The 230,686-nt window shown below is 65.4% G+C and carries 155 protein-coding genes, 4 tRNA genes and 26 pseudogenes (1 of these 185 running past the window's edge); 115 read left to right on the top strand and 70 right to left on the bottom strand.

Annotated elements, in window-relative coordinates; all coding sequences use genetic code 11:
• The 8 genes and pseudogenes from MPSD_RS20085 to MPSD_RS20055 all read right to left on the bottom strand — a co-directional run.
• Nucleotides 1–200: the beginning of a type I polyketide synthase gene (locus MPSD_RS20085; RefSeq protein ID WP_232022894.1), read on the bottom strand. Its footprint begins 4,207 nt before the window's first position; 200 of the gene's 4,407 nt are visible here — the first part of the coding sequence; it begins with the start codon at nucleotides 198–200; its stop codon lies beyond the left edge, outside the window.
• A gap of 44 nt (nucleotides 201–244) precedes the next feature.
• Nucleotides 245–5,665 (bottom strand): type I polyketide synthase, encoded by a 5,421-nt coding sequence (locus MPSD_RS20080; RefSeq protein WP_086084766.1) that lies wholly within the window; start codon nucleotides 5,663–5,665, stop codon nucleotides 245–247.
• Nucleotides 5,665–12,273, bottom strand: coding sequence for a type I polyketide synthase (locus MPSD_RS20075; protein WP_165601445.1), 6,609 nt, complete (start codon nucleotides 12,271–12,273; stop codon nucleotides 5,665–5,667). Before MPSD_RS20075 ends, MPSD_RS20080 begins: the two co-directional genes overlap by 1 nt.
• Nucleotides 12,270–16,843 (bottom strand): annotated as a pseudogene (locus MPSD_RS28600) (type I polyketide synthase). Before MPSD_RS28600 ends, MPSD_RS20075 begins: the two are co-directional and overlap by 4 nt.
• Nucleotides 16,843–18,657, bottom strand: coding sequence for a beta-ketoacyl reductase (locus MPSD_RS30900; protein WP_020786542.1), 1,815 nt, complete (start codon nucleotides 18,655–18,657; stop codon nucleotides 16,843–16,845). Before MPSD_RS30900 ends, MPSD_RS28600 begins: the two are co-directional and overlap by 1 nt.
• A pseudogene (locus MPSD_RS30895) lies at nucleotides 18,543–21,649 on the bottom strand (type I polyketide synthase); the annotation flags it as partial. The gene MPSD_RS30900 and the pseudogene MPSD_RS30895, both read right to left, overlap by 115 nt.
• A complete protein-coding gene (fadD26, locus tag MPSD_RS20060; RefSeq protein ID WP_086085321.1) occupies nucleotides 21,646–23,409 on the bottom strand; it encodes a long-chain-fatty-acid--AMP ligase FAAL26/FadD26 in 1,764 nt (587 codons plus the stop codon). The gene fadD26 and the pseudogene MPSD_RS30895, both read right to left, overlap by 4 nt.
• 677 nt (nucleotides 23,410–24,086) lie before the next feature.
• On the bottom strand, nucleotides 24,087–24,872 hold the full coding sequence (locus tag MPSD_RS20055) for a thioesterase II family protein (protein WP_036426411.1): 786 nt from the start codon (nucleotides 24,870–24,872) through the stop codon (nucleotides 24,087–24,089).
• A 269-nt stretch (nucleotides 24,873–25,141) separates the two neighbouring features.
• On the opposite strand from MPSD_RS20055, the gene sepIVA reads away from it, so the two are divergent.
• The 11 genes and pseudogenes from sepIVA (at nucleotide 25,142) to MPSD_RS20000 (ending at nucleotide 38,506) form a co-directional block, all read left to right on the top strand.
• A complete protein-coding gene (sepIVA, locus tag MPSD_RS20045; protein WP_015355171.1) occupies nucleotides 25,142–25,879 on the top strand; it encodes a cell division protein SepIVA in 738 nt (245 codons plus the stop codon).
• Nucleotides 25,880–25,953: 74 nt separating this feature from the next.
• Entirely contained in the window at nucleotides 25,954–26,547 is a 594-nt protein-coding gene (locus MPSD_RS20040; protein ID WP_051153652.1) for a YceD family protein, read from the top strand.
• A complete protein-coding gene (gene rnc, locus MPSD_RS20035; RefSeq protein WP_020786545.1) occupies nucleotides 26,544–27,275 on the top strand; it encodes a ribonuclease III in 732 nt (243 codons plus the stop codon). Before MPSD_RS20040 ends, rnc begins: the two co-directional genes overlap by 4 nt.
• Nucleotides 27,276–28,154 carry a DNA-formamidopyrimidine glycosylase gene (gene mutM, locus MPSD_RS20030; RefSeq protein ID WP_086085322.1) on the top strand — a complete coding sequence of 293 codons (879 nt, stop codon included), beginning with the start codon at nucleotides 27,276–27,278 and terminating at the stop codon, nucleotides 28,152–28,154. It abuts the gene before it with no gap.
• A 90-nt stretch (nucleotides 28,155–28,244) separates the two neighbouring features.
• Nucleotides 28,245–28,649: pseudogene (locus tag MPSD_RS29640) on the top strand (OsmC family protein); the annotation flags it as partial.
• A 6-nt stretch (nucleotides 28,650–28,655) separates the two neighbouring features.
• Nucleotides 28,656–28,937: an acylphosphatase gene (locus MPSD_RS29635; RefSeq protein ID WP_232022893.1), complete on the top strand. Its 282-nt coding sequence runs from the start codon at nucleotides 28,656–28,658 to the stop codon at nucleotides 28,935–28,937.
• Between the two features lie 98 nt (nucleotides 28,938–29,035).
• Nucleotides 29,036–32,638: a chromosome segregation protein SMC gene (smc, locus tag MPSD_RS20020; protein ID WP_020786548.1), complete on the top strand. Its 3,603-nt coding sequence runs from the start codon at nucleotides 29,036–29,038 to the stop codon at nucleotides 32,636–32,638.
• Between the two features lie 47 nt (nucleotides 32,639–32,685).
• Nucleotides 32,686–34,062 (top strand): signal recognition particle-docking protein FtsY, encoded by a 1,377-nt coding sequence (gene ftsY, locus MPSD_RS20015; RefSeq protein WP_015355175.1) that lies wholly within the window; start codon nucleotides 32,686–32,688, stop codon nucleotides 34,060–34,062.
• Nucleotides 34,063–34,205: 143 nt separating this feature from the next.
• Nucleotides 34,206–35,639: an ammonium transporter gene (locus tag MPSD_RS20010; protein WP_020786549.1), complete on the top strand. Its 1,434-nt coding sequence runs from the start codon at nucleotides 34,206–34,208 to the stop codon at nucleotides 35,637–35,639.
• Nucleotides 35,636–35,974 carry a nitrogen regulatory protein P-II gene (gene glnB, locus MPSD_RS20005; protein ID WP_012393592.1) on the top strand — a complete coding sequence of 113 codons (339 nt, stop codon included), beginning with the start codon at nucleotides 35,636–35,638 and terminating at the stop codon, nucleotides 35,972–35,974. The genes MPSD_RS20010 and glnB overlap by 4 nt, the downstream gene beginning before the upstream one ends.
• Before the next feature lie 93 nt (nucleotides 35,975–36,067).
• On the top strand, nucleotides 36,068–38,506 hold the full coding sequence (locus MPSD_RS20000) for a [protein-PII] uridylyltransferase (RefSeq protein WP_086085323.1): 2,439 nt from the start codon (nucleotides 36,068–36,070) through the stop codon (nucleotides 38,504–38,506).
• 26 nt (nucleotides 38,507–38,532) lie between these two features.
• Here MPSD_RS20000 and MPSD_RS19995 read toward each other — a convergent pair whose 3' ends face one another.
• Both MPSD_RS19995 and MPSD_RS19990 read right to left on the bottom strand, forming a co-directional pair.
• On the bottom strand, nucleotides 38,533–40,269 hold the full coding sequence (locus tag MPSD_RS19995; protein WP_020786551.1) for a DEAD/DEAH box helicase: 1,737 nt from the start codon (nucleotides 40,267–40,269) through the stop codon (nucleotides 38,533–38,535).
• Between the two features lie 226 nt (nucleotides 40,270–40,495).
• Nucleotides 40,496–40,711, bottom strand: coding sequence for a hypothetical protein (locus tag MPSD_RS19990; protein ID WP_011740092.1), 216 nt, complete (start codon nucleotides 40,709–40,711; stop codon nucleotides 40,496–40,498).
• Nucleotides 40,712–40,849: 138 nt separating this feature from the next.
• Here MPSD_RS19990 and ffh point away from each other — a divergent pair, with 138 nt between their 5' ends.
• The 5 genes from ffh to MPSD_RS19965 all read left to right on the top strand — a co-directional run bounded on the left by ffh (nucleotide 40,850) and on the right by MPSD_RS19965 (nucleotide 47,891).
• The gene (gene ffh / locus MPSD_RS19985; protein ID WP_086085324.1) at nucleotides 40,850–42,448 is read left to right on the top strand and encodes a signal recognition particle protein; all 1,599 of its coding nucleotides are present in this window, start codon (nucleotides 40,850–40,852) and stop codon (nucleotides 42,446–42,448) included.
• Between the two features lie 6 nt (nucleotides 42,449–42,454).
• A complete protein-coding gene (locus tag MPSD_RS19980) occupies nucleotides 42,455–43,546 on the top strand; it encodes a metal-dependent hydrolase family protein (RefSeq protein ID WP_015355179.1) in 1,092 nt (363 codons plus the stop codon).
• 48 nt (nucleotides 43,547–43,594) lie between these two features.
• Nucleotides 43,595–45,388, top strand: a complete 1,794-nt coding sequence (locus tag MPSD_RS19975; RefSeq protein WP_020786553.1) for a serine/threonine-protein kinase — start codon at nucleotides 43,595–43,597, stop codon at nucleotides 45,386–45,388.
• A gap of 75 nt (nucleotides 45,389–45,463) precedes the next feature.
• Entirely contained in the window at nucleotides 45,464–47,287 is a 1,824-nt protein-coding gene (locus tag MPSD_RS19970) for an N-acyl-D-amino-acid deacylase family protein (RefSeq protein ID WP_086085325.1), read from the top strand.
• Nucleotide 47,288: 1 nt separating this feature from the next.
• The gene (locus MPSD_RS19965; RefSeq protein WP_012393599.1) at nucleotides 47,289–47,891 is read left to right on the top strand and encodes a TetR/AcrR family transcriptional regulator; all 603 of its coding nucleotides are present in this window, start codon (nucleotides 47,289–47,291) and stop codon (nucleotides 47,889–47,891) included.
• Nucleotides 47,892–47,910: 19 nt separating this feature from the next.
• Here MPSD_RS19965 and MPSD_RS19960 read toward each other — a convergent pair whose 3' ends face one another.
• Nucleotides 47,911–48,783: a D-alanyl-D-alanine carboxypeptidase family protein gene (locus MPSD_RS19960; RefSeq protein WP_015355181.1), complete on the bottom strand. Its 873-nt coding sequence runs from the start codon at nucleotides 48,781–48,783 to the stop codon at nucleotides 47,911–47,913.
• A 71-nt stretch (nucleotides 48,784–48,854) separates the two neighbouring features.
• Between MPSD_RS19960 and MPSD_RS19955 the strand changes: the two genes are divergently transcribed.
• The 5 genes from MPSD_RS19955 (at nucleotide 48,855) to trmD (ending at nucleotide 51,465) form a co-directional block, all read left to right on the top strand.
• Nucleotides 48,855–49,274, top strand: coding sequence for a nuclear transport factor 2 family protein (locus MPSD_RS19955; RefSeq protein ID WP_086085328.1), 420 nt, complete (start codon nucleotides 48,855–48,857; stop codon nucleotides 49,272–49,274).
• A gap of 205 nt (nucleotides 49,275–49,479) precedes the next feature.
• A complete protein-coding gene (gene rpsP, locus MPSD_RS19950) occupies nucleotides 49,480–49,965 on the top strand; it encodes a 30S ribosomal protein S16 (RefSeq protein ID WP_011740100.1) in 486 nt (161 codons plus the stop codon).
• Between the two features lie 8 nt (nucleotides 49,966–49,973).
• On the top strand, nucleotides 49,974–50,216 hold the full coding sequence (locus tag MPSD_RS19945; protein ID WP_003878715.1) for an RNA-binding protein: 243 nt from the start codon (nucleotides 49,974–49,976) through the stop codon (nucleotides 50,214–50,216).
• A gap of 24 nt (nucleotides 50,217–50,240) precedes the next feature.
• On the top strand, nucleotides 50,241–50,765 hold the full coding sequence (gene rimM, locus MPSD_RS19940; protein WP_086085326.1) for a ribosome maturation factor RimM: 525 nt from the start codon (nucleotides 50,241–50,243) through the stop codon (nucleotides 50,763–50,765).
• 7 nt (nucleotides 50,766–50,772) lie between these two features.
• On the top strand, nucleotides 50,773–51,465 hold the full coding sequence (trmD, locus tag MPSD_RS19935; RefSeq protein ID WP_011740102.1) for a tRNA (guanosine(37)-N1)-methyltransferase TrmD: 693 nt from the start codon (nucleotides 50,773–50,775) through the stop codon (nucleotides 51,463–51,465).
• A gap of 111 nt (nucleotides 51,466–51,576) precedes the next feature.
• On the opposite strand, the gene MPSD_RS19930 is transcribed toward trmD, so the two are convergent.
• Nucleotides 51,577–52,536, bottom strand: coding sequence for a serine hydrolase (locus MPSD_RS19930; RefSeq protein WP_020786557.1), 960 nt, complete (start codon nucleotides 52,534–52,536; stop codon nucleotides 51,577–51,579).
• Nucleotides 52,537–52,893: 357 nt separating this feature from the next.
• Between MPSD_RS19930 and rplS the strand changes: the two genes are divergently transcribed.
• The 4 genes and pseudogenes from rplS to MPSD_RS19910 all read left to right on the top strand — a co-directional run bounded on the left by rplS (nucleotide 52,894) and on the right by MPSD_RS19910 (nucleotide 55,357).
• Entirely contained in the window at nucleotides 52,894–53,235 is a 342-nt protein-coding gene (gene rplS / locus MPSD_RS19925; RefSeq protein WP_012393605.1) for a 50S ribosomal protein L19, read from the top strand.
• A 111-nt stretch (nucleotides 53,236–53,346) separates the two neighbouring features.
• Nucleotides 53,347–54,210: a signal peptidase I gene (gene lepB, locus MPSD_RS19920; protein ID WP_020786558.1), complete on the top strand. Its 864-nt coding sequence runs from the start codon at nucleotides 53,347–53,349 to the stop codon at nucleotides 54,208–54,210.
• Nucleotides 54,211–54,212: 2 nt separating this feature from the next.
• Nucleotides 54,213–55,047: pseudogene (locus MPSD_RS19915) on the top strand (ribonuclease HII).
• A gap of 4 nt (nucleotides 55,048–55,051) precedes the next feature.
• Nucleotides 55,052–55,357: a DUF2469 domain-containing protein gene (locus tag MPSD_RS19910; RefSeq protein WP_012393608.1), complete on the top strand. Its 306-nt coding sequence runs from the start codon at nucleotides 55,052–55,054 to the stop codon at nucleotides 55,355–55,357.
• A gap of 5 nt (nucleotides 55,358–55,362) precedes the next feature.
• On the opposite strand, the pseudogene MPSD_RS19905 reads toward MPSD_RS19910, so the two are convergent.
• Nucleotides 55,363–56,147 (bottom strand): annotated as a pseudogene (locus tag MPSD_RS19905) (ANTAR domain-containing protein).
• A 77-nt stretch (nucleotides 56,148–56,224) separates the two neighbouring features.
• The gene (locus tag MPSD_RS19900) at nucleotides 56,225–57,583 is read right to left on the bottom strand and encodes a WS/DGAT/MGAT family O-acyltransferase (RefSeq protein WP_011740108.1); all 1,359 of its coding nucleotides are present in this window, start codon (nucleotides 57,581–57,583) and stop codon (nucleotides 56,225–56,227) included.
• A gap of 117 nt (nucleotides 57,584–57,700) precedes the next feature.
• Between MPSD_RS19900 and MPSD_RS19895 the strand changes: the two genes are divergently transcribed.
• From MPSD_RS19895 to MPSD_RS19860, 8 genes and pseudogenes are all read left to right on the top strand, one after another.
• Entirely contained in the window at nucleotides 57,701–58,681 is a 981-nt protein-coding gene (locus MPSD_RS19895; RefSeq protein WP_086085327.1) for an NAD-dependent epimerase/dehydratase family protein, read from the top strand.
• A 134-nt stretch (nucleotides 58,682–58,815) separates the two neighbouring features.
• Nucleotides 58,816–59,637 (top strand): formate dehydrogenase accessory sulfurtransferase FdhD, encoded by an 822-nt coding sequence (gene fdhD, locus MPSD_RS19890; RefSeq protein WP_086085329.1) that lies wholly within the window; start codon nucleotides 58,816–58,818, stop codon nucleotides 59,635–59,637.
• Nucleotides 59,638–59,753: 116 nt separating this feature from the next.
• Entirely contained in the window at nucleotides 59,754–60,122 is a 369-nt protein-coding gene (locus tag MPSD_RS19885; RefSeq protein ID WP_011740111.1) for a YraN family protein, read from the top strand.
• Nucleotides 60,122–61,633, top strand: a complete 1,512-nt coding sequence (locus MPSD_RS19880) for a YifB family Mg chelatase-like AAA ATPase (protein WP_020786562.1) — start codon at nucleotides 60,122–60,124, stop codon at nucleotides 61,631–61,633. Before MPSD_RS19885 ends, MPSD_RS19880 begins: the two co-directional genes overlap by 1 nt.
• Nucleotides 61,630–62,801 (top strand): annotated as a pseudogene (dprA, locus tag MPSD_RS19875) (DNA-processing protein DprA). The gene MPSD_RS19880 and the pseudogene dprA overlap by 4 nt, the downstream one beginning before the upstream one ends.
• Nucleotides 62,802–62,833: 32 nt before the next feature.
• Nucleotides 62,834–63,682: pseudogene (locus MPSD_RS19870) on the top strand (siderophore-interacting protein).
• A 23-nt stretch (nucleotides 63,683–63,705) separates the two neighbouring features.
• A complete protein-coding gene (locus tag MPSD_RS19865; RefSeq protein WP_020786565.1) occupies nucleotides 63,706–64,866 on the top strand; it encodes a lactate 2-monooxygenase in 1,161 nt (386 codons plus the stop codon).
• A 31-nt stretch (nucleotides 64,867–64,897) separates the two neighbouring features.
• Nucleotides 64,898–65,806, top strand: a complete 909-nt coding sequence (locus tag MPSD_RS19860; RefSeq protein WP_012393616.1) for a tyrosine recombinase XerC — start codon at nucleotides 64,898–64,900, stop codon at nucleotides 65,804–65,806.
• Between the two features lie 21 nt (nucleotides 65,807–65,827).
• Here MPSD_RS19860 and MPSD_RS19855 read toward each other — a convergent pair whose 3' ends face one another.
• Complete coding sequence (locus tag MPSD_RS19855; RefSeq protein WP_020786566.1) at nucleotides 65,828–66,334, bottom strand: M23 family metallopeptidase; 507 nt, start codon at nucleotides 66,332–66,334, stop codon at nucleotides 65,828–65,830.
• A 304-nt stretch (nucleotides 66,335–66,638) separates the two neighbouring features.
• On the opposite strand from MPSD_RS19855, the gene rpsB reads away from it, so the two are divergent.
• The 3 genes from rpsB to MPSD_RS19835 are packed head-to-tail and all read left to right on the top strand — an operon-like array spanning nucleotide 66,639 to nucleotide 69,725.
• Complete coding sequence (rpsB, locus tag MPSD_RS19845) at nucleotides 66,639–67,469, top strand: 30S ribosomal protein S2 (protein ID WP_015355195.1); 831 nt, start codon at nucleotides 66,639–66,641, stop codon at nucleotides 67,467–67,469.
• A 1-nt stretch (nucleotide 67,470) separates the two neighbouring features.
• On the top strand, nucleotides 67,471–68,286 hold the full coding sequence (tsf, locus tag MPSD_RS19840; protein WP_011740116.1) for a translation elongation factor Ts: 816 nt from the start codon (nucleotides 67,471–67,473) through the stop codon (nucleotides 68,284–68,286).
• Between the two features lie 20 nt (nucleotides 68,287–68,306).
• Nucleotides 68,307–69,725, top strand: coding sequence for an amidase (locus tag MPSD_RS19835; protein WP_020786569.1), 1,419 nt, complete (start codon nucleotides 68,307–68,309; stop codon nucleotides 69,723–69,725).
• Between the two features lie 15 nt (nucleotides 69,726–69,740).
• Here the strand turns inward: MPSD_RS19835 and MPSD_RS19830 are convergent, their stop codons facing one another.
• Nucleotides 69,741–70,160, bottom strand: a complete 420-nt coding sequence (locus tag MPSD_RS19830; protein WP_012393620.1) for a MarR family winged helix-turn-helix transcriptional regulator — start codon at nucleotides 70,158–70,160, stop codon at nucleotides 69,741–69,743.
• A 385-nt stretch (nucleotides 70,161–70,545) separates the two neighbouring features.
• On the opposite strand from MPSD_RS19830, the pseudogene MPSD_RS19820 reads away from it, so the two are divergent.
• A pseudogene (locus tag MPSD_RS19820) lies at nucleotides 70,546–71,748 on the top strand (ISAs1-like element IS2404/ISMul1 family transposase).
• Nucleotides 71,749–71,795: 47 nt separating this feature from the next.
• Here MPSD_RS19820 and MPSD_RS19815 read toward each other — a convergent pair.
• Nucleotides 71,796–72,284, bottom strand: coding sequence for an Lrp/AsnC family transcriptional regulator (locus MPSD_RS19815; protein ID WP_012395638.1), 489 nt, complete (start codon nucleotides 72,282–72,284; stop codon nucleotides 71,796–71,798).
• Nucleotides 72,285–72,422: 138 nt separating this feature from the next.
• Here MPSD_RS19815 and MPSD_RS19810 point away from each other — a divergent pair, with 138 nt between their 5' ends.
• Complete coding sequence (locus MPSD_RS19810) at nucleotides 72,423–74,750, top strand: transketolase-like TK C-terminal-containing protein (RefSeq protein ID WP_086085875.1); 2,328 nt, start codon at nucleotides 72,423–72,425, stop codon at nucleotides 74,748–74,750.
• Nucleotides 74,751–75,016: 266 nt separating this feature from the next.
• Here the strand turns inward: MPSD_RS19810 and MPSD_RS19805 are convergent, their stop codons facing one another.
• Nucleotides 75,017–75,748, bottom strand: coding sequence for a hypothetical protein (locus MPSD_RS19805; protein ID WP_020786571.1), 732 nt, complete (start codon nucleotides 75,746–75,748; stop codon nucleotides 75,017–75,019).
• Between the two features lie 198 nt (nucleotides 75,749–75,946).
• On the opposite strand from MPSD_RS19805, the gene MPSD_RS19800 reads away from it, so the two are divergent.
• From MPSD_RS19800 to MPSD_RS19785, 4 genes are all read left to right on the top strand, one after another.
• On the top strand, nucleotides 75,947–76,126 hold the full coding sequence (locus MPSD_RS19800) for a hypothetical protein (RefSeq protein WP_012395635.1): 180 nt from the start codon (nucleotides 75,947–75,949) through the stop codon (nucleotides 76,124–76,126).
• The gene (locus tag MPSD_RS19795; RefSeq protein ID WP_011741585.1) at nucleotides 76,126–76,899 is read left to right on the top strand and encodes a cyclic nucleotide-degrading phosphodiesterase; all 774 of its coding nucleotides are present in this window, start codon (nucleotides 76,126–76,128) and stop codon (nucleotides 76,897–76,899) included. The genes MPSD_RS19800 and MPSD_RS19795 overlap by 1 nt, the downstream gene beginning before the upstream one ends.
• A gap of 101 nt (nucleotides 76,900–77,000) precedes the next feature.
• Nucleotides 77,001–77,780, top strand: coding sequence for a ribonuclease PH (gene rph, locus MPSD_RS19790; RefSeq protein ID WP_015356669.1), 780 nt, complete (start codon nucleotides 77,001–77,003; stop codon nucleotides 77,778–77,780).
• Nucleotides 77,781–78,060: 280 nt separating this feature from the next.
• Complete coding sequence (locus MPSD_RS19785; RefSeq protein ID WP_050674599.1) at nucleotides 78,061–78,603, top strand: DUF4395 domain-containing protein; 543 nt, start codon at nucleotides 78,061–78,063, stop codon at nucleotides 78,601–78,603.
• A 131-nt stretch (nucleotides 78,604–78,734) separates the two neighbouring features.
• Here MPSD_RS19785 and MPSD_RS19775 read toward each other — a convergent pair whose 3' ends face one another.
• Nucleotides 78,735–79,937: an ISAs1-like element IS2404/ISMul1 family transposase gene (locus tag MPSD_RS19775; protein ID WP_420811919.1), complete on the bottom strand. Its 1,203-nt coding sequence runs from the start codon at nucleotides 79,935–79,937 to the stop codon at nucleotides 78,735–78,737.
• 194 nt (nucleotides 79,938–80,131) lie between these two features.
• Between MPSD_RS19775 and rdgB the strand changes: the two genes are divergently transcribed.
• Complete coding sequence (rdgB, locus tag MPSD_RS19765) at nucleotides 80,132–80,746, top strand: RdgB/HAM1 family non-canonical purine NTP pyrophosphatase (RefSeq protein WP_011741582.1); 615 nt, start codon at nucleotides 80,132–80,134, stop codon at nucleotides 80,744–80,746.
• A 19-nt stretch (nucleotides 80,747–80,765) separates the two neighbouring features.
• Here rdgB and MPSD_RS19760 read toward each other — a convergent pair whose 3' ends face one another.
• Together MPSD_RS19760 and MPSD_RS19755 are read right to left on the bottom strand one after the other, a co-directional pair.
• On the bottom strand, nucleotides 80,766–81,128 hold the full coding sequence (locus MPSD_RS19760; RefSeq protein ID WP_012395630.1) for a DUF3817 domain-containing protein: 363 nt from the start codon (nucleotides 81,126–81,128) through the stop codon (nucleotides 80,766–80,768).
• Complete coding sequence (locus MPSD_RS19755) at nucleotides 81,125–81,517, bottom strand: hypothetical protein (RefSeq protein ID WP_012395629.1); 393 nt, start codon at nucleotides 81,515–81,517, stop codon at nucleotides 81,125–81,127. The genes MPSD_RS19760 and MPSD_RS19755 overlap by 4 nt, the downstream gene beginning before the upstream one ends.
• A gap of 149 nt (nucleotides 81,518–81,666) precedes the next feature.
• Here MPSD_RS19755 and MPSD_RS19750 point away from each other — a divergent pair.
• The 4 genes from MPSD_RS19750 to MPSD_RS19735 all read left to right on the top strand — a co-directional run bounded on the left by MPSD_RS19750 (nucleotide 81,667) and on the right by MPSD_RS19735 (nucleotide 87,735).
• Nucleotides 81,667–81,750, top strand: a tRNA-Leu gene (locus tag MPSD_RS19750).
• 503 nt (nucleotides 81,751–82,253) lie between these two features.
• Nucleotides 82,254–84,878 carry an ABC transporter ATP-binding protein/permease gene (locus MPSD_RS19745; RefSeq protein ID WP_086085490.1) on the top strand — a complete coding sequence of 875 codons (2,625 nt, stop codon included), beginning with the start codon at nucleotides 82,254–82,256 and terminating at the stop codon, nucleotides 84,876–84,878.
• Complete coding sequence (locus MPSD_RS19740) at nucleotides 84,875–86,614, top strand: ABC transporter ATP-binding protein (protein WP_086085491.1); 1,740 nt, start codon at nucleotides 84,875–84,877, stop codon at nucleotides 86,612–86,614. The genes MPSD_RS19745 and MPSD_RS19740 overlap by 4 nt, the downstream gene beginning before the upstream one ends.
• Before the next feature lie 53 nt (nucleotides 86,615–86,667).
• A complete protein-coding gene (locus MPSD_RS19735; RefSeq protein ID WP_036427199.1) occupies nucleotides 86,668–87,735 on the top strand; it encodes a phosphotransferase family protein in 1,068 nt (355 codons plus the stop codon).
• Nucleotides 87,736–87,737: 2 nt separating this feature from the next.
• On the opposite strand, the pseudogene MPSD_RS19730 reads toward MPSD_RS19735, so the two are convergent.
• Nucleotides 87,738–88,909: pseudogene (locus MPSD_RS19730) on the bottom strand (acyl-CoA dehydrogenase family protein).
• 118 nt (nucleotides 88,910–89,027) lie between these two features.
• Here MPSD_RS19730 and fabG point away from each other — a divergent pair.
• From fabG to MPSD_RS19700, 6 genes are all read left to right on the top strand, one after another.
• Nucleotides 89,028–89,774: a 3-oxoacyl-ACP reductase FabG gene (fabG, locus tag MPSD_RS19725; RefSeq protein WP_015356660.1), complete on the top strand. Its 747-nt coding sequence runs from the start codon at nucleotides 89,028–89,030 to the stop codon at nucleotides 89,772–89,774.
• A complete protein-coding gene (locus MPSD_RS19720; protein ID WP_086085492.1) occupies nucleotides 89,771–90,994 on the top strand; it encodes an acetyl-CoA C-acetyltransferase in 1,224 nt (407 codons plus the stop codon). The genes fabG and MPSD_RS19720 overlap by 4 nt, the downstream gene beginning before the upstream one ends.
• 2 nt (nucleotides 90,995–90,996) lie before the next feature.
• Nucleotides 90,997–92,253 (top strand): CoA transferase, encoded by a 1,257-nt coding sequence (locus MPSD_RS19715; protein ID WP_119571743.1) that lies wholly within the window; start codon nucleotides 90,997–90,999, stop codon nucleotides 92,251–92,253.
• Entirely contained in the window at nucleotides 92,223–93,416 is a 1,194-nt protein-coding gene (locus MPSD_RS19710; RefSeq protein ID WP_015356657.1) for an acyl-CoA dehydrogenase family protein, read from the top strand. The genes MPSD_RS19715 and MPSD_RS19710 overlap by 31 nt, the downstream gene beginning before the upstream one ends.
• A 13-nt stretch (nucleotides 93,417–93,429) precedes the next feature.
• Nucleotides 93,430–94,143, top strand: a complete 714-nt coding sequence (locus tag MPSD_RS19705; RefSeq protein ID WP_020786580.1) for a GntR family transcriptional regulator — start codon at nucleotides 93,430–93,432, stop codon at nucleotides 94,141–94,143.
• Between the two features lie 200 nt (nucleotides 94,144–94,343).
• Entirely contained in the window at nucleotides 94,344–94,709 is a 366-nt protein-coding gene (locus tag MPSD_RS19700; RefSeq protein ID WP_036426417.1) for a hypothetical protein, read from the top strand.
• A 316-nt stretch (nucleotides 94,710–95,025) separates the two neighbouring features.
• Here the strand turns inward: MPSD_RS19700 and MPSD_RS19695 are convergent.
• The 6 genes and pseudogenes from MPSD_RS19695 to MPSD_RS19670 form a co-directional block, all read right to left on the bottom strand.
• Nucleotides 95,026–96,551 (bottom strand): annotated as a pseudogene (locus MPSD_RS19695) (class I adenylate-forming enzyme family protein).
• Nucleotides 96,544–98,142, bottom strand: a complete 1,599-nt coding sequence (locus tag MPSD_RS19690; RefSeq protein WP_020786585.1) for a class I adenylate-forming enzyme family protein — start codon at nucleotides 98,140–98,142, stop codon at nucleotides 96,544–96,546. Before MPSD_RS19690 ends, MPSD_RS19695 begins: the two are co-directional and overlap by 8 nt.
• Nucleotides 98,132–99,613 carry a class I adenylate-forming enzyme family protein gene (locus MPSD_RS19685; protein ID WP_020786586.1) on the bottom strand — a complete coding sequence of 494 codons (1,482 nt, stop codon included), beginning with the start codon at nucleotides 99,611–99,613 and terminating at the stop codon, nucleotides 98,132–98,134. Before MPSD_RS19685 ends, MPSD_RS19690 begins: the two co-directional genes overlap by 11 nt.
• Nucleotides 99,613–100,428 (bottom strand): enoyl-CoA hydratase/isomerase family protein, encoded by an 816-nt coding sequence (locus tag MPSD_RS19680; RefSeq protein ID WP_015356652.1) that lies wholly within the window; start codon nucleotides 100,426–100,428, stop codon nucleotides 99,613–99,615. Before MPSD_RS19680 ends, MPSD_RS19685 begins: the two co-directional genes overlap by 1 nt.
• Nucleotides 100,419–101,231: an enoyl-CoA hydratase/isomerase family protein gene (locus MPSD_RS19675; RefSeq protein ID WP_036451033.1), complete on the bottom strand. Its 813-nt coding sequence runs from the start codon at nucleotides 101,229–101,231 to the stop codon at nucleotides 100,419–100,421. Before MPSD_RS19675 ends, MPSD_RS19680 begins: the two co-directional genes overlap by 10 nt.
• Nucleotides 101,232–101,233: 2 nt before the next feature.
• Nucleotides 101,234–102,058, bottom strand: a complete 825-nt coding sequence (locus MPSD_RS19670) for an enoyl-CoA hydratase-related protein (RefSeq protein ID WP_086085493.1) — start codon at nucleotides 102,056–102,058, stop codon at nucleotides 101,234–101,236.
• A gap of 119 nt (nucleotides 102,059–102,177) precedes the next feature.
• On the opposite strand from MPSD_RS19670, the gene MPSD_RS19665 reads away from it, so the two are divergent.
• Nucleotides 102,178–102,852 (top strand): hypothetical protein, encoded by a 675-nt coding sequence (locus tag MPSD_RS19665; RefSeq protein WP_020786589.1) that lies wholly within the window; start codon nucleotides 102,178–102,180, stop codon nucleotides 102,850–102,852.
• Nucleotides 102,849–103,745, top strand: a complete 897-nt coding sequence (locus tag MPSD_RS19660; RefSeq protein WP_086085494.1) for an enoyl-CoA hydratase/isomerase family protein — start codon at nucleotides 102,849–102,851, stop codon at nucleotides 103,743–103,745. Before MPSD_RS19665 ends, MPSD_RS19660 begins: the two co-directional genes overlap by 4 nt.
• Before the next feature lie 12 nt (nucleotides 103,746–103,757).
• Here the strand turns inward: MPSD_RS19660 and MPSD_RS19655 are convergent, their stop codons facing one another.
• Complete coding sequence (locus tag MPSD_RS19655; protein WP_036426419.1) at nucleotides 103,758–104,561, bottom strand: TetR/AcrR family transcriptional regulator; 804 nt, start codon at nucleotides 104,559–104,561, stop codon at nucleotides 103,758–103,760.
• A gap of 953 nt (nucleotides 104,562–105,514) precedes the next feature.
• On the opposite strand from MPSD_RS19655, the gene MPSD_RS19645 reads away from it, so the two are divergent.
• From MPSD_RS19645 to MPSD_RS19600, 9 genes and pseudogenes are all read left to right on the top strand, one after another.
• A complete protein-coding gene (locus MPSD_RS19645) occupies nucleotides 105,515–106,159 on the top strand; it encodes a hypothetical protein (protein WP_020786593.1) in 645 nt (214 codons plus the stop codon).
• On the top strand, nucleotides 106,156–106,713 hold the full coding sequence (locus tag MPSD_RS19640) for a GNAT family N-acetyltransferase (RefSeq protein ID WP_232022604.1): 558 nt from the start codon (nucleotides 106,156–106,158) through the stop codon (nucleotides 106,711–106,713). Before MPSD_RS19645 ends, MPSD_RS19640 begins: the two co-directional genes overlap by 4 nt.
• A gap of 541 nt (nucleotides 106,714–107,254) precedes the next feature.
• Entirely contained in the window at nucleotides 107,255–108,091 is an 837-nt protein-coding gene (locus tag MPSD_RS19635; RefSeq protein ID WP_020786595.1) for an enoyl-CoA hydratase, read from the top strand.
• A gap of 11 nt (nucleotides 108,092–108,102) precedes the next feature.
• Nucleotides 108,103–109,335 (top strand): amidohydrolase family protein, encoded by a 1,233-nt coding sequence (locus tag MPSD_RS19630; RefSeq protein WP_020786596.1) that lies wholly within the window; start codon nucleotides 108,103–108,105, stop codon nucleotides 109,333–109,335.
• Between the two features lie 19 nt (nucleotides 109,336–109,354).
• A complete protein-coding gene (locus tag MPSD_RS19625) occupies nucleotides 109,355–110,989 on the top strand; it encodes an acyl-CoA synthetase (RefSeq protein ID WP_020786597.1) in 1,635 nt (544 codons plus the stop codon).
• On the top strand, nucleotides 110,986–111,822 hold the full coding sequence (locus MPSD_RS19620) for an amidohydrolase family protein (protein ID WP_086085495.1): 837 nt from the start codon (nucleotides 110,986–110,988) through the stop codon (nucleotides 111,820–111,822). Before MPSD_RS19625 ends, MPSD_RS19620 begins: the two co-directional genes overlap by 4 nt.
• Nucleotides 111,819–112,882 (top strand): annotated as a pseudogene (locus tag MPSD_RS19615) (acyl-CoA dehydrogenase family protein). Before MPSD_RS19620 ends, MPSD_RS19615 begins: the two are co-directional and overlap by 4 nt.
• Nucleotides 112,883–112,896: 14 nt before the next feature.
• Complete coding sequence (locus tag MPSD_RS19610) at nucleotides 112,897–114,078, top strand: acyl-CoA dehydrogenase family protein (RefSeq protein ID WP_036426420.1); 1,182 nt, start codon at nucleotides 112,897–112,899, stop codon at nucleotides 114,076–114,078.
• Nucleotides 114,079–114,296: 218 nt separating this feature from the next.
• Nucleotides 114,297–115,499 carry an ISAs1-like element IS2404/ISMul1 family transposase gene (locus MPSD_RS19600; protein WP_420811949.1) on the top strand — a complete coding sequence of 401 codons (1,203 nt, stop codon included), beginning with the start codon at nucleotides 114,297–114,299 and terminating at the stop codon, nucleotides 115,497–115,499.
• Between the two features lie 16 nt (nucleotides 115,500–115,515).
• Here MPSD_RS19600 and MPSD_RS28475 read toward each other — a convergent pair.
• From MPSD_RS28475 to MPSD_RS19585, 3 genes and pseudogenes are all read right to left on the bottom strand, one after another.
• Nucleotides 115,516–115,800: pseudogene (locus tag MPSD_RS28475) on the bottom strand (MFS transporter); the annotation flags it as partial.
• Nucleotides 115,801–115,889: 89 nt separating this feature from the next.
• Nucleotides 115,890–117,218 (bottom strand): cytochrome P450, encoded by a 1,329-nt coding sequence (locus tag MPSD_RS19590; protein ID WP_086085545.1) that lies wholly within the window; start codon nucleotides 117,216–117,218, stop codon nucleotides 115,890–115,892.
• A gap of 680 nt (nucleotides 117,219–117,898) precedes the next feature.
• On the bottom strand, nucleotides 117,899–118,720 hold the full coding sequence (locus tag MPSD_RS19585; protein ID WP_020726071.1) for a FadR/GntR family transcriptional regulator: 822 nt from the start codon (nucleotides 118,718–118,720) through the stop codon (nucleotides 117,899–117,901).
• A gap of 97 nt (nucleotides 118,721–118,817) precedes the next feature.
• On the opposite strand from MPSD_RS19585, the gene MPSD_RS19580 reads away from it, so the two are divergent.
• From MPSD_RS19580 to MPSD_RS19565, 4 genes are all read left to right on the top strand, one after another.
• Nucleotides 118,818–121,223, top strand: coding sequence for a CaiB/BaiF CoA-transferase family protein (locus MPSD_RS19580; protein ID WP_086085546.1), 2,406 nt, complete (start codon nucleotides 118,818–118,820; stop codon nucleotides 121,221–121,223).
• Nucleotides 121,224–121,240: 17 nt separating this feature from the next.
• Nucleotides 121,241–121,432: a ferredoxin gene (locus MPSD_RS19575; protein ID WP_011741528.1), complete on the top strand. Its 192-nt coding sequence runs from the start codon at nucleotides 121,241–121,243 to the stop codon at nucleotides 121,430–121,432.
• A gap of 536 nt (nucleotides 121,433–121,968) precedes the next feature.
• Entirely contained in the window at nucleotides 121,969–123,144 is a 1,176-nt protein-coding gene (locus tag MPSD_RS19570) for an aromatic ring-hydroxylating oxygenase subunit alpha (RefSeq protein ID WP_223161470.1), read from the top strand.
• A 64-nt stretch (nucleotides 123,145–123,208) separates the two neighbouring features.
• Nucleotides 123,209–123,529, top strand: a complete 321-nt coding sequence (locus MPSD_RS19565) for a hypothetical protein (protein ID WP_086085547.1) — start codon at nucleotides 123,209–123,211, stop codon at nucleotides 123,527–123,529.
• Nucleotides 123,530–123,642: 113 nt separating this feature from the next.
• Here MPSD_RS19565 and MPSD_RS19560 read toward each other — a convergent pair.
• Nucleotides 123,643–125,329: pseudogene (locus MPSD_RS19560) on the bottom strand (MDR family MFS transporter).
• A 27-nt stretch (nucleotides 125,330–125,356) separates the two neighbouring features.
• Nucleotides 125,357–126,568 carry a cytochrome P450 gene (locus MPSD_RS19555; RefSeq protein ID WP_020726065.1) on the bottom strand — a complete coding sequence of 404 codons (1,212 nt, stop codon included), beginning with the start codon at nucleotides 126,566–126,568 and terminating at the stop codon, nucleotides 125,357–125,359.
• A 734-nt stretch (nucleotides 126,569–127,302) separates the two neighbouring features.
• Here MPSD_RS19555 and MPSD_RS19550 point away from each other — a divergent pair.
• The 3 genes from MPSD_RS19550 to MPSD_RS19540 are packed head-to-tail and all read left to right on the top strand — an operon-like array spanning nucleotide 127,303 to nucleotide 128,712.
• Nucleotides 127,303–127,746: a nuclear transport factor 2 family protein gene (locus MPSD_RS19550; RefSeq protein WP_086085549.1), complete on the top strand. Its 444-nt coding sequence runs from the start codon at nucleotides 127,303–127,305 to the stop codon at nucleotides 127,744–127,746.
• Nucleotides 127,747–127,795: 49 nt separating this feature from the next.
• Nucleotides 127,796–128,269 carry a MaoC family dehydratase gene (locus MPSD_RS19545; protein ID WP_051153784.1) on the top strand — a complete coding sequence of 158 codons (474 nt, stop codon included), beginning with the start codon at nucleotides 127,796–127,798 and terminating at the stop codon, nucleotides 128,267–128,269.
• The gene (locus MPSD_RS19540) at nucleotides 128,266–128,712 is read left to right on the top strand and encodes a MaoC family dehydratase (protein ID WP_020786650.1); all 447 of its coding nucleotides are present in this window, start codon (nucleotides 128,266–128,268) and stop codon (nucleotides 128,710–128,712) included. Before MPSD_RS19545 ends, MPSD_RS19540 begins: the two co-directional genes overlap by 4 nt.
• On the opposite strand, the gene MPSD_RS19535 is transcribed toward MPSD_RS19540, so the two are convergent.
• Nucleotides 128,684–130,174, bottom strand: a complete 1,491-nt coding sequence (locus MPSD_RS19535; protein ID WP_020786651.1) for an aldehyde dehydrogenase — start codon at nucleotides 130,172–130,174, stop codon at nucleotides 128,684–128,686. The genes MPSD_RS19540 and MPSD_RS19535 overlap by 29 nt on opposite strands.
• A gap of 126 nt (nucleotides 130,175–130,300) precedes the next feature.
• The gene (locus tag MPSD_RS19530; protein WP_086085548.1) at nucleotides 130,301–131,443 is read right to left on the bottom strand and encodes an SRPBCC family protein; all 1,143 of its coding nucleotides are present in this window, start codon (nucleotides 131,441–131,443) and stop codon (nucleotides 130,301–130,303) included.
• Between the two features lie 241 nt (nucleotides 131,444–131,684).
• Between MPSD_RS19530 and MPSD_RS19525 the strand changes: the two genes are divergently transcribed.
• The 3 genes from MPSD_RS19525 (at nucleotide 131,685) to acpS (ending at nucleotide 142,524) form a co-directional block, all read left to right on the top strand.
• Nucleotides 131,685–132,407, top strand: coding sequence for a DUF1906 domain-containing protein (locus MPSD_RS19525; protein ID WP_015356614.1), 723 nt, complete (start codon nucleotides 131,685–131,687; stop codon nucleotides 132,405–132,407).
• 513 nt (nucleotides 132,408–132,920) lie between these two features.
• Nucleotides 132,921–142,103: a type I polyketide synthase gene (locus MPSD_RS19515; RefSeq protein WP_086085550.1), complete on the top strand. Its 9,183-nt coding sequence runs from the start codon at nucleotides 132,921–132,923 to the stop codon at nucleotides 142,101–142,103.
• A gap of 28 nt (nucleotides 142,104–142,131) precedes the next feature.
• A complete protein-coding gene (acpS, locus tag MPSD_RS19510) occupies nucleotides 142,132–142,524 on the top strand; it encodes a holo-ACP synthase AcpS (protein WP_020786654.1) in 393 nt (130 codons plus the stop codon).
• A 73-nt stretch (nucleotides 142,525–142,597) separates the two neighbouring features.
• On the opposite strand, the pseudogene MPSD_RS19505 reads toward acpS, so the two are convergent.
• The 5 genes and pseudogenes from MPSD_RS19505 to MPSD_RS19480 form a co-directional block, all read right to left on the bottom strand.
• Nucleotides 142,598–144,462 (bottom strand): annotated as a pseudogene (locus MPSD_RS19505) (DUF2339 domain-containing protein).
• Between the two features lie 61 nt (nucleotides 144,463–144,523).
• Nucleotides 144,524–145,180 carry a response regulator gene (locus tag MPSD_RS19500; RefSeq protein ID WP_012395552.1) on the bottom strand — a complete coding sequence of 219 codons (657 nt, stop codon included), beginning with the start codon at nucleotides 145,178–145,180 and terminating at the stop codon, nucleotides 144,524–144,526.
• Nucleotides 145,177–146,106 (bottom strand): annotated as a pseudogene (gene macS / locus MPSD_RS19495) (MacS family sensor histidine kinase); the annotation flags it as partial. The pseudogene macS and the gene MPSD_RS19500, both read right to left, overlap by 4 nt.
• Nucleotides 146,107–146,124: 18 nt before the next feature.
• Nucleotides 146,125–147,327, bottom strand: a complete 1,203-nt coding sequence (locus MPSD_RS19490) for an ISAs1-like element IS2404/ISMul1 family transposase (RefSeq protein WP_420811919.1) — start codon at nucleotides 147,325–147,327, stop codon at nucleotides 146,125–146,127.
• 140 nt (nucleotides 147,328–147,467) lie between these two features.
• Nucleotides 147,468–147,695 (bottom strand): annotated as a pseudogene (locus MPSD_RS19480) (DUF5931 domain-containing protein); the annotation flags it as partial.
• A gap of 42 nt (nucleotides 147,696–147,737) precedes the next feature.
• Here MPSD_RS19480 and MPSD_RS19475 point away from each other — a divergent pair.
• On the top strand, nucleotides 147,738–149,063 hold the full coding sequence (locus MPSD_RS19475; RefSeq protein ID WP_020786658.1) for a dipeptidase: 1,326 nt from the start codon (nucleotides 147,738–147,740) through the stop codon (nucleotides 149,061–149,063).
• On the opposite strand, the gene bcp is transcribed toward MPSD_RS19475, so the two are convergent.
• Complete coding sequence (gene bcp / locus MPSD_RS19470; protein ID WP_086085619.1) at nucleotides 149,064–149,537, bottom strand: thioredoxin-dependent thiol peroxidase; 474 nt, start codon at nucleotides 149,535–149,537, stop codon at nucleotides 149,064–149,066.
• A gap of 107 nt (nucleotides 149,538–149,644) precedes the next feature.
• On the opposite strand from bcp, the gene MPSD_RS19465 reads away from it, so the two are divergent.
• Nucleotides 149,645–149,872 carry a DUF3618 domain-containing protein gene (locus MPSD_RS19465; protein ID WP_011741513.1) on the top strand — a complete coding sequence of 76 codons (228 nt, stop codon included), beginning with the start codon at nucleotides 149,645–149,647 and terminating at the stop codon, nucleotides 149,870–149,872.
• 111 nt (nucleotides 149,873–149,983) lie between these two features.
• Here MPSD_RS19465 and MPSD_RS19460 read toward each other — a convergent pair.
• Together MPSD_RS19460 and MPSD_RS19455 are read right to left on the bottom strand one after the other, a co-directional pair.
• Nucleotides 149,984–151,722 (bottom strand): annotated as a pseudogene (locus tag MPSD_RS19460) (DUF3556 domain-containing protein).
• 192 nt (nucleotides 151,723–151,914) lie between these two features.
• Nucleotides 151,915–152,799 carry a lysophospholipid acyltransferase family protein gene (locus MPSD_RS19455; protein ID WP_086085618.1) on the bottom strand — a complete coding sequence of 295 codons (885 nt, stop codon included), beginning with the start codon at nucleotides 152,797–152,799 and terminating at the stop codon, nucleotides 151,915–151,917.
• Nucleotides 152,800–152,874: 75 nt separating this feature from the next.
• On the opposite strand from MPSD_RS19455, the gene MPSD_RS19450 reads away from it, so the two are divergent.
• Nucleotides 152,875–153,456 (top strand): TetR/AcrR family transcriptional regulator, encoded by a 582-nt coding sequence (locus tag MPSD_RS19450; protein WP_020786661.1) that lies wholly within the window; start codon nucleotides 152,875–152,877, stop codon nucleotides 153,454–153,456.
• A 2-nt stretch (nucleotides 153,457–153,458) separates the two neighbouring features.
• Here the strand turns inward: MPSD_RS19450 and MPSD_RS19445 are convergent.
• Nucleotides 153,459–153,531: transfer RNA gene (locus MPSD_RS19445), tRNA-Lys, on the bottom strand.
• Nucleotides 153,532–153,736: 205 nt separating this feature from the next.
• Here MPSD_RS19445 and MPSD_RS19440 point away from each other — a divergent pair.
• Nucleotides 153,737–154,936 carry a L,D-transpeptidase gene (locus MPSD_RS19440; RefSeq protein ID WP_020786662.1) on the top strand — a complete coding sequence of 400 codons (1,200 nt, stop codon included), beginning with the start codon at nucleotides 153,737–153,739 and terminating at the stop codon, nucleotides 154,934–154,936.
• 1 nt (nucleotide 154,937) lies between these two features.
• Here the strand turns inward: MPSD_RS19440 and MPSD_RS19435 are convergent.
• The 10 genes and pseudogenes from MPSD_RS19435 to MPSD_RS19390 form a co-directional block, all read right to left on the bottom strand.
• Nucleotides 154,938–155,716 (bottom strand): annotated as a pseudogene (locus tag MPSD_RS19435) (mannan-binding family protein).
• An 18-nt stretch (nucleotides 155,717–155,734) separates the two neighbouring features.
• Nucleotides 155,735–156,427: a hypothetical protein gene (locus tag MPSD_RS19430; protein ID WP_036426429.1), complete on the bottom strand. Its 693-nt coding sequence runs from the start codon at nucleotides 156,425–156,427 to the stop codon at nucleotides 155,735–155,737.
• A 27-nt stretch (nucleotides 156,428–156,454) separates the two neighbouring features.
• Nucleotides 156,455–157,705: an MlaD family protein gene (locus MPSD_RS19425; protein WP_086085617.1), complete on the bottom strand. Its 1,251-nt coding sequence runs from the start codon at nucleotides 157,703–157,705 to the stop codon at nucleotides 156,455–156,457.
• Nucleotides 157,702–158,906: pseudogene (locus MPSD_RS19420) on the bottom strand (MlaD family protein). Before MPSD_RS19420 ends, MPSD_RS19425 begins: the two are co-directional and overlap by 4 nt.
• A complete protein-coding gene (locus MPSD_RS19415) occupies nucleotides 158,906–160,021 on the bottom strand; it encodes an MCE family protein (protein ID WP_086085615.1) in 1,116 nt (371 codons plus the stop codon). The pseudogene MPSD_RS19420 and the gene MPSD_RS19415 overlap by 1 nt, the downstream one beginning before the upstream one ends.
• Entirely contained in the window at nucleotides 160,018–161,073 is a 1,056-nt protein-coding gene (locus MPSD_RS19410; protein ID WP_020786668.1) for an MCE family protein, read from the bottom strand. Before MPSD_RS19410 ends, MPSD_RS19415 begins: the two co-directional genes overlap by 4 nt.
• Entirely contained in the window at nucleotides 161,066–162,121 is a 1,056-nt protein-coding gene (locus tag MPSD_RS19405; protein WP_086085614.1) for an MlaD family protein, read from the bottom strand. The genes MPSD_RS19410 and MPSD_RS19405 overlap by 8 nt, the downstream gene beginning before the upstream one ends.
• Nucleotides 162,118–163,664 (bottom strand): annotated as a pseudogene (locus MPSD_RS19400) (MlaD family protein). Before MPSD_RS19400 ends, MPSD_RS19405 begins: the two are co-directional and overlap by 4 nt.
• A gap of 23 nt (nucleotides 163,665–163,687) precedes the next feature.
• A complete protein-coding gene (locus MPSD_RS19395; protein WP_020786671.1) occupies nucleotides 163,688–164,551 on the bottom strand; it encodes an MlaE family ABC transporter permease in 864 nt (287 codons plus the stop codon).
• 37 nt (nucleotides 164,552–164,588) lie between these two features.
• The gene (locus MPSD_RS19390) at nucleotides 164,589–165,422 is read right to left on the bottom strand and encodes an MlaE family ABC transporter permease (RefSeq protein ID WP_051153658.1); all 834 of its coding nucleotides are present in this window, start codon (nucleotides 165,420–165,422) and stop codon (nucleotides 164,589–164,591) included.
• 318 nt (nucleotides 165,423–165,740) lie between these two features.
• Between MPSD_RS19390 and MPSD_RS19385 the strand changes: the two genes are divergently transcribed.
• Nucleotides 165,741–166,340, top strand: a complete 600-nt coding sequence (locus MPSD_RS19385; RefSeq protein ID WP_086085621.1) for a TetR/AcrR family transcriptional regulator — start codon at nucleotides 165,741–165,743, stop codon at nucleotides 166,338–166,340.
• 132 nt (nucleotides 166,341–166,472) lie between these two features.
• A complete protein-coding gene (locus MPSD_RS19380; RefSeq protein WP_086085613.1) occupies nucleotides 166,473–167,174 on the top strand; it encodes a hypothetical protein in 702 nt (233 codons plus the stop codon).
• Between the two features lie 60 nt (nucleotides 167,175–167,234).
• On the opposite strand, the gene MPSD_RS19375 is transcribed toward MPSD_RS19380, so the two are convergent.
• Both MPSD_RS19375 and orn read right to left on the bottom strand, forming a co-directional pair.
• A tRNA-His gene (locus MPSD_RS19375) sits at nucleotides 167,235–167,310 on the bottom strand.
• Between the two features lie 49 nt (nucleotides 167,311–167,359).
• On the bottom strand, nucleotides 167,360–168,007 hold the full coding sequence (gene orn / locus MPSD_RS19370) for an oligoribonuclease (RefSeq protein WP_012395458.1): 648 nt from the start codon (nucleotides 168,005–168,007) through the stop codon (nucleotides 167,360–167,362).
• Between the two features lie 114 nt (nucleotides 168,008–168,121).
• Here orn and MPSD_RS19365 point away from each other — a divergent pair.
• Nucleotides 168,122–169,729: pseudogene (locus tag MPSD_RS19365) on the top strand (helicase HerA-like domain-containing protein).
• Between the two features lie 3 nt (nucleotides 169,730–169,732).
• Here the strand turns inward: MPSD_RS19365 and cmrA are convergent.
• Nucleotides 169,733–170,539 carry a mycolate reductase gene (cmrA, locus tag MPSD_RS19360; protein WP_012395456.1) on the bottom strand — a complete coding sequence of 269 codons (807 nt, stop codon included), beginning with the start codon at nucleotides 170,537–170,539 and terminating at the stop codon, nucleotides 169,733–169,735.
• Between the two features lie 95 nt (nucleotides 170,540–170,634).
• On the opposite strand from cmrA, the gene MPSD_RS19355 reads away from it, so the two are divergent.
• On the top strand, nucleotides 170,635–171,963 hold the full coding sequence (locus MPSD_RS19355; protein ID WP_086085620.1) for an MFS transporter: 1,329 nt from the start codon (nucleotides 170,635–170,637) through the stop codon (nucleotides 171,961–171,963).
• Here the strand turns inward: MPSD_RS19355 and MPSD_RS19350 are convergent.
• On the bottom strand, nucleotides 171,960–172,751 hold the full coding sequence (locus tag MPSD_RS19350; protein ID WP_012395454.1) for an MmpS family transport accessory protein: 792 nt from the start codon (nucleotides 172,749–172,751) through the stop codon (nucleotides 171,960–171,962). The genes MPSD_RS19355 and MPSD_RS19350 overlap by 4 nt on opposite strands.
• Nucleotides 172,752–172,981: 230 nt before the next feature.
• A complete protein-coding gene (locus MPSD_RS19345) occupies nucleotides 172,982–173,617 on the bottom strand; it encodes an SACE_7040 family transcriptional regulator (RefSeq protein WP_012395453.1) in 636 nt (211 codons plus the stop codon).
• A gap of 83 nt (nucleotides 173,618–173,700) precedes the next feature.
• On the opposite strand from MPSD_RS19345, the pseudogene MPSD_RS19340 reads away from it, so the two are divergent.
• The 14 genes and pseudogenes from MPSD_RS19340 to mmaA2 all read left to right on the top strand — a co-directional run.
• Nucleotides 173,701–174,822, top strand: a pseudogene (locus tag MPSD_RS19340) (AMP-binding protein); the annotation flags it as partial.
• 142 nt (nucleotides 174,823–174,964) lie between these two features.
• On the top strand, nucleotides 174,965–176,167 hold the full coding sequence (locus MPSD_RS19330; RefSeq protein WP_420811948.1) for an ISAs1-like element IS2404/ISMul1 family transposase: 1,203 nt from the start codon (nucleotides 174,965–174,967) through the stop codon (nucleotides 176,165–176,167).
• Between the two features lie 22 nt (nucleotides 176,168–176,189).
• Nucleotides 176,190–176,741: pseudogene (locus MPSD_RS19325) on the top strand (AMP-binding enzyme); the annotation flags it as partial.
• A 120-nt stretch (nucleotides 176,742–176,861) separates the two neighbouring features.
• Nucleotides 176,862–177,608 carry a CoA transferase subunit A gene (locus MPSD_RS19320; protein ID WP_012395451.1) on the top strand — a complete coding sequence of 249 codons (747 nt, stop codon included), beginning with the start codon at nucleotides 176,862–176,864 and terminating at the stop codon, nucleotides 177,606–177,608.
• Between the two features lie 49 nt (nucleotides 177,609–177,657).
• Nucleotides 177,658–178,305 (top strand): CoA transferase subunit B, encoded by a 648-nt coding sequence (locus tag MPSD_RS19315; protein ID WP_020786678.1) that lies wholly within the window; start codon nucleotides 177,658–177,660, stop codon nucleotides 178,303–178,305.
• Nucleotides 178,302–179,903 carry a carboxyl transferase domain-containing protein gene (locus MPSD_RS19310; protein ID WP_119571742.1) on the top strand — a complete coding sequence of 534 codons (1,602 nt, stop codon included), beginning with the start codon at nucleotides 178,302–178,304 and terminating at the stop codon, nucleotides 179,901–179,903. The genes MPSD_RS19315 and MPSD_RS19310 overlap by 4 nt, the downstream gene beginning before the upstream one ends.
• 3 nt (nucleotides 179,904–179,906) lie before the next feature.
• Nucleotides 179,907–181,916, top strand: a pseudogene (locus MPSD_RS19305) (acetyl/propionyl/methylcrotonyl-CoA carboxylase subunit alpha).
• 6 nt (nucleotides 181,917–181,922) lie between these two features.
• The gene (locus tag MPSD_RS19300; RefSeq protein WP_020786684.1) at nucleotides 181,923–183,089 is read left to right on the top strand and encodes an acyl-CoA dehydrogenase family protein; all 1,167 of its coding nucleotides are present in this window, start codon (nucleotides 181,923–181,925) and stop codon (nucleotides 183,087–183,089) included.
• Nucleotides 183,086–183,592 carry a MaoC family dehydratase gene (locus MPSD_RS19295; RefSeq protein WP_086085787.1) on the top strand — a complete coding sequence of 169 codons (507 nt, stop codon included), beginning with the start codon at nucleotides 183,086–183,088 and terminating at the stop codon, nucleotides 183,590–183,592. The genes MPSD_RS19300 and MPSD_RS19295 overlap by 4 nt, the downstream gene beginning before the upstream one ends.
• Entirely contained in the window at nucleotides 183,589–184,410 is an 822-nt protein-coding gene (locus MPSD_RS19290) for an HpcH/HpaI aldolase/citrate lyase family protein (protein WP_020786685.1), read from the top strand. The genes MPSD_RS19295 and MPSD_RS19290 overlap by 4 nt, the downstream gene beginning before the upstream one ends.
• A gap of 340 nt (nucleotides 184,411–184,750) precedes the next feature.
• Complete coding sequence (gene pdhA / locus MPSD_RS19285) at nucleotides 184,751–185,842, top strand: pyruvate dehydrogenase (acetyl-transferring) E1 component subunit alpha (protein WP_086085788.1); 1,092 nt, start codon at nucleotides 184,751–184,753, stop codon at nucleotides 185,840–185,842.
• A 10-nt stretch (nucleotides 185,843–185,852) separates the two neighbouring features.
• Complete coding sequence (gene bkdB / locus MPSD_RS19280) at nucleotides 185,853–186,899, top strand: 3-methyl-2-oxobutanoate dehydrogenase subunit beta (RefSeq protein ID WP_086085789.1); 1,047 nt, start codon at nucleotides 185,853–185,855, stop codon at nucleotides 186,897–186,899.
• Nucleotides 186,896–188,065 (top strand): dihydrolipoamide acetyltransferase family protein, encoded by a 1,170-nt coding sequence (locus MPSD_RS19275; protein WP_086085790.1) that lies wholly within the window; start codon nucleotides 186,896–186,898, stop codon nucleotides 188,063–188,065. The genes bkdB and MPSD_RS19275 overlap by 4 nt, the downstream gene beginning before the upstream one ends.
• A 318-nt stretch (nucleotides 188,066–188,383) precedes the next feature.
• Nucleotides 188,384–189,253 carry a cyclopropane mycolic acid synthase MmaA2 gene (gene mmaA2, locus MPSD_RS19270; protein ID WP_020786689.1) on the top strand — a complete coding sequence of 290 codons (870 nt, stop codon included), beginning with the start codon at nucleotides 188,384–188,386 and terminating at the stop codon, nucleotides 189,251–189,253.
• Nucleotides 189,254–189,271: 18 nt separating this feature from the next.
• On the opposite strand, the gene MPSD_RS19265 is transcribed toward mmaA2, so the two are convergent.
• Together MPSD_RS19265 and MPSD_RS19260 are read right to left on the bottom strand one after the other, a co-directional pair.
• The gene (locus MPSD_RS19265) at nucleotides 189,272–189,634 is read right to left on the bottom strand and encodes a hypothetical protein (RefSeq protein WP_119571760.1); all 363 of its coding nucleotides are present in this window, start codon (nucleotides 189,632–189,634) and stop codon (nucleotides 189,272–189,274) included.
• Between the two features lie 258 nt (nucleotides 189,635–189,892).
• Entirely contained in the window at nucleotides 189,893–191,095 is a 1,203-nt protein-coding gene (locus MPSD_RS19260) for an ISAs1-like element IS2404/ISMul1 family transposase (RefSeq protein ID WP_420811947.1), read from the bottom strand.
• 681 nt (nucleotides 191,096–191,776) lie between these two features.
• Between MPSD_RS19260 and MPSD_RS19245 the strand changes: the two genes are divergently transcribed.
• Complete coding sequence (locus MPSD_RS19245; RefSeq protein WP_086085207.1) at nucleotides 191,777–193,252, top strand: cobyric acid synthase; 1,476 nt, start codon at nucleotides 191,777–191,779, stop codon at nucleotides 193,250–193,252.
• 653 nt (nucleotides 193,253–193,905) lie between these two features.
• Here MPSD_RS19245 and MPSD_RS19240 read toward each other — a convergent pair.
• Both MPSD_RS19240 and MPSD_RS19235 read right to left on the bottom strand, forming a co-directional pair.
• Complete coding sequence (locus tag MPSD_RS19240) at nucleotides 193,906–194,613, bottom strand: cutinase family protein (protein ID WP_179953039.1); 708 nt, start codon at nucleotides 194,611–194,613, stop codon at nucleotides 193,906–193,908.
• Between the two features lie 243 nt (nucleotides 194,614–194,856).
• Nucleotides 194,857–194,933, bottom strand: a tRNA-Arg gene (locus MPSD_RS19235).
• A gap of 186 nt (nucleotides 194,934–195,119) precedes the next feature.
• On the opposite strand from MPSD_RS19235, the gene lipQ reads away from it, so the two are divergent.
• The 4 genes from lipQ (at nucleotide 195,120) to MPSD_RS19215 (ending at nucleotide 202,384) form a co-directional block, all read left to right on the top strand.
• Nucleotides 195,120–196,373 (top strand): esterase LipQ, encoded by a 1,254-nt coding sequence (lipQ, locus tag MPSD_RS19230; RefSeq protein ID WP_086085206.1) that lies wholly within the window; start codon nucleotides 195,120–195,122, stop codon nucleotides 196,371–196,373.
• A 232-nt stretch (nucleotides 196,374–196,605) separates the two neighbouring features.
• On the top strand, nucleotides 196,606–198,069 hold the full coding sequence (locus tag MPSD_RS19225) for a WS/DGAT/MGAT family O-acyltransferase (RefSeq protein ID WP_086085210.1): 1,464 nt from the start codon (nucleotides 196,606–196,608) through the stop codon (nucleotides 198,067–198,069).
• Nucleotides 198,066–200,021 (top strand): HAD-IB family hydrolase/lysophospholipid acyltransferase family protein, encoded by a 1,956-nt coding sequence (locus MPSD_RS19220; protein ID WP_086085205.1) that lies wholly within the window; start codon nucleotides 198,066–198,068, stop codon nucleotides 200,019–200,021. Before MPSD_RS19225 ends, MPSD_RS19220 begins: the two co-directional genes overlap by 4 nt.
• The gene (locus MPSD_RS19215; protein ID WP_020786696.1) at nucleotides 200,018–202,384 is read left to right on the top strand and encodes a glycerol-3-phosphate 1-O-acyltransferase; all 2,367 of its coding nucleotides are present in this window, start codon (nucleotides 200,018–200,020) and stop codon (nucleotides 202,382–202,384) included. The genes MPSD_RS19220 and MPSD_RS19215 overlap by 4 nt, the downstream gene beginning before the upstream one ends.
• Nucleotides 202,385–202,441: 57 nt before the next feature.
• On the opposite strand, the gene MPSD_RS19210 is transcribed toward MPSD_RS19215, so the two are convergent.
• Complete coding sequence (locus tag MPSD_RS19210; protein WP_020786697.1) at nucleotides 202,442–203,371, bottom strand: sterol desaturase family protein; 930 nt, start codon at nucleotides 203,369–203,371, stop codon at nucleotides 202,442–202,444.
• A gap of 78 nt (nucleotides 203,372–203,449) precedes the next feature.
• Nucleotides 203,450–203,668, bottom strand: coding sequence for a hypothetical protein (locus tag MPSD_RS19205; RefSeq protein ID WP_015356570.1), 219 nt, complete (start codon nucleotides 203,666–203,668; stop codon nucleotides 203,450–203,452).
• A 316-nt stretch (nucleotides 203,669–203,984) separates the two neighbouring features.
• On the opposite strand from MPSD_RS19205, the gene MPSD_RS19200 reads away from it, so the two are divergent.
• The 8 genes from MPSD_RS19200 (at nucleotide 203,985) to MPSD_RS19165 (ending at nucleotide 218,428) form a co-directional block, all read left to right on the top strand.
• The gene (locus MPSD_RS19200; RefSeq protein ID WP_012395431.1) at nucleotides 203,985–204,503 is read left to right on the top strand and encodes a single-stranded DNA-binding protein; all 519 of its coding nucleotides are present in this window, start codon (nucleotides 203,985–203,987) and stop codon (nucleotides 204,501–204,503) included.
• Nucleotides 204,504–204,570: 67 nt separating this feature from the next.
• The gene (gene ettA, locus MPSD_RS19195) at nucleotides 204,571–206,247 is read left to right on the top strand and encodes an energy-dependent translational throttle protein EttA (protein ID WP_086085204.1); all 1,677 of its coding nucleotides are present in this window, start codon (nucleotides 204,571–204,573) and stop codon (nucleotides 206,245–206,247) included.
• A gap of 214 nt (nucleotides 206,248–206,461) precedes the next feature.
• Nucleotides 206,462–211,300 (top strand): NAD-glutamate dehydrogenase, encoded by a 4,839-nt coding sequence (locus MPSD_RS19190; RefSeq protein ID WP_086085202.1) that lies wholly within the window; start codon nucleotides 206,462–206,464, stop codon nucleotides 211,298–211,300.
• A complete protein-coding gene (locus MPSD_RS19185) occupies nucleotides 211,297–211,713 on the top strand; it encodes an acyl-CoA thioesterase (RefSeq protein WP_086085201.1) in 417 nt (138 codons plus the stop codon). Before MPSD_RS19190 ends, MPSD_RS19185 begins: the two co-directional genes overlap by 4 nt.
• Nucleotides 211,710–212,372, top strand: coding sequence for a DUF8010 domain-containing protein (locus MPSD_RS19180; RefSeq protein ID WP_011741473.1), 663 nt, complete (start codon nucleotides 211,710–211,712; stop codon nucleotides 212,370–212,372). Before MPSD_RS19185 ends, MPSD_RS19180 begins: the two co-directional genes overlap by 4 nt.
• Nucleotides 212,373–212,883: 511 nt before the next feature.
• The gene (locus tag MPSD_RS19175; protein ID WP_036426432.1) at nucleotides 212,884–215,073 is read left to right on the top strand and encodes an Rv1355c family protein; all 2,190 of its coding nucleotides are present in this window, start codon (nucleotides 212,884–212,886) and stop codon (nucleotides 215,071–215,073) included.
• Entirely contained in the window at nucleotides 215,070–216,605 is a 1,536-nt protein-coding gene (locus tag MPSD_RS19170) for an MFS transporter (RefSeq protein ID WP_086085209.1), read from the top strand. The genes MPSD_RS19175 and MPSD_RS19170 overlap by 4 nt, the downstream gene beginning before the upstream one ends.
• A gap of 83 nt (nucleotides 216,606–216,688) precedes the next feature.
• Entirely contained in the window at nucleotides 216,689–218,428 is a 1,740-nt protein-coding gene (locus MPSD_RS19165) for a GMC oxidoreductase (protein WP_020786704.1), read from the top strand.
• A 27-nt stretch (nucleotides 218,429–218,455) separates the two neighbouring features.
• On the opposite strand, the pseudogene MPSD_RS19160 reads toward MPSD_RS19165, so the two are convergent.
• The 3 genes and pseudogenes from MPSD_RS19160 to MPSD_RS19150 form a co-directional block, all read right to left on the bottom strand.
• Nucleotides 218,456–219,989, bottom strand: a pseudogene (locus MPSD_RS19160) (phospholipase C).
• Between the two features lie 236 nt (nucleotides 219,990–220,225).
• Nucleotides 220,226–221,803, bottom strand: coding sequence for a glycoside hydrolase family 13 protein (locus MPSD_RS19155; protein ID WP_086085200.1), 1,578 nt, complete (start codon nucleotides 221,801–221,803; stop codon nucleotides 220,226–220,228).
• Complete coding sequence (locus tag MPSD_RS19150; protein WP_012395421.1) at nucleotides 221,803–222,189, bottom strand: globin; 387 nt, start codon at nucleotides 222,187–222,189, stop codon at nucleotides 221,803–221,805. Before MPSD_RS19150 ends, MPSD_RS19155 begins: the two co-directional genes overlap by 1 nt.
• A gap of 153 nt (nucleotides 222,190–222,342) precedes the next feature.
• On the opposite strand from MPSD_RS19150, the gene MPSD_RS19145 reads away from it, so the two are divergent.
• From MPSD_RS19145 to MPSD_RS19135, 3 genes are all read left to right on the top strand, one after another.
• Nucleotides 222,343–222,984 carry an HNH endonuclease gene (locus tag MPSD_RS19145; protein WP_015356563.1) on the top strand — a complete coding sequence of 214 codons (642 nt, stop codon included), beginning with the start codon at nucleotides 222,343–222,345 and terminating at the stop codon, nucleotides 222,982–222,984.
• Between the two features lie 101 nt (nucleotides 222,985–223,085).
• Entirely contained in the window at nucleotides 223,086–223,319 is a 234-nt protein-coding gene (gene ctaJ, locus MPSD_RS19140) for an aa3-type cytochrome oxidase subunit CtaJ (RefSeq protein WP_011741467.1), read from the top strand.
• Nucleotides 223,306–223,773 carry a DUF5130 domain-containing protein gene (locus MPSD_RS19135; protein WP_011741466.1) on the top strand — a complete coding sequence of 156 codons (468 nt, stop codon included), beginning with the start codon at nucleotides 223,306–223,308 and terminating at the stop codon, nucleotides 223,771–223,773. Before ctaJ ends, MPSD_RS19135 begins: the two co-directional genes overlap by 14 nt.
• 94 nt (nucleotides 223,774–223,867) lie before the next feature.
• Here MPSD_RS19135 and pepN read toward each other — a convergent pair whose 3' ends face one another.
• On the bottom strand, nucleotides 223,868–226,447 hold the full coding sequence (gene pepN / locus MPSD_RS19130; protein WP_036427216.1) for an aminopeptidase N: 2,580 nt from the start codon (nucleotides 226,445–226,447) through the stop codon (nucleotides 223,868–223,870).
• 275 nt (nucleotides 226,448–226,722) lie between these two features.
• On the opposite strand from pepN, the pseudogene MPSD_RS19125 reads away from it, so the two are divergent.
• From MPSD_RS19125 to MPSD_RS19115, 3 genes and pseudogenes are all read left to right on the top strand, one after another.
• Nucleotides 226,723–228,451, top strand: a pseudogene (locus tag MPSD_RS19125) (PE family protein).
• A gap of 100 nt (nucleotides 228,452–228,551) precedes the next feature.
• Entirely contained in the window at nucleotides 228,552–229,175 is a 624-nt protein-coding gene (locus MPSD_RS19120) for an Rv2466c family mycothiol-dependent reductase (protein WP_012395415.1), read from the top strand.
• A gap of 131 nt (nucleotides 229,176–229,306) precedes the next feature.
• A complete protein-coding gene (locus MPSD_RS19115; protein ID WP_036426434.1) occupies nucleotides 229,307–230,677 on the top strand; it encodes a cation:dicarboxylate symporter family transporter in 1,371 nt (456 codons plus the stop codon).
• Nucleotides 230,678–230,686: the final 9 nt, after the last annotated feature.

The raw sequence follows: 230,686 nt of genomic DNA, 5'->3' as shown, positions 1-230,686 counted from the left end.
CCGAAGAAATCGGCGTCAAACTCGTCGATCCCGTCGACCAGGGGAGCGCGACGCACATAGGACGGGTCGGCCAGCGTCTTGTCGCTGACTCCGGCTTCGCGCAGTTCCTCTTCGGACAGCGTGACGATCGATTCCTTGCCCCGCCGCAGATTGCTCCAAAAGGTCGAAACATCCTTGGCGCCAGGGAATTTGCCGGCCATGCCGACGACCGCGATCGCGTTGTCGGGGATGGTGCTCACAGGTTCTATCCTCGCTTCCGCCGCATCGCGGCTCCGTGTCGCGCTGCCGCGCGCTGCTGCGCCCGGTCGCGAACAACGTCGACATGTTCGTGGGTCTGCTCATCGCCGGCCAAGTCGAGCTGGCGGATCACGTCGACCGTCAGGCCATGCAACGACGCGCCTTGCAAAATCAGTGTCACCGGCGGCTCCACACCGAAGTCCGCTCGTGCGGTGTTTCGGATACGCACCGCCATCAGAGAGTCCAGGCCCAGCTCCGTCAACGGCATGGAGGCATCGACAGCCGACCGGTCAGCGTAGCCCATCACCGCGGCGATGCGCGTGTGCAACCGCTCGGTCACAACTTGACGTGCCTCGGCCGGGTCCATTTCCTTGAGCGCCTCGGGACCAGCCCAGTCGCCGCCGTCGCCGGCCGCGTCGAGTTCTTGGACCACCAGGGTGAAGTAACCGAGGTTGCGGATCTCGGGGAAGGCGATCAGCGCTCGGTCCGAACGCAGCCGCGCAACGCCGGTGCGGCCGCGGTCGGCGGCGAGCAAGGCGTCCAGTGCCACCACGCCTTCGGCCGGAGTGATCGGGTCCAGCGGGGTGCCGACCAGCGCTTGGGCCACACCCACCTCTGACCACGGGCCCCAGTTGATGGTGGCGGCCGGCAAACCGGCCGCCCGGCGCCACGCAACCAGACCGTCCAGCCACGCGCTCGCGCACGCGTACGCGGTCTGGCCGGGGGAGCCCAACAGCGAAGCGGTAGAGGAAAATCCCAGCCACCAGTCGAGTTCGCGAGTCGCGGTTGCGTCGTGCAGTCGCAGCGCGCCGGCGGCCTTGGGGGCCCACACTCGTTCGAGGCTGTCCTTGGTCATCGAGAACAGCAGGCTGTCGTCGATGACCGCCGCTCCGTGCACGATGCCGCGCAGCTGGCGCTGCTGGTCCTCGGCCGCGGCAACCAGACTTTCCGCCACGCCTTCGGTGGCCGAATCGCCGCAGACCACGACCACCTCTGCCCGGCTTTCCAGCTCGGCCAGAACTTTGCGCTGCTCATCGGAGGGTTCGCTGCGGCCGTTGAAAACCACGCGGCCCGCGCCGCTGTCCACCAGCCATCGGGCGACAACCAAGCCGAGACCACCGAGACCGCCGGTGACGATATAGGACGCTCCCGGGCGAATGACCGGGTCGCGCTGCGGTTCGGGGTCGAGGATCGCGCGGCACAGCTGGGTGACGTATCGGCGCCCATCTCGCCAAGCGACAACGTCGTCGTAGTTCGGGTCGTCACGCGGCGAACTGAGTTCGCCGGCCAACCTCGTTACCGAATCCGCACCCGTGTCCAGGTCCACGAGGGTGGCGCGCAGTTCGGGGTGCTCGTAGGCGAGCACCCGCACCAGACCCTGCAACGCACCGATCGCGGGGCGGCCCGGCTCGTCGTGAACCACGAGGCCGCCTTCAGTGACCAACCACAGCCGCGGTGCCCGCCCATGCCAGGTGCCGACGATCGCGCGAACGACCGTCGAGATCTGCCAGACGGTATCGCGGGACTGGATCAGGCCGTCATAGCTGATGCGGCCGTCGTCGGCAGCGCCGGAGTTGTTCCCCGCGCCCCCAACGAAAACGACGACACCGACGGGAAGCCGCTCGGGATCGCCCGCGGTTTCGGCGAACGCGGCGAGCATGGCGGCTTCATCGCCTAGGTCTGCGGTGATCACCCGGCGTTGCGGCGAACTCCACCGCGCGACGAACTCGTCGGCGTTGGACTTGGCGTCGGTGAGCACCAGCCAACTGCCGGGAGCATCGGGTTGGTCTGCGCCGGCGATGGATTTCTCCACCCACTCGGTGTCGAAGATCTTCTGCGCCAACGGCAGCGGCACACTGCGGCGCTCGACGCGACGCAGGTAGATGTCGTTGATCTCGACGGTCACATTTCCCGCGTCGTCGGTCAGGGTGATTCGGCCCAGCTTCCCGGCGCCGCCGTCGTTGAGGTTTGTCAGCTGGGCCCGGCAGCGAGCATGCCGGCCGGGGTTGCTGTACACCCGCAACGTCTCGAACGACACCGGCAGATAACTGGCTTCGGCCGACCCGGCGAACTCGTCGTTGGGGACGGCGGCCGCCAGACTTTGCAGAGCCGCATCCAGCATTGCTGGGTGGATGCGATAGCCCTGGTGCCTGGGCGCCTCGTCAGAAAGGGTGATCTCGGTTTCCACGGATCCGTCTGGCCGTCGGAGAATGCGAGTCAGGGCGGCAAACGCCGGACCATGGTTCTGGCCGGCTTGGCGCAGCAGGGCGTACAGGTCGGCCGGTTTGATGTCGGTCTCGTCCTGACGTGACGTGCGTTCTTCCAGCACCGGGGCCGCGCTCGGCGTGGACGTTTCGGCCTTGGCCACGGCATGCCGGCGCCAGCCGCTGGCGGAGCGGGAATAGATCTCGATGCGCGTCTTGTCGTCGGCCCGTCGAGTCAACTGCGTTGTGACCTGAGTGTGCTCGTCCAGATCGAGCATCTGTTCGATCTCGAGCTGGTTGATCGAGAGGGCATCGACCGGCAGATCGAAAGCCTCGCTGGCCGCCGCCAACGCGATCTCGGCGAAACCCGCCGCCGGCATGATGGCCTGACCGAACACCTTGTGGTCGCCGAGCCAGGGGCAAGCCTTGGTTCCGACGTCGGCCTGCCAGACGTGGTCGTGGCCAGAGGGAACCTCGATGTGCACGCCGAGCAACGGGTGGGCGGCCACCAATTCAGATATCCCGGACCGATCCTCGACCCAGAATTGGGTGTGTTGCCAGGGCGTCACCGGGATGTCGGCGAGTTGACCAGTGACAGCGTCGGCGGGCTTTTTGCCGACCGCCGCCAGGTTCGTGTGGAAGGTGATGGCGTCGTCTCCGTCGCGTTGCAAGGTGGCGGTTATCAGTCGGGTTCGGCTCTCGGCTGCGGCCAACGTGTCGGTGATGGCATGCGTCAGCAGCGGGTGGGGGCTGATCTCGACAAAGGTGTGATGTTGCGCGCCGGCGGTGGTGATGGCCTGGTGGAACCGCACCGGATTGCGCAGGTTGGCCGCCCAGTAGTCGGCGTCGAGCACCGGCTGAGGCTGCTCGCAGGTGGTCGTGATCATCGGGATGGCGGGCGGCTGGGGAGTCAAATCCGCTAGCGCGCTTCGCAAGTCGGGCAGGATCGGATCGATGATGGGGTGATGCGAGGCGACATCGACCTCGATCCGTCGGGCTAGCCGATTCTGGCCGGCCGCCGCGGCGATCACGGCGTCCACCGACTCGGGCGGGCCGGCCACCACCGACTGGTGTGGCGAGGCGTGCACGGCCAGCGTCACCTGCGGATAGTCGGCTATCAGAGCCTCGGCGGCATCGGAGTCGAGTTCCAACAGGGCCATCGCGCCCTGGCCGGCCAGCCGCGCCATCAGTCGCGAGCGGGTGGCGATGACTTTGAACCCGTCCGCCGGTGTCAAAGCCCCGGCTACCACGGCGGCGGACACCTCGCCCATCGAGTGGCCCACCACCGCGTCGGGTGTCACGCCGTGGGAGCGCCACAGTGTGGTCAGCGCCAGTTGGATACCCACCAGCACCGGCTGGATGCGGTCGATGCCGACCACCTCGCGGCCCTCGGTAAGGGTCTGCTGCAGCGAAAAACCGGCCTGGGCAACGAAATCGGGCTCCAGCTCGGCGATGGCTGCGGCGAATGACGGCTCGTCGGCCAACAACTGCCTGCCCATGCCAACCCACTGCGAGCCCTGTCCGGAGTACACGAACACGGTGCCCGGCTGGTTTTGGACGTCCTGGCAGCCCAGGACTCCGGGGCCAGGCTGGCCGGCGGCCAGTGCCCGCAGCCCCTCGACCGCGCCGGCTCGATCACGCGCAACCACGGCGCCGAACTTGCCATGGCGGGCCCGATGATGGTTGAGCGTGTGTGCCACATCGGCCAGCGGCGTCTGGGCCCCCGGTCCGTCCACCCAGTCGGCCAAGGCGGACGCCATCGCGGCCACCCGCTGCGGCGTCTTGCCCGAGACGACCAACGCCGACAACCCGGAACGGGGCTGATCCGCCGGCTCGGGCGCCGGGGGCTGCTCGAGCACCACGTGCGCATTCGTCCCGCTCAGGCCGAACGAGGAAACGGCCGCCCTGCGCAGGCCGGCGGGCCATTGCGCGCCCTGCGTGGGCACGAACAGCCGGGTTGACGATGCGTCGATGGCCGGATTCCAGCGGGAAAAGTGCAGATTGGGCGGAATGTATCCGTGCGCCACCGCCAACGTCGCCTTGATGAAACTGGTAATCCCGGCGGCCGCCTCGAGGTGACCGAGGTTGGTCTTCACCGACCCCAGGGCGCACGAGTCCGCACCCTTGTCTTTGCCAAGGCCATAGGTGGCCGCGAGCGCCTCGAATTCAATGGGATCGCCCAACACCGTTCCAGTGCCGTGGGTCTCGACATAGTTGACGCTGTCGGCGGTCGCATCGGCCAGCTTCAACGCCGTGCCGATCACATCACGCTGCGCTGCCGCGTTCGGCGCGGTCATGCCGTTGGATCGACCGTCTTGGTTGATCGCCGAGCCCCGGACCACTGCCAGCACGCGGTCGCCATCGCGGACGGCGTCGACCAACCGCTTGAGCACCACGACCCCGCAGCCTTCACTGCGGACGAACCCGTCGGCCAAGGCGTCGAAGGTTTTACACCGGCCGGTCGGTGACAGGGCGGACCACTTGGACAGCGCGATGCTGGTGAACGGTGACAGCATGAGCTGAACCCCACCCGCGAGCGCCACGTCGCTTTCGCGCAATCGCAGGCTCTGGCAAGCCAAGTGCAGCGCCACCAGAGACGACGAACACGCGGTGTCCACGGCCACGGCTGGGCCGCGCAGTCCCAACAGATAGGAAATCCGCCCCACCGCGGCACTGTGCGGATTGCCGGTGCTGATGTACGCGTCGATCTCGGCGCGACGCTCGAGGTTCACGATCGTGTAGTCCCACGCCGACAACCCCATCACCGCCGCGGTTCGGGTGCCGCTCAGCGGATCCGGTGGCAGGCCGGCATGCTCGAGGGCTTCCCAGGCAACTTCGAGCAGCACCCGCTGCTGGGGGTCCATTGCCACGGCCTCGCGCGGGGTGATGCCGAAGAAGTCGGCGTCGAACCCGGCGACGTCGTCGATGAATCCGCCCCATTTCGTCGTCATCCGCCCCGGTGCCCGCGGATCGGGGTCATAGAACGCGTCCGCGTCCCATCGATCGGCCGGCACCTCGTCGACGGCGTCCCTGCCGTCTACCAGCAGCTGCCAAAAGCTGTCCGGCCCCGAGACATTCCCCGGCAACCGGCAACCGATCCCAACCACTGCCACCGGCTCGGCGATATCTGTCGGGAACGCCGTTCCCGCCCGCACAAGTTCACGCGCGAGGACCTCGCGCGCCTTCGGTGACATCTGTGCCGCGCGTTCGGCAAGACTTGTCATTACTCGCTGCTCCCCGTTGCCGTTTCCAGCTCGCTTGCTGCCACGAGGTCGGACAGCAATTCCATTTCTTCGTCCGACAATGCCGCCTCCGCGTCGGGCGTCTGCTCGACATCGGCTAGCTGCGCATAGCCAAGGCGTTCGCACAACGCGCCGGCAAGATCGGTGATGGTCGGGTATGCCCAGACCAAAGCCGCCGGCAACGTGGTGCCCAGGCTCGCTTCGAGCCTGTTGCGCAACTCGAGGGCCATCAGCGAGTCCAGACCGAGGGACTCCATCGGCCGGTCGACGTCGATCGGCTCGGTTGAGCGCAGCACCGCCCGGATCTCGCCGGCGATCGCGGCCGCGAGCCGGGCGGGACGCTCGGCGGCGGCCGCACCCTCCAAGGCATCCAATTCCGCACGGATCGCGCCGCCAGCACGGCGCTCCGGCGTGGTCGACTCCTGCAGCTTCGAGAACAGCGACGAACCCGCTGCGGCCGGGAAGGATTGGAACCACTGCCGGGCGTCGAGAATGAACACACCGGTGCGTGCCCGGTCTGCCGATAGCACCAGCTGCATTGCCGCCAGTCCCTGCTCGACGGTGATCATCGAGACACCGAGATCGGCGAAGAACTGGGCGCGGCCGACTTCGGCCCACGGGCCCCAGTTGATTCCCACGGCGGGCAGTCCGAGCGAACGGCGATAGGCGACCAGGCCGTCGACGAACGAGTTCGCGGCGGCGTAGGAACCCTGACCGGGCGCCCCAAGCAGCGAAGCCACCGACGAGAAGGTCAGCCACCAATCGAGGTCGAGGTCGGCGGTGGCCTCGTGCAGCCGCCAGCTACCGGCGACTTTCGGAGTGAACACCCGCCGCGCGGCCGATTCCGACATGTTCAAGACAATCTCGTCGTCGAGCACCATCGCGCTGTGCAGGACTCCGGCCAGCCGGAAGCCGCTGTTCTGCACCGTCTGCACCAGCCGTTCGGCGGTGCCGGGCTCGGCGATGTCGCCGGTGACGACCTCGATCCGGGTGCCACCGGAGCTCAGATCCGCGATGGCCGCCCGAACGTCGTCGCTGGGCTCCGAACGTCCGTTCAGCACAATCAAACCCGCGCCCTGCTCGGCCAGCCACCGCGCGACCACGAAACCCAAACCGCCCATGCCGCCCACGATGAGGTAGCCGCCCTCCGGGCTGACCAACGGCTCCGGTGGGGGCGAGGCGATCGCCTCGACAGTGCCGCCATCGGGGATCGAGATGACGATCTTGCCGGTGTGCTTGCCGGAGGCCATGAGCCGAAATCCGTCGGCCGCATCGCGCAGACCGAATTCGGTGACCGGAAGCACTTCCAGCGTGCCATCGGCCACATGCTCGAGAATTTCCTGCAGAAGTTCGCGGTACTTGGCCGGCTGCAGCTTCAGATTCAGGTCAAGGTCCACCACCGAGAACGACGCGCTCTTCGCCAACGCGGCCAATCCCAGGTTGGCGTTGGCGTGGACGTCCTTCTTGCCCAGTTCGATAAACCGGCCGCCAGGGGCCAGTATCTGCACGCCGCGCTGAATCGCCTCGCCGGCCAGCGAGTTGAGAACGATGTCGACACCGTAGCCGTCTGTGAGCTCCAGAATTTCGTCGGCGAAGTCGACGGTGCGCGAGTCGCCGACGTAGTCGACGCCCAGGCTGGACAGCATTTCGCGTTTGGCATCCGAGCCGGCCGTCGTGTAGATGCGCGCGCCGATCATCTTCGCGATCGACACCGCTGCCATTCCGACCCCGCCGGTGGCGGAGTGGATCAGCACGCGTTCGCCGGGGGACAGCCGCCCGACCTCGCACAACGAGTGCCACGCGGTGAGATAGGCGATGCCGAAGGTGGCCGCCTCGTTATCGGGCAACGTGTCGGGGATCGGGACGACGAGATCGGCAATCGTGCCCAGATGCGATCCGAATGTGCCTGGGCCGAAGGCGATCACGCGCTGCCCGATCTCGAGTGAGTCGACGTCGTCGCCGATGGCAGTCACGTAGCCGACACACTCGCCGCCGATCACCGGAGCCGCACCGTCGAGTCCCGGGTAGACGCCCATCGCCTTGAGCACATCGCTGAAGTTGAGCCCGGCGGCGGCGACACGAACCTCCACCTGATCGCCTTGAGGCCGGCATCGTTTCACCTGATGCACGGTCAGCGAGTCCAGCCGTCCGGGTTGATCGGTCCGCAGCTGTACCGCCCCGCCGGCGTCCAGATTTACCACGGTGCGGCGAGATTCGAGTTCGAGATCCCCGGTGCCAACCGTCGGTGCGGCCACCAGTCGGTGGACAAAGCGTTGTCCGTCCCGAAGCGAGATTTCGTCGTCGTCCGCGCCGGCCAGCAACTCTTGGGTCAGGGCGGCAAGTGAGCCCTCGCCGTCGCCCTCGATGTCGACGAGGGTGGTCTTGAGTTCCGGGTGCTCGAAGGTGAGCACGCGCGCGATTCCTCTAAGCTGTGTCTGTGCCAGGGTGACCTCGTCGGCCGGACTCAGCTGTTGTGCGCCCCGGGTGACGATCCACAGTCGTGGGCTGTTCCGGGCCCCCATCCGCGTCACGGTCTGTGCCACGTCGGCGATCATCAGCGTGCGCTGCTGGGTCAGGTCCAGTTGAGCGTCCTGCGGCAGGGCCTCATCGACGGCTCGTGGCGGACAGACCACGACGATGTCCTGCCACCGGGCATCGGTTCGGGTGATGGCCGCGCGCAGCTTGGCTGCGTCGGCCGGTGACACCACGTCCAGCTCGGCGGCGCTGCCGGTCAGCGACGTCTGCAGGGCCGGCAACAGCCGGTCGTCGGCGCCGAGGTCACCGATCAACAACACGGCACCGGGTGTGGCGGCGGTTTGGTCGAGGGGTTTTGGCTCCCATTCCAGAGTGAACAGGCGGCTGGTGAGTTCGGTCGGGCTGGCGCTGGACCCCAGCACCGCCATCTCTACCTCGTCGATGACCAGCAGCGGCTGGCCATCGGGATCAACCAGGGTCACTCGGCCCACGAGGCGGTCCGGGCGATCGGTGGCGGCGAGCGAGCCGATCGCGCGGACTCCCTCGGCGATGTCGCCGTACACGTGGATACCCGCGAAACGTATTGGCAGCACCAGGGTGTGGCCAGAATCCTGCTGTTCGGCGAGTTCGAGGGCCATCCGGGTGGCCCCGAGGGTCTGCACCGCGATATCCATCATCACCGGGTGTAGCGCGAAGCCGCGGTAACCGATCCTGGCCGAAGAGGGGAGCCGGACGTCCGCACGGGCGGCACCCGACTCGGTGACGGCGAGGCCGACGATTCCGCGAAACGCGGGTCCGTGCTGTTGCCCGGCGCCGCGGAGCCGCTGATAGAGCTGCTCCGGGTCGAGTTCGTCGGTTGGGGCGCCCGCTTCCTCGACCGCCGGTCGCGGTGCGTCGCTATCGGAGGCGTCGTGGCGCGCGAGTGTCGCGGAGGCGTGCTTGACCCACCCCGAGGCGCCGCTTTGGGTGCTGATCTCGATCCGGCAGGTGTGCTCGTCCCCGGTGAGGGTGGTGACAAGTTTGGTGCCGTCGGTGACGTGGAGCAGTTGATGGAGGCTCAGTTCACGAATCACCCAGGGCTGATGCGCGTTTGAGGCTACCGAACCGTCCGGGCCGGCTGGGTCTGCCGAACCCTGGTCGCCTTCAGCGTCTTTGAAGGTGTCCATCGCTGCTGCCAGCGCGACCTCGGCGTAGGCCGACCCCGGCAGCACGCAAAGGTCGTCGATGACGTGATCTCCGAGCCACAGCAGATCCGGGCCTAGCTGGGATTCCCATACCCGGGTGCCATTGGTGGGATCGGTGACACCGATGCCGAGCAGTGGGTGGGATCCGGTCGCATAGCGAGACGCGGTCGTGCTGGAAATCCAGTGCTGGCCGTGTTGCCAGGGGGTGGTGGGTAGCACCGGGTGCGGTTCGGCAGGGTGCGGCGTCTGGGGGCCGCGGGTGGTGTGGGTCGCGTTGAAGTTGGTGTGGAACGTCAGGGTGTCATGCGCATCGCGCTGCAGGGTGCCGATGCTCAGATAACTCGCACCGGAATCGGTTTCGCCTTGGGCGCTGTCCTGGCTTGCGGCCAGCGTCTCGCTGATGGCGTGTGTCAACAGCGGGTGTGCGCTGATCTCGATGAAGGTGTGGTGGGCGGTGTCGGCACCGTTGAAGGCATGGGTGATGGCCTGCTGGAAGCGCACCGGGTTGCGCATGTTGGTGGCCCAGTGCTCGGCGTCGAAGGCCGGGCGACTTTCCAGATCCTCATAGGTGGTTGAGATGATCGGAATGGAGGGCGGCCGTGGGGTGAGGTCGGCCAACTCGGACCGCATCAGGGGCTGCAGGGCATCCATCGCCGGGTTGTGTGGGGCCACTTCGATATTGACCCGGCCGGCGAAGCGGTTCTGCGCGCGTACCTGCTCGATGAGTTCGTCGATCATCTGGGGCGGGCCCGCGATGACGGTTTGGCGTGGCGAGGCGTAGATGGCCAACGTGACCTCGGGGTAGCCAGCGATCAGTGCCTCGGTAGCCGTGGCGTCCAGTTCGAGCATCGCCATGGTGCCCTGGCCCGACAGCGGTGCCATCAGCCGGGACCGGGTCGCGGTCACCCGCAGGCCCTCGGCCGGCGTCAAGGCACCGGCCACCACCGCGGCGGCCACTTCACCCATGGAATGGCCGATCACCAGATCGGGTGTAACTCCGTAGTGGCGCCACAGCGCGGTGAGCGCCAACTGCATCCCGATCAGACCCAGCTGGATCTGTTCGATGCCTTCCAGTTCTTTTCCGTCGGCGATCACGTCGTGGAGCGAAAACCCGGCCTCGGCCAGGAACACCGGTTCCAGTTCGGCGATCGCCGCGGCGAATGCGGGTTCGTCGGCGAGAAGTTGGCGGCCCATTCCGGCCCACTGCGACCCGCGACCCGAGTACACGAACACGGTGCCGGGCCCGAGCGGCTTCTCGGGGCAGCCGACTACGCCGGTGGCCGGCTCGCCGGCGGCCAGCGCACGCAACCCCGTGATGGCTTGCTCGCGGTCGACGGCGGCCACCGTGGCAAATTTGGGTTGGCGGGCGCGGTGATGGTTGAGCGTGTGGGCCACATCGCTCAGTGGCACCTCGCTACCGGGGCCTTCCATCCAATCGGCCAGCGCAGCGGCCGTTGCGGCCACCCGCTGCGCCGTCTTACCCGACACCACCAGCGTCGACACCGCCGGAGCAGCGTCTCGCGGCACCGGCGCCGGATCCGGGGCCTGCTCGATCACCACGTGCGCATTGGTCCCGCTGACACCGAACGACGACACGCCGGCCCGGCGCGGTTGATCGGTGTCCGGCCATTCCATTTCCTCGGTGGCAATGGTCAGCCGCGACACGCCTTCACTGGCGTGGGGAGTGAGCTGGCGGAAGTTCAAGTTGCGTGGAATACGGCCGTGTCCGACGGCCAGCACCGACTTCATGAATCCGGCGATCCCGGCCGCGGCCTCCAGGTGGCCGAGGTTGGTCTTGACCGCGCCGAGCACCAGCGGCTCGCGGCCCTCCCGATCGGCGAAAACCTTACTCAGCGAGTCGAGTTCGATCGGGTCGCCGAGGGGAGTGCCGGTTCCGTGCGCCTCGATGTAGTCGATGTCGGCCGGCGTCAACTTGGCCGAATCGAGCGCCTGCGCCAGCAGCGCTTGCTGGGCCGGGCCGTTGGGAACCGTCACGCCACTGCTGGCGCCGTCCTGGTTGACCGCCGAACCGCGCACCACGGCGAGGATCCGATTGCCGTCGCGCTGCGCGTCGGACAACCGCTTGAGCACCACCACGCCAGCGCCTTCGCTGCGTACGTACCCGTCGGCGTCCGCGTCGAAGGTCTTGCATTGACCCTCCGGCGACAGCATGCCCCACCGGGAGCAGGCGATGCTGGTTCCGGGGCTGAGCAACAGGTTGGTCCCGCCGACCAAGGCCATGTCGGTTTCGCGCCAGCGCAGGCTTTGGCAGGCCAGGTGGATGGCCACCAACGACGACGAGCACGCCGTGTCCAGGACCATGGCGGGACCTCGGGCCCCGAGCAGATAGGCGGTTCGTCCGGCAGCGAAGTTCGCCGAGTTCCCGGTGAGCAGGTAGGCGTCCAGTTCTTCGGCTCGCACGGCGCCCGACATCATCAGCATGTAGTCATAGGCCGTTACGCCGACGAAAACCCCGGTCTGGGTGCCGCGAATGGTCTGCGGCGGGATTCCCGCGTTTTCCAGGGCTTCCCAGGCAACTTCGAGGAACAACCGTTGTTGCGGGTCCATCGCCGCCGCCTCGCGCGGCGGGATGGAGAAGAACTCCGCATCGAATTCGCTCGGCTCCCATGTCGAGAGGAAGCCGCCTTCGCGATTACAGATCGTTCCCGCAAGGGTGTGGTCGTCGGTGTAGAGGGCGTCGGCGTCCCACCGCTGGGAGGGAACCCGGACGATGCCGCTGCGGCCTTCGTGCAGCAAGTCCCAAAACTGTACCGGGTTGTCGACTCCACCAGGGAATCGGCACCCCATGCCAACCACTGCGATTGGCTCGGTGCCCGCCTTTTCGGCGATTTCCAGGCGTGCGCTGAGGTCATCGATCTTGCGCAGCGCATCGGTTATGACCGCTCTGCGGTCCGGTGTCGCGGTCATCAGGTTCCTCGCAGCCTCTGCGAAAGCTGTTCCAATAGTTCGGCTTCGGTCAGTTCGTCGTAAACATCGGCTGTCGACTCATCGTCGGTCTCCAGCTCGGGCAGGATAGTCGCCAGATAGTCGGTAAGGCTGTAAACGGTCGGGTAGTCGAAAACCACCGACGGTGGCAGGAACTCGCCGAGGCTGTCCGACAGCGCCCGCTGCAGCGTCACGCTCATCAATGAGTCCATCCCGAGCTGGAAGAAGCCCGTGGAGGGATCCAGCGATTCGCCCGCATGTAAACCCATCACGTTGGCGGCAAGCATTGCCACCTGGTCGTGCAGCATGTCGTGGCGACGCTCCGGTGCACAGTTGCGCAGGGCGACACGGAATTCGCTTTCCAGCACCGTCGTCTCGTCCGAGACCGGCAGCACATCATCGACGATGCGCAGCGACCCGCGGGTTCGGTAGGCGGCGGCCAGCAGCGGCCAATCCGCCGCCACGACTACCGAATGCACTCCGGCGGCTTGGCTCATCACCAGCGGCAATGCGCCGATGGCGACGTCGTCCTGCATGGGCACCAACCCGGAGCCGAGGCTGACCTGGCTGGCATCGTGCTCGGCGTCGGCGAGGGACTTCCACAGGCCCCAGTTGACCGTGGCGGCCGGCAACCCCATCACCCGGCGCGCGTAGGCCAGTGCGTCGAGGTAGCCGCTGGTGGCGGTGTAGTGGGCTAGCCAGCGTGAGCCGATCAGGCCGGAGATGGAGGAGAACAAGACGAAGTGACGCACCGGGACCTTCAGCGACAACCGGTGCAGCAGGGCCGCGGCGTCGAGTTTGGGCGCAAACATGGCCGTCACGTCGTCGTTTGTCATCTCGGTGAGCAGCACGGGCTGGCCCGCGAAGGCGGCCAGATAGATGCCTTCCAGCGGTGGCAAGTCGGCACCGAACCGGTCGAACAACGCGGTCATCGCGGCTTCGTCGGTGGCATCAGCGGCCGCGATGACGAGGTTAACCCCTTCTGCGGCAAGGCTTTCAGCCAACTTCTGCAGCCGCTGACCGGGATTGCGCGATACGGCGACGATGGTCTTGGCGCCCATCTCGGCGAGCTGGTTGATGAGGTGCGGCCCGATGTTACCGGTGGCGCCGATCACCAATTGGCTAGCGCCGGCATCCAGCGCGACCGGTTGCGCGGCGAGGGAGTGTCTGCGCAACCGGGGAACGTGGCGCACCCCGGACCGGTAGACCACCTGGTCCTCCGAGTCGGTGGCGTCGGCTTCGTCCAGCACCTGGCGCGCGACCACCTGGGCCGGCACCGAGTTGTCGAAATCGATTATTGCGCCCCAGATTTCGGGGTGCTCGAGGGTGATGGTGCGGCCCAGGCCCCACAGCACGCCATGGCTGGGGTTCGCGGGATCGCCTTCGGCGATCGGCTGGGCGTTGCGGGTGGCGATGAGCAACTTGGCCGGTGAGCCGTTGGCGATCATCGCAGTGGCGAGGCGGCGCGCCTGGTGGAACAGCTGGTAGGCCTCTGCGACATCGAGCAGGTCGGCGGGGACCGGCGGCGCGTAGAGCACGTAGTCGACATCGCTGAGCGCCCGGGCCAACGCGGCCGGCTCGCTATCGCTGTCCAGCACGTCCGCGCCACGGCCCAGTTCGGCGGCCAGGTCGGCATTGCCCAGCACCAGCCACCGGCCGTGGACCGCGGTCTGCGCACTCGGCGTGTCCGGCAAGGACTGCGCCGCCCACACAACCTTGTGGGACCACTCGTCGAGGAGGCTGCCGCTCTCCGGTGACCAGCGGGTATCCAACGCGGCCCCGGTACCGTCTCGAGACTCCGACCGCGACAGCGCGGGTGAACTCGAGGCCGCGTTGTCGATCCAGTGGTGGGTGTGGTGCCAGGGTGTGGTGGGGATTTGGGGGTGTGGTTCGGGGGGTGGGGGGTTTGGGGTGGGGCGGTGCGCACGGTGTTGAGGTTGGTGCGAAAGACGATGGTGTCGTCGCTGTCGCGTTGCAGGGTCCCCAGGCTGGTGTATTTACTTCCGGGCTGCACGGTGTGCAGGGTTTCCAGGATCGCTTGGGTCAACAGCGGGTGTGCGCTGATTTCGATGAAGTTGTGCTTGTCGGTTGCCGCTGCGGTGATGGCTTGTTGGAAGTGCACTGGGTTGCGCATGTTGATGGCCCAGTGCTCGGCGTCGAAGGTCGGGCCGGATTCGCGGGCGGCGCCCAGGTCCGCGTAGGTGGTGGAGATGATCGGGATTGTTGGGGTCCGCGGCGCCAGATCCGCTAGTTCCGAACGCATCTGGGGTTGCAGCGCGTCCATGGCGGGGTTGTGCGGGGCCACTTCGATGTTGACTCGGGTGGCGAAACGGTCGCGGGCGCGTACGACGGTGATCAACTCGTCGATCTGGTCGGTGGGCCCGGAGATCACGGTCTGGCGTGGCGAGTTGTAGATGCCCAGCGTGACCTGTGGGTAGTCGGCGATCAGCGCCTCGGTCTGGGACGCGTCGAGCTCCAGGAGGGCCATACCGCCTTGTCCGGACAGTGGGGCCATCAGCCGCGAGCGCACGGCGGTCACCCGCAATCCTTCGGCGGGGGTCAGTGCTCCGGCGACCACGGCGGCGGCGACCTCGCCCATGGAGTGGCCGATGACCAGGTCGGGCTGGATTCCGTAGGAACGCCACAGCTCGGTGAGGGTGAGCTGCATGCCGATCAGACCTAGCTGGATCTGTTCGATGCCGACTAGTTCTGTTCCGTTGGCCAGGACGTCGTGCAGGGAGAAACCGGCTTCGGCCAGGAATACCGGTTCCAGTTCGGCGACGGCTGCGGCGAAGGCGGGTTCGTCGGCCAGCAGTTGGCGGCCCATTCCGGCCCACTGCGATCCGCGGCCGGAGTAGACGAACACGGTGCCCGGCTCGGGCGGGGCGTCGGCTGGATTGACCACGCCGGGGGCGTGTTGGTTGGCGGCCAGCGCGCGTAGTCCGGCCACCGCTTGGGCGCGTTCCCGGGCGACCACGGTGCCGAACCTGGCCTGCCGGGAACGGTGATGGTTGAGCGTGTGGGCCACATCGGCCAGCGCCACCTCGGCGCCCGGGCCCTCCATCCAATCGGCCAGCATCCCGGCCGTCGCAGCCACCCGCGCCGGCGTCTTACCCGCCACCACCAGCGTCGTGACCTCATCGTCGGTGCCGCGCCGGCCGGCTGGCGACAGTTCCGGACCCTGCTCGACGATTGCATGCGCATTCGTCCCGCCCAGGCCGAAGGAGGAAACCGCCGCCCGTCGTGGACCCGAATCTGACGGCCAAGCAATGTTGTCGAGCGGAACGAAAAGCCGCGTCGATGCCGCGTCGATGGCCGGATTCCATTGTGAGAAGTGCAGGTTCGGGGGGATTTGGCCGTGTTGTACGGCCAGTACCGCCTTGATGAACCCGGCCACGCCGGATGCGGCCTCGAGGTGACCGATGTTGGTCTTGACGGCTCCCAGTGCGCACGAGTCGCCATCCTGGCCTTTGATGAGGCCATAGGTGGCCGCCAGCGCCTCGAACTCGATCGGGTCCCCGAGTTGGGTTCCGGTGCCGTGGGTCTCCACGTAGTGCACACTCTCCGGCGCGACATCGGCCGAGCGCAACGCGTCGGCGATCACATCGCACTGGGCGGCCGTGTTCGGTGCCGTGATGCCGTTGGAGCGCCCGTCCTGGTTGACCGCGGAACCGCGCACCACCGCCAGTATCTGATTCTGGTCACGTAGCGCGTCGGTAAGACGCTTGAGCACCACAACCCCGGCGCCTTCACCACGTACGAACCCGTCGGCGGCCGCATCGAAGGTGGCGCACCGGCCTTCCGGTGAGAGCAGGCCCCACGCTGAGATGGCGATCTGGGTCTCCGGGCGCAGGGTCGCGCTGACCCCGCCCGCCAGTGCCAGATCGGTTTCGCGCAGGCGCAGGCTCTGGCACGCCAGGTGGATCGCCGACAAGGACGACGAGCAGGCCGTGTCGATTGCCGCGGCCGGGCCACGCAGCCCCAGCAGGTAGGAGATCCGCCCGGCGGTAATGCTGTGCGAGTTGCCGGTTCCGGTGTAGGCGTCCACGTTTTCGCGGCTGGACGCCAACATGGATTGGTACTCGTTGAAGTAGACGCCCATCATGACCGCGGTTCGCGTGCCGGCGAGGGATTCCGTTGGAATGCCCGCATGTTCGAGGGCTTCCCAGGTGACCTCGAGCAGCATCCGCTGTTGCGGGTCCATCGACGCCGCTTCGCGCGGGGTGATGCCGAAGAATTCGGCGTCGAATCCGGCGATGTCTGCTACGAAGGCGCCCCACTTGGTGGTCATGTGCCCGGGCGTCAACGGGTCGGGGTGGTAATAGTCGTCCGCGTCCCAGCGCTCCGCGGGAATCCCCGAGATGGCGTTGCCGCCTTCGACCAACAGGTCCCAGAAGCTGTCGGGGCCCGTCACGTTCCCCGGAAAACGGCAGCCGATACCCACGACCGCCACGGGCTCTGCCGTGGTGGTGCGTGAGGCCCGGGAGAACTCCTCGGACAGGGCAGCACGCTGCTGAGCCGTCATACTCGAGATGCGGCTGTACACAGATCGCATTACCCAGGGCCCTCCGGGAGCAGTGAAGACGACTCGATGCGGTCGAACAGGCTGTCCAATGTGCTTCCCGCTGAAGCGGACAATTCGGCCATCTGGTCGTTACTTGAATTATCTTGTGGCGCAACACGGTTAGCGAGATAGCTGGCAAGTGATGCGACAGTCGGGTGATTGAACAGCATGGTTGCCGACAACTCGATACCCACGAACATCTCGGCCTCGCGCCGAATCGCCATCGCCATCAGGGAATTGAGCCCCAGTTCGGCAAGCGGCCGGTCGGTTTCCAGATCTGACTCCGAAACCCGCAGCTCGCGGGCGACTATCCTGCGTAGCCCCGCTTCAAACTCGGTGCGCACTTCCTGCGCCGACAGGTGCGACCAATCTCGCGCCGGAATCGTCGAAGCCTCCGCAAAATCGCGCAGCAGATCGTCAACGATGTGCAGGGACCCGCGGGTTCGGTAGGCGGCGGCCAGCAGCGGCCAATCCGCTTCGACCACAACGGAATGCACTCCGGCGGCTGGGTTCATCAGCAGCGGCAGTGTGCCGATGGCGACCTCGTCCTGCATCGGCAGTAGTCCGGATCCCACGCTGACCTGGCTGGCGTCGTGCTCGGCGTCCGCGAGGGACTTCCACAGGCCCCAGTTGACCGTGGTGGCCGGCAACCCCAGGGCGTGGCGTGCGTAGGCCAGTGCGTCGAGGTAGCCGCTGGTGGCGGTGTAGTGGGCGAGCCAGCGTGAGCCGATCAAGCCGGAGATGGAGGAGAACAAGACGAAGTGGCGCGCCGGGACCTTCAGCGACAACCGGTGCAGCAGGGCCGCGGCGTCGAGTTTGGGTGCAAACATGGCGCGCACGTCGGCATCGGTCATTTCGTTGAGCAGGACCGGTCCGCCGGCAAAGGCCGCCAGATAGATGCCTTCCAGCGGTGGCAAGTCGGCACCGAACCGGTCGAACAGCGCTGTCATCGCTGCTTCGTCGGTGGCATCAGCAGCTTCGATGACGAGGTTGGTCCCTTCTGCGGCAAGACTTTCAGCCAGTTCTTGGAGTCGCTGTCCGGGATTGCGCGACACCGCGACAACGGTCTTGGCGCCCATCTGCGCGAGCTGGCGGATCAAGTACGGGCCGATGTTACCAGTCGCGCCGATGACGAGTTGACTGCTGTTGGGGTCCAGCGTCACCGGCGCCACGGCAGGCGCCGTGCGGCGCTGCAAGCGGGGCACGTGGCGACCGCCACACCGGTAAACGACCTGGTCTTCGCCATCGGTGCCGGTGACTTCGCCCAGTATCTTCGGCGCCGCCAGCTCGGCCGGCATCGATTCGTCCAAATCGATAATGCCGCGCCAAATTTCGGGGTGCTCCAGGGCGATGGTGCGGCCCAGGCCCCACAGCACTCCGTGCGCGGGGTTGGCGCGATCGCCCTCGGCGATCGGCTGCGCGTTGCGGGTAACGAGCAACAGTTTGGCCGTCAAAGACGCCTTGGTCATCACCGTGACCAGGCGGCGCACCTGGTGGAAGAGCTGGTAGGCCGCGTTGACGTCGAGGGACTTTCCTGCGGGTGGGGCGTAGACCACATGCTCGACGCCGGCAAGCGCCGCGAGCAGCTCGCTCTCCTCGGTCAGCGCGGACGGGTCGATGACGTCGACGCGTGTTTGTGCGCCGGCGGCCAGGCCCAGCTCGGCACCGAGCTCTGCGTCCGCGAACACCAGCCACCGGGTACCGCTTGCGGTCTCGGTGCTTGCCTTGGCATCAGCCAACGGCTTGGTGGGCCAGCCCACCCGGTAGTGGCAGGAGTCAACCGCATCGTCGGAGTCGCCCGACACCGAGGGCTCGCTGGACCCAGCGGCGTCCTTGTCCGGGGTTGATGCCGATCGGCTGGCGACTGCTGGGGTGTCGATCCAGTGGTGGGTGTGGTGCCAGGGTGTGGTGGGGATTTGGGGGTGTGGTTCGGGGGGTGGGGGTTTGGGGTGGGGCGGTGCGCACGGTGTTGAGGTTGGTGCGAAAGACGATGGTGTCGTCGCTGTCGCGTTGCAGGGTCCCCAGGCTGGTGTATTTACTTCCGGGCTGCACGGTGTGCAGGGTTTCCAGGATCGCTTGGGTCAACAGCGGGTGTGCGCTGATTTCGATGAAGTTGTGCTTGTCGGTTGCCGCTGCGGTGATGGCTTGTTGGAAGTGCACTGGGTTGCGCATGTTGATGGCCCAGTGCTCGGCGTCGAAGGTCGGGCCGGATTCGCGGGCGGCGCCCAGGTCCGCGTAGGTGGTGGAGATGATCGGGATTGTTGGGGTCCGCGGCGCCAGATCCGCTAGTTCCGAACGCATCTGGGGTTGCAGCGCGTCCATGGCGGGGTTGTGCGGGGCCACTTCGATGTTGACTCGGGTGGCGAAACGGTCGCGGGCGCGTACGACGGTGATCAACTCGTCGATCTGGTCGGTGGGCCCGGAGATCACGGTCTGGCGTGGCGAGTTGTAGATGCCCAGCGTGACCTGTGGGTAGTCGGCGATCAGCGCCTCGGTCTGGGACGCGTCGAGCTCCAGGAGGGCCATACCGCCTTGTCCGGACAGTGGGGCCATCAGCCGCGAGCGCACGGCGGTCACCCGCAATCCTTCGGCGGGGGTCAGTGCTCCGGCGACCACGGCGGCGGCGACCTCGCCCATGGAGTGGCCGATGACCAGGTCGGGCTGGATTCCGTAGGAACGCCACAGCTCGGTGAGGGTGAGCTGCATGCCGATCAGACCTAGCTGGATCTGTTCGATGCCGACTAGTTCTGTTCCGTTGGCCAGGACGTCGTGCAGGGAGAAACCGGCTTCGGCCAGGAATACCGGTTCCAGTTCGGCGACGGCTGCGGCGAAGGCGGGTTCGTCGGCCAGCAGTTGGCGGCCCATTCCGGCCCACTGCGATCCGCGGCCGGAGTAGACGAACACGGTGCCCGGCTCGGGCGGGGCGTCGGCTGGATTGACCACGCCGGGGGCGTGTTGGTTGGCGGCCAGCGCGCGTAGTCCGGCCACCGCTTGGGCGCGTTCCCGGGCGACCACGGTGCCGAACCTGGCCTGCCGGGAACGGTGATGGTTGAGCGTGTGGGCCACATCGGCCAGCGCCACCTCGGCGCCCGGGCCCTCCATCCAATCGGCCAGCATCCCGGCCGTCGCAGCCACCCGCGCCGGCGTCTTACCCGCCACCACCAGCGTCGACAGCGCAGGGGTCAAGCCCGCCTCGGGCGAGGAAGCCGCTTCTTGACCCTGCTCGATCACCACGTGGGCGTTGGTGCCGCCGAATCCGAATGACGACACGCCGGCCCGCCGCGGATGACCCGTGTCCGGCCAATCAGTCAGTTCGTCAACGACCTTCATCCGCAGGTCGGCGAAGGCAATGTGTGGGTTGGGGCTCTCGAAACGCTGGTTGGGCGGAATCCGGCCATGCTGCACCGCCAGCACCGCCTTGATGAAACCGGCGATTCCGGCCGCTGCCTCGGTGTGGCCGAGGTTGGTCTTGACGGCGCCGATGAGCAGCGGAGATTCCTCGGGACGACCGCGGCCCAGCACCGAGCCCAGGGCGCGCGCCTCGATCGGGTCGCCCAGCAATGTTCCGGTCCCGTGCGCTTCGACGTAGTCGACCTCGCTGGGCTGCATCCCCGCGTTCGTGTAGGCCGCACGGAGCACGGCCTGCTGCGCGGCCGGGTTGGGAGCCATCAGACCGTTGGAGCGACCGTCCTGGTTGATCGCCGAACCGCAGATCACTGCGAGCACTCGATCGCCGTCTTGCTGCGCATCGGTCAACCGCTTGAGCACCACCACCCCGGCACCTTCACCACGGACGAAACCGTCGGCGGCCGCGTCGAAGGCGCGGCAGTTGCCGGTTGGCGACAATGCGCCGACCTGATCGAATCCGCGAAACACCGCCGGAGACAACAGCAAATTCACCCCGGCGGCGATCGCCAGGTTCGAGTCCTGCATGCGAAGGCTCTGGCAGGCGAGATGAATCGCCACCAACGACGACGAGCAAGCGGTGTCAACTGCCACCGAAGGGCCACGCAGGTCAAGGAAGTAGGAGAGGCGGTTGGCGATGATGCTCATCGCGCCGCCGGTGTTGCTCCAGCCATCGACTTGAGTGAGGTCGGTGGAAGCGATGGCGCCGTATTCACTCAGACATGAGCCGGCGAACACCCCGGTTTGCGAACGGCGCAGCGAGCTCGGCGGAATTCCCGCGTGCTCCAACGCTTCCCACGCCACCTCCAGCAGCAGGCGTTGCTGCGGGTCCATCTTGTCGGCCTCGCTGGCGGAGATCTCGAAGAAATCCGCGTCGAAGGCATCGATGTCGGTCAGGTACGAGCCCCACCGGGTGGTGCGGGCCAGCAGCGCTTTTACCGCGGGCGATCCGTCGTCGAATTGCGCCCACCGTTCGTCGGGAACCCGACCGATCGAGGACTTGCGGTCACAGAGGAACTGCCACAACGCTTCCGGTCCGGATATCCCGCCCGGAAACCGGCACCCCATGCCGACAACGGCGATGGGCTCCTCGAGTGAGCCGCGCACGGTGCGGCTCACTGCGGCTTCGGCCCCCGTGCTGGGCTCGGGCGCGGTCAGGTATGCGGCTAGGTCATTGATGGTCGGATGTTCCCAGAAGTCGATCGGGGAGACGGTCCTGCCCAGCAACTCGGTCAACTCGCCCGACAGCACAACGGCGTCACGGGAACTCACGCCGAGGTCAGCCAGCGAAAGGTTGGGGTCGACCTCATCGGGTGGGCAGCCGATGTTGGTGACCAGGTAATCGACGAGCCAGTGGCGGAGGTCGGCTTCTCCACCGATGCTCGGTGTCATACCGTCACGTCCAGCCGATTGAATCCGTCGCTGCGATAGCGTTCGACGCAGGCCGCACGCCGGATCTTTCCGCTGGTGGTGATCGGGATCGAGCCGGGCGGTACCAGCACGACGTCGGCCACCCGCAGACTGTGTGACTTCGAGATCGCCGAAGTGATCTCGCGCTTCACCGAGCGGAGCTTGACCATGGCTTCCTCCGCGGAAGCCCCCCGTCGCTTCAGCTCGATGATCGCCACCAGTTGCTCGGTGATGTTGTCCGGCACGGCAATGGCCGCCACGCGCCCGCCGGTGATTTCCTGGATCGTCGCTTCGATGTCGTCGGGGTAGTGGTTGCGGCCGTCCACGATCACGAGGTCCTTGATCCGGCCCATGATGAACAGTTCGCCATTGGACATGACGCCCAAGTCTCCGGTGCGCAGCCACGGCCCCTCAGGTGTTCCGGGCGCGGGATTGACGATCCGTGCGTTGAACGTGCGGTCGCTCTGCTCGGGCTTCTGCCAGTACCCCATGGCCACGTGCTCGCCATGCGCCCAGATCTCACCGACCGTCCCCGATGGGTTCTCGATCATGGTCTCGGGGTTGACGATTCGCACGGCCGACGGGTCGGGCGAGCCGTAGCTGATGAGTTCGGTGCCGACCGATCCGTCAGCCCGGCACGGCCTGGCGTGGCCGGCGGTCAGGGACTCGTAGTCGAACCGGACCGTCCTGGGGGTGGTGCCGGGTTCCGGTGCGGCCACGTAGAGGGTTGCCTCGGCGAGGCCGTAGGACGGCCGCACCGCAGCGGGGCTGAGGTTGAAGGGAGTGAAACGCTCGGTGAACCGCTTGATCGTTGCCACGTGAATGCGCTCACTGCCGCTGACGATCCCGAGCACATCACCCAGGTCGAGTCCGGCCAAGTCCTCGTCGGTCGTCCTGCGCACCGCCAATTCGAAGGCAAAGTTCGGCGCCGCGGAAAAGCATTTGGGATGGCTGGCCAGCAACTGCATCCAACGGGCCGGCCGGCGCAGGAACGACATCGGGCTCAACAAGACGGCGGTGCAACCGGTCACCAACGGGGCGCAAATTCCGAGGATGAGTCCCATGTCGTGAAACAGTGGCAGCCATGAGACCACGGTGGTGTCCGCGGGGAACTTGTCGGGACCGCCGAAGTACCCGTACAGGCTCTGCGTCACGTTCGCGATGACATTCTCGTGCGAGACGATGACGCCAGCCGGGGTGCGGGTCGACCCGGACGTGTACTGCAGATACGCGGACCCGGAGGCGGGCTGTGGGAGAGCTTGCTGCGGGTGCGGGGTGTCCAGGTCGAGCAGGTCGACCTCGATGACCGACGGAGCGGGCTGTCCGTCTTGTGAGCTGGCGTATTTTGTTACGTCGCCTACCACGGCCGAGGTCGTGAGAATGGCGACCGGTTGGGAATCCCGCAGTACCGCGGATACACGTTCGTCATGAACGCCGTACTGCGGTGTGGAAAGTGGGACCCCGATAAATCCGGCCTGTAGTGCCCCGAGGAACGCGACAATGTATTCCAGCCCCTGCGGCGCCAAAATTGCTACTCGTGCTACTCGGTCACCCGGAACGCCATACATTGTGAGTTCGTCAGCAACGACGCAGGCACGCGCATGAACCTGCGACCAAGTCAACGTCTTGGCAAAGCCGTTGGGGTCTAAGTCGTAGTCCAGAAAAGTAAAGGCAGTCTCGTTGGGCCGCTGGTCGGCCTGCTTCTTCAGCAAAGAAGGGATGGAACGGTCGGTCACCGGCATCGCACTACACTCCCATTCGGCTGTCTGCTCAATTATGTGTTGCGGAAGCTGTGAACCCGCTTGCGATCGCACAGCGAGACTTCGCGGCGCTGTCTAACCGCGCTGGTCCGCATTGACCAGGCCGCTCTGTTGCTGCCGCAGTTTTGCACCTGGCAAAGCACGCCTGCGTGGCACCAGCAGTCGGCCCTAGACTAAACCCAGTTCCCCGAATAACGAATCCCTAGCTGTAGGGTATGCGCCTTCGGAGACAGGTGCGGGCGGTATTCGGAAAATCTGGTCGCTGCTTGCGACGCCCGCAGATCGCACTATCTAGTATCCCAGCGCTTTGATCAGCATTGAGCGCTAATTTCATGCCCCCCGGGGGAAGCGGTCGTACGTTCTGTGAAATTTGAGGCATGTGTGACCAATGTCCAGTTGCGTGAGATATGAGGTTTCGACTGCTAGGACCAGGATGCCAGCGGTTTTGGGACTGGCGTCCAGTTGTGACAAAGGTAACATCGGCGAAACCTCCGTCGCGGGTGATCCATGGCACATCGGCCCAGGCTAGGTGGCATGCGGGGGCGAAACTGGGTGGGCTTGCGGCGGCCCGGCGGCCCCGTCAGCGTGCAGCGAACCGGGATGCCGGAGCGGCGTAAGCCGCCCGTCAGCCGGCGTCGCGGGCCCAGGTTTCGCCCTAGCTAAATTTGGTCAAACTGCTGCAGCGTTCCGATCTCTATGTCACTTACCAGCTCTGGCAAATTTTTGTTCAGGTAAAAATGGTCGCCGGGAAACTCGCGGAGCGAAAAGTCTCCGGTGGTGCGCTCGCGCCACGGTTCCATGTCTTCTCGGGTGGCAATCCAATCTTTGCTCCCGATAAATGTGTAGATTGGGCACGATAATTTGTTTTCCGGTGGGCAGCTATAACCGGCGATGGCTCGAACTGCCCTCAATGTCGGCAGGACTCCCACTCGAAATTCTTCATCGTTGAAGAATTCTGGATCGGTTCCAGTTGCCCGGGCGACGAGGTCGAGCATCTCGTTATCCGAGTAGCCCTTGAGTTGCTTGTACTTGATGTGACCCGGCGCCGAGCAGGCGGACAGAAACAGGGCAAGTACCCGATATCCCGCCGCTTCGAATCGCAGTGCCACTTCGAAGGCCAGCATTCCGCCCATGCTGTGACCGAAAAGCGCGACCGGAGTGTCAATCCGAGCCGCTGGCTTCATGATCGCGAAGATTTCCTCGGCGAGGCCGGGGATGCTTTCCAGTGGTGGCAGGCCGTACCCGTCCTGCTGGCCGGGGTATTGGACGGCTACCCGCTTCACTTCGCCGGAAAACTCCTTAGCAAATGGAACGTAATCCTTCGCCGTTCCACCGGCATGTGGGAAGATGTATAGCGTAGGTGCAGTTAGCTTTTCGTCGCTTTTACTGTTGCTTGAGCGCCCGTTCACGGGGTCACCATACCTTGGTTTACAAACCGCTTGTATCGGCGTTCTTGCTCGTCGTGGTGGTTAGCCGACTCACTGGCGCGGTGCCGCGCGGGCCCGGCGATGACCGCTTCGGGGGCCACGCCCGCCGGCCCGGCCGGCCGCTGGGCGTGGCCGTGTGCTGCGGGAACCGCCGTATCGCGGGTCGCCGAGGCTGCGTTGAAATCTGGAAATAGACCCGACACACCGGTGCCGAACCATCGTCACAGGGATAACACCGGGCACACTGGTAACAACAGCAGTGCCAGTGATACCAGGAGGGTATGGTCGTGTACCGAGTCTTTGAAGCGCTCGACGAATTGGGCGCAATCGTCGAAGAAGCCCGCGGCGTGCCGATGACGGCCGGATGCGTTGTGCCCCGCGGCGACGTGCTCGAGCTGCTCGACGACATCAAAGACGCGATTCCGGGTGAACTCGACGACGCCCAGGATGTGCTCGACGCGCGCGACTCAATGCTGCAGGAGGCCAAGGCCCATGCCGACTCGATGGTGTCCTCGGCGACCACCGAGTCGGAATCGATGCTCAACCACGCCCGTGCGGAGGCTGACCGGATTCTCTCCGATGCGAAAGCTCAGGCCGATCGGATGGTTGGTGAGGCGCGCCAGCACAGCGAACGGATGGTGGGGGAAGCACGCGAGGAGGCCATTCGTATCGCGGCCGCGGCCAAGCGCGAATACGAAGCGAGCATGAGTCGGGCCAAGTCGGAATGCGATCGGCTCATCGAAAGCGGCAACATCTCTTACGAGAACGCCGTGCAGGAGGGCATCAAAGAACAGCAGCGCCTGGTTTCGCAGAACGAGGTGGTCCAGGCGGCGAATGCGGAAGCCACCCGGCTGGTCGATACCGCCCACGCCGAGTCCGACCGGCTGCGTGGTGAATGCGATGTCTATGTGGACACCAAACTCGCCGAGTTCGAGGAAATGCTCAACGGCACGCTCCGTTCTGTCGGGCGGGGACGCCACCAGCTACGCACCGCGGCCGGTACGCACGACTACGCCACGCGCTAGTCGCGAGCGGGCGCCGGGAGGCCGGGCAAACCGGATGGCGCCAGATCGCGGGCTCGCGCCGTAGGATTTCGTCTATGGCAAGGCAGCGCAGCCAGACAAAATCGGGACATGTAAGTAGCCCCTTGACGGTCGACATTGCACGACTCGGGCGCCGCCCCGGGTCGATGGTCACCGTGCACACCACTGTGGACAGCCCCTCACGCATCGGGCTGGACCTGATCGCGATCGACAAGGGTGCGCCGGTGGAGCTCGACCTGCGGGTGGAGTCGGTATCGGAGGGAGTGCTGGTGACAGGGACCGTCGCCGCGGACACCGTCGGTGAGTGCTCCCGCTGCCTTACTCCCGTCACCGGCAGCGTGCAGGTGCACCTGACCGAGCTATTCGCCTATCCCGACAGCACCACCGAGGCGACCACGGAGGAAGGCGAGGTCAGCCGCGTCGTCGACGAGAGGATCGACCTCGAGCAACCGATCATCGACGCCGTCGGTCTGGAACTGCCGTTGTCGCCGGTGTGCCGGCCCGATTGCTCGGGACTGTGCCCACAGTGCGGTGTCGCCTTGGATGCCGAGCCCGGTCATCACCATGACCAAATCGATCCGAGGTGGTCCAAGCTGGCCGACATGTTCACCCCCGACGGCCCCGAGGCGACGGGGCGGGGTGGGCGGTGAGCGTGTCACGGCAAGCGCTGCTCGACGCGGTGGGCGTCGAGCTGCCTGAGGAACTTGTCACGCTGGCGTTGACGCATCGCAGCTACGCCTATGAGAACGGCGGGTTGCCGACCAACGAGAGGCTGGAGTTTCTGGGCGACGCGGTGCTCGGGCTGACGATCACCGACGAACTCTTCCACCGGCACCCGGAACGCTCGGAAGGCGACCTGGCCAAACTGCGGGCCAGCGTGGTCAACACTCAGGCGCTGGCCGATGTGGCGCGCCACCTGTCTGACCACGGTCTGGGTGCCCACATGCTGTTGGGGCGGGGTGAGGCCAACACCGGTGGTGCCGATAAATCCAGCATCCTGGCCGACGGCATGGAATCGCTGCTGGGCGCGATATACGTGCACCACGGCATGGAGGTGGCGCGCGAGGCGATCCTGCGCATCTTCGGTCCGCTGCTCGACGCGGCACCCACGCTGGGCGCCGGATTGGATTGGAAGACCAGCCTGCAGGAGTTGACCGCCTCGCGCAGTCTGGGCGCCCCGTCCTATGCGGTGACATCCACCGGTCCGGATCATCACAAGGAGTTCACCGCGGTGGTCGTGGTGAACAACACCGAATACGGATCGGGTGTCGGGCGTTCCAAGAAGGAAGCCGAGCAGAAGGCGGCGGCCGCCGCCTACCAGGCACTCGAACGTCTGGAAGTCCTCGACGGCGCCATGCCCGGCAATTCGTCGGCCTAGATGCCCGAGCTGCCCGAAGTCGAGGTGGTGCGGCGCGGCCTGCAGGACCACGTGGTGGGCAAGACGATGACCGCGGTGCGGGTCCACCACCCCCGTGCGGTGCGCCGCCACGAAGCCGGGCCGGCCGACCTGACGGCGCGGCTGCTCGGCGCGCGCATCAGCGGAACCGATCGGCGCGGCAAGTACCTGTGGTTGACGCTGGACGCTGGGGCGCCCACGACCGGGCGCGATGATCCGGACGCCGCGCTGGTGGTGCACCTGGGGATGAGTGGGCAGATGTTGCTGGGGGGTGTTCCACGCGCCGAGCACGTGCGGATCTCCGCCGTGCTCGATGACGGGACGGTGCTGAGCTTCGCCGACCAACGGACCTTCGGCGGGTGGCAGCTTGCCGACCTGGTGAGCGTCGACGGCAGCGTGGTACCGGCGCCGGTCGCGCACCTGGCGCGTGACCCGCTTGATCCGCTATTCGACGTTGACTCCGTCATTAAAGTGTTGCGGGGCAAGCACTCTGAGATCAAACGCCAACTCCTCGACCAGCAGGCGGTCTCGGGAATCGGGAACATCTACGCGGATGAGGCGCTGTGGCGGGCCAAGGTGCATGGCGTCCGGGTGGCCGCCACGCTGACCCGTCGGCAACTGGGCGCGGTCTTGGATGCGGCCGCCGATGTGATGCGTGAGGCGCTGGCCAAGGGCGGTACCTCGTTTGATTCGCTGTATGTGAACGTCAACGGTCAGTCGGGTTACTTCGACCGATCGCTGGACGCCTACGGCCGCGAAGGAGAACACTGCCGGCGCTGTGGTGCGGTGATGCGTCGAGAAAAGTTCATGAACCGCTCGTCGTTCTACTGCCCGAGATGTCAGCCGCGGCCCCGCCGGTAGCCAGAGTTGAGTTCGTGGGGGGTGACCTGGCGCCGTCCGGGGGCGGTAGTGGTGTCCGGAGGCGGCACCGCAATTTAGTAGAAAGAAGCCATGACGCAACTGTGGGTCGAACGCACCGGTGCTCGCCGCTATACCGGACACAGCTCGCGGGGTGCGCAGGTACTCATCGGCTCGGAGGACGTCGATGGGGTGTTCACCCCGGGCGAGTTGATGAAGATTGCGCTTGCCGCGTGCAGCGGCATGTCCAGTGACCGGCCGCTGGCTCGTCGTCTCGGCGACGACTACCAAGCCGTGGTCAGGGTTTCCGGTGCCGCCGACCGCGATCAGGAACGCTATCCGCTGCTGGAGGAGACCCTGGAGCTGGACCTGTCGGGTTTGTCCGAAGAGGAGAAGGAGCGCGTGCGCGTGGTCGTCGACCGGGCCATCGACCTGGTCTGCACCGTGGGCCGCACGCTGAAGTCGGGCACCGTGGTCAACTTCGAGGTCGCCGATGTCGCGCCCGTGTCACAGCCGGATGTGCGGCCGACCGCATGGGTGCACGGTCACGTCCAGGGGGTCGGTTTCCGCTGGTGGACCCGCTGCCGGGCGCTGGAGCTGGGCCTGACCGGTTACGCCGCCAATCACGCTGACGGCCGGGTGATGGTGGTCGCCCAGGGGCCGCGCGACTCGGGTGTGCAGCTGCTGCGGCTGCTCGAGGGAGATACCACTCCCGGCCGGGTGGACAAGGTCGTCGCGGACTGGTCGCAACGGGTTGAACCGATCAGTGGGTTCAGCGAGCGATAGCCCGGGCGGCGAGACGCACCGCGACTGAGGGTGCGCGGGTCCGCCAGCTTGCGGGGGACCGGGTGGGGCGAATGCGCTGCTAGGTAGTCTGGCTGGTCGTGTACCTCAAGAGTCTGACGCTGAAGGGCTTCAAATCCTTCGCTGCGCCGACGACTCTGCGCTTCGAGCCGGGCATCACGGCCGTGGTCGGGCCCAACGGATCCGGCAAGTCCAATGTGGTGGATGCCCTGGCCTGGGTGATGGGGGAGCAGGGCGCCAAGACCCTGCGTGGCGGGAAGATGGAAGACGTCATTTTCGCCGGTACGTCGTCGCGGGCACCGCTGGGGCGCGCCGAAGTCACGGTCACGATCGACAATTCCGACAACGCCCTGCCGATCGAGTACACCGAGGTGTCGATCACCAGGCGCATGTTCCGCGATGGCGCCAGTGAGTACGAAATCAACGGCAGCAGTTGCCGGTTGATGGATGTCCAGGAACTGCTGAGCGACTCGGGCATCGGCCGTGAGATGCATGTGATCGTCGGTCAGGGCAAGCTGGACGAGATCCTGCAGTCGCGACCGGAGGACCGCCGCGCATTCATCGAAGAAGCCGCGGGTGTGCTCAAACATCGCAAGCGCAAGGAAAAGGCCTTGCGCAAACTCGACGCGATGTCGGCCAACCTGGCCCGGCTCACCGACCTGACCACCGAACTGCGTCGCCAGCTCAAGCCGTTGGGCCGACAGGCCGAGGTGGCCCGCCGTGCCCAGACCATTCAGGCCGATCTGCGCGATGCGAGGCTGCGGCTGGCCGCCGACGATGTGGTGAGCAGGCGCGCCGAGCGCGAAGCCATTTTCGAAGCCGAGGCGACGATGCGTCGCGAGCACGACGAGGCCGCTGCCCGCCTGACCGTCGCGGCCGAAGAGTTGGCCGCTCACGAGGCGGCGCTGGCCGAGCTCACGTCCAGGGCGGAGTCGGTTCAGCACACCTGGTTCGGGTTGTCGGCATTGGCCGAACGAGTGGGCACCACGGTGCGCATCGCCAACGAGCGTGCTCAGCATCTCGACGTCGAGCCGGTGACCAACAGCGACACCGACCCGGACGCGTTGGACGCAGAGGCCGAGCAGGTCGCGATCGCCGAACAACAGCTGCTGGTCGAGCTGGCCGAAGCCCGCGACCGGCTGGATGCCGCGCGCGCGGAGTTGGCCGACCGTGAGCATCGTGCCGCCGAGTCCGACCGCGCGCACCTGGCAGCGGTCCGCGCCGAGGCCGACCGCCGTGAGGGGCTGGCGCGCCTGGCCGGACAGGTGGAAACCATGCGGGCGCGCGTCGAATCGATCGACGACAGCGTTGCGCGGCTCTCCGAGCGCATCGAACATGCCGCCGCCCGGGCCCAGCAGACCCGCGCGGAGTTCGAGACCGTGCAGGCCCGCGTCGGCGAATTGGATCAGGGCGAGGTCGGTCTGGACGAGCAGCACGAACGCACGGTGGCGGCACTGCGGCTGGCTGAGCAGCGGCTCGCCGAACTGCAGGTCGCCGAACGTGACGCCGAGCGGCAGGTGGCGTCGCTGCGGGCCCGCATCGAGGCGCTGTCGGTGGGTCTGGACCGCAAAGACGGCGCGGCGTGGCTGGCCCGCAATCACAGCGACGCGGGGCTTTTCGGATCGGTTGCCCAGCTGGTCAAGGTGCGTTCGGGTTACGAGGCGGCAGTTGCCGCAGTGCTCGGGTCTGCGGCCGAGGCGCTGGCCGCCGACAGTTTCGGGGCAGCCCGCAGCGCGGTCACCGCGCTCAAGCAGGCCGACGGCGGCCGCGCCGCGCTGGTGCTGGGTGACTGGCCGGATGCCCACGACCACCGGGCGGCCGGTGGCCTGCCGTCCGGGACGCTGTGGGCGCTGGATTTGATCGAGGTGCCGTCGCGGTTACGGCCAGCGATGACGGCGATGCTCTCGGGCGTTGTCGTGGTCAACGACTTGTCCGAAGCGCTGGATCTGGTGCAGGCCCAACCTCAACTGCGTGCGGTCACCCTCGACGGTGATCTGGTGGGTGCCGGCTGGGTGAGCGGCGGTTCGGACCGCAAACCCAGCACGCTGGAGATCACATCGGAGATCGACAAGGCCCGTAGCGAGCTGGCCGCCGCGGAGGTGCGGGTGGCGGAACTCGGTGCGGCGCTCTCGGGCGCGTTGACCGATCAGACCGCCCGCCAGGATGCGGCCGAACAGGCTTTGGCGGCGCTCAACGAATCCGACACCGCCATTTCGGCGATGTATGAGCAACTGGGCCGCATCGGACAGGATGCGCGTGGGGCCGAGGAAGAGTGGACCAGGCTGCTGCGACAGCGTGAGGAATTAGAGGTTGGGCGAACGCAGACCCTCGAAGAGGTCCTCGAGCTGGAGAGCCGGCTGCGCAACGCTCAAGAGTCCCAGCACGTCCAGGCTGCCGAACCGGTCGACCGCCAGGAGATAGCGGCGGCTGCCGAGAGCGCGCGCGCCATTGAAGTGGAGGCCAGGCTCACCGTGCGGACCGCCGAGGAGCGTGCCAACGCGTTGCGCGGGCGGGCTGACTCGCTGCGCCGGGCCGCCGCGGCGGAACGCGAAGCCCGGGTGCGCGCCGAGCTTGCGCGGGCGGTTCGATTGCGCTCGGCGGCGGTGGCCGCGGCCGTCGCAGAATCCGGGCGGCTGTTGGCGTGGCGGTTGAACCGGGTGGTCGACGCGGCATCGCAGCTTCGTGACGAGTTGGCGGCCGAGCGGCAGCAGCGTTCAGCGGCGATGTCGGCGGTTCGCGAAGAAACCAGCTCGCTGAGCGCCCGAGTGGCCACACTGACTGATTCGCTGCACCGTGACGAGGTGGCAAATGCCCAGGCGGCGTTGCGAATTGAGCAAGTCGAACAGATGGTGCTCGAGCAGTTCGGGATGGCGCCCTCAGATCTGGTCGCCGAGTACGGCCCAGATGTTGCGCTGCCGCCCACCGAGCTGGAGATGGCCGAATTCGAACAGGCCCGCGAACGTGGCGAGCAGGTCGTCGCGCCGGCCCCGATGCCTTTTGATCGCGCCACCCAGCAGCGCCGCGCCAAACGCGCCGAGCGTGAACTGACGGAGCTGGGCAGGGTCAACCCGCTGGCCCTGGAAGAATTTGCTGCGCTAGAGGAGCGCTACAACTTCCTGTCCACCCAGCTCGAGGACGTCAAAGCGGCCCGCAAGGATTTGCTGGATGTGGTTGCCGACGTCGATGCCCGCATCCTGCAGGTGTTCAGCGACGCCTTCGTCGACGTGGAACGTGAGTTCCAGATCGTCTTCAGTTCGTTGTTCCCGGGGGGTGAGGGCCGGTTGCGGCTCACCGCGCCCGAGGACATGCTCACCACCGGCATCGAGGTGGAGGCCCGCCCGCCCGGCAAGAAGGTCTCCCGGCTGTCGTTGCTCTCCGGTGGTGAGAAGGCGCTGACCGCGGTGGCGATGCTGGTGGCGATCTTCCGGGCCCGTCCGTCGCCGTTCTACATCATGGACGAGGTGGAGGCGGCCCTCGATGACACGAACCTGCGCCGGTTGATCGGCCTGTTCGAGATGCTGCGGGACCGATCGCAGCTCATCATCATCACGCACCAGAAGCCGACGATGGAAGTCGCCGATGCGCTCTATGGGGTCACCATGCAGGGCGATGGCATCACCGCGGTGATCTCGCAGCGGATCCGCGGTCAGCAGGTCGATCGGCTGGTTGCCAACTCGTCGTAGCGTTCGGCTGAAACTGCCTCGCGTCTAGCACTGGAAGGATTGTCAGCGTGTCGGAAGGTCTGTGGGTCGCGATCGCGGTCATTGCCGCATTGCTTGTCATCGTCGCGCTGGTTGTGGGTCTGTTGCGCTACCGCAGGCGCCGGATCAGCCTGGCGGCCCGGCCGGAGGTGGAGTCCAAAGACCGTTCGGGCGGCTACACGGCGTCCTCGGGCATCACCTTCAGCCAGACGCCAACGACCACCGAACCGGCCGATCGGATAGACACCAGCGGCCTGCCCGCGGTCGGCGACGACGCGACCATCCCGCGCGACGCCCCGAAACGCACCATCTCCGAGGTTCATCTACCAGAAATCGAGCCCGAACCCGAGACCCCCGCCCCGGTTGCCGCAGAACCGGTGGCGCCGCCGGTCGCACCTGAGACCCCCCAAGCGCCCGAAGTGCCTGAAGCGCCCGAAGCACCCGAAGCGCCCGAAGCGCCCGAGGTTGCCGAGGCCGAGGTCATCGAGCCGCCGGAAGGCCGCTTGGAGCGCCTGCGCGGACGCCTCGCCAAGTCGCAGAACGCGCTCGGGCGCAGTGTGCTGGGCCTGATCGGCGGCGGTGACCTGGACGAGGACTCCTGGCAGGACGTCGAAGACACCCTGTTGGTCGCCGACCTCGGGCCGGTTGTCACCGAGGCGGTGGTGTCACAGTTGCGCAGCCGGCTGGCCAGCGGCAATGTCCGTAGCGAGGATGACGCCCGGGCGGTGCTGCGCGATGTTCTGATCAAGGCGCTGCAACCCGACATGGATCGTTCGATCCGCGCGTTGCCGCATCCGGACCATCCGTCGGTGCTGCTGGTGGTCGGCGTGAACGGAACCGGCAAAACCACCACGGTCGGCAAGCTGGCGCGGGTGCTGGTGGCCGATGGCCGGCGAGTGGTGCTGGGTGCGGCGGACACCTTCCGGGCGGCGGCGGCGGTCCAGCTGCAGACATGGGCGGCCCGGGTGGGCGCGGAGGTGGTCAGCGGGGCCGAGGGAGCCGATCCGGCATCGGTGGCCTTCGATGCCGTCGACAAGGGGGTTGCCGCGGGCGCCGACGTCGTCCTCATCGATACCGCCGGTCGGCTGCACACCAAGGTCGGCCTGATGGATGAGCTGGGCAAAGTGAAGCGTGTGGTGACTCGGCGCGCGGCCGTCGACGAGGTGTTGCTGGTGCTCGACGCCACCATCGGGCAGAACGGGCTGGCTCAGGCCAAGGTCTTTGCCGAGGTCGTCGACATCACCGGGGTGGTGCTGACAAAACTGGACGGAACAGCCAAGGGCGGCATTGTCTTTCGCGTTCAACAGGAACTCGGCGTGCCGGTGAAGCTGGTTGGGCTCGGCGAAGGCCCCGACGACCTGGCGCCGTTCGAACCCGCCGCGTTTGTCGACGCCCTGCTCGGCTGAAAGCTACTCCACAGCAAGTTTTACGTTAATCCTGATGAAACACGTCGGCACCATTGCTGCAACAACTACTGCGCATGGTTCTGGATCAGGTCACCAGTCAACAAATCTGGGGCCCTCCCAACGCTGACTGGAGGTGATAACGAGTGAGTGACTTCCCGATAATGGGCGTGCCCGACACCGGCGACACTGCCTGGATGCTGGCGAGTTCCGCGCTCGTGCTGCTGATGACGCCGGGGCTGACGTTCTTCTATGGCGGCATGGTGCGCGCCAAGAGCGTGCTGAACATGATCATGATGAGCATCAGCGCGATGGGCGTTGTGACCGTGCTGTGGGTGCTCTACGGCTACTCGGTCGCTTTCGGCAACGACATGGGCGGCGTCGCCGGAAACCCGACCGAATACCTGGGGTTGAAGGGGCTGATCGGGGGCAATGGGGCGCCCGCGGATCCCGCCACGCAGACCGCGGCGGTGGACATCCCGCTGGCCGGTTCGCTGCCCATGACGGTGTTTGTGGCATTCCAGCTGATGTTCGCCATCATCACGGTCGCACTGATCTCGGGGGCGGTGGCTGACCGGCTCAAGTTCGGCGCCTGGTTGCTGTTCGCCGGACTGTGGGCGACCTTCGTCTACTTCCCGGTCGCGCACTGGGTCTTCTCGTTCGACGGCGTCACCGCTGCCACCGGCGGCTGGATCGCCAACAAGCTGCACGCGATCGACTTCGCGGGGGGAACCGCGGTCCACATCAACGCCGGTGTGGCCGGCTTGGTGCTGGCGCTGGTGCTGGGCAAGCGCCGCGGTTGGCCCACGACGCTGTTCCGACCGCACAACCTGCCGTTCGTGATGCTCGGGGCGGGGCTGCTGTGGTTCGGCTGGTACGGGTTCAACGCCGGTTCGGCGACCAGCTCCAACGGCACCGCGGCCACGACGTTCGTCGCCACCACCGTCGCTACGGCCGCGGCGATGCTCGCCTGGCTGCTCACCGAGCGAATCCGGGACGGCAAGGCGACCACGCTGGGTGCCGCCTCGGGCATTGTCGCCGGGTTGGTTGCCATCACCCCGTCGTGCTCTTCGGTCAACGTGCTGGGCGCGCTGGTGGTCGGCGCGGTAGCCGGGGTGCTGTGTGCGCTGGCGGTCGGATTGAAGTTCAGACTTGGATTCGACGACTCGCTCGACGTGGTCGGCGTGCACCTGATCGGTGGTCTGGCCGGCACCTTGCTGGTGGGCCTGATGGCCGCCCCGGAGAGCCCGGCCATCAACGGAGTCGAGGGTGTCTCCAAGGGCCTGTTCTACGGCGGCGGCTTCGATCAGCTGGTACGACAAGCTGTCGGAGCCTCTAGCGTTCTCATCTATTCTGGTGTAATCACGTTCATCCTTGCTTTGATCCTGAAGTACACCATCGGGTTGCGTCTGGGTCCGGAGCAGGAGTCCGCGGGCATCGACGAGGCTGAGCACGCCGAGAACGGCTACGACTTCGCGGTCGCTAGCGGTTCGGTTCTACCTCGTCCCGGCATCGTCGCGGATTCGCGTAACGGCCTAGAGGAGCGAGTAGGCGAGAAAGTGGAGGCGGAGCCGAAATGAAGCTGATCACAGCGATCGTAAAGCCGTTCACCCTCGACGACGTCAAGACCAGCCTCGAAGAAGCTGGAGTCTTGGGAATGACGGTCAGCGAGATCCAGGGCTATGGGCGGCAAAAGGGGCACACCGAGGTCTACCGGGGCGCCGAATATTCGGTGGACTTCGTGCCCAAGGTCCGAATCGAGGTCGTGGTCGACGACTCCATCGTGGACAAGGTCGTGGACAGCATCGTCCGGGCCGCGCGCACCGGAAAGATCGGCGACGGCAAGGTGTGGGTCAGCCCCGTGGACACCATCGTGCGAGTACGCACGGGTGAACGCGGACCTGACGCGCTGTGAGAATAGCCGCGCATTGCGCAACGAATCCGGATAGGCCGGCCGGGCGTGAGACAGCACCGGCCGGACCCGTCCGGGCTATCTGATTCGGAGGTCATGGAGCCGGGGAGTGTCCGCGCGGCAAGCGATTTGGCTGCCGCGCGGCGCCAGTTGTTGTCCGATGATCATCGCGACATGGATCCGGCCGAGTTGCGGCAGGCGTGGCTGGATCTGCATGAGTCCTGGCTGATCGTCAAGGCCGCGCAGATCGGGATCGCCGATGACAGCGGTTATGCGATCGTCGGGGTCGGCGGGCTCGGCCGGCGCGAGCTGCTGCCGTATTCGGACCTGGATCTGGTGCTGTTGCACGACGGCAAACCCGTCGAGGAACTGGGCGATGTCGCCGATGCGCTGTGGTATCCACTGTGGGACGCCAACATTCGGCTGGACCACAGTGTGCGCACCGTCTCGGATGCCCTGGGTGTGGCCGGTGCCGACATGGCGGCCGCGCTGGGCATGTTGGAAGCCCGCCACATCGTCGGGGACCAACAGCTCTCGGCGAGCTTGATCGACGGCGTACGCCGCCAGTGGCGCAGCGGAATCCGTTCGCGGATGAACGAACTCGTCGACATGACCCACGACCGTTGGCTGCGCTGCGGGCGCGTCGCCAACCGCGCCGAGCCCGATCTGAAGTCGGGTCGCGGTGGCCTGCGCGATGTCCAGTTGCTTGACGCGCTGGCGATCGCCCAGCTCATCGATCGCCACGGCCTGGTCACGCCCGACATGCCGGTGGGTTCACTGGATGCCGCATACCTCACCCTGCTCAATGTGCGTACCGAGTTGCACCGGGTCTCCGGCCGTGGCCGCGACCTGCTGTTGGCTCAACATGCCGACGACATCAGCGCGGCGCTGCATTTCGGTGATCGGTTCGACCTGGCCCGGATGCTGTCCAGTGCTGGCCGCACCATCGCCTACCACGCCGAAAGCGGGCTGCGGACCGCCTGCAATGCCCTGCCCCGGCGCGGCATCTCAGCCCTGCGGCGGCGCCCCAAGCGGCGCCCGCTGGACGAGGGCGTGGTCGAATGTGCCAACGAAATCGTGCTGGCCCGCGATGCCCAACCCGAACAAGATGCCGGTCTGGTGCTGCGGGTGGCCGCCGCGGCGGCCCACGCCGGGTTGCCGATCGGTGCCGCCACGCTGCGCCGGTTGGCCGACAGCGCTGCGGAATTGCCGACGCCGTGGCCCCGAGAGGTCCTCGACGACCTGCTGGTGGTGCTGCTGGCCGGTCCTACCGCGGTGGTGACCATCGAAGCGCTCGATCGCACCGGGCTATGGGGGCGCCTGTTGCCGGAGTGGGGTGCGATCCGAGACCTGCCGCCGCGCGACGTGGCCCACAAATGGACGGTGGATCGCCATCTGATCGAGACCGCCGTGCAGGCGGCGCCGCTCACCACGCAGGTGGCCAGGCCCGACCTGCTTGCGCTCGGCGCGCTGTTGCACGACATCGGCAAGGGCAGGGGAGCCGATCACAGCGTGCTCGGCGCCGAGATGGTCGTGGCGATCGGCCAGCGGCTGGGCATTTCCGCCCCCGACATCGATCTGCTGTCCAAGCTGGTCCGCCACCACTTGTTGCTACCGGTCGTGGCCACCCGAAGCGACCTGAATGACCCCAGCACCATCACGCGGGTGTCGGAGGCCCTGGGCGGGGATCCGCAATTGCTCGAGGTGCTGCGTGCGCTGACCGAAGCGGACTCGAAGGCGACCGGTCCGGGTGTGTGGAGTGACTGGAAGGCGTCGCTGGTCGACGACCTGGTGTCGCGCTGCCGCTTGGCGATGGCGGGCGAACCGCTGCCGCGTGCCGATCCCGAAGCACCACACTATGTTTCGCTGTCGGCCGACCACGGAGTGCACGTGGAGATCGCGCCCGGCGAGAGTGCTCGCATGTACCAGGTGGTGATGGCCGCTCCGAACAAGCCCGGGTTGGTGTCCAAGGCGGCGGCGGTGTTGGCGCTGAATTCGCTGGGTGTGCATTCGGCGTGGGTGAACAGCCACGAGGGCGTCGCGATCACCCAATTCGTGGTGTCCCCGCTTTTCGGCACCCCGGCCGCCGCCGACCTGTTGCGTCAGCAGTTCGTCGGCGCGCTCAGCGGCGACATCGACGCCCTCGCCATGGTGGAAAAGCGGGACAGCGAGGCCACCAGCAACGCGTCCCAGCGAGCCGGCGAGGTGGTCGCGGGGGTGCCGGTCACGCGTTCGACCGCGCCGCCGCGCATCCTTTGGCTCGACTCCGCCGCCCCCGATCAGCTGGTGCTCGAAGTTCGTTCGATGGACCGGCCGGGACTGCTCGCGCTGCTGACGCGCGCGCTGGAACGGGCGGGCGCAGACATCGTCTGGGCCAAGGTGAACACGTTCGGTTCGACCGCCGCAGACGTGTTCTGCGTGACGGTTTCGGCCGGGCTCGAGGAGCCCCAAGCACGGGCCGCGATGGAGCAGCAGCTCTCGGCCGTGCTGGGTGGGTCCGCGGACGTGCTGCTCGACGAGCCCGTCGGCGACTAGCCGTGCGAACCGGGGGCCGGCCGGCCTCACCCATGTTCGGCGTTGAGTTGGCGCACCGCGTCAATGCGCGCCTTGAGCTGGTCGCGGGTTGCCGCGGCGATCGGTGGTCCACCGCAGCGCCGCCGCAGTTCGTTGTGGATCCATCCGTGCGGCTTGCCGGTCCGGTGGTGGGCTATCGACACGAGGGTGTTGAGCTCGCGGCGCAGCTCGCGGATCTGGCCGTGGGTGGTGGCCGGCTCGGCCAGCGTCCCGACTTGTGTGACCCCTTGTTGCAGCTGGGCCCGCTTCTGCAGTTGTTCGTCTTGGCGACGGTGTAGCAAGGCGCGCATCTGATCGGCATCCAGCAGGCCGGGGATGCCCAGATAATCGGCTTCCTCGTCGCTGCCCGCCGGGGTGGCGGTCCCGAACGAGGAGCCGTCGAAGATGACCTGATCGAGTTCGGCGTCGGCTCCTAGCGAGGTGAAGCCCTTCTCGAGATCGCCCTGCTCGTCTTGTGTCTTGGTGGCCGGATCGCCGTCGAGCGGATCATCGAGGGATTCGCGATGCGGTTTGCCCAGCACGTGGTTGCGCTGGGCCTCGAGTTCGCTGGCCAACTGCAACAGGTTGGGCACCGAGGGCAGGAAAATGCTCGCGGTTTCGCCCGGTCGGCGGGACCGGACGAATCTGCCGATGGCCTGCGCGAAGAACAACGGTGTCGAAGCGCTGGTGGCGTAGATCCCCACGGACAGGCGGGGCACGTCGACGCCTTCGGACACCATGCGCACCGCGACCAGCCAGCGGCTGGTGCTGTTGGAGAATTCCGTGATCCGTTCCGATGATCCGGGGTCGTCGGAGAGCACGACCGTGGGTGTTTCCCCGGTCATCTTCTGCAGCAACGCGGCGTAGGCGCGGGCGGCGGTGCGGTCGGAGGCGATGATCATGCCCCCGGCATCGGGCACGTGCTCGCGCAACTGACGCAGTCGCCGGTCCGCGGCCGCGATCACCGCGGGCATCCATTCGCCGGCCGGATCCAGCGCCGTGCGCCACGCCCGTGCGGTCTGTTCGGCCGACAGCGGCTCGCCCAGTCGCGCCTCGTGCTCTTCGCCCGCGCTATCGCGCCAGCGGGCCTGCCCGGAGTAGGCGAGGAACACCACCGGCCGGACCACGCCGTCGGCAAGGGCCTCCGCGTAGCCGTAGGTGTGGTCGGCCTGGGAGCGCAACACACCTTCCCCGTCGGGCTCATAGTTGACGAACGGGATGGGGGAGTCGTCGCTGCGGAAGGGCGTCCCGGTCAGCGCGAGCCGGCGCGACGCGTCGCTGAACGCCTCCCGGATCGCGTCGCCCCAGGTCTTGGCATCGCCGCCGTGGTGGATCTCATCGAAGATGACCAGGGTCTTGCGCTGCTCGGTGCGCACCCGGTGCAGCGTCGGATGCGCTGCGACCTGGGCATAGGTGACCACCACGCCGTGATACTCGGCCGAAGTCTGGGCGTTGGAGTTGCTGAACTTCGGGTCCAGCGAGAGGCCCAGCCGAGCGCCCGCCTGCGCCCACTGGGTCTTGAGATGCTCGGTGGGCACCACCACCGTGATCTGCTCTGCGGCCCGCTGACCAAGCGCTTCGGCCGCGATCCGCAGGGCGAATGCCGTCTTGCCGGACCCGGGGGTGGCCACCGCCAGGAAATCACGCGGCTGGGTGCCCAGGTACTTCACCAGCGCCCTGCGCTGCCAGCTGCGCAGCGGTCGAGTGCCCTCGATGATGGGTTCGGCGGGGCTTACCGACTGCATCGACCTTGCTCCCCCCGTAGCTGTTCGGCCGCGCCTGGCGTTCACCAATCGAGCCACTGCCAAGCCCCGGATCCGCGGCGTCGCTGCCGCGCGGTGCCCTCGCGGCGCCCTCGCGGCGCAGCTCACGACGGTCTTCATCGGCCGGTCGACGACTTGGCGAGTGTGAAATCTAGCATGACAACACATTTCGGCACGTGCACGACACCGGCCGGTGCGGTGCTGGGAGCTACCCGGACGCTCGGTGGCGGCTTGCCGGCGCGGTGAATCCGCCGGTGTCGTCGAAGAACGCCCACTGGCCGCCGTCGTTGACCTCCAACCGCCAGCCCAGCCGGGAACTGCCCGCAACCGAGCCGGTGAACCACGTGTGTGCGTCCTCGGCGCTGTCGCAGTTCTTCGTCGCGACGATCGCGCCGTGCGGATCGATAACTCGGAACGCAACCATGGGGCTTGGTTAGCCCTTCCGGCGGGCTTTCAATCGCGGCGGGAGGTCGCGCTGTGGCACGGCGGGATTTGTCGCGCCGGCGAGCGGACCAAGGGCCACGACGGTGCCGCACCATGATTACGCATTAGGCTGGCGGTCGTGTTTGAATCGCTGTCCGACCGGTTGACCGGTGCCCTGCAGGGGCTGCGCGGCAAGGGCCGCCTCACCGACGCCGATATCGATGCCACTGCCCGTGAGATCCGGCTGGCCCTGCTCGAGGCCGACGTTTCGTTGCCGGTGGTTCAGGCTTTTGTCCACCGGATCAAAGAACGCGCCCGTGGGGCCGTGGTATCCGGAGCCCTCAACCCGGCGCAACAGGTTGTCAAGATCGTCAACGAGGAGCTTGTCGGCATCCTCGGCGGCCAGACGCGCGAGTTGGTTTTCGCCAAGACACCGCCGACCGTGGTGATGCTGGCCGGTCTGCAGGGGTCCGGCAAGACGACGCTGGCCGGCAAGTTGGCCGCACGTCTTCGCGGCCAAGGCCACACGCCGCTGCTGGTGGCGTGTGACCTGCAGCGACCGGCCGCAGTGAACCAGCTGCAGGTGGTCGGCCAGCGGGCCGGGGTGCCGGTATTCGCGCCGCATCCGGGCGCCTCGCCCGAATCCGGCCCCGGCGACCCGGTAGCCGTCGCCGCGGCGGGGCTGGCCGAAGCCCAGGCCAAGCATTTCGACGTCGTCATCGTGGACACCGCCGGCCGGTTGGGCATCGACGAGGAGTTGATGGCCCAGGCCTCGGCCATCCGCAAGGCCATCAACCCCGACGAGGTGCTGTTCGTCCTGGACGCGATGATTGGCCAGGACGCCGTGGCCACCGCCCAGGCATTCGGGGAAGGGGTCGGCTTCACTGGGGTGGCGCTGACCAAGCTCGACGGCGATGCCCGCGGTGGTGCCGCGTTGTCGGTCCGCGAAGTGACCGGCGTTCCGATCCTTTTCGCGTCAACCGGGGAGAAGCTCGAGGACTTCGACGTCTTCCACCCGGACCGCATGGCCAGTCGCATCCTGGGCATGGGCGACGTGTTGAGCCTGATCGAACAGGCCGAACAGGTCTTTGACGCCGAGCAGGCCGAACAAGCCGCCGCCAAGATCGGCGCCGGCGAACTGACCCTGGAAGACTTCCTCGAGCAGATGCTCGCGGTGCGCAAGATGGGCCCGATCGGCAACCTGCTGGGCATGCTGCCCGGTGGTGCGCAGATGAAGGATGCGCTGGCCGAGGTCGACGACAAGCACCTGGATCGGATCCAGGCCATCATCCGCGGTATGACACCCGAAGAACGGGCCGACCCCAAAATCATCAATGCGTCGCGGCGGCTGCGTATCGCCAACGGCTCCGGTGTATCGGTGTCGGAGGTCAACCAGCTGGTCGACCGCTTCTTCGAAGCTCGCAAGATGATGTCGTCGATGCTCGGCGGCATGGGCATCCCCGGCATGGGGCGCAAGTCCGCGACCCGAAAAAGCAAGGGTGCAAAAGGCAAGGCCGGCAAGAAGGGCAAGAAGGGGGGCGCCCGCGGTCCGACTCCGCCGAAGGTGAAAAGCCCCTTCGGCATGCCGGGCATGCCGGGTATGCCGGGTATGCCGGGTATGCCGGGTATGCGGGCCGGATTCCCGGATCTGTCGCAGATGCCCGAAGGGCTCGATGAGCTGCCGCCCGGCCTGGCCGACTTCGACCTGTCCAAGCTGAATTTCCCGGGCAAGAAGTAGTCCGCCGTGCGACTGCACGTGCGGGGGCGGGGGCTGCCCGACGAGACTGCGGTCGAGCTGTGGATCGTCGACGGCCACATCAGCACGGAGCCGGTCAGCGGCGCCGACACGGTCTTCGACGGCGGCTGGATTCTGCCCGGGCTGGTCGACGCGCATTGCCACGTTGGGCTGGGCCACCAAGGTGCCATCGAGCTTGACCAGGCCATCGCCCAAGCCGAAGCCGAACGCGACGCGGGGGCGCTGCTGCTGCGCGATTGCGGGGCACCCACTGACACCCGCCCCCTCGACGACCGCGAAGACCTGCCGCGAATCATCCGCGCGGGCCGCCATCTGGCCAGACCGAAACGCTACATTCCGGGATTCGCGCCAGAACTCGAAGACGAATCCGAGTTGCCCGCCGCGGTGGCCGCCCAAGCCCGCCGCGGCGACGGCTGGATCAAGCTGGTCGGGGACTGGATCGACCGCCAAATCGGCGATCTCGCCCCGCTGTGGTCCGACGAGGTACTCAAAGCCGCCATCGACGCGGCACACGCCAACGGTGCCAGGGTCACCGCGCACGTTTTCGGAGAGGATGCGCTGCCCGGATTGATCAACGCCGGGATTGACTGCATCGAGCACGGCACCGGCCTGACCGACGACACGATTTCGCTCATGCGCGACCACGGGACCGCTCTGGTCCCCACGCTGATCAACGTCGAGAACTTTCCCGGCATCGCCGATTCCGCCGTCCGCTATCCGACCTACGCCGCCCACATGCGCGACCTGTATGCGAGCACCTACCCGCGGGTCGCGGCGGCGCGCGAGGCGGGGATTGCGATCTACGCCGGCACCGACGCGGGCGGCACGATCCAACACGGGCGGATCGCCGACGAGGTCGAAGCCCTCAAGAAGATCGGAATGAGCGCCACCGAGGCGCTGGGTGCCGCGTGCTGGGAGGCGCGGCGCTGGCTGGGCCGGCCCACGGTAGAGCACGGGGCATCGGCGGACCTGGTGTGCTTTTCCGAAGACCCCCGTCGGGGTGCCGCAATACTTAACCGGCCGGATCTGGTGATCCTGCGCGGCCGGACCTATCGCCCCAACCAACTAGGTCACCGCTAGCTCAGCGGCGGTCGTGCGCGGCTACTCGCGCCTGGCTACTATCGCGAAATGGCGTTGGACAACGGTGCGGTCTATGCCGGCTACACCGTGGTTCGCAGGTTGCGCGCGGACGCGACCGGTGAGAGCTATCTGGTTAGCGAACCCGGCTTTCCGGGCTGGCAGGTGCTCGAGATCCTTCCGCAGTCGTGGTCGTCGGATGACGCATTCCGCCGGCGATTCGAGCGCGACAGCGCGATCGCGGCCAGGCTCTATCACCCGCACATCGTGGAGGTTCGCGCCCACGGTGAGCTGGACGGCAGGCTGTGGATCGCGATGGACTACATCGAGGGCATCGATGTCGGGCAACTGATGCGCGATCGGTTTCCCGCGGTCTTGCCGGTCGGCGAGGTACTCGAGATCGTGGCTCCGGTTGCCGACGCCCTCGACTATGCCCATCAACGCGGGCTCGTCCACGGCGACGTCAAACCCGCCGACATCGTGATGACGAATGCGGGGGAGGGCCAACCCCGGATCCTGTTGAAAGGCTTCGGCATAGCCGCTCCCCACGGCGCGCCGGGCGACGCGACCGGATTTGTGGCGCCCGAACAACTCACCGGCGCCGAGGCCGACGGGCGCTCCGACCAGCATGCGTTGGCGGCCACCGCCATGATCCTGCTCACCGGCGCGGCCCCGGGTGGCGGTTCCCCATCCGCGGCGCCCAAACTCAGCGACCTGCGTCCCGACCTGGCACGGCTGGATGCGCTGTTCGCCAGAGCGCTGGCAACCGAGCCGGCCGGCCGCTTCCGGACCTGCCACGAGCTAGCGGATGCGCTGCGCGATGAGGTCGGGGGCAGTTTCGGCGCTGCCGGCCGGGACGACATGGAGGTGGGCGCGTCCTGGGACCTCTCTCCGGAGGCCGGGGCCACCGGTGCGAGCCAGGACCGCGAGGTCCTTGACTACCCGGCCTACGGCTGGCCGGCGGTCGCACCGCCGCAGCCCCCGGTCCACCCCGGACCCATGCCGATGGCTCCCCAGCCGCCCGCCACCCTGCTGCAGGCGGTGGCAGCGTCGCTGGCACGGCGGCTCAACGAATTCTCCGCGGCGGGCCGTGAACCGCGCAAGCGCAGGCTACGGCGCATTCTCATCGGGTCGGTGGTCGCGATCCTGTCGGTGGGCATGCTGGCCGTCGCCATCCCGAGCCTGCGTGAGATAACCAGCAGCCCACCTCCAGCAGCGGCCCCCGCAACCAGTTCACCGCCCGCGCCCAGCACGTCGGCCACCAGCCCCCAGGCCGCCACCCCGGAGCCCCTGGACGGCACCTACAGCATCGAAATTCAACGCGCCAAGCAGCTCTACAACGGCAGACCCAGCCCACAGCCGCCCAATGTGACCACCTGGTGGGCCATCCAATCCTCGTGCATACCGACGGGGTGCCTCGCGGCTGCCGCCATGCTCGACGGCTACGGTCATGGGCAGGCCAAGCAGGGGATTCCCCCCATCATCATGGAGTTTTCCGAAGGTCAGTGGCGATCGCGGCCCGATACGGTGCGGTTTGCCTGCATCGGGCCCAATGGCGAGGCGAACACCCAGACCACAGTGCAGGTGCTGACGCTGCGCCCGCAATCCACGGGTGACCTCGTCGGTGCTCTGGTGGTCACCGTGGAAACCAATGAGTGCGGCCAACAATCGGCCGTGATCCGGATCCCCGCGGTGGCTAGCCGCAGTGGCGATATTCCGCCTGGGATCAAGGTGCCCAACCCGGTGACGATCCCCAAAGCCCCTCAGGCGCCTGCCACGTCCGAGTCCCCGTCCGAGACGCCAACGGTCACCCCGACCACTGCGCCGTCGGGCCCCGGCCGCTGATCGATAACTGCCCAGCACAAATGGGGGAGGAGCGCGAATCCAAAAAAGATTGCGAGTGATCGCTATCTATGTTAGATTGTCTGCAACCCGCAATCTGGAGGAACTGTGACCTACGACGTGATCATCCGTGACGGACTCTGGTTCGACGGAACCGGCAGCGCGCCGCAAACCCGCACGCTCGGAATCCGCGACGGCATGGTGGCGACGGTGTCGGCAGGCCCGCTGGATGAGACCGGATGCGCCCAGGTCATCGACGCGGCCGGGAAGTGGGTCATGCCCGGCTTCATCGACGTGCACACCCACTACGACGCCGAGGTGCTACTCGATCCCGGGCTGCGCGAGTCGGTGCGCCACGGTGTCACCACGGTGTTGCTCGGAAACTGCTCCCTGTCGACGGTCTACGCGGGCGCCGAAGATGCCGCCGACCTGTTCAGTCGGGTCGAGGCGGTGCCGCGCCAGTTCGTCTTGGGTGCCTTGTCCGCCGCCAAGAGCGAACGCGCATGGTCGAACGCGGCCGAATACATCACGGCCATCGACTCCCTGCCGCTTGGGCCGAATGTGAGCTCACTGCTTGGTCATTCGGACCTGCGAGCCACCGTCCTCGGGCTCGAACGCGCCACCGACGCGAGCGTGCGGCCCAGCGAAGCCGAGCTGGGGCGCATGGCCACGCTGCTCGATGAGGCACTAGATGCCGGGATGCTCGGCATGTCCGGGATGGACTCGGCGATCGACAAGCTCGACGGTGAGCGCTTCCGGTCGCGCGCGCTGCCGTCGACCTTCGCGACGTGGCGGGAACGGCGCCGGCTGATCAAAGTTTTGCGCAAGCGCGGGCGAATCCTGCAGAGCGCACCCAACGTCGACAAGCCCGCTTCGGCGCTGCTGTTCTTCCTGGCCAGCAGTCGGATCCTGAACCGCCGCAAGGGAGTTCGGATGAGCTTGCTGGTCTCTGCCGACTCCAAGTCGATGCCGATGGCGGTGCACACGTTCGGATTGGGTGCCCGGCTGCTGAACAAGCTGTTGGCCGCCAGCGTCCGATTCCAGCACCTGCCGGTGCCGTTCGAGCTCTACTCCGACGGAATCGACCTGCCGGTCTTCGAGGAGTTCGGCGCCGGCACCGCGGCGTTGCACCTTCGCGAACAAGTGCAGCGCAACCAGTTGTTGGCCGACGAGTCCTACCGTCGCGAGTTTCGGCGTGAATTCGACCGCACCAAACTCGGACCGTCCTTGTGGAACAAAGACTTTCACGACGCAGTGATCGTCGAGTGCCCCGACGAGTCGTTGATCGGCAAGAGCTTCGGGGCCATCGCAGACGAGCGCGGGCTGCATCCACTCGATGCGTTCCTCGACGTGCTCGTCGAAAACGGCGAACGCAACGTGCGCTGGACGACCGTCGTCGCCAACCACCGTCCCAAACAGCTCAACAAGCTGGCCGCCGAGCCCGGCGTTCACATGGGCTTCTCCGACGCCGGCGCGCACCTGCGCAACATGGCCTTCTACAACTTCCCCTTGCGGTTGCTCAAGCGAACCTGGGACGCCGAGCGGGCCGGAAAGCCGTTCCTGTCCCTGCGGCAGGCGGTGTATCGCCTGACCGGTGAACTGGCCGAGTGGTTTGGCGTCGATGCCGGCACGTTGCGCGAGGGTGACCGCGCGGACTTCGTGGTGATCGACCCGGCCCACCGCGACGAATCGGTAGACGGCTATCACGAGGCGCAGGTGCCGTTCTATGGCGGCCTGTCGCGCATGGTCAATCGCAACGACGCGACCGTGATCGCCACCGGTGTGGCCGGTGCCGTGGTGTTCGGCACCGGCCAGTTCCGGGACGGCTATGGTCAAACGGTGCGGTCGGGCCGGTACCTGAGGGCGGGGCAGCGATACACGGCAGCTAGCGTCAGCGCCTGAGATGGCCCGGACCCAGCAGCAACGCCGCGAAGAAACCGTCGCGCGGCTGCTGCAGGCCAGCATCGACACCATCGTCGAGGTTGGATACGCCCGGGCGTCGGCGGCCATCATCACCAAGCGTGCCGGCGTGTCGGTGGGCGCTCTGTTCCGTCACTTCGAGACGATGGGCGACTTCATGGCGGCGACCGCCTACGAGGTGCTGCGCCGGCAACTGGACATCTTCACCAAGCAAGTCGCCGAAATACCCGCGGACCGGCCGGCGCTGGAAGCGGCGCTGGCAATACTGCGCGACATCACCGCCGGGGCGACCAACGCGGTGCTGTATGAACTCATGATCGCGGCGCGCACCGACGACAAGCTCAAAGAAACCCTGCAGCACGTGCTGGGGCAATATCGCGCCAAGATCTACGACGCCGCGCGCACCCTGCCCGGCGCTGAGGGCTTCCCGGAGGAGACCTTCCCGGCCATCGTGGCGGTGTTGACCAACGTGTTCGACGGAGCCGCGATCGTGGGGGCGGTGTTGCCTCAGCCGGACATCGACGAGCAGCGAATCCCGGTGCTCGCCGCGCTACTGAGCGCCGCGGTGCCGGATACCGCTCCCTAGCGGTCGAGCCCGCCGGCGGCTACAGAGATCCGATGCCGGACTGCGGGTTGAGGGCGAATCCCCAGTCGAAAAGACTTCCGGCCTGGTCCCAGTAGGTGGGCCCGCCCTCTTTGACCAGCCCGTACATCATGGCAATCACCAGCCGGCGGCCGTTTCGGGCCGCCGCACCGACAAAGGTCTTGCGGGCGGCGTTGGTGTAGCCCGTCTTGCCCCCGATCGCGCCCGGATAGCGCTGTAACAGCTCGTCTTGGTTGACGATCGGGTGCTCACCATCCTCGCCGGGGAACATCGCCGACGGCTCCGCGGTGATGTGCGCGAACACCGGATTAGCCATCGCGGTGCGGAAGATCACCGCGAGGTCATGAGCGGTCGACCATCCCGACCCGCCGGGGCCGTCCAATCCCGAGGGAGTGGCCGCGTGGGTGTTCATGGCGCCCAACGCGGCGGCCTTGGCGTTCATCTTGGCGACCGCGGCGTCCTGGCCGCCGAGCATCTGCGCCAGCGTATTGGCGGCATCGTTGCCCGACACCAGCAGCAGGCCGTCGAGCAGTTGACGGGCGGTGTAGGTGTGACCCGCTTTGACGCCGACGCAGTTGCACTCCACGTGCGTGTCGGCCTCGTCTGCGACGACGGTCGAGTTCAGGTTGAGTTCGTCGAGCGCCACCAAAGCCAGGAGCACCTTGATGGTGCTCGCGGGCGGGTGGGTGACATTCTGGTCGCGCCCGGCAAGCACCTGGCCGGTGTCCAGATCGGCGACGATCCAGGTCTGTGCGGGACCGTCGGGGATTGGCACCGATCCGGCCGGCTGCATTTCGGTATCGGCCGATGCGGTGGCACCGCTGATGGTGGCGGCCGTGAGCAGCACCGCGGCTACGGCCATGACCTTTCGCATGGGCGCAAAGTGTAACTTCCGCGGCTTCGGGACGCCTATTTTCGAACGGATCGGCGGTGTTGAATCGAATCATGTTGAGCCTGCCCGAAATTTCTGACCGGTTAGAGATCCAGCAGCTGCTCGTGGACTACTCCACCGCCATTGACCTGCGCCGATTCGATGACCTCGACAAGGTGTTCACCCCGGACGCCTATATCGACTACCGCGCGATGGGCGGCATCGACGGCCAGTACCCGCACGTCAAGGCGTGGCTTGCCGAGGTGTTGCCCAACTTCGCCAACTACGCGCAGATGCTGGGTCTGCCATCGATTCGGCTCGCCGGCGACACCGCGACCGCGCGCACTTTCTGCTTCAACCCGATGGTGTTCGCCGGCGAGAAGCCCACCACCATGTTGCTCGGGCTCTGGTACGACGACGAGTTCGTGCGCACCGCCGAGGGCTGGCGGATGAGCCGCCGCGCCGAAACGAAGTGCTTCGATCGACGCCCCTGACGCCGGCGCGCCCCAGCGGTGCGTTGGCGGATCGAGCGAATTTCCGGGATCGCAGGGTGCTCTGGCACAATGGGCGGCTGTCCACCGCGCGACCGTGCATCGTTGCGATACCGCCCGGTGGTCGAACACGCGAGGCAAAACCGGTTCCCGGCATCCCGCCCGGATCGCTGAATTGCAGCGTGCACACACAGGAGAAATCGCTTTCATGGCTGTAAAGATCAAGCTCACCCGGCTCGGCAAGATCCGTAACCCGCAGTACCGCATCGCGGTGGCGGACGCTCGCACCCGGCGTGATGGTCGCTCGATCGAGGTCATCGGCCGCTACCACCCCAAGGAAGAGCCGAGCCTGATCGAGATCAACTCCGAGCGGGCCCAATACTGGCTGTCCGTGGGGGCGCAGCCCACCGAACCCGTTCTCAAGCTGCTCAAGATCACCGGTGACTGGCAGAAGTTCAAGGGCCTGCCCGGCGCCGAGGGCCGGTTGAAGGTCAAGCCGCCCAAGCCCAGCAAGCTCGAACTGTTCAACGCCGCGTTGGCTGCCGCCGAGGGTGGTCCCACCACCGAGGCCACCAAGCCGAAGAAGAAGTCGCCGGCCAAGAAGGCCAAGGGCGGCGAAGGCGACGCCGATGCGGCGGCCGAGAAGGTGGAAGCTTCCGCCGAGGGTGAGCAGACCGAATCGGCCGAGAGCTGACGACCGCTATGAGCACTGTCGTGGTCGACGCTGTCGAGCATCTGGTCCGCGGAATCGTGGACAACCCCGACGATGTGCGGGTGGACATGGTGACGAGCCGTCGCGGACGCACCGTCGAAGTCCACGTCCACCCCGACGACTTGGGCAAGGTGATCGGGCGCGGGGGACGTACCGCAACGGCACTGCGGACACTGGTCGCCGGCATCGGCGGCCGTGGTATCCGCGTTGACGTGGTGGACACCGACCAGTAGCGAAGCCTTGCTCATGGAGCACCGATGGAGCTGGTAATCGGGCGCGTGGTGAAAGCGCACGGGATTACCGGCGAGGTTGTCGTCGAGATCCGAACCGACGAACCGGACCGCCGGTTCACGCCGGGCGCCAGCCTGCGCGCCAAGAGATCCCGAGACGGCCGCACCGGCCGCAATTATGTGATCGAAGGCGTGCGTGAGCACGGTGCGCGGCTGCTGGTGCGATTGGCCGGGGTGAACGACCGGGACACGGCCGATGGGCTGCGTGGCAGTCTGTTCGTCATCGATTCCGCCGACCTGCCGCCGATCGAGGAGCCCGACACCTACTACGACCACCAGTTGGAGGGACTTCGGGTCCGGACCACGGCGGGCCAAGACGTCGGAGTGGTCGCCGAGGTACTGCACACCGGTGCCGGCGAGTTGCTGGCGGTCAAATGTGATTCCGGCGAGGTGTTGGTGCCGTTCGTCGGCGCGATCGTCACGTCGGTGTCGCTGGACGATCGCATTCTCGAGATCGACCCGCCCGACGGGCTGCTGGACCTGGGGTCCTAGGGGTGTCATGAAAATCGACGTGGTGACGATTTTCCCGGCGTACCTGGACCCGCTGCGGCAATCGTTGCCGGGCAGGGCGATTGCGTCGGGCCTCGTCGACCTACAGGTGCATGACCTGCGCCGGTGGACCTACGACGTGCACCACTCGGTAGACGACTCGCCCTACGGCGGCGGGCCCGGAATGGTCATGAAGGCGCCGGTCTGGGGGGAAGCGCTCGACGAAATATGTTCGGCTGAAACGCTTCTGGTTGTCCCGACGCCCGCCGGCTCGCTGTTTGACCAGGCCACCGCGCAACGGTGGAGTGCCGAGCAGCACTTGGTGTTCGCCTGCGGCCGGTATGAGGGGATAGACCAGCGGGTCGCCGAGGACTCGGCCCGGCGCATGCGGGTCGAGGAAGTCTCGATCGGCGACTATGTCCTGCCCGGCGGGGAGTCCGCGGCGGTGGTGATGATCGAGGCCGTGCTGCGATTGTTGACCGGAGTGCTGGGCAATCCCGCATCCCACCAAGAGGATTCGTTTTCGCCGGAACTGGATCGGTTGCTGGAGGGGCCCAGCTATACCCGGCCACCGAGCTGGCGGGGGCTCGACGTGCCCGAGATCCTGCTCTCCGGTGACCACGCGCGCATCGCCACTTGGCGCCGGGAGGTCTCGTTGCGGCGCACCCGGGAGCGCCGGCCCGACCTCGCGCCACCGGAGTAGCCCTGCCGAGCAGACGCGGAATCGCACATCGCGAAGCGGTTTGGCGCGATTCCGCGTCTGCTCGCCGGCAAGAGGGGCGTTGCGGGGCCGTAGGGCCCGCGCTGGACCGGGTCAGATCCGGCCGGCGGGAAAGATCGTCTTGACGGCTTGGGTGATCGTTTCGCGCGCGGTGGCGTCATCGGAGGCCTGCAGCGATTCGATCACCATGATGTAGCGGCGGTCCGAGCCGATGATTCCGGTCGACAGATGCATCCAGTCGGCGCCGATGCAGCACATCCACCCCTGCTTGACCGCGACCGGTTCGGCGTAGAGGCCGTCGGGGATGCCAAACCGTTGTGGGTAGCCGTCGATTCCGTTCGGAGTGGACTGGGCCAGGTCGTTGACGATGATGGCGGCACTCTGCAACGGCAGCCCACCCTCCCCGTCGAGCAACATCTCGTAGTAGCGGATCAGGTCAGGTGCGGAACTGAAGGTGTTCCACCAGCGCCCGTCGCTGGGTGGTGCGGTGGCGGCCAATCCGTACCGGGTCGCGATCTCGGTGACGATGGCATCGCCGCCGAGCTCGCCCCAGAACTGCTCGGCGGCGCCGTCATCCGATGAGCGCAGCATGTTTTCGAGGGCCTGGCGATCCTGGGCAGAAAGGGTGTTCTTGCCCTGGGACGCCCGCAATAACAACTCGTCGGCGATGAACAGCTTGGACACCGAGGCGGTGGCGATGATCGAGGTCTTGCCGTTGGAGACCAGCTGGTGGGTAGCGCGGTCCAGGATCGCGACCGTGATGGTGGCGCCCTTGGCGGCGGCTTCCTCGGTTGCCCGCTGGATGCGTTCTTGAACCCCGACCAGACCGGCCGAGGGCAATAGCGCGGCCGGATCTTCGGGCGGCGTGATGGCACGCAGCAGCAGTTCGATCAGCTGTTGCTGCTGGGGCTGGGATTGTTGCCGGGATGATTCGCGATCATCGGTCCCATACGCCTTGGCCTGCACCTTTGCCTCGCAACCGGTGAGCACCAGCGATACCACCAATGCCACCGCCGCCGCGGCGGTCAGCATCGTCAGCGGCCGTGCTCGCATGCTTCTCCTTCAGCACTCTCCGGTAACGCGAAGACGCGCAAGTGTGGCGGCCGCACTGCCATCTGCCCCGGGAATCACGCAAAGCTGAGGGTTCGGCCTGCGCGGTTTGGCACCTGTCTTATGTACCACTTGCAGGCGCTTTGCGGACGATGTGAACCGCCCGGATTTCCTGTGATTTTCACTGCATGCGTACCGTCTGGCACAATTGGCCAGTTGTCTTTAGCAGTTGTCGGCGGGCCGCTTGCTCCGCCTGTTGCGAGATACACCCATAAAGCCCATATCCATTGGCTTGGTAAGTGCCGCGTGCCTGCGTGTATGCGGTCTGCCGAGCCGCGATCCGGAGGAAGTGTCTTTCCAATGAACAGGCTGGACTTCGTCGACCAGGCGTCGCTGCGCGACGACATCCCGGCCTTCAGCCCGGGCGACACCATCAATGTGCACGTCAAAGTCATCGAGGGCGCCAAGGAGCGTATCCAGGTGTTCAAGGGTGTGGTGATTCGCCGGCAGGGTGGGGGCATCCGCGAGACGTTCACAGTGCGCAAGGAAAGCTACGGCGTCGGCGTCGAGCGGACGTTCCCGGTGCACTCGCCGAACATCGACCACATCGAGGTGGTAACGCGTGGTGACGTTCGTCGCGCCAAGCTGTACTACCTTCGTGAACTGCGCGGCAAGAAGGCCAAGATCAAGGAGAAGCGCTGACCGGCGCGGCCTTGGTGGCCATCCCGGCCTGCCTGGGCACCACGGGCGGTTCAACTCGCCAGTGGCTCGCCAGTCTCGAAGGCTACGGCGCGCGCTGGCTACGCTGATCACGTGACCGAAACCACGGACTCCCCATCTGAGCGCGAGCCCGACGCAGGTCAGTCGGAGGCGCCGCTCGCTGCTCGAGGTGCTGATGCCCCGGGTGCGGCGGCTCAGGAAGAACCTGGGGCGGAGTCGAGGGCGGCCGACGAGGACGAGTCGAAGCCGGCCAAGAAATCGACCCTGCGTGAATTCGCGACCCTGGCCGTCATCGCGATAGTGATCTACTACGTGATGTTGACGTTTGTGGCGCGTCCATACCTGATTCCGTCGGAGTCGATGGAGCCCACCCTGCACGGGTGTTCGACCTGCGTCGGTGACCGCATCATGGTGGACAAGCTCACCTACCGGTTCACTTCACCCAAGCCCGGTGACGTCATCGTCTTCAAGGGGCCACCGTCGTGGAACGTCGGCTACAAGTCGATACGTTCGAGCAACACCGCGCTGCGCTGGGTGCAAAACGCCCTCTCGTTCATCGGTTTCGTGCCCCCGGACGAGAACGATTTGGTCAAACGCGTCATCGCGGTGGGCGGACAGACCGTCCAATGCCGCTCCGACACCGGGTTGACCGTCGACGGTAAGCCGCTCAAGGAGCCATATCTGGATCCGGCCACCATGCTGGCTGACCCATCCGTCTACCCCTGCCTGGGCAGCGAATTCGGGCCGGTGACCGTCCCGGCGGGCCGGCTGTGGGTGATGGGCGACAATCGGACCCACTCGGCGGATTCGCGGGCACATTGCCCCATGCTGTGCACCGGGGACGCCATGGCCGGCACCGTGCCGGTGGCCAACGTCATCGGCAAGGCGCGGTTCATCGTGTGGCCGCCGTCGCGGTGGGGCGTGGTGCGTTCGGTGAACCCCCAAACGGGCCATTAACCGTGGCCACCACCTGGCCGCCACGAACCGTGATCCGCAAGTCTTCCGGACTGCGCACTCTGGAGTCCGCGCTGCAGCGCAGCGGTCTGGGACCGGTAGCCGGTGTGGATGAGGTGGGGCGAGGTGCGTGCGCGGGCCCGCTGGTGGTCGCCGCTTGCGCACTCGGGCCGAATCGCTACGAGAGCCTGGCCGCCCTCGACGATTCGAAAAAACTCACCGAAAAGACTCGGGAAAAGCTGTTCCCGTTGATCTGCCGCTATGCCCTGGCCTATCACGTGGTGTTCATTCCGTCGGTGGAGGTCGACCGTCGTGGTGTGCACGTGGCCAACATCGAAGGCATGCGGCGGGCGGTGGCCGGGCTGTCGGTGCGCCCCGGCTATGTGCTCAGCGACGGCTTTCGGGTCCCGGGACTGTCGGTGCCGTCGCTGCCGGTGATCGGTGGCGACGCGGCCGCCGCCTGCATTGCCGCGGCCAGCGTGCTGGCAAAGGTCAGCCGCGATCGGCTGATGGTGGCGATGGACACCCAGTACCCCGGATACGGATTCGCCGAGCACAAGGGCTACAGCACCCGCGCACACACCCTGGCGCTGACCCAGCTAGGGCCCTGCCCCGAGCATCGTCGGTCGTTCATCAACGTTCGCCGAGTGGCCACCCGGTCCAACGGCGCCGCGACGGCCGAGCGCGAAGCGGACCCTCCCCAAGAGCGTGACGGAACCGGGTAGGGAAAGATGGGGCAAGATTTCCGACCGGGCGGCGATCGGCGCCGCCGGTGGCGCGCGGAGTCCTGCAGGGCCCCGAGCGGGAGATCTGGCAAATTGTTGGGAGAAGGACGTCTGAGCAGATGAGTGCAGAGGATCTCGAGAAGTACGAAACCGAGATGGAGCTCTCGCTGTACCGCGAATACAAGGACATCGTCGGCCAGTTCAGCTACGTCGTGGAAACCGAGAGACGCTTCTACCTGGCTAACAGCGTGGAGATGGTGCCGCGCAACGCCGATGGCGAGGTGTATTTCGAGCTACGACTGGCCGATGCCTGGGTATGGGACATGTACCGGCCGGCTCGGTTCGTCAAGCAGGTGCGGGTGGTCACCTTCAAGGACGTCAACATCGAAGAGGTGGAGAAGCCCGAGCTGAGGCTGCCCGAATAGTTCTCCTAGCCGCTGACGGTGGGGTTGGCCGTGTCGTCGGTTTCGAGGGCTTCGGGGGGCAGCTGGCCACGGTTTTCGATGACGGTGCGGGCAACATCGGCGAGCTTGATATTGAGGCTCTGGGAATGGTGGCGGAGCAGGTCGAACGCCTCTTCCTCGGTGAACCCATTCAGCAACATCAACATGCCGACGGCTTTTCCGATCTCGCGGTTGCTGAGCAGCCCGCGGCGCAGGCTGGCGGCATCCTCGCCGTGTGCGATGGCGTTGACCGCCACGCTCGCAAACGATGCCAGCACCGCCGCACGGCCGGCGGACTCGGTATCGAAACTGTTGGGGGTTTCGCTGAATAGGTTGAGTGCGGCGCCCTTGCGCTTGTCGACCAGCAGCCGGAATCCCATGGCGCGCGTACCGGTGTTTGGGCCAGAAGCGCGGCCGCAAACTTCGGCCATTGCGTCGGAGTGGTCAGGTCCGTTTCGATCTGCGGCGTTTCTTCCTCGATGGCGTCGATGCACGGGCCGTCGCCGGCTTTGCGCTCGAGTTCGTCGACGTGCTGGGCCAGCCGGTCGCTGGCGCCGACGGTGATGTAGCGGTCATTGGTGCGGACCAGCAAGCTGGCATGGTCACACCCCGGAACGATCAGGGTGGCGGCGATGCAGATCGCGGAGTACATCTCGGCGGGTTGGGCGCCCTGATAGATGATCTCGGCGAGGGCCGCAAAGACTGTCGCCGGGTCGGCGGTCGTCCCACCCGGTACCGAGTCCGGGTTGCTGTCCTTCGGTGTGGCCGTCACGTGTTCCCTCACTTCGGGTGGCAGGGGGGAGTCGCCCCCCAGTGCGCTGGCGTAGATTATCGGGCCTGGCCGGGCCCTCAAACTCCGACAGCGCGTTCCAACTCTTTCAGCGATGTCTCCAAGTGCCCGAGCATGCGCTGCAGGCGAGGCACGCTGCGCCGGCAACCGACGAGCCCGAAATCGAGATTGTCGGCGTTGTTGGTCACTGTAATGTTCATCGCCTGGCCGTCCAGGGCAATTGAGAGTGGATAGTTTCCGACCAGCCGCGCGCCCCGCCAATACAGCGGGTTGGGCGCGCCGGGAACATTCGATATGACGACGTTGAACGGTGGCGGCGCGGTGGCCACGAAACCGGGAACCAGTCCGAACACCAAACCGCCGGTCAGTAAGCCCGACAACGCCAGCTGCTGGATGCGGGGAAGCTGAGCGAACACCTTCTTGTTGTCCGACATCGACTGGCTGATCACCTGGAGGCGTTTCATCGGGTCGTCGAGGTTGGTCGCGAGGTTGCACAGCAGGGTGCCGACCATGTTGCCGCCGCGATCGGCATCGCCTTCCTTTCGCAGACTCACCGGAACCATGGCGATCAGTGGGGCGTCGGGAAGCGCGTGTTGATCGATCAGGTAGGCGCGCAGCGCGCCGGCCGACATCGCCAGCACGACATCGTTGACGGTGACGTCTGCCGCGTTCTTCACCGCCTTGATGCGATCGAGGGACCAGGACTGGGCGGCGACCCGGCGTGCTCCACCGATCCGGACATTGAACATCGTCTTCGGGGCTCGAAATGGCAGGGTCAGTTGCTGCTCGAGCAGCGCCGCGCGGGCCAGTGACAGCGCCGAGGGCGCCAGAGATGCTGTGGCGCCAACCGTCTCGGTGAGTAGCCGAAGCGGTGAGGATCTGTGCCCCGGGTTCGAGCGGCGCCGCGGTTTTAGTTCCCACGGCACCCGGATCTCATCGTCATCCGGATCGGTGCTGAATGCGCGCTGCATCAGCTTCTGCGCGGAAACCCCATCCTGCAAGGAATGGTGGAACTTGATGTAGACCGCGTAGCGCCCGTCGTTGAGTCCCTCCACCAGATGGGCTTCCCAGAGGGGCCGGTGCCTGTCGAGCAGGCTGCCGTGCAGCCGAGAGGTCAGCTCGAGGAGCTCCCGTACCCGGCCTGGCCGGGGGAGAGCGGACCGGCGGAAGTGATAGTCGAGCTCCACGTCGTCGTCGAATGTCCACGCGAAGTTGGTCATCGCGCCCAAGAACGCGGGATGCTTGCGGAACATGGGCTGGACGTCGGTGCAGCCGAGCATGGCTTCATATGCCTCGGTGACGAAGTTCTCGTCGGCATCCTCGGGCGGCTGGAACAGCTGCAGGCCCCCCACATGCATCGGGTGTTCGCGCGATTCGCCGAGCAAGAACATGGAATCGGTGGGTGCGATCAGCTTCATCATTCGTCTCCCCGAACTCGAGCAACACCAACCGGGATAGCCGCGCGCAAGGCCCCGCACACATTGCGGGTTTTGGTCCTGCGTTTGGGCGCGGTCGCTGGCGGAAACCCATTCTAGGTGGGTGTTGCTGTCGCGGTTACCGGGCCGACTGGAGATATCGGCATCTCGGCGGTCACCGCGCTGGAGCGGGAGCCGGCCGTGGCGTCGATCGTCGGTATGGCGCGCCGGCCGTTTGACCCGGCCATCTACGGCTGGTCCAAGACCACCTATCAGCGGGGCAACATCCTGGATCGCGATGCGGTCGACGCGTTGGTCGCCCAGGCCGATGTGGTGGTCCACCTGGCGTTCATCAAGCTCGGATCGCGTGCCGAGAGCGCGCAGGTCAATCTGCAGGGCGCCCGCAACGTCTTCGAAGCGACCGTCGCGGCGCGCCGGCCACGCCGCCTGGTCTACACGTCGTCGGTGGCGGCCTACGGCTACCACTCGGACAACCCGGCGGCCATCACCGAGGACGTACCCGCGCGCGGATCACCGGAGCACTACTACTCCGAGCAGAAGGCGCAAAGCGAGGCACAGCTCGCCAAGATCACCGAGGACTCGTTACTGCAGGTGTTCGTCCTGCGCCCGTGTATCGTCGCGGGCCCGCACGCCTACTCGTTGGCCGAGGCCATGCCGTGCAGGCAGGTGCCCGCGCCGGTGCGCGCGCTGAGCCGGGTGGTGCCGATGCTGAAGCCGATCGTGCCGGATCCGGGTGTCCCGGTGCAGCTGGTGCATCACGACGACGTGGCAGCCGCGATAGCGTTGGCGGCGACCGCACCGGTGCCCGCGGGGGCCTACAACATCGCCGCTGACGGGGTCGTGACGATCACCGACATGGCCAGGGCGCTGGGCGGCCGTCCGGTCCGGGTCCCAGCGGCCGCCGCCTCGGTCGCATCCGCGGCTATTTCCCGGTTGCCGCTGGTACCCCCGCTGCTCGAATGGCTTCATGCGGTGCGACAACCCGTGGTGATGGACACCGCCAAGGCGAAACGCGAACTCGGGTGGTCGCCGACGCACTCGTCAGCTGAAACCTTGTCGGCGCTGGCTGCAGCGATATGACGGCGGCCGGCCGATCCGACAGGCGGTTCGCAATCGAGGTACGTTGAGGCCGTGTTCGGGTGTTCTGCGGTCCCTGCCGATGCCGTGGCCTCCTGCCGGTGCGATTCGGCGGCGGGGCCAATCGAAGCCGGTCAGTGGGCTACGTAACGGCGCGTCGGCGGGTCAAGCACCTCGCCGCCGGTGATGCGATCACCCGACCGGAAACCCTGGCCGTCGAGGAGCCGCTGGAGATCCGCGTCAACGGTGTGCCGATATCGGTCACCATGCGCACCCCCGGCTCGGATTTTGAGCTCGCGCGCGGTTTCCTGCTGACCGAAGGGGTGATCGCCCACCGTGACGATGTGCTGACGGTCCGCTATTGCGGCGGGCGCGGTGCCGATGGCGCCAACACCTACAACGTCTTGGACATCACGCTGGCGCCCGGGGTAAGCCCGCCGGGCCTCGATGTGACCCGCAACTTCTACACCACCTCGTCGTGCGGAGTCTGCGGCAAGGCGTCGCTGGACGCGGTGCGGCTGATCAGCCGATTTTTGCCCGGCGACGATCCGGCCACCATCACGGCCGGTGCGCTCGAGGCGATGCCCGGCCAACTCCGTAGTGGCCAAAAGGTTTTCGCGAGCACCGGCGGCCTGCACGCCGCGGCGTTGTTCAGCGCGGACGGCACAATGCACGTGATCCGCGAAGATATCGGCCGGCACAACGCGGCAGACAAGGTCATCGGCTGGGCCATCGAGCACGATCGGGTTCCGTTGGCGGGGTCGGTGTTGCTGGTCAGCGGTCGCGCATCGTTCGAGCTGACGCAGAAGGCGCTGATGGCCGGGATCCCGGTGCTGGCCGCGGTCTCCGCCCCGTCGTCGCTGGCGGTCTCGCTGGCCGAAGAATCCGGGATGACGCTGGTGGCGTTTCTGCGGGAAGACTCGATGAACGTCTACACGCGCCCGGACCGCATCGTCTGAATCCACTGTCGGCCCGTTGTGGACGAGTGCGCGACTGTTGATAATCGGGCGGTTTTGCTTCCCTGACGCCCTCGGTCCGGCGGCCAGTGTCGGGGCCGGCGTGCAGGTTTGGGCGCATGAAGACGTTGACTCGCATGCAACTGGGAGCCCTGGGGGAGCAGCTGGCCGTGGAGCATCTGAGCGGTCAGGGGCTACAGATCTTGACCCGAAACTGGCGGTGCCGCTATGGCGAACTCGATGTGATCGCCTGTGAAGCTGCCACCCGCACCGTGGTGTTCGTTGAGGTCAAGACGCGCACCGGCGACGGGTACGGCGGGCTGGCCCAGGCGGTGACCGAAGGCAAGGTCCGCAGGCTGCGCCGCCTGGCCGGGTTGTGGCTGGCCGGTCAGGACCGCGGCTGGGCGGCCGTGCGCCTCGATGTCATCGGGGTGCGCATCGGCCGCAGCGCCAACCCCGAGATCACGCATCTGATGGGCGTGGGCTGATGGCGCTGGGGCGGGCGTTCTCGGTGGCGGTGTGCGGGCTGGACGGCGAGATCGTGGAAATCGAAGCCGACATCAGCTCGGGGCTGCCGGGGGTGCATCTGGTGGGTCTGCCCGACGCGGCACTGCAGGAATCCCGCGACCGGGTTCGCGCGGCGGTCACCAACTGCGGCAACAGCTGGCCATTGGCTCGGCTGACGCTCGCACTGTCGCCGGCCACCCTGCCGAAAATGGGTTCGGTCTACGACATTGCCCTGGCCGCCGCGGTGTTGTCGGCGCAGCGAAAAAAGCCGTGGCAGCGTTTGGAAAAGACGCTGTTGTTGGGGGAGTTGTCGCTGGACGGCCGGGTCCGCGCGGTGCGTGGCGTGCTGCCGGCCGTGTTGGCCGCCAAGCGCGATGGCTGGCCGGCCGTGGTGGTTCCGGCGGATAACTTGGCCGAGGCCAGCCTGGTGGATGGCATCGATGTCTGGGGTGTGCGCACCCTGGGACAACTGCAGGGCTGGCTGACGGGTGCTGCCGGTTTGGACAGTCGCAGCGGGCCCGCGGCCACCAGCGAGGGGACTTCGGCCGACTTGGCCGATGTGCTCGGGCAGTCCCAAGCGCGTTTTGCGGTCGAGGTGGCGGCGGCCGGTGCGCACCATCTCATGCTGACCGGTCCTCCCGGGGTAGGCAAAACGATTCTGGCACAACGCCTTCCGGGTTTACTGCCGCCGCTGTCGCGCGGCGAGTCACTGGAGGTCACCGCGATCCACTCGGTGGCTGGTTTGTTGTCGGGGGACACCCCGCTGATCACCCGGCCGCCGTTCGTGGCGCCGCACCACAGTTCCAGCGTCGTCGCGCTGGTGGGGGGCGGCACGGGCATGGCCCGCCCTGGCGCCGTCAGCCGGGCACATCGTGGGGTGTTGTTTCTCGACGAGTGCGCCGAGATCAGCGTCAGCGCCATGGAAGCGTTGCGAACTCCGTTGGAGGACGGAGAAATCCGCCTTGCCCGCCGCGACGGAGTGGCGTGTTACCCGGCCCGATTTCAGCTGGTGCTTGCCGCAAACCCGTGTCCATGCGCTCCAGCGGACCCGCAAGACTGCATCTGTGCGGCGGCGGTGAAGGGACGTTACCTCGGCAAACTGTCGGGGCCGTTGCTGGACCGGGTGGACCTGAGGGTACAGATGCACCCGGTGCGGGCCGGAGCCTTCTCGGCGGTGGCGGGCGAGTCGACCTCGCAGGTTCGTGACCGGGTGGCCCAGGCCCGCAACGCGGCCGCCCAGCGGTGGCAGCCGCACGGCTTTCGCGCCAATGCAGAAGTCAGCGGCCCCCTGCTGCGTCGGGAATTCCGGCTTGGCAACTCAGCGATGGTCCCGTTGCGCACGGCGCTGGATCGGGGGCTGCTCAGCATCCGCGGTGTCGATCGAACTCTGCGAGTCGCGTGGAGTCTGGCGGACTTGGCCGGCCGGGCGGCACCCGGCCTGGACGAGGTGTCGACCGCGCTGAGCTTTCGGCAGCCGGGAGCTTGCCGATGAGCGCGTCCGATAGTGCCTTGCGGGCCTGGGGTTACCTGTCGCGCGTGGCGGAGCCGCCGTGCGCGGAATTGGCTGCCCTGGTGCAACGAGTCGGCCCGGTAGAGGCGGCCGAGCGGATCCGGCGCGGCCAGGTTGACGGCGAGCTTGCCCGCTTGACCCGGGCCAGATGCGAAATCGATCGGGCCGCAGCGGATCTCGAGCAACTCGCGCGCCGTGGCGGGCGCTTGATCACACCCGACGACGACGAGTGGCCGGTGGTGGCCTTCACGGCTTTTTCTGGTTCGGCGATCCGGGCGAAGGGAAACGGCGGAGCTCCGATGGCGTTGTGGGTGCAGGGCCCCGCTCGCCTCGACCAGGTGGTTCAGCGCGCCGCCGCTCTCGCGGGAACCCGCGCCGCGACGGCATATGGCGAGCACATGGCCGCGGATCTGGCGGCCTGGTCGAACGTGACGTTGCGGTCATCTCCGGCGGTGCCTACGGAATCGACGGAGCGGCCCATCGCGCAGTGCTCATTGCCGAGGGCACCACGGTGGCGGTACTGGCCGGTGGGATCGACATCCCGTACCCCACCGGGCATTCGGCCCTGCTTCATCGGATCGGCCAGCACGGCTTGCTGGTCACCGAATACCCGCCGGGTGTGCGGCCGGCCCGGCATCGGTTCCTCACCCGCAACCGGTTGGTGGCTGCTCTCGGTGGCGCCGCGGTCGTGGTCGAAGCGGGGCTGCGTAGCGGTGCCGCCAACACCGCCGCGTGGGCTCGGGCGCTGGGGCGGATCGTGGCCGCGGTGCCCGGGCCGGCGACATCATCGGCTTCGGCGGGCTGCCATGTGCTGCTTCGCAACGGGGCGCAGCTGATCACCCGCGCCGATGAGATAGTCGAACTGGTCGGTCGGATCGGCGAATTGTCCCTCGAACAATCGCGTCCCACGTCCGTCCTGGACGGACTCAGCCAGTCCGAAAGTCAGGCCTATGAGGCATTGCCGGGTCGCGGCGCGATGAGCGTCGACGAGATCGCTGTCGCATCCGGGCTGGTGGCCGAACAGGTGATGGGGCGGTTGGCGATCCTCGAGGTGGCCGGACTGGCCGAGCGTGACGGCGGGCGGTGGCGCCTGGTGCGCGCCGGCCGCGCACGGCCCGCGGCCGAGGGCGTGCGGGCGCGGCTCGTATAGTCGACTGGGGTCGGATCTGGACAGGAGGCGTAGTGGCGGGTCGACCTGTACACACCTTCGAAGTCGTGGGTACCCAACAACTCGCGCCCCACATGGTCCGGGTGCGAGTCGGTGGCAGCGGCTTCGACACATTCGTTCCCAGCGAATTCACCGACTCTTACGTCAAGCTGGTTTTCGTCGCGCATGACGTCGGCGTGGCCGCACTGCCTCGGCCGTTGACACTGGATTGCTTTTCCAGTCTTCCGCCCGAGAAGCAGCCCGCGGTGCGGACCCTGACCGTCCGTCGTGTCGACGCCGCGGCGCGCGAAATCGTGCTCGACGTCGTGGCGCATGGCGAACACGGGGTAGCCGGTCAGTGGGCGGCGGCCGCGCAACCTGGCGAGCCGGTCTACCTGATGGGTCCTAACGGCGCTTACAAGCCCGACCCGGAGGCCGACTGGCATCTGCTGGCCGGCGATGAATCCGCGCTGCCGGCCATCGCCGCTGCGCTCGAGGCGCTGCCCGCCGACGCTGTCGGCAAAGCGTTCATCGAGGTTGCCGGTCCCGACGACGAGATCGAATTGCGCGCGCCGGAGTCGGTCCAGATCAACTGGGTCTACCGCGGTGGTCGCGCCGATCTGGTTTCAGCGGATCGTGCCGGCGACCATGCGCCGCTGATCGAGGCCGTCAAGACCGCCCTGTGGCTTCCCGGTCAGGTGCACGTCTTCATCCACGGCGAGGCCCAGGCCGTCATGCACAACTTGCGCCCCTAGATCCGCAAGGAGCGGGGTGTGGATGCGAAATGGGCGTCCTCAATCTCTGGTTACTGGCGACGCGGGCGCACCGAGGAGACGTTCCGGCATTGGAAAAGGGAATTGGCGGAGTCAGAAGCGGGTAGCTGACCGCCGGCTGGCATTCTCATCGCATGGCATTCGGCGACTATCAGTACGAGATCTACTTCCAGGGGCTATCCGGGGTAGTGCCAGGGCTGCCGATGGCCTTCGCCGAACTGGAGTCCAGGGCTCAGATGGCGCTGCCGCCGTCGGTGTGGTCATACGTGGTCGGCGGGGCCGGCGACGAGCGCACCCAGCGCGCCAACTGTGAGGCCTTCGACCGGTGGGGTCTGATGCCGCGCATGTTTGTCGGTGCCGCGGAACGCGACCTGACCGTGGAGATGTTCGGACTGACCCTGCCCTCACCGATCTTCCTGGCACCGATCGGCGTCATCGGACTGTGCGCCCAGGACGGCCACGGCGATCTGGCCACCGCGCGCGCGGCGGCCCGTACCGGAGTCCCGATGGTGGTCTCCACCCTGACAGCCGACCCCATGGAAGACGTGGCCGCCGAGTTCGGTGACACCCCCGGGTTCTTTCAGCTGTACACGCCGAAGGATCGCGAGCTGGCCGCCAGCCTGGTGCAGCGCGCCGAATCCGCGGGTTTCAAGGGCATCGTGGTCACCCTCGACACCTGGATCCCCGGCTGGCGGCCGCGTGACCTGAGCACCGCCAATTTTCCCCAACTACGCGGACACTGCCTGAGCAACTACACCAGCGACCCGGTGTTCCGCGCCGGCCTGCCCCGCCCCCCGGAGGAAGACCCGCAGGGGACCGTGCTGCGCTGGGCCCAGCTCTTCGGAAACCCGCTGACCTGGAGCGATCTCGCCTGGCTGCGCGAACTCACCGATCTGCCACTCATCGTCAAGGGCATCTGCCATCCCGATGACGCCCGGCGCGCCAAGGACGGGAGCGTGGATGGCATCTACTGCTCCACCCATGGCGGACGCCAGGCCAACGGCGGTCTTCCGGCCCTGGACTGTCTGCCGGGTGTGGTCGAGGCGGCCGACGGGCTGCCGGTGCTTTTCGACTCGGGGATTCGCAGTGGCGCCGACATCATCAAGGCGCTGGCGATGGGCGCGACGGCGGTCGGCATCGGGCGGCCCTACGCCTACGGATTGGCGCTGGGCGGCGTGGACGGCGTCGTGCATGTACTGCGCATGCTGCTCGCCGAAGCCGACCTGATCATGGCCGTCGACGGGTATCCCACGCGCAAAGATCTCACCCCGGACACATTGCGGCGCGTCAACTGAAACCCGCAGCGCTGTCTGCGACGGTGGGGGAGTGCCGGACAACAGCGAAGCGATTCTCGAGGAGTTCGACGAATACCTCGCACTGCAGTGCGGCCGCTCGGCCCACACTCGTCGCGCGTATCTGGGCGACCTGCGATCGCTGCTGGATTACCTCGCCGGCCGCGGCGCTGACCTGCGGGCACTGAGTCTGCCCGTGCTGCGGTCGTGGCTGGCTACCGCTGCGGGGGCCGGGGCGGCCCGAACGACGCTGGCCAGGCGCACCTCTGCGGTCAAGGCCTTCACCGCCTGGGCGGTGCGGCGCGGGCTGTTGGCCACCGACCCCGCGGCGCGGTTGCAGGTGCCCAAGGCGCACCGCACCCTGCCCGCCGTGCTGCGCCAGGACCAAGCGCTGGCGGCCATGACGGCGGCGAAGTCCGGCGCGCAGCAAGGGGATCCGCTGGCCTTGCGGGACCGCTTGATCGTCGAACTGCTGTATGCCACCGGGATCCGGGTGAGCGAACTGTGTGGTCTTGACATCGACGACGTCGACACCGGCCATCGGCTGGTGCGGGTGCTCGGGAAGGGAAACAAGCAGCGCACCGCGCCGTTTGGCCAGCCCGCTGCCGAAGCGCTTCAGGCCTGGCTGGCAGACGGACGTCCGGCACTGGCAACGGCGGAGTCCGGTCCGGCGCTGCTGCTCGGCGCCCGGGGCCGGCGCCTCGATGTGCGGCAAGCCCGCACGGTGGTTCATCAAACCGTCGCCGCGGTGGATGGGGCCCCCGACATGGGGCCGCACGGGTTGCGTCACAGCGCGGCCACCCATCTGCTTGAAGGTGGAGCCGACCTGAGGGTGGTCCAGGAGTTGCTCGGGCATTCCAGTTTGGCCACCACCCAGCTCTATACCCACGTGGCGGTCTCGCGACTGCGCGCCGTACACGATCAGGCCCATCCGCGGGCCTAGCCGGGCCCTCCGGCGGGGAGCTCAGCCCGTCACGGGCTTGAGCCGGATCGGGGTGGATTTCAGCAGGCCGAGCGGATCGACATAGTGGGCGTCCGACGCCGGCCCCCACATCGCGCCCCAATGCAGCCACGCCTTGGCTGGGCAGCCCGGGTGCCCAGCCACCAGGGTGCCTACCGCTGATCCCGCCGTCACGTGCTGGCCGGCTCGCACCGTCGGGCGCACCGGCTGGTAGCTGGTGCGCAAGCCGCCTGGATGGGCCAGCGAAACGACCGGCCAATCCGCCAAGGTTCCGGCATACACGACGGTCGCGTCACCGGCGGCAAAGATCGGCTCGCCGGGGACCCCGGCCAAGTCGACGCCGCGATGCCCGGGGCGCCAATTCGGTGTGGGTGCATCAAAACCACGCAACACGACCGCCGGCGGCCGCAACGGCCACTGCAACCGGGTGTCGTCGGCATGTGCCGCCGCCGCGCCCAGCAGCGACCAGGCGGCAAGCCAGGATGCCAACCAGGATGCAGCCACCGTCACCCGTCGCACATGATCAGTTCAATGCGCCGACGGCGTCCTTGCCAGCCAAATTCGCGGATCTATGCGCCACGGGGCCGCTGTGGAAAAACCGTCGCCGGCTTCGGTGTAAACTTCTCGACGCAGCTCGCAACCGCGGGCTGACTTCGCGCGTCTGCTTCGCGGCCCGGTAGTTCAGGGATCCGCAACAGCATGCCGAGCGGTCCCGTAGCCGGAGTCTCCGGAGCGGGTTCGGCATCGCGGCAGGCGCCAGGGCCCCGGTTTCAGCCGATACCGGGCGAACAACCGACACAAGTAAGGCATCAGCATGGCTGTTGTAACCATGAAGCAGCTGCTTGACAGCGGCACCCACTTCGGGCACCAGACCCGTCGTTGGAATCCCAAGATGAAGCGGTTCATTTTCACCGACCGCAACGGCATCTACATCATCGACCTTCAGCAGACGCTGACCTTCATCGACAAGGCGTACGAGTTCGTCAAAGAGACCGTCGCCCACGGTGGAACCGTGCTGTTTGTCGGCACCAAGAAGCAGGCGCAGGAGTCCGTCGCCGCCGAAGCGACCCGCGTCGGCATGCCGTACGTGAACCAGCGCTGGCTGGGTGGCATGCTCACCAACTTCTCCACCGTGCACAAGCGGCTGCAGCGCCTCAAGGAGCTCGAGGCCATGGAGCAGACCGGCGGCTTCGAGGGCCGCACCAAGAAAGAGATCCTGGGCCTGACCCGGGAGAAGAACAAGCTCGAGCGCAGCCTCGGTGGTATTCGCGACATGGCCAAGGTGCCGTCGGCGATCTGGGTTGTCGACACCAACAAGGAGCACATCGCCGTCGGCGAGGCCCGCAAGCTGGGTATCCCGGTCATCGCGATCCTGGACACCAACTGCGACCCCGACGAGGTCGACTACCCGATCCCGGGCAACGACGACGCGATCCGCTCGGCCGCGCTGCTGACCAAGGTGATTGCCTCCGCGGTTGCCGAGGGCCTGCAGGCACGTGCCGGAGCGGGCCGCGGTGATGGCAAGCCTGTGGTCGAGGCCGCGGAGCCGCTGGCCGAATGGGAGCAGGAGCTGCTTGCCGGTGCCACTGCCACCGCCCCGGCCGAAGGCGCTGTCGCAACCGAAACAACCCCCACGGAAGGCTGAAATGGCGAACTTCACCGCTGCCGATGTCAAGCGACTTCGGGAGCTGACCGGTGCTGGCATGCTCGCGTGTAAGAACGCGCTCGCCGAAAGCGACGGAGACTTCGACAAGGCCGTCGAGGCGCTGCGGATCAAGGGTGCCAAGGACGTCGGCAAGCGCGCCGAGCGTGCGACCGCCGAGGGTCTGGTTGCTGCCAAGGATGGCGCGCTCATCGAGCTGAACTGCGAGACGGACTTCGTCGCCAAGAATGCGGAGTTCCAGAAGCTTGCCGACGACATCGTCGCTGCGGCGGTGGCGTCGAAGGCCGCTGATGTTGACGCGCTCAAGGCGGCCAGCATCGGCGGTCAGACGGTCGAGGAGGCCATCGGGGCGCTCTCGGCCAAGATCGGCGAGAAGCTGGAACTGCGTCGCGTCGCGATCTTCGGCGGCACGGTCGAGACCTACCTGCACCGTCGGGCGGCCGACCTGCCGCCGGCGGTCGGGGTGCTGGTCGAGTACACCGGTGCCGGTGCCGAAGCGGCGCATGCGGTGGCACTGCAGATCGCCGCGCTCAAGGCGCGCTACCTCTCGCGCGAGGATGTGCCCGAAGACCTGGTGGCCAGCGAGCGCCGTATCGCCGAGGAGACCGCAAAGGAAGAGGGCAAGCCCGAGCAGGCGCTGCCCAAGATCGTCGAGGGCCGGCTCAACGGCTTCTTCAAGGACGCTGTGCTGCTCGAACAGCCCTCGGTGTCCGACAGCAAGAAGAGCGTCAAGGCTCTGCTCGACGACGCTGGTGTGACGGTCACGCAGTTCGTCCGGTTCGAGGTGGGCCAGGCCTAGCTTGGGCTACCGTCGACCGTATGGTCCGTGTCCACGCTTTCGGTGACGACGTCCTCGGTGACCTTGACGCTGTCGGCCTAGCCGATGCCATCCGGTCCGGCCAGTTGGGTGCGGTCGAGGTTGTCGAGGCCGCCGTCGCGCGGACCGAAGCGGTCAACGCCCGGCTCAACGGCGTGGCGCACGCCGATTTTGACCGGGCGCGAGACGCGGCTCAGCAGCACGGGCGCGGGTCGGGGCGCGGCTTCTTCGGCGGGGTGCCGAGTTATATCAAGGACAACGTCGACGTCAGTGGCCTGCCGACGATGCGGGGCACTGACGCGTGGGTGCCCCGTCGGGCCGGTACCGACAGTGAGATTGCCCGGGAACTGCTGTCTACCGGATTGATCGCGTTGGGTAAGACGCAGATGTCGGAGTTCGGCTTCTGCGCCGCGGCCGAGCATCCCCGGTTGGGCCCGGTCCGTAATCCGTGGAATACCGGCCACACCGCGGGCGCCTCCTCGTCGGGATCGGGGGCGTTGGTGGCCGCGGGCGTGGTGCCGATCGCGCACGCCAACGACGGCGGGGGTTCGATCCGAATTCCGGCATCCTGTAACGGCCTCGTCGGGCTCAAGCCGTCGCGCGGTCGGCTGCCATTGAATTCGCAATTGCGCCGACTGCCACTGGTCATCGTCGCCAATGGTGTGCTGACCCGGTCGGTGCGCGACACCGCTGCCATCTACCGCGAGGTCGAGCGCAGCTGGCGGCCGAGTGGATTGCCACCCATCGGGGACGTCACCCGGCCCGGCACCGAGCGGCTCAAGATCGCGGTGGTGACTCGCTCGGTCGACGGTGAATGCGGCACCGAGATGCGGGAACTGACATTGAAGACCGCCGGGCTTCTCGAGGAACTTGGGCACCGGGTCGAATATGTCGAACAGGTTCCGGTACCGGAGTCTTTGCCCGACGACTTCATCTTGTACTGGGGCTTCTTGGCCACCGCGCAGGTGCTTACCGGCCGCTATTCTTTCGGTAAGTCGTTCGATCGCAACCGGTTGGACAGTTTGACACTCGGGTTGGCTCGCCACGCCAACCGCAATGTGCACCGCTTACCCACGGCGGTGGCCCGGTTGCGTACGCTGCGGCGGCACACAGAGCGGTTCTTCCAACGCTATGACGTGGTACTCACGCCTGCCCTCGCGGACCCGCCGCCGCAGGTCGGCTACCTTTCGCCCACTGACTACCACCAGGTCATCGAGCGGCTGCGCAAGTGGGTCACCTTTACTCCGCTGCAGAACGTCACCGGTGACCCGGCGATTTCGCTACCGCTGGCCCAATCCTCGGATGGGTTGCCGGTGGGCATGATGCTCACGGCTGACATCGGCCGCGAAGCCCGCCTGCTCGAGCTGGCCTACGAATTGGAGGAAGCGCAGCCTTTCGCGCGCATCCACGTACCCGGGTGAATGTAGACGTGCCCGCTATTCGGTGCCCAGCATCTCCAGCATCCGTTTGAACTCACGCTGCTCAGCTGGGGTCAGCTTGGCCAGGATGCGGTCATCGGCGCCGCGCACGACGACCTCCGCGCGCTTCAACAAGGCCCGTCCGGGTGCGGTCAAGGTGGCAGGCAGGGCGCGACCGGAGGGCACTGATGCTGGGCGCGATACCGCGCCGACCTCTTCCAATTTGCGCAGCACCGTGTTCATCGCCTGCGGTGTGACATTGGTGTGGCGGGCCAACTCGGCGCTGGACAGGCCGGGCGACGCCGAGAGTATGCGTAGACAGACGAATTCCGGCAACGTCAGCCCCAGGGGGCTCAGTGCGGTAGAAACCTCTGGCCGCAGCACCGCTGCGGCCCGGTAGAGCAGGAACCCTAGCGGGGCTTCTTCGGCTTGACCCATGTCAACCATCCTGACATATCGCGCGGAAGGCGGTCGCGATCGTCGCCGGGAAGCGCTTGGTTCAGCAAAGGCCGGCAATTGATGCCGCTGTAAGAGCTGATGCCAATGATGCTGCAGTGTAAAAGGAAACAAACTGAAAATGCACAGTCCCCGCAGCTAGATCGGTGTGGCAAAACAATTCCCGGGTTATCGGTGTTTGGGTCCGGCGGCACCCGGAAACCCAGTTGAAAGCGGTTGGTCCCCAGGGCTCCGGCGTTGTTGATTAGCAGGCTTGTGAGCTGGGTTGATGATCTTTGGTGCCGCGCTATTGGGGCCGGAGTGTAGGCACGGGCTATCTGGAGAACGATCGAGTTGGTTACTGTTCGTCGTTGGTCTGGAGTTGCCCGTGCCTACCGTTTCAGTATTGCCTGTGTCGCCGGTTCCAGAGGTGTTCGACCGCTGGAGTCCTGGTGAGCGCAGCGAGCTCATCGGATCGGAGTTTCTCGATGTGTTGGCCTCGGTGCCAGACCCGAGGGACCCACGCGGTCGGAGGTATTCGCTGGTGGCTTTGTTGGCGATCGCGGTTCTGGCCACTGCCGCGGGGATGCGCGGCTATGCTGGTTTTGCCACATGGGCGGCCACCGCTCCCGATGATGTGTTGGCCCAATTAGGGGTCCGGTTCCGGCGGCCCAGTGAGAAGACCTTCCGCGCTGTTTTGTCTCGGCTAGACCCCGCCGACCTCAACGCCAGGATGGGCAGTTACTTCACTGCACACGTGGCCAGCAGCGACCCCAGTGGATTGGTGCCGATCGCGTTGGACGGCAAGATGCTGCGTGGTGCTTTACGCGCCAAAGCGACAGCCACGCATCTCGTGTCGGTGTTCGCCCACCGTGCCCGATTGGTGCTCGGTCAACTCGCTGTCGCCGAGAAAAGCAATGAAATTCCCTGCGTACGTGCCCTGCTCACGCTGCTGCCGGGTAGCTTGCGGTGGCTGGTCACCGTGGATGCGATGCATACCCAGGTCGTCACCGCGAAGTTGATCTGCGCCACCTTGAAGTCGCACTACCTGATGATCGTCAAGTCCAACCAAGCCAAAATACTTGCGCGTATCACCGCGCTGCCCTGGGCCGAGGTGCCCACAGCCGCTACCGACGACTCCCGCGGCCACGGCCGTGTCGAGACCCGCACCCCGCAAATCATCACCGCTGCACGAGGAATCGGCTTCCCCTACGCAAAACAAATCATCCGGATCACTCGTGAACGCTTGATCACCGCCACCGACCAGCGCAGCGTGGAGGTAGTCTATGCCATCTGCAGCCTGCCGTTCGAGCACGCCCGCCCTACCGCGATCATGACCTGGATGCGTCAACACTGAGGAATCGAGAACAGCCTGCACTGGATACGCGACGTCACCTTCGACGAAGACCGTCAAAGGGCACATACCGGAAACGGCGCACAGGTCCTAGCAACGCTACGCAACACCGCGATCAATCTGCACCGCCTCAACGGCGCCGACAACATCGCCGAAGCCTGCCGGATCACCGCTTTGACCGCCAACCGCCGCCTAGACCTCCTCAATCCACAATTCCCCAGCTCACAAGCCTGCTAATCAACAACGCCGGAGCCCTGTCTTTCGGATGCTCTGGTCGCCGACGTTCACTTGCCGGTCGACTGGGCGGAAGCCAGCAACGGGCTGAGCCGATAGTCGACCAGGCGCCTCATCACCAGCCCCGTTGTGGTCTTCTCGACGCCGTCGATGTCAAGGATCTGACCTGCGATGCGGTAAAGGTCCTCGGCGTTGCGGGCGACGATGTGGACCAGCAAGTCGGTGACACCGCTGAGCCCGTGGACTTCGAGAACCTCGGGCACACCCTCGAGTGCATTGCCGATCTCGCCCAGTTTGCGTTGCGTGACGGTCACCATGATGAAGGCGGTCAGCGAATAGCCAAGTGCGGCAGGATCGATGCGGCGCTCGAAAGACTGAAGGACGCCGTCCGCTTCCAGCTTGGCCAACCGTGCGTGAATCGTGTTGCGGGCCAACCCCGTAGTGTGCGCCAGCGCGACTACGGCCGCGCGCGGATCCTTGATCAGGGCGTGCAGGATTTGCGTATCGATGTCATCGATGAGGTGATCCCGCTTGGGCATATTGCCCTCCTTGAGGCCGAAGTAACACATCCCATGTGAGCATATTGCTCAGATTTTATCGACCTACTTGCCGAAATCATATGAGACCGTTGCACTTGCTGATTCATCTGCACAGGCCAATCTCCTAGGCGGGGCACCATGAACTCGACCACCTCAGTCGATACCAGTCGTGGAATCGTCAGTGTCGACACACTCGAGGCCATCGCCGAGCGGGTGCTGTGGCTGTCGACGTCGATGGTCCATCACGCCAACCGGGTGCGGTCGGATAGCTCGGGATTGAAGGTCGGCGGCCATCAGGCCTCGAGCGCGTCAATGGTGACCATCATGACTTCACTGTGGCTTCAACAACTGCAGGCCGGGGATCGGGTGTCGGTCAAGCCCCACGCCTCACCGGTGTTGCATAGCATCAATTACCTGCTCGGCGCGCTGGACGAAGAACACATGACCACGCTGCGTGAGTTCGGTGGCCTGCAGTCCTATCCGAGCCGGTCCAAGGATCCGGATCCGGTGGACTACTCGACCGGGTCAGTCGGGATCGGGGCAACCGCCCCGATCTGGGGGGCAGTGGCGCGCCGTTACGTCAACGCCCAGTTGGATGCCGGCGGCAACGGTCGGCAGTACTCTCTGGTCGGCGACGCCGAACTCGACGAGGGTGCGGTGTGGGAGGCCATACTGGATCCCGGGATCGCCGAACTCGGCGAAGTCGTCTGGATCGTCGACCTCAACCGCCAGTCCTCGGACCGAGTGGTGCCCAACATCGCTGCGCACCGACTCGAGACAATGTTCGACGCGGCAGGCTGGCAGGTCATAACAGTCAACTTTGGCCGACTTCTCCGGTCCCTGTTCAGCCGTCCCGGAGGGGAAGCGGTGCGCCGGCGCATCGTTGCGATGGAAAACGCGGAATACCAACGTCTGCTGCGCTGCGATGCCGAGCAGATCCGCCAGCGACTCCCCGGTGACGGTCCACTTTCCGGCGAAATCGCCGCGTTGATCGCCGACATCGATGACGCGACGCTCACGGCGGCGATCCGCAATTTGGGCGGTCACGACCTGGCCGCCCTGATCGAGGCATACCAACAGATCGATGACACCCGACCCACGGTCATCATCGCCTACACGATCAAGGGTTTCGGCCTGCCCACAGAGGGCCATCCACAGAACCATTCCGCCCTGCTCAGCCATGACGAATACGCCGCTCTGGCAGCACGACTGGGAATGAACCCCAATAGCCCTTGGCAACGCTTCGCGCCTGAGGGCCCGATGGGGCGGCTCTGCGCCGAGACCGCAGAGCGGCTGCGGCGCGACCCGATTCCGGCCGCCGAATCCCCAACCGTCCCGAGCGACATCGGTCGTACTCCCAAAGGCACCGCAACGACCCAGGCCGCTCTCGGCCGTGTCCTGCTCGACCTGATCCGCGAGGCACCCGACGCGGCGAAGCGTGTCGTCACGGTCAGCCCTGACGTCAGCTCGACGACTAACCTGGCTGGATGGGTGAACAAGGTCGGGGTGTGGTCGGCGAGCGAGCGACACAACTGGTTCGCCGATGATGCCCAGACTCTGATGCACTGGAACGAACGTCCCAGCGGGCAACATATGGAACTCGGCATCGCAGAGACGAACCTGGTTGGCCTGATCGGCGAACTGGGCGCCACGTGGAGTCGTTGGGGACAAACGCTTTTCCCTATCGGGGTGCTCTACGACCCATTCGTCGAGAGGGCGCTCGAACCATGGTCTTTCGGGATCTACGCGGGCGGCCAGTCCATCCTCATCGGCACTCCGTCAGGGGTCAGCCTGGCCGCCGAAGGCGGTGCACACCAGTCCATCAAGACCCCATCAATCGGGCTCGAACAACCGGGCTGCATCAGCTATGAGCCAGCGTTCGCGATCGATGTCGAATGGACCCTGCTGGCCAGCCTCGCCCGGCTCGGAAGACCCGATGGAACGTCGGCCTACCTGAGGTTGTCGACTCGGCCTGTGGACCAGGCCCTGGCCGCCGTACCGGATGACCCCGCCGCCCGCGAGCGTCGTCGCCGCCAGGTGGTTGCGGGTGGCTATCCGTTGCGGCGCCCAGACGGCGCGAAAGTGACCATTGCGGCGATGGGTGCGGTGATCACCGAGGCCCTTGCCGCGGCCGACCGGCTCAATCGGGCCGGGGTGCCGGCCGACGTGCTCTGCATCACCAGCCCCGGCCTGCTGTTTCAAGCGTGGCAGGCGCGTCAGGGCAGGAGATCCGCCGATACCTGGATTCTGGATCAGCTCTTCCCCGCCGACCGTGCGACACCGATGGTCACCGTCCTCGACGGACACCCTCACGCCCTTGCTTTCCTGACCAACATCCAGCAGGTCCGTTTGACCGCGTTGGGAGTATCCGGATTCGGCCAGGCCGGGACGCTCGAGGACGTCTACCGCTACCACGGCATCGACACCGACAGCATTGTGCGAGCGGCCCTGGATGTGGCTACCTAAAACCAAACGTGGGATCGCATCGATGAATGAGCGCTGCTGACGTCGATTGCGGCTTCGAATGGTTTCGGTTCGCCCGATATACCGGCAGTCACCGGAGGCCCCGTCAAATTGGTGCGCGGGCACGCGGTGAGGCCCAGACGGGCAACCTCAGGGGCGGCTGCTGGGCCGATCGCGAGGATCACTCATTGCTCACAATGCCCACATTGGCCACCAGCAGAGCCGTCACGCTCTTGCGATATTCAAATGCGCTAGCGCACTCGTAGATCTCAAATGGGTTGGAATTCGGAGATCAGCCAACGGTCGCCGACCTTGTCGAGTTTCACTCGCACCGTCGATGCCATATCGGTGGGTGGGTCGTCGCCGATGACCGTGGTCTGATCCACGAAGACAAGCACCACGGCATGGCCCCAATCCGCCGATACGGTGGCGGCCGCGGGCACCCGATCCACCGCCGAAATCCGTTGCTGTTTGGCGCCGGGGATGACCACGTCTTTGGTCAGCTGGGTGTAGGAGTCGCGGAAGGTTCCGGTGAGGTGGTCCTGGGCGGCGGTCAGGTCCTTTTCGACTGTCTCGGGCTTGTACGACAACATCGCCACCGTGCCCTCCCGGGCGGCCTGCAGCGCTTGGACCCCGGCGATCTGGGCGTAACGCATCGTGTCGTACTGCCAGCGGAGGACACCTGCGGTGATTGCCAGCAGCAGCGCGAGGCTCGGCAGCACGACCCAGGCCAACACGGCGGCCCAACTGGACTTGGGGTGGGGTCGGCGGCGTCGTGGCCGCGAGTCCTCTGGCTGGGAGGCGTCCTCGGTTTCGGCCGGGGCGTCCGCGTCGGGCTCGCCATCCGATTCCGAGTCGGGTTCGGTGTCGGGCTCTGCATCGGAGTCGGAGTCGGAGTCAGCGCCGGCCGGGTTTGATTGCGCTTCGTCCCCGGGTTCGTCCGCGGGCAGCGGCTTGCCGGATACTTCGTCGCCCGATGTTTCGGCAGACCCCTTAGCCACGGCGGCTACTTCTTCTCGCCGAGCGGCACGCGTCGGCGTGCCCGGGCGTGGAGGGTCCGTCGGGCACGGGCCTCGACATTGTTGAGGTCAATGGTGGCCACTCCATCGGCACAGTGTCCCTACCTTCCGGTGCGTGCGGCCACATTACCTTGGCACGCGAAGCCCGCTTAGGGAATTTCGCGGCGATAGACCTCGGCTTTGACCGCGAGCGGTCCGCGCCGTCAGGTCCCACATCGTCACGCCGACGCGACCGGTAGCCGCGCAGCGAAACGCCGCCGCGTTGGCAAGCTGAAAGTGCAGAACGGCATTCTCGGGAAGATTCTGATCAACGAATGCGGCGATGTTTTTCTCATCGAGGTAACGGGCATGGCACAGTAGTGTCCGTGCGAATAACGGTGCTCGGATGTTCCGGAAGTGTCGTAGGTCCGGACTCGGCGGCGTCGGGTTATCTGCTGAGGGCTCCGGACACTCCACCGATCGTCATCGACTTCGGTGGGGGAGTGGTGGGCGCGCTGCAGCGGCATCTGGATCCCGCATCCGTGCATGTGCTTTTGTCGCATCTGCACGCCGATCATTGCCTCGATATGCCGGGGTTGTTCGTGTGGCGGCGTTACCACCCGTCGCGCCCCAAAGGTAAGGCGTTGCTATACGGCCCGAGTGACACCTGGTCTCGTTTGGGCGCGGCTTCATCACCCTTCGGCGGAGAGATCGACGATTGCTCGGACATATTCGATGTGCGCCATTGGGTCGACGGCGAACCGGTGACCCTTGGCGGCGTCACAGTGGTGCCGACGGTGGTCGCACATCCCACTGAGTCCTACGGCATGCGCTTCACCGATTCCACCGGCGCATCGCTGGCGTACAGCGGTGACACCGGAATGTGTGATCAGCTCATCGAGCTGGCTCGCGGCGTTGACGTTTTCTTGTGCGAGGCGTCCTGGACGCACTCGCCGGATCGCCCGCCGGACTTGCACCTGTCCGGGACTGAGGCCGGGAGAGCTGCGGCCCGCGCCGGTGTTCGCGAACTGTTGCTGACCCACATCCCGCCGTGGACGTCGCGTGAGGACGTGATCAGCGAGGCCAAAGCGGAATTTGATGGCCCCGTGCACGCGGTGGTGTGCGACGAGACTTTCGAAGTCAGCCTGGGCTGAACTGCTGCGGCGGGCTCGCGGGTGGCCCGGATCGTCAGCGCCGCCCGTGCGTGTCGGGCGCCTTCGGATTGGTCTCTGTCGGTCGAGCTAGGGTTGGCGTCGTGTCCAAACGAGAAGACGGCCGCCGCGACGACGAGCTTCGCCCAGTGGTCATCACCCGAGGGTTCACCGAAAACCCCGCGGGTTCGGTACTGATCGAATTCGGTCGCACCAAGGTGATGTGCACGGCCAGCGTCACCGAAGGCGTGCCGCGCTGGCGTAAGGGGTCCGGGCTGGGGTGGCTCACCGCGGAATACGCGATGCTGCCGTCGGCAACCCACACCCGCTCAGACCGGGAATCGGTGAAAGGGCGGGTCGGCGGACGCACCCAGGAGATCAGCCGGCTGGTCGGCCGGTCGCTGCGGGCATGCATCGACTTGGCGGCGCTGGGGGAGAACACCATCGCTGTCGACTGTGACGTGTTGCAGGCGGACGGCGGCACCCGTACCGCGGCCATCACCGGTGCCTACGTGGCACTGGCAGACGCGGTGAACTACTTGGCGGCGGCCGGCAAGCTGTCGGATCCGAGGCCGTTGTCCTGCGCCATCGCTGCGGTCAGCGTGGGTGTGGTCGATGGCCGGGTTCGGGTGGACCTGCCTTACGAGGAAGACTCCCGCGCCGAGGTCGACATGAATGTCGTTGCCACCGACACCGGGACGCTGGTTGAAGTGCAGGGCACCGGTGAGGGTGCGACGTTCCCGCGGTCGACCTTGGACAAGCTGCTGGACATGGCGCTGGGGGCATGCGACACGTTGTTTGCCGCCCAGCGTGATGCCTTGGCGCTGCCGTACCCGGGTGTATTGCCCGAAGGGCCGCCGCCGTCGAAAGCGTTCGGAAGCTGAGCCTGCCAACCTGGCCTCCCGGGCCATCGAATCCGCGTGGATTCGGGGTGGAAATTGGTCGGCCGTGGGCACGTCGCTGCCGCTGGCTCGCCTTGGCTTTCGCTGACTTTAGTTGACTCAAAGTGGCTGGTCAGCGTTCCGTGCCATACCGTTATGGTAAACTCGCGACGCCAAATTGAGTTTTGCCAAAACCAATGTTCCGTCACGTTTCTAGGATCAATTAATGGTTAGTCGGCGAGTCCCACTCGAGCATGCCTTTCTCAATACCCCGTGGTGGGCAATGGGGCAGATGACGCATGGACATGCGGAACCACGCATCAACGAAGTCGCGACGCGCGCGCGGGCGGGTTTGCTGAACATCATCTCGGCAATCACCATCGCGTTGCTTTTGCTGCGGCCGGAAACCGATCCGGTGATCATCGTTGGTCCGTTCGTGCTTTTTGACATGTTGGCCGCGGCGGCCACGGGACTAACACCGTTGAGCCCAACCGGAATTCTGGGCACGGCGTTGACGATGGGTACTCGCCCGGTGTGGAAACCGACGCGGCCAAAACGCTTTGCGTGGTTGCTCGGTGCCGCCTTGGCGGCGACGTGTCTTGCCATGCGGCTGTTGGGGGCCTCGCCCGTGGCGATGGCGGTTGTTGTCGCGATCTGTTTTGTCCTGACCTGGTCGGAGGCCACGCTCGGATTTTGCGTGGGCTGCTACATGCACAAGTTGATTTGGGGTTGTGAGGATTGCGAGGTCCCTTACGTCAGGGGAATCGCGACACGACCGGAAATCAACCAGGAAAGTCCAGCAATAAACTTGGAAAGTCGCGCGTAGGTTCGCGACCCTGGCCGCGCGCTCGGCCAGCGCTGGGCAGCACCCAACAGACGCTGCGGATGCGATGACCCTCCGCGTCTGCAGCCGGCACCCGCGAGACGGGAGCGAGCCCAGGGCTCCGGCGTTGTTGATTAGCAGGCTTGTGAGCTGGGGAATTGTGGATTGAGGAGGTCTAGGCGGCGGTTGGCGGTCAAAGCGGTGATCCGGCAGGCTTCGGCGATGTTGTCGGCGCCGTTGAGGCGGTGCAGATTGATCGCGGTGTTGCGTAGCGTTGCTAGGACCTGTGCGCCGTTTCCGGTATGTGCCCTTTGACGGTCTTCGTCGAAGGTGACGTCGCGTATCCAGTGCAGGCTGTTCTCGATTCCCCAGTGTTGACGCATCCAGGTCATGATCGCGGTAGGGCGGGCGTGCTCGAAGGGCAGGCTGCAGATGGCATAGACCACCTCCACGCTGCGCTGGTCGGTGGCGGTGATCAAGCGTTCACGAGTGATCCGGATGATTTGTTTTGCGTAGGGGAAGCCGATTCCTCGTGCAGCGGTGATGATTTGCGGGGTGCGGGTCTCGACACGGCCGTGGCCGCGGGAGTCGTCGGTAGCGGCTGTGGGCACCTCGGCCCAGGGCAGCGCGGTGATACGCGCAAGTATTTTGGCTTGGTTGGACTTGACGATCATCAGGTAGTGCGACTTCAAGGTGGCGCAGATCAACTTCGCGGTGACGACCTGGGTATGCATCGCATCCACGGTGACCAGCCACCGCAAGCTACCCGGCAGCAGCGTGAGCAGGGCGCGTACGCAGGGAATTTCATTGCTTTTCTCGGCGACAGCGAGTTGACCGAGCACCAATCGGGCACGGTGGGCGAACACCGACACGAGATGCGTGGCTGTCGCTTTGGCGCGTAAAGCACCACGCAGCATCTTGCCGTCCAACGCGATCGGCACCAATCCACTGGGGTCGCTGCTGGCCACGTGTGCAGTGAAGTAACTGCCCATCCTGGCGTTGAGGTCGGCGGGGTCTAGCCGAGACAAAACAGCGCGGAAGGTCTTCTCACTGGGCCGCCGGAACCGGACCCCTAATTGGGCCAACACATCATCGGGAGCGGTGGCCGCCCATGTGGCAAAACCAGCATAGCCGCGCATCCCCGCGGCAGTGGCCAGAACCGCGATCGCCAACAAAGCCATCAGCGAATACCTCCGACCGCGTGGGTCCCTCGGGTCTGGCACCGAGGCCAACACATCGAGAAACTCCGATCCGATGAGCTCGCTGCGCTCACCAGGACTCCAGCGGTCGAACACCTCTGGAACCGACGACACAGGCAATACTGAAACGGTAGGCACGGGCAACTCCAGACCAACGACGAACAGTAACCAACTCGATCGTTCTCCAGATAGCCCGTGCCTACACTCCGGCCCCAATAGCGCGGCACCAAAGATCATCAACCCAGCTCACAAGCCTGCTAATCAACAACGCCGGAGCCCTGGGAGCGAGCCGAGATCGTTTCTGCAGAGGAGATGACCATGTTTCGGAGTGAGTGGTGACCAAGCTGCTGGTGGCCAGTCGCAACGCCAAGAAGCTGGCCGAACTTCGCCGGGTGCTCGATGCCGCCGGATTGTCGGGGGTGACCCTGGTGTCCCTCAATGACGTCGCGCCGTTTGATGAAGCGCCCGAAACCGGCGCGACATTCGAGGAAAATGCGCTGATCAAGGCGCGCGAAGCGTTCTCTGCGACCGGTCTGCCCAGCGTCGCCGACGACTCCGGTTTGACGGTGGCCGCGCTCAACGGGATGCCCGGCGTGCTCTCCGCCCGGTGGTCTGGCAACCACGGGGACGACGCCGGCAACACGGCGTTGTTGCTGGCCCAGTTGCGCGACGTACCCGAGCAGCGCCGCGGCGCCGCGTTCGTCTCGGCGTGCGCACTGGTCTCGGGCTCGGGCGAAGTTGTGGTGCGTGGCGAGTGGCCCGGTGCCGTTGCGCAGGAGCCGCGCGGCGCCGGCGGGTTCGGTTACGACCCGGTGTTCATCGCCGACGGCGCGAACCGCACCGCCGCCGAGCTGAGCCCGGCGGAAAAGGACGCGGTCTCCCATCGCGGGCGCGCGTTGACACTGTTGCTACCCGCACTGCGGGCCCTGGTGACAACCCAACCCTGACCCGGGGGCCGCGGGGGGCTTACACGGCGAAGCGCGTCTTGATGTCCTTGGTCTGAAAGTGCTCGACGATGATGCCCAACAGCGGGATCGTGCCGGAGAGCAGCACACCCACCGTCTTGCCGATCGGCCACCGGACCTTGACCGCCAGGTTTGCGGTGAACAGCAGGTAAGCGAAGTACACCCAGCCGTGGACTACGCCGATCCAGGTGGGCGGGTTGTCCACCTTGACGACGTAACGCACCACGATCTCGTAGCACAGCGCGATCAGCCAGATCCCGGTCGTCCACGCCATGATGCGATAGCCGACGAGGGCGCTACGGATCTTCTCGACCGGAAAGGTCGTTGTGGTCTGCTGTGCTTCGGGGGTTTCGGGTGTGGTCATGCGGTAGTCCTGTTCTGCTTTTCGGCATCATCTTCGGCCAGTGCGGCAAGGTAGGCGTTGTACTCGCGCAATGCGGGGTCGTCGGGCGCAGCCTGATCGGGCGTGGTTCGCTGCGGCAACAGTCCGGCGGGAATCTCCGTTACCGCTGCTGGGTCGCGCGGCTGCGGGGGCGTTTCCTCATAGCGCACGAACTTGCGGTAGGCGTAGACGCAGAACCAGGCGAACATGGGCCACTGCAGCGCGTAGCCGAGATTTTGGAAGCTGCCCGAGGTCGACTCGAATCGGGTCCACTGCCACCAGCCCAGCGCCAGGCAGCCGCTGGCCGCAATGATCACCAGGGCGATCAGCGCGGGCCGGCGCGCGCGGCGGCGGGGGGTGGTGGTGGACACCCCTTGACGGTACCGCGCGGGCCCGGTAGGGAGCTGATGCCGCCCGTCGCGATCAACGGCCCGACGGTCGAGTCCGCACCCGATGTCACGGTGCGTTCGGTACCGCTGACGTCTCGTGTGATGGCTGACTGGGTAATATCGCTAGGCGCGCGGGCGTGATGAAATTGGCAAACATGCCGGCTTTAGGTGCCGGTGCTCGAAAGAGCTTGAGGGTTCGAGTCCCTCCGCCCGCACCGTTGTGGTTTCCCGGGCTGACGCCCGGTGGTGCCGGTCGCGTCTGGCCGGGGCCGTTCTATCTCCTTCTGTACGTCCGGACCAGGGGTGGGCCGACGAGCGCGAAGACGTGGGGCTCTAAGGTAAGGTAACCCTTATTCTTTAAAGTAAGGCAACCCTTATTCGGTGGGGGTCCTAGGTCTAGGTGCGCATTCGATGAAAACCATGACGTCACGTATGGGCGGGGGAACGCCGCTCAACGCGATGGACGACACCATTCGAGTTGGTCGCGCGCCCGGGCCATCGCGGTCGGGTGCCGACGCGACGATCCCGGTGTCCGTGGCGCCGGCCGGACACGTGAGGTGATCGTGCTGCAACGGACCGTTGCCCATCGTCGGGTACCTACGGAGTTGGTGCGGCCGTCGTCGGCCGCGTTGATCCGCGGGCCGGTAGCGAAGACTGCGCCGGGTCGCCGGATCGGGAAAGTCGCGGTGGGGCGCACCGTCTCGAGAGAGGATCGCTGATGGCACGCGGGTTGCAAGGCGCAGTGTTGCGCGGTTTCGGCGCTCGGGATCACACCGCAACGGTGGTCGAAACGGTGTACATCGCACCGCATTTCCTGCGGATCCGGATGGTCTCGCCGACGCTTTTCGAGGATGCTCAGGCCGAACCCGCGGCCTGGCTGAGGTTTTGGTTCCCGGACCCGAAGGGGTCCAACACCGAGTATCAGCGCGCTTACACCCTCTCCGAAGCCGATGCGGCTTCCGGCCGCTTCGCGGTCGACGTGGTGCTGCACGAACCGGCCGGCCCCGCATCGCAGTGGGCCCGCACCGTGCAACCCGGCGCCACGATCGCAGTGATGTCGCTGATGGGTAGCTCGTCGCGCTTCGACGTACCCAAGGAGCAACCCGCCGGCTATTTGCTGATCGGAGACTCGGCGTCGATCCCGGGGATGAACGGGATCATCGGAACGGTTCCCGACGACGTACCAATCGAGATGTATCTCGAACAACACGACGACAACGACACGCGCATCCCCATCACGGCACATCCCCGATTGCGGGTGCATTGGGTTCGCCGCCGAGACGAGACATCGTTGGCCGAAGCAATCGAGACCAGGGACTGGTCGGACTGGTATGCGTGGGCGACGCCGGAGGCCACCGCCCTCAAACACGTTCGCAAGCGGCTGCGCGACGCATTCGGATTCCCCAAGTCCGTGGTGCACGCCCAGGCGTATTGGACCGCCGGCCGCGAGATGGGCACCTGCCGTGAAGGCGTGCCAGACGCCGCCGCAGGCGGTGCTTCGACTTGCCTCGATGACCAACCCGAAGTCGCGCTGGCGCAGGCCGAAACCCCGGAGCCGGTAGCCCAATCGCCGGTGGCGGCCACGCCGCGCGGCAGTTGGCGTGCCCAGGCCGCGGGCCGGTTGCTCGCGCCGCTACGTTTCGCCCTGATTCTGTCCGGGGTGCTGCAGGTGGTGGCCACCCTGGTGCAGCTGGCCCCGTTCGTGCTGCTGGTTGAGTTGGCCCGAATATTGTTGTCGGGGGCCCAAGAATCCCGGCTCTGGCACGTTGGGCTGGCCGCCGTTTCGCTGCTGGGCCTTGGCACGTTGCTTGGTGCCGCCCTCACGCTGTGGCTGCACGTGGTTGACGCCCGCTTTGCTCGCGGGTTGCGCGCGCGGCTGCTGGGCAAGATGTCTGGGCTGCCGTTGGGTTGGTTCACCGGGCGCGGTTCAGGTTCCATCAAGCAACTGGTGCAGGACGACACGCTGTCGCTGCACTATCTGGTTACGCACGCGATTCCGGACGCGGTCAACGCGGTGGTTGCCCCGGTGGCGGTGCTCGTCTACCTGTTCATCGTCGACTGGCGGGTTGCCCTGGCTCTGCTCATCCCGGTGCTGATGTATCTGGTGATGACGTCATCGCTTGCGGTCCAGTCCGGCTCGCGCATGGTTGCCTCGCAGCGCTGGGCCGAGCGGATGAACGATGAGGCCGGGGCCTATCTGGAGGGCCAGCCGGTGATTCGCGTCTTTGGCGGCGCCGCGGCATCGAGTTTCAAACGCCAGCTCGACGAGTACATCAAATTCCTGGTCACCTGGCAGCGTCCGCTGGTGGGCAAGAAGACCATGATGGACCTTGCGACCCGGCCTTCGACGTTCCTGTGGCTGATCGCCGTCACCGGCACGCTGCTGGTGATCAATCACCGAATGGATCCGGTAGATCTGCTGCCGTTCTTATTGCTGGGCACCACGTTCGGTGTCCGACTACTCGGCATCGCCTACGGAATCGGCGGCATCAGCGCCGGTGTGCTGGCCGCTCGCCGGCTGCAAATCACCCTCGATGAACCGGTACTGGAACAGCACACCGGGCTGGCCGAGGCCGACTCGGCGGCGATGGTGGTGTTCGACAAGGTCAGCTTCGGGTACCGGCCGGGAGTGCCGGTGATCCGGGACGTGTCGCTGCAGCTGCGTCCGGGCACCGTCACCGCGCTCGTCGGGCCTTCGGGCTCAGGCAAGTCCACCCTCGCCGCCCTGCTGGCTCGGTTCCATGATGTCGAGCAAGGTTCGATACGAGTTGGGGGACAAGATATTCGGTCGCTGAGCGCCGATGAGCTCTACGAGCGGGTCGGGCTGGTGCTGCAGGAGACTCAGCTGGTGCACGGGACTGTTGCCGAGAACATCGCGCTGGCCGTTCCCGATGCACCGGCCGCGCAGATCCAGGCCGCGGCCGGCCAGGCCCAGATCCATGACCGCGTGCTGCGGTTGCGCGATGGCTACGACACCGTGCTGGGAGCCGGCGCCGCGTTGTCGGGCGGCGAACGGCAGCGTCTCACCATCGCCCGCGCCATCCTGGCCGATACACCGGTGCTCATCCTCGACGAGGCCACCGCGTATGCGGATCCCGAATCGGAATACCTGGTGCAGCAGGCGCTTAATCGGCTGACCAAGGATCGCACCGTGCTGGTCATCGCGCACCGACTGCATACCATCACCGGAGCCGACCAGATCGTGGTCCTCGATCGTGGCCAGATCGCCGAGCGCGGTACCCACGATGAACTGCTCGCCGCCGACGGGCGCTACCGGCGGTTGTGGGAGACCGGTTGTGGCAATCAGGTGGAGCTGGCCGCGATCCAGGAGGGCGCACGATGATCCGCACCTGGATAGGGCTGGTGCCGGCGGACCGCCGCGGCAAGTTGATCCTGTGCGCCGCGGTTGGGGTGCTTTCGGTTGTGGTCCGCGCGATCGGCACGGTGCTGCTGGTTCCGCTCATTGGTGCCCTGTTCAGCAGCACCCCACAGCAGGCGTTGGTGTGGCTGGGCTGGCTGACCGCTGCGACGGTATCCGGGTGGGTGATCGATGCCATCGGCGCACGCGTCGGTTTCGAGCTGGGTTTCGCTGTGCTCGACCATTCCCAGCACGGTGTGGCAGACCGGCTGCCCGGTGTGCGACTGGACTGGTTCGCCGCAGACAACACGGCGACCGCCCGCCAAGCGATCGCCGCCAGCGGGCCCGAACTGGTGGGACTGGTGGTCTACCTGCTGACGCCGCTGGTCTCGGCGGTCCTGCTGCCACTGGCCATCGGGCTGGCGCTGCTTCCCATTTCCTGGCAGCTGGGATTGGCCGCGCTTGCCGGTGTGCCCCTGCTGCTGGGTGCGCTGTGGGCGTCGGGGCGATTTGCTCGACGTGCCGACAAGGTCGCCGACGAAGCCAATATTGCGCTCACTGAGCGCATCATCGAGTTCGCCCGAACCCAACAGGCGCTACGTGCCGCGCGTCGTGTCGAGCCTGCCCGCAGCCTGGTCGGATCCGCGCTTGCGCGCCAGCACGGCTCGTTGATGCGGTTGTTCGCCATGCAGGTTCCCGGCCAGCTGCTGTTCAGCATCGCCAGCCAGCTGGCGCTCATCGTGCTGGCCGGAGCGACCGCGGCGCTGACCGTGGGCGGCACGCTGACGGTTCCCGAGGCGATCGCCCTGATTGTCGTGATTGCCCGTTACCTGGAGCCCTTCACCGCCGTGAGCGAGCTCGCTCCCGCGCTGCAGAGTGTGCGCGCCATGCTCGATCGCATCCGGTCGGTGTTGACGGCGCCGGCCGTGGCGGCCGGGACCGCCACGCTGGATGACGGCCCTGCGGCGGCGCGGATCGAATTCGACCACGTCGCATTCAGCTACGACGGCGCCACCGAGCCGGTGCTTGACGGGGTCAGTTTTTGCTTGCAGCCGGGTACCACGACTGCGATCGTGGGCCCCTCGGGATCGGGAAAGAGCACGATCCTGGCGCTGATTGCGGGTCTGCACCAGCCGACCGGAGGCCGCATCCTGATTGACGGAGCCGACGCCGCGACGCTGGATGCGCACACCCGTCGCACGCTGTCGAGCGTGGTGTTCCAGCATCCCTACCTGTTTCATGGCTCGATCCGCGAGAACGTGCTGGCGGGAAACCCGGGTGCGGACCAGGATCAATTGGGGCGGGCGATCCGCTTGGCGCGGGTTGACGAGCTGATCGACAGGCTGCCGGACGGTGCTGACACCGTTGTGGGCGAAGCCGGTTCCGCGCTGTCGGGCGGTGAGCGCCAACGGGTCAGCATCGCGCGCGCCCTGCTCAAGGACGCCCCGATGCTGCTGGTCGACGAAGCAACCAGCGCGCTGGACACCGAGAACGAGGTCGCGGTGGTCGATGCACTCACGGCCGATCCGCAATCACGCACCCGGGTGATCGTCGCCCACCGACTGGCGAGCATTCGTCATGCCGACCGCGTGCTCTTCGTCGAGGATGGTCGAGTGGTCGAGGACGGATCGATCGATGAGCTGCTCGCCGCCCAGGGGCGCTTCCATGAGTTCTGGCGACAGCAGCACGATGCCGCCGAATGGCGGATCCGCACCGGCTAGATCAGGTCGGCCGAAACTGATGCCGTATGGCTTACAGTTGCTAGGTGGCCGCCTTGGTTTCCATCCCTCGCCACCCCACCGACGTAACCCCGCCGTGGCTGGCGGCGGTCCTTGGCGAACGCGGCACACCGGTCGGGGTATCGGGAGTCGATGTGGTCCCGATCGGCACCGGGCAGACCGGAGCCACCTATCGGCTGACCGTCACCTATGACCCGGATCCGGCGGGTCTGCCGGACACCTTTGTGATCAAATTGCCGGCTCAGGATGACACCGTGCGGGACCGAGTCGTCGTCGGTTATCGCAGCGAATGTGCGTTCTATTCTTCGGTTGCCGATCGGGTCCGGGTTCCGACCCCCCGCTGCTTTTACTGCGAGATCACAGAAGATGCAATGGATTTCGCGCTGCTGCTGGAGGATCAGGCGCCCGCGGTGCAGGGCGACCAGCTCACGGGCTGCGGCGAACGGGAGGCGCGGCTGGCCGTCGTTGCGCTGGCCGGGCTGCACGGGCCTAGCTGGTGTGATCCGGTTTGGCTGGACCAGCCCGGGATCGCATTCCCTTTCCCGGATGAACCTTTCGCCAACGGTCTTGGTGAGGTGGCGCGGATGAGTGCGGAGATCACCCTGGACAAGCTCGGTGATCGGCTCAGCGCCGCCGACCGCGAAACCTTCACCGAGACCATGAATCTGGTGACGCCGTGGTTGCTCGCCGAGCGGGACCGGTTTGCGCTGCTGCACGGCGACTACCGGCTCGACAATCTATTGTTCGACCCTGACCTGCGCCGCGTCGCCGTGGTCGACTGGCAAACCCTTGGTATCGGCCTTCCGGCTCGAGACCTTGGGTACTTCACGGCAACCAGCCTGAATTCCCAGCTGCGTTCGGACATCGAGGAAAGCCTGGTCGATGACTACCACCGAAAGCTGTTGAGCTACGGCGTCACCGGATATGACTGGGAAACATGCTGGCGCGACTACCGACTGGGCATGCCGCACACGGTCCTCATCTCGGCCCTCGGATTTGCTTTCGCCACCGCCACCGAGAGTGGCGACGAGATGGTGTTGACCATGCTGGGGCGAGGTTGTCAGGCCATCCGGGATCTAGAGACGCTAGAGCTGATCGGCTGAGGTCATCGATTCGCGGCCTTGATCAGGTTGGACCCGATGATCAGTTGCTGAATCTCGCTGGTGCCCTCATACAGCCGCAGCAGACGGACATCGCGGTAGATGCGCTCGACCGGAACTCCGCGCATGTATCCACTGCCGCCGTGAATCTGCACCGCGAGATCGGCCACCTTACCGGCTTACCGGCCATTTCGGTGCAGAATAGTTTCGCCGCGGACGGCGCGATCCGCCGATCCGCTCCGGAGACCCACATCCGTGCGGCGTCGCGCACCAATGCGCGGCCCGCCAGCACGCCGGTCTGCTGGTCGGCGAGCATCGCCTGGACCAGTTGAAAGCTGCCGATCGTCACACCGCCCTGGGTTGCGGTGGATGCGTACGCCACGGACTCGTCGAGCGCACGTTGTGCGGCGCCCACCGCGATCGCGGCTATGTGTACCCGGCCGCGGGCCAACGAGGTCATTGCGGCTCGATAGCCGATGTCCTCGCTGCCGCCGACCAGCGCGGCGCCGTCAACCCGGACGTCGGTGAAGCTGACGTCAGCGGTCCACGCGCCTTCCTGGCCCATCTTGGCGTCCTTGGCGCCCACCTCGACACCGGCGCTCTGCGCGGGCACCAGGAACACGGCGATGCCCGGGCTCTTGTCGCTGGCGGGCCGAGTGCGCGCGAACACCACGAACAGGTCGGCGACGGGCGCATTGGTGATGAAACGCTTTTGCCCCGTAATCAGCCAATCATCGCCGTCGCGAACGGCTTTGGTGCGCAGGCCGGCGGGGCTGGATCCGGCTCCCGGTTCGGTCAGGGCAAAAGAGGCGACGACGTCGCCGGACGCGATGGGCTCCAACCAGCGCGCCTTCTGCTCATCGGTGCCGAACCCGACTAGCACTTGCCCGGCGATGCCGTTGTTGGTGCCGAACATCGACCGCACTGCCAGTGAGGTGTAGCCCAATTCCATGGCCAGCTCGACGTCCTGCACCAGATTCAGCCCAAGACCGCCCCACTGCGGCGGTATCGCGTATCCGAACAGTCCCATCTGTTTGGCCTGGTCACGTAGGTCTTCGGGAACCCGGTCCTCGTCGAGGATCTGCTGCTCACGCGGCAGCACAACCGAGCGAACGAAGTGGCGGGTCTGGGCCAGGATCTGCGCAAAGTCCTCGTCGGATACCTGGGGGGCGGTCATGGGCGGATGCTCCTTCTGGGGTGGGCGCCTGGGCGCCGCTGTCACGGCAAGATCATATATGAAATATGATATTTGACTGACCGAGCCCTCCGAGGGCCAGAAGACGTAGGGAAGTGTGATGTCGGTGTCGTTGCTGAACGGTCAGATCGCGGTAGTTACCGGTGGGGCCCAGGGCTTGGGCTTGGCGATCGCGGAGCGGTTCGTTTCCGAGGGTGCTCGGGTAGTCCTTGGTGATGTGAACCTCGAGGCGACTGAGGCCGCGGCCAAGCAGCTGGGCGGCGGGGAGGTCGCGGTGGCGGTGCGGTGTGACGTGACCAAGGCCGACGAGGTCGAGACGCTGCTGCAGGCCGCGCTGGAACGGTTCGGTGGCTTGGACATCATGGTCAACAACGCCGGCATCACTCGTGACGCGACGATGCGCAAAATGACCGAGGAGCAGTTCGATCAGGTCATCGATGTGCACCTGAAGGGCACCTGGAACGGCATCCGGCTGGCCGCGGCCATCATGCGTGAAAACAAGCGCGGCGCAATCGTCAATATGTCGTCGGTGTCGGGCAAGGTGGGGATGGTCGGCCAGACCAACTACTCCGCCGCCAAAGCCGGGATCGTCGGGATGACCAAGGCGGCCGCCAAAGAACTCGCCCACGTCGGTGTCCGGGTCAATGCCATCGCTCCGGGCTTGATCCGCTCGGCGATGACAGAAGCCATGCCGCAACGTATCTGGGACCAGAAGTTGGCTGAAGTGCCGATGGGGCGAGCCGGCGAACCCAGCGAAGTCGCTAGTGTTGCCTTGTTTTTGGCCTGCGATCTGTCCTCGTATATGACCGGCACCGTGCTGGACGTGACGGGAGGACGGTTCATATGAGTGCCGCTATGCGCCAGGCTGTCATCTGCGAACCCGTCCGCACACCGATCGGTCGCTACGGCGGAATGTTCAAGTCATACAGCGCTGTTGATCTGGGCGTCGTCGCGCTGCGCGGACTGCTCGATCGCACCGGCCTGGCGCCCGCTGCGGTCGGGGATGTGATCCTCGGGCACTGCTACCCCAGCAGCGAGGCCCCGGCCATCGGACGGGTGGTGGCGCTGGATGCCGGCCTGCCGGTGACGGTTCCCGGTATGCAGGTCGATCGGCGCTGCGGATCCGGGCTACAAGCGGTGATTCAGGCCTGCCAGCAAGTCAGCAGCGGCGATAGCGACCTCGTCGTTGCCGGAGGCTGCGAAAGCATGAGCAATGTCACTTTCTATTCCACCGATATGCGCTGGGGCGGTGTCCGCGGCGGAATACGCGTGCACGACGGACTGGCTCGCGGCCGCGTCACCGCGGGTGGAAGACACTACCCGGTGCCGGGCGGGATGCTGGAGACCGCCGAGAATCTACGGCGTCAGTATGGTATTTCGCGTTTGGAGCAAGACGAGCTGGCGGTGACATCGCATCAGCGTGCGGTCGCAGCCCAGAAGGATGGAATTTTCGCCGAGGAGACCATTGCCGTTCCGGTGCGAACCCGCCAAGGCGAGGAAATGATCGACACCGACGAACATCCACGCGCCGACACCTCGGTGGAGGCCCTGAGCGGGCTCAAACCCGTTCTGCACCAAGATGATCCCGAAGCGACGGTGACGGCGGGCAATGCCAGCGGGCAAAACGACGCCGCATCGATGTGCGTGGTGACCACACCGGAGAAGGCCGACGAGTACGGGCTGAGACCTTTGGTGCGTTTGGTGTCCTGGGGCCTGGCCGGGGTGGCGCCCGACGTCATGGGCATCGGTCCGGTACCAGCCACCGAGGCCGCGCTCGCCAAGGCGGCTCTGCGCTTGGCCGACATCGATCTGATCGAACTCAACGAGGCGTTTGCCGCCCAAGCGCTCGCGGTGATGCGGGAATGGAACTTCGGCGCCGCCGACCGCGACCGAACCAACGTGCACGGTTCGGGTATTTCGCTGGGCCACCCGGTGGGCGCGACCGGTGCCAGAATGCTGGCCACCCTGGCTCGTGAACTCACTCGCCGTCAGGCGCGCTACGGGCTGGAGACGATGTGTATCGGTGGCGGCCAGGGCCTGGCGGCGATCTTCGAGCGGGTCGGGTAGCCATGCCTGGGCCGGACTTGCCGCTGAGCGGCATTAGCGTTGTAGAGGTATCCAGCTTCGTCGCGGCGCCGCTGTGCGGCATAACGCTGAGCCAGCTGGGTGCGCAGGTTATCCGCGTCGACCCGATCGGCGGTGCCTCCGATATCCGCCGCTGGCCCCTGGCGGCCAGCGGCACATCGATCTACTGGACCGGGCTGAACAAGGGCAAGCGTTCGGCCACCATCGATCTGCGCTCGGCAGCAGGACAGCGGCTGGTCCAGCGCCTCGTCCTGGAAGGCGACGGAGTCGTGGTGACCAATGCCAGCCTGCCCTGGCTCAGCCACGAAGTATTGGCCGCCACGCGTTCTGACGTCATCCATCTGCAGTTGCTGGGACGGCGAGACGGCGGTACCGGGGTGGACTACACCGTCAACGCGGCGACCGGATTCCCGCTCGTCACCGGTCCGGCCGACCATGCCGGCCCGATCAACCATGTGCTGCCCGCGTGGGACGTTAGTTGTGGGCTCTACGCCGCGCTCGCCGTGGTTGCCGCGCTGCGCCGCCGCGACCAGACCGGGGCGGGAGCGCAGATCAGTTTGGCGTTGGAGGACGTGGCGCTGGCCACGGCGGGGAACCTGGGCCTGCTGACCGAGCCGCAGGTCAACGGTACCCAGCGTGAGCGGCTGGGTAACTCCATCTACGGCCAGTACGGCCAGGACTTCGCCAGCCGCGACGGGACATCGTTCATGGTCATCACGCTGACCCGTCGGCACTTTCGCGATCTGGTCGACGTGACCGGCACCGGTCCGGCGGTAACGGCGCTGGCCGAGGCGCTGGGGGTGGACTTCGATGCCGAAGGCGATCGATACCGATACCGCAGCGTGCTCAATGGTCTGTTCGCCGCCTGGTTCGCCGATCACACGGCCGAGCAGATCGGCGCGGCATTGTCAGCCACGACTGTGCTCTTCGAGCGGTACCGAACTTTCGCGGAGGTGGCAGCCGATCCGAAAGTGACTGCCAACCCGTTGTTTTCTCAACTGAGCCAGCCCGGTGTGGGGGACTACCTTGCTCCGGGCCTGCCGACCGCTTTCGACGGGTGTCACCCCGCAGGTGCGCCCGCCCCGGCGCTCGGAGAACACACCGCCGACGTGTTGACCGAGTACCTGGGTTTGACGACGGCAGATATCGCCCGTTTGGCCAGCGCCAAGACGATCGGCGGTCCAGACGGCCAGCAAGATAGGGAGTACGCGTGGCCAAACTCGCTCAGACACTGGGCCTAACCGAACTACAGGCCGAGATTGTCGCGACGGTAAGGCAATTCGTCGACAAGGAAGTGATTCCCAACGCGTCCGAGCTGGAACGCAAGGATGCCTATCCGCACGAGATTGTCGAGCAGATGCGTTCCATCGGCCTTTTCGGCCTGATGATTCCGGAGCAGTACGGCGGGCTGGGCGAGTCGCTGCTGACCTACGCGTTGTGCGTGGAGGAGCTGGCCCGTGGCTGGATGAGCGTGTCAGGTGTGCTCAACACCCACTTCATCGTGGCCTACATGCTGCGCCAGCATGGCACCGAGGAGCAGCGGCAACGCTTTCTGCCGCGGATGGCCACCGGGGAGTCCCGCGGTGCGTTCTCGATGTCAGAGCCCGAACTGGGCTCCGATGTTGCCGCGATCCGCACCCGGGCCACGCGTGGCGCGGACGGCAACTACACCATTGACGGGCAGAAGATGTGGCTGACCAACGGTGGCAGTTCGACATTGGTAGCGGTGCTGGTGCGAACCGACGAAGGCGCTGCCCAGCCGCACCGCAACCTGACCGCATTTCTGGTCGAGAAGCCAACCGGGTTCGGGGAAGTGTTGCCGGGCCTGACAATTCCGGGAAAAATCGACAAGCTGGGCTACAAAGGCATCGATACCACCGAACTCATATTCGATGGCTATCGGGCAACCGCTGACGACATCCTCGGTGGCACCCCGGGACAGGGTTTCTTTCAGATGATGGACGGAATCGAGGTCGGTCGGGTGAACGTATCGGCGCGAGCCTGCGGGGTTGGCCTGCGCGCCTTCGAGCTGGCGGTTCGCTACGCGCAACAACGCCACACCTTCGGCAAGCCGATCGCCGAGCACCAGGCCATTTCATTCCAGTTGGCCGAGATGGCGACCAAGGTCGAGGCGGCACACCTGATGATGGTCCACGCGGCGCGGCTGAAGGACTCCGGTGAGCGCAATGACGTCGCGGCTGGAATGGCTAAATATCTTGCCAGCGAATATTGTTCGGAAGTCACCCAGCAGAGCTTCCGCATCCACGGCGGCTACGGATACTCAAAGGAGTACGAGATCGAGCGGCTGATGCGTGATGCACCATTCCTGCTCATCGGCGAGGGCACCAGCGAAATTCAGAAGTCCATCATCAGCAAGCGGCTACTGCACGAGTACCGAGAGTAGGGCTAGTAGGGCGATGACTGATCCGGAATTCGCGGCGCGGCCACAACTTTCCGACGACGTTGCGCGATACGTCCGCAAGAGGATATACGAAGGCAACTACGCCGCGGGCAAATACATACGGCTGGACCAGTTAGCGGCCGAGTTGAGGATCAGTGTCACACCGGTGCGTGAGGCGCTGTTCGCACTTCGCGCCGAAGGCCTGGTTGCCCAACAGCCGCATCGCGGCTTCGTGGTGTTGCCGCTGACCAAGCGCGACCTTGCCGATGTCGCATATGTGCAGGCTCACGTTGGCGGCGAGCTGGCGGCGCGGGCCGCGATCAACATCGGCGCCGCGCAGCTAGCTGAACTGCAGCAGATACAAGCGCAGCTTGAGGAAGCCTACGCCGCTGACGACGACGAGCGGACGGTCCGGTTGAACCACGAGTTCCACCGCGCCATCAATCTTGCTGCGGATTCTCCGCGGCTCTCCCAACTGATGTCACAGATCACCCGCTACCAACCCGAATCGGTGTTCCCCGGCATCGAGCACTGGCCCGCCCGGGCGGTCAAAGACCATCGGCGGGTGTTGGTGGCGCTGAAGAAACACGATGACAAGGCTGCCCGAACCGCGATGTCAGAACACCTCGCCTCCAGCGCAGTTCCGTTGATCGACCATCTCATCGCCCGGGGAGTGGTTGCGGAGTCGGCGCCGTCCGGGTCCGCGGCCGAGCGGGCCCGAGGGGGCTAGCGCCCGGTGCTGGCTCGGCCCCGTGGGCCGGACGGGAGGGTCACCCTTCGCGCGCCAGGCCTGCCGGTTGCTGCCCCGGTGTGGTGTTTGCTGGGTCCGGTCGAATATCCGCACCCAGTTTGGTGCGATCTGTTGTTGCCCGAGTGCGTCGGGGAATACGCTGCGTATAGGGCGGGCAACGCTACCGGGAGAGGAACACCATGGCCCTAGCGTCCTTGTCCGGCGCAACCGCCGGAATTGTTGCCTGTATGACAGCCTGCGTGTTCGCCGCACCGACCGTTGCCGATCCAGGTGATCAGATACCCGGGAATGGGGTATTTCTCGTCGGCACCGACATGCTGCCGGGCACCTACCGCACCGAGGGGTCGGCCAATCCGCTCATCTTGGTCTTCGGACGGGTATCGGAGCTTTCGACCTGCTCGTGGTCGACTCCCAGCACACCCGCGGCGAGCACCGATGACATCATCGACACCAATACCTCCATGGGGCCGATGTCGGTGGTGATCCCGCCAACGGTCGCGGCCTTTCAAACGATGAACTGCAAACTCTGGATGCGGGTCGGATAGCCCCACCCGAGCTGCGGTCAATGTTGGAGAATCGTTTTGCGCCTGCGTAGATCGCCTCGTCCGTCCAGGCGTAAGTGGTCTGCATCGGCAACGGGCCCCTGGCCGTGCGCATCACGAATCGGTGGGCCGGGTCCAACTCGAGTGGCTTTGGCATCTGCCACCGCACAGCTTTGATGTTCGCATACCACTGGGTGGCGTTGTCCGGACTGCAGCAGTGCTCGGCGACTACGGTGCGTCCCGGTCGATCACGATGTCGACGGCAACATCGACCGACGTCATTTCCGGGATCCTAGATGTCGGCCGGAGCTCGCAGGCGTCATGCGGTGTTGGCCAGCATGTCGCGCAGCCGCTGGAGATCGACCTTGCCGGTTGGGCCGCGTGGAATATCAGCGTCGTCGGCCAAGAGCAGCCACACCGTCGGAACCTTGAAGGCGCTCAGCACCTGGCCCGCCGACGTTCTGAGGTCCTCGGAGGTGAGTGCCGGGGTGCTGCACACCGCCGCTGCAGCCAGCCGTTGGCCCTGGGCGCCAGCCACGTTGGTGACGAAGGCGTTGGAGACGCCGTCGATTGTCCGCAAGGCGGTTTCGACCTCCACGGGGTAGACAGTGGCACCGCTGACCTTGAACATGTCGTCGGACCTGCCGTGGTAGAACAGGTAGCCGTTCGCGTCGAGGTGGCCGAGATCGGCGCTGCAGTAGTAACCATCAGCCGTGAAGACCTCTTCGCGGCTGCGCCGGCAGAGGCCGCGTAGCGTGTGCGGCCCCCGGATCTGGATCTGGCCTATCGTTTCCGCGGGGACTCGGGTGCCGGTCTCGGGGTCCACGATGCGGATTTCCATTCCGGGAAAAGGCTAGCCGCAGCTGCCCCACGCGGTGGGCGGCATATCGGTGTCGGCGCGGTAGCCGCAATACGGTCCGAATGCTTCTGTCATGCCGAACAACCTCGCCCGTGCCCCGGGCTGGGCACGTCGTTCGGGTGGTAGCAGTGCCTGTAGCCTGCCGGGCTGCAGAGCCGAAAGGTCAACGTCGACACTGCTTGGGTGCCGCGCGAGCGCCTCGGCCTGATCAGGCCACCCACGAAACATCGTGACGCGCTCTGCCTCCAGCAGGCGCAAGGTGTTCTCGGGGAACGGCCGCGCCTCGGTCACCAGGGTGGCTCCCGCGAGCAGCGCAGAGAGGATTCCGCCACCAAACCCGCCCACCCAGAAGAACGGCATCGGCAGATACAGCCGGGTGCCGAGGTGATGCGGCGCGCGGTCAGGCCCGATCGCACCGCGCCCAAAGCGCTTCCATGGGAATGCAGGACCCCTTTGGGGGCTCCGGTGCTGCCCGAGGTGAACATGATCACCAGGGTGTCCGCCGCGGTGACTGTTTCGGCGATCGGCTCGACCATCCGGAGTGCCCGGGCACCGGCATTGGAAGAGCTGACTTGGTCGTCCGCCCAAACCCGTTGCAACGCTGGAAGTTCGGCTCTAGGTACCGACTCGACCGCGTCGAGGTATCGGTGGCCACGGAACTCCGGCACGCTGATCAGGAACTGCACCGCGGCCGAACGAAGTTGCGATGCCAACTCGCGGGGGCGCAACAAAGTGCTCAACGGAACCAGCACCGCACCGATGCGGGTCAGCGCTATCGCGATCTGTACCCAGCGCACACCGTTGGGCATGATCAGGCCAACGCGAGTGCCCATGCCGGCACCCGCTTGGATGAATGCCGCAGCCAAATCCGATGTGGAAGAATCAAGTTCGCGGTAGCTTAGTCCACTTGCCTGATCGATCACCATGGGCTTGGCGCCGTGCCGGGCGGCCTGCGACCGCACCAGGTGGTCGATGGTGTCAGGCATCGAAGCACTTCTTCAGTTGGTGCGTATCGACCTTGCCGCTGGACAGCAGCGGGATCTCGCTGGGGGTCAAGGTGGCGAGGCGGGTCGGAATCTTGTAGGCGGACAACTCCGTCTCGAGTCGTTCGCGCAGCGCCAGCTCGTCAAGCGCTCCGACACCGTCTGCAACGACGAGCACGGCGGCCACCACCTGTTCGCGCTGGGGATCGGGGATGCTCACGACATGAGCCACCATGCCCAGCTTGGCGATCGCCCTTTCGACCTCGGCCGGCGACACGTTTGCGCCCGCGGTTTTGATCAGCGAGCTCAGACGGCCGGTGAAGTACATGTATCCGTCTTGGTCGGCCCGTACCAAGTCGCCGGTATGGAACCAGCCGTCGGCATCGAAGCATTCCTCGCGGCTACGTTTGTAGTAGCCCTGCATGACGAAGGGCCCACGAATGCACAGTTCGCCAACCTGGCCGACGTTGACGACTTCCCCGGTGCCGGGCTCGATGATGATGGTGTCGAACCCGGGTGCGGGTTTACCGAACGACCCGCGCCGGGATTCGGGCTGGTCTGACTCGTCGGCGCTGATCAGCACGATGCTGCCGGCTTCGGTCATCCCCAGCATGTTGTGCCGCAGTTCGGGATCTACCGGTCTGGCTTCGGGTGCCATGATCGGATACAGATTGCCGCGGCGCATCGATGAAAGGTCCCGTCTACCAAAGCTAGGATGGTTGGCTAGCCGTGCGACTGTGGAAGCGAAACCGTTTGTCATGGTCGGCTTTTCCCGCTCGAGCAGGTCAAGGGTGGTAGCGGCGTCGGCGTTGGAACACACCAGTATCGATCCGGCGAGCAGTGTGGCCAGCAGCCCAAAGGCGAACCCGCCGATCCAGCAGAATGGCGAGTTGCAGAACAACTTGTCGTCGGTGCCCAGTCCGCGAATGACGTTGAGATTCTGCTGATGTCTCAACAGCGCGCTGTGGGTGTGCACGACTCCCTTGGGGGCACTGGTGGTGCCCGACGTGTACACGATCGCCAGTACATCAGAGCCGTCGACGTCATCTTCCAGTGCGCGCAGCATTGTGGGGTCGATGGTCTGGCTGAGGCGGTAGACGCACTCGATACTGCGGGTTCGTCGTGGTGCCCCGCGACGATAGCTGACCCAGGCCGTCCGCAACTGCGGGATTGCCCTGGAGAATAGCCGATCTTCTCCGTCGAAGCCGGTGTCGCCAAGTAGTTGCCTCAATCGGCCCGCGTAGTCGTGGGAGCGGAATGTATCGGCGCTCAATAGGATCTGGGTGTCGCTGTCGACCAGCTGCTCGTGCAGCTCCCGGGGCGTGACGAAGGTGGAAATCGGGATGACCACCGCGCCGATTCGAGCCGCGGCGAGCATCCCGATGACGAAGTCGGAGCCGTTCGGGTAGAGCAACCCGACATGTGCTGCCTTGCCGATGCCCAGGGCGATCAGCCCGCGGGCCAGCTCCGCCGAACGCAGATCGGCCTGGGCATAGCTGATCCGGTCGCTATCGCACACCAAGAACGGGTGATCTGGGCGACAACGGGCTTGGCGGCGCAGGATCTGCGCGACCGTCGGGGAGTCAGCCGCCATGATCCGCGCGGGAACCGGCGGCACCAAAGTAATGCCGGATTGCGCCGAGGTCAGGCTTGCCCGACGCTGTTCTCGGAATTTCGGCGACGATCGAAATCTGGGTTGGGATCTCGTAGCCGGACAACCGCGTTCGCAGATACTCCACCAGCTCGGCACCGCCGATGTCGGCGGAACCGCGCAGTTCGACCATGGCAACCGGAGTTTGACCGAGGCGCTGGTCGGATCGGCCCACTACCGCGGCAGCTGCCACCGCCGGATGGCTCTCCAACGCCGCTCGCACATCGTCGGGCAGCACCTTGAAACCTCCACGAATGATCGCCTGATCGGCTCGCCCGACAATCCAGACAAAGCCATCCGCGTCGATTCGGGCGACATCGGTGGTACGCACCCACGGGGCCGAAACGCCCAACTGGGCTGGCTTGACCTCGAGTAGGCCCAGGCTAGCCCGCTCGACCGGGGCGCCCTCGGTATCGACGATCCGAAGTTGCGCACCCGGGTTGGCCCGGCCGACGCTACCGCGTTTGGTGTGCCAATATCGCGAGTGATCTGCGAGGGTCCAGCCGGCCACGCCGCCGCCGAACTCGGTTGCCGCATAAGAAGTCAGCACGAGAATGCCGTACTTCTCGGTGAACGCATCGGCATCGTCGGGGGCCAGGGGGGCGGTGCCGCAGGTGACGGTGCGGACGCTGGCGAGGTCGGCGCGGGTGAGGTCGGAGTGCAGCACCGTCCGCAACGCGGCAGGCACCAGCGATACGGTGCGGGGCCGATGTTTGCGTACCGCCGCGGCCCAGGCGTTCAGCTCGAATCGGTCCAGCAGCACAAAGGGGCGGGCTTGCGCGATGCACTGCAGCACTCGGTAGACACCGCCGATATGCACCAGCGGTGAGTTCACGATGGCAACTCCGCGTCGGGGTTCGGTGGGCGCCGGGTCGCGATCCGGGGCTGGGCCCATGACGCTGCGGGCGAGCATGTCGTAGCTCAGGTCGACCCGGTTGGGCGGACCGGTTGTGCCGCTGGTCAACATTCGCACCGCGACGTCCGCACCGGCGCCGCGGGTGGTGTGGTCGCCGGGTTCGCCGGGGTGGTCGAACAGATCCGATAGGGACACGGTGGCGCTGTCCGTCGTATTGGTCACCAGGAGCCCAAGGTCCTCGTCCGATCCGGCGATCAGCGGCAGCTCCAAAGCGGCGATGTCGGCTCTGGTGCGTTCGTCGCCGCGTGACGGGTTGATGGTGACCACGGTGGCACCGGCGAGTAGGACGCCGAGGAACGCGGCCATCTGTGCGGGACGATTACGCAACAGTATTCCGATTTCAGGGCTCGGTTGTTTGGCGGCGAGTGCGGCCACTCGCCGGGGCGCAGCGCCGAGTTGTCCCAAGGACAGCCAGGCGCGGTCGTACTCGACAGCGCGGGCGTCTGGTTGCAGGTCCAGGGTGACGGCGATGCGTTGACTCAGGGGGTGATTCGACATCAACGAGTCTTCGGTTCGCTGCCGTCAGGACGGGGCGGTAGGTCGGCCAGTTCGGCCCTGCCCAGTGGGTTGCCCAGTCGGGTGTAGATCAGCCCCTGCTCCACCGCGGCGCGGTAGGGCTTGTCCAGCGACTCCCAGATCGCTTTCACGGTGCCCTGCGTCGCGGAGGGCGGCTTGGCGGCGATCGTCGCCGCGATCTCGTGTGCCCGCTCCCACAACCGCTGTGGCGCGACCACTTCGGATACCAGACCGATCCGTAGTGCGGTTTCGGCGCCGACCCGTTCGTCGTTGCCCATCAGGGCGATTCGCAGCGTTTCGCCCAGGCCGATCCGCCGCATCAAGCCAATCGGCTCCAGCGCGCAGACCAGACCGGCCGAGACGTGCGAGTCGAAGAATGTTGCCCCTGTGGAGCAGATGACGACGTCGGACTCATTGATGAAGTAGAACGCGCCCGCGGTGCACATGCCCTGAACGGCGCACACCACGGGCTTCCACATCTTCTGCCATTTCGGGCTCAGGAACTCGCCGGGATCCTCATGGTTCCAGATATTTTTGGGTTGTCCGTACGGAGTCTTGATGTCGAGACCCGCACTGAACGCGCGGCTGCCGGCCGCCCGCAATACCACCGCGTGCACCGATTCGTCGTGTTTGATCAGGTGCCAGGCCGCTGCCATCTCTTCGCACATGGTGCGGTTGAACGCGTTGAGTTGGTCGGGCCGATGCAACGTGATGGTGGCGACGTGGTCGGTGGTGTTGACGTCGACCAGGATGGTTGTGAAGTCCGGTTTCTCGGATCGCTGCGGTGTCACTGGCATTGCCAATCCGGGTCTCGCTTCTCCGCGAAGGCTCTGGGGCCTTCGAGCGCATCCCGGGTCCGCAGTACCCGCTCGCGGAATGCCTCGGCGAGCATCTCGGCTTCGGGTAGCGGCAGGTCGATCCCTTTGAGGATGGCCAGGCGAGTACCCCGGACGGCCAGCGGGGCATTGCGGTTGACCATGTCGGCGATCTCGTGTGCCCGCTCGAGCAGCCGGTCGTGCTCGACCACCTCGCTGATCAAGCCGAGGTCGAAGGCGCGCCTTGCATCCATCCGCTCGTGCTTGCCGACCAGCGCCATCCTGAGCGCGACCGATCGCGGTAGCACTCGGGCCAGCCTTACCAGCTCACGCCCGGCCACCAGGCCGATGCTGACGTGTGGGTCGAAGAACGTTGCCGTCTCCGACGCGATGACGATGTCCGATGTAGTGACCCAGTCCAGTCCGGCGCCGCAGCAGATGCCGTTTACTGCGGTCAGTACGGGTTTGGCCATGCTGCGAAATGGCGGCGTACCTTCTTGGGGCGCCTCCCACTGTTCGTAGGTTGCCAGGTAGGGCCGCTCGTAGATCACCTTGCCGTCGCCTGGAATGGCCTTCACGTCCGCCCCGGTGCAGAAGGCGCGACCCGTGCCGGTGACGATGGTCAGCCACACCCGGTCGTCACCTTCGGCTTCGGCGTAGGCGGCTCGCAACTCGGTGATCATGTGCGGACTCAGCGCGTTGAGGGCGTGAGGTCGGTTGAGCGTGATGGTGGCGGTGTGTCCGTCGAGCTCGTAGCCGATGGTGTCGAACGCGTCGCCAGGCATGGTCATCGTCCCTCGAATTTCGGCGTGCGATGTTGCCGGAATGCGGTCAAGCCTTCTTTGAAATCGGAGGTCCGACAAGTTAGTTCGAGGTTGAACAGTTCATGTGTCATCGACTCGGTCAGGGTTGCGTGCTGGCCGTGGTTCAGGGCCTGCTTGGCAAGCCCGATCGCAACAGTCGGCCCGCGAGCCAGTCGGGTGAGCAGCTCGTCGACCGCGCTGTCGAGGTCCGTCGCATCGACGACTTGGTGGATCAAGCCCCAGTCGGCTGCCTCGGGCGCGGTCACCTGCTCGCCAAGCAGCAGCATCCGCCGGGCCCGGGCCCGGGCCAAGCCAACCAGGCGCGGCAGCAGCCAGGTAGATCCCGAGTCCGGGCTGAACCCGCGGACTACGAAAGGTTCCCAGAACGTGGCATCACTGGTGGCCACGGTGAAGTCGGCGGCGAGCGCCAGGTTGGCGCCCAGCCCGGCGGCCCACCCTTGGACACCGCACACGACCGGGAGGTGGATGGTGTGCAGGAGTTCGATGACGCGGTGCGCGGCGTGCGGAATTCGCCTTAGCAGGTCGCCGGTGCGAGGGCGTTGGGTGCCGGTGCTGGCCGCGACCCAATCGGCGCCGGCGCAGAAATCGGCACCGGCACCCCGGATCAGAATCGCACGCAGCGAGTCGTCAGTGGCGGCGCCGCCCAGCGTATCGAGCAACATCTCGATCATGTTCTGAGTCAACGAATTACGCCGTGAAGGTCGATCGAGCGTGATTCGCAGCAGGGTGCCATCGCGGCGCGATGTCACCGACCCCTCGGGCCCGGCCGAGTCGGCCTCGAGACTCACCGTCGAATCCGGCCTTTCTCCGCCATATCGTTATCCATACAGTAGGCAATACGATTGCTACACTGTATAAGTCAGCAAGGAAACATTGCTGACGGAACATCCCGGTGAAAGAGGGACGCATGGCCCAAGGCGAACCTCGGGCGGCTGCCGGTGATGCCAGGTTCGGCGAGTCGCCGCTGGCCCAGACCGTCGCCGCCGCGGGTGTCATCCGTCGCCTCACCTCGCTGTTGCTGGCGATGGAACACCCACATCCCACGGTTGATGCCATGCTCGCGCAGTGCTGCGAGTGGGAACGTGAGCTGGCCGCGGCCGCCCCGGACAATGCCGCGCGCATCGGTCCGGATGCGGACGGCAACCGCGTCTACCTCAATCACGCGACTGACATCGGCGCCTACAACCCGTGTTTTCCCGAATACAAGTTCGATCAACTCGATCCCGAGCGCGCGGCCGGCGGGGTCAATTTCCCGTTGGTCTACGAGGGCCCGCCGGGTCTGGTGCACGGCGGATTTCTTGGTGTCTTCTTCGACTGCGTCATCCAGCATCACAACTGCGTCAGTGGGCTTTCCGGCAAGACCCGCTCCCTGGCACTGACCTTCCGCAGACCTACACCAATACTGACCCACCTGCGGTTCGACATCACGAGATCGGTGACGGACCAAGGCATCTCCTCGAAGGCGTGGCTGATGGTCGATGAACAACTGCTCTGCACCGGCGAAGTCCAGACATTGGCATCGCGACCGGAAGAGTTGGCGACGTATCAATTCGGGCGACGGCGAAAGGTGTCTGGCTCATGACCGCCGCAGACGGCCCGGATGACCGTATGCAGTTCGAGGCGGAACCGGGTACGAGAATCGCGACCATCACGCTGAACAACCCCACGAGGCGCAATGCATATGACGCGGCGATGCGTGATGCCATTGTCGGCTACCTGGACCGCGTTGCCGCGGATGACGATCTCATCGTCGTCATCTTGCGTGGCACCGGCGGGGTCTTTAGCGCCGGCGCTGACATGAACAACGCCTACGGGTGGTACGGCGAGGCTGACGCCCCGGCCGCGGATCCGCCAACCCAGCGGCGCCCTAGCCAACGTCGCCGACTTACCGTGGACCGCAGGTCATTCAGCTTCTACCACAACCTCATGGGCTTTCCGAAGGTCACGGTGGGTGAGATCGCGGGCCATGCGCTGGGGGGAGGTTTCGAGATGGCCCTGATGACCGACATCTCAGTGATCGCGCGCAACGCCCGAATCGGTATGCCGGCAACGCGATTCCTGGGGCCTGCGCTGGGCAGTCTGCACATGTTCTTTCACCGGCTGGGGCCGGTGTTGGCCCGCCGGGTACTGCTCACCGGTGACATTATTGAAGCGGGTGACGTCGAACATCTTGGAATCTTCACCGACACCTGCGATTGCGGCGCCGTGGCGGCCCGAGCCCGGTATTGGGCAGAGAAGGCGGCAAAGATGCCCGCCGACGGCATCGTCATCGCCAAAGAGGCCTTTCGGCTGGTTGAGCAGACGCAGGCATACGCGGGTGAGGAAGTCGCCAGCTATCTCTTCCACGCCTTCGGCACCAACTTGCAGTTCGCGCCGGGGGAGTTCAATTTCGTCAAAACGCGGGCCGAGCACGGAACGAAGGAGGCATTCCGGCTGCGTGACGAGCACTTTCACGTGCCCGAGCCCGAGTCCTGATATCCGAAAGGTCTAACGCGTCGTAGCCTTTGCCCGGGTTCGCGGCGCTGGTGGCTTGGCCGCCTTGCGCGGCCGCGACGGGGCCGACTTGGCGGCTTTGGCCCGTTCGTCGATCAACCTGCCGGCGTGGTCGAGAATGCAATCAAGGCCGTATTCGAAGTTGGCCTCATCGGGGGTCGCGATCCGGTGTCCCTTTCCGCTGACTTGCGCAAGCAGCGGTGTGGTCAGCGGGTCGATGTTCATGGCGTCTTCGATTGCCCGCGGGCCGCTGTCGGCCGACTGGGTCTTCTCGTAAAGCCGGTGCAGCACCACTGATCCGCGCACGTGTATCGAGACCGCGGCATAGGTGTCGAAGGCGTCCTCGGGGGATAGCCCCGCCTCCACCAGATTCGCGATTGCCCGCTCCATCTCTTGCGCGCCCAGTCGGGCGGTCTTGGGACTCAGGGCTGACCTGATCAGAATCAGATCGCACAGTATTGGGTTGCCCATGAAGGTCTTACGCATCAGACGGGCGTGGTTGCGTAACGTCTCGCGCCAGTCGCTGGCCTCCACGTAGGGAGTGGCGAACACGTACTTGCTCAAGGCGCGGTCGGTCATCGCATTGAGCAGGTCGTCCTTCTTGCGGAAGTACCAGTAGATGCTGGTAACGCCGACCCCAAGATGTTTGCCCAGCATTGGCATGCTCAGGTTGTCGATCGATACCTGCTCGGCAAGCTCGAACGCGCCGCTGATGATGTCATCGGGATTGATCGAACCGCGTTCGCGTCGTTGACGTTTGTCGGCGGCTGCCCGCTTTGCCACTACCGGCACCTCCATCAATCTCCTGCGTGTGCGATCCCAAGCCGACCACCGGACGAACCTACCGGCAGTTGCACTCCGACCTGTGTATACGATGACGTGTCGTCGCCAAGCCTGACCGTCAACCTTACCGGGGGCGGGCCGATCGCTGAGGGCGACAGCTATGCGGTAATGCCAGGTGGGAGCGTCTCCGCACTGATTCGGGCGGCCTTACCTTTATTACTGTAATGCCTATCGTAGGCACTTTGGTATCCAGCGGCGCGCGGGTGAACACGATCGAGTGCGGGCGCGGTGGCGCAGTGCGCTGTGCCGGAGGTAACCAAACGACCGCTGCGGCGAAGGCGGTGCCGATCTAGTCGGGGGATTGTGGGTTTGGCTGTCGACAACCCAGTCTGACCCGAGTGCAAGGTTGCCCGCTCAGCTACCGACCCCGCGGCACCGGGACGGTGGGCTCGAGTACGGCCCGATCCGGTCGCTGGTAGGGCGCGCCAGCAGTCTCATTGTACGCAACGAGCGCGTGGTCACCGGTGAATGTACTATCGCCCAGCAGGGCCGCGTCGCCTCCAATGAGACGCCTTCCCGCGGTGTTGCGCGGGGATGATAGGGCCGAATTTCTTGTGCCGCAACGATGCAGCGGGAAGCTCATCGATATTGGTTGAGTCTTATCGCCGGTGGCGGGCGCCGGCGCAACGGCGATGTGAGGCCGTCGCGGCAGCGCATCCGTGACGAATGCCTCAGCGCGTGACAGCATCTGGTCGTTGGCCCTGGACCGCGTGGTCGTCGGCGACCGGAACAGGTTGACAACCGCGACCGCGGCAAATTCTTCGGTGGGCGACTCGCCGTAGTTCGGCTACTCTGCCCTTATACCCGCCAATGGGCGACGCACGTTTCCTGATCCGCGGATCGGGGTTGCGTCCAGATGCATTGGTACACAGGCCAGGCTGTCAGGATCTGCGAGAGGGCACCCCGAGATGGAGAAGAACCTGGGCAAGTTGCTGGACCATGCACCGGAGCAGGGCGTAGAAGAACCGTGCTGCTCGGTCCCCGATATCGGCACGATTTGGGTTCGCCGTGCGACGCGAGAAGAGCTCCCCGAGCTATATGCGTTGATCAAGCGTGAGGTGGGCGACGTCGCGAGTTTTGAAGTGCTCGAAAGTGTTTTCAATAAGAACGCTGACAGCATTTGGGCCGTCTATCGCTCGAGTGATGACACGCGCGCCGATGCAGAACTGATCGGCTCATACGCCTTCCTTCACTTGAATCAGACCGGCCTTGAGCGCCTGGAATCTGGCGCATTTGATGGACGTGATCCCGATCTAGGCCTGATCGTTGGGTCGGGAACCCAGCCCGCAGCACTTTACGTCTGGGTCATGTTGCTGACGGTGCGCGGGATTTCGCGCATCGTGACGTGGCTTTTCGTCAATGCCGCGGGTGCGGAAACCCTGAGTGCGCCGATGTTCACGACCGCCGCAACGACGGACGGCGTGAACGCGGCTCAGGGCTACGGCTTTCTGGCCCAGGGGCAGGGTGGCGTATCCGCAGGCCAGCTCTACCGGGTAGAGCGTCCCGAGCGTGCGGTGGGAGTGTCCAACTCGGTGCGAGCTGTATTGCCGTGAACTTGTCCGCCTCCGTGGTTGTCACCCATGATCGCCTGGCAGAAGCTTTTGCGATTCGTTCCGCCGTGTTCATGTCGGAGCAAGAATGTCCTTACGAGGAAGAATTTGATGGCAACGATTTCTGTGCCACTCATATTCTGGGTTTTGTCGAAGGCCGACCGGCCGGGACGATGCGCGTACGCTGGTTCGCGGAGTTCGCAAAGTTTGAACGTGTTTGCGTGCTCCCGCAGTACCGCAATTCTGACGTCGTGAACACGATGATTGAGTTGTCGTTTGATGTGGCGACCCGCAAGGGCTTCACCGCAATCTACGGCCATGCTCAGGTGCGGCTTGTGCACTTTTGGGAGAAGTTCGGGTTCAAGCCCATGCGGAAAGGGGCCAAACTTGTTTTCTCCGATCATGAATATTTGGAAATGATGTGCGAGAAACGGCCGAGGTCCGACGCCATCACGCTGGCGGGCGACCCCTATCTGTTGTTGCGGCCGGAAGGGGCGTGGGACGATCCGGGCGTGCTGGAACGGTCCGCGGCCCGGCCCGCGACCAATCCGTATTAGCCGCCACCGTGGCGTGTGCCGGGGTCCGCGCGCTAGCGCTGAGCTTTTGTGCGGGGCGAGTCCTCGGATGGAATCTATTTACGTGCAACAGAATTGACCATGGCAATGGTCGACGTGGCGTAAGGGATCCGGAAAAGTAGCCGTGAACTCGGGATTTTGGTGATGTTGCCGTGGGCTAGGCGGGGCGGATTTTGACCCCGATGAGTTCGGCAAGACGTGGGGTGGGGGTCTGGCGGTGGCCCCAAACGTCGATGGATTGGGTCGGCGCGTCAGTCGGTCACACCCCTGGCGCACGTGTGGGTTCGCTGTACTGAGGTGTCCAGGGGGCAAAGTCGATGGTCTGGCCGGGCCCGCCGAGACCGTGGGCGCCGGGGGATCGGGTTCATCGGCATGGTGGCCATAAGTTGTCCTCCGGTGCGGCACAATTCGCTGTTCCGCTGCAGGCCGGTGACCTGCGGCGGCGGTTGTAGAATGCGGTACCGATAGGTATACAGTATGCATATAGGGGTCGCGGTCGGCCGGCAGCGGTGAGGAGATGCGGATGAGCGCTGCTGATGCGCAAGGCGCAGTGCTCTACGAAGCGACGCCGGGCGGCGTCGCGATCATCACGTTCAATCGGGCCGATCGCCTCAACGCCTGGGGGCCCGACCTTGCCGCCGGGTTCTACACGGCGATCGATCGCGCTGAGGCGGATCCGGGTATCAGGGTCATCGTGCTGACCGGGCGGGGCCGTGGCTTTTGCGCGGGCGCCTATCTTGGGTCGGCGGATGCGGCGGCGGGGTACGACAAGACTATGGCGAAGGCGAAGGACGCGAACCTGGCCGATCTGGTTGGTGAACGCCCACCCCATTTCGTGACCATGCTGCGCAAGCCGGTGATCGCCGCGATCAACGGACCATGTGTGGGCATCGGCCTGACCCAGGCGCTGATGTGTGATGTCCGATTCGCCGCGGCCGGGGCAAAGTTCGCGGCGGTGTTCGCGCGGCGCGGCCTGATCGCAGAGTTCGGTATCTCCTGGATTTTGCCGCGTCTGACCAGCTGGGCGGTCGCGCTCGATCTGTTGTTGAGCGGTCGGACCTTTCTGGCCGAGGAGGCCGCCCAGCTCGGGTTGGTCAAGGAAGTCGTCACCCCCGAACAGTTGATGCCACGCGCCCTCGAGTACGCCGAAGACATCGCCCGTTACTGTTCGCCATCTTCGATGGCGGTGATCAAGCGCCAGGTCTACGGCGACGCCACCCGCGATGTCGTGGAAGCCACCTCACACGCCGAAGTGCTGCTGCGTGAAGCGATGCCGAGGCCGGATGTCATCGAGGGAATTGTCAGCTTCCTGGAGAAGCGGCCACCGCAGTTTCCGTCGCTGACCTCATCGGAACGCTGAGCGATTCGGCGTTGCGGGAAGGACGATCATGGACAGCTTGGGTTACAAGGGGTTACAAGGCGATCGACGTCGACAACCACTACTACGAGCCCCTGGACGCGTTCACCCGGCATCTAGACAAGAAGTTCCGCAGACGCGGTGTGCAAATGGTTACCGACGGCCGGCACACTCAGGTGATAATCGGCGACCGGGTCAACCGCTTCATCCCCAACCCGACATTTGACCCGATCATCGTTCCGGGCTGCCTGGACCTGCTGTTCCGCGGCGAGATACCCGACGGCGTAGACCCGGCATCGCTGATGAAGGTCGAGAAGCTGGAACTTCGTCCCGAATACCGGAACCGGGATGCACGCGTCGTCGTCGTCGAAAGCCAGGGCATCGAGACGATCTTCATGTTCCCGACCTTCGGCTGCGGAGTCGAGGAGGCGCTCAAGGCGGACATCGAGGCCACCGCGGCATCGCTGCATGCGTTCAATCTGTGGCTGGACGAGGATTGGGGTTTCGACCGGCCGGACCATCGCATCATCGCGGCACCCATGATCTCGCTGGCCGACCCCGAGAAGGCGCTCCAGGAAGTCGAATTCGTGCTCGAGCGAGGCGCCCGGATGGTGCACGTGCGTCCGGCACCGGTACCGGGTGTCCCCAGGAACCGGTCGCTCGGTCACAGGTCGCACGACCGGGTCTGGGCTCGGTTGGCCGAGGCCAACGTTCCGGTGGCGTTTCACTTGGGCGACAGTGGCTATCTTGAGATTGCCGGAATGTGGGGAGGCAAGGAAACCTTCGAGCCCTTCGCGGCTCCGCCCGACCCGCTGGACAAGATCCTCGTCGACGACCGCGCCATCCACGACACCATGGCGTCGTTGATCGTCCACGGGGTCTTCGATCGTCATCCCACGCTGCGGGTGGCCAGCATCGAGAACGGCTCCGAATGGGTGCACAGGCTGGCCAAGCGTCTGAAGAAACTAGCCAATCAGCACCCGCGCTCGTTCCCCAACGACCCCGTCGATGCGTTGCGCGAGCATGTCTGGATATCGCCCTACTACGAGGAAGATCTCACGGTGCTGGCCGACAGGATCGGGGTCGACCGCATCCTGTTCGGCTCGGACTGGCCACACGGTGAAGGGCTGGAGTCGCCGCTGGCGTTCACCGAAGAGCTAACCGGATTCAGCCGGGCAGAGGTGCAAAAGATCATGCGTGACAACGCCTTGGACTTCCTCGGTGTCACGGTGGCGTCGGTCGCCTAGGTTTTCCGGAGTTGTGGCCGTGACCGAATGGACGATCGGCGCCGTGCTGGACGCTATCGCCGAGGTCGTTCCGGATCGCCCGATGACCGTGTGCGGCCCCCGCCGCACCAGCTTCGCCGAGGCGGCGCAACGAACCAGCCGGTTGGCAAGCTACCTCAACAAACAGGGGTTCGGGGCGCACCGCGCACGAGAGACACTGCAGCGGTGGGAATGCGGTCAGGATCGGGTTGCGCTGATCATGCACAACGACCTCTACCCCGACATGGTGATTGGTTGCTTGAAGGCACGCGTGGTCCCGGTCAACGTCAACCACCACTACTCGCCGCGCGAGATCGCGGAGTTGCTGGACTATGTCCGGCCACGGGGCATCATCTACCATCGCGCGCTGGGAGCGCGGTTCGCTGATCTGCTGCCGGCAGCGGGGGCCGACCTCCTGGTGTCCATCGACGACGGGAGCGGCGCCGCAGAACTTCCCGGTGCGCTCTCACTGGATGAGGTGGTGACCGCCGGTGCACCCAACTACCGGCCGACTGGATCACCCGACGATCTGATCATGATGTGTACCGGCGGCACGACGGGTCGGCCCAAGGGAGTCCTATGGCGACAGGGCGACATGTACGTCGCCTCGATGGTCGGTGCCGATCACGCCAACGTCGACGAGATCCATCAGAAGGTGCGTCTCGGTGGCTCACCTTGGTTCGCGGTTTCGCCGCTGATGCACGCGGCGGGCCTGTGGACCGCGTTTTCGGGTTTCCTCAGCGGGTTTCCGGTGGTGCTGTATGACGACCGCGCCAAGCTCGATGTCCGGTCGGTGTGGGCAACCGCCGAACGCGAAAAGGTTGGCATGGTCACGATGGTGGGCGATGCCTACGCCGGCCCACTGGTCGCGGAGCTGAGCGCTCACCCCTATGACTTATCTGCCCTGCAGGCGATCGGAACCGGTGGCGCGGCAACAAACCCCAAGTACAAACGCGCACTGATGGAGCGGCTGCCGCACGTCACGATCATCGAAGGCTATGGATCATCGGAAACCGGCAATATGGCGTTCGGCCACAGCCGCAATGGCATGGCGAGTGAGACGTTCGCGATGAGGTTCGGCGGAGCGGTCGCGTCGGCTGATCGCAGCAGATTCCTGCAGCCCGGTACGGCTGAGATTGGTTGGGCGGCCCGGATGGGCCGGATCCCGCTCGGGTACTTCAACGATCCAGAGGCCACCCGACGGACGTTCCCCGAGATCGAGGGTCATCGCGTCGTGATTCCCGGGGGCCGGGCCGCCATCGAGAACGATGGCACCATCCGACTTTTGGGGCGGGATTCGTTGGTGGTCAATACCGGTGGTGAGAAGGTCTTCGTCGAAGAGGTCGAGGAAGTCCTGCGTGGGCATCCCGACATCGCGGATGCGTTGGTCGTTGGGCGCGCCAGCCAGCGGTGGGGGCAGGAAGTGGTCGAGCTCGTCGCGGCGCGCCCCGGGGTGGATCTGGCCGGCGACGAGCGGGCGCTCTATGCCCTGTGCACTGCGAAGCTGGCCCACTTCAAAGCGCCCAAGGCCTTCATCTTCGTGTCGCACATTCAGCGTCTTGGCAATGGCAAGCCGAACTATCGCTGGGCCAAACAAGCCGCGGCCCAGCAGCTTCCGGTGGGGGGATCCGCATGACTGACAGGGCGATCGACTGCCTGGTGAACGTGCACTTCGGTGAAGCCGAGGCGCAGCCGAACTGGATGCTGAAGGTCCGCGACGACTACTTCAAGGGCCCCGACTCGATGTTCTCGCCGGTTGATCTGGCCCAGCTCCTCGACGTGATGGACGAACAAGGGGTACAACGAGCGATCCTGATGGACTCGTTGGCCAGTCCCTCGATCACCGCACGCAAGTTTGTTCAAGCCAAGCCCGACCGCTTTGCCCTGGCTATGGGAGGCATCAATCTGCTGCGCCCGGTGCGGCCGCTACGGGAACTCACCGCGATCGTTGGGGAACTACCAGTCGCCTATGCCGCGGTGGGGCCTAGCTTTTGGGGCGAAGGACAATACCCGCCCAGCGACGCCGTCCACTACCCGCTCTACGCCAAGTGCGCGGAACTCGAGCTAGCGCTGTGCATCAACACCGGGATCCCCGGGCCGCCCATCCCGGGCGAGGTGCAGCATCCCATGCATCTTGACCGGGTGTGCGTGCGATTCCCTGAGCTTCGGCTGTGCATGATCCACGGTGCCGATCCTTGGTGGGACGTGGCAATCCGGCTGCTGCTCAAGTACTCCAACTTGCGGCTGATGACGTCGGCTTGGTCGCCCAAGCGGCTGCCGGAGAGCCTGCTGCACTACATGCGGACGCGAGGCAAGAACAAGGTGATCTTCGCCTCCGACTGGCCGGTGCTGCGGATGCGCAGGGTGGTGCCCGAGGCGCGCGCGCTCGATCTGCCCGCCGACGTGTTGGCCAACTACCTCTACAACAACGCGCAAGAATTTTTCTTCGGGGAGGAGAGTGGGCGATGAACCGTTTCGAACTGCGCAGGTTGGACTACAGCTTGTCCGAGGACCACTTGGCGCTGCAATCGGCCTACCGGCAGTTTCTTGCGACCCATTGTCCGATTGAAACCGTGCGTGCCGCAGAGCCTTCCGGGTTCGACAAGAACCTATGGGAGCGGCTGTGCGCGATGGGCGCTACCACGATGGCGGTCCCCGAGTCCGCGGGCGGTGACGGTGCGACCCTGGTCGACCCCGCCTTGGTCGCCGAGGAGATCGGTCGTGCACTGGCCCCGGTGCCATGGATTGACCATGTCTGCGCGGCCCGACTGCTAGCCCGCTTTGGGACGCCGGATGCCGAGACCGCGGCCGTGACCGAAGGCAAACGGGTTGCCGGACTCGACGCCCGCATCGACAGCGGGTACGGCACCCGGCTGATCCCGACGGGCTCGATAGCCGACCACATCGTCGTTCGCGACGGCGACGCGATTGTGCTGCTCTCCTTCAGCAGTCGGCCGGCGCGGGTCGACAACATCGGCCGATTGCCCATGGCATGGATAGATCCCGGAACAGCCGATCTGCGCAGGGTACTCGCGCAGGGGCCCGATGCCCTCGCCAATTACCAACGTGTGCTGGATGAATGGCGACTATTGAGCGCCGCCGCCCTGGTGGGATTGGTCGAGGCGACGATGGAGATTGCGGCAGAGTTCGCCAAGACCCGCTACACGCTGGGAGTGCCGATATCGACATTGCAGGCCATCTCACATCCTCTGGCGAATATGGCCATCACGGTGCAGGGGGCCGCAACCTGGCTCGGCGCGCGGCCTGGTTCTTGGACAACGAACCCGAAGCGCGGCCGGAGTTGGGGCTCTCGGCGTTCGTCTTCATGGCCGAAGAGGCCGCGAAGGCGGCCACCATGGCGGTGCACATCCAAGGCGGCCTGGGTGTTTCGGCGGAGGCCGCTGCGACCGCATATCTGGTACGGGCCAGGGGATGGGCACTGGCCGGTGGTGATCCGGGCGTCACCGCCCGCCGAATCGCCGAGATCGTGGCCGGCCGCGAGAGTTCGGAACAGACCGCGGGAGTCTAGGACAGGAGTGGGCGATGGATTTCTCCCGAGTGCAGATTTCAGACGCGGACCGCGAGTTTCGGGAAACGGCGCGTAGCTTCCTGGCCACCCATGTCACCGAGGAGGTTCGCCGGCACGATCGTGAGACCGGCGACAACTTCCATGAAGGTCTGCATCTGGCGTTGGGCGCCGCAGGCTACTTGGCAGCGGAGTGGAAACCAGAGGCCGACGGCGGCTTCAGCCGGGTGCGGCGGCGCATCTGGGAGCTGGAAAAGCGGCGTGCCCACGTGCCGTGGGTGACTTGGGGGACCACCGCCATGGTGGCGCGCTCGGTCGCGAAGTTCGGTTCGCCCGAGCTTGTCGAAGAGGTGCTCCCCGGTGTCTTCAGCGGCCACGTCCGCATGTGTCTGGGGTACACCGAGCCCGAGGGCGGCTCGGACGTCGCGACCTGCAAGACCCGGGCGCTGCGCGACGGAGACAGCTGGCTGATCAACGGATCGAAAATGTTCACCACTGGAGCGCACAACTGCCAGTACGTATTCCTGATCACCAATACTGACCCGCAGGCGCGAAAACATAAGATTCTCACGATGTTTCTGGTTCCGCTGGACTCTGCCGGCATCGAGATTCAGGGTATCCGGACCGTCGACGGTGACCGAACCAATATCGTCTACTACAGCGACGTCCGGATAGACGACAAATATCGGCTCGGTGCGGTGAATGGCGGATGGACGGTTCTGCGTGAGCCGCTCAACGTCGAGCACGGCGCGGTTGCGGCGGCTCCCGATGGGCTGCAGGACACCTCGATCATGATGCACCAGGCCGGGTCCATGGCCGAAGCGGTCGACCGGGCCGCAAGCTGCGTGATGCGGCCAGACCCCGATGGACGCCGCCCCATCGACGACACTTCGGTGGCGTATCGGTTGGGGCGCAGTGTCGCCCGGATGGAGGCCGCATTGTCCGCCCCGAGCATTTTTGGCCGGGTCGCGATTGCCCAGACGATGCGCGACATTTCACCGGATCTGATGGACATTCTCGGCAGCGCCGCCGCACTACCGTTCGGGACCGATGGTGCGGTCGATGACGGCGGCGCCGAATACGTCTACCGTTGCGCCCCACTGGTCGGCATTTACGGCGGCACGCTCGAGGTGTTCCGCAACATGATCGCCCAGCACGTCCTGGGGCTCGGCAAACCGAGTTACCCGCACCGAACGTGAACAGGCTGCGATGGTAGCCGGTTATGAAATGGCACCGGATCGCTTGAGCTGATCGATGCGGTCCCAATCCATACCCAGGGCTCCGGCGTTGTTGATTAGCAGGCTTGTGAGCTGGGTTGATGATCTTTGGTGCCGCGCTATTGGGGCCGGAGTGTAGGCGCGGGCTATCTGGAGAACGATCGAGTTGGTTACTGTTCGTCGTTGGTCTGGAGTTGCCCGTGCCTACCGTTTCAGTATTGCGTGTGTCGTCGGTTCCAGAGGTGTTCGACTGCTGGAGTCCTGGTGAGCGCAGCGAGTTCATCGGATCGGAGTTTCTCGATGTGTTGGCCTCGGTGCCAGACCTGAGGGGCCCACGCGGTCGGAGGTATTCGCTGGTGGCTTTGTTGGCGATCGCGGTTCTGGCCACTGCCGCGGGGATGCGCGGCTATGCTGGTTTTGCCACATGGGCGGCCACCGCTCCCGATGATGTGTTGGCCCAATTAGGGGTCCGGTTCCGGCGGCCCAGTGAGAAGACCTTCCGCGCTGTTTTGTCTCGGCTAGACCCCGCCGACCTCAACGCCAGGATGGGCAGTTACTTCACTGCACACGTGGCTAGCAGCGACCCCAGTGGATTGGTGCCGATCGCGTTGGACGGCAAGATGCTGCGTGGTGCTTTACGCGCCAAAGCGACAGCCACGCATCTCGTGTCGGTGTTCGCCCACCGTGCCCGATTGGTGCTCGGTCGACTCGCTGTCGCCGAGAAAAGCAATGAAATTCCCTGCGTACGTGCCCTGCTCACGCTGCTGCCGGGTAGCTTGCGGTGGCTGGTCACCGTGGATGCGATGCATACCCAGGTCGTCACCGCGAAGTTGATCTGCGCCACCTTGAAGTCGCACTACCTGATGATCGTCAAGTCCAACCAAGCCAAAATATTTGCGCGTATCACCGCGCTGCCCTGGGCCGAGGTGCCCGCAGCCGCTACCGACGACTCCCGCGGCCACGGCCGTGTCGAGACCCGCACCCTGCAAATCATCACCGCTGCACGAGGAATCGGCTTCCCCTACGCAAAACAAATCATTCGGATCACTCGTGAACGCTTGATCACCGCCACCGACCAGCGCAGCGTGGAGGTGGTCTATGCCATTTGCAGCCTGCCGTTCGAGCACGCCCGCCCTACCGCGATCATGACCTGGATGCGTCAACACTGGGGAATCGAGAACAGCCTGCACTGGATACGCGACGTCACCTTCGACGAAGACCGTCAAAGGGCACATACCGGAAACGGCGCACAGGTCCTAGCAACGCTACGCAACACAGCGATCAATCTGCACCGCCTCAACGGCGCCGACAACATCGCCGAAGCCTGCCGGATCACCGCTTTGACCGCCAACCGCCGCCTAGACCTCCTCAATCCACAATTCCCCAGCTCACAAGCCTGCTAATCAACAACGCCGGAGCCCTGGGGCCGAACCGATCACCGAGCCGGCCGGTCGTTAGTAGCGGCACCGTGCTCGCCAGCAAGTATGCGCTGGTTACCCAGATCACTTTGCTGTAATCGGCGTCGAGGCTAACCTTGATGCTCGGGTTGGCGACCATGACGACGGTGATGTCGAAGCCGATCATGAACCAGCCGACCATCAATGCCCAGAGGGCATACCAGGGTTTCTGCGAGTCTGCCGGGCTTCCGAGGAGGGCCGATGTTGTTGATCTGGCGCGCCGCACGGCGTTGGATAACTGAACCATCGCAGTAATCGCCTCTCTTGGCCGCAGCTGTCTAGGGGTGATCCGCAGGGTTCGGAACTTGTTGAGAGCAAGCGGATGTCGCCTGCGGTCTAGTGGCGTCGGTGTACGACAATCTGCCCACCGTCCTTCGGCGTAAATGCAATCCCGCGGTTGTGCCAGCGCTCGTCAGGTGCCGCATTGGGTTCGATGGTGAAGTGTTGCAATACCGTGCGTAGCACCACGTCGATCTCCAGATTGGCTAAGGCAGCCCCGATGCAGCGGCGAGTCCCGCCACCGAATGGGATCCATCCGAGCGACGATGGCTTGCCCCCCATGTGGCGATGCGGATCGAAGCGCTCCGGGTCGGGAAAGACCTCGGGATCGGATTGAACTTGTTCGATATGAAGGTGGACCGAATACCCTTGGGGCAGAACCCATTGACCGAGCCGGTAATAGGGCGAGCAGAAGCGTCGAACTACTCGATCGACCGCCGGCCTGGTCCGCTGGACTTCCAGGATCGTCGCCTGCCGGAGGGCGCGACCGCCCCGGTCGGCCTCCTCAACCAGGGCCGCCAGCACATCGGGGTGCCGGCCCAACCGCTCGAACGCCCAGGTGAGCGTAGCTGCAGTGGTTTCATACCCTGCGGCCATCATTGTCAACAGTTCATCGACAATATCGTTGTGCGACATGGCCGAACCATCGTCGTAGCAGCTGCGCAGCATCAGCGCGAGCACGTCGGTTCGTTCGGCTAGATTGGGCCCGGTCCGAGCCGCTTCAACCAGTTTCTCGATGACGATCTCGCACTGGTGGCGCATTTCCGCCAGCCTTGCCCACGGACTGTAGCGGCCGTAGTCTCGTCTAGGCCTGGGCAGCAATGCGATCCGCAAGCCGAGAGTGACCCATGGCGGAACGAGTCGCCGTAGTTCATCGAGTTCGGCGCATTCGGGCCCGAAGAGGGCGCGCAAGATGCCACCTAGTGTGATTTGAGCCATCGCGGGCATGGCGGGAAACGACTGGCCCTCGGGCCAATTGGCGACTTCACGAAGCGTCTCGTCTTCGATGATGGACTCGTACGACTTCATGAGGTTGCCATGGAACAGCGGCATCAGTAGACGCCGGCGCTGCCGATGCTCCTCACCGTCCAGGGAGAAAATCAACCCCGGGCCGAACAGCCGGCCGAGATTGGGCTCGATGTTGCCCAGCTCCTCCGGGCTGGTGGCTAGGACTTGCTTAGCGAGTAGGGAGTCACCGACGACCACGATATGGCCATAGAGCGGCAAGTTGACCGAGAAGACTTTTCCGTAGCGGCGCGCCAATCGCAACAGCAGCCAACGGCGTAGTGCAACGTAGGTAATGGCCTGCAGCGCCTTCGGCATTCGGAACTCCGGGGGCAGCCTGACGGCGGGGGGTACTGCGGCGGCGGCAACTAGTTCGGTCATGGCTGCGCTCCGAGCGACTGGGAGGGGGGAGCCGGTCAACTCACGGAAGAACTATGAACTGCTAACACTGTTTCTATGGTTGTTAATTGTTTCTATTAATTGTCGGTTTCGTCAATGATGCGACATGTAGGACAAAAAGTGAACCCATCGAAAACTTTTCTCGGCTTCGCGCGCGAGGCATTGTCAGCTGGGGCGCGTGCTCCCCGCTCCGACCGGCTCGGTCATGGCAAGCCGATCATGGTCGCGGGGCAAATCCAGCCTCGAGTGTCCGCGACACCGCGACGGATTCCGAGATGCACTCCGCGGCAAGGGAATCAAAGAGGCCGATGTTGTCCTATCTGGGCAGATCTTGATGTGCTTCGCAACCACTCGATCGTGCCGTTGTGGCGCGGGTGGTCGGTGCCGGCGGCGCGCAGTTTGGCAGAAGTGTGGGTGGCTTCCCTGCCCCTGGGAGTTTCCTGTAGATCTCTTGGTAATGCCTGGCCATCCCGATGGTGTTTGGGTGGTGGCCAGGCAGGGTCAGACATTTTTGGGGTCGGTCGGCGCTGTTCGTCGTGGCGCATCAACCGCAGTTGCGATAGGAGCGGGCTTGGTCACCAGTCCTGAAGCCGTGATTGCCGCAGCGTGGACGAGTTGGTTCGGTACCGGTAGCCAACGCGGCTTCGCAGGGCGTCAGGATTTCAGGGACGGCGCATATCACGCGGGCGAGACAATGCCTGGGGCGAAAGCGCGTAGATGCGTTGTTCGGCGCGACCCGACAGGACGTAGGTCTGGGTGTCGGCCAGGTGCCGGCCGGCGATGCGTCGGGCTCGGTCCACGTCGCCTTCGGCGATCGTCTCGGTGAGCTTGATGTGCGTATTGAGTACCGCGCGGCGTTTGGCCAGTGACGGGTAGGTGCCGCGGGCCGCGCTCTCGTCCGCCCATTGCTGTTCGTGACTGGTCCACAGCGTCTCCAGGCTGCCGACCACCGCGATGATGGTGTGGTTGCCGCAGCCGCGCACGATGAGGTCGTGGAACTGCCGGCCGATCTCGGTGAACATCGCGCCGTCGTCGAGGTGCTCAGACATGGCTTCGTTGACCCGTTTGAGTTCGGGCACCAGCGTGTCGGCCCGGTCGGGCCGCTGCGCCGCCAGTGCGGCACAGGCAGGTTCGAGTTCCTGCAACGCCGCGCCGAGGTCGCTCACGGCCACGGACTCGCTCTGCAGGAGCAGCCCAAGCATGTAAGCGGCGCTGGTCTTGGCCGGTGCGTGCACGACCGCGCCGCCACGATTGCCCCGCCGAACCGAAACCAATCCCTCGGTTTCCAAGATCCGCAGCGCTTCTCGCAGGGAAACCAGACTGACGTTGAACTGTTCGACCAGCACTTCCTGGCGTGGCAGCAGGTCGCCGTCGGCAAGCTCGCCGTCGATGATCTGCCGGCGCAACTCGTCGGCTACTATTTCGGCAATTCTCGGTGCTGACAGTCTGCGTCGGGGGTCAGGGCCAATACCCAAGGCGGTCATCCGGTCCTCGCGCTAGGCAACAGGGGGAGCGCACGGCCGCTGGCTCCGCGAACTCGATTTGCTTAGCTATCTTAGCAGTGATGGCATAGATAGAACTATGCTCGGCAGCGTGAGTCATGGGTCTGAGGGCCGACCAACCCCGCTGGACAAGTTGCACGTACTCGAGATCAGTGACCGCATGGCCGGTAGCTATTGTGGCAAGCTGTTGGTTGATGCGGGCGCCCATGTGCGCAAAATTGAACCGCCACAAGGTGATCCGCTAAGGACCTACTCGGCGAGCTGTGCTCCGGTGCCAGAAGGTGCGCCAGCCGCACCGTTGTACTGCTATCTCAACGCCGGCAAGCAGAGCCTGACCCTGGCGCCGGATTCGCAGCGCTACCGCGCCGAGCTGGCCGCAGCAGACGTTCTGATCGTCACCGCCGGGCGCTCGCAGGCCGGGGGGCTGGGCATCGATCCGGTGCAATTGCTTGCTGACTCGCCGCAGGCCATCATCGTCACGATCTCCGACTTCGGCTGGGCCGGTCCGTTCGCTGAGCGTGCCGCTAGCGAGTTCACCCTGCAGGCGTGGGCGGGCTCGCCTGGCTTTCGCGGTGATCCGGCTGGACCGCCCATCTCGATCGGCGGAGACCTGGGCGAGTACATGGGCGGCGCGTTCGCCGCATTCGGTGCGCTGGCTATAAGTCGCCGTGTCGAACGTGGCGGTCCGGGGGAGCACCTTGACTTGTCGATGCTCGAGGCGATGGCGCTGATGCAGAGCAGCGAATGGCTGCATTCGCAGCTGCTGCAGGTTCCGTCGGTTCGACGCACCCTCGAGGTCCCCTCCATCGTGCCCGTCAAAGACGGTTACGTCGGCATCACCATGGTCACCGGTCAGCAGTGGCTCGACTTCTACGCGATGGTGGAATGCCCCGAACTGGAAGATATTCCGCAGTTGCGCTTCCAGATCGGCCGATGGGAATACCGGGACCTGATCCGAGAATCGATCGGTCCCTGGATGGCCGAACGAACCGTCGAGGAGATCGTCGAACTGGGACAGCTCTTCCGGCTACCCATCGCGGCGTTGGGCAACGGTGCCACCATCCGCAACATGGACCACATCACCGCGCGTGGGGTCTTCGTGGAAAATCCCGCGGGCTTTCACCAGCCTCGCCCGCCGTGGTTGATGTCGCGCTGCGCCCCGGCGCCGGTTGGACGCACCGCTGCGCCCGGTGCGGACGTCGACGACGAGCCCCGCTGGTCCGCGGCCGAATCCAAGCCCAAGCCGGTAGACCAAGGCCTGCCGCTGGAGGGGGTTCGCGTCATCGATCTCACCGCTTTCTGGGCCGGCCGCGCCGCCACCCACCTGCTGGCGGCGTTCGGAGCCGACGTCGTCAAGATCGAGTCGATTCAGCGTCCGGATGGCATTCGCTATTCGGGGGGCATGCGCACCGACGTGGATGACTGGTGGGAATACGGCTGGGTGTTCCATGCAATGAACACCAACAAGCGTTCGGTAACACTGGATTTGGGCTCGGTTGAAGGTCGCGGTCTGTTCCTGAGGTTGATCGCCGATGCCGATCTGGTTATCGAGAACTTCTCGCCGCGGGTAATGGACCACTTTGGTCTCAGCGCCGACGTGCTGCTGCAGGCCAATCCCAAACTTGTTGTCGCCAGGATGCCGGCGTTCGGACTGGACGGCCCGTGGCGCGAACGGGTCGGGTTCGCTCCCACCATGGAACAGATCGGGGGCCTGACCTGGTTGACCGGATTGTCCGACGCGCCACCGGTAACGCCGCGGGGAGCCTGCGACCCGCTGGCCGGTGTCCATGCCGCTTTTGCAGTGCTTGCCGCGCTGAGCTTTGCCGACCGAACCGGGTTGGGTCAACAGGTCGAACTGCCGATGGTCGAAGCGGTACTGAACACCACCGCAGTTCAGCCCATCGAGTTCGAGATGTTCGGGACTACCCTGGGCCGAAGGGGTAATCGTGGCCTAGGCGGGGCGTTGCAGAACATTTATCGCTGTGCCGGTGACGACGATCATTGGATCGCGGTCAGCGTGTGCGACGACCGGCAATGGCGGGCACTGGTTGACCTGATGGATGATCCGCCGTGGTGCGATGCGGGCTTATCTACCGCGGCCGGGCGGCGAGATCGTGCCGACGAAGTCGACGGCATGTTGCGGGAATGGTTTGCCATCCAGCCGCGGGACTCGACAGTGGAATTATTGGCCGCAGCCGGTATTCCAGCCGCGCCCGTCGTGTCGCCTTCGTCGGTGACCGAAAACCCGCAACTGCGCGGCCGCGGGTTCTTCGAGGGGCTGCTCCACCCACGCACCGGCCCGATGCTCTATCCCACGCCGCCGTTCGCCCGGCTGGCCGGCCAGAGCGAATGGTTACGGCGCCCGCCGCCAACATTGGGCCAGCACACCAAGGAGATCCTGCGGGATCGGTGCGGGCTGAACGAGCACGAACTGGAGCGACTCAGGGCCGGTGAGGTAATCGGGACCCGCCCCAAGGGCGTCTGATGGCAAAGGAGTAGCCGATGCGAGTGATCGTTGACGAGACCTTGTGTGAGGCGAATGGATTCTGTGAATCGCTCGCCCCGGACATCTTTGCGCTCGGAGATGCTGACGTGGTGCAGATCGCCGATGGCCCGGTGCCTGCGGATCGTCAGATCGATGTGCACGCTGCCGTCGACCAATGCCCGAAAGCCGCACTGCGGCTCATCGACTGACGTCCGAACTACCGTGCGCCCGGAGCGGCCGCATCGCAGTCATTGAAGGTGCTCCGAGCTGGGTGAAGCGCAGAGTTGGATGACTCCGCACCCTGGGGGGGCTTGGCGGCACTCGATACGCGAAACCCGGCATGGATTGATCTCATCGCCCTCGCGCCCCCGTAGGGCAGGTGCAGACTTTGCCGCCCGTACCTTCAAACTCGGCCACATCAGACACATGTCGCTGCCGCTCAGCGGGAGTCGAAAAGCGCTGACGGTACCAACGTCTGCAACTGCGGTGCCTCTTGGGCGGTTGCCAAAGAAGGGGGCGCCATCGGGGGCTGTAGGCCGGCAAGGTGGCGCTGAGCCGATTCCGAAACGGATTGCTGCACAGTGGTAGAGAACCGAGAGCCGGACGCGCGAGAGTGAATGACTCCGCCGCGCCGCGCGGCGCCGGGGCCTACCCTGTTCGGACAGCGGCCTTGCCCGGTCCGCTCCCGCGTTGACGTGTGGTGCCTAAAATAGTAAAAATAGGCATGGTCGTCGGACCACGAAGCATGAGCGCGGCTCGGTTGCCGCTTGGCCGCCTGGGAAACGGAGGCCTTGTGGCGCCTTCCACCTCGAACTCGGCCTCAAACTCGGCCGAAGAACTCTCCGAACAAGAATTCGGTCCCTCCGGCATCGCGCTGTCGCCGTACCGGTTCCCGACGGGGTGGTTCATCGTGGCGTTCTCATCCGAGCTGGGTGCCGGCGAAGTCAAGCGAGTGCACTATTTTGGTGAAGAGCTGGTGTTGTTCCGCACCGCGTCGGGACGGGTGCATGCGCTGGACGCCTACTGTCAGCACCTAGGCGCGAACCTGGGCGTCGGCGGCACCGTCGAGGGTGAACACATCGTCTGCCCATGGCACGGGTGGCAGTGGCGCGGTGACGGCACCAACGCGCTGATTCCCTACAGCAAGATCGGCTGCAAGAAGAACGTACGAATCCGCAGCTACCCGAGCATCCAGTGGTACGGCTTTATCCTGGTCTGGCAGGAGCGCCACGGCCGGCCGCCCTACTGGCAGCCGCCAGTGCTGCCCGAGCTGGAAACAAATGAGTACTACCCGTTGCACCCACATACCCGGATGCTCAACCGGGTCAAGGTGCATCCGCAGATGATCATCGAGAACGCCGCGGACCCCTACCACGTTCAATACGTGCACAAGGCGGCCAGTCCCGCCAACACGGCCTCGTTCGAGGTCTCCGGCTATCACCTGCACGCGACAGTCAATGCGAACTTCGGCGGCGGACGGACCAAGACATGGCTGACCCCGAATGGCCCGGTTGATGCGAAGATCGTCTACGACAACTATTCACTGGGCCTCGGCATTGTGCGCTTTCCAAGCGAATTGGTGGCCACCGTTCAAGTCACCGGACAGACACCGGTCGACGAGGACTACACCGACTACTTCTACACCCAGGCTTCCATCCGCGAACCCGGCGACGCCGGCGACGTACCGACCGGTCGCGCCGCAAGGTTCCTGGCGCTGCAGCAGGAAGTCATCAAACAAGACTTCTTCACCTGGGAGAACATGAAATACCTGGAGAAGCCGAACCTGGCTCCCGAAGAGGCGCGCGACTATGCCGCCCTTCGTCGCTGGGCGCACCGCTTCTACCCGGGGGCGCAAACCTCGCCCGCCGATTTCGGATACACCGCCGACGGCCTGCCCGATTCGGCCGCGTCGAAAGCCTGATCGGCAGCTGAGCGGGCCCTTCGGTCCGTCTGATCTCGGAGTCGATCGCTTCACGGTCCCGGCGGTGCGCGACCGGTGTGCGGCACGGCCGAATCCGAACTTCGACGTCCGGATCGTCGACGACGACGGCACCGGACTGCCTACCGGCATGGTCGGTGAGATTGTCTGTCGGCCCGGCTACCCCAACGCGATGAGCGCGGGGTACCTACGTCAGCACAGCGGCTTCGGGTTGCACATTGCCCCGCACCCGGACGGGTTTCACATCGGCCCCCCGGACCGCGAGAAGAAATGCCTCAGGCAGTACATCGTGACGATAACCTGGTGGTGTTCTGGCGCCGGCTGGGCTGCCCGCCTTCTGCACGGCACGCATGCGCTAGGGGATTGAACCCAGGGCCTGGGATCGCGACAAAATGGCTACATCCTCGGCCGATGAGTTGGTGTGCCGCGCAGTAGTATCGACAAGCGCCACCAAGGCATGCAGGTGACGGTGGGCCGGGACTATCGAACCGGCCCCATGGCGGGATCAACACCGAAATCCGGCTCCTTGCCCGGCGCGCCTACGGATTCGCCGGTGTCCAAGTCGCCCTCGAGCTTGTTCTGCTGACCCGACCCATCGCCGGGCGGCACGCGTGCGTCGTGGTCCCTGTTGTGGATATCGCGCAACGGGACTTCGCGCATGAATAAGGCCAAGACGAAACCAATGGCGGCGACCGGTGCCGCGCAAAGGAATACCTGGGCTAGTGATCCGGCGTAGGCGTGCACGATCGGCGCCTCCACGGCAGGGGATTGTCGGTGCAGCGCTTCGGGGGAACTAGCCACTTCGGTGGCCGCGCCGGTGGCCGTCAGCGCCGAAGCCAGCCGCGAGTTGAGGAAGTTGACGAACAAGGAACCGAAGATGGCGGCCCCGAACGAGCCGCCGATGGTTCGGAACAGGCTAACGCCAGAGGTCGCAACGCCCAGGTCTTCGAACTCCGACGTGTTCTGCACGATGATTACCAGCACCTGCGAGGACATCCCGATGGCGGACCCTAGGATCAGCAGGTAGACCGAATGCACTGCCGCAGTGGTCGATTCGTCCATGCGAGACATCAAAAGAAACGCGAGTGTCATCAGCGCCGTGCCCAGGACTGGAAAGATCTTGTAGCGGCCGGTGCGCCCCACCATGCTGCCGCTACCGATGGACGTGATCAACATGCCGATCGCCATCGGCAGGATGCGCAGTCCCGAGGCGGTTGCCGAAACGCCGTTGACGTACTGCATGAATGTTGGCACGAAGATCAGTGCGCCCAGCATCGCGAACCCCACGACGAACCCCAGCACGCAGCACACGCTGAATACCGGCGCGGCGAACAGGCGAATTGGCAGAATGGGCTGCGCGGCGGTGGTTTCCACCCAGACGAACACGGCTAGAGTCACGCCGGCAGCCGTGAACAGACCAATGATGGGCGCCGATCCCCACGCGTAGACCGACCCGCCCAAACTGGTAGCCAGGGTCAAGGCGGCGAGGCTCAAGCCAATGAACATGATTCCGGCATAGTCGATTACGGGTCGGGTTGTCGCCGCCAGCGCCGGGATCGCCGCCGTCGCTACGCAGATCACCACCGCCGAAACCGGGAGGTTGATCCAGAATGCCCACCGCCAGCTCAGGCAGTCGGTGAAGTAGCCCCCGAGCAACGGGCCGCCGATCGTCGCGATACCGATTACCGCGCCGAGGATCCCCTGATACCGACCCCGATCTCGAAGTGGCACCACCTCACCGATCAGGGCGATAGCGGTGACGGTGATGGCGCCTCCGCCGACGCCCTGTAAGGCACGGGATGCGACCAGCATGGTCATCGACTGCGTCAGCCCACACGACACCGACCCCGCCACAAAGAGCAGCACGGACTTGAAATACCCTCTTGCGTCCGAACATATCGCCGAGCTTGCCGACCAGCGCGGTGGCGATCGTAGAGGCCAGCAGGTAGCTGGTGACCACCCACGATTGGCGCCCCGCCTCTCCCAGGTCGGCAACGATGGTTGGCAACGCGATGGCGACGATGGTCTGATCCAGGGACGAGAGCAGTATTCCCAACACGAGCGCCACGAAGATGAAGTTGCGCCGCCTCGGGGTGATCAGCGCCCTGCCGGCCGCGAGATCGGTGGTCGGCGTGGCCGCGGCGACGGTGGCTCTCGGGCGCATCATGGCAGCCTCTCGGTCGTCGTCAGGGTGTCACCAACGCACTGGCAGCGACAGCATGCCCTCGTTCATCATCCCGGTACGAACCTTCAAGTCGTTTACATCCGCCGCGAGTTCGAGTGTCGGCACCCGGGTGACCAGACCGCGAAGCAGCGACTGCATCTCGCAACGAGCCAGCCAGGCCCCCGGACACAGAAACCGGCCGTGGCCGAAACTGACATGCCGATTCTCCGACCGGTCGACCAGGAACTCGTCTGGGTCGTCGAAGAAACGGGGGTCGCGGTTGGCCGCAGTAGTACTGACCGCAATCGTCGTTCCCTTCGGGATCACCGCGTCGTCGAGTTCGATGTCCTCGACTGCATAACGGAGAGCACCGAGGTTGGACGGCGGCAGGTAGCGCAACACCTCCTCGACCGTCGGCTCGATCAGTTTGGGATCGGCAACCACCCGGCCATAGCAACCCTTGTGCAGCAGTAGACCGATCATCCGGGAGATCATCACCCAGGTGGAGTCGATGCCGGCGGCGAAGAGGGCCTGTGCGAGGTAGACCAGTTCGAGGTGACTGAGCTGCCCGTCGTCGACGTCGGACACCGCGACTAGATCGCTGAAGAAGTCGCCCGTCGGCTCGGCCCGCCGTTTCTCGGCCAGCTCGCAGATGAACGCCGCGAACTCCTGCTGGCCGGCGGCCATTTCCTCGGCCGTGTGGAGCGAGAGGCTGAACAGCCGCTCCGCCCAGTATTGGGCGCGGTCGCCCTCGCCCGGTGGAAAGCCGAACATCTCGCCGATGATCTGCCGCGGCAGTGGGCGGGCGAGGGCATCGACGGCGTCGGCGGGCATCGGCCCGGCCAGCATTGCGTCCAGGAGCTCATCGACGATCGTGACGATCCTCGGCCGCAACTCTTCGATTCGCCCCCGGCGCAGTGCCTTGGCGAACAGCCGGCGGATCCGGGTGTGATTGGGCGGGTCAACCAGCGTCGAGACGAACTCCAGCTCGAGCATGTTGAGCTGGGTGGTCGACAGCCTGGCGGCGTCCGCGCGGTACATGTTGCGGCTGACTCGAGGGTCGTCCAGCACTCGCTTGGCATCGTCGTAGCGGGTGACGACAACCGCCGGGTCGCCGCTGGGAAACCGCACGTCGGCGACCGGGCACCGCTGCCGGAGTTTGCCGAGATCCCGAGGCGCCGACAACGCGTCCGGCTGAGTGAATGGGTAGTCCGTTGCAGTATTGGTTTCAGGATAGGCCAAAATGTCACCCCTTCAAATCTTGAGACGGATATGTCGGTCTTGGGACGAATATGTCGATCCAGAACTGACTGCGAAATGGCGTTCAGAATATGAGTGTCGCTGATATGCGAATCTATTCCATGCAACAACCCGCTGGCAAGGGATTGCGATTATTTCCCAGAGGGGGCGGACAACGTGCGGCGGCGCGCCTCAGGGGCTGGCGTAGTCCCTCGGCCGGTGTGACTTCGTTATCCACTGCAACAACGTTTTTAGCATCAACGGTCTGGTTGTTCAGCCCCGGAGTCCCGCTTGTGAACACGTTGTTAATTGTCGGTTGTGCATTGTGCATAGTGCACTGTTTGTGAAACAAGACTGTGCACTGTGCACTGTGCACTGCTTATGTCTCATTCACCGTGTCAAATAATTTGACTGCTATACGCTCGCGCGTTTGGCGATGGTCATGCCTGGAATGTGAATAGATGGTGACCGGCTAGGCGAATCCCGGGCGCCCGGATCTGATGATGGATGGTTGTGGACTCGGATTTACGCTCGGGCCGGGCGGGGTGAACCGGGGCTTTGCCGGGCTTGTCATGCCGCCTGGTGTAGCGCGGCCTGCCACGGTGTTGCTGAGTCTTACCTCTGGCGGGGGAGCGGCATTCCGTCGGGTCGCTGCGGCCACTGCCGCGGCCAGTGATTTGGGTTACTGTTACGTCAGTTGGAGCTGTTGTTTCCCGCGAGTGCGGCTGGAGAGCAAGATGACCATGTCCTATCAGGAACAGCAACTGCTGCAGGCCGCGACGGGCCGTGCTGCCATCCTGGATCTGACCGCCCGGCACAACCGCGCCTACTCCGATGGCGACCGTGACGGCTGGATCGCTACTTTCCGTCATTCCGGGGCCAGCTACACGCGTGATGGCGAGTCATTCACCGACCTGCGGGCCGCCTTCGATGGTGGTGATGGTCAACGCCTGGTCAGTCTCGACCACGAGGTTCAGGTGGGCGGGGTCAACGCGGTTCAGCGCTGTGTTGCTGTGCTTTTCGCGGCTTTGCATGGTGACACGAACCTGCGGGCAACCGGGATCTTCCGGGATAAATTGGTCTACGAGCGCGGTGGCTGGTACTTCACTTCCCGTGTGCTCGAGTGGGATTCGGTGCCCAGCCGTCACCGTTGGTCATGTAGACGGCGTGGCTCCCGGTAGCTAGGTGGGGTACCGACTGGCCTTCGGCACCTACCAGGACGCACTGCAGATGGTCGGCACTGCGAGCCCGCCACGAACCGCGGCCACCGCGGTCAGCGGAGCGCGTATCCAGCTGTTCGCCGCCCTCGTTCACGACGGTAACCGCTCGTACTGGGATGAGGACTATGCGCGGGCGCACTGGGGAGGCCTGCTGGCTCCGCCGGCACTGCTGATGGGCTGGCTGACAACTCCGCCCTGGCAGCCCGCGGAGCGGGACTCGGCAGGGTCGTTGGCGCTGCGAGTGCCGTTGCCGGGAACCGCATTTATCAACGCGGCAAACGATGTCGAGTTTCTGCAGCCCATCGTGGAGGGGGACCGTCTCTGCGTAGTCGAGGAGCTGGTGTCGGTTTCTCCGGAGAAGCGAACGCGGCTTGGCGTCGGTCATTTCGTCGAAACCCTGGAGACTTACCGGCGCCAGGACGCCGTGGTGGTCGCCAGGTCGCGGAATACCTTGTTTCGCTTCACCCCCGGGCCATCGTCATGACAAGTTCGGAGCTGCATTGGGACGAGATCAGCGTTCCGTTCGACCTGCCCGAGGTCGTTGATGAGATCAGCTACCAGCGTGTGGTGGAGAACGCCGGGGCGACATGGGACTACTTTCCCGGCCACTTCGATCCGGGCTATGCCCGGGATCAGGGCAGCCCGACGATTTTCGTCAACACCATGCACCTGGCCGGATTCGCCGACCGGATCGCGACGGACTGGGCGGGGCCGGCCAGCCGAGTAATACGTCGCCGGATGCGATTGACCGGGTCGATCTATGCCGGTGACACGATGGTGGGCCGCGCAAGGGTGATGGCCAAACGGCGTGACACCAGCGTTGACCCGCCGCAGTACCTCCTAGAGATCCAGATCGAGGTCCAAAACCAGCACGGCGCGCTGTGCTGTCCCGTCGAGATCACCCTGCAGGTTCCTCAAAGCCCTTGAGTGGTGGCATTTTTCCGCTACACAGCACCGTCTGCAGCTCGACGTATTCGGCAAGCCCCTCGGGTCCGAACTCACGCCCGATGCCCGACTGCTTGAACCCGCCGAATGGTGCGCTGATGTCCAGCGTGTACATGTTGATGCCATAGGTGCCGGTACGCACCGCCGCGGCGATTTCGAGTCCGTGCGCGGTATCGGCGGTCCACACCGAACCGGCCAGGCCGTAGTCGCTGTCGTTGGCGATCCGGATCGCGTCCTGTTCATCCCGGTAGGTCAGGACAGTCAGGACCGGTCCGAATATCTCCTCCCGGGCGATGCGCATGTCGTTGGTGGCGTCGGTGAACAGGGTGGGCCGCACATACCAGCCGCGGTCCTGTGGGTTGTCCTGGCCGCCGAGCACGATGCGTGCGCCTTCCTGCTGACCGGAGCGAATGTAGTCACGAACCCGACGTTGTTGTCGCTGCGCGACCAGGGGCCCGACGTCGGTCTTCTCATCGGCGGGATCGCCGACCTGCAGCGCCGACATCATGTCGGCCAGGGCGTCGACGACTTCGTCGTGACGGCGTTCGCTCACCAGGATGCGGGTCTGAGCAACGCAGGCCTGCCCGTTGTTCATCAATCCTGCTGTTTTCAACCCGGCGACGGTCTTGCCGACGTCGGCGTCGTCGAGGATTATCGCCGCGGATTTTCCGCCCAGCTCCAAGCTCACCCGTTTGAGTCCTTCGCCGCACAGGGCGGCGATCCGACGGCCCGTGGCGCTGGACCCGGTGAACGCGATCTTGTCGACCCCGGGATGGCGAACCAGCGCCTCGCCGACCGTCGGTCCGCCGGGAAGCACCGATACGACGCCCTCGGGTAGCTTGATCTGTTCGATCATCTCGGCTAACCACAAAGCGTCCAAGGGGGTTTCGGGAGCCGGCTTGATGATCACGGTGCAACCGGCGATCAGTGCGGGGATCAGCTTGGGCATGATGAGGAATTGCGGCACGTTCCACGGCACAATCGCCCCGACTACCCCGACCGGGGCCCGACGCAGGTGCGCCTGTCCGCGTATTCCCTGGCGCCGCTCCACCCAGGGGAAGTTGCGGCCCGCCGCCAGTGCCAGCTGCATCAGGCCCGCTGCTCCGGCCGCTTTGCCCAGCCTGCTGAAACTGTGCGGCGAGCCCATTTCCGCGGTGATCAGGTCAGCCATGTCATCGAGGTGGCTCGCGTAGATCGCGGCCAACTCTTCGACTTTGCGTATCCGCTCACCCGGATCCAGCCGTGGCCACGGACCGTAGTCGAAGGCGCGCCGGGCGGCGGCCACGGCCGCCTCGACTTCGTCGGGGCCAGCCGCCGGGGCCCGCCCAATCGCCTCCTCCGAGTGTGGGGAAATCACGGTGATCGGCTCCGCGATGGTGGGTTTGCGCCAGCGTCCACCGATGAACAGCTCGTCAAACGAACGGTGCGTGGAATCGGCCGTCATCGGGGCACCACCTCGGGGCAGGCGACGGTAACTTCGCTATTCATGCTAACATAGCGAAAAAGCGGCTCCGGGCTGCCAGGGGAAGCCAGTCATGGCGGCCCGCGCGGTACTGGGGACGGCTGCGGCTCAGCCGGGTGTCTCGAGGGCCTGTGCCCAGGTGATGTGGCGATGCTGTAGCCCGGGCTCGTTTCGCCCAAACACCAATCGTTGCCGGGCACCGGATTCGAGGTTGGTCTGCAGCGTTTCGGCCAGCCGATAGTCCTCATCGCGCACGGTTGCGTGCGCGTAATCGAAGACGGCCTGAGCGCCGGTGGCGACGGATTCGTCGGAGAGGTCCAACGGAGTCGAGTTCTGGTGCACCGTAATAGAGCTGCCAGGCCGGTCGCCCGGATAAATGCGGAACAGCTCGCCGTTGGCGATGGTGACCGACAGTACGACGTTGGGGAACAGGGCGTAGATCACCACCATGTGGTGGAACGGGTCCCACTGGCCCTCGGGGACGTTCTCCAGTTCCAGGATTGTGTTGAGCGGGAAGATCAATCGGTGGTGCGGTCCGTACGAGTCGAAGACGGTGCAGTTGCTGCGCGCAATGGTGGCGAAGGTCCGCCGATGCACCGTGGCGAAGTGATAGTTCTCCGCGAAGGTATCGGCGGCAAGTTTCCAGTTGATGGGCGAACCGAGCACCTTCTCGCCCAATGGAGACCACCGGCCGATGCCCCACGACTGGAGCTCGCCGGCGAGGGGGCCCAGATGTGCGGGGACGTCCAGCCTCGCGGCGGGATGTAATGACACCCAGAGGAACCCGGCGAACTCGGTGGCCGGAAGTTCGGTCAGTCCGTCGGACCCCACCGCGATCCCGGGGAACCCTTCACGGCCCGGCAGCCCGACTAGGCGTCCGCCATTGTCATAGGTCCACCCGTGATAGGGACAGGTAAACCGCAGTGCGGTACCGCAACCCGTCGCCACCCGGGACTGTCGATGCAGGCAGACGTTGTCGAAGGCCCGGACCGCCCGATCGGCAGCCTGGGTCAACAGGATGGATCGGCCCATGATCGTCTTGGTGCAGTAGGTGTCGGGACCGGGTAGTTCGGATGAGTAGCCGACCAGCTGCGGGCTGTCGAGCACCATGGCTCGGTCGCGCTCGTGTCTGTCCAGTGACGTGTACTCGCGCGCGTCGACGGCGTGCTGATGCGGGGCGAGGTCGGTGGTCTTGTCTCGGGCGAGTTTCAACGCCCGTCGGGTGAGGTCGATGAGCTGATCGCGATCCATCAGATCCCCCGTTGCAGTCGAGCCAACCGAGCCAGCTGCAGCCGTAGCAGTAACTTTACTAACTTTATAGTGAAAGCGAATCCGTGCCAACGATGCCCGGCGGCGCCGGTGCTGGTGCGGTCGGGCGCGCTGGTGTGAATCGGCCCCGCGGGCTCGCGATGGCGAGGATGCGGCGATGTGATGCAGATGTGATGGTTGTGGCCAATGTGTCACGTGTTACTTGTGAAGTAATCTGGGGCATGTGTCGGTTTCGCGGCGTCAGGTGCTCAAATTCGCGGCGGCGACGCCCGGGCTGGTAGGCCTGGGGGCTGCTGCCGCGTCGTTGCGCGCTGCGCCGGTGTCGGCGGCGTCGCTGGGCACCCTGCTGGACTATGCCGCGGGCGTCATTCCGGCCAGTCAGATCAGGGCGGCCGGCGCGGTCGGGTCGATCCGGTATGTCTCCGACCGTCGGCCCGGCGGAGCCTGGATGCTCGGTAAGCCGATCCAAATCGGTGAGGCGCGCGATCTGGTCGGTAATGGGCTCAAGGTCGTCTCCTGTTATCAGTACGGGAAGGGGAGCACCTCGGACTGGCTGGGTGGCGCTGCCGCGGGCGTACAGCACGCCAGGCGGGGCGTGGAGCTGCACACGGCGGCCGGCGGCCCGCCAAGTGCCCCCATCTATGCCTCAGTCGACGACAACCCGTCTTATGAGCAGTACAAGAACCAGATAGTTCCGTATCTGCGGGCCTGGGAGTCGGTGATCGGCCATCAGCGCACCGGTGTGTACGCCAACTCGAAGACGATCGACTGGGCGGTGCGCGACGGCCTGGGCTCCTACTTCTGGCAGCACAACTGGGGCTCGCCGAAGGGATACACGCACCCGGCCGCCAATTTGCACCAGGTCGAGATCGACAAGCGCAAAGTTGGCGGAGTCGGCGTGGACATCAACGAGATCCTCAAGCCCCAGTTTGGGCAGTGGGCCTGACCTTCGGCCTAGCCACCCCTTGGGTGGCCATCACTCCAGCAAACACTTGTTCGCTCGCTGGGCAGCGCCGTCCGCGCCGATGCCCACGCGCTGAAACGGCTGAGACGATGTCGCACGGTGGCCTTGGCGCTAACTTTTAACATAACGATTTGGTAACAATACTGCCTTGATCAGCGCAGTTATAGCTACTCAGGCGTAACCACCTGCATGCAGGACGTTTGTTCGGCATGCCTGTGCCGTCGGTTAAACGCGGTGTTACCCATGACACGGTTACCCGTGCGTAGAACTCGCCAGTAACTTATTGGCGTCAAAAGAGTGGACGGATCCTTATGACACTCTTATATGGCCGATGCAGTCCGTCGCGCCGCCCGATCCATGGGCCGGCCCGCCGACAACACACCGGTCACAGGATTTTTCGGCTGCGATTCGACGCGGAATCGAGCAACCCCCGCAGGGAGTCCGGGCGGCCGAACGAGCTGAGATATACAGACGCACAAACAGGAGATGTTGAACGTGACGATCCACGAGCACGACCGGGTGTCAGCTGACCGCGACGAGACTGGCCCGCACAGCACCCATGCTCTGGTCGATCGTCTGACCGCGGGTGAGCCGTTCGCGGTGGCATTCGGGGGACAGGGCAGCGCGTGGCTCGAGACTCTCGAGGAACTGGTTTCGGCGGCCGGAATCGAATCAGAACTGGCCGCCCTGGTGGGCGAGGTCGAGCTGCTGCTCGAGCCGGTGTCCAAGGAACTGGTTGTGGTCCGCCCGATCGGCTTCGAGCCGCTGCAGTGGGTACGTGCGTTGGCCGCTGAGGATCCAGTCCCGTCCGACAAGCACCTGACATCGTCGGCGGTGTCGTTGCCGGGCGTGCTGCTTACCCAGGTCGCAGCCGTCCGCGCCTTGGCACGCCAGGGTATGGACCTGATTGCGACCCCTCCGGTGGTGTCGGTGGGGCACTCGCAGGGCGTGCTGGCGGTGGAGGCACTCAACGCCGGTGGGGCGCGCGACGTGGAGCTGTTGGCCCTGGCTCAGCTGATCGGTGCGGCGGGAACGCTGGTGGCGCGGCGACGTGGGATATCCGTCCTCGGCGATCGCCCGCCGATGGTTTCGGTCACCAACGCCGACCCCGAGCGCATCCAGCAGCTGCTGGAGGACTTCGCCCAGGACGTGCGCACCGTGCTTCCGCCCGTGCTGTCCATCCGCAACGGTCGGCGTTCGGTCGTCATCACCGGCACCCCCGAGCAGTTGTCTCGCTTCGAGCTGTATTGCCGCCAGATATCGGAGAAAGAAGAAGCCGAGCGCAAGAGCAAGGTCCGCGGCGGCGATGTCTTCGCGCCCGTGTTCGATCCGGTAAAGGTCGAGGTGGGCTTCCACACTCCGCGGCTGGCGGACGGAATTGACATTGTGGGCGGCTGGGCCGAAAAGGTTGGCCTCGACGTCGCCCTGGCCCGCCAGCTGGCCGAGGCGATCCTGGTTGACACGGTGGACTGGGTCAGTGACATCAACCGGGTCCACGAGGCCGGCGCACGCTGGATCCTGGACCTGGGGCCCGGTGACATCCTGACCCGGCTGACCGCGCCGGTGATCCGGGGCTTGGGCATCGGCATCGTGCCCGCGGCAACGCGCGGCGGCCAGCGCAACCTCTTCACCGTCGGAGCCACGCCCGAGGTTGCCAGGGCCTGGTCGAGTTATGCCCCGACCGCTGTTCGTCTCCCCGACGGCAGGGTGAAGCTCTCGACGAAGTTCACTCGGCTGACCGGTCGGTCGCCGATCCTGCTCGCGGGTATGACGCCCACCACCGTGGACGCCAAGATCGTCGCCGCGGCGGCCAACGCTGGGCACTGGGCCGAGCTGGCCGGCGGCGGGCAGGTCACCGAGGAGATCTTCGCCGACCGCATCAACGAGATGTCCGGTCTGCTCGAGCCGGGGCGCACCTATCAGTTCAATGCATTGTTCCTCGATCCCTACCTGTGGAAGCTCCAGCTCGGTGGCAAGCGGCTGGTGCAAAAGGCGCGCCAGTCCGGCGCGGCAATCGATGGTGTGGTGATCAGCGCGGGCATCCCGGACCTCGAAGAAGCCGTCGAGCTGATCGACGAACTCAACGACATCGGAATCAGCCACGTGGTGTTCAAGCCCGGCACCATCGAGCAGATCCGCTCGGTGATCCGCATTGCCGCCGAGGTGCCCACCAAGCCGGTGATCATGCACGTCGAAGGTGGGCGCGCCGGTGGCCACCATTCCTGGGAAGACCTCGACGACCTGTTGTTGGCGACCTATTCGGAGTTGCGGTCGCGCGCCAACATCACCGTCTGCGTCGGCGGTGGCATCGGTACCCCGGAGCGCGCGGCCGAGTACCTGTCCGGGCGCTGGGCGCAGGCCTATGGCTTCCCGCTGATGCCGATCGACGGGATCCTGGTCGGCACCGCCGCCATGGCCGCACTGGAGGCCACCACCTCGCCGTCGGTCAAGAAGATGCTGGTCGAAACCCAGGGCGCCGGTGAGTGGATCGGCGCCGGAAAAGCTCAGGGCGGCATGGCTTCCAGCCGTAGCCAGCTCGGTGCGGACATCCACGAGATCGACAACAGCGCGTCGCGTTGCGGGCAGCTGCTCGACGAGGTGGCCGGAGACGCGGATGCGGTCGCCGAGCGTCGCGACGAGATCATCGCCGCGATGGCCAAGACCGCCAAGCCTTACTTCGGCGACATCGCCGACATGACATATCTGCAGTGGCTGCAGCGCTACGTCGAACTGGCTATCGGCGAAGGCAATTCGACTGCCGACACCGCCGCGCCGGGCAGCCCGTGGCTGGCCGACACCTGGCGAGACCGGTTCCAGCAGATGCTGCAGCGCGCCGAAGCGCGTTTGCACCCACAGGATTTCGGTCCCATCGAGACCGCATTCGCCGATCCGGCGCTGCTGGAGAATCCGACGCAGACCATCGCCGCGCTGCTGGCCCGTTACCCGGACGCCGAGACCGTCCAGCTGCACCCGGCGGACGTGCCGTTCTTTGTGACGCTGTGCAAGACCCTTGGCAAGCCGGTCAACTTTGTGCCCGTCATCGACAAGGACGTTCGGCGCTGGTGGCGCAGTGACTCGCTGTGGCAGGCCCATGACGCCCGCTACGACGCTGACCAGGTGTGTATCATTCCCGGCCCCGCGGCGGTCGCCGGTATCACCCGGATGGACGAGCCGGTCGGTGAGCTGCTGGACCGCTTCGAGCGGGCCGCCATCGATGAGGTGCTTGGTAGCGACGGTGACGCGAAAGCGGTCACATCGCGCCGGTTGGGCCGTCCCGATGTGACCGGGCCGCTCGCCGTTGTGCTGGATGCCCCGGACGTGTTGTGGGCCGGGCGTACCGCGACGAATCCGGTCCACCGGATCGCCGACCCGAGCGAGTGGCAGGTCCACGACGGACCCGAAAGTCCCCGCGCCACGCACACGTCCACTGGCGCTCGGCTGCAAGTCCAGGGCAGCGACGTGGTATTGAGTGTGCCGGTTTCGGCCACCTGGATCGACATCCGGTTCACCCTGCCCGCCAACACCGTTGACGGCGGCATCCCGGTGGTCTCCACCGACGACGCCACCACCGCGATGCGCTCGGTGCTGGCGATCGCGGCCGGTGTGGACGGGCCGGAGTCATTGCCCTCGGTAACCGATGGAACGGCGACGGTGACCGTCGACTGGGACCCCGAGAAGGTGGCCGACCACACCGGGGTCACGGCCACTTTCGGTGAGTCGCTGGCACCTAGCCTCACAACCGTTCCGGACGCACTGGTCGGGCAGTGCTGGCCGGCGGTTTTCGCAGCGATCGGTTCCGCGGTGACCGACAGCGGTGTGCCGGTGGTGGAGGGGCTGCTCAGCCTGGTCCACCTCGACCATGCGGCTCGCGTGGTCGGCGATTTGCCCAAGATTCCTGCCCAATTGACCGTTACGGCAACGGCTTCCAATGCCACCGACACCGACATGGGTCGTGTGGTGCCGGTCTCGGTGACAGTTGCCGGGCCCGACGGTGCGACGATCGCCACTCTCGAAGAGCGGTTCGCGATCCTGGGCCGTACCGGAACCGCTGAACTCAGCGACCCGGTTCGGGCCGGTGGCACGGTATCGGAGAACGCCACCGACACCCCGCGGCGTCGTCGCCGCGACGTCACCCTCACGGCGCCCGTGGATATGCGTCCGTTTGCGGTGGTGTCCGGCGACCACAATCCCGTCCACACCGATCGTTCCGCGGCGTTGCTGGCCGGCCTGGAATCGCCCATCGTGCACGGCATGTGGTTGTCGGCCGCCGCGCAGCACACCGTGACCGCCACCGACGGGAAAGCTCGCCCGCCGGCCCGCCTGGTCGGGTGGACCGCGCGTTTCCTGGGCATGGTGCGCCCCGGTGACGATGTGGACTTCCGTGTCGAGCGCGTTGGAATCGACCAGGGCGCAGAGGTTCTGGAAGTGTCAGCGCGCATCGGTTCGGATCTGGTCATGTCGGCGTCCGCACGACTGGCCGCGCCCAAGACTGTCTATGCCTTCCCGGGTCAGGGTATTCAGCAAAAAGGCATGGGCATGGAGGTCCGAGCACGCTCCAAGGCGGCCCGCAAGGTGTGGGACATCGCGGACAGGTTCACCCGCGACACGCTGGGTTTCTCGGTGCTGCACGTGGTTCGGGACAATCCGACCAGCCTCATCGCCAGCGGTGTGCACTACCACCACCCCGACGGGGTGTTGTACCTGACGCAGTTCACCCAGGTTGCGATGGCCACCGTGGCGGCCGCGCAGGTGGCCGAAATGCGTGAGCAGGGTGCCTTTGTCGAGGGCGCGATCGCCTGTGGACACTCGGTGGGTGAGTACACCGCACTGGCCTGCGTGACGGGTATCTACGAACTAGAAGCCCTGTTGGAGATGGTGTTCCACCGCGGCTCGAAGATGCACGACATCGTGCCTCGTGACGAGCTGGGGCGGTCCAACTACCGGCTGGCGGCCATCCGGCCGTCGCAGATCGACCTCGATGACAACGACGTTCCGGCCTTCGTCGCCGGGATCGCCGAGAGCACCGGTGAGTTCCTGGAGATCGTGAACTTCAACCTGCGCGGGTCGCAATACGCGATCGCGGGCACGGTGCGCGGGCTAGAGGCGCTGGAGGCTGAAGTGGAGCGGCGCCGTGAACTCAGCGGCGGACGACGCTCGTTCATCCTGGTGCCCGGCATCGACGTTCCGTTCCACTCGCGGGTGCTGCGGGTTGGTGTCGCGGAGTTCCGCCGTTCGCTGGACCGCGTGATGCCGCGCGACGCCGATCCGGACCTGATCATCGGGCGCTACATCCCCAACCTGGTGCCGCGGCTGTTCAACCTGGACCGTGACTTTATCCAGGAGATCCGGGATCTGGTGCCGGCCGAGCCGCTCGACGAGATCCTGGCCGACTACGACACCTGGATTCGGGAGCGCCCGCGCGAGCTGGCGCGCACCGTCTTCATCGAGCTGCTGGCATGGCAGTTCGCCAGTCCGGTGCGCTGGATTGAGACCCAGGATCTGCTCTTCATCGAGGAGGCCGCCGGCGGGCTCGGCGTGGAGAGGTTCGTCGAGATCGGCGTGAAGACCTCGCCGACCGTGGCGGGTCTGGCTACCAACACGCTCAAGCTGCCCGAATACGCCCACAGCACAGTGGAAGTGCTCAATGCCGAGCGCGATGCCGCGGTGCTGTTCGCCACCGACACCGACCCCGAACCGGAGCCGGAGCCCGAGGCAGAGGAGCCCGCGGCGGAGGCGGGCGACGCGGCCGCACCTTCGGGTGGCCCGCGGCCCGACGACATCGGGTTTGACGCCGCCGATGCCACTCTGGCGCTGATCGCGCTGTCCGCCAAGATGCGCCTGGACCAGATCGAGCAGCTGGACTCCATCGAGTCCATCACCGACGGCGCGTCGTCGCGGCGTAACCAGCTGCTGGTGGATCTGGGCTCCGAATTGAATCTGGGTGCCATCGACGGCGCGGCCGAGGCCGACCTGGCCGGGCTGCGCTCGCAGGTCACCAAGCTGGCACGGACCTACAAGCCTTACGGCCCAGTGCTTTCGGATGCGATCAACGATCAACTTCGCACGGTGCTGGGACCCTCGGGCAAGCGCCCGGGTGCCATCGCGGAGCGGGTCAAGAAGACCTGGGAGCTTGGCGATGGCTGGGCAAAACACGTCACCGTCGAGGTGGCGCTAGGCACCCGCGAGGGCAGCAGCGTTCGCGGCGGCGCCCTGGGCAACCTGCACGAGGGCGCGTTGGCCGATGCGGCTTCCGTCGACAAGGTGGTCGACGCCGCGGTTGCATCGGTTGCCGCCCGCCGTGGTGTCGCCGTGGCGCTGCCGTCGGCCGGCGGTGGCGGTGGCGCTACCGTCGACGCGGCGGCGCTCGCCGAATTCACCGATCAGATCACCGGTCGCGACGGCGTGCTCGCCTCGGCTGCTCGTCTGGTGTTGGGCCAGTTGGGTCTCGACGCCCCGGCCACCGCGCTGCCGGCCGCGACCGACGCAGACCTCATCGAACTGGTCACCGCTGAATTGGGCTCGGACTGGCCGCGTTTGGTGGCGCCGGTGTTCGACGGGAAGAAAGCAGTCGTGTTCGACGACCGCTGGGCCAGCGCCCGCGAAGACCTGGTCAAACTGTGGCTAACCGACGAAGGTGACATTGACGCCGACTGGGCGCGGCTATCGCAACGCTTCGAGGGAGCCGGCCAAGTCGTCGCGACCCAAGCCACCTGGTGGCAGGGCAAGTCGCTGGCGGCGGGGCGGCAGATCCACGCGTCGCTGTACGGCCGAATCGCCGCCGGTGCGGAGAACCCGGACCCGGGTCCGGACAGCAGCGAAGTGGCGGTGGTGACCGGCGCTTCGAAGGGTTCGATCGCGGCATCGGTGGTGGCACGACTGCTCGATGGCGGTGCCACCGTCATTGCCACCACGTCCAAACTCGACGACGAGCGGCTGGCGTTCTACCGCACGCTGTACCGAGACCATGCCCGCTACGGTGCGGCGCTGTGGGTGGTGGCGGCCAACATGGCCTCCTACTCCGACATCGACGCCCTGGTCGAATGGGTCGGCAGCGAGCAAACCGAAAGCCTTGGGCCGCAGTCGATTCACATCAAGGACGCGCAGACGCCGACGTTGCTGTTCCCGTTCGCGGCGCCGCGCGTGGTCGGCGACCTGTCGGAGGCCGGCTCGCGCTCCGAGATGGAGATGAAGGTGCTGCTGTGGGCAGTGCAGCGGCTGATCGGCGGGCTCTCGACGATCGGCGCCGAGCGCGACATCGCCTCGCGACTGCACGTGGTGTTGCCCGGCTCGCCCAACCGCGGCATGTTCGGTGGTGACGGCGCCTACGGCGAAGCCAAGTCGGCGCTGGACGCGGTGGTGAGTCGTTGGCACGCCGAGTCCTCGTGGGCGGCCCGGGTCAGCCTGGCGCACGCGCTGATCGGATGGACTCGCGGCACCGGCCTGATGGGTCACAACGACGCCATCGTCAGCGCTGTCGAAGAGGCCGGCGTCACCACCTACTCCACTGACGAGATGGCGGCGATGCTGCTCGGCCTGTGCGATGTGGAGTCCAAGGTCGCGGCGGCCAGTACCCCGATCAAAGCGGACCTCACGGGTGGGCTGGCGGAGGCCAACCTCGACATGGCCAAACTAGCCGCCAAGGCGCGTGAGGAGATGTCGACCGAGGCGACCGCAGATGACGAAGAGTCAACTGAGGGGGCAATTCCCGCGCTGCCGTCACCGCCGCGTGGATACACGCCGGCGCCGCCACCGCACTGGGACGACCTCGACGTGGACCCGTCCGACCTGGTGGTGATCGTCGGCGGTGCCGAGCTCGGTCCATACGGCTCCTCACGGACGCGTTTCGAGATGGAGGTCGAGAACGAGCTCTCCGCCGCCGGTGTGCTGGAGTTGGCCTGGACCACCGGGCTGGTCCGGTGGGAAGACGACCCGCAACCGGGCTGGTATGACACCGGAACCGGTGAGCTGGTCGACGAAGCCGAGTTGGTCGAGCGTTATCACGATGTGGTGGTGGAGCGCGTCGGCATTCGGGAGTTCGTCGACGACGGCACGATCGACTCCGACCACTCGTCGCCGTTGCTGGTGTCGGTGTTCCTGGACAAGGACTTCTCCTTCGTGGTGTCCTCGGAGGCCGACGCGCGTGCCTTCGCAGACTTCGATCCCGAGCACACCGTCATCCGGCCGGTGCCCGATTCGGGTGACTGGCAGGTCATCCGTAAGGCCGGCACCGAGATTCGAGTGCCGCGCAAGACGACACTGTCGCGGGTGGTTGGCGCCCAGCTCCCGACGGGCTTCGATCCGACGGTGTGGGGCATCAGTCAGGACATGGCCAGTTCGATTGACCGCGTAGCGGTTTGGAACATCGTGGCCACCGTCGACGCGTTCCTGAGCGCCGGGTTCAGCCCGACCGAGGTAATGCGTTATGTGCACCCGAGTTTGGTCGCAAACACCATGGGCACCGGGATGGGTGGCGGCACGTCGATGCAGACGATGTACCACGGAAACCTGTTGGGCCGGAACAAGCCGAACGACATATTCCAGGAAATTCTGCCGAATATCGTCGCTGCGCACGTGGTTCAGTCCTACATCGGTAGCTACGGCTCGATGATCCAACCGGTCGCCGCATGCGCGACGGCCGCGGTGTCGGTCGAGGAGGGCGTCGACAAGATCCGCTTGGGCAAGGCCGAGATGGTGGTGGCCGGCGGTATCGACGACCTCACCTTGGAAGGCATCATCGGCTTCGGTGACATGGCGGCCACCGCCGACACCGCCATGATGCGCGGCCGCGGAATCGCCGACTCGAAGTTCTCCCGGCCCAATGACCGGCGCCGGCTGGGCTTCGTGGAAGCCCAGGGCGGTGGCACGATTCTGCTGGCCCGTGGCGACCTGGCTCTGAAGATGGGCCTGCCCGTGCTCGCGGTGGTGGCCTTCGCACAGTCCTTCGGAGACGGTGTGCACACCTCGATTCCGGCTCCGGGGCTGGGCGCATTGGGCGCCGGACGCGGCGGCCGGGACTCCGCGCTGGCGCGGGCGCTGGCCAAGTTGGGCGTGGGTGCCGATGACATCGCCATCATCTCCAAGCACGACACGTCGACGCTGGCCAACGATCCCAACGAGACGGAATTGCACGAGCGGCTCGCCGACTCACTTGGCCGATCCGAGGGTGCGCCACTGTTCGTGGTGTCGCAAAAGAGCATGACCGGTCACGCCAAGGGTGGCGCGGCGGTCTTCCAGATGATGGGGCTGTGCCAGATTCTGCGTGACGGTGTCATTCCGCCCAACCGGAGTCTGGACTGTGTGGACGATGAACTGGCCGGGGCAGCGCACTTCGTGTGGGTGCGTGACGCGTTGCGGCTGGGCGGGAAGTTCCCGCTCAAAGCCGGCATGCTGACCAGCCTCGGGTTCGGCCACGTGTCCGGTCTGGTCGCGTTGGTGCACCCACAGGCGTTCATCGCCTCGCTGGCTCCTGAGCAGCGCGCGGACTACCAGCGGCGTGCCGATACGCGGCTGCTGGCCGGTCAGCGGAGGCTGGCGTCGGCCATGGCCGGTGGAGAGCCGATGTATCAGCGGCCTCCGGACCGCCGTTTCGACCACGACACGGCCGAGAAGCCGCAAGAGGCAGCGATGCTGCTGAATCCGGCCGCTCGGCTCGGCGACGGCGAGGCCTACATCGGATGAGATTGGTCATCGATTAACGTGGCGATCCATGGGCATCGTCGGCGTCGGGATCGACCTCGTCTCCATTCCTGATTTCGCCGAGCAGGTCGATCAGCCGGGAACGGCGTTCGCTGCGACCTTCACCCCCGGTGAGCGCCGCGACGCCTCCGATAAGAGTTCGTCGGCGGCGCGGCACTTGGCGGCCCGTTGGGCCGCCAAGGAAGCGGTGATCAAGGCCTGGTCTGGATCACGGTTCGCGCAGCGGCCGGTGCTGCCCGAAGACATCCACCGCGACATCGAGGTGGTCACCGACATGTGGGGACGGCCGCGGGCGCGTCTCACCGGGGAGATCGCCAAGCACCTGGCCGATGTGACGATCCATGTGTCGTTGACCCACGAGGGGGATACGGCGGCCGCCGTGGCCATTCTCGAGACCAGTTGATCTCCGGCGAGCAGACGCGAAATCGCATCGGAATCTCCGATCCCGTGCGATTTCGCGTCTGCTCGCCAGGGTGCTAGCGCGCGAGGCTGCGCGCGTATCCGGTTCCCATCGCCAGCAGCACCAGGCCGACCACGATGAACGCCGCGACCCGGAAGATGCCGTCGAGCGTGGCGAGATCGAACAGGAACAGCTTGGCGGTGGCGGCCCCGGTGAGCGCCAGGCCGGCGCTGATCGGGGCGGTGCGGCGTTCCCGGTCTGCGACTCGCAGTGCGTAGACGAACAGCGGCGCCGCTACGGCGATCCAGCAGATGGTGGCCGCCATGTGGCCGGCCAGGAAGCCCGCCTCGGTGCCGGCGATCAGGACACCGGCGGTGACCGTAAACGCGGTGACGGCATAGATCACCAGCACCCCGCCGACGGCGGCCAGGATCCGGCGGATGTCGCGATTCTGGCCTCCGATGCCGGCACACGCCCTGCTCATCGCAACGACAAATGCGATGCTGAGCAGGCTGGCGGCCAAGGTGGACACCGCGATCGGGGTCGGCATCACCGTCGCTGTCAACAGCGCATGCAGCGGCGCATAGCTGTAGTACAGGCCGAGGCCGACGATGCCGAAACCCGCTGCGGCCCAGAGCGCCATGCGGTCGTGGCGACCTGCGATCGCGACGACGATGGCAAGGGCGAGCAGGATCGGCCCCTCGACGTGGCCGTCGAAGGCAACGGTAACGGCGACCAGCGCCGAGATTGCCGACCATGCCGCCAAGACCCGGTTGAAGATGGTGGGAAGTTCACTGCCTACCAGAACGATTGCCAACAGTGCCGCGGCCAGGGTGCCGGCCAGCAGCGCGGCAAACACGCGATCGACCGCGACGGCGGCGGCCAAGACGGGCAGGGTCCCGACCACCGTGAGCACGGCCAGGGCGGCGGCGTTCTTGCCGCCCGGCAACACGATCAGGCCGCTCACGATGGCAAGGATCGCCGCGACACCGCAGGCTGCGCCCAGCAGCCAGGTGTTGTCGTGCTTGTCGGCCGCCACCAGGGCGATCAACAGGGGCACGGTGGGTGCCGCGACGCGCGCGGCGTGCAGCCAGACCCAATCCTTGCCCAGTTGCACCGGTAACGCTGCGGCCGACAGCGCCAGCATGAAGCTCACCAGCAAGAGATCGGCACCTCTGGTGAGCACGGGCGCCAGCCCGATCAACGGCACCAGCACCAGTAGCCCCAGGTGCTCGGAATCCCAGCGGCGGGCCAGCGCAAGTCCCGCCCCACCGACCAGCGCGGCCGGCACCAGCCCGGCGGGCGCCGGCACCCACTGGTAGATGGTGGTCGCCGCGATGACGTCCAGGTAGGCGGTTGCGATACCGGTGGCGGCCAACGCGATCGCGCCGATGCGTCCACCGGGGCGGCCGCGCAGCCGGACGGCCACGCCGACGAGCGCGACTGACAACGCCGTGCCACCGGCGACCCGGATCTCGGGTCGCAGCAGCCCGGCTTGCGCGGCGAGGACCAGCAGCAGCGCCACGCCGGTCAACGTCACCGCCACTCCCGCGACCGCTAGCAGCTTGCCGATCCAGCCGGATTCGGTGCTCTCGGCGGGGCGCCGCGGTGCGGAGACCGGTGGGGCCGCGGCCGGTGCCGGGGCCGGTGGGCCTTGGGGGCCGGGCGCGCGGTAGGTGGGGGAGCGTCCTGGCGTGGCGGCGCCGCGGCGGGTGCTGGCGCCACGGGCGCCCACTGCTGCCAGTAGGGGTACCAGTACGGAGCCACAGGCTGCGGTTGTGGTTGCGGCGGCGCGGCCGCAGCGGGTTGGGGCGCGCCGACCGAATCGGAGATCAGGCGGTCAAGCTGGCTGAGTTCGCCGGAAACGCGGGCCATCTGACGAGCCAATGAGTCGAATTCCGCGGAGAGTCGACTGATGACAGCGTGCTGCGATTCGGTCATGTCGATTACTCTGCCGTTCTTGGCCCCGGCATGGATGAGTAGGACTACGCAAACTGGGCGGCTACTTGTCCAGCCCGTGCTCAATGGCGTAGCGGGTCAGCTCCACCCGGTTGGCGACCTGCAGCTTGCGGAACGTCGCCTGGACGTGGTTTTCCACCGTCCGGTGGCTCAACGAGAGCTTTTCAGCAATCTGCTTGGCGGACAGTCCTTTTGCGACGTAGCGCAGTATCTCGGTCTCCCGTTCGGTCAGGCTGGGCCGATCCTGGCTCGAGTCCGCGGTTTGCGCGATACGCCGATACTCGCCCAAGACCAGCCCAGCCAGGCTTGGGGTGAAGACGGCTCGCCCCGCCGCGGTGGCGCGCACCGCATCGGCGAGTTCGGCCTTCGACGCACTCTTGACCAGGTATCCGGTTGCCCCCGCCTTGACGGCTTCCAGGACGTCCTCGCGTTCGTCGGAGGCCGACAGCACCAGCACGCGGGTCGCGGGCGAGACCTTGAGCACCTCCGTGGTTGCCTGCACACCATCGCCGTCGGCCAGCCGCATGTCCATCACCACCACGTCGGGCTTGACGATTGCGGCCCGCCGTTGCGCCGTCGCCACCCCGTCGGCGGTGGCGACCACTGCGAAGCCGTCATCGGAGAGATCGCGGGCAACCGCGTCACGCCAGATCGGATGGTCGTCGACGACCATCACCGTCGGCGATTCGTGCTCACTCATGACGATCCTTCCCGGCGTGGCACCCGCAGCTCCCATTCGGTGCCCTCGCCCTGGTCCGTGCTCAGTTCTGCGGTGCCACCCAGGGCCGCCAGCCGTCCCACAATCGACTTCGAGATACCCAGATGCCCCTGGCCGGCGGCCTCGTCGAGTCGCCCCGGGGCAATGCCCACGCCGTCGTCGCGGACGCTGACGGTGACCGAGTCGCCGAGATCTTCGAGCAGCACGAATGCGCGGGCGCTCGGCCCGGCATGCAGGCGCACGTTGTCGAGGGCGTTGCCCACCGCCGCATCCAGCTCGGTGGCGACCTCCCGCGTCAGTGTCACCGGAGTTCCCGGCAAGCTCATCGATACCCGGTCGGACGCCCTGCGCCGCAACAGGGCGCACAGGTCGACGCTGCGGGTGTTGCCGTCACGATCGGTGTCAGTGGAGATTATCCATCGGCGCAGCGCGCGTTCCTGCTCGCTGGCGAGTTCGGCTAACTCGGATGTGGGGCCACCGATTTCGTGCCCGCGCCGAGAGACCAGCGCCAGCACCTGGATGACGCCGTCGTGGACCTGCCGGGAGAGCCGCTCCCGCTCCTGCAAGGCGGCCGACAGCTGAGCCGCTCGTTGCAGATCGGCGTGGGCGCGCCGGGCGGTGCGGGCGGCCATGCCGACCGCCAGGCCGACCGCCAGTTCGATCACGATGGTCGCGCTGCGCCCAAGGTTGACGTTGACGTAGCCCTTGACGGCCTCGTTGGCGGCTGTCACCGCAATGCCGGTCAACATGCCGCCGGCCGGGCCGAACTGCAGCGCCGCCGAGATGGTGGCGTTGCTGGCCCAAAGCGTGGTCGGCCAGGTCTGGTTGTCCAGGGCCCACTGTGCCGAGGCCACCATCTTGGTGGACAGCATCAGCACGACGACGACGGCGATCTCGGTGATCACCCAGGGCTCCGGCGTTGTTGATTAGCAGGCTTGTGAGCTGGGGAATTGTGGATTGAGGAGGTCTAGGCGGCGGTTGGCGGTCAAAGCGGTGATCCGGCAGGCTTCGGCGATGTTGTCGGCGCCGTTGAGGCGGTGCAGATTGATCGCGGTGTTGCGTAGCGTTGCTAGGACCTGTGCGCCGTTTCCGGTATGTGCCCTTTGACGGTCTTCGTCGAAGGTGACGTCGCGTATCCAGTGCAGGCTGTTCTCGATTCCCCAGTGTTGACGCATCCAGGTCATGATCGCGGTAGGGCGGGCGTGCTCGAACGGCAGGCTGCAGATGGCATAGACCACCTCCACGCTGCGCTGGTCGGTGGCGGTGATCAAGCGTTCACGAGTGATCCGGATGATTTGTTTTGCGTAGGGGAAGCCGATTCCTCGTGCAGCGGTGATGATTTGCGGGGTGCGGGTCTCGACACGGCCGTGGCCGCGGGAGTCGTCGGTAGCGGCTGTGGGCACCTCGGCCCAGGGCAGCGCGGTGATACGCGCAAGTATTTTGGCTTGGTTGGACTTGACGATCATCAGGTAGTGCGACTTCAAGGTGGCGCAGATCAACTTCGCGGTGACGACCTGGGTATGCATCGCATCCACGGTGACCAGCCACCGCAAGCTACCCGGCAGCAGCGTGAGCAGGGCACGTACGCAGGGAATTTCATTGCTTTTCTCGGCGACAGCGAGTTGACCGAGCACCAATCGGGCACGGTGGGCGAACACCGACACGAGATGCGTGGCTGTCGCTTTGGCGCGTAAAGCACCACGCAGCATCTTGCCGTCCAACGCGATCGGCACCAATCCACTGGGGTCGCTGCTGGCCACGTGTGCAGTGAAGTAACTGCCCATCCTGGCGTTGAGGTCGGCGGGGTCTAGCCGAGACAAAACAGCGCGGAAGGTCTTCTCACTGGGCCGCCGGAACCGGACCCCTAATTGGGCCAACACATCATCGGGAGCGGTGGCCGCCCATGTGGCAAAACCAGCATAGCCGCGCATCCCCGCGGCAGTGGCCAGAACCGCGATCGCCAACAAAGCCATCAGCGAATACCTCCGACCGCGTGGGTCCCTCGGGTCTGGCACCGAGGCCAACACATCGAGAAACTCCGATCCGATGAGCTCGCTGCGCTCACCAGGACTCCAGCGGTCGAACACCTCTGGAACCGACGACACAGGCAATACTGAAACGGTAGGCACGGGCAACTCCAGACCAACGACGAACAGTAACCAACTCGATCGTTCTCCAGATAGCCCGTGCCTACACTCCGGCCCCAATAGCGCGGCACCAAAGATCATCAACCCAGCTCACAAGCCTGCTAATCAACAACGCCGGAGCCCTGGGTGATCACCCAGGCCGGCCGCCGGCCGAAGCCGCGCAGGTAGGCGACCGCGCAGGCTGCGCTCCAGCCGATCAGCACCGCGAACAGCGCCCAGCCCAGCAGCGGCCGCTGCAGGTTTGAGTTGATCGCGATGTGGAAGCCGAGTGCGTAGCCGCAGCTCAGCAGCCAGAATAGCTGCGCCGCCCGCCAGAGCGGCGCCGTCGGGTCGGGACCGCGTGTCGCCATTACGCGCTCAGCATAGCCAGCCCGTTGGTTAGCCTCAGTGTCATGACTGATCTTGTTGAGCGTGTGCGCGAGGTGCTGCCGTCGGTGCGGCAGGACCTCGAGAAGCTGGTCCGGATCGAATCCGTATGGGCCGACCCGGGGCGACGCGCCGAGGTCCATCGCAGTGCTCAAGCGGTAGCTGATTTGTTGGCACAGGCAGGTTTTGATGACGTCCAGATCGTCAGCGAAGGCGGTGCCCCGGCGGTCATCGCGCAGCATCCGGCACCGCCGGGCGCGCCGACCGTGCTGCTGTATGCCCACCACGATGTCCAACCCGAGGGAGACCCCGATCAGTGGGCCTCGGCCCCGTTCGAGCCGACCGAACGCGACGGTCGTCTTTACGGGCGTGGCACGGCCGATGACAAGGCGGGAATCGCAACGCATTTGGCGGCCTTTCGGGCGCACGATGGCAAACCGCCGGTGGGTGTGACCGTCTTCGTCGAGGGCGAGGAGGAGTCCGGTTCGCCGTCGTTGGGCCGATTGCTGGCCGCTCACCGCGACGTGCTGGTGGCCGACGTGATCGTCATCGCGGATTCGGACAATTGGAGCACCGATGTGCCGGCGCTGACGGTGTCGCTGCGTGGCATGGCTGACTGTGTCGTGGAAGTCGCCACCCTCGACCACGGGCTGCACTCCGGTTTGTGGGGTGGTGTGGTTCCCGACGCGCTCAGTGTGTTGGTGCGGCTGCTGGCCAGCCTGCATGATGACGACGGCAACGTAGCGGTGGCCGGATTGCACGAGAGCACGGCCGCCGCCGTTGACTATCCGCCCGAGCGGGTGCGTGCGGACTCGGGTCTGCTCGACGGTGTCACCGAGATCGGGTCAGGTTCGGTGCCCCAGCGGCTGTGGGCGCAGCCGGCGATCACCGTGATCGGTATCGACACCACTTCCATTGCGGCAGCATCGAATACGTTGATTCCGCGGGCTCGCGCCAAGATCAGCATTCGGATCGCACCCGGCGGGGACGCCGCGGCGCACCTCGATGCCGTGGAAGCTCACCTGCGTAAGCATGCGCCCTGGGGGGCCCGGGTAAGCGTCGAGCGCGGCGACATCGGTCAGCCTTACGCGATCGACGCGAGCGGTCCGGTCTATGACGCCGCACGCACGGCGTTCCGCCAGGCGTGGGGTGCCGACCCGATCGACATGGGTATGGGTGGGTCGATCCCGTTCATCGCCGAGTTCGCCGAGGCGTTTCCTGACGCGAAGATCCTCGTCACGGGGGTGGAGGATCCCGGGACGCAGGCGCACAGCGTCAACGAGAGCCTGCATCTGGGGGTGCTGGAGCGAGCCGCGGTGGCCGAGGCGCTGCTGCTGGCCAACCTGGCCTGATCACACCTGTAGGTCGCGGCGGAGTTTGGCGACGTGCCCGGTCGCCTTCACGTTGTACTGGGCGACGGCGATCTTGCCGTTTTCGTCGACCACGAACGTGGAACGGATCACGCCGGTGACGGTCTTGCCGTACAGCATCTTCTCGCCGTAGGCGCCGTAGGCGGCCAACACCTTGCGGTCCGGATCGGATAGCAGCGGGAACGTGAGCCCCTCGGCATCGCGGAACTTGGCCAGCTTCTCCGGCTTGTCGGGCGAGATCCCGACCACGTCGAGGCCGGCCTCGTTCAACTCGCTCAGGTTGTCGCGGAAATCGCAGGCCTGTTTGGTGCATCCGGGGGTCGAAGCGGCCGGGTAGAAGTACACCACCACTTGGCGTCCCTTGTAGTCGGACAGTGACACCTTGTTGCCGTTGGCGTCGGGCAGGCTGAATGCAGGCGCTTTGTCGCCTGGCGCCAGGCGTGTGGTCTCGCTCAACGTAGGTCCCTTTCTGTTCACCGGAGCGTTAGGACTCGCACCGGCTGATCTAGGGTAGTGCGGGCAGGTGTATAGGCCGGATAGCGGGAGACTTGGAGGACAGACACGTGGCGGACCGCGATCCCGACACCATCAAGCAGGACATCGACGTCGCCCGCGACCAGCTGGCGACCACCGTCGACTCGCTGGTTGAGCGTGCCAACCCCCGCCGCCTGGCCGACGACGTGAAGGCCAAAGTGATCGAGTTCGTCACCAAACCGGCCGTGACCGTGACGTTGGTCGGGATCGGGTCTGTCGTCGTGGTCGTGGTGATCCGCAAGATCAGGAACCGCTGAGACGGCTTCGGATGTGCGTCCAGGGCGTGGAAACCGCCGGATCGCCACCCTGAGCGCACACTCGACGCCCTGGGGGCACGCTCGACGCGATTGGGTACCACCGCAGTGCCCTCAGGTCATTCCGGCCGCGGTGCCGCTTTCGACGTGTATCGGCAGGTCATCGACCCAGGGCTGGGCCTCGGCCATGTCAGCCACATCGACGTAACCGTGCTCGAACTCGCCAGTGGCGGCGTCGACGAGCCGGTACTGCTGGCGCTGGATTTGGATGGGCTGCGAGTCGAGAATCACCACCCGAACCTCACCCGGCTCGAATCCGCACCGCTGCTGTAGGGCCTCGATGAGGCACTCGTTATGTAGATGCCCGTCGCCGAAGTTCCATCCGAGCACCATGGCGCAAAGTTGCGCGCCCTCGCACACGTTGTAGTCGTCCTCGTCGTACCCGGCCAGTGCGCGATGCACCAGCGTGTAGAGCGCGCGGCCATGGGTGTTCATCCCCCGAAACGCGAAGGCCAGGTGTATCGGCACCAGGGCCTGCTCTTTGCTGTTGTAGAGCCGCTCGAGTTGCAGGTGATACATCGGGCCGAGTGCGCGAGCACCGACTCGGATCTTTTCGTCGGCCGACGGCTTGACGCACCACTGGGTGGTGTCCCAGTTGCCGGCGTAGTAACGCATGCCGGGCAGGAAGGAGACCATGCGCGGGTAGAGATTTCCGATGACGACAACGGCGGCGATCAGGGCGCACAGGACGACGGGCCACGGGCCGGTCAAATCGGCGAGCCCGAGGTGTGCGTGGGCGACGAACAGCCACAGCACCCCGAAAATCATGAAGACGTTCCACTCCAGCGGCACCCCCATCGGGAAGGCCAGCAGGATGTTGAGGTGGAACATGACCATCACGAACGCGGCAATGGTCGTCGGCCAGCCACCGTGGCAGAAGAACAGCGCCAGCGGTACCAGCCCTTCCACCGCGGTCGAGAAATGTGCGATGAAGTCCGATAACGTGCTGGGCCGTAGATCATCCGGGTATCGCTTGAACAACGACCTCTTGAGGAACCCGGAGGGGATGAACGGATTATTGGCCAGCATCGTCGAGATCACGAACGGGAAGTGTTTGTTGAGCTTCGAGGTCGCTGCGCCCAGCCAGATGACGATGAAGACCAGCTTTGCTCCGACGACGATGTCGCTGCCGGAGAACAGGAACACCAGTGTCAGTGGCGCATACACCTCACCGCGCGCGGCCAGGAAGGTGATCTTGTCGCGCAGGCCGAGGACCGCGAGCACCGAGAGGATGGCGACCGGCTGCCACCGCGGAAGCACGCCGATCATGGTGTTGAGCTCAGGAATTGGCCCGGTGCCGTCGGACACCAACGCGACGACGAGCAGCGCGAGTAGGGCGCCGTAGAGCAAAACCTCGAACAGAGTTCTGTTGGTGCCCTTGGTCAGTGGCACCCGGTTGGGCCAGGGGGGCAGGCGGATGGTTCCGGGCCGCAGCCAGTACAGGATCGAACCCATCGGCGGGAAGTAGCGCCCGGCCATCGGGCCGAAGCAGCAGCCCAGACCTACCACCTCGAACAGCATCGTGTAGAGCACGGCCTTCTCGAACACGATCGGTTCCGTCCACCACGCGCCGACGTTGCTGAAGCCCTCGACACCGCTTGTGGACAAGGCGAACAGTACGCGCCCAGGATGTAGAGCACGATCTTGATGCCATACATCACGGGCATCACCAGCGGGGTGCCGAAGCCGTTTTCTGCAATGTGGCGGGCCATCGGAACGATCCGCTGCGCGCGGGTGCCCTTGCTCCACTCGGCCATGTCGACGACGGGCAGGTTTGGCTGGATGAACCCCATTACAGCTCCTTCGACAAACCTGGTCTGGGGGCGCCGATCACAACTTCGGTGTCAGAAGAAAACTACCGCCAAAGGCGGGGGTTCGAACAGATCCGATCGGCCCACCGAAGGCGTCTTGATAGCCCCTGGACAGCGCGCGTCGGCCAGGCCTGGCGGGTATGGGCTGGGCGCTGCCAAAGTTGCGGCGGCACCCTAATTTTGGCTCGCGCTGCTGGTCGCTTCGGCTTTGGCCGCGCTCGCCCAGGACAACGGGTTGAGCGCGCGGAACGGGTCGCCTGCGCGAATGCTCAGCAACTCGGCCAGGATTGTTTCCAGAGCGTGCTGAGTGCTTTTCTTCACCGACTCGACCCACTCCTGGGCCGCTCTCCCATCCGGCTGCGTCGTGTCGATCGGCTCGCCAAAACGCAGGTACATCCGCTGGGGGCGGGGGATCAGGGTTGGTCCCATCCCGCGCATCAACGGCATCGCCATGTCGGAGCGGCCGGTCAGCTTCACGCTGACGGCCTGGCTGAGCCGGCCGAGCGCGCTGTCGCGGGTGATCATGCTCTTGTAGACATCGTCACCGCCGGCCAGTCCGACCGGAACGATCGGATAGTCGTTTTCGGCCGCGATGCGGGCGAATCCGTTGCGCCCATTCCAATTCAAGTGGTATTCCTCGCCCTTGAATTTCGCGATCTCGCGGCCTCCGCCGGGGAATACCAGAATGGTTTCGTTGTGCCGCATCAGTTCTCGTGCGCTTTCGGGCGCGCCGACGACGCCGCCGTAGGCGGTCATCAGGTCGTAACCAATGCCGCGGCGCCGCCCGAACCGGCGATCGGCCAGTGGACGCACTCGGCTGCCGATTGCCCGACGAACGAAGTGCGGAACCAGCAGCACCTCACCGCCGACAAACTGAGTGTGGTTGCCCACCAACAAGAATCGTCCGTTGGCGGGCAGTGTTTCCAGGCCGGTTACATGGGGCCGAAACAGGTCGATAAGCGGCGCAATCCCGTCTTGGGTCCGGTCTAGCGCACCGCGCAGGAACTCCACTCGGCGCGGCGGGCTCATTATTGCCTCGGTATCGATGCGTCCGCCCATGGCTTCCTCCGCTCGGATTCGTGCTCGGACTACCACGCTATCAAACGAACTAGTTCGTATGGCTATGATCATGCTGTGCGAACCACGGCTGAACTTCGCGAGACGATCCTGACCGCCGCTCGGTCCGAGTTCGCGCAATACGGCCTGGCCGGTGCCCGGATCGACCGCATCGCGCGGACCGCCGAGGCGAGCAAGGAGCGGCTCTACGCGCACTTCCAGGACAAGGAGGCGCTATTTCGCAGCGTTGTCGCCGCCGACATGGAGGAGTTCTTTGCCGCGGTGACGCTGCGTCCCGACGCGGTCCCCGAGTTCGTCGGCGACATCTACGACCTGGCCTGCCGCAGGCCCGAGCACCTGCGCATGATTACCTGGGCCAATCTAGAGGGTTTGGTCCTGGACCCGCCGCAGGTCGAGGGCGTGGAATCGGTCCAGGCGCGCGACGTCGGTGTGATCGAAGCGGCCCAAGCCGCCGGCCACGTCGACCCGCACTGGTATCCGATGGACTTGCTCGTCCTGTTGTTTGGGGTGGGTCTGGCCTGGGCGCAGTCGCCTCATCCCGATGCCGTCGCTACTGATCGCGCGGTTATCGAGGGGCGACGGGCAGCGGCCGTAGAGGCCGCTCGCCGCATCGTGGCTCCCACAAGGGGCATTTCGTGAAGTGCGCCGTCAGGGTTTCGAACCCCGGACCCGCTGATTAAGAGTCAGCTGCTCTACCAACTGAGCTAACGGCGCATCGGTCTGGCAAGACCGCGTTGCGACAATAACAGGCATCCCGGCGCAGAGGGAAATCTCCGGATCACACGGGGTGCAGTGCGATACTGGACCGCAGGAACGGAGCCTCATTCGCCGAGCTGGCGGTGATGAGGCAGTACAATGCTAGTAACAATCCGAGGTCAGCGGTGACCAAAGTAAGCGTGAGTATCTGGAAGGTCACTTGATGGCGCCTTTGAGCAGACGTCGATCGTGGCTGGCTGCGATCCTGATCCCGGTTGCTGTGCTGGCCGTCGCCTGCGGCGGCAGCAGTGCTACCCCCACCGCGACCAAGGTGATCGAGAACAAGGGCACCCCGTTTGCCGACCTGTTGGTGCCCAAGCTCACCGCATCGGTGACCGACGGGGCCGTCGGGGTCACCGTGGACGCACCGGTCACCGTGAGCGTCTCCGACGGTGTGTTGGCCGCGGTCACCATGGTCAACGAGAGCGGCAAGTCCATCAGCGGGAAACTCAGCTCCGACGGACTGCACTGGTCGACTGACGAGCCGCTCGGATACAACCGGCGCTATACGCTCAACGCCAAGGCGCTTGGCCTGGGCGGTGCCGCGACCCGCCAGATGACGTTCCAGACCAGTTCGCCGGCCCATCTGACGATGCCGTACGTGAGTCCCGCCGACGGTGAGGTTGTCGGCGTCGGTGAGCCGGTCGCGATCCGGTTCGACGAGAACATCGCCAACCGCCTGGCTGCCGAGAAGGCCATCAAGATCACCACCAAACCGGCCGTCGAGGGCGCCTTCTACTGGCTCAACAACCGCGAGGTGCGTTGGCGCCCAGAGCACTTCTGGAAGTCGGGGACCAGCGTTGATGTCGCGGTGAACACCTACGGTGTCGATCTGGGTGAGGGCATGTTCGGCGAGGACAACGTCAAGACGCACTTCACCATCGGCGACGAGGTGATTGCGACCGCCGACGACAACACGAAGATGCTGACCATCCTGGTCAACGGCGAGGTGGTCAAGACCATGCCGACCTCGATGGGCAAGGACAGCACCCCGACCGCCAACGGCATCTACATCGTGGGCGCGCGGTTCAAGCACATCATCATGGACTCTTCGACCTACGGCGTGCCGGTCAACTCACCCAATGGGTACCGCACCGATGTCAATTGGGCCACGCAGCTGTCCTATAGCGGTGTCTATGTGCACTCCGCGCCGTGGTCGGTCGGTGCCCAGGGCCACACGAACACCAGCCACGGGTGTCTGAATGTGAGCCCCAGCAACGCGGAGTGGTTCTATGACCACATCAAGACCGGCGACATCGTCGAGGTCGTCAACACCGTGGGAGGCACGCTGCCCGGCACTGAGGGGCTTGGCGACTGGAACATTCCCTGGGAGCAGTGGCGCGCCGGCAACGCCAACGCGTAACTCAGCCGCGCAGTACGGGACCCAGCGCCGAGAGCGGGATGTGCGCTACGACGGCTCCTCCGTCCATGGACCATTGTGCGGCCCCGGGCGTGAAGTCGATCGGCTCGTCATGACCCACCGGGTAGTCGGGCAGGTAGAGAACCAACTCGTCTGGGGTTAGTGCCCAAGCCCGGTAGCCGCCGGAATAGACCTTGTCGGGTGTCCACCGGTCGGCGACGAATGGGTAGGTTCCCGGGTCGTGCGGTGGCGCGGCCGCATCGAGTGCGGCCTGGATGTAGGGCTGGCCCAGCGGGGGAATTGCGGTAAGCGGATTCGAGGTCGTCAGGTCCGCCAGCTGCACTCGCCTCCCGCCCCCCGTGTCGAAGGTGAACGTGCGATAGGCGTTGTTGGGCTTGGGGCCGTCGGCGTGGTAATCCTCGTGGAACACGGCGCTGAGCATGCTGCCGTGCCGGAACACCTGGTAGTTCTCCTCGCCGAAGCTGTCCGCGACCATCTGTGCGCCCACAGATTTCCAGTTGGTGACCAGGGTGCGCAGATAGTCGCGGACCACCGGACCTGCCGTCGCATCGTCGATGAGGTCAGCGGGCACCGCCACTTTGATATCGCGGACCGCTTTGCGTTCGGAGACCACCGAGGTATGGCAGTACTGGCCGTCCCAGTCGCCACCGAGCTCCCGCAGAACGACGAAGCTGATGCCCGCGCCGTTGGCGGGCTGACGAACCCCGAGGTTGCTGCCGCTACGACCAGCGTCAGTGTCGTGAGCAATCGTGTGATCGGCATGGGTTGGCTCCGAACGGTTTAGAGCAGCTGGACTTTGCTGGCCAGCCAGCGTCCGTCGACCTTTTCCATGGTCATCTTGATCCGGCTGCGATCGATGCGCGGGTCCGGTACCGCCATGTTGGTCACGGTTAGGTCGACAAAGACCAGCACGACGACCTTGTTCACGGTTTCGGAGGCAACTGCGGAATCCACCACGACGCCATGGGCACTGGCCTTGTTGTCGATCAGCAACTGACGCAGCTGAACGCTGGACTGCGTATACATGTCCTTGAACTCGCCGGTCGCCCCGTCGAGCACTTGACGGAAGTTCTGGTCGACGTTGTTGGAATCAATGCTGGTCAGCACTTGGGCGTAGGCGATGGCGGCTTGTTGAGCCTGCTGGCCCGCCAGCTTCACCTGGCGCTGCTGCCATTGCTGCCAGCCCAGGAATGCCGAAAGCGCCAGTGCACCAGCGAGCAACAGCGGCATTGCGCCGCGCCGTAGATACCGCGCCCAGGAGCGGTTTGGGCGCGCCGCCTTTTCGCGCTTGTCCGCCAGCAGCGTGTTGTCCTCGTCGTCGTCCGCCGACTCGGCCTCGGCGTGCTCAACCGAGTCGACTTCGATGTCTGGGGTCTGTGAGGTGTCTTCGGTGTCTTGGTTGTCCTCCGACGAGGCAGCGGGTTCCTCGGACTGGGTTTCGTCGTCTTTCTCCGTGGTAGCGACCACAATCATCTCCTTGCGTTGGACGTGGTGTCGTGCTCAGTGAGGCGGTTCGATCGGCAGCACCGGCCCCCCGTAGGGGGTGGGAATGGTGAAGCGGCCCCGCGGCGTTGGATCGGTTCGCCGGCCCAGATCTGCCCCGGGCGGTGGTCCGGCAGTATCGTCACCGCCCGGGCGCGGCGCGTTCTTGGCTCCTCGAATCGAGACCGCGGGGTCGTCGTCGCGGCAGTAGGTGTACATGAACGGTTCGGGATAGTCGGCCGCCGAAGGCAGATACGACGGGGTGCCGTAGTCGCAGGTGTAGCGCGGATAGAGTTCGGCCGTCGCCCAGACGCCGTGGTCGTGGAAAGCGCTTGCCAGAGCGTCCAGCACCGATCCTCGATAGTCGGGGAACAGCGCGTTGAGCGCCGGTACCCGCAGGTAGAGCAGCTGCGCGGCGGTAGCCATGCTGCCCAGTAACTGCACCATCGTGTCGGAGTTATCGGCGAACAAGTGGTCGATGGCCGCCAGGGTGTGCGGTGTCCGCTCGGTGAGGCTCCGATACCCGCCTTGCATTCTGGCCACGCCGGCCAGGGTCCGATCCAGTGTCACGGCGGTCGCGGCCAGCCCGGCATTCTTGTCGGCTATCAGGTTCAGCACCACCCGGCTGGTCCTGATAATGCTGGTGGTTTCGGGCAACACCGAATCGAGCGTCGACAGCAGGAACGTGCCGCCATCAACAATGGCGGCAAGCTTTTTCGACCCCGCCTGGCTCAGGCTCAGTTCCTTCTTGATCAGCTCGACCTGGTGCGGGTCGATCTGCGCGAGCAATCCGTTGGCATCACCGAGCAACTGCGCGAGGCTGACCGGGACCCTCGCCTGATTAACTCCGATCACTGCGCCCTCGCTTAGATAGGGCCCGGTGTCGGATTCGGGTTCGAAATCGAGGAACTGCTCACCAGCCGGAGACAGCGCCGACACATGAACGGTGCTGGACGCCGGAATCTTTACCTGCGATGTGATGCTGGCGATGGCATCGACACCCGATTCGGTGAGGTGCAGCGACTCGATTCGTCCGATCCGCACACCACGCAGTGCGACGTCCTGATTGGGCAGTAGGCCACCGGATTCCGGTAGCGAGACGGTAACCCGGTAGCTCGAGGCGAACGGCGTCAGCCGCAACGCGCCGACCAGCAAGTAGGCGGCCGCGACGACGAGGGTGAGAACCAGCCCCGCCACCGACAGCCACGTCTGCTGACGATGTCCCGCCCGCACCACGCGGACAACGGCATTGGCGATCGGCGTGATCACGGTGGGGGTCCCGGCGGTTGGGGGACAGGGGAGGAGCGATCTGGATTTCGCCCGGAACCTCCGGGTCGGGCATCACCGGCAGCTGCGGCGAACCCGGTCCTCGCCCGACCACTCGTTCCTGCAGCCGCCACAGCGTGTACTTCAACGAGCCGATGAACTGGTTCCAGTTGTAGCGGTGCGGTCCGTGCAATCCGACGTAGCCGGGGAAGCCGATGTCGGGTATCGATCCGAGCACCAGCCGGTCCACGCTGGCGCGCACCGAAAGTGCGCCCCGAGCAGTGGATTTAACCATCGGCGGGATCATCCGGTTCAAGGCCAGCCAGCTGGTGTCGGGGCTGACCGCGATGTCGTTGGCGGCCCCGGCAATCGTGTTGAGGTCTCGGATCATGCTGCGGCCGCTGGTGTCGGTTCCGCCCAATGCTGGGAACCTGGCCAGCAGGCGGGTGGTGTCGCCGACCTGGACGACCAGGTTGGACAGCTCCCCGGTGTTGGCGGCCAGGGCGTCGGCGGCAGGCTCGGCGGCGGCCATCAACTCGGTGACGGCCTGGTTCTTGGCATCGAGTTGTTCCGCCAGGCTGGCTAATTCGCTCAGGCCAGTCGAGATCTGCTCAGACCGCGAGTCCAGCGTGGCCAGCAGCCGGTTGGACTTGTGAATGAGATTTCCGAATGCCTGGCCCTGGTCGCCCGTGGCGTTGCCGAAGCCGTTGATCATGTTGGTGAAATTGCGTATTGCTCCGCCGTTGACCAGGATTGCCGCAGAGCTCAGCACCGATTCCACGGTTGCGGCCGCCGTCGTGGAATCCAACCCGATGGTGTCGCCGTCCTTCAACATCGCCGCCTCGGTACCGGCTCCCGCGGGTGGGCGCAACGCCACGAACACATCACCGAGCGGGGTGGCGGTCCGCAACTCCGCCGTGCTGCCCCGAGGCAGCCGAACGTCATCGGTAATGCGCAGCCTCGTCACCGCCGTGTAGTTGCGCGCGACCATTGACTCGACCTGTCCGACGTCGGCGCCGGCGAGCTTGACCTTCGCGTTCATCGGCAGGTTGAGCGCGTCGGCGAACACTGCGGTCAGCGTGTAACCCCCGGAGCCCAGTGTCGGAGCCGGAAGGGGAAGGCTATCAAGGCCGTTAGCGGCACATCCGGAGCTGAGCAGCGTGGTCACCGCGATCGCGGCGGCGGCTTTCCCGAACCCGCTCATCACTTCTGCCCCATGGTGGCCATGCCGTCCAGCACGAAGGTCAGGCCGAAGTCGGGCCCGAAATCCTGCAGGGTCCCAGTGCTGCATCCCAGCTGCCTCAAGCCCATCATGTTGCAGACCTCTTTGGTCAGCTGGCTGTCGAATATCATTCTGTCGGTGAGGAAGTGAGCTCGAACGGCACCGTTGGCCCGGTCGATGGCGTTGTACCCGTTGTCGGCCACCAGCGGCGCGAGATCAAGTATTTCCGCGAGATCCCGCTGCTGGTCGCTGACCGTCTGCAATGTGGTGTTGCCGTTGAGAACGGTCTGTCGGATCGCCTCGCGGTTGGCATCGAGCAGGTCACCGGCACGCTGCACCAGTTGATCGAGCCGCTTGCCGGTGTTGCCGCCGCCGATATCCTCGTCGGCCAGAATCTGGCTGACCTGATGGATCGTCGAGGCAAACTCCCGGAGCTTTGCGTCGTTGGCTGCTGCGGCGTCGAACAAGGAGCTGACGTTTCTGATGATCGTCGTGATCTGTTCGCGGGTCTGGGCGCCGCCGTCGCTGCTGAGCCGGAGCGCCCGCGACAGGGCGTCAAGGGCTCCCTTGATCTTGGCGCCGTTCCCGTCGACGATCTCGGTACCCCCGCTCAGCACATCGGCGACGGGACCACTGCCGTGACCATCGCCTTGCAGCGACTTGGTCACCTTGTCGAGAACGCTGAGCACCCGACTGAATTCGACGGGAGTTTTGGTGCGGGTCAAGCCGATGGTGTCGTGGCTTTGCAGCACCGGGCCACCCCGATAGGGCGGCGTGAGTTCGATCTGCCGGTCGGTGAGGATGGAGGTCGACACCGTGACGGCTTGGGCGTCGGCGGGAATCTTGACCTTGCGATCGATGGTGAATTCGACTTCGACGTAGCCGCCTTTGGGCCTGATCTTGGTGACCTGGCCGACCGGCATACCCAAGACAGCCACCACGTTGCCCTCATACAGCCCCGAGGCGCTGTCGAACTGGGCTGTCACGGTCATCGGGTCATCATCGGCACCCATCCGCCACCACCCGGCACCGGCCAGCGCGACCACCGCCAGCACGGCGGCGACGACGGCGAGGATCTTGACCTTGCTGGTTGTCATTTGCAGTCCTTGAAATAGGGAATCATCCCGAACTGCTCGGCGCGGCCGCTGATCGCACACATCCATGAATCCACCAGCAGCAGGCCATTGGGTGCGTTGAAGTTGACGGCGTTGCCATCGCCGGTGATGTTGGTCGCCTCGCGGAAGAAGATCGGGCTGATCTGCAGCAGATTGCTCAACAGGTCGTCGTGTTGTGCCAACAGACCGGTGAACTCACGCATGTCTTTCAGCAGCGCATCCACGCCCGGGCGGTCGCCGATGATCTGGCGCAAGGTGCCGACGAAGCCGTCGAGGGATCGCATCATCGCGTGGAAGACGGCGCGCCGCGCGACGAACTGGCCCATCAGGTCCTGTCCCTGGTTGACCAGGCCGCCGATGGTGGAAAGCTGCCGACGCAAGGTATTGGTGACCTGCTCGGTGCTCTCGAGCAGCTGGCCCAATTGATCGCGGCGGGTGGCGATGATCGAGGACAGCGAGTCGATGTTGGCCACCGCCTGCGGCACCACCGGCGGTAGCTTGTCGAGCTGCCTGCCCAGCACGGTAAGCGACTGCGCGAATCGGTCCGAGTCGACCTGCTCGAAAGTTGTTGTCGCGTCTTTCAACGCGGCCTGCAGATCGTAGGGAACCGCGGTGTGTGCCAAGTCGAAGGTGTGGTCGGGAAGCGACGCCGCGCCGTCGGGCTCGATGGCCAGATAGCGGGATCCGAGAATGGTGGTGACTCTGATGGTGGCCGTGGAGTCCTTGCCCAGCACCACGTCATCGCGGATCCGCAGACCCGCCTCGACGTGATCACCGACGAGCTTCATGCTGGTGACGGTGCCGACCGGGATGCCCGCGATGGCGATCGGGTTACCGGCTCGCAGCGCAGCCGCCTGCAGAAACTCCGCCGTGTAGCGCCGATATCCGGCTCCGGCCAGATGCACCACCAGCATGGCCGCGATCACCACCGCGACCACCGCGACGGCGGCAAACCCCAGCCAGGTCTTGTTGTAGCTCTCCAGCGGGCGCCTCTGCAACGCGGAAAGCCTGTGGCGCAGCGATGAATCAGCCATCAGCCATGCTCCGGCATCGCGGCGTGTGCCGGGCTTGGTTCCCCGGGGTCGCAGCGTTGACGATGATCGGCATGACGTCGTTGAGGCCGGGGAAGAATCCGAAGGCGTTGATGTCGCATACGTATGCGTTGCCGTAGGCGCCCCGGTTGCCTACGCGGGTTAGTCCTTTCAACAGCAGCGGAATGTTGTCGCCGAAGAATGCCACCTGGGGCTCGACGCTGAGAATATGGCGGGTGGCGCCGGGCTGGCGGTCGATGAACTCACGCAGTTGCGGGTATACGTCGTTGGCGGAGGCGGATAGTCGCTCTAGTACCCGGGCCAGGGAGCCGATTGAGGAAACCAGCTCTGGACGGCGCTGGTCGAGGGTAGACACCACCTCCCGGGTATCGGTGATCACGCCGTCGAGGTTGTCGTTCTGCTGAGCCAGGTTGTAGATCACCTTGTTCAGGTTGGTGATCACATCGCCAAGCGCCTGGTCGCGGCCGGCGAATGTCTCGGTGAGCGTGGATGTCTGGCTGACCAATGTGGCCAGCGAGGCGGTGTCGCCCTGCAGCGACTCGATGATGCCCTTGGTGAGGTTGTCGGCGTCACGTGGGTTCAACAGGCTGAACAGCGGCTCGTAACCGTTGAGCAGCGCCGTGACGTCGAAGGATGGTTCGGTGCGCTGCACGGGGATGACACTGCTCGGCGCGAGCTGATCCGGACTGCCCTTCTTGCCCAACGACAGCCCGAGGTAACGTTGCCCGACGATGTTCTGGTAGGTCACCGAGGCGACCGTGTTGCCGAAGAGTCGTTGCTCGTTTTGTACAACGAACCGCACCTTCGCCAGTTTCCCTTCAAGGTCGATCTTTTCGACCCGGCCGACCCGAACGCCGGCCATGCGGACGTCGTCGCCTTCACGCAGCCCGTACACGTCGGTGAACACCGCCGCATACGCCACGGTCTTTCCGGCGACTTCACGTCGCAGGCTGACATAGACCATCCAGGTGAGTGCCACCGCAACGACCATGAATAGGGAAAGCCCGATGAGCGGACCGCGAAACTTCATCGTGGCTCCCCACCCGCACCCGAATTACGTAGCGACACAACCGTCCCACGGGCGAGTGGTCCCAGCAGCAATTCGGTGGCGACGGTGGCGGGCCGGCCAGTGATCAGGGCGAGTGCGTCGCGCTCCTGGCGGCTGCCGACGGGACCGACGTTGCCGCCGAATGCCGACGGCGCAGCGGCCCCTGGTGGCGCGGGTGGCGCGGGTGGCGCATCGTCAGGGTCCCCGGTCCCCGGTCCCCGGTCCCCGGCACCCGCGGTGATGGAGTCAACCATGCGGGCAACGGTGGATTGGGATCGGTCAGATTGGGGCTCGGGTTGATCAGCGGCGGGCCGAGGGCCACCAGGTTGCCGTCTGGACCGACAGCGGTCCCCGGTGGCGGTGCCAGATCTTTGGGTGGTTGATAGTTCTGCGGCAGCAGCACTTCCGGTAGGTCGGGCCGAACCGGAACCAGCGGCGCCGTGAAGCAGCTGGGCCCCTTGAGTTCGCCGTAGCGCGGGCAGTCCGCGCGCGTGTATGAGTGGCTGGGCGTGAACGACAGGTTCACCCGCATGTTTCCGGTGTTGTTCTCGGGCATCCAGACTTCGTCCATGAACTTGGTGGCCAGGTTGTCCAGTTTGATGACCGCGGGCAGAAAATTGTCGGACTGCTGCGCCAGCACGCCCAGCACCGGAGTGAAGTCGGTGGTGATCTGGATCAGCTGATCGATGTGGTTGCCCAACGATTGCTGCGCGGTCCCGATGGTGTGGTCGGCGCCGGCGAGCAGGGCGGCGAGCTGTGCACGGGTCTCGGCGAACGTCTTCATCGGCTCCACGGCCTGGTGCAACGCCTCGACGAGTTCGGGTGCGCTGGCCTGCAATCCGCGGGTCGCGTCGATGAGCGCGGCGACCGTTGAGGGTTCCGAATCGGTGGCGACGATCGAATTGAGTTGATCGAGAAGGCGATTGAGCTGAGCTCCACCGCTGAGTAAGGGCGCACGGCGATGGTCGGTGGCGGCCGCGATCGCAGCGAGGATTCCCAGCGAGTTATCCTCACGACCGCGTCCGGCCGCAGCGAGCAGATCGCGCAGCTTACTGACGGTGGTTTGAAAAAGTACCGTGGGTAGCCGGCTGTCTTCGGGGATGTGCGTCCCGGCCCGGATGGCAGGTTGGCGACCACGCGGTGCGGGTGCGTCGATCAGCTGCACGGACGACACGGCGAAAACGCTACTGGGAACGACGCGAGCGGTTACCGCCGCCGGAATCGATGCGGCGTATTCGGGTTTGAGATTGATGTGGACGTAGTTGGGCCGCCCGTTGGCCGCCGGAGCCACGCCGTCCACCATGCCGACCAGCACGCCGTGGTACTTGACGTCAGATCTCTTGGGCAGGCCGTCGCCCACGTTGCGCAGGTCCGCGGTTACGCGCACGTAGTCGTTGAGCCGGCCGGTCGATTTGACCAGCAGCGCAATGGTCAGCACCGCCGCCAGCAGCACAACCACCAGTCCGATGCCGATCAGCTGGCGATCCGACGGGCCACGCCCGTCTGACTCAATGGAATTGGGCATCTGTCATCAACCTGACCATCTACCTAGCCGCCGAACCGTGCCCCGGAGTCGACGCCCCACAGTGCCATGGTGATCAGCATGTTCACCATGATCACGACGGTGATGCTGGCCCGCATGCCATGTCGCGCGGCAACACCGACCCCCTCGGGGCCGCCGCTGGCGTAGAAGCCGTAGTAGCACTGGATAGTGGAAGCGATCCACACGAAGATGACGGTCTTGAGCAACGAATAGAAGATGTCCTGACCGGCCAGCATCAGCGAGAAGTAGTGCAAATAGGAGCCGGTGGAGCCACCGCTGCTGATGCCTACCACCACTTGGGTGGTCAGGTAGCCGATGGCCAGACAAGCGGCATAGAGCGGGATCATCGCGACGATCGAGGCAACCAGGCGAGTCGTCACCAAGAACGGGATCGGGCGGATCGCAATCGATTCCCTCGCGTCGATCTCTTCGGCGATGCGCACCGAACCCAGCTGTGCGGTGAACCGGCAGCCGGCTTGCATCGCAAACGCCAGTGACGCCATCAGGGGAGCCAACTCGCGGGTGTTGACCAACGATGAGATCAAGCCGGTTGCGGGGCCCAGGCCAAGCAGATCGAGGAAGTTGTAACCCTCGATGCCCAGCAGCGCGCCAACGGTCATGCCGAGCACCACCGCCACCCCGGCGGTACCGCCCCCCACCACAATCGAGCCGTTGCCCCAGGTGATGTTGGACAACAGCCGCAGAAACTCGCCGCGGTATTGGCGCACCGCGATCGGCACTCCGGCCAGTACCCGGAAGAAGAAGACCAGCATGTGGCCCAGCCGAATGATCGGCTTGGTGGTCCTGCGGTAGAGCCGAACCACCTGCTCGGTGATGGGCGCTAGCGGCCGGTAGGCGGAAACCGTCATGTCACAGCCCCGTCCGGGGAGCCAGCATGACGTGCAACTAGCTGATCGAGACGTTGACGATCATCAGCACCAGGATCGACTCGACGACCGCCGCGTTCACCGAGTTCGCCACGCCCGTCGGCCCGCCCTTGGTGGACAGGCCCTTCTGGGCCGATACGACCGCCACGATGGCGCCGAAGATGACGGCCTTGAACAGCGCCAGAAACATGTCGTCGGTCGTCGCGAAAGACGCGAACGTTGCCACGAAGCTGCCCGGTGCCCCGTTCTGGAAGTACACGTTGAACATGTAGCTGGCGAAATAGCCGACGAAGCACACGACACCGGTCAGCGCGACACCGATCATGATCGCGGCGGCAAAGCGCGGCACCACCAGGCGCCGGATCACCGATACGCCCATCACTTCCATAGCGTCGGTCTCTTCGCGCATCGTTCGCGAACCTAGGTCGGCGGTGATGGCCGATCCGACAGCCGACGCCATCAGGACGGTCGCCACCAGCGAGGCTCCTTGCCGGATGACCGCCAGGCCGCTGGCGGCTCCGGCCAGTGAGGTGGCCCCGACCTGGCCGGCGAGCAGCGCGAACTGAATCGACAACGTGACGCTGATCGGCAGCGAAACCAGGATCGTCGGCAGCACCGCGGTCCCTGCCATGAAGGCGCCTTGGCGGACGAACTCTTGCCACTGGAAGCGGCCGGTGACCAGATCGACGAAGAAGTACTGGATGGTGCGCACCCCGAGGACGAACTGTTCACCGACGGTGGTGAGTGCGGCTAGTGGGTGGCGCCTAACGTAGCCGGCGGCCCAGTCACCGATGGCGGCAACGCCGTCGTCATTGCGTGAACCGAGCAGTGCGGGCTCGGGTTGGGTGGTCATCGCGGTGCAACCAACGGCGTCGTGAGCAAACCCGGGCCGCGCCTCATCGCGTGCTAGCGCCCGACTCCATTGGCGCCCTCCCCACCGCTTTTGTCCTACATCGTCCAGCAGAAGTTATCGGGCGCCATGGAGCGAGTCTTGCCTGGGGTGGCGCGCTCGGGTTCCGCGACTCTGCAGCTCAGTACGGTATGCGGTAACACGCAGGCCTAGTCGATAGGCACTTTCAATAGTGTAGAAACGTTCATCCGCGATGATCTACCATCAGCGCGGAAGGCATAATCGCCTTGCTGTTCCGGGATGGCGTCCGAGGGTGATGGTATGAATTCAGCAAACATTGGTTCGCTGCGAGACCGTCGGCGCGCCGAGTTGTTTTCGCTGATTCAGCAGACCGCCCACCGACTCTTTGCCGAGCGTGGATTCGACGCGGTGACGACCGAAGACATTGCCGCGGCGGCTGGAGTCTCCATCAGCACCTACTTTCGGCACGCCCCCACCAAGGAGGGACTGCTGGTCGATCCGGTCCGGCAGGCCATCACCGAGATCGTCAGCTCCTACCGCAGCTGGCCCGCGGATGAATCCGCGGTCGAGGCCTTGATCGCGTTGTTCGTCAGCTACGCCAGGGACGCCGGTGATCTCAAACTGGATACCTGGCGCCGGGCGATCGCGACCGCTCCCTACTTGTTGAGCAAGTCGGCTTTGGTGAGCGAAGACGACCAGCACCGCTTCATCGAGCACGTCGCTTCCCGAATGGGAGTCGACGCGCGCACCGACATTCGACCGGCATTGCTGGTCCACACGAGCCTGGCCACAGTGAAATTCGTATTCGATCGCTGGCTGAGCACGGATCCGCCGTCCAGCCCGATATTTCACGTCCAGATGGGCCAGGCGCTGCGGATCGCGCTCGCCGGATTCCGGTAATGCGATCAGGCATCTCCCGTCGAGTCGCGAAGCGGAGCCCAACTTCGTGGTGCGCCACGATATTTGGGTGCGTCCAAGCGGGAGCGGCTCAAACCCCCGCGCCAGTGCGTGCAGCTTTGAAAGGATGAGGCCGTGCATCCACCACCGCAGGCATCACTGCACCCGTTGACGACCCCCCGAGCCGCGGCGCTGGCTGGAGTGGTCTTTGCACTGCTGTTCGGTGCCGTCATCATCCTGATTCGCACCAGAATGCCTGAGGGTGAGGGGGATACCGCGGGCTGGCTCAACAACGAGCACGGCGGGATCGCGACCGCTGCCATGCTGATGCCGTTCGCGGGGATCAGCTTCTTGTGGTTCATCGGGGTGGTGCGTGATGGCTTCGGCCGCTATGAGGACCGGTTTTTCGCGACGGTGTTTCTGGGCAGCGGCTTGCTGTTCTTGGTGATGATCTTCGTCATGACGGCGGCGTCGGCCGGGCTGGTGGCCAGCAATGCCAATGTCGTCGACCCGGCCGCGCATGCCGAGGTGGTCAGGTTTGGCAAGGCGGTGGTGCTGACTGCCAGCAAGACCTACGCGCTGCGGATGGCGGCGGTGTTCATGATCTCGCTGGCGACGATCTGGCTGCGGACCGGCTTGATGCCGCGCTGGCTGGCCGGAATCAGTTACGCGGCCGCCGCGGCCCTGTTGACCGTCAGTGACGTCAGCATGTGGGTGACGCTGATGTTTCCCGCGTGGGTGCTGCTGGTCAGCGGCCTGATCTTGGCCAGATCGCAACGAATCCACGAGATGCGCGCAGACACCCAAACCAGCTCCGGGTCTCCAACGGCGTCATGAGGGCGTCCCGAGGGCCATCCAAAGCAAAAGGTCAGAGGGCGGGAAACGCCCTCTGACCAGTGGGGTGAGTGACGGGACTCGAACCCGCGACCCCCAGGATCACAACCTGGTGCTCTACCAACTGAACTACACTCACCATGGCCGTCGCCCGCCCCGACCGGGGCTAACCAACGGCGACGTCGATACTAACCGCTCGGACGCTCCTGGGCCGAATCGGTTGCCTCCGGTGCGTCGTCCGCGCCCTGAAGATCGGCGACCACCGCGGTGATTTCGCTGGTAGTGGGCCCGGGCTGGGGCACGAATGCGGTACGCCGGTAATACTGCAGCTCCCGGATGGATTCGTGAATGTCGGCCAGTGCCCGGTGCGCCAGCCCTTTGGGCGGTTGTCCGAAGTAGATACGCGGATACCAGCGCCGGCACAGTTCCTTGATGGAGCTGACATCGATCATCCGGTAGTGCAGAAATGCGTCCAGCGCCGGCATGTCGCGGGCGATGAACGAGCGGTCGGTGGCGATCGAGTTCCCGGCCAGGGGCGCCGTCTTGGGTTGCTTCACATGTTCACCGATGTAGTCGAGCACCATCGCCTCGGCGGTGGCCATGTCGACCGTGGATGCCCGCACCTCTTCGGTCAGCCCGGAGCGCGAGTGCATGTCGGCGACCACGTCGACCATCGAGGACAACGCGGCGTCGTCGGCGTGGATCACTACGTCCACGCCGTCTCCCAGGATGTTTAGGTCGGCATCGGTGACCAGTGCGGCGATCTCGATCAACTTGTCCGACCCAAGATCCAGTCCGGTCATTTCACAGTCGATCCATACCAATTCCTCACGCACAGCGCTCAGACTAAGGCCCACGCCCGGCTCGCACCCCGCCTGCCCCCGGCAAAGTAGTGTGATGCTTTCCCCAACTGCACGCCGGAACCACTGGGAAAAGGGGGCGCGGCAACGATGAGTACCGATGGGCCCGACGGGCAGGTGGGGCCGGCGCAGCGGATCGCAGCCGGCTACGACGTGGACGGTCAAGCGCTTCAGCTGGGCAGCGTCGTGATCGATGGCTAGGCGGACCCAGCTGCACAGATTCGCATTCCGCTGGCCACTGTCAACCGGCACGGTCTGGTAGCTGGGGCCACCGGTACCGGAAAAACCAAGACGCTGCAGCTGATCGCCGAGCAACTCAGCGCGGCTGGGGTGTCCGTGCTGATGGCCGACGTGAAGGGAGACCTGTCCGGCCTGTCTCGAGCCGGGCAGACCGATGACAAGCTGGCGGCGCGGGCCGAAGAGACCGGGGATGCGTGGACGCCCACCGCATTTCCGGTGGAGTTTCTGTCGCTGGGTGCCGGCGGGGTGGGCGTTCCGGTGCGCGCCACCATTTCCAGCTTCGGCCCGATCCTGCTGGCAAAGGTGTTGGGACTTAACGCCACCCAGGAATCGACGCTTGGACTGATCTTTCACTGGGCCGATCAGCGGGAACTTCCGCTGCTGGACCTCAAAGACCTGCGTGCGGTCATCACGCATCTGATTAGTGATGAGGGCAAGGCCGAGCTGAAATCTCTTGGCGCGGTATCTCCTACGACGGCCGGCGTCATTCTTCGGGCGTTGGTCAACCTGGAGGCCGAAGGCGCCGACAGCTTCTTCGGCGAGCCGGAACTCAGACCCGATGACCTGCTTCGTGTCGACGGCCAGGGCCGGGGCATCATCTCCCTGCTCGAGCTGGGGAGTCAGTCGCTGCGCCCGGTGTTGTTCTCCACCTTCCTGATGTGGGTGCTGGCCGACCTGTTCACCTATCTGCCCGAGGTGGGGGATCTGGACAAGCCGAAGCTGGTGTTCTTCTTCGACGAGGCGCACTTGCTGTTCAGCGATGCCTCCAAAGCTTTCCTGGAGCAGGTCGAGCAAACCGTCAAGCTGATTCGCTCCAAGGGCGTAGGGGTGTTCTTTTGCACCCAATTGCCGACCGACCTGCCCAAGGATGTGCTGTCCCAGCTCGGCGCCCGGATTCAGCACGCGTTGCGGGCATTCACCCCCGACGATCACAAGGCACTGACCAAGACCGTACGCACCTACCCGAAAACCGATGTCTATGACCTGGAGTCCGCGCTGACCTCGCTGGGAATCGGCGAGGCCGTCGTCACGGTGCTCTCCGAAAAGGGGGTGCCGACGCCGGTGGCGTGGACCCGGATGCGCGCGCCGCGGTCGCTGACGGGTGCTATCGGCTCCGAGGCGATCCGCGCTGTGGCCCAGGCCAGCCCACTGCAGGCCGTCTACGGCCAGACCATCGACCGGGAATCGGCCCACGAGATGTTGAGCGCCAAGTACGCGCCGGCGACCGAGGCGGCGGAGCCACCCGCGACGGCGCCTCAGCCCCCACGAGGAAAATACGACCCGCTGCCCTGGCCGCAGGACTTCGACTTACCGCCGATGCCGACGCCCGTCGAGCCGCAGGGACCTCCGTTGTGGGAAGAAGTGCTCAAGAATCCCACCGTGAAGAGCGCGATCAACACCGCCGCACGAGAGTTCACCCGCAGCATCTTCGGTACCGGGCGGCGTCGGCGCAAGTAACGCCTAGCCGCCCCCGAGCTTTTTGTAGAAGCCGCCCACGATGGGTGCCACGATGGCCCGGGGAGCGTACTGACTGGCCACCGACATGGCCTTCGAGGTCAGGCCGGGAACGACGCGCATCTTGTTGCGGGCCAAGGCGTCCAATGAAACCTGGGCGGTGTGTTCGGTGGAGATCCACAAGAAATCGGGTACCAGCCGTTCGACCAGCGAGGCTTCGCTGGCGTCGGGCAGGTCGGTGCGTACCGGCCCCGGGGCAAGCAAGGTGACGTGCACTCCGGAGCCGCGCAGCTCACCGCGCAGCGATTCGCTGAAGGTGTTTGCGAAGGCTTTGGTGGCGGCATAGGTCGCGTTGTAGGGGATCGGCGAGTTGCCGGCCGCCGAACCGGAAATCAAGATCCCGCCGGCCCTGCGCTCGATCATGCCCGGCAGCACCGCCAAGGTGAGGTCGTGCACGGCGACGGCATTGAGCTGCACCTGCGCCTTTTCGCCCGCCGGGTCCAGCGATGCGACCGGACCGAACGTCGCGGTGCCGGCGTTGGCGCACAGGATCGAGATGGGTCGCGCGGCGAGTTCGTCGGTCAGCTTGGTGCGTTCCTGTGGGTCGGCGAGATCTGCCGGCCGGACTTCGACGGTGACGCGGTACTTGTCGGTCAGCCGGGCGGCGAGCTCGTTCAGCAGCGATTCGCGGCGCGCGGTGACGATCAGGTTGTGCCCCCGCGCGGCCAACTCGGTGGCCAGCGCTTCGCCGATGTTTTGCGAAGCTCCGGTGACAACGGCACGTGCGTCGGGACTGGGCGCAGGTATCGGCATGAGCCAATCGTAGACAGTGGCCTTTTCACAACGACCACAAGCGCAGCGGAGCCGACGCAGCAGGTCGCGGCCAATCGCGAGATAGAGTGCCGGGCATGACCAACCCGGCCACCGGAACGTTTGTGCGATCCCGGGTGGTGGCATGGGCGCTGTGGGACTGCGGGTCGACCGGTTTGAACGCGATCGTGACGACCTTTGTGTTTTCCGTCTACCTGACCAGCATGGTGGGAGAGGGGATGCCCGGAGGCAGTGACCCGGCCAGTTGGCTGGGTCGAGCCGCGGCCGCCGCTGGCCTGACCATCGCGTTGCTGGCTCCGCTGGTCGGCGTATGGGTGGAATCCCCGCACCGCCGCCGGGTGGCCCTGGGCGTACTGACCAGCGTCACGGTGGCGCTGACCTGCGCGATGTTTTTGATCCATGACAGTCCCGGATACCTGTGGGCCGGGTTGGCATTGCTGGCCGCGACCGCGGCATGCAGTGACCTGGCGAGCGTTCCGTACAACTCGATGCTGCGTCAGCTCTCCCCGCCGACGACCGCCAGCCGGATCTCGGGTTTCGGCTGGGCATCGGGATACGTCGGCAGCGTTGTGTTGCTGATATTGATCTATCTGGGCTTCGTGGCGGGCAGCGGCGCTCACCGCGGCTTGCTGCAGTTGCCGGCGCATGACGGCTTCAACATCCGGGTCGCGATGCTGCTCGCGGCGGCTTGGTTAGCCGTGCTGGCCTCGCCGCTGCTGCTGGTAGCCCACCGACTCCCCGATGTCGGCACGGTGCCGCAGCCGGCGACGAGAATGCTCGGTGCCTACCGAAAGCTGTGGGCCGACATCAGTTCGGAATGGCGTCGCGACCGCAATCTGGTCTACTTTCTGATCGCCAGCGCGATCTTCCGGGACGGCCTGGCGGCGATGTTCGCCTTCGGGGCGGTACTGGGCGTCAACGTCTACGGGCTGACTCAAGCCGATGTACTGCTGTTTGGTGTGGCCGCAAGCGTGGTGGCCGCGGTCGCGGCGGTGGTCGGTGGGTTTGTTGACCATCGGGTCGGATCCAAGCCGGTCATCGTCGCATCCCTGGCCTCGATCTTGATCAGTGCGATCGTTCTGATGGTGCTGTCGGGAGCGACGGCTTTTTGGGTGTGCGGGCTGCTGCTGTGTCTGTTCATCGGACCGTCGCAGTCGTCGGCGCGCGCTCTGTTGCTGCGCATGGCACCGCACGGCAAGGAGGGGGTGGCCTTCGGCTTGTACACGATGACAGGCCGCGCCGTGGCGTTCCTCGGGCCGTGGCTGTTTTCAATCTTTGTCGACATCTTCAGCGCGGTCCGAGCCGGACTGGGCGGCATCTGTCTGGTGCTGGCGGTGGGACTGGTGGGAATGCTGGTGGTGCGTGTTCCGCGGCACGGCGGTGTCGTCGTGACCGAGACGACCTAGCCCGAGGCGTCGCAGATGGTCAAGCCGACCCCGGTGCGCTGGCGGACCTGAACACCGCTCACCGTCACCGAGCAGGTCACGTTGTGGCCGATGTTGACGATGGTGACGCTCGCCGGATGGTTCGCCGACCGCGACAGGCTCACCTCTTTGCTCCAGGGCAGCGCGACATTGAATTCGGTCTGTATGACGTCCCCGGTGTCCATGTAGGTGACGCTGATCGCGCGGCCTTCGCCGGTGACGGTGTACACGACGGTCTGCATCGCACCGGCGGTAGGCGTCGTGGTCGGTGTCGCCGAACCGCTGGTCGTTGTGGGCGCCGGGCTGCTGCTGGGCGTGGGTGAGGTTCGCGTCGTGGGGGGCGCGATTGTCGAGCTTGGCCCAGCGATCGGTGGCAGCGGCTCGAGGGCGGTCTGGTTCTTGACTGAGATGTTCGCGATCACCAGCGCGATGACCAAACCGATGACCAGGACCACCGCCGCGCCAGCCGCGATCCACAGCCAGCGCGGTGTCTTCGGGCCTTCCGGCGGTGGCGGTCCGTCGCGCAGCACCTCGCCCGGCTGACCCGGGTTCTGTTGCCAATACTGTGGCGGCAATTGCTGAGTGGGGTTGGCCTCGTCGTAAGAACCCGGAGCCCATTGCGGAACGTGACCGCCGTATGTCGGCGCATAGGGCGCCTGGTCGGCGTAGGCCGGATCGGCGGGCGGCGTGTTTACCGGACCCTGCGGCCAGCCTGGCCCGGGCCCCGGTTGCGGGGGGCCATACCGCAGGGGTCGACGCGGATCGTTCATCCCCACCTCATGGATTGAAGGGTACCCAAGATTTACGTGGCCGTGATGCCAGACCGGTTTTGTACCCGGTTGCCCCGGTCCGCCCCGCTCGCCATGTCCGCGAGCGCGCGCTGCGGCATTGTCTCCCTAGCTCACCACGACTCCGCCAAGAGCTTAGGTGCCGATGCCGAGCGCGCGCTCAGCGCGGCCCGTGATGTGAAGGCGATTGTGGCTGCGCGGCGCGGCCGGCGTTAGGCTCCCACGTCGACCGTTAGCGCGGCGACGGTCATCGCCCGCATCACGGCGCGGGAATGGGGTGCACACGCCGACTTGGTATCGGCTGATTTCATGCTGTGTGGCGTGGAATTGAGCAAGCCGAACGCGGCATGCGCCATCAGCCGGGCGTCGGCTTCGGCCAGGCCGGGATCCAGTTGGCGCAGCACGCCCACCCAGATCTCCACGTACTGCCGCTGGGCTTTGCGCACCTGGCGTTCGGCCGCCGCGGGCAGGTGCCCGAGGTCGCGGTCCTGGATCCGGATGAGGTCCGGTTCGCCCAAGGCGAAGTCGAGATGGAAATCGATCAAACCGTCCAGAGCGGCGGCAGCGTCATTGCTGTTGGTGGTCACCTGACGGGCACCGGCGAGAAGCCGGGAGCTGATTCCGACTAGCAACTCGACCAGTAGTGACTCTTTGTTGGGGAAGTGCCGGTAGATCGCAGGACCGCTGATGCCGGCCGCGGCGCCGATGTCTTCGAGTCGTACGGCCAGAAAGCCGCGCTCGGCGAACAGTCGCTCGGCCGCCGATAACAGCTGCAAACGCCGATCGGACTTTTGCTGGCTGCGACGATTCGGGGTCGCGGTCTGCTCATCCGGGGCGGACGCTGCCATGACGGCCTCCGTCCAACTCGTCCTGGACACTTCGGTTAATCGTCACTAACGTAACACGAGTTAGTAGATATTAACTCCGCGTGATGCAAATAGACGGAGGGGCCGTGGCAGCCACCGCTGCCGCAGACCAAAATCAGCTCTCCTATGACCGTGGTCCCATCGCGCCCGCCCTACTCGAGATGACCATCGGCGCAAATCTCGCCGCTACCGCGTCCCAGTGTGAAAGCCGCGACGCCCTCGTCGATGTCCGTTCGGGCCGTCGGTGGAGCTACGCCCAGCTTCTAACCGACGTGCGCCAATTGGCGACGGGCTTGGTGAGGGCGGGGATCGGCCGTGGCGATCGGGTCGGGATCTGGGCGCCAAACCGCTGGGAGTGGGTGCTGGTCCAATACGCGACCGCTGAAATCGGAGCCATCCTGGTCACGATCAATCCTGCCTACCAGGCGCGCGAGTTGGAGTATGCATTGCGCCAATCCGGCGTCGCGATGGTGATCGCCGCTTCGGGTTTCAAGGGGTCGGACTACGCGGCGATCCTCGCGGAGGTAGCGCCGGGGTGTCCCGAACTGCACGATGTCGTGTTCTTAGACGGCGATGGCTGGGCGAAGCTGGCCGGATCCGGTGCCGATTTGGTTGCGCTGCAGGAGATTGCCACCACACTCAGCGCCGACGATCCCATCAACATCCAATACACCTCTGGCACAACGGGCTTTCCCAAAGGTGTCACGCTGAGCCATCGAAATATCCTCAACAACGGCTATTTGGTGGGTGAACTGATCGAATACACCGCCGAGGATCGCATCTGTATCCCGGTGCCGTTCTACCACTGCTTTGGCATGGTGATGGGCAATCTGGCGGCTACCAGCCACGGCGCCTGCATGGTGATTCCGGCACCTGGGTTCGACCCGGCCGCGACTTTGCGGGCCGTGCAGGACGAACGGTGCACCAGCCTGTACGGCGTCCCGACGATGTTCATCGCCGAGCTCGGACTGGCGGACTTCGCGACTTATGACCTGAGCAGCCTGCGTACCGGCATCATGGCGGGCTCGACCTGCCCGGTCGAGGTGATGCGCAAAGTGATCGACCAGATGCACATGGCCGGGATCTCCATCTGTTACGGCATGACCGAGACATCGCCGGTGGCGACCCAGACTCGCAGCAACGATTCCCTTCAGCGACGCGTCACGACGGTGGGGCGGGTGGGTCCCAGGGCTCCGGCGTTGTTGATTAGCAGGCTTGTGAGCTGGGTTGATGATCTTTGGTGCCGCGCTATTGGGGCCGGAGTGTAGGCACGGGCTATCTGGAGAACGATCGAGTTGGTTACTGTTCGTCGTTGGTCTGGAGTTGCCCGTGCCTACCGTTTCAGTATTGCCTGTGTCGCCGGTTCCAGAGGTGTTCGACCGCTGGAGTCCTGGTGAGCGCAGCGAGCTCATCGGATCGGAGTTTCTCGATGTGTTGGCCTCGGTGCCAGACCCGAGGGACCCACGCGGTCGGAGGTATTCGCTGATGGCTTTGTTGGCGATCGCGGTTCTGGCCACTGCCGCGGGGATGCGCGGCTATGCTGGTTTTGCCACATGGGCGGCCACCGCTCCCGATGATGTGTTGGCCCAATTAGGGGTCCGGTTCCGGCGGCCCAGTGAGAAGACCTTCCGCGCTGTTTTGTCTCGGCTAGACCCCGCCGACCTCAACGCCAGGATGGGCAGTTACTTCACTGCACACGTGGCCAGCAGCGACCCCAGTGGATTGGTGCCGATCGCGTTGGACGGCAAGATGCTGCGTGGTGCTTTACGCGCCAAAGCGACAGCCACGCATCTCGTGTCGGTGTTCGCCCACCGTGCCCGATTGGTGCTCGGTCAACTCGCTGTCGCCGAGAAAAGCAATGAAATTCCCTGCGTACGTGCCCTGCTCACGCTGCTGCCGGGTAGCTTGCGGTGGCTGGTCACCGTGGATGCGATGCATACCCAGGTCGTCACCGCGAAGTTGATCTGCGCCACCTTGAAGTCGCACTACCTGATGATCGTCAAGTCCAACCAAGCCAAAATATTTGCGCGTATCACCGCGCTGCCCTGGGCCGAGGTGCCCGCAGCCGCTACCGACGACTCCCGCGGCCACGGCCGTGTCGAGACCCGCACCCTGCAAATCATCACCGCTGCACGAGGAATCGGCTTCCCCTACGCAAAACAAATCATCCGGATCACTCGTGAACGCTTGATCACCGCCACCGACCAGCGCAGCGTGGAGGTGGTCTATGCCATCTGCAGCCTGCCGTTCGAGCACGCCCGCCCTACCGCGATCATGACCTGGATGCGTCAACACTGGGGAATCGAGAACAGCCTGCACTGGATACGCGACGTCACCTTCGACGAAGACCGTCAAAGGGCACATACCGGAAACGGCGCACAGGTCCTAGCAACGCTACGCAACACCGCGATCAATCTGCACCGCCTCAACGGCGCCGACAACATCGCCGAAGCCTGCCGGATCACCGCTTTGACCGCCAACCGCCGCCTAGACCTCCTCAATCCACAATTCCCCAGCTCACAAGCCTGCTAATCAACAACGCCGGAGCCCTGGGGTGGGTCCGCACCTGGAGATCAAGGTGGTCGACCCGGCGACCGGTCGGGTCGTGCCCCGCGGCACCGCCGGTGAGTTCTGTACCCGGGGCTACTCGGTGATGCCTGGGTACTGGAAGGCTCCGGAGCGGACCGCGGAGGTGATCGACCCCGAGGGCTGGATGCACACCGGCGATCTGGCGCTGATGGACGAATGCGGATACGTGCAGATCACGGGCCGGATCAAGGACATCGTGGTGCGAGGCGGGGAGAACATTTCGCCGCGTGAGATCGAGGAATTCCTCCACTCTCATTCCGATATCGTCGACGCCCACGTTGTTGGGGTGCCCGACGAGCGGATGGGCGAGGAGCTGATGGCGGTGGTTAACCTGCGTGGCGGGGCGCCAGAGTTGACCACCGGCCTATTGCGCGAATACTGCGCCGGCCAAATCGCCAAATTCAAGATCCCGCGATATTTGCGGCTCGTCGACGAGTTCCCGATGACTGTGACCGGCAAGGTTCGCAAAGTTGAAATGCGCCAACAGGCGATCGAGTACCTCCGTGGGCAGCACTGAGCGTGCGGGTACGCGCTCTCTTTACGTGCTGGGCGGGGCAGTGGTATTGTCAAGCTTCGGTTAATCAAGATTAACTGAAAAAATCTCAGCCCGAGCCGATAGCGAGGAGACTCTGCGGCGATGGACAAGGTAGTGGCCACCGTCGCGGAGGCGGTGGCAGACATAACCGATGGGGCGTCGCTGGCGGTCGGGGGATTCGGCCTGTGCGGCATTCCGGAAGCGTTGATCGCGGCGCTGGTAGATAGTGGTGTCACTGACCTCGAGACGGTGTCGAACAATTGCGGTGTCGACGGCGTCGGGCTGGGCGTGTTATTGCAGCACAAGAGAATTCGCCGAACCGTTTCCTCCTATGTGGGGGAGAACAAGGAGTTCGCGCGTCAGTTCCTTTCCGGCGAACTCGAGGTGGAACTGACCCCGCAGGGCACGTTGGCGGAGCGGTTGCGCGCCGGTGGTATGGGCATCCCAGGTTTCTACACACCGGCCGGTGTTGGTACCCAGATAGCCGACGGCGGCCTGCCCTGGCGCTACGACGCCTCGGGCGCGGTCGCGGTGGTGTCGCCTCCCAAGGAGACTCGTGAATTCGATGGCGCTACTTACGTTCTCGAGCGCGGGATCCGCACCGACTTCGCGCTGGTTCATGCGTGGAAGGGGGACCGGCACGGCAATCTTCTGTATCGCTACTCTGCGGCGAACTTCAACCCCGAGTGCGCTCCGGCGGGCCGGATCACGATTGCTGAGGTCGAGCATCTTGTCGAGCCCGGCGAGATCGACCCGGCCACAGTCCACACCCCGGGCGTGTTCGTGCAGCGGGTGGTGCATGTGCCCAATCCCATCAAGCGGATCGAGAAAGAGACGGTGCGGCCGTGAACCCGCTGGCGACGATGCAGAGCGAAGCGATGAGGAGGAGCGGCGCCAGATGAGCTGGAGCAGAGACGGCATGGCCGCACGGGTGGCCACCGAATTCGAGGACGGGCAGTACATCAACCTCGGTATCGGAATGCCCACGCTAATCCCCAACCACATTCCCGAGGGCGTCACCGTTGTCCTGCACTCGGAGAACGGAATCCTGGGTGTCGGCCCCTATCCCATTCGCGAGGAACTCGACGCCGATCTGATCAATGCGGGCAAAGAGACGGTGACCACGCTGCCCGGTGCGGCGTTCTTCGGCTCGTCCACCTCGTTCGGAATCATCCGGGGCGGCCACTTGGACGTCGCGGTGCTTGGGGCCATGCAGGTTTCGGTCAGTGGCGATCTGGCCAACTGGATGATCCCGGGCAAGATGGTCAAAGGAATGGGCGGCGCGATGGACTTGGTGCACGGCGCGCGCAAGGTGATCGTGATGATGGAGCACGCCGCCAAGGACGGCAGCCCGAAGATCCTGGAGAGATGTACGTTGCCGCGGACCGGGGTGGGTTGCGTCAACCGGATCGTGACCGAACTCGCGGTCATCGACGTTTGCCACGACGGCCTGCACCTGATCGAGACCGCACCGGATGTCTCGGCGGAGGAAGTCGTCGCGAAAACCCAACCGCCCCTTGTCCTCGATGATCTGGTCGCCCGGTGACAACCATCGCCGCGCCATCATTTGCCGACGAGCATCGCCGGCTGGTCGCCGAATTGAACACCAAGCTTGCGGCTGCGGCCCTGGGGGGCAATGAACGTGCCCGCGAACGCCATGTCGGTCGCGGCAAGCTGTTGCCGCGCGAGCGGGTGTACCGCTTGCTGGACCCGGGCAGCCCTTTTCTGGAGTTGGCCGCGCTGGCGGCGAACGGCATGTACGGCGACGAATCTCCGGGCGCGGGGATCATTACCGGGATCGGCCGGGTCTCCGGGCGGGAGTGCGTCATCGTCGCCAACGACGCGACGGTCAAGGGCGGCACCTACTACCCGATGACGGTGAAAAAGCACCTGCGTGCTCAGGAAGTCGCACTGCAGAACCTGCTGCCGTGCATCTACCTGGTCGACTCCGGCGGGGCATTCCTGCCCCACCAGGATGAGGTCTTCCCGGACCGCGAACACTTCGGACGGATCTTATACAACCAGGCGACCATGAGCGCCAAGGGGATTCCGCAAGTGGCCGCGGTACTTGGTTCGTGCACGGCCGGCGGCGCCTACGTGCCGGCGATGAGCGACGAAGCCGTCATTGTCCGCGAGCAGGGCACGATCTTTCTGGGCGGCCCACCTCTGGTCAAGGCGGCCACCGGCGAGATCGTCACGGCCGAGGAACTCGGCGGCGGCGACCTGCACTCGCGGGTATCCGGTGTCACCGATCATCTGGCCGACGATGACGATGACGATGACGATGACGAAGACGCGCTGCGGATCGTGCGTGCGATCGCGGCCACCTTCGGCCCACTGGAACCCGCGCAATGGGAGATCGGCCCATCCGTTGAACCCAAGCACGCTCAGACCGAGCTCTATGACGTCGTGCCCCCGGATCCGCGGGTGCCCTACGACGTGCACGACGTCATCGTGCGGCTGATCGACGGCGGCGAATTCAGCGAGTTCAAAGCCAATTACGGCAAGTCGCTGGTGACGGGGTTCGCGCGCATCCACGGACATCCGGTCGGCATCATTGCCAACAATGGCGTCCTGTTCAGCGAATCTGCGGTCAAGGGAGCGCACTTCATCGAGCTGTGCGACAAACGCAAGACCCCCCCCCTGCTGTTCCTGCAGAATATCGCGGGCTTCATGGTCGGCCGTGACTATGAAGCGGGGGGCATCGCCAAACACGGCGCAAAGATGGTCACCGCCGTGGCCTGCGCCCGGGTGCCGAAGCTGACCGTGGTGATCGGCGGATCCTATGGGGCGGGTAACTATTCGATGTGTGGGCGGGCGTACTCGCCGCGCTTCATGTGGATGTGGCCGAACGCGCGGATTTCGGTGATGGGCGGTGAGCAGGCCGCCTCGGTGCTGGCCACCGTGCGTGGCGAGCAACTTTCCGCGTCCGGCAAGCCTTGGTCGTCCGACGAGGAAGATCAGTTCAAGGCGCCCATCCGGGAACAGTACGAGAACCAGGGCAATCCTTATTATTCGACCGCACGCCTGTGGGATGACGGCATCATCGACCCGGCCGACACGAGAACCGTTGTCGGACTTGCTCTGTCGGTGTGTGCTCACGCACCCGTGGAATCGGTCTCCTACGGCGTCTTCCGGATGTGACTCATGTTTGACACCGTCTTAGTGGCCAACCGCGGCGAGATCGCGGTGCGAGTGATCCGCACCTTGCGGCGGCTGGGGATCCGCTCGGTTGCCGTGTACAGCGACGCCGACGCCCGGGCCCGGCACGTGATCGAGGCCGACACCGCGGTGCGGCTGGGTCCCGCCGCGGCGCGGGAGAGTTACCTCGACATCGGCAAGGTGATCGATGCGGCGGTACGCACCGGGGCCCAGGCGATCCACCCGGGCTACGGGTTTCTTTCCGAGAACGCCGAATTCGCCGCGGCTTGTGATCGCGCCGGGGTGGTCTTCCTGGGGCCACCCGCGGGCGCGATCGAGGTGATGGGCGACAAGATCGCCGCCAAGAACGCGGTCAGCGCCTTCGACGTTCCGGTGGTGCCGGGCATCGCGCGACCCGGACTGGCCGACGATGACCTGATCGCCGCAGCCGACGAGGTCGGATACCCGGTGCTGGTCAAGCCCTCGGCCGGTGGCGGTGGCAAGGGCATGCGCATGGTGGAGGAGCCGGCGCGGCTGCGTGAGGCGCTGGTCAGCGCGCGGCGGGAAGCGGCATCCGCGTTCGGTGACGACACCCTGTTTCTGGAGCGGTTCGTGTTGCGTCCCAGGCACATCGAGGTGCAGGTGCTTGCCGACACGCACGGCAACGTGGTGCACCTCGGCGAGCGCGAGTGCAGCCTGCAACGGCGCCACCAGAAAGTCATCGAGGAGGCGCCGTCGCCACTGCTGGACGCCCCAACCCGGGCGCGGATCGGAGCCGCGGCGTGTAACACCGCCCGCAGCGTCGACTACGTCGGAGCCGGCACCGTGGAATTCATCGTGTCGGGCGATCGCCCGGATGAGTTCTTCTTCATGGAGATGAACACCCGACTGCAGGTGGAACATCCGGTCACCGAGGCGGTGACCGGGCTAGACCTGGTCGAGTGGCAGCTGCGGGTGGCCGCCGGTGAAAAGCTCGGGTTTGCCCAAGACGACATCGACCTAAATGGGCACGCGATCGAGGCACGGGTGTACGCGGAGGACCCCGCACGGGGATTCCTGCCCACCGGTGGCCGGGTGCTGTAGGTGGCCGAACCGAGCGGCACAGGTATCCGGGTGGACTCGTCGCTGCTGGCCGACACCGTGGTGGGCAGCGACTACGACCCGATGCTCTCCAAGGTGATAGCGCACGGAGCCAACCGTGAGCAGGCGTTGGAGCGGCTCGACCGGGCGCTGGCCCACACCGCGATCCTGGGTGTGCAGACCAATGTTGAGTTCCTGCGTTTTCTGCTGGCTGACGAGCGGGTGCGGGCGGGAGACCTCGACACCGCGTTGCTGGACGAACGCCTGGCCGATTTCGTGCCGTTGGCGGCACCCGATGATGTGTTCGCCGCTGCCGGCCTGTATGTCCAACAAGCGCTATCGCGCCGCGCCGCCGGCAGTCTGTGGGCCGCGCCCAGTGGGTGGCGTGTCGGTGGGGTAACGGCACCGGTGCGCACCGCGATGCAGACCCCGTTGCGGACCGAGACGGTATCGGTGTTCGGTCTGCCGGAGGGGGCCCACGTCCAGGTCGGCGATGGCGAGATGCTTTTAGCGAGTGTGCAGCTCGCGCCCGGTGTGATGAGCGTGACGGTGGATGGCCTGCGTCGCGACTACTGATGGGCGGAGGCGGAGCGGCACCTGTGGATCGCCGACGTACGCGGGACCTGGCACATTCGCGAGGCCGAGGAGCACAAGATCCACCGTGCGGCGGGGGAGCGCCCCGCCGAAGTCGTCAGCCCGATGCCCGGCAATGTGATCGCGGTGCAGGCCGAGTCCGGCACCGCGGTGTCCGAGGGCGACGTGGTGGTGATCATCGAGGCAATGAAGATGGAACACCCACTGGTCGCGCCGATTTCAGGCCGAGTGGAGGTGCTTGTGGCCGTCGGCGATCAGGTCAAGGTCGAGCAGGTGTTGGCTCGGTTGATCCCCGACACCGAACAAGCCCAGAGCAAGGATTCAGCCGAGAGCAAGGATTGAAAGATCATGACGACAGCGATCTCCGCAGGAACATTACCCAAGGAATATCAGGATCTGCGCGACACGGTGGCCGACTTCGCGCGGTCGGTGGTTGCGCCGGTATCGGCCAAACACGATGAGGAACATAGCTTTCCCTACGAAGTCGTGGCCAAGATGGGCGAGATGGGGTTGTTCGGCCTGCCGTTCCCCGAAGAATACGGGGGAATGGGCGGGGACTACTTCGCGCTAGCCCTGGCGCTCGAGGAGCTCGGCAAGGTTGACCAGTCGGTGGCGATCACCCTGGAAGCGGGTGTGGGTCTGGGCGCCATGCCGATCTACCGGTTCGGCAACGAGGAACAGAAGAGCAAGTGGTTGCCGGATCTGCTGGCCGGGCGTGCGCTGGCCGGTTTCGGGCTCACCGAACCTGGCGCGGGCTCGGACGCCGGCAGCACCCGCACCACCGCACGCCTCGACGGCGGCGAATGGGTCGTCAACGGCAGTAAGCAGTTCATCACCAACTCAGGCACCGACATCACCTCATTGGTCACCATCACCGCCGTCACGGGGAGCATCGCCGATGGCAAGAAGGAGATCTCGACGATCATCGTGCCCAGCGGCACGCCGGGACTCATCGTGGAACCGGTCTACAACAAGGTCGGCTGGAACGCGTCGGACACCCACCCGCTGAGCTTCGATGACGCGCGCGTGCCGGAAGAGAATCTGCTTGGAATCCGTGGCAAGGGCTACGCGAATTTCCTATCCATCCTCGACGAGGGCCGAATCGCGATCGCCGCGTTGGCGACAGGTGTCGCTCAGGGCTGTGTCGACGAAAGCGTCAAGTATGCCAAGGAGCGTCAGTCCTTCGGTCAGCCGATCGGTTCCTATCAGGCGATCAGCTTCAAGATCGCGCGCATGGAAGCACGGGCACACGTGGCCCGCACCGCGTACTACGAGGCTGCCGCAAAGATGTTGGCGGGCAAGCCCTTCAAGAAGGAGGCGGCGATCGCCAAGATGATCTCCTCGGAGGCTGCGATGGACAATGCCCGCGACGCGACCCAGGTCCACGGCGGCTACGGCTTCATGAACGAGTACCCGGTGGCCCGTCACTATCGCGACAGCAAGATCCTTGAGATCGGCGAGGGCACCACCGAGGTGCAGTTGATGCTCATCGCCCGTTCACTGGGCCTGTCGTGAGCGAACGGGAGCCCGCCGGCAAGTCGGTGGTGCAGCGCGGCTTGTGGTTTGAAGAGTTCGAGATCGGTACGACATATCTGCACCGGCCCGGCCGTACGGTCACCGAGGCGGACAACGTCTTGTTCACCACGCTGACGATGAACACCCAGTCGCTGCATCTGGACGCGGCCTGGGCCGCCGAGCAGCCGGGTTTCCGGGGTGAGCGGCTGGTGAACTCGATGTTCACTCTGTCAACGCTGGTGGGGTTGTCGGTCGCCCAGCTGACGCTGGGCACCATTGTGGCCAATCTCGGCTTCTCTGAGGTGTCTTTCCCCAAGCCGGTCTTTCATGGCGACACCCTGTACGCCGAGACGGTCTGTGCCGGCAAGCGTGAGTCGAAAAGCCGTCCCGGAGAAGGCATCGTCACCCTCGAACACGCCGGCCGCAACCAGCACGGCGATGTCGTTGCTCGGGCGGTGCGGACCACGCTCGTGCAGAAGAGGCCCAGTGAGGAGGCGAAATGAAGCTGCGTACCGCTGGTCCGGCCTGGTTGTTCTGCCCGGCGGACCGCCCGGAACGCTTCGCGAAGGCAGCAGCCGCCGCCGACGTGGTGATCCTCGACCTCGAGGACGGTGTGGCCGAAGCGCAGAAACCTGCCGCGCGCCAGGCGCTGCTGGACACCCCGCTGGATCCGGAGCGAACCATCGTGCGCATCAACGCGGGCGATACCGATGAACAAGCCCGCGACTTGGCGGCCTTGGCGGGTACTGCCTATACGACGGTGATGCTGCCCAAGGCGGAGTCGGTCGCACAGTTGGCGCTACTTGCGCCCCGCGACGTCATTGCGCTGGTGGAGACCGCGCGCGGTGCGCTTTTCGCCGCGGAGATCGCGGCCGCCGACAACACCGTTGGCATGATGTGGGGCGCCGAGGATCTGATCGCAACCCTGGGCGGCAGCTCCAGCCGGCGCGGCGATGGCACCTATCGCGATGTGGCGCGTCACGTGCGCTCGACGATTCTGCTCGCGGCGTCAGCGTTTGGCCGGCTGGCGCTGGACGCGGTGCATCTGGACATCGGCGATGTCGACGGTCTGCACGCCGAGGCGATCGATGCGGCAACGTTGGGTTTCGACGTTACGGTGTGCATCCACCCCAGCCAGGTCGAGGTGGTGCGCAAGGCGTATCGCCCCGACGAAGAGAAGCTGGCCTGGGCGCGGCGCGTGCTCGTCGTAGCACGCACCGAGCGGGGCGTGTTCGCGTTCGAAGGGCAGATGGTCGACTCCCCGGTGCTCAGGCACGCGGAAATGCTGCTGCGGCGGGCCGGGGAATCCGTCCCCGCGTGACGGTTGCTGATTTCACCCCAATCGCGTTCGACGGTGCGGCGGCCCGCCCAGTGATACTCGGCGATCGCCGCTGGGGCGACACGGCTGCGCGGATCTCGCAATCGCCGCGGCGTCTTCGTGTTCGAGGGCATAATGGATGGCGCGTCGGTGTCGCGGCGAGCAGAGCCTATCGGGGCTCTGGCGATGTGCTCTGGGCTCGCGGCGGTTCCCGCTCGGGTTTTGCTGTGGGTGCCGCGCCGCTGACGCTGGCAAAGGATGCAACGCGGTTGGTCGGTGATCGACGATCGGCAGGACGGCATCGTCTGACGGCGTGACCTTGGCTTCGAGCTGAGGAGGCGGCATGGCAGATCGACCTCGGATCCCGATGACTGTCGGCCTGGAGCCGGTTCAGCTGGTCAACGCCGATGGCGAGCCCACCGACGAACACCGCTACAGCCGTGATCTTCCCGAAGAGACGCTGTGCTGGCTCTACGAGATGATGGTGGTCACCCGGGAGCTCGACGCCGAGTTCATCAATCTGAAGCGGCAGGGGGAATTGGCGCTGTTCGCGTCCTGCCGTGGTCAAGAGGCCGCGCAGGTCGGCGCGACAGCGTGTCTGCGCAAGACGGACTGGTTGTTCCCGCAATATCACGAATTGGGCGCCTATCTGGTGCGCGGCATTCCGCCGGGGCACGTCGGAGCGGCGTGGCGCGGAACCTGGCATGGCGGGCTGGAGTTCACCAAGAAATGCTGTGCCCCGATCTCGGTTCCGATAGGTACCCAGGCCCTACACGCCGTCGGCGCGGCAATGGCCGCACAGCGCTTGGCCGAGGACTCGGTGACGGTCGCGTTTTTGGGCGACGGCGCCACCAGTGAGGGAGACGTACACGAGGCGCTGAACTTCGCGGCCGTGTTCGATGCCGGGTGCGTGTTCTACGTGCAGAACAACCAGTGGGCGATCTCAGTTCCGGTGTCCAAGCAGACGGCCGCACCCTCGATTGCGCACAAGGCAATTGGATATGGGATGCCAGGCATTCGAGTGGACGGCAATGACGTGTTGGCCTGCTATGCCGTGACGGCCGAGGCCGCTGCCCGGGCCAGACGCGGCGACGGGCCAACCCTGATCGAGGCGGTGACCTACCGAGTCGGCGCTCACACGACGGCCGATGATCCGGGCCGATATCGAAGCCAGGAGGAGGTGGATCACTGGCTGGCGCTGGATCCGATCTCGCGTTACCGCTCCTACTTGCAGGGCCAGGGGCTGTGGTCGCAGCGTCTGGAAGAACGCGTTGCCGCACGGTCCGGTCGGCTGCGCGCCGAACTGCGTGAAGCGGTATTCGGCGCGTCCGACTTCGACGTCGACGACGTGTTCACCACCGTATTCGCCGAGATCACCCCCGGGCTGCAAACTCAACGCCAACAGCTGCGGGCCGAACTGGACCGGATCGACTGAGGAGCCGTTCATGACACAGATCGCCGATCCGCCAGCCCGTCCCGGCCCGGCTCCGGCCGCGCCGGTGGTGGGCACCATGCAGTCATTGACCATGGTGCAAGCGCTCAACCAGGCCTTGCATGACGCGATGGCGGCTGACGATCGCGTGCTGGTCTTCGGCGAGGATGTTGGGATTGCGGGCGGCGTCTTCCGGGTGACTGAGGGATTGGCCGAAACCTTTGGTGAGCACAGATGCTTTGACACCCCGTTAGCCGAGTCGGCTTTGATCGGCATCGCGGTGGGGCTGGCGCTGCGCGGCTTCGTGCCGGTGCCCGAGATCCAGTTCGACGGCTTTTCCTACCCGGCATTCGATCAAGTGTTCAGTCACCTGGCCAAGTACCGGACCCGCACCCGCGGCGAGGTCAATATGGCGGTAACCGTTCGGATCCCGTCGTTCGGCGGCATCGGCGCCGCGGAACATCATTCGGACTCCACCGAGTCCTACTGGGCGCACACGGCGGGCTTGAAGGTGGTGGTTCCCTCAACCCCCGGCGATGCCTACTGGCTGTTGCGCCACGCCATCGCCTGCCCAGATCCCGTCATGTATCTGGAGCCCAAGCGCCGGTACCAGGTTCGCGGACCCGTCGACACCAGCCGGCCGGAACCTGCGATCGGTCAAGCGATGATTCGCCGGGCCGGGGCCGACGTGACCGTCATCACCTGCGGAAACCTGGTCTCGACCGCGCTGTCGGCCGCTGAAGACGCTGCACACCAACAGGGTTGGAGTCTAGAAGTCATCGACCTCAGGTCGCTGATCCCCTTGGACTTCGAAACCATCGCCGCCTCGATCCGCCGGACCGGACGGTGTGTGGTGCTGCACGAGGGGCCGCGCAGCCTGGGCTACGGCGCCGGGCTGGCCGCCCGGATACAGGAGGAGTTGTTCTACGAACTGGAGGCTCCGGTATTGCGCGCCTGCGGATTTGACACTCCGTATCCGCCGGCACGATTGGAGCGGCTGTGGCTGCCCGGGCCCGACCGGCTGCTGGATTGTGTCGAACGGGTGCTGGGGCAGCCATGAGCACCGGCGACCGGCTGAAGTGCTTCCAGGTGCCCGACCTTGGTGAGGGCCTCGAGGAAGTCACCGTGACGTGCTGGGCCGTCGCGGTTGGTGATGATGTCGAACTCAATCAGGTGTTGTGTTCGGTGGAGACCGCCAAGGCCGAAGTCGAGATCCCGAGCTCCTACGCCGGTCGCATCGTTGAACTCGGTGGCGCCGAAGGCGATGTCATCAAAGTGGGCGCAGCACTTGTGCGCATCGACACGGCACCGGAGTTGTCGGCCCCGACCAACGGTGAGATCGCGGTCCCGACGCTGGTGGGCTACGGCGCCGACGCGGCCATCGACACCAGCAGGCGCCCAGGCCGGCCGCGCGCGGCCCCGCCGGTGCGCAAGCTGGCCAAGGAACTCATGGTTGACCTCGCTTCGCTGCAGCGGGGTAGCACGGTGATCACCCGGGCCGATGTACTGGCCGCCGCGAAGGGCGCCGGAGCGTCAGCGCGGGTTCGGGAAGTCCGTGGTGTGCAGGCACACATGGCGGAGAAAATGAGCCTGTCCCGCCAAGAAATCCCGGCTTCGAAAGCTAGCGTCGAGGTTGACTGCACCGAACTGCTCAGGCTCAGCGAACAGTTCCGGGCGGCGGTGCCGCCGGCGACGCCGTTCGCGTTGGCGCTGCGAATGTTGGTTATCGCTCTGAAGAACAACGAGCTACTCAACTCGACATGGGTCGATTCGCCAGGAGGACCGCAGGTTCATCTGCACCCGGGAGTGCACTTGGGTTTCGGTGTAGCTACCGAGCGCGGACTGTTGGTGCCGGTGATCGCCGATGCCCATCGCATGACCACGCGTGAATTGGTTTGCCGCGCGGCAGAGCTGATCACCGGTGCGCGCGAAGGCACCCTTGCACCCGGGCAGCTGCGCGGATCGACGTTCACCGTGTCGAACTACGGGGCGCTGGGCGTCGATGACGGAGTGCCGGTGATCAACCATCCCGAAGCCGCCATCCTGGGCATGGGGTCAATCAAGCCGCGGCCGGTGGTCCGCGGTGACGAGGTTGTTGTGCGGCCGACGATGTCATTGACCTGCGTGTTCGACCACCGCGTCGCCGATGGCGCCCAAGTCGCCCGGTTCATCTGTGAATTGCGCGGTCTGATCGAGGCGCCGGAGACCGCGCTGTTGGACCTGTAGGGCCAATCCACCCGGGCGGCGGCCGGTGATTTTCTTCTCACTTCTGTCCTCCGGTGCCCTGTTGATCGCACTGGCGGCAGCCGGAGCCTAGTACCGGCGCGAAACCGCACGCCAACATCGTTGCGACACCCGCCCAGCCCCATGGCCTGGGCTTTTGGCTTGCCGATTCACGAGCCCGTAACGTGGGTTCCTGACAAAGCCATGTAGTGGTATCGCGCCGTCGCGGATTGCTCGTGTCCAGCATGGCTTGAGGAGCGCATTGTCGCGCTTCGCATCAGCACGCAATGGCAGTCTTCGGGCCGAAAGGACTCCTGTTTCATGGCCAAACATCTAGCGCCGCGTTTCGATGACGTACAGGCGCATTACGACCTATCCGACGATTTCTTCCGGCTGTTTCTGGATCCCACCCTGACCTACAGCTGCGCCTACTTCGAGCGCGATGACATGACGCTGGAAGAGGCGCAGATCGCCAAGATCGACCTGGCGCTGGGCAAGCTGGGCTTGGAGCCCGGCATGACACTGCTCGATATCGGCTGCGGCTGGGGCGCCACCATGCGCCGCGCGATCGAGAAATACGACGTCAACGTCGTCGGCCTGACCCTGTCCAAGAACCAGGCCGCCCACGTGCAGAAATCGTTCGACCAGCTGGACACCGCACGCACCCGGCGGGTGCTGCTGGAGGGCTGGGAGCAGTTCGATGAGCCCGTCGACCGCATCGTCTCGATCGGCGCGTTCGAGCACTTCGGTCACGACCGTTACGACGACTTCTTCACCCTGGCCCACAACATCCTGCCCAGCGACGGGGTGATGCTGCTGCACACGATCACGGGGCTGACGATGTCGCAGATGGTCGAGAACGGTCTGCCGCTCACCCTGTGGCTGGCCCGCTTCCTCAAGTTCATCCAAACCGAGATCTTCCCCGGCGGCCATCCGCCCACCATCGAGATGGTGGAGGAGCAGTCGGTCAAGCCCGGTTTCACCCTGACTCGGCGCCACTCGTTGCAGCTGCATTATGCGAAAACCCTCGACCTGTGGGCTGAGGCCTTGGAAGTTCGTAAGGACGAGGCCATCAAGATTCAGTCCGACGAGGTCTATGAGCGCTATCTGAGGTACCTCACCGGCTGCTCCAAGCTGTTCCAGGAGGGCTACATCGACGTCAACCAGTTCACCTTGCAGAAAGCAAGGTGAACTGGCTGGTCGTCGCGATCAGTTTGCGGGTGGGGGAGCATCCGCGGGCGGCGGAGCATCCGCGGGTGGAATAGCTCCGTCGCAGCCACCGGGGGGCGGCGGGCCGGGGAGTGGTTCGTCGCCACCGACGCAGTCGTAGTAGAACTGCGGGCCGGTCATGTAGGTCCTCATCCACTGGTGCCAGAACGACCCGTCCGGGTATTTCTCGCCGTCACACACGGCCAATTCGCCCCAACTCCATCGACCGCCAGGGCAGTAGCCCTTGGTCATGTCCGGCTGGTGTGGGTCGGGCGGATCAGCGGTGGCGACCGCGGTAGAAAACATCAACGCCGCGACACCACCCAATATCGCAGCGCCAAGGCGACTGAGCTTGAGCATCATTTTGACTCCGTCAGGAATGTTGAACGAATGCAGCCCGATTCCGAGCATTGGTTAAAGCTTGCGGATGGGCCGCGGCGACCCAGCATACATAAGTGCACGACCTTCCCAACGAAAATCTTGTCCGATAGGTACCGGTCAAAAACTAGCACCGAAACGCCGGCTTCGGGAATGTCTATAATTGCCACTTACCGACGCGGCCGATCGGCGAAGTCGGCTTGGGTTGGCCGGGTGATCTGTGCAGGGCTCCGGCGTTGTTGATTAGCAGGCTTGTGAGCTGGGGAATTGTGGATTGAGGAGGTCTAGGCGGCGGTTGGCGGTCAAAGCGGTGATCCGGCAGGCTTCGGCGATGTTGTCGGCGCCGTTGAGGCGGTGCAGATTGATCGCGGTGTTGCGTAGCGTTGCTAGGACCTGTGCGCCGTTTCCGGTATGTGCCCTTTGACGGTCTTCGTCGAAGGTGACGTCGCGTATCCAGTGCAGGCTGTTCTCGATTCCCCAGTGTTGACGCATCCAGGTCATGATCGCGGTAGGGCGGGCGTGCTCGAACGGCAGGCTGCAGATGGCATAGACCACCTCCACGCTGCGCTGGTCGGTGGCGGTGATCAAGCGTTCACGAGTGATCCGGATGATTTGTTTTGCGTAGGGGAAGCCGATTCCTCGTGCAGCGGTGATGATTTGCAGGGTGCGGGTCTCGACACGGCCGTGGCCGCGGGAGTCGTCGGTAGCGGCTGTGGGCACCTCGGCCCAGGGCAGCGCGGTGATACGCGCAAGTATTTTGGCTTGGTTGGACTTGACGATCATCAGGTAGTGCGACTTCAAGGTGGCGCAGATCAACTTCGCGGTGACGACCTGGGTATGCATCGCATCCACGGTGACCAGCCACCGCAAGCTACCCGGCAGCAGCGTGAGCAGGGCACGTACGCAGGGAATTTCATTGCTTTTCTCGGCGACAGCGAGTTGACCGAGCACCAATCGGGCACGGTGGGCGAACACCGACACGAGATGCGTGGCTGTCGCTTTGGCGCGTAAAGCACCACGCAGCATCTTGCCGTCCAACGCGATCGGCACCAATCCACTGGGGTCGCTGCTGGCCACGTGTGCAGTGAAGTAACTGCCCATCCTGGCGTTGAGGTCGGCGGGGTCTAGCCGAGACAAAACAGCGCGGAAGGTCTTCTCACTGGGCCGCCGGAACCGGACCCCTAATTGGGCCAACACATCATCGGGAGCGGTGGCCGCCCATGTGGCAAAACCAGCATAGCCGCGCATCCCCGCGGCAGTGGCCAGAACCGCGATCGCCAACAAAGCCATCAGCGAATACCTCCGACCGCGTGGGTCCCTCGGGTCTGGCACCGAGGCCAACACATCGAGAAACTCCGATCCGATGAGCTCGCTGCGCTCACCAGGACTCCAGCGGTCGAACACCTCTGGAACCGGCGACACAGGCAATACTGAAACGGTAGGCACGGGCAACTCCAGACCAACGACGAACAGTAACCAACTCGATCGTTCTCCAGATAGCCCGTGCCTACACTCCGGCCCCAATAGCGCGGCACCAAAGATCATCAACCCAGCTCACAAGCCTGCTAATCAACAACGCCGGAGCCCTGGTGATCTGCGGCATCCAATTGGTGCTGACGCGTGAGTTCAGAGTCGGCTGATCGTTGACGGATTCACTTCGGATGGCCCCTGGCTTCCGGTGGCTGGTCTCGCGTCGATGCTGGGTGAGGTAGCCCTCGAGTCCATTTGCCGCGCCGGTCTTACTCGGCACTGGCTGGGTTGCCGACCTCCGGCGCTGCACCTCCACGAGCCGCCCCGGATGGTTACCGGTGGCCGGGCTGCCGACCAAAGATCAACGATCGCAATCTATTTCGATCAACCCGGCTATCGTCATGGCGATTGCTGCCGGCATCGCCGCGCTCCCGGCGCCGACCCGGGAAGGTGGACGCCCAGCCGGTCCGGCCCCAGATCCCCTCCGGCGCCTGATGGCGGCGCCGCCGAGGCTCTAGTGTGGATACGGACACCGTGTCGGTCAGCGCCTAAAGGAGCAGCATCGCAACAGATTTCGAATGTCGATGATCCACGATTTCCCGAACACGAGGCGAAGGCGGGCTGGGCAATAGATCTCTACCTACCGAGGCACGGCTGATGCCGGGTTTGCTGGTGGCCGGTACGACCAGCGACGCCGGTAAGAGCACCCTAACCGCCGGTCTTTGTCGTGCGTTCGCCCGACGCGGCGTCAGGGTGGCGCCCTTCAAGGCCCAGAACATGTCCAACAACTCGATGGTCTGCCAAGGCCCGGGTGGCGCGGGTGTGGAGATCGGTCGCGCGCAATGGGTGCAGGCGCTCGCGGCCAACGCGACACCTGAGGCGGCCATGAATCCGGTCTTGCTCAAGCCGGGGAGTGACCACCGCAGCCACGTGGTGTTGATGGGCAGATCCTGGGGCGAACTGGCGTCGTCCAACTGGTTCGAGGGCCGGCAGGTTCTCGCCGATACGGCGCACCGAGCCTTCGACGACCTGGCGGCCCTCTACGACGTCGTCGTCGCCGAAGGTGCCGGCAGCCCAGCCGAAATCAACCTCCGTGCGGGCGACTACGTCAACATGGGGCTTGCCCGTCACGCGGAACTGCCGACCATCGTTGTCGGCGACATCGACCGCGGAGGGGTGTTCGCGGCATTCTTCGGAACCATCGCGCTGCTGTCTGCCGAGGACCAGGCGCTGGTCGCGGGGTTTGTCGTCAACAAGTTCCGTGGCGACCTCGACTTGCTGGCACCAGGTCTGCGTGACCTCGAGCGGGTCACGGGCAGACAGGTGTTCGGCACGCTGCCGTGGCACGCTGACCTCTGGCTGGACTCAGAGGACGCCCTCGACCTGACCGGCCGGCGCGCGGCGAGCGCGGGGGCCCATCGGGTGGCCGTCGTGCGCCTCCCACGGATCAGCAACTTCACCGATGTCGACGCACTGGGTCTGGAACCCGACCTGGATGTCGTGTTTGCTTCCGACCCCCGAGGGCTGGGCGATGCCGACCTGATCGTGGTCCCGGGTACCCGTGCAACGATCGCCGATCTGGCGTGGCTACGAGCGAGGGGCCTGGACCGTGCGCTGATGGCGCATGTGGCGGCGGGCAAGCCGCTGCTCGGCATCTGCGGCGGGTTCCAGATGCTGGGGCGGGTGATTCGCGACCCAGACGGTGTGGAAGGGCCGGTAGCCGAGGCCGACGGTTTGGGCTTGCTCGACGTGGAGACCACGTTCGGCGCCGAGAAGGTGCTGCGCTTGCCGCGCGGGCAGGGACTCGGAGTGACCGCTTCGGGCTATGAGATACATCACGGCAGGATTACCGCCGGTGACGCCGCTCAGCAGTTCCTCGGCGGCGCGCGTGACGGACAAGTATTCGGGACGATGTGGCACGGTTCGCTCGAAGGGGATGCCCTGCGCGAGGCCTTCCTGCGCGAGACGCTCGGGCTCACTGGGTCGGGCACTTCGTTCTCGGCGGCACGCGAGCGCCGCCTGGACCTGCTCGGCGATCTGGTCGAACGTCACCTTGACGTCGATGCACTGCTCGCCCTGGCTCGGCACGGTTGCGCGCCGGCCTTGCCCTTCCTCCCGCCCGGCGCGCCGTGATCGCACCGAGCGGTCGACGACCCTCGACACAACTCGAACGTGCGGTAGTCATCGACCCGACCGGGCCGGACGCGCTCACCCCGCGCTCGTGGGCGCCGGCGTTGGCTTCGCCGGCAATTGGCAATCGCGTTTTTATTTTGGAGCTGAATTCTAGATCGCGTCATTAAATTCGGGCCGATCCGGGCGCGCCGATATGCATTGGTTGCGGCCGTTATTAGATTATTAGAAAAGTCGGATTCTGCCCTATTTCATTCCTCTTGGTATACGCTGACCGGGTCCAAGTGCCGGGCGGTGGCGGTAGCAACTGTCGTTTGCTGTAAGCACGAAAGCGCAGAAAAAGACACTGATAATGGATTGCTGAACAATGAGGTCAAGATGACGACAGGCAACCTGCGAATGCTGCTTAAATGGCTGCTCGGAGCGGTATTCATCAGTTTGTACGCGTTTTTGGTGACGGGTTGCGCCGAGGAGTTGACTTTGCCTCGAGGGCCGGAGATCGGCTGCTTTAATCGGCATTGTTAGCCGAGTACTCGTTGGCTTTCCGGTGTGCTCCACGGCCACGCCTGGCCGGCGTCGGCGCCGAGTTCGCTGTGGCCACCATGATCTAGCCGGGTGTGCCGATCCCACCGGCAAGTGATCCCCCGACTCGCGCGCTAGAGCTGGCTCACCACGAAAGTCGCTGCCTGACTGGGCATCCCGGACTGCGCATACGACAGGTGTGCCGCGGAGAACATCTCATCGTGAGAAGGCAGCGCAAGGGCGCCGGGGGTGCAAATCGGATCGTTGGGCGCACACAAGTCAATCGCTTTATGGCCATACCAGGGGCTGATCTCGCTTATTGGCCCGCCAAGATATCTGTCGGTCGGATTCCCGAAGACGGCGACCGCGGCGACGTGATCAGCCACCTCCGCCGATAGCGTTTGGGGGATGAAGCCGGCAACGGGGGCTCGAGCGATCGTGATCAGGTCTATCACCATCGCGCCTTGGGAATATCCGCCGAGCACCAGCTTGGTATTGGGGCAGCTGGCCGCCATGGACTCAACGTGAGTGCTGGCATCGGTGGCGCCCGCGGATGCGGACGGGGGCCAATCTTCGGTGGCGGGGTAGTTGACGGCATACACCCCGAGGGACCGGCCGCCAAGCTGGGAGCGTAGGGAATCGATGAATGCCTGTCCGACCCCACCGACGCCGGGTGGCTCGGCGGTCCCGCGGGCGAACGTCACTTCGGCATCGGGGCAGGCGGCGGCCGACGCGGAGGCAATGATCAGGGGGGCACTCAGCAGGGCCGCGCAGATTGTCGCGAGCCCGACACCCGGCAAACGAGTGAATTGGCGTGCGTTCACGTTTTGATGCTGGCACATCGCGGCCGAAACGGAGCGCCCAAATTGTGCGATGCTCATCCGCGAAACGCTGCGGAAACCAGGTCTGGCCACCGATCGCGCTCACGCGTCCGGTGTTGCACGGAGACGCCAGGAGGCGCAGGTGGCGGCCGGGGGTCCGTTGCCCCGCCCAATCGCCGGCCGCGAGGGCACTGGCCCGAAGCCACCGTCAGGCATCGACCGAAGGTAAAACGTCGAGCATCAGCCGACGTCACACACCTTGGTTGGTGCCCCCGGCACGACTCGAACGTGCGACCTAGGGATTAGAAGGCCCTTGCTCTATCCACCTGAGCTACGGAGGCAATGCGCAGGTCAGTCTATCCAAGCCGGATTCAAGATCAGATTGGGTGACGCGACGCGCCCCAAAATTCTTCGCCTGGGCCAGAAATCGGTTATTGTGTGAGCCTCGACACACGTACAACACCGGCTAGTAATCGGCCGTTTACCGCAACGACGCGTGTGCCTGACGTCGAGGGGTGGGCTTTGTTATGTGCATGGCCAGTGTGACTTCGCGGTGCTCGCGGGCAGGTGCCGAAGCGTTGCGCCAAGGAGCGCAGCTTGCGGCCGACGCGCGCGACGCTGTCCGTTCCGGAGCTCTGTTGCTTCGGGGTTCTCCGTTTGCCCTCGGCTGGGTAGCCGGTTGGGTGTCCGCGGAATTTCCGCCGCACGTGCTGACCGGGTACGCGTTGTCCCGTGTCTCTCCGCCGGCCATCGGCCGGTACGGCACCGCGTGGGCGGCCCAGCGGGCCGATCTGACCCTCACCGCGGCACTCGAGGAGTCCTTCGGATCGGAATTCCGTGACCTGGTGTCACACCCCTCCGGCGATGGCTCGGCGTGTGCGACGTGCGGCGGCCTGCTGCCGTCGGGACCCCGCCGCCGCTACGCGGCGCAGACCTCCGACATCTCCTACGGGCCGGGTGGTCGTGAACATCTGCTCGATGTCTGGCGCCGCCCCGACTTGGCGCCGGGAGGCCGGGCCCCGGTGCTGATCCAGGTGCCTGGGGGAGCGTGGAGCGTCAACGGGAAGCGTCCGCAGGCCTACACGCTGATGAGCCGAATGGTGGAGCTGGGCTGGATTTGCGTCTCCATCAACTACAGCAAGAGTCCGCGCTGCAAGTTCCCCGCACACGTGGTGGACGTCAAGAGGGCGATTGCCTGGGTCCGGGAGAACATCGCCGCCTACGGCGGCAACCCCGATTTCATCGCCCTGACCGGCGGCTCAGCCGGTGCGCACCTGGCCTCCCTGGCGGCGCTGACTCCGTGCGACCCGGCTTTTCAGCCTGGCTTCGAACACGCCGACACGACGGTTCAGGCGGTCGCGCCCTATTACGGCGTTTACGACTTCACCGACTTCGACAACATGCATGAATTGATGCTGCCGTTCCTGGAGCACTTCGTGATGAAGAGCCGCTACGCCGACGACCCGGAGCCGTTCACCGCTGCTTCCCCGATTTCTTACGTGCACCGGGAGGCGCCGCCCTTCTTCGTGCTGCACGGTGAGCGCGATGAGCTTGTCCCAAGCGGGCAGGCGCGGGCGTTCTGCGCAGCGTTGCGGGGCGCCGGAGCCGACACCGTGGCCTATGCCGAGCTCGCCAACGCACATCACGCGTTCGACATCACCCCAACCGTCCGCTCCCGGCTGGCCGCCAGTGCGGTCTCCGACTTCCTGGGGGTCGTCTACGGGCGTTGGACCAGCTCGGTACTGGGTTCGTTGGCGTTCTCAGCGAATTCGGCCAGCTGAATCGGCAGGCGCCGGCCAGAACGCGAGAACCGCCGAGTTACCGACTCGATTGCCAGCCACGTCGTCTTGCGGGCTTGTCCGCGGCGCATGCCGTGCTGAGCGGATCCTCACTTTCACCGCCGCGTCAACCGGACTAGCGTTGTGTTGGCACTTTGGTTGGCGGGGACTGAGCAGGAGGCTTGATTGGCGGTGACGAGGATGGCGCGTCGAGTTGGCCGAGTGGGTCGTGATCATGGCTGAGGCGGTTGGGTTGTCCGATGAGCTGGGGCCCGTCGATTATTTGATGCATCGGGGCGAGGCGAATCCGCGGACGCGTTCGGGGATCATGGCCCTAGAGCTTCTCGATACCACGCCGGACTGGGAGCGGTTCCGGACCCGGTTTGAGAATGCCTCGCGACGCGTGTTGCGGCTGCGACAGAAGGTGGTTGTTCCCACGCTGCCGACCGCGGCGCCGCGCTGGGTGGTGGATCCGGACTTCAACCTGGACTTCCATGTGCGCCGGGTGCGTGTGTCTGAGCCCGGCACGCTACGCGACGTCTTCGATTTGGCCGAGGCGATCCTGCAATCGCCACTGGATATCTCGCGCCCGCTATGGACGGCCACCCTGGTCGAGGGTTTGGCCGACGGCAAGGCCGCGACTCTGCTGCATGTCAGCCATGCGGTCACCGACGGCGTCGGCGGTGTGGAGATGTTCGCCCAGATCTATGACCTGGAACGGGATCCGGCGCCCAGACCCACACCGCCGCTACCGATTCCCCAGGACTTGTCGCCCAATGACTTGATGCGTGAGGGCATCGGCCACCTGCCCATCGCCCTCGTTGGCGGCGTGGCGGGAGCGATAGCCGGGGCGGTCTCGGTGGCCGGACGCGCGGTGCTGGATCCGGCCGCCACCGTCTCGGGGATTGTCGGCTATGCGCTGTCGAGCGTGCGGGTGATGAACCGCGCGGCTGAGCCCTCACCGCTGTTGCGCCGGCGTAGCCTGACCACGCGCACCGAGGCGATCGACATTCGGCTCTCCGAGCTACACAAGGCCGCAAAGGCCGGTGGCGGCTCGATCAACGACGCATATCTTGCGGGCCTGTGTGGCGCGCTGCGGCACTACTACGAGGCCCTCGGGATGCCGATCAGCACGCTGCCCATGGCGGTCCCAGTCAATCTGCGGGCCGATGCGGACGGCGCCGGCGGCAACCGGTTCACCGGCGTCAACCTGGCAGCGCCAGTGGGCACCGCCGATCCGGTGGCGCGGATGAAAAAGATCCGAGCCCAGATGACGCAGCGCCGCGACGAGCCCGCGATGAACGTCGTCGGGTCCATGGCGCCAGTGCTCAGTGTCCTACCCACGGCGGTGTTAGAGAGGATCAGCAGTTCGGTGATCGGCTCGGACGTGCAGGCCAGCAACGTGCCGGTCTACCCCGGGGACACCTTCGTCGCTGGAGCAAAGATATTGCGCCAGTACGGGATTGGCCCCTTGCCGGGAGTGGCGATGATGGTGGTGCTGATTTCCCGGGGCGGATGGGCCACCATCACCGTGCGCTACGACCGGGCCTCGGTCCGACATGACGAGTTGTTCGCCCGCTGCCTGGTCGAGGGCTTCGACGAGATCCTGGCGCTCGCCGGCGATCCCGCACCGCGCTCGATTCCTGCCTCTTTCACCACTGTCTCTGGATCGGAGTCTCGATCGGTGTCCAATTCATGAGCGCCGCCGAAGAACCAGGTGACGGGCGCGAGCAGGACAAGGCGGCGGGGGACCTACGGTTACCCGGCTCCGTCGCCGAGATCATGGCCAGCCCCGCGGGGCCAAAGGTTGGCGCGTTTTTCGACCTCGACGGCACACTGGTGGCTGGTTTCACGGCCGTCATCCTCACCCAGGAGCGGCTGCGGCGCCGCGACATAGGGGTGGGGGAGCTGCTCAGCATGGTTCAGGCGGGCCTGAACCACACGTTGGGACGAATCGAGTTCGAACAGCTCATCAACACGGCCTCCTCGGCGTTGCGCGGACGCCAGCTCGTCGACTTGGAGGAGATCGGCGAGCGGCTGTTTGCCCAGCGCATCGAGTCGCGGATCTATCCGGAGATGCGCGAGCTGGTCCGGGCGCACGTGGCGCGCGGTCATACCGTCGTGCTCAGCTCGTCGGCCCTGACCATTCAGGTCAATCCGGTGGCCCGCTTCCTGGGCATCGTGAACATGCTCACCAACAAGTTCGAGACCAATGAGGACGGGCTGCTCACCGGTGGCGTGGTGAAGCCGATCCTATGGGGTCCCGGCAAAGCCGCAGCCGTGCAGCGTTTTGCGGCCGAGCACGACATCGACCTCAAAGACAGCTACTTCTACGCCGACGGCGACGAAGACGTCGCACTGATGTACCTGGTCGGTAATCCGCGGCCGACCAACCCGGAAGGCAAGATGGCCGCGGTGGCCAAACGCCGTGGCTGGCCCATCCTGAAGTTCAACAGCCGCGGGGGGGTGGGCCTGCGCCGGCAGATACGAACGCTTGCCGGTTTCAGCACCATGTTCCCGGTTGCTGCCGGGGCAGTGGGAATCGGCCTGCTGACGGGTAATCGCCGCCGTGGGGTGAATTTCTTTACCTCGAACTTCTCCCAGCTGTTGCTTGCGACCAGCGGTGTGCACCTCAATGTCGTCGGCAAGGAGAATCTGACCGCGCAGCGTCCAGCCGTCTTCATCTTCAACCACCGCAACCAGGTCGACCCGGTGATTGCTGGTGCCCTGGTCCGGGACAACTGGGTTGGGGTGGGCAAAAAAGAGCTGCAGAACGACCCGATCATGGGCACGCTGGGCAAGGTCCTCGACGGTGTGTTCATTGACCGCGATGACCCGGCCTCAGCCGTCGAGACGCTGCATACCGTGGAGGAACGCGCAAAGAACGGGCTATCCATCGTGATCGCCCCCGAAGGCACCCGGTTGGACACCACCGAGGTTGGTCCCTTCAAGAAAGGGCCGTTCCGCATCGCTATGGCGGCCGGCATCCCGATCGTGCCGATTGTGATCCGCAATGCGGAGATCGTCGCCTCCCGCAACTCCACCACGATCAATCCGGGAACCGTCGACATAGCAGTGTTTCCGCCGATCCCGGTCGATGACTGGACGCTGGACACCCTTCCGGACCGCATCGCCGAGGTGCGCCAGCTCTATCTGGACACACTCAAGGACTGGCCGGTCGACGAACTGCCCGAGGTCAATCTCTACGCCGAGGAAAAAGCGGCCAAGAAAGCCAAGGCGCAGCTTGCCAAGGCGTCCGCGAAGGAGACACCGGCCGAGAAAGCACCCGCGAAGAAGGCTGCCGCCAAGAAGGAGACACCGGCCAAGAAGGCACCTGCGAAGAAGGCGCCGGCCAAGAAGGCACCTGCGAAGAAGGCGCCGGCCAAGAAGGCACCTGCCAAGAAGGCGACGGCAAAGAAAGCACCCGCCAAGAAGGCGCCTGCGAAGAAGGTGCCCGAGAGCGCGGCTGCAAAGGCTGCGACGCCCGCCACCGACACCGAGCTGTCCGCACCCAAGCCGGTGGGCGAGGCGTCGAACCCGACCGAGATCGCACCCGAACCCATTGCCCATGATGGCGACGCGCAACAACTCGGCGCAGGCCGAAGCGACGCGGCCGAGTCATCGAGCTCTAGGCCCAAAGGACGGCCGTGACCAAACCGGTCGCTGATACCAGCGCAGTCCTTACCTCTGAAGACACGCTGGTGCTGGCCTCGATGGGCTCGCCGGTCGAAATGCAGCTGATCATGGATTGGCTGGGCGAGCAGCGGGCCCGCACACCAGGGGCAAAGTTCGACGTCCTGAAGCTGCCGCCGCGAAATGCCCCGACGGCCGCGCTGACCGCGCTGGTTGAGCAACTCGAGTCCGGTTCCGAAGCCGGCGCAGATCGGTCCATCGTGCCGGTCCAGGTGTTCTGGCAGCCGCCGGCGGATCGCAGCCGGTTGGCAAAGGTTGCCGGGCTTCTTCCGGGCCGCGATCCATGCCATCCCAACCCCCGCCAGCAGCGCCGCATCCTGCGTTCGGACCCGCAGCGTGCCAGGGTGATGGCAGGGGAGTCGGCCACGGTGTCGGAGCTGCGCAAGCAGTGGTGTGACAACACCGTTGGCGAGGACCAACACGACTTTGCCCATTTCGTTGCCCGCCGGGCGATCCTGGCGCTGGCCCGCGCCGAGTACCGGATCCTTGGGCCGCAATACAAATCGCCGCGGCTGGTGAAGCCAGAGATGTTGGCGTCCGCACGATTTCGTGCCGGCCTGGAAAAGATCCCCGGCGCCACTGTCGAGGAAGCCGGCAAGATGCTCGACGAACTCGCCACCGGCTGGAGTCAGGCATCGGTCGATGTTTTTTCCGTCCTGGGCAGGCTGATCAGCCGCGGATTCGATCCCGAATTCGACTACGACGAATATCAGGTCGCGGCCATGCGCACCGCGCTGGAAGCCCATCCAGCTGTCTTGCTGTTCTCCCACCGGTCCTACATCGACGGGGCGGTGGTACCGGTGGCGATGCAGGACAACCGGCTGCCGCCGGTGCACATGTTCGGCGGCGTCAACCTGTCGTTCGGCGTGATGGGGCCGCTCATGCGGCGCGCGGGGATGATCTTCATCCGGCGCAATATCGCCGGCGACCCGCTGTACAAGTACGTGCTCAAGGAATACGTCGGCTATGTCGTCGAGAAGCGGTTCAACCTGAGTTGGTCCATCGAAGGCACCCGCTCGCGCACCGGAAAGATGTTGCCACCCAAGCTCGGCCTGATGAGCTATGTCGCCGATGCCTACCTCGACGGGCGCAGTGACGACATCCTGCTGCAAGGGGTTTCGATCTGTTTCGACCAGCTGCACGAGATCGCTGAATACGCCGCCTACGCGCGCGGCGCCGAGAAGACACCCGAGGGCTTCAGCTGGCTCTACAACTTCATCAAGGCACAGGGCGAGCGCAACTACGGAAAGATCTATGTGCGCTTCCCGGAAGCGGTCTCCATGCGGCAGTACCTCGGTGTTCCGCATGGTCCGATAACCCATGATCTGGCGGCCAAAAGGCTTGCGCTGCAGAAGATGTCCTTCGAGGTCGCGTGGCGGATTCTGCGAGCGACGCCGATGACCGCGACCGGTTTGGTGTGTGCATTGCTGCTCACCGCACGTGGTACCGCACTAACCCTTGGCCAGTTGCACCACACGTTGCAGGATTCGCTTGACTATCTCGAACGCAAGCAGACACCGATGTCGACCAGTGCGCTGCGGCTGCGTTCGCGCGAGGGGGTCCGGGCGGCCGTGGACGCCCTGTCCAACGCGCACCCGGTCACCCGGGTGGACAGCGGCCGCGAACCGGTCTGGTACATCGCTCCCGAGGACGAACTCGCCGCGGCCTTCTACCGGAATTCGGTGATCCACGCCTTCCTGGAAACCTCGATCGTGGAGCTTGCGCTGGCCCATGCCCGCCACGCCGAAGGCGATCGCATGGCCGCCTTCTGGGACCAGGTGATGCGGTTGCGGGATCTGCTGAAATTCGACTTCTACTTCGCCGACTCGGCGGCATTTCGCGCCAACATCGCCGAAGAGATGGCGTGGCACCAGGACTGGGAAAGCCAGGTCGCCGCCGGGGGCGATCAGATCGACGCAATCCTTTATGCAAAGCGACCGCTGATTTCGGACGCCATGCTGCGGGTGTTCTTCGAGGCCTACGCAATCGTTGCCGACGTGCTGCGCGATGCTCCGGCGAACATCAAACAGAAGGACCTGACGGACTTGGCGCTGGGCCTCGGGCGCCAATACGTGGCCCAGGCGCGGGTCCGCAGCAGCGAGCCGGTGTCAACACTGCTCTTCGCAACCGCACGTCAGGTGGTCGACGACCAGCACCTGATCGAGCCCGCGCCAGACCTGACCGAGCGTCGGAGCGCGTTCCTGGCCGAATTGCGCAATATCCTGCGTGATTTCGACTACGTCGGGAAGATCGCGCGAAACCGGTTCGTGGCTCGTGAGCTCAAGGCCCGTCAGGAGCGACTCGAGCAACAGGCTCAGTAGTCGCCGCGACGGTGCGGCGATCGACGCCGCCAGTGGCGCCGCCCGGCGCCGCAACAGCTAGCCGTTGCCTGCCGCCGCCCAGTGCTGGCCATCGACGGGAACCGCGTGATCATCGCTGTCATGTGAGCGGGGCGCAGGCGTCTCGGCTACTTCGCTCCAGCCGGGCGGGCGCAGCAGATACCCGACCCGGCCACGCCGCGTCTTTGCCCGCCCAACGTCGCTAAGCATTGCGGCGAATTCGTGGTAGTTGAGTTTGATCGGGTTATGGGTAGCGATGTTCTGCTGCAACCCGTACTGAACCGGCTCGTCTTCCTCGGCGTAGCTACCGAACAGTCGGTCCCACACGATCAGAATGCCGCCGTAGTTCTTGTTGAGGTACGGATTGTTCGCGCCGTGGTGCACACGATGGTGAGAAGGCGTGTTGAACAGATACTCGATCGGTCTGGGCAGTCGGTTGATGCGCTCGGTGTGGATCGGGAACTGATAGAAGAGCACGATTGCGTGGCAAGCGAAGATCATCCAGACGGGGAAGCCGATCAGCGCCAGCGGCACGTAGACGACCGCTGATATGAACAACCAACCGGGGACCAGCCAGGGGGTGCGCATCCCCGTGGACAGGTTGAGGTACTGACTCGAATGATGCACATGATGCGCGGCCCAGAACACTCGAATCCGATGGGTCATGCGGTGCCTGCCGTAGTAGGCCAGGTCGGTCAGCACCAGTGCGCACGCCCAGGTCCACCACTGGGAGGTCGGCAGGTGGATCGGCGTCAGCGAACTGGCGATCAGGACTAGCGGTACTGCGGTGACGCTGCCTACCGATCGAGTCAGTCGGGCCAAGGCGTAGACCGACAGGTTGGCTGCGGTATCGCGAGCGGACACGCTGGGGCGTGACCGGTTGCGCTGTTTGCCGAGCCGGTAGCTGAGGAAGTCCAGCCCCACCAGCACCATGAACCCGGTCAGAAATATCGGGACGGCGCGTTCCATTGCTCACCTAGCATCGTGAGACCCCACCCGGCCGCGTTGTTGAGCAAGGCCGTGGTCCCTGAGCGGTCAGAAGCCGATTCAGAGACCGATGTGTGTGGGTGCCACAAACGTCGGGGCCGGGACGTGTACCAGCTGACCTGAGCATCCTTCGGGCATGCCGTCGCCCTCCGGGGCCGGTGTTCCTTTCAGATCCGATGAGCAGCCCACCGCCAGCAGCGCATAAGCGGCCGCCACCAGCGTGCCGACCACCCAGGCCACCCGTACGCCCATCCTCTGGCCCTTCAACTTTGCGTTCACCGTGGCAGCCTCCATTTGCTGTCCGGTCGCCGTGGCTGGCAAATGCGACGACCTTTGGATGCTATCGCCGTTGACCTGCTGAGACGGGTGGTTTTCAGATTCTGGTGACAGTTGGTTTCAGGTCTGCGGTCGTGGCCCCACGCTCGGGACTTCGATCCACAGTCACGTCTTTGCCCACAGGCGGGTTGGACGGACCGCGCCCGCCTCGGGCGGCTGTCGGTGCGGTGCAGGTGAATGACAGCCAGCACCGCGCGGATCCACCCGCGGGCGGCACGAAACAGCCAACGACAGCAACCCAGCGAAGGGAATCGCGCAGATGTTTGAAACGCCTCTTACCGTGGTCGGTCACATCGTCAATGACCCGCAGCGCCGGAAGGTCGGCGATCAGGAGTTCATCAAGTTCCGGGTCGCCAGCAATTCGCGCCGGCGGACCGCAGACGGCGGCTGGGAGCCGGGCAACTCGCTGTTCATCACCGTGAACTGCTGGGGCAGGCTGGTTACCGGGGTGGGGGCGGCATTGGGCAAAGGTGCACCGGTGATTGTCGTGGGCCACGTCTACACCAGCGAGTACGAGGACCGCGATGGCAACCGCCGCTCCTCGCTCGAGCTGCGGGCAACCTCCGTCGGTCCAGATCTCTCGCGCGTCATTGTGCGTATCGAGAAGCCCGGGTACACGGGTCCGAGCCCGGAAAAGGCAGCGGCGGCCGCGGCCACAACGCGATGCGAGGACGTCGCCGACAACGACGACCACAGCGCCCGCGACGTTGCTGACACTGCGGACGTTGCGGCGGGTGCGGACGCCGCCGATCGCAATGCACTGCCACTGTCGGCTTAGCGCTGCGCGGTGGTGCCTAGGATGGTCGGCGGGGTAACTCCAAAGACTAGAAAGGCAATACCGCGGCATGGCTGAGTTCATCTACGCGATGAAGAAGGTCCGCAAGGCGCACGGCGACAAGGTGATCCTCGACGACGTCACGTTGAGCTTCTACCCGGGCGCCAAGATCGGTGTCGTCGGCCCTAACGGGGCCGGAAAATCGAGCGTCTTGCGGATCATGGCCGGTTTGGACAAGCCGAACAACGGCGACGCGTTCTTGGCTACCGGGGCCACGGTCGGCATCCTCTTGCAGGAGCCGCCGCTGAACGAGGAAAAGACGGTTCGGGGCAACGTCGAAGAGGGTCTGGGCGACATCAAGGTGAAGCTCGACCGATTCAACGAGGTCGCCGAGTTGATGGCCACCGACTACAGCGACGAGCTGATGGAAGAAATGGGCCGGCTGCAGGAGGATTTGGACCACGCCGACGCGTGGGACATCGACTCGCAGCTGGAGCAGGCCATGGACGCGCTGCGCTGCCCGCCGCCCGAGGAGCCGGTGGCCAACTTATCCGGTGGTGAACGCCGGCGGGTTGCGCTGTGCAAGCTGCTGCTGTCGAAACCGGATCTGCTGCTGCTCGACGAGCCGACCAACCACCTCGACGCGGAAAGCGTGCAGTGGCTCGAACAGCACCTTGCCAGCTATGCCGGTGCGGTACTGGCGGTCACCCACGACCGCTACTTCCTCGACAATGTCGCCGAATGGATCCTGGAATTGGATCGCGGCCGCGCCTACCCGTACGAAGGTAACTACTCGACCTATCTCGAGAAGAAGGCCGATCGGCTGGCGGTGCAGGGCCGAAAGGACGCGAAGCTGCAAAAGCGGCTGCAGGAAGAGCTGGCCTGGGTTCGGTCGGGGGCAAAGGCGCGCCAAGCCAAGAGCAAGGCGCGTCTGCAGCGCTACGAGGAGATGGTCGCCGAGGCGGAGAAGACTCGCAAGCTTGACTTCGAGGAGATCCAGATACCGGTCGGACCCCGGTTGGGCTCCGTGGTGGTCGAGGTCGAACACCTCGACAAGGGCTTCGGCGGGCGCACCCTGATCAAGGACCTGTCCTTCACCTTGCCCCGCAACGGCATCGTCGGCGTTATCGGCCCCAACGGAGTGGGCAAGACCACCCTGTTCAAAACCATTGTGGGGCTCGAGGAGCCGGACAGCGGCACGGTCAAGGTCGGCGAAACGGTCAAGTTGAGCTACGTCGATCAGACTCGCGCTGGCATTGATCCGAAGAAGACCGTGTGGGAAGTCGTCTCGGACGGGCTCGACTACATCGAAGTGGGCCAGTCTGAAGTGCCCTCGCGCGCCTACGTGTCGGCCTTTGGGTTCAAGGGACCAGACCAGCAGAAACCCGCGCGTGTGTTGTCGGGCGGCGAGCGCAACAGGCTCAACCTTGCGCTGACGCTCAAGCAGGGCGGCAACTTGATCCTGCTGGACGAACCGACCAACGACCTGGATGTCGAGACACTGAGTTCGCTGGAGAACGCGCTGGTCAACTTCCCGGGCTGTGCCGTGGTGATCTCGCACGACCGCTGGTTCCTCGACCGCACGTGCACGCACATCCTGGCGTGGGAAGGCGACGCTGACAGCGAGGCCAAGTGGTTCTGGTTCGAGGGGAACTTCGGAGCCTACGAAGAAAATAAGGTTGAGCGGCTTGGCGTCGAGGCTGCGCGGCCGCACCGGGTTACTCATAGAAGGTTGACGCGCGACTAGTGTCAGCTCTGCGAAGGCCCCGCGACGATGCGGCCGCTATGGCTGCTGAGGAGTGGGGCAGTCAAGTGGTGCCCCGCGACGATGCGGCCGCTATGGCTGCTGAGGAGTGGGGCAGTCAAGTGGTGCCCCGCAACGATGCGGCCCCTATGGCCGGTGAGGAGTGGGGCCGATCAAGTAGAGCGCTGGTTTCAGTCGTGAGTTTGGAGCAGTCGGCATGATGATCGATCCCGGGGCCAAGCAGGATGTCGGGGCGTGGACGGCGTTCACCCAACCCGCCGACATTCCTGACTGGATCTCGCAGGCCTACCTGGACAGCTACCAGCGTCGGGGGGAGGAGGATTCGCAGGCTTCACAACGAGCCGCCGAAGCCGCTGCCTCCGTGGTGACGCCGGCGATGCTGAGTGCGCACTATCGGCTCGGGCAGCACCGCCCCATGGGTGAGAGTCGCGTCGCCGTGTATCCGGCGGACGACCCGGTCTGGTTCGGGCCGGCGCTGCAAGTGGTCACCGAGCACGGCAGCATGCTGATGGATTCCGTGACGGTGCTCCTGCACCGGCTTGGTGTTGGCTACACCACCATCATGACCCCGGTCTTCGAGGTGCACCGCGGCCCCACCGGTGAGCTGCAGCGCGTCGAGCCGAAGTCCCGGGACGCCTCGCCCTACGTCGGTGAGGCTTGGATACACGTCCAACTCTCGCCGACGGTCGAGGCCAAAGCCCTCGCCGAAGTCGAACAGTTGCTGCCCAAGGTCTTGGCTGATGTTCAGCGTGTCGCCAAGGATGCGCCGGCAATGATTGCCACCCTCAGCGAATTGGCGGTCGCAGTCGACAGCGATCGCGAAGGCCACTATGCGGCTCCGGACCACCAAGAGGTGGCGGCGTTGCTGCGTTGGCTGGGGAATGGAAACTTCCTCTTGCTTGGCTATCAGCCCTGCGAGGTGGACGACGGGATGGTCCTCGGCGACGGCTCGACTGGCCTGGGCGTGCTGCGTGCGCGGACCGGCACGCGGCCCCGGCTTACCGACGAAACCAAGTTGCTGGTCCTGGCGCAGGCGCGGGTCGGCAGTTACCTGCGCTACGGCGCTTACCCGTACGCGATCGCGATACGCGAGAGCCTCGGCGACGGCAATAACGTCGAGCATCGCTTTGTTGGATTGTTCACAGTGGCGGCCATGAACGCCGACGTTTTGGAGATCCCGGCGATCTCGCATCGGGTCCGTGACGCGCTGGAGTTGGCCGGCAACGACCCGAGCCACCCGGGCCAGCTTCTGCTGGACGTCATCCAGACCGTCCCTCGTCCCGAGCTGTTTACCTTGAGCTCCGAACAGTTACTGGCGATGGCCAAAGCGGTGGTGGATCTGGGCTCCCAGCGACGAGCGCTGCTGTTCCTGCGGGTCGATCGGCTGCAGTTCTTTGTCTCGTGTTTGGTCTACTTGCCGCGCGATCGCTACACGACGGCCGTGCGGCTGCAGATCGACGACATCCTGGTCCGCGAGTTCGGCGGCACCCGGCTGGAGTTCACTGCCAGAGTCAGTGAATCACCCTGGGCGCTCATGCATTTCATGGTTCGGTTGCCCGAAGACGTGGCGACGGGTTCGATCGATGTTTCGGAGGCCAACCGAAGCCGGATTCAGGCGCTGTTGAGCGAGGCCGCGCGCACCTGGGCCGACCGCCTGATCGGCGCTGCCTCCGATGCTTCGGTGCGGCACGCCGACGCCGAGCATTACGCGGCTGCCTTTCCGGAGGCCTACAAGCAGGCGGTCGCCCCGGCCGACGCCATCGACCACATCGCGATCATCAACGAGCTAGCTGATGACTCGGTCAAATTGGTCTTCTCCGATCGCACCGCGGACGGTGTCGCCCAGCTCACCTGGTTCCTGGGGGGCTGTACTGCCTCGCTAAGTCAGCTGTTGCCGATGCTGCAGAGCATGGGTGTGGTGGTGCTCGAGGAGCGGCCGTTCACGGTCACCCGCCCGGACGGGTTGCCGGTCTGGATCTATCAGTTCAAGATCTCACCGCATCCCACCATCCCGAAGGCGACGGTTCCCGCCGAGCGGGCCGCGGCGGCACAGCGATTCGCCGATGCGGTCACCGCGATCTGGCAGGGCAGGATCGAGATCGACCGGTTCAACGAGTTGGTCATGCGGGCGGGGCTGACGTGGCAACAGGTGGTCCTGCTGCGTGCCTATTCGAGATACCTGCGGCAAGCGGGCTTCCCCTACAGCCAGTCCTACATCGAATCAGTTCTCAACGAGCACCCCTCCACCGCGCGGTCACTGGTCCTATTGTTCGAGGCCCTGTTCGATCCACGGCCGGCGGGCTCACCGGTAAGTCCTGACGCGCAAGCCGCTGCTGCTGCCGTTGCCGCTGACATCGACGCACTGGTGAGTCTGGATACCGACCGGATTCTGCGGGCGTTCGCGTCGCTGGTTCAGGCCACCCTACGGACCAATTACTTTGTCTCACGCGAAGGTTCGGCCCGCAGCCGCGATGTCTTGTCAGTCAAGTTGGATGCCCAGCTGATCGACGAGCTCCCGCTGCCGCGGCCCAAGTACGAGATCTTCGTTTATTCACCCCGGGTCGAAGGCGTGCATTTGAGGTTCGGCCCGGTAGCGCGAGGCGGGCTGCGCTGGTCGGACCGGCGCGACGATTTCCGCACCGAGATCCTCGGTCTGGTCAAGGCGCAGGCGGTGAAGAACGCCGTCATCGTGCCGGTCGGAGCCAAAGGCGGATTCGTCGTCAAGCGGCCGCCGTTGAGCACCGGCGACGCGGCCACCGACCGCGAGGCCACTCGCGCCGAAGGCGTTGCCTGCTATCAGCTGTTCATCTCCGGGCTGCTCGACGTCACCGACAACGTCGACCACACGACCGGAGTGGTCAGCCCGCCGCCGGAGGTGCTGCGGCGCGACGGCGACGACGCCTATCTGGTGGTGGCCGCGGACAAGGGCACCGCCACGTTCTCCGACATCGCCAACGAGGTCGCTAACTCCTACGGATTCTGGTTGGGTGACGCGTTCGCGTCCGGTGGGTCGGTGGGCTACGACCACAAGGCCATGGGGATCGCCGCCAAGGGCGCCTGGGAAGCCGTCAAGCGGCACTTCCGAGAGATGGGGATCGACACCCAGACCGAGGACTTCACCGTCGTGGGCGTCGGCGACATGAGCGGCGACGTCTTTGGCAATGGGATGCTGTTGAGCAAGCACATCAGGCTGATCGCTGCCTTCGATCACCGCCACGTCTTCCTCGACCCGAATCCGGATGCCGCTGCCTCGTGGCAGGAACGGCAGCGAATGTTCGATCTGCCCCGATCCAGCTGGGATGACTACAGCAAGTCATTGATCAGCGAGGGCGGGGGGGTGTACAGCCGCGAGCAGAAGTCCATCCCGGTCAGTGACCAGGTTCGCAATGCCCTTGGCATTGGCGGCGACGTCACCGAGATGACCCCGCCCAACTTGATCCGGGCGATTCTGCAGGCCCCAGTGGATCTGCTGTTCAACGGCGGCATAGGGACCTATATCAAGGCTGAGTCGGAGTCGGATGCCGATGTCGGTGACCGTGCCAACAATCCCGTGCGGGTCAACGCGAACCAGGTGCGCGCCAAGGTCATTGGTGAAGGCGGCAACCTCGGGGTCACGGCACTGGGTCGCGTCGAATTCGATCTGTCCGGCGGGCGGATCAACACCGACGCGCTGGACAACTCCGCCGGTGTGGACTGCTCCGACCACGAAGTAAACATCAAGATTCTGATCGACTCGCTGGTCAGCGCCGGCAAGGTAAGAACAGACGAACGCAAACAACTGCTCGAGTCGATGACCGACGAGGTGGCACAGCTGGTGCTCACCGACAATTCCGATCAGAACGACTTGATGGGTACCAGCCGCGCTAACCCGGTCAGCTTGCTGCCGGTGCACGCCGACCAGATCAGGTACTTGGTGGCCGAGCGCGGAGTCAGCCGGGAATTGGAGGCGCTGCCCTCCGAAAAGGAGATTGCGCGACGTTCGGAAGCGGGCATCGGGCTCACCTCGCCCGAGTTGGCAACCCTGATGGCGCACGTCAAGCTGGCGCTCAAAGAGACGATGCTGACCACCGAGCTGCCCGATCAGGATGTGTTCGCCTCGAGGTTGCCCTCCTATTTCCCGAAGCCCTTGCGCGAGAGGTTCGCTCCCGAGATCCGCTCGCACCAGCTACGTCGCGAGATCGTCACCACCATGGTGATCAACGACCTGGTGGACACCGCCGGCATCACCTACGCCTTTCGGATCACCGAAGACGTCGGTGTCTCACCGATCGACGCGGTGCGCACCTACATGGCCACCGACGCCATCTTCGGCGTGAGTCACATCTGGCGCCGTATCCGTGCGGAGGAGCTACCGGTGGCGCTGTCCGACCGGTTGACGTTGGATACCCGCCGGCTCATCGACCGTGCCAGTCGCTGGCTGCTCAACTACCGCCCTCAGCCGCTCGCCGTCGGTGCCGAGATCAACCGGTTCGCCGCGAAGGTCAAAGCGTTGACCCCGCGGATGTCGGAGTGGTTGCGCGGCGACGATAAGGCCATCGTCGAGAAGACCTCCGAGGAGTTCATCGCCCAGGGCGCACCCGAGGACCTGGCGTACCGCGTTGCGGTCGGCCTGTATCGCTACAGCCTGCTCGACATCATCGACATCGCCGACATCGCCGATATCGACGCGGCCGAAGTCGCCGATACCTACTTTGCCCTGGTGGATCGGCTGGGTGCGGACGGTTTGCTCACCGCCGTCTCCGAGCTGCCGCGAAAGGATCGCTGGCATTCATTGGCCCGCTTGGCGATTCGCGACGACATCTACGGTGCGCTGCGGTCGTTGTGCTTCGACGTGATCGCCGTGGGTGAGCCCGATGAGAGCAGTGAGCAGAAGATCCTGGAATGGGAGCAGCTCAGCGCCTCCCGGGTGGACCGGGCACGCCGGACACTCAACGAGATTCGGGATAGCGGCCAAAAGGATCTCGCGACGTTGTCGGTGGCCGCCCGCCAGGTCCGCCGAATGACCCGCACCAGCGGACGAGGGATCTCGGGATGACCGTCGGGTACGTCGCTGCGGTGCCGGTGCGCTGGCCGGACATTGACATGTACCAGCACGTCAACCACGCCACCATGGTCACCATCCTCGAAGAGGCTCGGGTCCCATTCCTCCGGGAGCCGTTCGGCGCCGATATCACCACCATCGGCCTGCTGATCGCCGATGTCCGGGTCACCTACAAGGATCAGCTGCGGCTTGCGGATTCGCCTTTGCAGGTGACGATGTGGACGAAGCGGCTTCGGGCGGTCGACTTCACGCTGGGCTACGAAGTCCGCTCGATCGGCGCGGCCCCGGAGTCCAAGCCGGCCGTCATCGCGGAATCGCAGCTCGCTGCGGTGCACATCGAAGAGCAGCGGCTGGTGCGGTTGTCGGCACAGCATCGGGAGTACCTGCAGCGGTGGCTGCGGGAATGACGGGGACAGACGAGCGCGGGCTGTGGTTGACGGACCCAGCTCATCGTTCGGATCTGTCCACATTCGTCGAGCATGCGATCCGGCTTGACCCGGCCGCGATCATCCGACTGCGGGCACGATCCGCCGGATTGCTGACGGCTTGGGTGGCAACCAGTTTCGATGTGCTGGCCAGCCGGGTGGTGGTCGGTAAAGTGCGCCCCAATGACTTAACGGTGGGCGCCGACGCGCTGGCCCGCGGACTTGCTGCGACGGACAGTTCCGGCTACCTGGATCCGGGCTACCCGATGGACTCGGCGTGGCGGGGCGCGCTGCCGCCGGAGTCCGGATTCGTCCACCTCGAAGACCTGCCGGCGCGCGTTGTGCTGGACCTGGCGCAGAGTGGTGCACGACTTGTCAAGGAACACAGCAGCTCTCACGGTCCACCGGTCTCACTGATGGACCAAGAGGTCATCCAGGTCAGCTCCGATGACGCCGCCGTCGGTCTGCCGATGCGCTGCGTATTCGCCTTGACGGCAATGGGTTTCCTGCCGCAGTCGGCAGAAGCGATTGATGCCGATGAGATGGTTCGGGTGCGGGTAATGCCGACGTGGTTGCGGCTGGATGCGCGATTCGGATCGGTGTACCGGCGCCGCGGGCATCCGCCTTTGATGTTGAGGTGATAGTCGGGCTCGCGGCTTGCCCGGAAGCGGTCGGTGACCGGCAAAGCGGATTTCCCCACCGGGTGGATAATGCCATTTTTCTTTTTATTACCGACCCATAACGATTGTCTTAATTCCTGATAGTCCAGTTGTGGGGTTTCGAGTGGCAACTCTACGATTCTTTCGGTCCGCGTGTGGCCAACTTCGGCTAGCGCGAGTATTTGCCGCTCGCAATGGTCTTTCCGCTCTGTTGAACGGTGCGCAATCGGTTGGATAGTGGCGAAGTTGAACTGGGTCTTGATACTGCGGATACCGTTGATGGGCAAGTGCTTTAATTCTGGTCCGGACGGTTGGACCCGCGGGTTGATCGGTTGGGGGCTGCGCTGAACCGAGTGAATTCGGCGAGCCTAATTTGGTTTTTCGGCGGGCCTGTTGTGGCAATTAATGAGGATCCTGTTGGCCGGGATCGAAGACGGCTATTGCGTCCCCAAAATCCTTGTGAAGCGCTTCGGTGGGTGAAAGTATCGCTGGCATGTGGGCGAGCGGCGATGGGGACGATGCTGGGGCGCAGATTCTTAATCCGGACGTTCCCGCGGATTCTCATCGGTTGGAATGCCTGCGCGCAGATCCATCGATTAACTTCTTGGACCGGACTGACGAGCAGGCGCAAATTATTCGCGGAATCCGCCCTGGCCGTAACGCCGACCTCATTGCCGAGCGGCACCGGTGGGTTCATTACCCGTGGCGACGAACGGTCGTCGGTGTGTTGGGGCCACACGCGTTTCGCGCTGTCCGGCTAGACCGAAACCGGCATCTGATCACCGAGGAGGAACAAGATCAGCTCGCCGAGTTGCGTATCGGGGTAGTCGGCTTGAGCGTCGGACACACCCTCGCGTACACCCTCGCGGCCGAAGGGCTCTGCGGTGAGCTGCGGCTCGCCGACTTTGATCACCTGGAGCTGTCCAATTTCAATCGGGTCCCTTTGTCGGTGCTCGACCTCGGCGTGAACAAAGCGACCGCTGCCGCGCGCCGGATAGCTGAGTTGGATCCCTACCTGAAGGTGTCCGTCGTCACGGCCGGCATCACCGCAGATACGATCGACGCTTTTCTTGACGGGCTGCACATCGTGGTCGAGGAATGCGACTCGCTGGACACGAAAGTCATGGTCCGTGAGGCTGCGCGCGCACGGCGGATACCGGTCATCATGGCCACTGATTATCGCGGTCTGTTAGACGTCGAGCGATACGACCTGGAACCGACGCGGCCGATCCTGCACGGCCTGCTCGGCGACATCGACGCCGCAGCCCTGAGCGGATTGTCGGACTGGGACAAGATTCCACACCTTTATCGCATTACCTCTCCCGAGAAGGTGACGGCGCGAGAGGCCGCGGCGTTCATCGAAGTTGGTTCGACGCTGTCCGGCTGGCCACAGCTGGCCAGCGAGGTCCAACTCGGGGCGGCCAGCGTTGCTGAGGCCGTTCGCAAAATTGGCTTACAACAGCCGCTTTCATCGGGCCGCATCCGTATGGACGTCGAAGAGATGCTCAGCCGTATCGACGATCCCGCCGCCCACGCCACCGACCGGCAGACGGCCGGGCCGGCTTGCGCCGCGCAGTCTTATGCCGACGCCGACCCACTGGCCGAAGCCGCGCAGCTGGGCGACGTCGTTGACGTGGTCGCCGCGGCCGCCAATCGTGCACCGTCGGTCGGCAACGCCCAACCGTGGCGCATCCGAGCCGATCGGGACTGTGTTGTCATCGAGCTCGCGCCCGAGCACACGTCTTTGTTGGACATCGGTTTGCGCTGCAGCGCGGTAGGAATCGGCGCGGCGGTGTTCAACGCGCGGGTCGCGGCCGCTGCCCATGGCGTTCTCGGGCCGGTCGAGATCGGTGCGGTCAGCGAACGGTCTCCGTTGACCGCGACGGTAAGACTGGGCAGCGGAGATGACCCGGATCTGGCGCGACTTTACGAACCGATGCTGGCGCGCCAGACGAATCGGTACGATGGGACGCCCACTCCGATCTCCGATGAGACGGTGGAGATGCTGGAACTTGCCGCTCGCGGCGAGGGCGCGCGGCTGCAGGTCTTGCGCAGTCGTGACGACATCGACAGGGCGGCAAGGATTATCGGAGCCAGTGACCGCATCCGCTATCTCACTCCGGAGCTGCATGCCGAATTGGTTGCTGAGCTGCACTGGCCAACTGACCCGGCCGCGAACAGCGGCATCGACGTTCGCAGTCTGGAGCTGGATGCGTTCAGGTTGATGATGCTCGAGCAGATCTGCCGCCCTGAGGTCACGGCCCAACTCGCGCGGTGGGATGGGGGAGTGGCCTTAGGGTTCGACGGCTTCGCCCGGCTCTCTTCGAGTTCGGCGCTGGCCCTGGTGTACGTGCAAGGCCGGTCGTTGGCCGATTACGCACGTGGCGGATCGGCCTCTCAAGCCGTGTGGATCCGCGCACAGCAGGAGGGGCTGGCGGTAGGACCGACAACGCCGCTGTTTCTCTACGCTCACAACGATCAAGAGCTGCATGGCCTGTCTTCGAGCTACGGTGCCCAGCTACAGCGACTGCAGCTGGAGTTCGCCGAACTGGCCGACGCCGACACGGGTGAGTCGCCGGCCATCTTGTTGCGGTTCTGCACCGCACCGAGCCCGTCAGTTCGCAGCCGGCGCCGGCCGTTAGCAGAGTGGCGCAAGGGGGTTCGGAGCGGCGCGGACGCATGATCGGGGCCAGCCTCGTCGCCGGACGCGCCAGGCGGATAGCTCGGGGCACCCGTCGGGCGCGATCATTGAACCCGTGGCCTGCGCTGTGGGCGATGTTGGTCGGCTACTTCATGATCGTCCTGGACTCCACGGTGGTGATGATCGCCAACCCGAGCATCATGGCCGACCAGCACACCAGTTACTACCTGGTGATTTGGGTGACTAGTGCCTACCTACTGACGTACGCGGCGCCGTTGCTGGTGGCCGGGCGCCTTGGTGATCGATTCGGTCCCAAGAACATCTATGTCATCGGCCTTGCGGTGTTCACGGCGGCATCGTTGTGGTGTGGGTTGTCTGGCAGCATCGGGATGCTGATCACGGCCCGTGCGGTGCAGGGCCTGGGCGCCTCGCTGCTATTTCCGCAGACGTTGTCGATCATCAGCCGGATATTCGAGCCGCAGCGCCGTGGTGTGGCGTTGGCCATCTGGACAGCCGCCGGTGGCGTCGTAACTTTGGTGGGACCGTTGGCCGGTGGTGTGTTGGTCCAGGCGCTGGGCTGGCAGTGGATCTTTTTCATCAACGTCCCTATCGGCCTCGCCGGGCTGGTGCTGGCAGCCCTGCTGCTCCCGGTCTTGCCGGTACACCGCCCGCAGCTGGATCTGCTTGGGGCCGCACTGTCGGCGCTGGGTGTCTTTCTCGTGGTGTTCGCGCTGCAAGAGGGTCAGCACGCGGGGTGGGCGCCGTGGACCTCGATGATGCTGATCGGCGGCGTCGGGGTCATCGCGGTGTTCGTCTATTGGCAGTCGGTCAATCGCGGTGACCCGCTGGTCCCGTTGAAGATCTTCAGCGACCGCAACTTCAGTCTGTCCAGCATCGGGGTGGCGGCCGTCGCGTTTGCGACGACAGCGATGATGGTGCCGGCGATGTTCTTCGTGCAGTCGGCCGTGGGGTTGTCGCCGATCCGCTCGGCGGCATTGATTGCCCCGATGGTGGTCATGAGTGGGGTGGTGTCGCCCCTGGTCGGCAAGATCGTCGACAGGTATCACCCGAAGCTGGTGGTTAGTTCAGCGTTCACGATGCTGGCGGTCGCGCTCACCTGGCTATCGATCGAGATGTCTTTGAGCACGCCGATCTGGCGGCTGGTGCTGCCCATCACGGCGCTCGGCGTGGCCATTCCCTTTGTGTGGGCGCCGCTGGCCGCCATTGGCTCGCGAGACCTGCCGGCACAGTTGGCGGGTACGGGCGCCGGCGTGTACACAGCGGCTCGGCAGGTGGGGGCCGTGCTTGGCGCCTCAGGCATGGCGGCGTTCATGACAGCGCGGATCGCCGCCGAGATGCCGCCGTCGCCAGGGAACTCGCCTGCGCTGCGCGGCAGCGACGGCACAGCGGTGCGACTTCCCGGGTTGCTGCGTGAGCCCTTCTCGGTCGCGATGTCGCAGTCGATGCTGCTGCCCGCGTGCGTGGCATTGTGCGGCGTGGCCGCCGGGTTGTTCATGCTGGGCTTCTCGGGATCGACCGATACCGGTCACGAAGCAGCGGACCAACCGGGTTGAGCGGACCACCGGTTCCCGATCCGGTCGGCGGCCGCAGCGGAGGACCCGTTTTGCTGGGGTGAAATTGACGCTAGGTTTTTGTCATGGCCGACACCGCTGCAGTTCTGGCTTGCAACACCGATGCGTTGCGTAGCGAGTACGACGTTGTGATCCTCGGCTCCGGCTATGGAGGCGCGATCACCGCGGCGCGGCTGGCAACCGCCAACGCGGCAGCGGGCGGCAAACTCGACATCGCGGTGCTGGAACGGGGCGCCGAGCACCCCACCGGAACCTTCCCCGAAACCGAGAAGGCCGCGCTTGGCGAACTTCGCTCGCGCTCGAATCCCTTGGGCCTCATCGAGATCGAACGCTTCAAGACCATCGACGTGATCCACGCCAGCGGACTTGGCGGCACCTCGTTGATCAACTTCAATGTGGCGATCGTCCCCGATCGGGAAGTGTTCCTGGCGTCATGGCCGCGGGAGTTCCGCGCGTTGGTGGAACAGCAGCGTGAGGGTGTTGGCGGCCTGGACGAATACTTCGGCCGAGCCCGCCGCATGCTCGGCGCCGTGCCCTATGCGGAGAACGTGCCGCTGCGTCGCGTCGAAGCGTTCACCCAGATCGCCAAGAACGCGGGTGCCCAGCTGCAGATCCTGGACATCACGGTCAGCGCCGAAGACCGCGTGACCAGATACGGCGTACAGCGGCGGCGCTGCCCCAACCACGGTGGCGATGGCACCGGTGACAACACCGGTTCGAAGAACACCCTGATGACCAACTATCTGCCGATGGCCGCACACCATGGCGCCCAGATGTTTTGCGGCATCGAAGCGGAGCGCATCGAAGCCGCCGACGACGGCCGCTGGCGGGTGATCGCTGGGCGCACCGGGCGCAAAGGTCAAGGCTCGCGCAAGGGCCAAGACGGCGATGTCGTCATCACCGCCCGTCACGTCGTGGTCTGTGCCGGCGCGCTGGGCAGCAACGGAATCCTGATGCGCTCGAGAGATGCCGGGCTGAAACTGTCTGGGCGGCTGGGTAAGAACTTCAGCGGCAACGGCGATAACTTCGCGATCGCCTACAACACCGACATGCGCACCGATACCCAAACCTGGGCGACCACCGATGGGCCGCCGCGATCCGAGCTGACTTGCGGGCCGAGCATCACCGCGGTGATGCGTTTCGGCGCCGACCAATCCGACGTGCGTAAGCGGTTCACCGTGGAGGACTTGTCGCTGCCCCGCGCGCTCGTCGACAGCTTCCGCTTGGGGCTGATGGGGCTGGCCGCGGCCAGCTATCGCGACCTGCGGCCGACCAAACTTGACCGCTGGCGTCGTGACGTCACCTTCAACACCGACGGCGCGATGAACCACTCGCTCGGATTCCTGATCATGGTGCACGACAACTCCGACGGCGAACTGGTGCTACGCAAGAACGGCACCGTCAAGGTCGACTGGCCGGGGGCCCCGACCGAAGCGGTCTACCGCGACGTCGACGCGATCATGAAACCCGCTGTCGAGGCGATTGGCGGGACGTACATCAAGAATCCGCGATGGGACAAGCGCTTCCTCGGCAAGCACCTGATCACCGCCCATCAGATGGGTGGGTGTGCCACCGCCGACAACGTCGACGCCGGCGTAGTCGACCACGCCGGGCACGTGTATCACCCCGATGGCGGCACCTACGACGGGCTCTACGTGTGTGACGCGTCGGTCATCCCGCGAGCCATCGGGGTGAACCCGTTTCTGACCATCTCGATGTTCGCCGAACGCACCGCCGAACTGATGCGTCGCGAACTTGGCCTGCCCGGCTATGACCCCGTTACCGAACTCGACGACCGCGTCTGAGCCGTCCGTCTGGGTGGCTGCGCGGGCCTAGCAGAGGCCGCTGGGAATCCCGCGCGCTGGCTGGGTCTCCTGCGTGGGCATCACCTGCGGGAACGGCACCCGGTAGGGGACCGCCGTCTTCGTCACGGTGCCCAGGACATAGTTGGGCACGCACTGGGGCAGCTTCTGGACGGCGTTGATCGCGGGGTGGCTGAGGTTGGGGCGCGATGAATTCGGCGGGACCGCGAAGTTGAACGTCGAGGTCATGTCACCGACCAGGCCGTTGCGCCAGGCGCTGATGTTGGGGACCGGAACGCCAAACCGCGTCTCGATCAACTTCAGTTGAGAGGTGTGGTCGAACGTGTCGTGGACCATCAGCGGGCCCCGGCTGTAGGGCGAGATGACAAAGCATGGCACGCGATAACCCAAACCGATCGGTCCACGTATGCCACCGGAGCCGGTGACCGCGTCGATGTTGGGCACGGTGATCCACTCGCCGGGAGTTCCCGGGGGAGCCGTGGTCGGCGTGACATGGTCGAAGAATCCGCCGTTTTCGTCGTAGCTGACGATGAGCGCCGTCTTTTCCCACACCGCCGGATTGGAAAGCAGGATCCGCAGCACGTCCACAATCGCCACAGCGCCCACATTCATCGGGAACGCCGGGTGCTCGGACAACAGGAACCCCGGCAGCACCCAGGAGACCTTGGGCAGCCGGTTGTTGCGGACATCGGAGACGAAGTCTCTGGGGTAGGTCGGCGCGATGCCGTAACGGGCTAGATTCGTCCGCGGATTCTGGGCCTGCTTGAAATCATTGAGCATCCCGTCATAGCCGATGACCGTATTGTTCAGCGCCCCCAGCAGCTTGTTCTGGTAGATCTTCCAGCTGACCCCGGCATCCTCGAGATTGTCGGGCATGGTGCGCCAACTGAACCGCCCCTGGGGTTGGATGTTGGGGTCTACCAGCAGCGGCCCCCCGTTGGCGCCATCGGGATCGATAGTGCCGCTCATCCAATAGAGCCGGTTTGGCGACGTTCCTCCGATGAGCGAGCAAAAGTAGCCGTCGCAAATCGTGAACGTATCGGCCAGCAGGTAGTGGATCGGGATGTCTTCGCGCTGGTAATAGCCCATCGTCACCGGGGTGTTGCCCTGCAGCGCACTGACCGCGGCTTGGGCCGGCAGCCAGTTGTCGTTGCCGCCGTTGTTCCAGGCGTTGTGCATGGCGATCCAGTCGTGTCCTGGGTCGTTGACACACTCACCGGCAACGAGCGGGCCTCGCGTGGTGTCGAAGCGGTAGGGGATCGTGGTTCCGGCCGGATCGTTGGACTGTGTTTGGGGGTTCCAGCCTTTCTGGGCGAACAGCGGTGAGCCGCTGTCGAATCCGTTGGTGCCCGAAAGCTTGCCGAAGTAGTGGTCGAACGACCGGTTCTCCTGCATGAACAACACGATGTGCTCGATGTCGCTCAGGTGACCCGAACATGGCCCCGCTGCGTAGGCCTTTTCGGATGACCGGGCCGGCCAAGGACATGAAGGCACCGGCCCCGCTGGCGGCGGCGGCCTTGGCCAAAAACTCGCGACGCGACATCGCATCGACGGGGCTCTTGCTCACTGCCTACCTTCCCTGTGCGTTTGTGGGAGGAACGGTATACGCCGGCGATGCTTTGCTGCGCCAAGTCGACCGGCGTGTTGGAGGCAAGTTCGGATTCGCTGTCGGCCGATCCGGTTCGGCACCGGCGGGACCGGGAGCGTTCCATGATGCTGGCGTAGCGGCGGCAACGGCGCCTGGCTGTTCGGAGCCAACGGGGCTTGGCCGCCGCGTCGTTACACCAGCCAGGCCGCCGCATCGGGCGCCAACGCGCCGTCGACTAGTGGCGCGCTGGCCAGCAGCAGCTCGCCGTCCGGGAGCGTCAGCGGGCGGTCGCCGGCGTTGAGCGCGCACACCAACCCAGCCGGGCGGCGAAATATCAGCGCGCCGCGTGGGGCGCTCAGCCACCGGATTTCGTTTCCGTCGAATTCCCTACGCTTCCTGCGTAATTCGAGCGCACGCCGGAAAAACGCCAACGTCGAACCGGCATCCTCAAGCTGCTTTTCGACGGTCAGCGCCGCCCATTCGGGCGGCATCGGCAACCAGGTGTCAGCGCAGCTGGAGAACCCGAACGGGGGAGTCGTACCCGACCACGGCATCGGAACCCGGCACCGGTCACGGCCGCGTTCGGTACGTCCGGAACGTTCCCAGGTCGGGTCCTGCAACACCTCGTCGGGCAGGTCCACATCCGGCAGCCCGAGTTCCTCCCCGTTGTAGAGGAACACGGCGCCCGGCAGGGCGAGCATGAGCATCGCCATGGCCCGGGCCCGGTGCAGCCCCGTGGTCCCGCCGCCGTAGCGGGTGACCTCCCGGCCCACATCGTGATTGGCCAGTGTCCAGGTGGGGGCGGCGTTCGCCATCGCGGCGGCCTGCAGCGAGTTCTGCACCGCGGCGTGAATCTCGGCCGCATCGAAGTCGGTTCGCGCCAGCCGGAAATTGAAACCCAAATGCAGCTCATCGGGTCGCAGATACTGCGCCCAGCGAGCGTTGTCGTGTACCCACACCTCGCCGACGGTCACCGCGGCCGGGTACTCATCGATGACCGTCCGGATGTCGCGGTGAATCGCGTGCACATTCGGGTGGTTGAAGCGCGGATCGTGGTCGGTGTGGCGCAATACCTCTGCGACGTCCGATGTGTCCGGAAGCCCGGGTGGTTTGGCCATGCCGTGCGCAACGTCGATACGGAAGCCGTCCACCCCGCGTTCCAGCCAGAAGCGCAGCGTTTTCTCGAAGTCGTCGAAGACGTCGGGGTTGTCCCAGTTCAGATCTGGTTGTTCGGTATCAAACAGATGCAGATACCACTGGCCGGGCGTGCCGTTCGGATCGGTCACCCGGGTCCACGCCGGTCCGCCGAAGACTGACTCCCAGTTGTTGGGCGGCCGCACGCCGCCGGGGCCGCGCCCGTCGCGGAAGAAGTACCGATCTCGGTCGATGCTGCCTGGTCCTGCGGCAAGCGCGGCCTGAAACCAGGGATGCGCCGAACTGGTGTGGTTGGGCACCACGTCCATGATGATCTTGATGCCGCGCCGGTGCGCCGCCGCGATGAGCCGCTCGAGTGCGGCCATGCTGCCGAACAGTGGGTCGACGTCGCGGGGATCGGAGACGTCATAGCCATGGTCTGCCATCGGCGACACCGTGACGGGGTTCAGCCAGATCCCGTCGACACCGAGGTGGGCCAGGTGATCGAGCCGGGCCGCGACCCCGTCCAAGTCACCAACACCGTCGCCGCTGCTGTCCGCGAACGATCGGGGATAGACCTGGTAGAAAACCGCGGTGGACCACCACGGCTTCGCTTTGTCGCCGTCGGCCGCCATCAAAATGGTGAGTTGACCAGTGAGTGGGCGGCCATTTCCAGGTAGTCGAGCAACTCGCGACGATGATCGTCGTCCAGGGTCTGCGAATCGACGGCAGCGACGGCCGTGTGCATGCACCGCAGCCAGGCGTCGCGCTCGATCGGCGTGATTCGGAAAGGCATGTGCCGCATCCTCAGCCTGGGGTGTCCGCGCTGCTCAGAATAGGTGCGCGGGCCGCCCCAATACTGCTCGAGGAACATCCGCAGGCGTTCTTCCGCGCCCGATAGGTCCTCTTCGGGATACAGCGGGCGCAATATCTCGTCCTCGGCGACCAACTCGTAGAAGCGGGACACGATTGTTTCGAAGGTCTTGGCCCCCCCGACAGCGTCGTAGAAGGGCTCGGTCATCTGATCCATCCCTTCCATTGTGGGCCATTTGTCTTGGCTGGCTGTTGCGGGCGACCCGTTAGACCCTGTTGTTCACCCAAGTGACACGGCGTCGACGTGGCAAAAGGCGTGCGATCGGCGGCAAATCGTGGTGGACTGTTGCCCGGAGGATCTATGGCGCAGGGCAAGAAGCGCCGCGGCCACCGCAACCACGGCGCCGCGGCCAGCATGACTGGGACCGCGTCATGTCTGCACAGTGTCGATACCCATCCGCCCAACCGCCACGAGACCGCGTCGATCTGGAGCCGCCGGCGGGTGCTGCTTCTGAACTCCACCTACGAACCGCTCACCGCCTTGCCGATGCGCCGCGCGATCGTCATGGTGATCTGTGGCAAGGCTGACGTGGTGCACGACGACCCGGCAGGGCCGGTCATCCACTCGGCGACCCAAACCATCGTGGTTCCTTCGGTAATCCAACTGCGGACCTACGTCCGGGTGCCCTACCGTGCCCGGGTTCCGATGACCCGTGCCGCGCTGATGCACCGTGACCGTTTCTGCTGTGCCTACTGCGGGGCGAAAGCCGACACCGTCGACCACGTCGTGCCGCGCAGTCGCGGGGGTGAGCATTCGTGGGAGAACTGCGTCGCGTGCTGCTCAGCGTGCAATCACCGCAAGGGTGACAAGCTGCTCACCGAACTTGGCTGGTCACTGCGCCGAACGCCGCTGCCGCCGACCGGTCAGCACTGGCGACTGCTCTCGACGATCAAGGAATTGGACCCATCCTGGGCCCGATACCTCGGCGAGGGCGCTGCCTAGCGTTGTCATCGCGACTGGCCGACACTGTCGCGGTGATCAAATTCGTGTCCTAACTGCGCCGGGTGAACCCTCGGTGGGATACGGTTTGGGGCGTGAGCGTTATGGAGATTCATCTCTTTTTCGTCGGAATACCGTTGTTCTTGGTGGTTGTCCTGGGAGCGATCTTCTTGACCCGCAAGGGACCGCACCCGGCCACCTACGAACTGTCGGAGAAATGGACGCATCCCCCGATCCTGTGGGCCGCCACCGATGAGGCTGTCGGAGACGCCCACGGACACGGCGGGCATGGTTCCTCGGAATTCTCAGTTGGAGGTGGCGCCAGTGGCACATGGTGACGTAGCGACGATCGAGCCCACCGACCTGCCGCGGGGTTCGGTATTCACCAGCAGCGGACGGATATCCAGGGTGACCGAACCCGGGGAATTGTCCGTGCACTACCCGTTCCCGATCGACGACCTCGTGGCCGTCGATGACGCCCTGAAGTACGCCTCGCGTGCGTCCAACGCGCGTTTCGCGGTGTACCTCGGCGATTTGGGTAGTGACACCGCCGCTCGTGCGCGCGCGATCTTGGCCAAGGTGCCGACACCCAACGACGCGGTGCTGGTTGCGGTCTCACCCGACCAATGCGCCGTCGAGGTTGTCTATGGCGCGAACCTGCGGGGGCGCGGCGCCGAGTCGGCGGCTCCGTTGGGAGTTGCCGCCGCCACGTCGGCGTTCGAGCAGGGCAACCTGATCGATGGTCTGGTCAGCGCCATCCGCGTGCTCAGCTCGGGAATCACCCCGGCCTAGTCGCCGCGCGTCTGCCCGCGAGGGTGCGCAGCTGTACGCCCAACACGGCGTGTCGGCGTACGGTTGCGCACCCTCGCGAGGGCACACGGCCGCGCTAGAGCGCGGCGTCGAACCGTCGGGCTCGCAACGACCGCTTGACCGCGGCCTGGCCCTCGGACACCAGCCGCCGCAGCGCGGGTGCTAGCTCGGGGTCGGCCAGGAAACGGTCGGCGGCGGCAACGCCTTCCTCGGTGATGTCCCAGTAGGGGTACAAGCCGATTACCGCCGATTGGGCGACCTCGCTCGATCGGCGCTCCCATACCCCGAGAATCACCTCGAAATAGCGGGCGGTGAAGGGCTTGAGCAGCTCACCTTGTCCGGGGGCGCCGATTCCCGCGATGATGGCTCGGCCGGTGGCGTTGGCCAGCGTGTCATCCTCGACCACCGTGGTGAACGCGCGGTCTTTGACCGGGAACTGCGGCCGCGCCGCACGGGCGTGCGCACTGCTGCGCTTGCCGGTGGCGGTCGGGTCGCGCTTTTCCTCGGCGTCGATGCGGGGTGACTCCGGTCCATCGCTGTCGATGACGCCGGCGGTCGCCAGCGCGGTGACGATGCGCCAGCGCAGGTCCGTATCGACTTCCAGGCCGGCCAATCCCAACTCGGCCGGGTCATTGTCCAGCAGCGCCGCCAGCGTCTCCACATGGCGGGGCGAGAGCACCGACGTGCACAGCGCGTTGATGAAGGCCAGCTGATGATCGGACCCGGCATCGGCCGCGCGGGCCAATTCCACCAGCCGATCGGCGAACTGCGGCCAACCCGTTTCGCTGGCCCAACCCGGTTCGGCGTAGGAACCCAGCGCCGTCTGGGCTTGCAGCAGCAGTCGCTGTGCCACGCCGACTTCCGTCTCGGCGTGAATGCCGCCTGACACCAGCGACACGAAGTCACGCGCACGCAGCTCGGCCTCGCGTGTCATCTCCCAGGCCGCGGACCAAACCAGGCTGCGCGGCAACGGTTCGGCGATGTCGGCGATGCGCCCCAACGCCGTTTGCAGCGAGTCACCGTCGAGCCGCAGCGAGCAATAGGTCAGGTCGTCATCGTTGACCAGGATGAGTTTCCCGCGAGGCACACCAACCAGGGCAGGGACTTCCGACTCCGTCCCGGCGACGTCGAGTTCTTCTCGATGGACTCGCACCAACTTTCCCGACCCGCCGGCGACATCGTCGTCGTAGACGCCCACCGCCAGCCGATGCACCCGGGTCTCGCCCGCACCGGGCGCCGCGCCACTTTGCTGCACCACAAACCGGGTAAACCGGCCGTCGGCATCGACGTCGAAGTCCGGGCGCAGCGTGTTGAGACCGGTGGTCTTGAGCCACTGCTGACCCCAATTGGACAAGTCGCGCCCGGATGCCTTTTCCAGTGCGGTGATCAGATCGCTGAATGTCGCATTGCCGAATGCGTGGGCACGGAAGTAGTCCCGCAGCCCGGCCAGGAAGTGCTCGAGTCCGACATAGGCGACGAGCTGCTTGAGCACCGAAGCGCCTTTGGCGTAGGTGATCCCATCGAAGTTCACCTCCACCGCCGCCAGGTCGGGAATGTCCGCGGCGATCGGATGGGTCGAGGGCAGCTGGTCTTGCCGGTAAGCCCAGGATTTCTCGACCGTGGCGAAGGTTGTCCAGGCCTCGGTGAATTCCGTGGCCTCGCTTTGGCACAGCACCGAAGCGAAAGTCGCGAAGGATTCGTTGAGCCACAAGTCGTCCCACCAGGTCATGGTGACCAGGTCGCCGAACCACATGTGCGCCATCTCATGCAGCACCGTCTCGGCGCGCCGCTCGTAGGAGGCCCGGGTGACCTTGCTGCGGAACACGTAGTCCTCGAGGAAAGTCACCGCGCCGGCGTTCTCCATGGCACCGGCATTGAACTCCGGGACGAACAACTGGTCGTACTTGCCGAACGCGTAGGGAATGCCAAAGTGCTTGTGGTAGAAGCCAAATCCCTGCTTGGTTTGGGTGAACAACCGCTCGGCGTCCATGTACTGCGCCAGCGACGCGCGGCAGTAGATGCCCAGGGGAATGTCGCCGTGTTCGTCGCTGTAGGTGTCGTTCCAGACTGCGTACGGTCCAGCGATCAGTGCCACCAGATAGGTGCTCATCCGGGGGGTGACCCCGAAGCTGTGCACGGCGGCCGACTGGCTCTGTGAGACCTCGACCGCGGCGGCGTTGGATATCACCTTCCAGTGTTGAGGCGCGGTCACCCGGATCTCGAAAGTGGCCTTCAGATCGGGCTGATCGAAGCAGGCGAACATGCGCTTGGCATCGGCGGTCTCGAACTGCGAGTACAGGTAGGCCTCGCCGTCAACCGGGTCGACGAAACGATGCAGGCCTTCGCCGGTGTTGGAGTACCTGCAGTCGGCATCGACGATGACGACATTGCGATGCGACAGCCCGCGCAGGGGGATTCCGGTGGATTCGTCGTAACCAGAGACATCCAGCTCTTGGCCGTTGAGGCTGGCGCTGCGGACGCCCTCGGCGGCGATGTCGATCACCGTATCGGCGCCGGGCAGCGCGTCGAACATCACGGTGGTGGTCGAGCGGAACGTGCGCTCGCCGGTCACATCGAGGTTGACCTGGTAACTGTCGACCGTGATCAGGGCGGCGCGTTCGACAGCTTGATCCCGGGTGAGGTTTGGAAGAGCCACGGCGTCCAAGATATCGGCTGCGCTGGCACTGCACACGACAGCCCCGCTGCAAGATCGTGGTAAGGCTGGCCGGTGCCGTGGTCAGTGGTGCCCTGGGCAAGCGGGGCCAACCCGATTCGCCTGCCCGCGATAATCATCCACCGGTGAATTACGTTCCCCCATAACGCATTTGCGAGAAATTGTAGTGCCGACTCGGCTAGGGTGTGGTGCCAATGCTCTCGAATTTTGATGGTCGGTAAGTGCTAGCGGTGCCGTGGCTGATAGGAGACTGAGCGATGTCCTTTGTGGTGGTGGACCCGGAGATGGTGGCGGCGACGGCAGCGGATTTGGCGAATATCGGTTCGACGATCGGCGCGGCCAATGGTGCCGCGGCGGCTACGACGAGGGCGGTGCTTGCCGCGGGGGGCGATGAGATCTCGGCGGCCGTAGCCGCGTGCTTCGAGGCGCAGGCTGAGGCCTATCAGACCTTCGGTGCCCACACGGCGGCACTTCACGACCAGATTGTGCGGGCGTTGACTGCGGGTGCGGGCGGCTATTCCGCAGTTGAGGCGGCCAACACTTCGCTGCAGCAGGCCGCGAATCTGGTGACCTCTCCAGTTCAGACACTTACCGGGCGGCCATTGTTCGGCAATGGCGCCGATGCGACGACCCCGGGCGCCAACGGCGGAAATGGTGGGTGGCTCATCGGTAGCGGTGGTGACGGGGCGGCCGGCGGCGTGGCCGGCCAGGCCGGCGGCAATGGCGGTAGCGCCGGGCTCATCGGTGATGGCGGTAACGGCGGCACGGGTGGGTTCGGTGCGGCAGGGGGTACCGGTGGCGCGGGCGGGATGCTGTTCGGCAATGGCGGCAACGGCGGCGCGGGGGGGCGTTGGTGTCACCGCGGGCCTAGGTGGCAACGGCGGTGCCGGCGGCAGTGCGGGGCTGTGGGGTCACGGCGGCAACGGCGGAATCGGCGGGGCAGGCGGGGCCGGGGCCGATGGCGTCAATCCTGTCCCGGCTGACGCCCCATTCAGCTACGCCGATAGTGGCCAGCAGGGTCATGACGTCATCGATGGCACCGCTGCTGGCGGCCACGCCGGCGCCGACGGAACTACCGCCGGGGAGATCGGCGGCGTGGGTGGCCGTGGCGGCGCCGCCTGGGCCCAATCACCAACGGGTACCCCCAATGTCACCGGTGGTGCTGGTGGCGGCGGCGGTGACGGGGGTTCCGGCGCGATGGGCGGCGGCGGCGGTGCCGGCGGCGACGCCACCGCAGGGACCGGGGCGGTTGCCACTGGTGGTGCTGGTGGCGCCGGCGGCGCCGGAGCCATCGGCGGAGCCGGCGGAGCGGGTGGTTCCGCCGGTACCGTGCTCGGCACCGGCAGTGCCCACGGCGGGGCCGGCGGGGCCGGCGGGCCGGGCGCGGCGGGTGGCATCGGTGGCGCGGGGGGCAGCGCGGATGTGAACGCGAATGTCTTTCCCGGGCAATCCGCGACCGGCGGCAACGGCGGTATGGGCGGACGCGGCGGTGATGGCGTTGCTGCCGGCCTTGCCGGCGACGGCGGCAATGGTGGTGTCGGCGGTCAGGGTGGACTGCTGTTCGGAGATGGCGGCATCGGTGGTGCCGGTGGTGGCGGCGGTATCGGCGGAACCGGCGCTGTCGGTGGCGGGGGTGGTGCCGGCGGAGCCGCTGGCGACGGCGCGTTCGGCGGTGGCCCGTTCCACACCGGGCAGGGTGGTGTCGGCGGTGATGGCGGTGATGGCGGTGATGGCGGTGATGGCGGTGATGGCGGTGCCGGCGGTGATGGCGGCAACGGCGGAAATGGCGGCGCCGGTGGCGCGGGCGGGCTGATCGGTCACTCCGGTGGTTCGGGGCTCGGCGGTGCCGCCGGCGGTGGCGGAAGCGGCGGGGCCGGTGGTTTGGGCGGCGCCGGTGGGTTCGGTGAGGGTGGGGGTGCTGCGGCCGGTGCCAACGGTGCGACCGGTGCGACCGGCAACTCGGGCCACTCCGGCCAGGCCGGCTGACCGGGGAGAAAATGCATCTCCCTCGGTGGGGCGATCCGGGAACAATCAGCGGGTGGCCCCGGTTGCGCTGAATTGACCACCGACGAGAGGACCGCACGCCATGCCCGATCAGGCCGCCGAAAAATCTATTGCCGACTTCTGGTTCGACCCGCTGTGTCCGTGGTGTTGGATCACCTCGCGCTGGATCCTCGAGGTGGAGAAGGTTCGCGACATCGAAGTGAACTTCCGGGTGATGAGCCTTGCCATCCTGAACGAGAATCGTGAAGGTCTGCCCGAGCAATATCGCGAAGCCATGGCCAAGGCGTGGGGACCGGTGCGGGTAGCGATTGCGGCGGAGCAGGCGCACGGTGCCGGTGCGCTGGCCTCGCTCTACACCGCGATGGGCACCCGGATTCACAACGAGGGCAACAAAGACCTCGATGAGGTGATCAAGCTGTCGCTGGCCGACGCTGGTCTGCCCGCCGATCTGGCTGCGGCCGCCACCAGCGACGCCTATGACGATGCGCTGCGCAAGAGCCACCATGCCGGGATGGACGCGGTGGGCGATGACGTCGGCACCCCGACCATCCACGTAAACGGTGTCGCCTTTTTTGGGCCGGTGCTGTCCAGGATTCCGCGGGGCGAACAAGCCGGCAAGCTATGGGACGCCTCGGTGACTTTCGCCGCCTACCCGCACTTCTTCGAGCTCAAGCGGACCCGCACCGAGCCGCCCGAATTCGACTGAACGCGGGTGCGTAACCGCTTGGCCAAGTGCTGAACATCGCCGGTGAGGCGCATCTATAATCCGGCCAGTGTCGATTCCCGGCCGATCGGATGTGCGGAATTATGACTGTGCGGCCTGCTAGGTAGTCGTCGATAACTACCCCGCTGGATCAGCCCCCAGCTACCGATCCACGGGCGAGCAAGAAGCGTCCCGACCGCACCCGCTGGCTGTATTTCGCGGTCATCGGCGCGGTGATCCTCGGGGTGATCGCCGGGCTGGCTGTGCCGTCGATCGGCCCACACGTCGCGGTCCTCGGGACGACATTCGTCAACCTGATCACCATGATGGTTGCGCCGGTGATCTTCTGCACCATCGTGTTGGGCATCGGTTCGCTGAACCGGGCCGCGCTGCTCGGCAAGGTCGGGGGACTGGCGTTCCTCTACTTCTTGGTGATGTCAACGGCGGCGCTGGGGATCGGCCTTTTCGTCGGCAACCTGATTGGGACGGTTCGCGGTCTGCATCTGTCCGTCGAGTCAATGGGCAGCGGCGTCGAGGTGGCCGACGCGGCGCCGCCGTCGGGCTGGATGCACGGCCTGCTCGATCAGGTCATCCCCACCTCGTTGTTGTCGGGTCTGACGAATGGCAACGTGCTGCAGGCACTGTTTGTGGCGCTGTTGGTCGGCTTCGCGGTCCAGGGCATGGGCGCTGCGGGTGAGCCCATCCTGCGTAGCGTCGAGTACCTGCAGAAGCTGGTTTTCAAGGTGCTTGGCATGCTGCTGTGGCTGGCGCCCATCGGCGCATTCGGCTGGATCGCCAGCATCATCGGGGCCACCGGTTGGGGTGCCGTGGCCAACCTGCTGATCCTGTTGGTTGGCTTCTACCTGACGTGTGCGGCGTTCGTGTTCGGTGTGCTGGGCGTGTTGCTCTACGTGGTTTCTGGGGTGTCGATCTTCCGGCTGGTTCGCTACCTGGCCCGGGAGTATCTGCTGATCTTTGCCACGTCGTCGTCAGAGGCGGTGTTGCCGCGACTTGTCGCCAAGATGAAGCACCTGGGCGTCGAACCCGCGACCGTCGGGGTGGTGGTGCCCGTCGGGTATTCGTTCAACCTCGATGGCACCGCGCTGTATCTGACCATGGCGTCGCTGTTCATCGCCGACGCACTCGGACGGCCGTTGGCGTGGGGCGAGCAGATCTCGCTGCTGGTGTTCATGATCTTTGCCTCCAAGGGCGCCGCCGGCGTGAGTGGTGCGGGTCTGGCCGCGTTGGCCAGCGGCTTGCAGGCCTATCGTCCCGAGCTCCTCGGTGGTGTCGCGCTGGTCGCGGGGACAGACACCTTCATGAAGGAGGCCCGTTCGCTGACGAACTTTTCCGGCAACGCGGTCGCGACAATCCTGGTGGGCTGGTGGACCAAGACGATTGACCGGGCAAAGGTCGACGCGGTACTGCACGGTCGCGATCCGTTTGACGAGTGGACCATGATCGATCGGGACGACGCGCCGCCGACGGGCGTCGCCGAGTCTTGAGCGGGCCGA

Origin of the sequence: Mycobacterium pseudoshottsii JCM 15466 (assembly GCF_003584745.1) — a bacterium.
Taxonomy (GTDB): Bacteria; Actinomycetota; Actinomycetes; order Mycobacteriales; family Mycobacteriaceae; genus Mycobacterium; species Mycobacterium marinum.
The sequence above is the reverse complement of the archived record's forward strand: the minus strand, read 5'-3'. Positions and strand labels throughout refer to the sequence as shown.

Excerpts from the sequence above, each read along its gene's own strand:
- MPSD_RS19190 (WP_086085202.1), top strand. The coding sequence starts at position 206,462 with ATGATGATCGATCCCGGGGCCAAGCAGGATGTCGGGGCGTGGACGGCG.
- MPSD_RS19500 (WP_012395552.1), bottom strand. The coding sequence starts at position 145,180 with ATGAGTGAGCACGAATCGCCGACGGTGATGGTCGTCGACGACCATCCG.
- MPSD_RS19440 (WP_020786662.1), top strand. The coding sequence starts at position 153,737 with ATGGCGCCTTTGAGCAGACGTCGATCGTGGCTGGCTGCGATCCTGATC.
- MPSD_RS19405 (WP_086085614.1), bottom strand. The coding sequence starts at position 162,121 with ATGAAGTTTCGCGGTCCGCTCATCGGGCTTTCCCTATTCATGGTCGTT.
- MPSD_RS19990 (WP_011740092.1), bottom strand. The coding sequence starts at position 40,711 with ATGGTTGCGTTCCGAGTTATCGATCCGCACGGCGCGATCGTCGCGACG.
- MPSD_RS19545 (WP_051153784.1), top strand. The coding sequence starts at position 127,796 with ATGGTCGGCACTGCGAGCCCGCCACGAACCGCGGCCACCGCGGTCAGC.
- MPSD_RS19715 (WP_119571743.1), top strand. The coding sequence starts at position 90,997 with ATGCCTGGGCCGGACTTGCCGCTGAGCGGCATTAGCGTTGTAGAGGTA.
- MPSD_RS19575 (WP_011741528.1), top strand. The coding sequence starts at position 121,241 with ATGCGAGTGATCGTTGACGAGACCTTGTGTGAGGCGAATGGATTCTGT.
- fabG (WP_015356660.1), top strand. The coding sequence starts at position 89,028 with ATGTCGGTGTCGTTGCTGAACGGTCAGATCGCGGTAGTTACCGGTGGG.
- MPSD_RS19200 (WP_012395431.1), top strand. The coding sequence starts at position 203,985 with ATGTTTGAAACGCCTCTTACCGTGGTCGGTCACATCGTCAATGACCCG.
- MPSD_RS19930 (WP_020786557.1), bottom strand. The coding sequence starts at position 52,536 with ATGCGAGCACGGCCGCTGACGATGCTGACCGCCGCGGCGGCGGTGGCA.
- bkdB (WP_086085789.1), top strand. The coding sequence starts at position 185,853 with ATGACACAGATCGCCGATCCGCCAGCCCGTCCCGGCCCGGCTCCGGCC.
- MPSD_RS19720 (WP_086085492.1), top strand. The coding sequence starts at position 89,771 with ATGAGTGCCGCTATGCGCCAGGCTGTCATCTGCGAACCCGTCCGCACA.
- MPSD_RS19415 (WP_086085615.1), bottom strand. The coding sequence starts at position 160,021 with ATGACAACCAGCAAGGTCAAGATCCTCGCCGTCGTCGCCGCCGTGCTG.
- MPSD_RS19610 (WP_036426420.1), top strand. The coding sequence starts at position 112,897 with ATGGATTTCTCCCGAGTGCAGATTTCAGACGCGGACCGCGAGTTTCGG.
- MPSD_RS19540 (WP_020786650.1), top strand. The coding sequence starts at position 128,266 with ATGACAAGTTCGGAGCTGCATTGGGACGAGATCAGCGTTCCGTTCGAC.
- MPSD_RS19430 (WP_036426429.1), bottom strand. The coding sequence starts at position 156,427 with ATGATTGTGGTCGCTACCACGGAGAAAGACGACGAAACCCAGTCCGAG.
- MPSD_RS19645 (WP_020786593.1), top strand. The coding sequence starts at position 105,515 with ATGGAGAAGAACCTGGGCAAGTTGCTGGACCATGCACCGGAGCAGGGC.
- fadD26 (WP_086085321.1), bottom strand. The coding sequence starts at position 23,409 with ATGCCGGTGACCGACCGTTCCATCCCTTCTTTGCTGAAGAAGCAGGCC.
- MPSD_RS19975 (WP_020786553.1), top strand. The coding sequence starts at position 43,595 with ATGGCGTTGGACAACGGTGCGGTCTATGCCGGCTACACCGTGGTTCGC.
- MPSD_RS20000 (WP_086085323.1), top strand. The coding sequence starts at position 36,068 with ATGGAGCCGGGGAGTGTCCGCGCGGCAAGCGATTTGGCTGCCGCGCGG.
- MPSD_RS19290 (WP_020786685.1), top strand. The coding sequence starts at position 183,589 with ATGAAGCTGCGTACCGCTGGTCCGGCCTGGTTGTTCTGCCCGGCGGAC.
- MPSD_RS19185 (WP_086085201.1), top strand. The coding sequence starts at position 211,297 with ATGACCGTCGGGTACGTCGCTGCGGTGCCGGTGCGCTGGCCGGACATT.
- MPSD_RS19220 (WP_086085205.1), top strand. The coding sequence starts at position 198,066 with ATGAGCGCCGCCGAAGAACCAGGTGACGGGCGCGAGCAGGACAAGGCG.
- mutM (WP_086085322.1), top strand. The coding sequence starts at position 27,276 with ATGCCCGAGCTGCCCGAAGTCGAGGTGGTGCGGCGCGGCCTGCAGGAC.
- pdhA (WP_086085788.1), top strand. The coding sequence starts at position 184,751 with ATGGCAGATCGACCTCGGATCCCGATGACTGTCGGCCTGGAGCCGGTT.
- MPSD_RS19275 (WP_086085790.1), top strand. The coding sequence starts at position 186,896 with ATGAGCACCGGCGACCGGCTGAAGTGCTTCCAGGTGCCCGACCTTGGT.
- MPSD_RS19945 (WP_003878715.1), top strand. The coding sequence starts at position 49,974 with ATGAGCACTGTCGTGGTCGACGCTGTCGAGCATCTGGTCCGCGGAATC.
- MPSD_RS19785 (WP_050674599.1), top strand. The coding sequence starts at position 78,061 with ATGGGGCAGATGACGCATGGACATGCGGAACCACGCATCAACGAAGTC.
- rimM (WP_086085326.1), top strand. The coding sequence starts at position 50,241 with ATGGAGCTGGTAATCGGGCGCGTGGTGAAAGCGCACGGGATTACCGGC.
- MPSD_RS19655 (WP_036426419.1), bottom strand. The coding sequence starts at position 104,561 with ATGGAGGTGCCGGTAGTGGCAAAGCGGGCAGCCGCCGACAAACGTCAA.
- MPSD_RS19700 (WP_036426417.1), top strand. The coding sequence starts at position 94,344 with ATGGCCCTAGCGTCCTTGTCCGGCGCAACCGCCGGAATTGTTGCCTGT.
- MPSD_RS19315 (WP_020786678.1), top strand. The coding sequence starts at position 177,658 with ATGAGCTGGAGCAGAGACGGCATGGCCGCACGGGTGGCCACCGAATTC.
- MPSD_RS19675 (WP_036451033.1), bottom strand. The coding sequence starts at position 101,231 with ATGCCTGGCGACGCGTTCGACACCATCGGCTACGAGCTCGACGGACAC.
- MPSD_RS19815 (WP_012395638.1), bottom strand. The coding sequence starts at position 72,284 with ATGCCCAAGCGGGATCACCTCATCGATGACATCGATACGCAAATCCTG.
- MPSD_RS19635 (WP_020786595.1), top strand. The coding sequence starts at position 107,255 with ATGAGCGCTGCTGATGCGCAAGGCGCAGTGCTCTACGAAGCGACGCCG.
- MPSD_RS19170 (WP_086085209.1), top strand. The coding sequence starts at position 215,070 with ATGATCGGGGCCAGCCTCGTCGCCGGACGCGCCAGGCGGATAGCTCGG.
- ctaJ (WP_011741467.1), top strand. The coding sequence starts at position 223,086 with ATGGAGATTCATCTCTTTTTCGTCGGAATACCGTTGTTCTTGGTGGTT.
- MPSD_RS19180 (WP_011741473.1), top strand. The coding sequence starts at position 211,710 with ATGACGGGGACAGACGAGCGCGGGCTGTGGTTGACGGACCCAGCTCAT.
- MPSD_RS19120 (WP_012395415.1), top strand. The coding sequence starts at position 228,552 with ATGCCCGATCAGGCCGCCGAAAAATCTATTGCCGACTTCTGGTTCGAC.
- MPSD_RS19155 (WP_086085200.1), bottom strand. The coding sequence starts at position 221,803 with ATGGCGGCCGACGGCGACAAAGCGAAGCCGTGGTGGTCCACCGCGGTT.
- MPSD_RS19955 (WP_086085328.1), top strand. The coding sequence starts at position 48,855 with ATGTTGAGCCTGCCCGAAATTTCTGACCGGTTAGAGATCCAGCAGCTG.
- MPSD_RS19995 (WP_020786551.1), bottom strand. The coding sequence starts at position 40,269 with ATGCAGTCGGTAAGCCCCGCCGAACCCATCATCGAGGGCACTCGACCG.
- rpsP (WP_011740100.1), top strand. The coding sequence starts at position 49,480 with ATGGCTGTAAAGATCAAGCTCACCCGGCTCGGCAAGATCCGTAACCCG.
- MPSD_RS19705 (WP_020786580.1), top strand. The coding sequence starts at position 93,430 with ATGACTGATCCGGAATTCGCGGCGCGGCCACAACTTTCCGACGACGTT.
- glnB (WP_012393592.1), top strand. The coding sequence starts at position 35,636 with ATGAAGCTGATCACAGCGATCGTAAAGCCGTTCACCCTCGACGACGTC.
- MPSD_RS19475 (WP_020786658.1), top strand. The coding sequence starts at position 147,738 with ATGACTGATCTTGTTGAGCGTGTGCGCGAGGTGCTGCCGTCGGTGCGG.
- MPSD_RS19685 (WP_020786586.1), bottom strand. The coding sequence starts at position 99,613 with ATGTCGAATCACCCCCTGAGTCAACGCATCGCCGTCACCCTGGACCTG.
- MPSD_RS19690 (WP_020786585.1), bottom strand. The coding sequence starts at position 98,142 with ATGGCGGCTGACTCCCCGACGGTCGCGCAGATCCTGCGCCGCCAAGCC.
- MPSD_RS19835 (WP_020786569.1), top strand. The coding sequence starts at position 68,307 with ATGGTCCGTGTCCACGCTTTCGGTGACGACGTCCTCGGTGACCTTGAC.
- MPSD_RS19570 (WP_223161470.1), top strand. The coding sequence starts at position 121,969 with ATGAGCGCGGCTCGGTTGCCGCTTGGCCGCCTGGGAAACGGAGGCCTT.
- MPSD_RS19385 (WP_086085621.1), top strand. The coding sequence starts at position 165,741 with ATGAATTCAGCAAACATTGGTTCGCTGCGAGACCGTCGGCGCGCCGAG.
- MPSD_RS19590 (WP_086085545.1), bottom strand. The coding sequence starts at position 117,218 with ATGACCGAACTAGTTGCCGCCGCCGCAGTACCCCCCGCCGTCAGGCTG.
- MPSD_RS19740 (WP_086085491.1), top strand. The coding sequence starts at position 84,875 with ATGATCCGCACCTGGATAGGGCTGGTGCCGGCGGACCGCCGCGGCAAG.
- MPSD_RS19965 (WP_012393599.1), top strand. The coding sequence starts at position 47,289 with ATGGCCCGGACCCAGCAGCAACGCCGCGAAGAAACCGTCGCGCGGCTG.
- MPSD_RS19265 (WP_119571760.1), bottom strand. The coding sequence starts at position 189,634 with ATGATGCTCAAGCTCAGTCGCCTTGGCGCTGCGATATTGGGTGGTGTC.
- rpsB (WP_015355195.1), top strand. The coding sequence starts at position 66,639 with ATGGCTGTTGTAACCATGAAGCAGCTGCTTGACAGCGGCACCCACTTC.
- MPSD_RS19455 (WP_086085618.1), bottom strand. The coding sequence starts at position 152,799 with ATGGGCGGACGCATCGATACCGAGGCAATAATGAGCCCGCCGCGCCGA.
- MPSD_RS20080 (WP_086084766.1), bottom strand. The coding sequence starts at position 5,665 with ATGACAAGTCTTGCCGAACGCGCGGCACAGATGTCACCGAAGGCGCGC.
- MPSD_RS19320 (WP_012395451.1), top strand. The coding sequence starts at position 176,862 with ATGGACAAGGTAGTGGCCACCGTCGCGGAGGCGGTGGCAGACATAACC.
- MPSD_RS19530 (WP_086085548.1), bottom strand. The coding sequence starts at position 131,443 with ATGGATCGCGATCAGCTCATCGACCTCACCCGACGGGCGTTGAAACTC.
- MPSD_RS19960 (WP_015355181.1), bottom strand. The coding sequence starts at position 48,783 with ATGCGAAAGGTCATGGCCGTAGCCGCGGTGCTGCTCACGGCCGCCACC.
- MPSD_RS19830 (WP_012393620.1), bottom strand. The coding sequence starts at position 70,160 with ATGGGTCAAGCCGAAGAAGCCCCGCTAGGGTTCCTGCTCTACCGGGCC.
- MPSD_RS19620 (WP_086085495.1), top strand. The coding sequence starts at position 110,986 with ATGACTGACAGGGCGATCGACTGCCTGGTGAACGTGCACTTCGGTGAA.
- MPSD_RS19410 (WP_020786668.1), bottom strand. The coding sequence starts at position 161,073 with ATGGCTGATTCATCGCTGCGCCACAGGCTTTCCGCGTTGCAGAGGCGC.
- MPSD_RS19345 (WP_012395453.1), bottom strand. The coding sequence starts at position 173,617 with ATGGCAGCGTCCGCCCCGGATGAGCAGACCGCGACCCCGAATCGTCGC.
- MPSD_RS19580 (WP_086085546.1), top strand. The coding sequence starts at position 118,818 with ATGCTCGGCAGCGTGAGTCATGGGTCTGAGGGCCGACCAACCCCGCTG.
- MPSD_RS19760 (WP_012395630.1), bottom strand. The coding sequence starts at position 81,128 with ATGACCACACCCGAAACCCCCGAAGCACAGCAGACCACAACGACCTTT.
- MPSD_RS19350 (WP_012395454.1), bottom strand. The coding sequence starts at position 172,751 with ATGAACGATCCGCGTCGACCCCTGCGGTATGGCCCCCCGCAACCGGGG.
- MPSD_RS19300 (WP_020786684.1), top strand. The coding sequence starts at position 181,923 with ATGACGACAGCGATCTCCGCAGGAACATTACCCAAGGAATATCAGGAT.
- rplS (WP_012393605.1), top strand. The coding sequence starts at position 52,894 with ATGAACAGGCTGGACTTCGTCGACCAGGCGTCGCTGCGCGACGACATC.
- MPSD_RS19165 (WP_020786704.1), top strand. The coding sequence starts at position 216,689 with ATGGCCGACACCGCTGCAGTTCTGGCTTGCAACACCGATGCGTTGCGT.
- MPSD_RS19175 (WP_036426432.1), top strand. The coding sequence starts at position 212,884 with ATGTGGGCGAGCGGCGATGGGGACGATGCTGGGGCGCAGATTCTTAAT.
- MPSD_RS19210 (WP_020786697.1), bottom strand. The coding sequence starts at position 203,371 with ATGGAACGCGCCGTCCCGATATTTCTGACCGGGTTCATGGTGCTGGTG.
- lipQ (WP_086085206.1), top strand. The coding sequence starts at position 195,120 with ATGTGCATGGCCAGTGTGACTTCGCGGTGCTCGCGGGCAGGTGCCGAA.
- acpS (WP_020786654.1), top strand. The coding sequence starts at position 142,132 with ATGGGCATCGTCGGCGTCGGGATCGACCTCGTCTCCATTCCTGATTTC.
- ettA (WP_086085204.1), top strand. The coding sequence starts at position 204,571 with ATGGCTGAGTTCATCTACGCGATGAAGAAGGTCCGCAAGGCGCACGGC.
- tsf (WP_011740116.1), top strand. The coding sequence starts at position 67,471 with ATGGCGAACTTCACCGCTGCCGATGTCAAGCGACTTCGGGAGCTGACC.
- MPSD_RS19150 (WP_012395421.1), bottom strand. The coding sequence starts at position 222,189 with ATGACCGAGCCCTTCTACGACGCTGTCGGGGGGGCCAAGACCTTCGAA.
- MPSD_RS19880 (WP_020786562.1), top strand. The coding sequence starts at position 60,122 with ATGGCGCTGGGGCGGGCGTTCTCGGTGGCGGTGTGCGGGCTGGACGGC.
- MPSD_RS19665 (WP_020786589.1), top strand. The coding sequence starts at position 102,178 with ATGGCCCAAGGCGAACCTCGGGCGGCTGCCGGTGATGCCAGGTTCGGC.
- MPSD_RS19390 (WP_051153658.1), bottom strand. The coding sequence starts at position 165,422 with ATGACCACCCAACCCGAGCCCGCACTGCTCGGTTCACGCAATGACGAC.
- MPSD_RS19585 (WP_020726071.1), bottom strand. The coding sequence starts at position 118,720 with ATGACCGCCTTGGGTATTGGCCCTGACCCCCGACGCAGACTGTCAGCA.
- mmaA2 (WP_020786689.1), top strand. The coding sequence starts at position 188,384 with ATGGCCAAACATCTAGCGCCGCGTTTCGATGACGTACAGGCGCATTAC.
- MPSD_RS19240 (WP_179953039.1), bottom strand. The coding sequence starts at position 194,613 with ATGTGCCAGCATCAAAACGTGAACGCACGCCAATTCACTCGTTTGCCG.
- trmD (WP_011740102.1), top strand. The coding sequence starts at position 50,773 with ATGAAAATCGACGTGGTGACGATTTTCCCGGCGTACCTGGACCCGCTG.
- MPSD_RS19745 (WP_086085490.1), top strand. The coding sequence starts at position 82,254 with ATGGCACGCGGGTTGCAAGGCGCAGTGTTGCGCGGTTTCGGCGCTCGG.
- MPSD_RS19810 (WP_086085875.1), top strand. The coding sequence starts at position 72,423 with ATGAACTCGACCACCTCAGTCGATACCAGTCGTGGAATCGTCAGTGTC.
- cmrA (WP_012395456.1), bottom strand. The coding sequence starts at position 170,539 with ATGCCGATACCTGCGCCCAGTCCCGACGCACGTGCCGTTGTCACCGGA.
- MPSD_RS19910 (WP_012393608.1), top strand. The coding sequence starts at position 55,052 with ATGAGTGCAGAGGATCTCGAGAAGTACGAAACCGAGATGGAGCTCTCG.
- MPSD_RS19680 (WP_015356652.1), bottom strand. The coding sequence starts at position 100,428 with ATGCCAGTGACACCGCAGCGATCCGAGAAACCGGACTTCACAACCATC.
- MPSD_RS19225 (WP_086085210.1), top strand. The coding sequence starts at position 196,606 with ATGGCTGAGGCGGTTGGGTTGTCCGATGAGCTGGGGCCCGTCGATTAT.
- MPSD_RS19550 (WP_086085549.1), top strand. The coding sequence starts at position 127,303 with ATGACCATGTCCTATCAGGAACAGCAACTGCTGCAGGCCGCGACGGGC.
- MPSD_RS19355 (WP_086085620.1), top strand. The coding sequence starts at position 170,635 with ATGACCAACCCGGCCACCGGAACGTTTGTGCGATCCCGGGTGGTGGCA.
- MPSD_RS19660 (WP_086085494.1), top strand. The coding sequence starts at position 102,849 with ATGACCGCCGCAGACGGCCCGGATGACCGTATGCAGTTCGAGGCGGAA.
- MPSD_RS19395 (WP_020786671.1), bottom strand. The coding sequence starts at position 164,551 with ATGACGGTTTCCGCCTACCGGCCGCTAGCGCCCATCACCGAGCAGGTG.
- MPSD_RS19145 (WP_015356563.1), top strand. The coding sequence starts at position 222,343 with ATGGCGCAGGGCAAGAAGCGCCGCGGCCACCGCAACCACGGCGCCGCG.
- MPSD_RS19900 (WP_011740108.1), bottom strand. The coding sequence starts at position 57,583 with ATGAAGCTGATCGCACCCACCGATTCCATGTTCTTGCTCGGCGAATCG.
- MPSD_RS19865 (WP_020786565.1), top strand. The coding sequence starts at position 63,706 with ATGGCATTCGGCGACTATCAGTACGAGATCTACTTCCAGGGGCTATCC.
- MPSD_RS19535 (WP_020786651.1), bottom strand. The coding sequence starts at position 130,174 with ATGACGGCCGATTCCACGCACCGTTCGTTTGACGAGCTGTTCATCGGT.
- MPSD_RS20040 (WP_051153652.1), top strand. The coding sequence starts at position 25,954 with ATGGCAAGGCAGCGCAGCCAGACAAAATCGGGACATGTAAGTAGCCCC.
- MPSD_RS19885 (WP_011740111.1), top strand. The coding sequence starts at position 59,754 with ATGAAGACGTTGACTCGCATGCAACTGGGAGCCCTGGGGGAGCAGCTG.
- MPSD_RS19245 (WP_086085207.1), top strand. The coding sequence starts at position 191,777 with ATGCCGGGTTTGCTGGTGGCCGGTACGACCAGCGACGCCGGTAAGAGC.